This is a genomic window from Sporomusa intestinalis (genome assembly GCF_055383785.1).
The window spans coordinates 3,809,559-4,040,244 of the sequence record NZ_AP042390.1; the positions used below are offsets into that span (position 1 = coordinate 3,809,559).

191 protein-coding genes, 3 riboswitches and 1 other annotated feature (2 of these 195 only partly in view) are annotated in these 230,686 nt (G+C 50.0%); of the genes, 43 read left to right on the forward strand and 148 right to left on the reverse strand.

What is annotated here, in order from left to right:
• Window positions 1-402 carry the 3' portion of an amino acid ABC transporter permease gene (locus tag ACZ481_RS17980; RefSeq protein WP_464766706.1) on the forward strand. The gene continues 249 nt to the left of window position 1, outside the view, so the window shows 402 of its 651 coding nt (coding positions 250-651); its start codon lies off the left edge, out of view; its stop codon occupies window positions 400-402.
• Between the two features lie 78 nt (window positions 403-480).
• On the opposite strand, the gene ACZ481_RS17985 is transcribed toward ACZ481_RS17980, so the two are convergent.
• The 7 genes from ACZ481_RS17985 to ygiD form a co-directional block, all read right to left on the reverse strand.
• On the reverse strand, window positions 481-1,413 hold the full coding sequence (locus ACZ481_RS17985) for an ABC transporter permease (protein ID WP_464766707.1): 933 nt from the start codon (window positions 1,411-1,413) through the stop codon (window positions 481-483).
• The gene (locus ACZ481_RS17990) at window positions 1,414-2,475 is read right to left on the reverse strand and encodes an ABC transporter permease (RefSeq protein ID WP_464766708.1); all 1,062 of its coding nucleotides are present in this window, start codon (window positions 2,473-2,475) and stop codon (window positions 1,414-1,416) included.
• Window positions 2,465-4,087 (reverse strand): ABC transporter ATP-binding protein, encoded by a 1,623-nt coding sequence (locus tag ACZ481_RS17995; protein WP_464766709.1) that lies wholly within the window; start codon window positions 4,085-4,087, stop codon window positions 2,465-2,467. Before ACZ481_RS17995 ends, ACZ481_RS17990 begins: the two co-directional genes overlap by 11 nt.
• Before the next feature lie 44 nt (window positions 4,088-4,131).
• Window positions 4,132-5,253, reverse strand: coding sequence for a BMP family ABC transporter substrate-binding protein (locus tag ACZ481_RS18000; protein ID WP_464766710.1), 1,122 nt, complete (start codon window positions 5,251-5,253; stop codon window positions 4,132-4,134).
• A 177-nt stretch (window positions 5,254-5,430) separates the two neighbouring features.
• Window positions 5,431-5,532: riboswitch (purine riboswitch) on the reverse strand.
• 106 nt (window positions 5,533-5,638) lie between these two features.
• Window positions 5,639-6,664: an aldo/keto reductase gene (locus ACZ481_RS18005; RefSeq protein ID WP_464766711.1), complete on the reverse strand. Its 1,026-nt coding sequence runs from the start codon at window positions 6,662-6,664 to the stop codon at window positions 5,639-5,641.
• A gap of 116 nt (window positions 6,665-6,780) precedes the next feature.
• The gene (locus ACZ481_RS18010; RefSeq protein ID WP_464766712.1) at window positions 6,781-7,458 is read right to left on the reverse strand and encodes a type 1 glutamine amidotransferase domain-containing protein; all 678 of its coding nucleotides are present in this window, start codon (window positions 7,456-7,458) and stop codon (window positions 6,781-6,783) included.
• Between the two features lie 29 nt (window positions 7,459-7,487).
• The gene (gene ygiD, locus ACZ481_RS18015; RefSeq protein WP_464766713.1) at window positions 7,488-8,261 is read right to left on the reverse strand and encodes a 4,5-DOPA-extradiol-dioxygenase; all 774 of its coding nucleotides are present in this window, start codon (window positions 8,259-8,261) and stop codon (window positions 7,488-7,490) included.
• 206 nt (window positions 8,262-8,467) lie between these two features.
• Here ygiD and ACZ481_RS18020 point away from each other — a divergent pair, with 206 nt between their 5' ends.
• Genes ACZ481_RS18020 through ACZ481_RS18030 form a run of 3 tightly spaced genes read left to right on the forward strand, consistent with a single transcriptional unit; the run spans window position 8,468 to window position 11,519 of the window.
• Window positions 8,468-8,941 carry a MarR family winged helix-turn-helix transcriptional regulator gene (locus tag ACZ481_RS18020; protein WP_464766714.1) on the forward strand — a complete coding sequence of 158 codons (474 nt, stop codon included), beginning with the start codon at window positions 8,468-8,470 and terminating at the stop codon, window positions 8,939-8,941.
• Window positions 8,942-8,996: 55 nt separating this feature from the next.
• Window positions 8,997-10,253: a diaminopimelate decarboxylase gene (gene lysA / locus ACZ481_RS18025; protein WP_464766715.1), complete on the forward strand. Its 1,257-nt coding sequence runs from the start codon at window positions 8,997-8,999 to the stop codon at window positions 10,251-10,253.
• 27 nt (window positions 10,254-10,280) lie between these two features.
• The gene (locus ACZ481_RS18030) at window positions 10,281-11,519 is read left to right on the forward strand and encodes an LL-diaminopimelate aminotransferase (protein ID WP_464766716.1); all 1,239 of its coding nucleotides are present in this window, start codon (window positions 10,281-10,283) and stop codon (window positions 11,517-11,519) included.
• 18 nt (window positions 11,520-11,537) lie between these two features.
• Here the strand turns inward: ACZ481_RS18030 and ACZ481_RS18035 are convergent, their stop codons facing one another.
• The 11 genes from ACZ481_RS18035 to ACZ481_RS18085 all read right to left on the reverse strand — a co-directional run bounded on the left by ACZ481_RS18035 (window position 11,538) and on the right by ACZ481_RS18085 (window position 22,472).
• Complete coding sequence (locus ACZ481_RS18035) at window positions 11,538-11,981, reverse strand: hypothetical protein (RefSeq protein ID WP_464766717.1); 444 nt, start codon at window positions 11,979-11,981, stop codon at window positions 11,538-11,540.
• Window positions 11,971-12,567, reverse strand: coding sequence for a GTP-binding protein (locus ACZ481_RS18040; RefSeq protein WP_464766718.1), 597 nt, complete (start codon window positions 12,565-12,567; stop codon window positions 11,971-11,973). Before ACZ481_RS18040 ends, ACZ481_RS18035 begins: the two co-directional genes overlap by 11 nt.
• Before the next feature lie 73 nt (window positions 12,568-12,640).
• Window positions 12,641-13,438, reverse strand: coding sequence for a methyltetrahydrofolate cobalamin methyltransferase (locus ACZ481_RS18045; protein ID WP_464766719.1), 798 nt, complete (start codon window positions 13,436-13,438; stop codon window positions 12,641-12,643).
• A 180-nt stretch (window positions 13,439-13,618) separates the two neighbouring features.
• Window positions 13,619-14,998 carry a methyltransferase MtaB domain-containing protein gene (locus ACZ481_RS18050; protein WP_464766720.1) on the reverse strand — a complete coding sequence of 460 codons (1,380 nt, stop codon included), beginning with the start codon at window positions 14,996-14,998 and terminating at the stop codon, window positions 13,619-13,621.
• 45 nt (window positions 14,999-15,043) lie between these two features.
• On the reverse strand, window positions 15,044-15,679 hold the full coding sequence (locus ACZ481_RS18055) for a cobalamin B12-binding domain-containing protein (protein ID WP_464766721.1): 636 nt from the start codon (window positions 15,677-15,679) through the stop codon (window positions 15,044-15,046).
• A 347-nt stretch (window positions 15,680-16,026) separates the two neighbouring features.
• On the reverse strand, window positions 16,027-16,689 hold the full coding sequence (locus tag ACZ481_RS18060; RefSeq protein ID WP_464766722.1) for a corrinoid protein: 663 nt from the start codon (window positions 16,687-16,689) through the stop codon (window positions 16,027-16,029).
• Between the two features lie 13 nt (window positions 16,690-16,702).
• Window positions 16,703-17,974 carry a PocR ligand-binding domain-containing protein gene (locus ACZ481_RS18065; protein ID WP_464766723.1) on the reverse strand — a complete coding sequence of 424 codons (1,272 nt, stop codon included), beginning with the start codon at window positions 17,972-17,974 and terminating at the stop codon, window positions 16,703-16,705.
• Window positions 17,975-18,032: 58 nt separating this feature from the next.
• Window positions 18,033-19,874, reverse strand: coding sequence for an ASKHA domain-containing protein (locus ACZ481_RS18070; RefSeq protein ID WP_464766724.1), 1,842 nt, complete (start codon window positions 19,872-19,874; stop codon window positions 18,033-18,035).
• Entirely contained in the window at window positions 19,852-20,529 is a 678-nt protein-coding gene (locus tag ACZ481_RS18075; RefSeq protein ID WP_464766725.1) for a DUF1638 domain-containing protein, read from the reverse strand. The genes ACZ481_RS18070 and ACZ481_RS18075 overlap by 23 nt, the downstream gene beginning before the upstream one ends.
• A 215-nt stretch (window positions 20,530-20,744) precedes the next feature.
• Window positions 20,745-21,608 (reverse strand): MBL fold metallo-hydrolase, encoded by an 864-nt coding sequence (locus ACZ481_RS18080; protein WP_464766726.1) that lies wholly within the window; start codon window positions 21,606-21,608, stop codon window positions 20,745-20,747.
• A 42-nt stretch (window positions 21,609-21,650) separates the two neighbouring features.
• Window positions 21,651-22,472, reverse strand: coding sequence for a polysaccharide deacetylase family protein (locus ACZ481_RS18085; RefSeq protein WP_464766727.1), 822 nt, complete (start codon window positions 22,470-22,472; stop codon window positions 21,651-21,653).
• Between the two features lie 220 nt (window positions 22,473-22,692).
• Between ACZ481_RS18085 and ACZ481_RS18090 the strand changes: the two genes are divergently transcribed.
• On the forward strand, window positions 22,693-25,278 hold the full coding sequence (locus ACZ481_RS18090) for a RyR domain-containing protein (RefSeq protein ID WP_464766728.1): 2,586 nt from the start codon (window positions 22,693-22,695) through the stop codon (window positions 25,276-25,278).
• A 90-nt stretch (window positions 25,279-25,368) separates the two neighbouring features.
• Here ACZ481_RS18090 and ACZ481_RS18095 read toward each other — a convergent pair whose 3' ends face one another.
• A complete protein-coding gene (locus ACZ481_RS18095) occupies window positions 25,369-25,812 on the reverse strand; it encodes a MarR family winged helix-turn-helix transcriptional regulator (protein ID WP_464766729.1) in 444 nt (147 codons plus the stop codon).
• A gap of 218 nt (window positions 25,813-26,030) precedes the next feature.
• Here ACZ481_RS18095 and ACZ481_RS18100 point away from each other — a divergent pair, with 218 nt between their 5' ends.
• A complete protein-coding gene (locus ACZ481_RS18100) occupies window positions 26,031-27,236 on the forward strand; it encodes an ornithine--oxo-acid transaminase (RefSeq protein WP_464766730.1) in 1,206 nt (401 codons plus the stop codon).
• 192 nt (window positions 27,237-27,428) lie between these two features.
• Here the strand turns inward: ACZ481_RS18100 and ACZ481_RS18105 are convergent, their stop codons facing one another.
• The 9 genes from ACZ481_RS18105 to ACZ481_RS18145 form a co-directional block, all read right to left on the reverse strand.
• Complete coding sequence (locus ACZ481_RS18105) at window positions 27,429-28,880, reverse strand: IS1182 family transposase (protein WP_464766731.1); 1,452 nt, start codon at window positions 28,878-28,880, stop codon at window positions 27,429-27,431.
• A 77-nt stretch (window positions 28,881-28,957) separates the two neighbouring features.
• Window positions 28,958-30,703, reverse strand: coding sequence for a two-component system sensor histidine kinase NtrB (locus ACZ481_RS18110; RefSeq protein ID WP_464766732.1), 1,746 nt, complete (start codon window positions 30,701-30,703; stop codon window positions 28,958-28,960).
• A gap of 698 nt (window positions 30,704-31,401) precedes the next feature.
• Entirely contained in the window at window positions 31,402-31,686 is a 285-nt protein-coding gene (locus tag ACZ481_RS18115; protein ID WP_464766733.1) for a hypothetical protein, read from the reverse strand.
• 294 nt (window positions 31,687-31,980) lie between these two features.
• Window positions 31,981-32,847: a DMT family transporter gene (locus ACZ481_RS18120; RefSeq protein WP_464766734.1), complete on the reverse strand. Its 867-nt coding sequence runs from the start codon at window positions 32,845-32,847 to the stop codon at window positions 31,981-31,983.
• A gap of 47 nt (window positions 32,848-32,894) precedes the next feature.
• Entirely contained in the window at window positions 32,895-33,470 is a 576-nt protein-coding gene (locus tag ACZ481_RS18125; protein ID WP_464766735.1) for a GNAT family N-acetyltransferase, read from the reverse strand.
• 263 nt (window positions 33,471-33,733) lie between these two features.
• Window positions 33,734-34,138, reverse strand: a complete 405-nt coding sequence (locus ACZ481_RS18130) for a GNAT family N-acetyltransferase (RefSeq protein ID WP_464766736.1) — start codon at window positions 34,136-34,138, stop codon at window positions 33,734-33,736.
• A gap of 78 nt (window positions 34,139-34,216) precedes the next feature.
• Window positions 34,217-35,179 (reverse strand): L-lactate dehydrogenase, encoded by a 963-nt coding sequence (locus ACZ481_RS18135; protein ID WP_464766737.1) that lies wholly within the window; start codon window positions 35,177-35,179, stop codon window positions 34,217-34,219.
• Between the two features lie 65 nt (window positions 35,180-35,244).
• Window positions 35,245-36,861 carry an amidohydrolase gene (locus tag ACZ481_RS18140; protein WP_464766738.1) on the reverse strand — a complete coding sequence of 539 codons (1,617 nt, stop codon included), beginning with the start codon at window positions 36,859-36,861 and terminating at the stop codon, window positions 35,245-35,247.
• A gap of 256 nt (window positions 36,862-37,117) precedes the next feature.
• On the reverse strand, window positions 37,118-37,954 hold the full coding sequence (locus tag ACZ481_RS18145; protein ID WP_464766739.1) for a replication initiation protein: 837 nt from the start codon (window positions 37,952-37,954) through the stop codon (window positions 37,118-37,120).
• 412 nt (window positions 37,955-38,366) lie between these two features.
• Between ACZ481_RS18145 and ACZ481_RS18150 the strand changes: the two genes are divergently transcribed.
• The 4 genes from ACZ481_RS18150 (at window position 38,367) to cydB (ending at window position 43,980) form a co-directional block, all read left to right on the forward strand.
• On the forward strand, window positions 38,367-39,521 hold the full coding sequence (locus ACZ481_RS18150) for an amidohydrolase (protein WP_464766740.1): 1,155 nt from the start codon (window positions 38,367-38,369) through the stop codon (window positions 39,519-39,521).
• A 108-nt stretch (window positions 39,522-39,629) separates the two neighbouring features.
• Window positions 39,630-41,255: an NADP-dependent glyceraldehyde-3-phosphate dehydrogenase gene (locus ACZ481_RS18155; RefSeq protein ID WP_464766741.1), complete on the forward strand. Its 1,626-nt coding sequence runs from the start codon at window positions 39,630-39,632 to the stop codon at window positions 41,253-41,255.
• Between the two features lie 110 nt (window positions 41,256-41,365).
• On the forward strand, window positions 41,366-42,700 hold the full coding sequence (locus ACZ481_RS18160) for a cytochrome ubiquinol oxidase subunit I (protein ID WP_464766742.1): 1,335 nt from the start codon (window positions 41,366-41,368) through the stop codon (window positions 42,698-42,700).
• 29 nt (window positions 42,701-42,729) lie between these two features.
• Window positions 42,730-43,980 (forward strand): cytochrome d ubiquinol oxidase subunit II, encoded by a 1,251-nt coding sequence (cydB, locus tag ACZ481_RS18165; protein ID WP_464766743.1) that lies wholly within the window; start codon window positions 42,730-42,732, stop codon window positions 43,978-43,980.
• Between the two features lie 78 nt (window positions 43,981-44,058).
• Here cydB and ACZ481_RS18170 read toward each other — a convergent pair whose 3' ends face one another.
• The 4 genes from ACZ481_RS18170 to ACZ481_RS18185 form a co-directional block, all read right to left on the reverse strand.
• The gene (locus ACZ481_RS18170; protein WP_464766744.1) at window positions 44,059-45,000 is read right to left on the reverse strand and encodes an AEC family transporter; all 942 of its coding nucleotides are present in this window, start codon (window positions 44,998-45,000) and stop codon (window positions 44,059-44,061) included.
• 122 nt (window positions 45,001-45,122) lie between these two features.
• On the reverse strand, window positions 45,123-45,959 hold the full coding sequence (locus ACZ481_RS18175) for a pirin family protein (protein WP_464766745.1): 837 nt from the start codon (window positions 45,957-45,959) through the stop codon (window positions 45,123-45,125).
• 23 nt (window positions 45,960-45,982) lie between these two features.
• Window positions 45,983-46,426 carry a DoxX family protein gene (locus ACZ481_RS18180; protein WP_464766746.1) on the reverse strand — a complete coding sequence of 148 codons (444 nt, stop codon included), beginning with the start codon at window positions 46,424-46,426 and terminating at the stop codon, window positions 45,983-45,985.
• 57 nt (window positions 46,427-46,483) lie between these two features.
• Entirely contained in the window at window positions 46,484-46,924 is a 441-nt protein-coding gene (locus ACZ481_RS18185) for a MarR family winged helix-turn-helix transcriptional regulator (protein WP_464766747.1), read from the reverse strand.
• Between the two features lie 237 nt (window positions 46,925-47,161).
• Between ACZ481_RS18185 and glgC the strand changes: the two genes are divergently transcribed.
• The 4 genes from glgC to ACZ481_RS18205 all read left to right on the forward strand — a co-directional run bounded on the left by glgC (window position 47,162) and on the right by ACZ481_RS18205 (window position 51,154).
• The gene (gene glgC, locus ACZ481_RS18190; RefSeq protein WP_464766748.1) at window positions 47,162-48,397 is read left to right on the forward strand and encodes a glucose-1-phosphate adenylyltransferase; all 1,236 of its coding nucleotides are present in this window, start codon (window positions 47,162-47,164) and stop codon (window positions 48,395-48,397) included.
• A gap of 99 nt (window positions 48,398-48,496) precedes the next feature.
• Window positions 48,497-48,748 (forward strand) — a binding site (T-box leader).
• A 118-nt stretch (window positions 48,749-48,866) separates the two neighbouring features.
• Window positions 48,867-50,168 carry an MFS transporter gene (locus ACZ481_RS18195; RefSeq protein ID WP_464766749.1) on the forward strand — a complete coding sequence of 434 codons (1,302 nt, stop codon included), beginning with the start codon at window positions 48,867-48,869 and terminating at the stop codon, window positions 50,166-50,168.
• A gap of 150 nt (window positions 50,169-50,318) precedes the next feature.
• The gene (locus ACZ481_RS18200) at window positions 50,319-50,792 is read left to right on the forward strand and encodes a GNAT family N-acetyltransferase (RefSeq protein ID WP_464766750.1); all 474 of its coding nucleotides are present in this window, start codon (window positions 50,319-50,321) and stop codon (window positions 50,790-50,792) included.
• Between the two features lie 116 nt (window positions 50,793-50,908).
• Entirely contained in the window at window positions 50,909-51,154 is a 246-nt protein-coding gene (locus ACZ481_RS18205; RefSeq protein WP_464766751.1) for a zinc-ribbon domain-containing protein, read from the forward strand.
• Window positions 51,155-51,165: 11 nt separating this feature from the next.
• Here ACZ481_RS18205 and ACZ481_RS18210 read toward each other — a convergent pair whose 3' ends face one another.
• Window positions 51,166-51,453, reverse strand: a complete 288-nt coding sequence (locus ACZ481_RS18210) for a hypothetical protein (protein WP_464766752.1) — start codon at window positions 51,451-51,453, stop codon at window positions 51,166-51,168.
• Here ACZ481_RS18210 and ACZ481_RS18215 point away from each other — a divergent pair.
• Window positions 51,452-51,952 (forward strand): metallophosphoesterase family protein, encoded by a 501-nt coding sequence (locus tag ACZ481_RS18215; protein ID WP_464766753.1) that lies wholly within the window; start codon window positions 51,452-51,454, stop codon window positions 51,950-51,952. The genes ACZ481_RS18210 and ACZ481_RS18215 overlap by 2 nt on opposite strands.
• Window positions 51,953-52,228: 276 nt before the next feature.
• Here the strand turns inward: ACZ481_RS18215 and ACZ481_RS18220 are convergent, their stop codons facing one another.
• Window positions 52,229-52,552, reverse strand: coding sequence for a winged helix-turn-helix transcriptional regulator (locus ACZ481_RS18220; RefSeq protein ID WP_464766754.1), 324 nt, complete (start codon window positions 52,550-52,552; stop codon window positions 52,229-52,231).
• Window positions 52,553-52,678: 126 nt separating this feature from the next.
• Here ACZ481_RS18220 and ACZ481_RS18225 point away from each other — a divergent pair, with 126 nt between their 5' ends.
• From ACZ481_RS18225 to ACZ481_RS18235, 3 genes are all read left to right on the forward strand, one after another.
• The gene (locus ACZ481_RS18225; protein WP_464766755.1) at window positions 52,679-53,356 is read left to right on the forward strand and encodes a flavodoxin family protein; all 678 of its coding nucleotides are present in this window, start codon (window positions 52,679-52,681) and stop codon (window positions 53,354-53,356) included.
• Window positions 53,357-53,695: 339 nt separating this feature from the next.
• Window positions 53,696-55,363 carry an ATP-binding protein gene (locus tag ACZ481_RS18230; protein WP_464766756.1) on the forward strand — a complete coding sequence of 556 codons (1,668 nt, stop codon included), beginning with the start codon at window positions 53,696-53,698 and terminating at the stop codon, window positions 55,361-55,363.
• Between the two features lie 238 nt (window positions 55,364-55,601).
• Window positions 55,602-56,777, forward strand: coding sequence for a GNAT family N-acyltransferase (locus ACZ481_RS18235; RefSeq protein ID WP_464766757.1), 1,176 nt, complete (start codon window positions 55,602-55,604; stop codon window positions 56,775-56,777).
• Window positions 56,778-57,108: 331 nt separating this feature from the next.
• On the opposite strand, the gene ACZ481_RS18240 is transcribed toward ACZ481_RS18235, so the two are convergent.
• Window positions 57,109-58,416: an MFS transporter gene (locus ACZ481_RS18240; RefSeq protein WP_464766758.1), complete on the reverse strand. Its 1,308-nt coding sequence runs from the start codon at window positions 58,414-58,416 to the stop codon at window positions 57,109-57,111.
• A 47-nt stretch (window positions 58,417-58,463) separates the two neighbouring features.
• Entirely contained in the window at window positions 58,464-59,687 is a 1,224-nt protein-coding gene (locus tag ACZ481_RS18245; RefSeq protein ID WP_464766759.1) for a metal-dependent hydrolase family protein, read from the reverse strand.
• Window positions 59,688-59,909: 222 nt separating this feature from the next.
• Here ACZ481_RS18245 and ACZ481_RS18250 point away from each other — a divergent pair, with 222 nt between their 5' ends.
• The gene (locus ACZ481_RS18250; protein ID WP_464766760.1) at window positions 59,910-60,815 is read left to right on the forward strand and encodes a LysR substrate-binding domain-containing protein; all 906 of its coding nucleotides are present in this window, start codon (window positions 59,910-59,912) and stop codon (window positions 60,813-60,815) included.
• Between the two features lie 22 nt (window positions 60,816-60,837).
• On the opposite strand, the gene ACZ481_RS18255 is transcribed toward ACZ481_RS18250, so the two are convergent.
• The 21 genes from ACZ481_RS18255 to ACZ481_RS18355 all read right to left on the reverse strand — a co-directional run bounded on the left by ACZ481_RS18255 (window position 60,838) and on the right by ACZ481_RS18355 (window position 84,571).
• Window positions 60,838-62,589, reverse strand: a complete 1,752-nt coding sequence (locus tag ACZ481_RS18255; RefSeq protein ID WP_464766761.1) for an ABC transporter ATP-binding protein — start codon at window positions 62,587-62,589, stop codon at window positions 60,838-60,840.
• A complete protein-coding gene (locus ACZ481_RS18260) occupies window positions 62,574-64,397 on the reverse strand; it encodes an ABC transporter ATP-binding protein (RefSeq protein WP_464766762.1) in 1,824 nt (607 codons plus the stop codon). Before ACZ481_RS18260 ends, ACZ481_RS18255 begins: the two co-directional genes overlap by 16 nt.
• A gap of 48 nt (window positions 64,398-64,445) precedes the next feature.
• The gene (locus ACZ481_RS18265; RefSeq protein WP_464766763.1) at window positions 64,446-66,443 is read right to left on the reverse strand and encodes a TonB-dependent receptor plug domain-containing protein; all 1,998 of its coding nucleotides are present in this window, start codon (window positions 66,441-66,443) and stop codon (window positions 64,446-64,448) included.
• 29 nt (window positions 66,444-66,472) lie between these two features.
• Window positions 66,473-67,078: an MptD family putative ECF transporter S component gene (locus tag ACZ481_RS18270; RefSeq protein ID WP_464766764.1), complete on the reverse strand. Its 606-nt coding sequence runs from the start codon at window positions 67,076-67,078 to the stop codon at window positions 66,473-66,475.
• 1 nt (window position 67,079) lies between these two features.
• Window positions 67,080-68,528 carry an ABC transporter ATP-binding protein gene (locus ACZ481_RS18275; protein ID WP_464766765.1) on the reverse strand — a complete coding sequence of 483 codons (1,449 nt, stop codon included), beginning with the start codon at window positions 68,526-68,528 and terminating at the stop codon, window positions 67,080-67,082.
• Between the two features lie 27 nt (window positions 68,529-68,555).
• Window positions 68,556-69,275, reverse strand: a complete 720-nt coding sequence (locus ACZ481_RS18280; protein ID WP_464766766.1) for an energy-coupling factor transporter transmembrane component T family protein — start codon at window positions 69,273-69,275, stop codon at window positions 68,556-68,558.
• A 196-nt stretch (window positions 69,276-69,471) separates the two neighbouring features.
• Window positions 69,472-70,482, reverse strand: a complete 1,011-nt coding sequence (locus ACZ481_RS18285; protein ID WP_464766767.1) for a helix-turn-helix domain-containing protein — start codon at window positions 70,480-70,482, stop codon at window positions 69,472-69,474.
• A 175-nt stretch (window positions 70,483-70,657) separates the two neighbouring features.
• Entirely contained in the window at window positions 70,658-71,536 is an 879-nt protein-coding gene (locus ACZ481_RS18290; protein ID WP_464766768.1) for an urease accessory protein UreD, read from the reverse strand.
• Window positions 71,536-72,147 (reverse strand): urease accessory protein UreG, encoded by a 612-nt coding sequence (gene ureG / locus ACZ481_RS18295; RefSeq protein ID WP_464766769.1) that lies wholly within the window; start codon window positions 72,145-72,147, stop codon window positions 71,536-71,538. Before ureG ends, ACZ481_RS18290 begins: the two co-directional genes overlap by 1 nt.
• Window positions 72,148-72,159: 12 nt before the next feature.
• A complete protein-coding gene (locus ACZ481_RS18300; protein WP_464766770.1) occupies window positions 72,160-72,798 on the reverse strand; it encodes an urease accessory protein UreF in 639 nt (212 codons plus the stop codon).
• 35 nt (window positions 72,799-72,833) lie between these two features.
• Complete coding sequence (locus ACZ481_RS18305) at window positions 72,834-73,265, reverse strand: urease accessory protein UreE (protein ID WP_464766771.1); 432 nt, start codon at window positions 73,263-73,265, stop codon at window positions 72,834-72,836.
• A 37-nt stretch (window positions 73,266-73,302) separates the two neighbouring features.
• Window positions 73,303-75,009 carry an urease subunit alpha gene (gene ureC, locus ACZ481_RS18310; protein ID WP_464766772.1) on the reverse strand — a complete coding sequence of 569 codons (1,707 nt, stop codon included), beginning with the start codon at window positions 75,007-75,009 and terminating at the stop codon, window positions 73,303-73,305.
• Between the two features lie 29 nt (window positions 75,010-75,038).
• Window positions 75,039-75,392 carry an urease subunit beta gene (locus tag ACZ481_RS18315; RefSeq protein ID WP_464766773.1) on the reverse strand — a complete coding sequence of 118 codons (354 nt, stop codon included), beginning with the start codon at window positions 75,390-75,392 and terminating at the stop codon, window positions 75,039-75,041.
• A complete protein-coding gene (locus ACZ481_RS18320; RefSeq protein WP_464766774.1) occupies window positions 75,389-75,712 on the reverse strand; it encodes an urease subunit gamma in 324 nt (107 codons plus the stop codon). The genes ACZ481_RS18315 and ACZ481_RS18320 overlap by 4 nt, the downstream gene beginning before the upstream one ends.
• A gap of 27 nt (window positions 75,713-75,739) precedes the next feature.
• Window positions 75,740-76,432 (reverse strand): urea ABC transporter ATP-binding subunit UrtE, encoded by a 693-nt coding sequence (urtE, locus tag ACZ481_RS18325; protein ID WP_464766775.1) that lies wholly within the window; start codon window positions 76,430-76,432, stop codon window positions 75,740-75,742.
• A complete protein-coding gene (urtD, locus tag ACZ481_RS18330; protein ID WP_464766776.1) occupies window positions 76,425-77,180 on the reverse strand; it encodes an urea ABC transporter ATP-binding protein UrtD in 756 nt (251 codons plus the stop codon). Before urtD ends, urtE begins: the two co-directional genes overlap by 8 nt.
• A 21-nt stretch (window positions 77,181-77,201) precedes the next feature.
• The gene (gene urtC / locus ACZ481_RS18335; RefSeq protein ID WP_464766777.1) at window positions 77,202-78,275 is read right to left on the reverse strand and encodes an urea ABC transporter permease subunit UrtC; all 1,074 of its coding nucleotides are present in this window, start codon (window positions 78,273-78,275) and stop codon (window positions 77,202-77,204) included.
• Window positions 78,276-78,300: 25 nt separating this feature from the next.
• Window positions 78,301-79,206 carry an urea ABC transporter permease subunit UrtB gene (gene urtB / locus ACZ481_RS18340; protein ID WP_464766778.1) on the reverse strand — a complete coding sequence of 302 codons (906 nt, stop codon included), beginning with the start codon at window positions 79,204-79,206 and terminating at the stop codon, window positions 78,301-78,303.
• 74 nt (window positions 79,207-79,280) lie between these two features.
• Entirely contained in the window at window positions 79,281-80,528 is a 1,248-nt protein-coding gene (gene urtA, locus ACZ481_RS18345; protein ID WP_464766779.1) for an urea ABC transporter substrate-binding protein, read from the reverse strand.
• 232 nt (window positions 80,529-80,760) lie between these two features.
• The gene (locus ACZ481_RS18350) at window positions 80,761-81,852 is read right to left on the reverse strand and encodes a response regulator transcription factor (protein WP_464766780.1); all 1,092 of its coding nucleotides are present in this window, start codon (window positions 81,850-81,852) and stop codon (window positions 80,761-80,763) included.
• 28 nt (window positions 81,853-81,880) lie between these two features.
• Window positions 81,881-84,571: an ATP-binding protein gene (locus tag ACZ481_RS18355; RefSeq protein WP_464766781.1), complete on the reverse strand. Its 2,691-nt coding sequence runs from the start codon at window positions 84,569-84,571 to the stop codon at window positions 81,881-81,883.
• 189 nt (window positions 84,572-84,760) lie between these two features.
• Between ACZ481_RS18355 and ACZ481_RS18360 the strand changes: the two genes are divergently transcribed.
• Window positions 84,761-85,882, forward strand: a complete 1,122-nt coding sequence (locus ACZ481_RS18360; protein WP_464766782.1) for a response regulator — start codon at window positions 84,761-84,763, stop codon at window positions 85,880-85,882.
• On the opposite strand, the gene ACZ481_RS18365 is transcribed toward ACZ481_RS18360, so the two are convergent.
• The 5 genes from ACZ481_RS18365 to ACZ481_RS18385 all read right to left on the reverse strand — a co-directional run bounded on the left by ACZ481_RS18365 (window position 85,874) and on the right by ACZ481_RS18385 (window position 92,807).
• Window positions 85,874-86,413, reverse strand: coding sequence for a GDSL-type esterase/lipase family protein (locus ACZ481_RS18365; RefSeq protein ID WP_464766783.1), 540 nt, complete (start codon window positions 86,411-86,413; stop codon window positions 85,874-85,876). The two genes, ACZ481_RS18360 and ACZ481_RS18365, sit on opposite strands and share 9 nt — an antisense overlap.
• Window positions 86,414-86,454: 41 nt before the next feature.
• Entirely contained in the window at window positions 86,455-87,033 is a 579-nt protein-coding gene (locus ACZ481_RS18370; RefSeq protein WP_464766784.1) for a hypothetical protein, read from the reverse strand.
• A gap of 132 nt (window positions 87,034-87,165) precedes the next feature.
• Complete coding sequence (locus ACZ481_RS18375; protein WP_464766785.1) at window positions 87,166-90,309, reverse strand: efflux RND transporter permease subunit; 3,144 nt, start codon at window positions 90,307-90,309, stop codon at window positions 87,166-87,168.
• Window positions 90,310-90,322: 13 nt separating this feature from the next.
• A complete protein-coding gene (locus ACZ481_RS18380) occupies window positions 90,323-91,489 on the reverse strand; it encodes an efflux RND transporter periplasmic adaptor subunit (protein WP_464766786.1) in 1,167 nt (388 codons plus the stop codon).
• Window positions 91,490-91,511: 22 nt separating this feature from the next.
• Window positions 91,512-92,807, reverse strand: coding sequence for a TolC family protein (locus tag ACZ481_RS18385; RefSeq protein WP_464766787.1), 1,296 nt, complete (start codon window positions 92,805-92,807; stop codon window positions 91,512-91,514).
• Window positions 92,808-93,018: 211 nt separating this feature from the next.
• Between ACZ481_RS18385 and ACZ481_RS18390 the strand changes: the two genes are divergently transcribed.
• Window positions 93,019-93,453: a MarR family winged helix-turn-helix transcriptional regulator gene (locus tag ACZ481_RS18390; protein WP_464766788.1), complete on the forward strand. Its 435-nt coding sequence runs from the start codon at window positions 93,019-93,021 to the stop codon at window positions 93,451-93,453.
• Window positions 93,454-93,615: 162 nt separating this feature from the next.
• Here the strand turns inward: ACZ481_RS18390 and ACZ481_RS18395 are convergent, their stop codons facing one another.
• The 11 genes from ACZ481_RS18395 to ACZ481_RS18445 all read right to left on the reverse strand — a co-directional run bounded on the left by ACZ481_RS18395 (window position 93,616) and on the right by ACZ481_RS18445 (window position 108,420).
• On the reverse strand, window positions 93,616-95,298 hold the full coding sequence (locus tag ACZ481_RS18395; protein WP_464766789.1) for an FAD-dependent oxidoreductase: 1,683 nt from the start codon (window positions 95,296-95,298) through the stop codon (window positions 93,616-93,618).
• Window positions 95,291-95,536, reverse strand: coding sequence for a 4Fe-4S dicluster domain-containing protein (locus tag ACZ481_RS18400; protein ID WP_464766790.1), 246 nt, complete (start codon window positions 95,534-95,536; stop codon window positions 95,291-95,293). Before ACZ481_RS18400 ends, ACZ481_RS18395 begins: the two co-directional genes overlap by 8 nt.
• Window positions 95,537-95,555: 19 nt before the next feature.
• Window positions 95,556-96,569, reverse strand: a complete 1,014-nt coding sequence (locus tag ACZ481_RS18405) for an ABC transporter substrate-binding protein (protein ID WP_464766791.1) — start codon at window positions 96,567-96,569, stop codon at window positions 95,556-95,558.
• A 21-nt stretch (window positions 96,570-96,590) separates the two neighbouring features.
• The gene (locus ACZ481_RS18410; RefSeq protein WP_464766792.1) at window positions 96,591-97,361 is read right to left on the reverse strand and encodes an ABC transporter ATP-binding protein; all 771 of its coding nucleotides are present in this window, start codon (window positions 97,359-97,361) and stop codon (window positions 96,591-96,593) included.
• A gap of 14 nt (window positions 97,362-97,375) precedes the next feature.
• Window positions 97,376-98,179 carry an ABC transporter permease gene (locus tag ACZ481_RS18415; protein WP_464766793.1) on the reverse strand — a complete coding sequence of 268 codons (804 nt, stop codon included), beginning with the start codon at window positions 98,177-98,179 and terminating at the stop codon, window positions 97,376-97,378.
• 330 nt (window positions 98,180-98,509) lie between these two features.
• A complete protein-coding gene (locus ACZ481_RS18420) occupies window positions 98,510-98,773 on the reverse strand; it encodes a magnesium and cobalt transport protein CorA (protein ID WP_464766794.1) in 264 nt (87 codons plus the stop codon).
• Window positions 98,774-98,903: 130 nt separating this feature from the next.
• On the reverse strand, window positions 98,904-99,125 hold the full coding sequence (locus tag ACZ481_RS18425; RefSeq protein ID WP_464766795.1) for a hypothetical protein: 222 nt from the start codon (window positions 99,123-99,125) through the stop codon (window positions 98,904-98,906).
• A 249-nt stretch (window positions 99,126-99,374) separates the two neighbouring features.
• Window positions 99,375-101,423 (reverse strand): OPT family oligopeptide transporter, encoded by a 2,049-nt coding sequence (locus ACZ481_RS18430; RefSeq protein WP_464766796.1) that lies wholly within the window; start codon window positions 101,421-101,423, stop codon window positions 99,375-99,377.
• A 407-nt stretch (window positions 101,424-101,830) separates the two neighbouring features.
• On the reverse strand, window positions 101,831-102,412 hold the full coding sequence (locus ACZ481_RS18435; protein ID WP_464766797.1) for a hypothetical protein: 582 nt from the start codon (window positions 102,410-102,412) through the stop codon (window positions 101,831-101,833).
• 152 nt (window positions 102,413-102,564) lie between these two features.
• A complete protein-coding gene (locus ACZ481_RS18440; protein ID WP_464766798.1) occupies window positions 102,565-103,989 on the reverse strand; it encodes a hypothetical protein in 1,425 nt (474 codons plus the stop codon).
• 123 nt (window positions 103,990-104,112) lie between these two features.
• On the reverse strand, window positions 104,113-108,420 hold the full coding sequence (locus ACZ481_RS18445) for a TonB-dependent receptor domain-containing protein (protein ID WP_464766799.1): 4,308 nt from the start codon (window positions 108,418-108,420) through the stop codon (window positions 104,113-104,115).
• A gap of 140 nt (window positions 108,421-108,560) precedes the next feature.
• A riboswitch (cobalamin riboswitch) is annotated at window positions 108,561-108,744 on the reverse strand.
• A 466-nt stretch (window positions 108,745-109,210) separates the two neighbouring features.
• On the opposite strand from ACZ481_RS18445, the gene ACZ481_RS18450 reads away from it, so the two are divergent.
• The 5 genes from ACZ481_RS18450 (at window position 109,211) to ACZ481_RS18470 (ending at window position 113,707) form a co-directional block, all read left to right on the forward strand.
• Window positions 109,211-109,393 (forward strand): Arc family DNA-binding protein, encoded by a 183-nt coding sequence (locus ACZ481_RS18450; RefSeq protein ID WP_464766800.1) that lies wholly within the window; start codon window positions 109,211-109,213, stop codon window positions 109,391-109,393.
• 598 nt (window positions 109,394-109,991) lie between these two features.
• Window positions 109,992-110,873, forward strand: a complete 882-nt coding sequence (locus ACZ481_RS18455) for a hypothetical protein (RefSeq protein WP_464766801.1) — start codon at window positions 109,992-109,994, stop codon at window positions 110,871-110,873.
• Window positions 110,874-110,895: 22 nt separating this feature from the next.
• Complete coding sequence (locus tag ACZ481_RS18460) at window positions 110,896-112,179, forward strand: site-specific DNA-methyltransferase (RefSeq protein ID WP_464766802.1); 1,284 nt, start codon at window positions 110,896-110,898, stop codon at window positions 112,177-112,179.
• Between the two features lie 79 nt (window positions 112,180-112,258).
• On the forward strand, window positions 112,259-112,888 hold the full coding sequence (locus ACZ481_RS18465) for a DNA-3-methyladenine glycosylase family protein (RefSeq protein WP_464766803.1): 630 nt from the start codon (window positions 112,259-112,261) through the stop codon (window positions 112,886-112,888).
• 110 nt (window positions 112,889-112,998) lie between these two features.
• Window positions 112,999-113,107, reverse strand: a riboswitch (cobalamin riboswitch).
• Window positions 113,108-113,572: 465 nt separating this feature from the next.
• Window positions 113,573-113,707, forward strand: coding sequence for a helix-turn-helix transcriptional regulator (locus ACZ481_RS18470; RefSeq protein WP_464766804.1), 135 nt, complete (start codon window positions 113,573-113,575; stop codon window positions 113,705-113,707).
• Between the two features lie 663 nt (window positions 113,708-114,370).
• Here ACZ481_RS18470 and ACZ481_RS18475 read toward each other — a convergent pair.
• The 19 genes from ACZ481_RS18475 to ACZ481_RS18565 form a co-directional block, all read right to left on the reverse strand.
• Window positions 114,371-116,680: an SIR2 family protein gene (locus ACZ481_RS18475; protein WP_464766805.1), complete on the reverse strand. Its 2,310-nt coding sequence runs from the start codon at window positions 116,678-116,680 to the stop codon at window positions 114,371-114,373.
• A gap of 249 nt (window positions 116,681-116,929) precedes the next feature.
• Window positions 116,930-117,526 (reverse strand): hypothetical protein, encoded by a 597-nt coding sequence (locus ACZ481_RS18480; protein WP_464766806.1) that lies wholly within the window; start codon window positions 117,524-117,526, stop codon window positions 116,930-116,932.
• Between the two features lie 94 nt (window positions 117,527-117,620).
• The gene (locus tag ACZ481_RS18485) at window positions 117,621-118,544 is read right to left on the reverse strand and encodes an HNH endonuclease (RefSeq protein WP_464766807.1); all 924 of its coding nucleotides are present in this window, start codon (window positions 118,542-118,544) and stop codon (window positions 117,621-117,623) included.
• A gap of 148 nt (window positions 118,545-118,692) precedes the next feature.
• Window positions 118,693-119,598, reverse strand: a complete 906-nt coding sequence (locus tag ACZ481_RS18490) for a restriction endonuclease (RefSeq protein ID WP_464766808.1) — start codon at window positions 119,596-119,598, stop codon at window positions 118,693-118,695.
• A 70-nt stretch (window positions 119,599-119,668) separates the two neighbouring features.
• Window positions 119,669-119,860, reverse strand: coding sequence for a hypothetical protein (locus tag ACZ481_RS18495; RefSeq protein WP_464766809.1), 192 nt, complete (start codon window positions 119,858-119,860; stop codon window positions 119,669-119,671).
• Window positions 119,797-122,619 (reverse strand): DEAD/DEAH box helicase, encoded by a 2,823-nt coding sequence (locus ACZ481_RS18500; protein WP_464766810.1) that lies wholly within the window; start codon window positions 122,617-122,619, stop codon window positions 119,797-119,799. Before ACZ481_RS18500 ends, ACZ481_RS18495 begins: the two co-directional genes overlap by 64 nt.
• Window positions 122,620-123,489: 870 nt before the next feature.
• Window positions 123,490-124,086, reverse strand: a complete 597-nt coding sequence (locus tag ACZ481_RS18505; protein WP_464766811.1) for a 7-carboxy-7-deazaguanine synthase QueE — start codon at window positions 124,084-124,086, stop codon at window positions 123,490-123,492.
• Entirely contained in the window at window positions 124,079-124,471 is a 393-nt protein-coding gene (gene queD, locus ACZ481_RS18510; protein WP_464766812.1) for a 6-carboxytetrahydropterin synthase QueD, read from the reverse strand. Before queD ends, ACZ481_RS18505 begins: the two co-directional genes overlap by 8 nt.
• Window positions 124,456-125,127, reverse strand: a complete 672-nt coding sequence (queC, locus tag ACZ481_RS18515) for a 7-cyano-7-deazaguanine synthase QueC (RefSeq protein WP_464766813.1) — start codon at window positions 125,125-125,127, stop codon at window positions 124,456-124,458. The genes queD and queC overlap by 16 nt, the downstream gene beginning before the upstream one ends.
• A 44-nt stretch (window positions 125,128-125,171) precedes the next feature.
• Entirely contained in the window at window positions 125,172-127,205 is a 2,034-nt protein-coding gene (gene dpdA, locus ACZ481_RS18520; RefSeq protein ID WP_464766814.1) for a tRNA-guanine transglycosylase DpdA, read from the reverse strand.
• Between the two features lie 299 nt (window positions 127,206-127,504).
• Window positions 127,505-129,796 carry a protein DpdD gene (gene dpdD / locus ACZ481_RS18525; RefSeq protein ID WP_464766815.1) on the reverse strand — a complete coding sequence of 764 codons (2,292 nt, stop codon included), beginning with the start codon at window positions 129,794-129,796 and terminating at the stop codon, window positions 127,505-127,507.
• A complete protein-coding gene (gene dpdK, locus ACZ481_RS18530; RefSeq protein ID WP_464766816.1) occupies window positions 129,793-130,293 on the reverse strand; it encodes a phospholipase D-like domain-containing protein DpdK in 501 nt (166 codons plus the stop codon). The genes dpdD and dpdK overlap by 4 nt, the downstream gene beginning before the upstream one ends.
• Window positions 130,286-134,755 (reverse strand): protein DpdJ, encoded by a 4,470-nt coding sequence (dpdJ, locus tag ACZ481_RS18535; protein ID WP_464766817.1) that lies wholly within the window; start codon window positions 134,753-134,755, stop codon window positions 130,286-130,288. The genes dpdK and dpdJ overlap by 8 nt, the downstream gene beginning before the upstream one ends.
• Before the next feature lie 17 nt (window positions 134,756-134,772).
• Entirely contained in the window at window positions 134,773-135,438 is a 666-nt protein-coding gene (locus ACZ481_RS18540) for a hypothetical protein (protein ID WP_464766818.1), read from the reverse strand.
• Entirely contained in the window at window positions 135,432-138,506 is a 3,075-nt protein-coding gene (locus tag ACZ481_RS18545) for a hypothetical protein (protein WP_464766819.1), read from the reverse strand. Before ACZ481_RS18545 ends, ACZ481_RS18540 begins: the two co-directional genes overlap by 7 nt.
• Window positions 138,503-139,318 carry a hypothetical protein gene (locus ACZ481_RS18550; RefSeq protein ID WP_464766820.1) on the reverse strand — a complete coding sequence of 272 codons (816 nt, stop codon included), beginning with the start codon at window positions 139,316-139,318 and terminating at the stop codon, window positions 138,503-138,505. The genes ACZ481_RS18545 and ACZ481_RS18550 overlap by 4 nt, the downstream gene beginning before the upstream one ends.
• Window positions 139,319-139,328: 10 nt before the next feature.
• Window positions 139,329-141,878: a protein DpdF gene (gene dpdF, locus ACZ481_RS18555; RefSeq protein ID WP_464766821.1), complete on the reverse strand. Its 2,550-nt coding sequence runs from the start codon at window positions 141,876-141,878 to the stop codon at window positions 139,329-139,331.
• On the reverse strand, window positions 141,871-145,173 hold the full coding sequence (locus ACZ481_RS18560) for an SNF2-related protein (protein WP_464766822.1): 3,303 nt from the start codon (window positions 145,171-145,173) through the stop codon (window positions 141,871-141,873). Before ACZ481_RS18560 ends, dpdF begins: the two co-directional genes overlap by 8 nt.
• A gap of 370 nt (window positions 145,174-145,543) precedes the next feature.
• Window positions 145,544-145,675 carry a helix-turn-helix domain-containing protein gene (locus ACZ481_RS18565; protein WP_464766823.1) on the reverse strand — a complete coding sequence of 44 codons (132 nt, stop codon included), beginning with the start codon at window positions 145,673-145,675 and terminating at the stop codon, window positions 145,544-145,546.
• A 143-nt stretch (window positions 145,676-145,818) separates the two neighbouring features.
• Between ACZ481_RS18565 and ACZ481_RS18570 the strand changes: the two genes are divergently transcribed.
• The 5 genes from ACZ481_RS18570 (at window position 145,819) to ACZ481_RS18590 (ending at window position 152,372) form a co-directional block, all read left to right on the forward strand.
• The gene (locus ACZ481_RS18570) at window positions 145,819-146,580 is read left to right on the forward strand and encodes a hypothetical protein (RefSeq protein ID WP_464766824.1); all 762 of its coding nucleotides are present in this window, start codon (window positions 145,819-145,821) and stop codon (window positions 146,578-146,580) included.
• Window positions 146,577-150,089 (forward strand): hypothetical protein, encoded by a 3,513-nt coding sequence (locus ACZ481_RS18575; protein WP_464766825.1) that lies wholly within the window; start codon window positions 146,577-146,579, stop codon window positions 150,087-150,089. The genes ACZ481_RS18570 and ACZ481_RS18575 overlap by 4 nt, the downstream gene beginning before the upstream one ends.
• A 16-nt stretch (window positions 150,090-150,105) precedes the next feature.
• Entirely contained in the window at window positions 150,106-151,014 is a 909-nt protein-coding gene (locus ACZ481_RS18580) for a tRNA-guanine transglycosylase (RefSeq protein ID WP_464766826.1), read from the forward strand.
• Window positions 151,015-151,233: 219 nt separating this feature from the next.
• A complete protein-coding gene (locus ACZ481_RS18585; protein ID WP_464766827.1) occupies window positions 151,234-151,551 on the forward strand; it encodes a hypothetical protein in 318 nt (105 codons plus the stop codon).
• Window positions 151,548-152,372, forward strand: a complete 825-nt coding sequence (locus ACZ481_RS18590) for an IS3 family transposase (RefSeq protein WP_464766828.1) — start codon at window positions 151,548-151,550, stop codon at window positions 152,370-152,372. Before ACZ481_RS18585 ends, ACZ481_RS18590 begins: the two co-directional genes overlap by 4 nt.
• Before the next feature lie 584 nt (window positions 152,373-152,956).
• On the opposite strand, the gene ACZ481_RS18595 is transcribed toward ACZ481_RS18590, so the two are convergent.
• From ACZ481_RS18595 to ACZ481_RS18655, 13 genes are all read right to left on the reverse strand, one after another.
• Window positions 152,957-153,991 (reverse strand): hypothetical protein, encoded by a 1,035-nt coding sequence (locus ACZ481_RS18595; protein WP_464766829.1) that lies wholly within the window; start codon window positions 153,989-153,991, stop codon window positions 152,957-152,959.
• A gap of 606 nt (window positions 153,992-154,597) precedes the next feature.
• Window positions 154,598-155,989: a short-chain fatty acid transporter gene (locus ACZ481_RS18600; RefSeq protein ID WP_464766830.1), complete on the reverse strand. Its 1,392-nt coding sequence runs from the start codon at window positions 155,987-155,989 to the stop codon at window positions 154,598-154,600.
• Between the two features lie 124 nt (window positions 155,990-156,113).
• Complete coding sequence (locus tag ACZ481_RS18605) at window positions 156,114-157,214, reverse strand: glycerol dehydrogenase (protein ID WP_464766831.1); 1,101 nt, start codon at window positions 157,212-157,214, stop codon at window positions 156,114-156,116.
• Between the two features lie 162 nt (window positions 157,215-157,376).
• The gene (locus tag ACZ481_RS18610; protein WP_464766832.1) at window positions 157,377-158,516 is read right to left on the reverse strand and encodes an acyl-CoA dehydrogenase; all 1,140 of its coding nucleotides are present in this window, start codon (window positions 158,514-158,516) and stop codon (window positions 157,377-157,379) included.
• Window positions 158,517-158,662: 146 nt separating this feature from the next.
• On the reverse strand, window positions 158,663-159,871 hold the full coding sequence (locus tag ACZ481_RS18615; RefSeq protein ID WP_464766833.1) for an acetyl-CoA C-acetyltransferase: 1,209 nt from the start codon (window positions 159,869-159,871) through the stop codon (window positions 158,663-158,665).
• Between the two features lie 53 nt (window positions 159,872-159,924).
• Window positions 159,925-160,812, reverse strand: a complete 888-nt coding sequence (locus ACZ481_RS18620) for a 3-hydroxyacyl-CoA dehydrogenase family protein (protein WP_464766834.1) — start codon at window positions 160,810-160,812, stop codon at window positions 159,925-159,927.
• A gap of 94 nt (window positions 160,813-160,906) precedes the next feature.
• Complete coding sequence (locus ACZ481_RS18625) at window positions 160,907-162,124, reverse strand: CaiB/BaiF CoA transferase family protein (protein ID WP_464766835.1); 1,218 nt, start codon at window positions 162,122-162,124, stop codon at window positions 160,907-160,909.
• 519 nt (window positions 162,125-162,643) lie between these two features.
• Window positions 162,644-164,197: a sigma-54 interaction domain-containing protein gene (locus ACZ481_RS18630; RefSeq protein WP_464766836.1), complete on the reverse strand. Its 1,554-nt coding sequence runs from the start codon at window positions 164,195-164,197 to the stop codon at window positions 162,644-162,646.
• 336 nt (window positions 164,198-164,533) lie between these two features.
• The gene (locus ACZ481_RS18635; RefSeq protein WP_464766837.1) at window positions 164,534-164,896 is read right to left on the reverse strand and encodes a GtrA family protein; all 363 of its coding nucleotides are present in this window, start codon (window positions 164,894-164,896) and stop codon (window positions 164,534-164,536) included.
• A gap of 30 nt (window positions 164,897-164,926) precedes the next feature.
• Complete coding sequence (locus tag ACZ481_RS18640) at window positions 164,927-165,682, reverse strand: glycosyltransferase family 2 protein (RefSeq protein ID WP_464766838.1); 756 nt, start codon at window positions 165,680-165,682, stop codon at window positions 164,927-164,929.
• Window positions 165,683-165,748: 66 nt separating this feature from the next.
• Window positions 165,749-166,768: an NAD-dependent epimerase/dehydratase family protein gene (locus tag ACZ481_RS18645; protein ID WP_464766839.1), complete on the reverse strand. Its 1,020-nt coding sequence runs from the start codon at window positions 166,766-166,768 to the stop codon at window positions 165,749-165,751.
• Entirely contained in the window at window positions 166,768-167,961 is a 1,194-nt protein-coding gene (locus ACZ481_RS18650) for a nucleotide sugar dehydrogenase (RefSeq protein ID WP_464766840.1), read from the reverse strand. Before ACZ481_RS18650 ends, ACZ481_RS18645 begins: the two co-directional genes overlap by 1 nt.
• A gap of 29 nt (window positions 167,962-167,990) precedes the next feature.
• Complete coding sequence (locus tag ACZ481_RS18655; RefSeq protein WP_464766841.1) at window positions 167,991-169,457, reverse strand: ArnT family glycosyltransferase; 1,467 nt, start codon at window positions 169,455-169,457, stop codon at window positions 167,991-167,993.
• A 236-nt stretch (window positions 169,458-169,693) separates the two neighbouring features.
• On the opposite strand from ACZ481_RS18655, the gene ACZ481_RS18660 reads away from it, so the two are divergent.
• Window positions 169,694-170,617 (forward strand): LysR family transcriptional regulator, encoded by a 924-nt coding sequence (locus tag ACZ481_RS18660; RefSeq protein WP_464766842.1) that lies wholly within the window; start codon window positions 169,694-169,696, stop codon window positions 170,615-170,617.
• Between the two features lie 301 nt (window positions 170,618-170,918).
• Here ACZ481_RS18660 and ACZ481_RS18665 read toward each other — a convergent pair whose 3' ends face one another.
• The 6 genes from ACZ481_RS18665 to ACZ481_RS18690 all read right to left on the reverse strand — a co-directional run bounded on the left by ACZ481_RS18665 (window position 170,919) and on the right by ACZ481_RS18690 (window position 176,911).
• The gene (locus ACZ481_RS18665; RefSeq protein WP_464766843.1) at window positions 170,919-171,404 is read right to left on the reverse strand and encodes a hypothetical protein; all 486 of its coding nucleotides are present in this window, start codon (window positions 171,402-171,404) and stop codon (window positions 170,919-170,921) included.
• Window positions 171,405-171,408: 4 nt separating this feature from the next.
• Window positions 171,409-172,419, reverse strand: a complete 1,011-nt coding sequence (locus tag ACZ481_RS18670) for a DUF3231 family protein (RefSeq protein WP_464766844.1) — start codon at window positions 172,417-172,419, stop codon at window positions 171,409-171,411.
• 191 nt (window positions 172,420-172,610) lie between these two features.
• Complete coding sequence (locus ACZ481_RS18675) at window positions 172,611-173,678, reverse strand: ABC transporter ATP-binding protein (RefSeq protein WP_464766845.1); 1,068 nt, start codon at window positions 173,676-173,678, stop codon at window positions 172,611-172,613.
• Complete coding sequence (gene modB, locus ACZ481_RS18680) at window positions 173,662-174,492, reverse strand: molybdate ABC transporter permease subunit (protein WP_464766846.1); 831 nt, start codon at window positions 174,490-174,492, stop codon at window positions 173,662-173,664. The genes ACZ481_RS18675 and modB overlap by 17 nt, the downstream gene beginning before the upstream one ends.
• Window positions 174,493-174,579: 87 nt before the next feature.
• Window positions 174,580-175,608, reverse strand: coding sequence for a sulfate ABC transporter substrate-binding protein (locus tag ACZ481_RS18685; RefSeq protein WP_464766847.1), 1,029 nt, complete (start codon window positions 175,606-175,608; stop codon window positions 174,580-174,582).
• 226 nt (window positions 175,609-175,834) lie between these two features.
• Complete coding sequence (locus ACZ481_RS18690; RefSeq protein ID WP_464766848.1) at window positions 175,835-176,911, reverse strand: hypothetical protein; 1,077 nt, start codon at window positions 176,909-176,911, stop codon at window positions 175,835-175,837.
• A 233-nt stretch (window positions 176,912-177,144) separates the two neighbouring features.
• Between ACZ481_RS18690 and ACZ481_RS18695 the strand changes: the two genes are divergently transcribed.
• Window positions 177,145-178,050, forward strand: a complete 906-nt coding sequence (locus ACZ481_RS18695) for a CsgG/HfaB family protein (RefSeq protein WP_464766849.1) — start codon at window positions 177,145-177,147, stop codon at window positions 178,048-178,050.
• Window positions 178,051-178,130: 80 nt separating this feature from the next.
• On the opposite strand, the gene ACZ481_RS18700 is transcribed toward ACZ481_RS18695, so the two are convergent.
• On the reverse strand, window positions 178,131-179,306 hold the full coding sequence (locus ACZ481_RS18700; protein WP_464766850.1) for an MGDG synthase family glycosyltransferase: 1,176 nt from the start codon (window positions 179,304-179,306) through the stop codon (window positions 178,131-178,133).
• A 275-nt stretch (window positions 179,307-179,581) separates the two neighbouring features.
• Here ACZ481_RS18700 and ACZ481_RS18705 point away from each other — a divergent pair, with 275 nt between their 5' ends.
• Together ACZ481_RS18705 and ACZ481_RS18710 are read left to right on the forward strand one after the other, a co-directional pair.
• Window positions 179,582-180,355, forward strand: a complete 774-nt coding sequence (locus tag ACZ481_RS18705) for a GNAT family N-acetyltransferase (protein ID WP_464766851.1) — start codon at window positions 179,582-179,584, stop codon at window positions 180,353-180,355.
• Window positions 180,356-180,393: 38 nt separating this feature from the next.
• On the forward strand, window positions 180,394-181,623 hold the full coding sequence (locus ACZ481_RS18710; protein WP_464766852.1) for a lysophospholipid acyltransferase family protein: 1,230 nt from the start codon (window positions 180,394-180,396) through the stop codon (window positions 181,621-181,623).
• Window positions 181,624-181,914: 291 nt separating this feature from the next.
• On the opposite strand, the gene ACZ481_RS18715 is transcribed toward ACZ481_RS18710, so the two are convergent.
• The 9 genes from ACZ481_RS18715 to ACZ481_RS18755 all read right to left on the reverse strand — a co-directional run bounded on the left by ACZ481_RS18715 (window position 181,915) and on the right by ACZ481_RS18755 (window position 190,405).
• On the reverse strand, window positions 181,915-183,075 hold the full coding sequence (locus ACZ481_RS18715; RefSeq protein WP_464766853.1) for a MalY/PatB family protein: 1,161 nt from the start codon (window positions 183,073-183,075) through the stop codon (window positions 181,915-181,917).
• 74 nt (window positions 183,076-183,149) lie between these two features.
• Window positions 183,150-183,881 (reverse strand): FadR/GntR family transcriptional regulator, encoded by a 732-nt coding sequence (locus ACZ481_RS18720; RefSeq protein WP_464766854.1) that lies wholly within the window; start codon window positions 183,879-183,881, stop codon window positions 183,150-183,152.
• 56 nt (window positions 183,882-183,937) lie between these two features.
• Entirely contained in the window at window positions 183,938-184,534 is a 597-nt protein-coding gene (locus tag ACZ481_RS18725; protein WP_464766855.1) for a DUF1847 domain-containing protein, read from the reverse strand.
• A gap of 50 nt (window positions 184,535-184,584) precedes the next feature.
• Entirely contained in the window at window positions 184,585-185,346 is a 762-nt protein-coding gene (locus ACZ481_RS18730) for a maleate cis-trans isomerase family protein (protein WP_464766856.1), read from the reverse strand.
• Window positions 185,343-186,341: a M14 family metallopeptidase gene (locus ACZ481_RS18735; RefSeq protein ID WP_464766857.1), complete on the reverse strand. Its 999-nt coding sequence runs from the start codon at window positions 186,339-186,341 to the stop codon at window positions 185,343-185,345. The genes ACZ481_RS18730 and ACZ481_RS18735 overlap by 4 nt, the downstream gene beginning before the upstream one ends.
• 4 nt (window positions 186,342-186,345) lie before the next feature.
• Window positions 186,346-187,836, reverse strand: a complete 1,491-nt coding sequence (locus ACZ481_RS18740; RefSeq protein WP_464766858.1) for a tripartite tricarboxylate transporter permease — start codon at window positions 187,834-187,836, stop codon at window positions 186,346-186,348.
• 19 nt (window positions 187,837-187,855) lie between these two features.
• Complete coding sequence (locus ACZ481_RS18745) at window positions 187,856-188,308, reverse strand: tripartite tricarboxylate transporter TctB family protein (protein WP_464766859.1); 453 nt, start codon at window positions 188,306-188,308, stop codon at window positions 187,856-187,858.
• The gene (locus ACZ481_RS18750; RefSeq protein ID WP_464766860.1) at window positions 188,305-189,303 is read right to left on the reverse strand and encodes a tripartite tricarboxylate transporter substrate binding protein; all 999 of its coding nucleotides are present in this window, start codon (window positions 189,301-189,303) and stop codon (window positions 188,305-188,307) included. Before ACZ481_RS18750 ends, ACZ481_RS18745 begins: the two co-directional genes overlap by 4 nt.
• A 574-nt stretch (window positions 189,304-189,877) precedes the next feature.
• Window positions 189,878-190,405, reverse strand: a complete 528-nt coding sequence (locus tag ACZ481_RS18755; protein WP_464766861.1) for a cysteine hydrolase family protein — start codon at window positions 190,403-190,405, stop codon at window positions 189,878-189,880.
• Window positions 190,406-190,960: 555 nt separating this feature from the next.
• Between ACZ481_RS18755 and ACZ481_RS18760 the strand changes: the two genes are divergently transcribed.
• The 3 genes from ACZ481_RS18760 to ACZ481_RS18770 all read left to right on the forward strand — a co-directional run bounded on the left by ACZ481_RS18760 (window position 190,961) and on the right by ACZ481_RS18770 (window position 194,034).
• On the forward strand, window positions 190,961-191,689 hold the full coding sequence (locus ACZ481_RS18760; RefSeq protein WP_464766862.1) for an ABC transporter permease: 729 nt from the start codon (window positions 190,961-190,963) through the stop codon (window positions 191,687-191,689).
• 62 nt (window positions 191,690-191,751) lie between these two features.
• Window positions 191,752-192,822: an ABC transporter substrate-binding protein gene (locus ACZ481_RS18765; RefSeq protein ID WP_464766863.1), complete on the forward strand. Its 1,071-nt coding sequence runs from the start codon at window positions 191,752-191,754 to the stop codon at window positions 192,820-192,822.
• A 27-nt stretch (window positions 192,823-192,849) separates the two neighbouring features.
• A complete protein-coding gene (locus ACZ481_RS18770; protein ID WP_464766864.1) occupies window positions 192,850-194,034 on the forward strand; it encodes a M20 metallopeptidase family protein in 1,185 nt (394 codons plus the stop codon).
• A gap of 26 nt (window positions 194,035-194,060) precedes the next feature.
• Here the strand turns inward: ACZ481_RS18770 and ACZ481_RS18775 are convergent, their stop codons facing one another.
• Both ACZ481_RS18775 and ACZ481_RS18780 read right to left on the reverse strand, forming a co-directional pair.
• Window positions 194,061-194,807, reverse strand: coding sequence for a DUF169 domain-containing protein (locus tag ACZ481_RS18775; RefSeq protein ID WP_464766865.1), 747 nt, complete (start codon window positions 194,805-194,807; stop codon window positions 194,061-194,063).
• 112 nt (window positions 194,808-194,919) lie between these two features.
• Entirely contained in the window at window positions 194,920-195,345 is a 426-nt protein-coding gene (locus ACZ481_RS18780; protein ID WP_464766866.1) for a MarR family winged helix-turn-helix transcriptional regulator, read from the reverse strand.
• Window positions 195,346-195,546: 201 nt separating this feature from the next.
• Between ACZ481_RS18780 and ACZ481_RS18785 the strand changes: the two genes are divergently transcribed.
• On the forward strand, window positions 195,547-195,843 hold the full coding sequence (locus ACZ481_RS18785; RefSeq protein WP_464766867.1) for a hypothetical protein: 297 nt from the start codon (window positions 195,547-195,549) through the stop codon (window positions 195,841-195,843).
• 195 nt (window positions 195,844-196,038) lie between these two features.
• On the opposite strand, the gene katG is transcribed toward ACZ481_RS18785, so the two are convergent.
• The 5 genes from katG to ACZ481_RS18810 all read right to left on the reverse strand — a co-directional run bounded on the left by katG (window position 196,039) and on the right by ACZ481_RS18810 (window position 203,943).
• The gene (gene katG / locus ACZ481_RS18790; RefSeq protein WP_464766868.1) at window positions 196,039-198,216 is read right to left on the reverse strand and encodes a catalase/peroxidase HPI; all 2,178 of its coding nucleotides are present in this window, start codon (window positions 198,214-198,216) and stop codon (window positions 196,039-196,041) included.
• Window positions 198,217-198,726: 510 nt separating this feature from the next.
• On the reverse strand, window positions 198,727-198,897 hold the full coding sequence (locus ACZ481_RS18795; RefSeq protein WP_464766869.1) for a hypothetical protein: 171 nt from the start codon (window positions 198,895-198,897) through the stop codon (window positions 198,727-198,729).
• Complete coding sequence (locus ACZ481_RS18800) at window positions 198,897-200,024, reverse strand: PQQ-dependent sugar dehydrogenase (protein WP_464766870.1); 1,128 nt, start codon at window positions 200,022-200,024, stop codon at window positions 198,897-198,899. Before ACZ481_RS18800 ends, ACZ481_RS18795 begins: the two co-directional genes overlap by 1 nt.
• A 171-nt stretch (window positions 200,025-200,195) precedes the next feature.
• The gene (kaiC, locus tag ACZ481_RS18805; RefSeq protein ID WP_464766871.1) at window positions 200,196-201,890 is read right to left on the reverse strand and encodes a circadian clock protein KaiC; all 1,695 of its coding nucleotides are present in this window, start codon (window positions 201,888-201,890) and stop codon (window positions 200,196-200,198) included.
• A gap of 67 nt (window positions 201,891-201,957) precedes the next feature.
• Window positions 201,958-203,943 carry an EAL domain-containing protein gene (locus ACZ481_RS18810; protein WP_464766872.1) on the reverse strand — a complete coding sequence of 662 codons (1,986 nt, stop codon included), beginning with the start codon at window positions 203,941-203,943 and terminating at the stop codon, window positions 201,958-201,960.
• 715 nt (window positions 203,944-204,658) lie between these two features.
• Here ACZ481_RS18810 and ACZ481_RS18815 point away from each other — a divergent pair.
• Entirely contained in the window at window positions 204,659-205,930 is a 1,272-nt protein-coding gene (locus ACZ481_RS18815; protein WP_464766873.1) for a hypothetical protein, read from the forward strand.
• A gap of 128 nt (window positions 205,931-206,058) precedes the next feature.
• Here ACZ481_RS18815 and ACZ481_RS18820 read toward each other — a convergent pair whose 3' ends face one another.
• The 12 genes from ACZ481_RS18820 to ACZ481_RS18875 form a co-directional block, all read right to left on the reverse strand.
• A complete protein-coding gene (locus tag ACZ481_RS18820) occupies window positions 206,059-206,523 on the reverse strand; it encodes a hypothetical protein (protein ID WP_464766874.1) in 465 nt (154 codons plus the stop codon).
• A 139-nt stretch (window positions 206,524-206,662) separates the two neighbouring features.
• Window positions 206,663-207,175, reverse strand: coding sequence for an O-acetyl-ADP-ribose deacetylase (locus ACZ481_RS18825; protein WP_464766875.1), 513 nt, complete (start codon window positions 207,173-207,175; stop codon window positions 206,663-206,665).
• A gap of 109 nt (window positions 207,176-207,284) precedes the next feature.
• Window positions 207,285-207,839 (reverse strand): acyloxyacyl hydrolase, encoded by a 555-nt coding sequence (locus tag ACZ481_RS18830; RefSeq protein ID WP_464766876.1) that lies wholly within the window; start codon window positions 207,837-207,839, stop codon window positions 207,285-207,287.
• A gap of 260 nt (window positions 207,840-208,099) precedes the next feature.
• The gene (locus ACZ481_RS18835; RefSeq protein WP_464766877.1) at window positions 208,100-208,900 is read right to left on the reverse strand and encodes an NAD-dependent deacylase; all 801 of its coding nucleotides are present in this window, start codon (window positions 208,898-208,900) and stop codon (window positions 208,100-208,102) included.
• A gap of 31 nt (window positions 208,901-208,931) precedes the next feature.
• A complete protein-coding gene (locus tag ACZ481_RS18840; RefSeq protein WP_464766878.1) occupies window positions 208,932-209,237 on the reverse strand; it encodes a hypothetical protein in 306 nt (101 codons plus the stop codon).
• 502 nt (window positions 209,238-209,739) lie between these two features.
• Window positions 209,740-210,162 carry a MarR family winged helix-turn-helix transcriptional regulator gene (locus tag ACZ481_RS18845; RefSeq protein WP_464766879.1) on the reverse strand — a complete coding sequence of 141 codons (423 nt, stop codon included), beginning with the start codon at window positions 210,160-210,162 and terminating at the stop codon, window positions 209,740-209,742.
• Window positions 210,163-210,439: 277 nt separating this feature from the next.
• Window positions 210,440-211,192, reverse strand: a complete 753-nt coding sequence (locus ACZ481_RS18850) for an HD-GYP domain-containing protein (RefSeq protein ID WP_464766880.1) — start codon at window positions 211,190-211,192, stop codon at window positions 210,440-210,442.
• Between the two features lie 235 nt (window positions 211,193-211,427).
• Complete coding sequence (locus tag ACZ481_RS18855) at window positions 211,428-212,618, reverse strand: PucR family transcriptional regulator (protein WP_464766881.1); 1,191 nt, start codon at window positions 212,616-212,618, stop codon at window positions 211,428-211,430.
• Window positions 212,619-212,835: 217 nt separating this feature from the next.
• Window positions 212,836-213,741, reverse strand: a complete 906-nt coding sequence (locus ACZ481_RS18860; RefSeq protein ID WP_464766882.1) for a LysR family transcriptional regulator — start codon at window positions 213,739-213,741, stop codon at window positions 212,836-212,838.
• Between the two features lie 346 nt (window positions 213,742-214,087).
• Window positions 214,088-215,233 (reverse strand): iron-containing alcohol dehydrogenase, encoded by a 1,146-nt coding sequence (locus tag ACZ481_RS18865; protein WP_464766883.1) that lies wholly within the window; start codon window positions 215,231-215,233, stop codon window positions 214,088-214,090.
• A 14-nt stretch (window positions 215,234-215,247) separates the two neighbouring features.
• The gene (locus ACZ481_RS18870) at window positions 215,248-217,224 is read right to left on the reverse strand and encodes an oxidoreductase (protein WP_464766884.1); all 1,977 of its coding nucleotides are present in this window, start codon (window positions 217,222-217,224) and stop codon (window positions 215,248-215,250) included.
• 459 nt (window positions 217,225-217,683) lie between these two features.
• Window positions 217,684-218,340, reverse strand: a complete 657-nt coding sequence (locus ACZ481_RS18875) for a hypothetical protein (RefSeq protein WP_464766885.1) — start codon at window positions 218,338-218,340, stop codon at window positions 217,684-217,686.
• On the opposite strand from ACZ481_RS18875, the gene ACZ481_RS18880 reads away from it, so the two are divergent.
• Window positions 218,326-219,039: a GNAT family N-acetyltransferase gene (locus ACZ481_RS18880; RefSeq protein WP_464766886.1), complete on the forward strand. Its 714-nt coding sequence runs from the start codon at window positions 218,326-218,328 to the stop codon at window positions 219,037-219,039. The genes ACZ481_RS18875 and ACZ481_RS18880 overlap by 15 nt on opposite strands.
• Before the next feature lie 78 nt (window positions 219,040-219,117).
• On the opposite strand, the gene mutT is transcribed toward ACZ481_RS18880, so the two are convergent.
• The 8 genes from mutT to ACZ481_RS18920 all read right to left on the reverse strand — a co-directional run bounded on the left by mutT (window position 219,118) and on the right by ACZ481_RS18920 (window position 228,901).
• A complete protein-coding gene (gene mutT / locus ACZ481_RS18885; RefSeq protein WP_464766887.1) occupies window positions 219,118-219,528 on the reverse strand; it encodes an 8-oxo-dGTP diphosphatase MutT in 411 nt (136 codons plus the stop codon).
• A 52-nt stretch (window positions 219,529-219,580) separates the two neighbouring features.
• Entirely contained in the window at window positions 219,581-220,273 is a 693-nt protein-coding gene (locus ACZ481_RS18890) for a hypothetical protein (protein WP_464766888.1), read from the reverse strand.
• Between the two features lie 429 nt (window positions 220,274-220,702).
• The gene (locus tag ACZ481_RS18895) at window positions 220,703-222,409 is read right to left on the reverse strand and encodes an ABC transporter ATP-binding protein (RefSeq protein ID WP_464766889.1); all 1,707 of its coding nucleotides are present in this window, start codon (window positions 222,407-222,409) and stop codon (window positions 220,703-220,705) included.
• Window positions 222,406-224,178 carry an ABC transporter ATP-binding protein gene (locus tag ACZ481_RS18900; RefSeq protein WP_464766890.1) on the reverse strand — a complete coding sequence of 591 codons (1,773 nt, stop codon included), beginning with the start codon at window positions 224,176-224,178 and terminating at the stop codon, window positions 222,406-222,408. The genes ACZ481_RS18895 and ACZ481_RS18900 overlap by 4 nt, the downstream gene beginning before the upstream one ends.
• Before the next feature lies 1 nt (window position 224,179).
• Window positions 224,180-225,607, reverse strand: a complete 1,428-nt coding sequence (locus tag ACZ481_RS18905; protein WP_464766891.1) for an ABC transporter ATP-binding protein — start codon at window positions 225,605-225,607, stop codon at window positions 224,180-224,182.
• The gene (locus tag ACZ481_RS18910) at window positions 225,604-226,338 is read right to left on the reverse strand and encodes an energy-coupling factor transporter transmembrane component T (protein ID WP_464766892.1); all 735 of its coding nucleotides are present in this window, start codon (window positions 226,336-226,338) and stop codon (window positions 225,604-225,606) included. Before ACZ481_RS18910 ends, ACZ481_RS18905 begins: the two co-directional genes overlap by 4 nt.
• On the reverse strand, window positions 226,339-226,935 hold the full coding sequence (locus ACZ481_RS18915; RefSeq protein ID WP_464766893.1) for an MptD family putative ECF transporter S component: 597 nt from the start codon (window positions 226,933-226,935) through the stop codon (window positions 226,339-226,341). It lies immediately after the preceding gene.
• Window positions 226,936-226,972: 37 nt separating this feature from the next.
• Window positions 226,973-228,901 (reverse strand): TonB-dependent receptor plug domain-containing protein, encoded by a 1,929-nt coding sequence (locus tag ACZ481_RS18920; RefSeq protein WP_464766894.1) that lies wholly within the window; start codon window positions 228,899-228,901, stop codon window positions 226,973-226,975.
• A 291-nt stretch (window positions 228,902-229,192) separates the two neighbouring features.
• On the opposite strand from ACZ481_RS18920, the gene ACZ481_RS18925 reads away from it, so the two are divergent.
• Window positions 229,193-230,221: a helix-turn-helix transcriptional regulator gene (locus ACZ481_RS18925; RefSeq protein WP_464766895.1), complete on the forward strand. Its 1,029-nt coding sequence runs from the start codon at window positions 229,193-229,195 to the stop codon at window positions 230,219-230,221.
• Between the two features lie 304 nt (window positions 230,222-230,525).
• A protein-coding gene (locus ACZ481_RS18930; RefSeq protein ID WP_464766896.1) for a site-2 protease family protein crosses the window boundary here: on the forward strand, window positions 230,526-230,686 show its beginning. It continues 658 nt past the right edge of the window; only the first 161 of its 819 coding nucleotides appear in the window; its start codon is at window positions 230,526-230,528; its stop codon lies off the right edge, out of view.

The following is a 230,686-nucleotide window of genomic DNA, read 5'->3' on the forward strand; positions in this document are numbered from 1 at the left end:
TCAGGCATTCTGGCTATGACGGTCTTTACCTCGGCGGTTATGGCGGAAATTATCCGGGGCGGGATTAATTCGGTGCATAAGGGCCAGTGGGAAGCAGCCCGTTCTCAGGGCTTCAACTACTGGCAAACCCTCCTCTATATCATCCTGCCGCAGGCTTTCCGCAACATGATCCCGCCCCTGCTGTCCCAATGCACGACCGTCATAAAAGATACTTCCTTTGTTTGGGCGGTCGGGGTTGAGGATCTAACAGGCAAAGGGATGATTATCATGGGAAAATACGGGTCAACAGGCCAGGTCTTTGCCATCTTTGCCATCATTGCCGGTCTCTATTTCATCGTTAACTATTCGCTTTCCCATTTTGCCCGGTATCAGCAAAGGCGGCTTGCAGCCAGAAGTTATTAGCCAACTCCTTCCCCTTTCGCATACAAAAGCAGTGTGGGCCTTACCTGTCGCAGGTAGGCCCACACTGCTTTTTATAAATTACCGTTCTTCCCGGTTATAAGGAATACCCAGCGCGGCCGGCGCGGCCACCCGCCGCTTCCTGGTTTCGCGGGTAACAATAATTAAAACAGCAATCGTAATCGCATACGGCAGCATCTTAAGAAAAAATGACGGTATCCCAATCCCGAAGTTCTGCATATGAAAGCCAAGCACATCAATCGTTCCGAACAGGAAGCTGCCGAGAAAGGCCTTGCCCGGATGCCAGGTGGCGAATATGACCAGCGCGACAGCAATCCAGCCCCGGCCGGCCGTCATGTTCTCAAGCCAGGACGGAGCATAGGCCAGCGACAGATAAGCGCCGGCCAGGCCGGCCAGCATGCCGCCGGTAATGACAAAAAGATAACGGACCCTGAATACGGAAATGCCGGCTGTGTCCGCCGCCCCGGGGTTCTCGCCCACCGCCCGCATTGCCAGGCCCGCACGGGTGCGGAACAGGAAAAACCAGAGCAGGGCAACCAGCCCATAACTAAGATAGACAAGGGCATCATGCTGAAACAGGATCACGCCGACAGCGGGAAGCTGGCTGAGACCAGGCAGGTCAAAGGGTTTAAAGGTATTGGCCAGCGGCATCCCGATCAGGGACTTGCCGATATAGCCGCTTAACCCGGTGCCGAAAATAGTCAGCGCCAGACCGCTGACAACCTGATTGGCCCGTAAAGTGATTGTTAAAAAAGCATGAATGAGGGCCATTAAGCCCCCGGCAGCAACAGCCGCCAGCAAGCCAAGCCAGGGCGCGGCCGTGTGGAGGGCGACCATAAACCCGGTAACGGCACCAACCAGCATCATGCCTTCCACCCCGAGATTGATTACCCCGGCCAGTTCGGCCAGAATTTCCCCTAAGGCAGCAAGCAGAATCGGTGTGCCGGCAATAATCCCGGTAGCGAAAATAGCTACCCATACTGATTGTTCCATCTATAACCCCCGCTCCTTTTCCCGCCAGTTTATCCGGTATTGGACAAAGATTTCGCCGCCAACGACAAAAAACAGGATCGCCCCCTGCAGCATAGCCACCGTTGCCGCCGGAAAGCCGCTGGTCTGAATGCTGAAGCCACCGACCAGCATCCCGCCGAAGATAACAGACACCAGCACAATAGCAAACGGATTCAGACGGGCCAGCCAGGCGATAATAATGGCCGAATAACCGTATCCGGGTGAAATGCCGTGCTGCAGCCGCTGGGTAATGCCGGCTACCTCAGTCATGCCGGCCAGACCGGCCAACCCCCCGCTGATAAACATCACCAGCAGAATGTTCCGCACATAATGCATGCCCGCATATTGGGCGGCAGCCGCACTTTCGCCGCTGACCCTGATTTCAAACCCCCAGCGGGTATAGCGCAGGACAATATACACGATGAAAACCGCCAGCAGGGCCAAAACCAGACCCAGATGGATACGGGTAACCCCAAACGCGGGTAAAATGGCACTGTCAGAGAACGGGGCGGTAATCGGGAACCCGAGGCCTTGAGGGTCTTTCCAGGGACCGTAAACCAGATAATCCACCCAGAGGATGGCAATATAATTCAATAATAACGTCGTGATCGTCTCATTCACCTTACAATAGGCCCGCGGTATGGCCGGCACCAGTCCCCACAGGCCGCCCATAGTGAACCCGGCCAGCACCATGGCCGGCAGCAGCAGCCATGACGGCCAGTGAGGGTAGGCCAGAGCGACCCAGCTTGCGCCAAAGGCCCCCATATACAGCTGCCCTTCGGCCCCAATATTCCATAATTGCATCCGGAAGGCAACCGAAACGGCCAGACTGGCAAAAATCAGGGGCACCGCTTTTACCAGCGTCTCCGATAAGCCATAAACAGACCCGAAAGCCCCTGTGAACATCAGCTCATATACTGCCAGCGGATTCTTTCCCGACAGACCGATAAACAAACCGGCAAACATGAGACCAATAATAATCGACAGGACCGGTACGGCTACGATCATCTGCTTCGACACGGTAGCCCGTTTTTCAAACCGCATGCTTAGTCATTCTCCTCTCGCCGGCCATCATCATTCCCACATCCTCAAGCGAAGCCTCACAGGGATCAACAAGCCCCATTAATTCGCCCCGGTGCAAAACCGCCAAACGGTCTGACAAGGCAAATAAATCCTCAAGCTCCTCGGAAATAAGCAAAACCGCCTTGCCGGCCTGCCGCTGGGCCAGCAGCAATTGCCGCACAGTCTCCATCGCCCCCACATCCAGGCCGCGCATAGGATAAACAGCTACAAGCAGCCGGGGATCGGCCGTAATTTCCCGGGCCAGAAGCAATTTCTGCAGGTTTCCGCCCGACAACATCCGCACCGGATTGGCCACACTGGCAAGCTTGATGCCAAACCGGTCAATGGCCTGCAGCGTCTCTGCCATGGCTGTTTTCCAGTTAATAAAATACCCCTGCCGGTCGTAGCTTTTTAACAGGTAGTTGTCCACGGCATCCAGCCCGGGAACCAGGCCTGTGCCCAGACGGTCTTCCGGCACATAACTGACCCCGGCTTTAATAAAGTCTTTGGCAGTGCCGGCGGTAAGGTCAGTCTCCCCGATAAGCCGTTTGCCGCTCTCCAGCTCCCGGAGTCCGGCCACCGCCTCGGCCAGTTCACTCTGCCCGTTGCCGGCCACCCCGGCTACCCCCAGAATCTCACCGGCCTGGATGGCCAGCGATACGTTGCGGACAGCCAGCTGCCCCCGGTTATTCAAGCAGGAGACATTCGCCAGCGTCAACACCCTCGCCCCCGGCGCGACCGTGTTTTTTGTACAGCTAAACTCCATATTTTTGCCGACCATCATCCGGGTCAGCGATTGTTCATTGGCTCGTTCCGTCCGGGTCTGCCCTACCGACTGTCCCCCGCGCAGCACAGTGACCGCATCGGTTCCTGCCAGCACCTCACTGAGCTTATGGGAGATCACAATGATCGCTTTCCCCTGTTTGGCCATTAATCGGAGCGTACCATACAAATCCCGTGCCTCCTGCGGCGTCAAAACCGCTGTCGGCTCATCCAGAATCAGGATCTCGGCCCCGCGGAACAAGGCTTTGAGGATCTCAACCCGCTGCTGCTCACCGACTGACAACTGCCATATTCGGGCCCCGGGATCAATGAGCATGCCATATTGCCGGCAAAACTCACCGACCTGGGCCTCGGCCGCGGCCTTGTTGAGCAGCAGCCCCTGCTGGGGCAGCCCCAGTATAATATTTTCCGCCACCGTAAAGGAAGGAATTAGTTTAAAATGCTGATGCACCATGCCGATGCCATGGGCGACAGCATCTTTAGGCGACCGCAGCTCGGCCTTTTGCCCGCGCAGGTAGATCTCGCCCTCGTCCGGCCGGTACAGGCCGGTAAGAATGCTCATCAACGTGCTTTTTCCTGCCCCGTTTTCGCCAAGCAAGGCGTGAATTTCGGATTTATTAACAGTCAGACTGACACGATCATTCGCCAGGACTCCGGGAAAGCGTTTGGTAATATTAATCATTTCCACCATGGGAATTGTCACTGCAAAAACCACCTTTCTGCGCTTGGGACTTGATCCTTGGCGGCGGGTATTTCTCCAGGATAATAAATACCCGCCGCCAAAGCTCCAGCCGCCCACTGCTGCCGGCAACAGTACAGAAGGCCGTTTCTCACAAAACGGCCTCCCCCCAACCATTACTTGGCAATAGTTCCGTCAACGCCCTGAACGAACCAGTTAAACTCCAGCAATTCCTTGTCGGTCATTTTCTGACCGGCCGGAACTTTTACATTGCCCTGCTGGTCTTTAAGCGGGCCTGTAAACACGTCCCACTGGCCTTTAACGATTTCTTCCTTCTTCTGGGCGATCATAGCCTTGGTATCTTCAGCAACCATCGGTCCGTAGGGACCAAGATCAACAAGGTTTTCCGCCATGGAGCCCCAGTACTGCTCTGATTTCCAGGACTTGTCCAGAATGGATTGAACTGTTTTCACATAATAGGGTCCCCAGTTCCACACCGGGCCGGTAAGTACCGCTTTGGGCGCAAAACTGCGCATATCGGTATTATAAGACACGGCAAATTTGCCTTTCTCCTCCGCGGCCTGCATGGGGGCCGGTGTGTCCTGATGCATGGCGATTACATCAGCCCCGGCGTCAAGCAGGCTTTTGGCCGCATCTTTTTCCGTGGCAGGGTTATACCAGGTGTTGGTCCATACCACCTTTACCTTAGCCTCCGGATTGGCAGCCTGGACCCCCAGCGTGAAGGCATTAATGCCGCGTACAACCTCGGGAATCGGGAATGCAGCCACATAGCCGATGGTATTGCTTTGCGTCTGTTTGCCGGCGGCCAGCCCTGACAAGTACCGGGCCTGATACATTCGGCCAAAATAGGTGCCTACATTATCGGCGGTTTTAAAACCGGAACAATGCAGGAAGGTAACATCAGGAAACTTCTGGGCTACCTTTTGGACATAATCCATATAACCGAAGCTGGTGGCGAAAATAATTTTATTGCCTTTCATCGCCAGTTCTGTCAATACCCGCTCGGCATCAGCCCCTTCCGGGACTGACTCAACATAGGTTGTCTCCACATTAGGCATTTCTTTTTCCAGTTGCTTACGGCCCTGATCATGAGCATAAGACCAGCCCGCATCCCCCACCGGCCCTACATAAACAAAAGCCACTTTCACTTTTTCTGCGTTGGCGGGCTGATTTTCTGCCGGTTTTTGTCCGCCACAGCCTGCAAGCAGAATGGCCATGACCAGTACTGCAACCAGTGCAAGCAGCCCCTTATTCCGTTTGCCTTGCCTTATCACCATATCTCCCCCTGTAAAAAAATTGCCACTCGCTCTATCATATACGGATAAATCCAGAGCAGCCCCAATAAAACACAAGTTTCCCTGCTGCCGGGACAAACACAAAAACCCGGCCAGAATAGCCAGCACTCAACCTTGAGAGCGGACCTCCTGCCGGGTTTCTCTGTAGTTGCCCACAGAAAATAGGACACTTCCACTCATAGTAAGGGCATTTACGGTTCCCTTGTAGAAACTCCCAGACCATATCTCCGGGATTATACGAGTACATATGTAATTGCCGTACGCAAAATCTGTTTCCGGATTGAGTATACCTTATAATGGGACAAAAGTCCATATAAATCGGCAGGATTTTCGCCAGTAACACCAGCCGCCCGCTGCGCAGTGCCAATTATTTTGCACTGCGCTGATGCTCTTTGAACATCGTATGATGTTTTTTCAGCATGGCCGGGATCGGCAGTTCATAAGGACAGCGCAGGACACAGTCCCCGCACTCTATACACTTTTCCACCGATTCCATTGCCGGGCGGGCAAAGTCAACCGCAACCGCCGGCGACATCCGCCGGGCAATAACCTGATACCCCATGGCCGGAGTGATCATTACCCCGTGCGGGCAAGGCTGGCAGTATTCACAGCGCCGGCAGAATTGTTTCCCCAGCTCCTCCCGGTATTTGTCCATCAACTCCCGGTCCGCGGTTGTCACTCTATTCTCTTCCTTATACAGGGCCAGAATTTGATCGACCGATTCCGGCGAATCAAAGCCGGGGATCGGCAGCAATTCCGGGAACTGCCGCAAAAACTTAAAAGCGATAGCCCCATTGTCAATCATGCCGCCGGCAAACGGTTTCATCACAATAAAGCCGGCGTTCATTTTTTGCGCCAGTTCACGCAATTCCCCCCTGGCCGCATCCTCAATAAAATTAAAAGGAAACTGGATTGTGCTGAATAAGCCTGTTTTCAGCAGCCGCACAGCCATCGCCAGGCTGTGGGAGGTAACGCCGATATGCCTCACCTTGCCTTGCTGCCGGGCTTTGGTCACCACCTCAAGGGCCCCGCCGGCCGCAATGGCAGCCTCCCAGTCCGGTTCCCGCGAAATCTGGTGCAGCTGGTAGAGATCAATATAATCGGTCTGCAGCCGCCGCAGGCTGTTGTCAAGATGCTCCAGCGCCCCTGCCCCATCCCGCCGCCCCGTCTTGGTGGCAATAACAACCTTGTCCCGCCGCCCCGCAAAAGCCTGGCCGAGCTTAGCCTCACTATCGCGGTAGGCATTGGCGGTATCATAAAAGGTGATCCCCTGCTCATAAGCATGGCGCAGTGTCTTAACAGCCTGTCCGGTTTCCAGACGAATAATCGGGATACAGCCAAAGCCAACCTCAGATACGGTTAGGCCCGTATTCCCCAGTGATCGGTATTGCATACCTTATAACCACCTTTCCGGCAATAAATAATTGCCATTTTCTATCTGTAAATATCTTACTGTCATTCACCCTAAAAATCAAATCAAACCTTGCACCCAGCGTGAAAACAGGGTCCCTAACCCGCCCTGGTGGCCAACACCGCTAATACGGCCTGGGTAAAGCAGTCGCAGGACTGCCTGTTCTGACCTGTGATTATATTCCCGTCTACCACTACCTGACTGGTCCAGGGAGCACTGTTAACAAATTCGGCCCCCAGGGCTTTCAGCTTCGTTTCCAGTAAAAAGGGGACAACAGCCTGCAAGTGGGTTGCTGCTTCTTCCTCATTGGTGAAGGCGGTCACCTTTTTGCCGGCCAGCAGCGGTTTCCCGTCAGGCCGGACGGCACCCACCAGTGCTGCCGGCCCGTGGCAGACAGCGCCAATCACCTTGCCGGCGGCGGCAAGCTGCGGCAGCATCCCTGCCAGGTGCCGGTTTGTGGCCAAATCAAACAGCGGCCCATGGCCGCCGGGAAATATAACAGCCTCATACACGTCAACATTCAGTTCAGCGAGTTTCTGCGTTGCCGCCAGGGCGGCGGCTGCGGCCTGCCAGGCAGGCGGAATCCGGCCGGTTACGCTCAGGGGGTCAACCGGCGCCCTGCCGCCGGCCGGACTGCCGACCGTCACCCCGTAACCGGCAGCGGTCAGGGCCAGATAAGGCACGGCAAACTCCTCCAGCCACAGTCCGGTAACATGGCGCTCATCAATCCGGGCAAAGCTGGTAACAATAAATAACACCGGCGGTTGCGCAAGCAAAATGACGGTCCCCTCCTTAGTAAATGCCACTAATCCTCACTAATCAAAAAACTGCGCATGGCGATTGATCCATTCTGGATATCCGAGCAGGTGAACTCCAGCCTGTCGGTTTCGCTTTGTAAAGCGATTGCGTAAAGCATTGGCAAATAATGCTCATTGGTCGGAACAGCTAGCCTGGCATGAGGAAAGGCTTCATAATCAATCAAACCGGCGTGGTCACGCCTGGCCAGCGCCGCGGCCATCTGGCCGTCGGTCTCGGCCGCCCAGGGATAGACGGGACCGTATAATTGCGAAAAATCGATCCGGGAAAGATTATGGACAATATTGCCGCTGCCGATAATCAAAATGCCCTGTTGCCGCAAAGGCGCAAGCCGCTTGCCCAGTTCATAATGCTGCTGCGGCGATTTTCCTCTGTTCAGGCTTAGTTCCAGCACCGGAATGTCGCCATGGGGATACATATGTTTCAGTACAGCCCAGGCCGCATGGTCAAGGCCCCGGTTCCGGTCATACTCTACTGTATTATCCGTAATTTCCCGGACTGCAGCCGCCGTTGCCGGCGAGCCGGGGCAGGGGTAAGCCGCCGCGTACAGTTCCTCCGGGAAACCATAGAAATCATAAATCGTTGGCGGCAGTTCCGCGGCGGTGATATAGGTGCCTCTGGTCTGCCAATGGGCCGAAACAACAACAATCGCTTTTGGCCGGGGCAGTATCTTGCCCAGTTCATTGAGACTGTGCGTATAACTATTGTCCTCAGTGATATTCACGGGCGACCCATGCCCGATAAACAGGACCGGCATTTTCATTGCTCTCACCTCTGTAAGCTAATTATTTCTCTTGGTAATGTTAGCCATTACCCTATATATATGTACACTTCGGACAAAAGTCCCCGGTTCCTGCCAGGGGGTTAGCAGGGAGCAGGAATTATCCGCCCGTGCCGGCTCTTATATAAATCTTATTGACAGGAAACTGTTTGTATGATACAACTTTCTTATAAAGGAGCAGCCAATCAATGACAAATCATCTTAGTGATATCGAGAAATACAACCGCTGTGTAGAAGATATCGGCCTATTGCTGCAGCGGACTGTGCGGATCTGCCAGTTATTTGAGCGTGAGCAGATCAAAGTTCACGGGTTTACCAGTTCCCAGTGTTATATCCTGCTGGAAATTCTTAAAAACGGCCCGTTAACCATCAATGAAATCAGTACGAAAATGAATCTTGAGATCAGCACGATCACCCGAATCATGGATAATCTGGTGCGGGATCAGCTCCTGGTGCGCAACCGGCTCCTGCAGGACAAACGGGTTGTTGAAGCGGCGCTCACTGACCAGGGCCTGCTCGCGGCAACCAAACTGCAGGCCAGCATCAGTGATTATTACAGGAATGTTATTTCCCGCCTTCCCCCCGGCCATGTCCGGGAAGTCATGGGCGCGGTGGAACTGCTGCTGACAGCAGTAGAACAGGCCAACAGGCCGAGCGAGTAAAATTTTTAACCAATACTTGTATTATACAAATATTTTTCTTATAGGGGGAATAAAGATGCAGTGGGTGCAAGCAAGCGTAACCGGGGCAGCAAATTTTTATGGCCGGCACACCCCGGCCGGGCTGATCAGCAAATATGGCAGCCCGTTGTACGTGTACAATGAACGAATCCTCCGGGAGCGGTGCCGGGACATCAGGCGGCTGGTTAAGGGCCCGGATTTTGTTGTCAGCTATTCAGCCAAAGCCAATAGCAACCTGTCCTTGTTACAGATCATCAGGGACGAAGGGTGCGAAGTGGATGCCATGTCGCCAGGCGAAATCCATGTTCAGCTGCAGGCAGGCTTTAAGCCTGAACAGATCCTGTATATTGGCAATAATGTCTCCGCCGCAGAAATGAACTATGTCATCAGTCACGGGATTGCGGTCAGCGTCGATTCCCTGTCCCAGCTGGAGCTTTATGGAAAACTCAATCCAGGCGGCAGTGTCGTTGTCAGGTTTAATACCGGCGTCGGTACCGGTCATCACCACAAAGTAGTTACCGGCGGCGATAAAACCAAATTCGGGATCGAAACAGCGTTGCTGCCGGCGGTAAAGGAAATCCTAACAACCTATCAGCTGCGCCTCCGCGGCATTAATCAGCACATCGGCTCCCTGTTTATGGACAGCGATACCTATATCGTCGGGACGCAGGCCCTCCTGGAGGTGGCCCTGCACTTTCCCGCTCTGGAATTTATCGACCTGGGGGGCGGTTTTGGCATACCCTACCATAAATATGAGCACGAGCCGCGCCTGGATCTGGCGGCCTTGAGTGAAAAAATCAGCAACGTCCTTACCGGCTGGGTAAGCCGCTATGGCCAACCGGTACGGTTTAAAGTGGAACCAGGCCGGTACCTGGTAGCTGAATGCGGTATTCTCCTGGGTACTGTCCATACTGTTAAGACGAACTATCATACGAAATACATTGGCACCGATCTCGGCTTTAATGTCCTGATGCGGCCGGTCCTCTACAACGCGTATCACGACCTGGAGCTCTATCGCCGCGGTGATGCCCTGTCCCGTGGCCGGGAAACAGTCACGGTTACCGGCAACATCTGTGAAAGCGGTGATATTATCGCTGCCGGCCGCCTGTTGCCGGAGATTTTCGAACAGGACATTATCGGAGTGCTTGATGCCGGCGCCTATGGTTATTCCATGGCTTCCAACTATAACAACCGGCTCCGGCCGGCTGAGGTTCTGCTTACAAGCGCCGGTGACGATGTCCTCATCCGCCGCCGGGAAACCCTGGACGATCTAACAAGGCACTTTACACTATAAAAAATAAAAAACGAAAGGGGTCAAACCATGGCGGACAATTATATTCAGCAGCTGTTTGCCCAGCGTATCGGGGGAAATTCATTCGGCCAGGACACGGTCTTATACAAGTTTGAAAAAATTAAAAGAGCCAAACGGGCGGCCATTGCCAACAATCCAGGGCGGGAATTGATTGACCTGGGTGTGGGCGAACCGGACTGGATGGCGGAGCCGGAGGTTGTCGAAACCCTGTACCGCGAGGCCCGGCGGCCGGAAAACCGCGGCTACACCGACAACGGCAGCCAGGACTTCAAGGCTGCCGCCGCCAGCTATATGGAAACAGTGTACCAGGTGGCCGGTTTAGACCCGGTAACAGAGGTAAACCACGGCATTGGGTCCAAATCGATCTTGGCCCTCCTGCCGCTGGCCTTCATCAATCCCGGCGACATTACGCTGCTGACAGTTCCGGGCTACCCGGTCCTGGGCACCATGACCAAAGCCCTGGGGGGCGAAGTGCTCCCCTTGCCCTTGCTGGCAGACAATGCCTTCCTGCCGGACCTGGATTCCCTGACGGCGGAGCAATGCCGCAAGGCCAAGCTGCTATATCTCAATTACCCCAACAATCCCACCGGGGCGACGGCAACCAGGGAATTTTACGAAAAAGCAGTCCGCTTCGCCCGGGACAACGAGATTATTGTTGTTGCCGACGCGGCCTATGCCGCCCTGACCTTTGACGGCGAAAGGCCGCTGAGCTTTTTGTCAGTCGCCGGCGCGAAAGACGTAGGGGTGGAGATCCATTCCCTGTCGAAAGCCTATAACATGACCGGCTGGCGGTTAGCCTTTATCTGCGGCAATGAGCTGGTTGTCAAAGGCTTTGCCGCTGTCAAGGACAACAATGACTCCGGCCAGTTTGCCCCTATTCAGCAAGCAGGCGTTTACTGCCTGCAGCACCCGGAGATATCGGTAAAAACAGCCCAAAAATATTCCCGCCGCCATGACCTGCTGGTAGAGGTGCTGCGCAGCGTTGGCTTCCCGGTAACAAAGCCCAGGGCTTCCTTTTATCTGTATGCGCCAATTCCCCGGGGCATAAAGAACGGACCGGTGTTTCCTTCGGCCGAAGCTTTTTCCGAATACCTGATTGCAGAACAGCTGATTTCCACCGTACCCTGGGATGACGCCGGGGCCTATGTGAGGTTCTCAGTCACCTTCGCCGCCCGGGATGAGGCCGCAGAGCGCCGGATTATGGCCGAAATCAAACACCGCCTGGCGGCGGTTGAATTTATCTTTTAGGAACAGCCTGCCGGGCCATTACCGTACCGGCCGCAAGCCTCTTTTTCGGCCGCCGGCCACTGACAACGACCGGCCGCGCCGCGGATAAACACTGCCGCCAAGCTCGGCCAGCGCTGCCGCTACCACCTTCTCGACCTCACTCAGGGTATAGCCGAAAACCAGCACATTGACACACAGCTCCAGATGGCTGACATCAGCCTCTTCCCGCTCAGGCCAGTGCTTGGAGGGGGTAACATCCACCTGCGTCAACCGGGTATGGGATAAAAAAAGAAACTGCTCGGGCGCTGAATCCGATAATTTGGCCAGCACCTTAATATGACCCAGAATCACCTCATTCCGGGATAAGGCCCTGCCAATAGCACCGATAAACTCCCGCAACAGGCTCTCCGCGGCCAGTGCGGTTAGGGGCTCCGCCAAGATAATACGCTGATTGCGGCTAAAAACGGTTGCCTCACTGTCCACAGCAGATAACCTCCTCCAGCACCGCAGCAGGTAGTTCCCGGCTGGCGCTGCCGCTGACAATCCGGAGACCGGGCTCAATCGCCTGCAAATCCCCTGTTATCTTTTCCAGCTCCTCACCGTCCAGATCGGCCTTATTAAGCACAATCAGGTCACTTCCCGCCACTTGTCCGATCACCAGCGGTTTCAGCATCGCCATCAGTTCCGACCACCGTCCCCGGTCGACAATAGTGACTGTCTTAAAAGCAGCATACACCTTACTGTATTTTCTGATCAGGCCGGCTGTTTTGGAGGGATAGGCGAGGCCGGTCATTTCAATAATCAGCCAGTCCGGTTTTACCGCCGTATAAATTTCGTCGATGGCACTGATCAAATCGGTGCCGATCTGGCAGCACACGCAACCGCCAAACAGCTTTTTTACCTGCAGGCCGCGCTCGGAAAAAAGCTTGTCGTCAACCCCGGCGGCGCCGATCTCATTTTCAATAATGGCGACAGTCTGGCGGCGGGTGTCTGTCAGGTATTTTGCTACCTGCAAAATAAGTGTGGTTTTGCCTGATCCCAGAAAGCCGCCAAAAAGCAAAATATGCATAGGTTCTCCCCTTCTTCCCTGCTAACAGCAAGAGGCTATCTCCCCCACTTGGAGACAGCCCCTGCAATCTAAATTACCAGACAAAAGCGTCGCTGCGATAGGCCTCAAGGTAGTTTACACAGAAATTATCACGGCCGGCCAGTGTTTCAGCCGTAATAATACTGGCCATCATCGCTTTGTCCAGCGGGTTAATAATCAATCCGTCCAGCCCTTTGGCAATTCCCATGACGGCAAACATCTGATTCATGAATTTGCGGTTCGGCAAGCCGTAGGAAATATTGGACAACCCGCAAACAGAATGCACGCCTGGGTAGTTGGTCATAATGGCCTGGATCGCGTCTAAAAACTCGATGCCGAAGGTATCGCTGGTAGCAATCGGCTGTACCAGGGCATCGACATAAATATTATCCAGAGGCACATTATGCTGGGTGAGGTTATTGATCAGCTTATCGGCAATTTTCAGCCTGTCCTCGGTAGTCTCCGGCATGCCGTCATCACTCATACATAAGGCCACTACCTTAAGATCGGTGCCGGCAACGACAGGCAGCAATTGATTATACCGCTCTTTCTCCAGGGAGATTGAGTTAACCATCGCTGTTCCCTTGTGAATCGCAAGAGCCTGTTCTACGCATTTCGGGTCAGGACTATCAATGCAACAGGGGGCATCTACAGCTTCTTGCACAATCTTAACCAGCCATTTCAGGTAATCTGCTTCCTTGCCAACGAAAATTCCGGCATTCACGTCAATGTAATTCGCTCCGGCTGCCAGCTCATCTCTGGCTACTTTCTGAATGGCTTCCACATCCTGGGCTTCTATTGCCGCCGCGATGGCTTTACGGCTGGAATTAATCAGTTCTCCGACAATTATCATGCTTTTATTGTCCTCCTTCTCTCACGATTCAATATAAGCCGTAGTCCGCCCGCACCTCCCGCTTCCGCCAGGGGGAGTTGCGGGCGGCTAAGTCCCTGGCTAAGGGTAACTAACCTTCAGGCGGGAGAGGGGTACCCGCCTGAAGTAAGTTTTTATGAGTTACGCTGCACCGGCCGGGAGTCAGTCCAGTTCATATTCGGACGGAATAAACGTATCCAGTTCCAAATCGCCCTTCACTTCATGCCAGAACTTTTCTTCATCATCCGGAATAGCCGCCACCTGATCATCCATGATATCCAGCCAGTTCTTTTCCCGTTCGGCAATATAGACTTCTTTATTGTCAACGGCCTTTCTGATGGCATCTATTGCCAGTTTGGCCCCGGCCTTGGTCCGGAGGAACGGTGTTTTGGCCTTGACCAGTTCCCGGCTGATGTCAAAGACTACATCAGGCCGCAGCACATATGCCTGGGGATCCCATTTGGAATCAGATTCTGCCAGCAAATCCCGGAAGGTAATCCCATAGCCTTTTTGTTTCGCCACATTCATCAGCCGGCAGTCATAAATGAGCTGCTCAATGGAAACGACCGGGGCGATATCGGATAAGAGCCGGACATTGGTCACAGACTCATTGCTCCAGAGGTCGGCCACCGCGGCGGCAATGTTGCCGACTGCACTCAGGTGAGCACAAGCCGCTGATTTTCCTTCCATGGCGATCGGGATGCCGGCTATCGCTTTGCAGTATACACCTTCATAGCCGCAGTCCTTATCCGGGCCAACCGCGCCGGCTTCATAAGCCGCCAGAGTCCTGGCCGCACTGGCTACCCGTACCACCGCCGCAAACACATTGGGGATAAAACCCTTGTGGGCGAGGACCATCGCCGTATTGGCAAACCCACAGGCCGTATCGCCGGCGGCCTGGGCCCCATTCTCCTTAGCGATCCGTACAATGTGCTCCCACAGGAATTTCATATCCCGCGTGCCCATAATCCCTAAGGCAAAGATAACCTTGGTCAGGTCGGCATTCACCAGCGCCTCGTCATGAATCTCTTTGCCGCCGGTTGACTCAATGGCGATAAAGTCAGCCCCGCCCTTGGCCGAACCTTCAATTGTCCGCAGCAGGTTGTCAAAGATTTCGCCACTGCGCATCAGCGGCGGCCGCTTAAATTCCCGCACATCACCGGGCGTGCTGCGCAGCGCGCTTTTCAGCCCGTATTTGGCTTCATATTCCGACATGGCATTGCGCAGCAGATTACTGACTTCAATGCCCCATTCAGGGACAAGGGTCATCTCCGGCAGCATTTCGAACTCCACCACAATCCCCGGTGCATACAATTCTTTCGCCCGTTTCAGCACCCCGTTGATCATTTCACTGTAAATCTCTTTGATTTCCGGCATGGTACCGGCGTTTACCTCCATTGGCGGCAGGGTAAAATTCAGTTCCGGGTAAATTTCGCCACCGCCGATCACCATCCCGTTTTTGCATGTAACAGGATTGGGTGCACTGCCATAGATAAAATCGTTTAAAGAATTATAAGCCAGTTTATCATACGTCCTTGCCATTTTAACTCTACCTCCCCAACTCTCGCTCTTTTTACTGGTCCCTTATTATTTTTTGGCCAGTATTTTTTTAGCAACATCCACGGCCACGACAGCATCTTCGGCGTAATAATCGGCGTTGATGCTCTTGGCATAGTTTTCACTGACAGGAGCGCCGCCGATCATGAACACAAACTGGCTGCGCACGCCGTCTTTTTCGAACTCCTTGATTACGCTGTCCATATAAGGCATGGTTGTCGTAAGCAGGGCAGACAGGCAAACCATGTCGGCCCCGACCTCTTTGGCTTTATTTAAAAACGCCTGGGCAGACACATCGATCCCCAGATCATACATCTCGATCCCCGCGCCCTTGAGCATCATCCGTACCAGATTTTTGCCGATATCATGCAAATCGCCTTTTACGGTACCAATGACAGCCTTGCCGATCGGCTTAACTCCGGTAGCCGTCAAAATAGGCTCCAGCACCTGCATGCCGGCATTCATGGCTTTTGCGGCCATTAACATCTCCGGTACATACACTTCGTTATTTTTAAATTTTTCTCCTACTACCGACATCGCCTGGATCAAACCGTCATTTAAGATTTTGGTCGGTGACACATTCTGGGCCAGAGCTTCAGACACCAGTTCTTTTACTTTGGCGGTACTTCCTTTTTGCACAGTAAGCGAAAGTTGATTTAGATCCATTTTTCTTCCTCCTCTTGTTTTGCGGTGATTTTCTTTTCAGTCCTCACACTCATATGTCATAATGGCGATATATGCTCTGATCATCTGAAATCGGCGTAGCCACCTCCTTCTGATACACCCTGTACCATATATTGCCTTTACCTGTTTTCATTATAGCATTATTGACATTCTGAAAATTCGCAACAGTTTTGTACTTTTGAATGCAATCCGTGCATAATGATATTTGCGAAGAAAATCACAAAACAAGTTTACCGTAACCGGTACCACCGGCAGCGAATGCAGCAGCCGGCCCTTGCGGCAAGGGCCGGCTGTTTTGTTCGCCAGACGTCAATAGCAGTCGTAAGTTTCTAAGTAGCCAGCTTGCGCCTGAGCACAATCTTATTCAGATTGTGCTCCAAAAAGCTTTTGGCGTCCTTAGCGCATTTAAAGTAACAATCAGCGCCGATAGCGCGGGCAAAGGCTTCGTCGACAGGCGCTCCGCCGATAGCCACAATCATGCCCTGCCGCATCTGGGCTTCTTCCAGTGCATTGATGACTTTGCGCATGACCGGCATCGTCGTTGTCAGCAATGCCGCCATCATCAGGATTTCCGCCTTGGTTTTTTCCACGGCCTGAATAAATTTCTGCGGCGTGACATCAATCCCTAAATCGACAATATGGGCACCGGTCCCCATTACTGTCAGCTTTACCAGATTTTTGCCGATATCATGCAGGTCCCCGGCTACAGTCCCAATCACGATGGTGCCTGTTGTCGGCCGCTTGGCCTTATGCTTCAGCTGCGGCTCCAGGATTGTCAGGCCGGCATGCATGGCCCGTGAGGACATTAACACCTCCGGAACAATGACCCGCCTGTGGCTGAATTTATCGGCAACCAGGTCTATACCGACAATAAGTCCCTTTTCCAGCACCGCCAGGGCCGGATACCCCTGGGATAAAGCTTTGCAACAAAGTTCGATTACGGCTTCTGCATCGCCGGCCTTGACTTTTTCGGTAATTTCAGCATAAATCATGGCCATCCCTCCGTTAAGACAAACTATTACGATAAATCAATGGTGCCACGCCGATATGTTTACAAAACACCTTGGCAAAATAACTTTGACTCTGAAAGCCGACTGACTGGGATACCTGGGCGACACTCAGCTCCGGCTTTTTCATCAGCTCAACAGCCTGCTCCACCCGGACCCGGGTAATATATTCATTGACCGTGCATTTGAGTTCCTGCCTGAACAGGCGTGACAAATAAGAGGGACTGATAAACAGCTGCGCCGCCACATCATCAATTTTAATCGACCGCGAAAAATTCTCCATAATAAAGCCTTTCGCCTCATTGACCAGACCGCTGTGTTTCTTATCCTCCAGCGACAGGCTTTGGTCCAGAAATACCCCCACCAGTTTCTGCATGCGGAAAAAAAACTCTTCCATCTGGCGGCATTCATTGATCTTCTCGTTAAATTGCTGCAGCATGACCATAACGACCTCCGGTTCGGCCCCGCCTTCGACCGCAGCCCGCGAGGTCAGCGCGGCCAGTTCGACAATCCGCATTTTAATGGTCCTTTGGTCACCGGTGGCTTTAACAAACAGCTGGGTCAGCAAGGTGTGCAGATGTTTTTCCGCCCTGGCCTTGTCGCCAAGCCGGATATAGCGGAGAAAGCTTCGCTCCCGCTGCAGATAGGTCCCGTAATCGTTTTCCTCTTTGGCGGTAGACTGCTGCTGCTTTTTGCGCTCCTCCAGCTCTTTGCGGATCCGCTGCTGGATCTTATAGGTATCCACCTTTTCCAGCACCAGCAAGTCCCGCTGCATCAGCTGATTGACGGTGACATACAAGACATCGGCCGCCGCCTGAAAGCGGTCAGGGGCAATAATATCCAGCTGATTTACTTTTCTTTCCATTTCCGCAAAATCATCCACTTCCGGATTCAGCTCGCGCAGCTCCTGATAAAAGAACCGGTCCGGTTTCCACAGCAGCACCTGGCTGCAGATAATACTGCCCAGCGAAATCCCCCGCAGGCTGATAGGCACTACCCAGATCACCAGGCCGGCCCGGCAGCGGAAGAAATACGGCTCCTCCCACTTGGAAGCTTCCTGCGTGGCCTGTTTGTAAGAAGCCCGGCACTTCGCCACGCCGTTGGGTTTACTGCGGATATACCGGCAAAACTCGCAACGCTCGGCTGTGGCAAACAACCCGAAGGATTCGCCGGCTTTGTTGACAATCGCCACATGCAGGCCGGTTGCTTTCGAAAAATTCTCTAATACCTCCTGGAGATACTGGAGATCAACCAGATTTCTGTCAACCATCGCTTCTACTCACCCCAATCTGTCTCATTATCTTGTAACCGCATCGGGGTAAACCTGATTATAGCTCGCAGGGTGCGATATACATGCTTTCCATAAAATACATACTAAAGGTGGCGCTGCCGCCCAGTTCAACATGGGTAATAGTATTGGCCTGGCGGCACAGGCGGTCAAACGCCCGCTGGTCCAGCAGTGCCTTAACGGCCCCGGCATGGGCCGCATTGCCGGCTGTCCGGAGTTTATGCAGGCTCAGCTGCGGAATAAGGCCAATGTCCACTGTACTGGCCAGATTAAGATGAGACGCAAACGTGCCGGCCAGCACGACCGAATCCAGCTCAGCCAGCCCCAGGCCGGCAATATCCAGCAAGGTCCGGATACCGGCGCAGACCGCCCCTTTTGCCAGTTGCAGCTGACTGATATCACGCTGGGTTAAGACAACATCATTGCCGGCGCCGTCAGAAGCCAGAACAAACTCCCGTCCCTGCCGGCCTTCACGGATACGGGCCAGCAGACCGGGACTCAGCCTGGCCTGCTCCTCCGGCTCGGCCGGATTCCGAATGCCGCCCTGTTGATTGATAATGCCGGCCTGGCGCATTTGCTGCACCGCTTCAATAAGCCCCGAGCCACAGATGCCTGTTGCCGGTCCGCCGCCGATAACGGCAACCGTCACTGACTCGCTGTCAATCATGACCCGCTCAATGGCCCCCGGCTGCGCCCGCATGCCGCAGGTAATGCCGGCGCCTTCAAAAGCAGGGCCGGCAGCAGTGGAGCAGGCCCACATCCGGGAACCGTCCTGCAAATACAATTCACAATTCGTGCCAATATCGATCAACAGGTGGCGTCCCTGCTGCAAAAGCGCCTCCGCCCCCAGCACGGCCCCCAGCGTATCACCGCCGACAAAGCCCCCCACATTGGGAAATAAAAGGACCTTAGCCTGGGGCTGCAGCTGCAGGCCGGTTTCAGCGGCACTAAGGTCCAGGGCATCGTTGCAAACCGAAACAAACGGCGACAGGGCCAGGAAAGAAACATCCAGCCCCAGAAACAGATGGTGCATCGTTGTATTGCCCACCACCACCGCTTTATAGACTTGCTGACTGTCAACCCCTGCAGCCGCATACACTTTACTCAGCAGGCCGTTAATTGTGCCGGTTACCGCCTGGCGCAGCAAATCACGGTTATGCTGGCTCTGATTCGCAAAATCAATCCGGGAAATTACATCAGCCCCATACAGGGTCTGGCCGTTCTCCGCCGCCGCCAGGTGCAGCAGGGTTCCTGCGGCCAGATCATACAGCGCAACGGCAATATTCGTGGTCCCGATATCAATGGCCACGCCGTAAACAGGCGGCTTATCAGTTCCCGGCCGCACCGCAAGAATATGCTGCTGCCATAAAATGGCGGTAACCGCAAACTGTTCCTGTCGCAGCACCGGGGCTAACGTTTGCAGCTGCGGCAGCCCGATCGTCACCGCAGGCAGCGAATAGCTGGCCTGCAGTTTTGCCACCAGCCGTTCCCTGTCGCTGCGCTCATCGTCAAGCGTTGGCAGGTCCACCTTGACGGGGGCCGGCAGCAAACCACAATGCTCGCAGCTGGCTTGTTCCGCCAAAAACAGGAGTGCGGTTTTGCGGTCCATATGCCCGCCGGTGCCGCAAACCACATTCATGCCCGCCGCCGGCTGAACCTGGCAGGCCAGACGGATGCCTGTGGCAATTTCCCCGGCACTGAGCCGCTGATATTCCACTGCCGTCGGTTCCGGCGCCTGGCCGGCTATGGTGACTTTGCATTTTCCACAGGTTCCCTTGCCATTGCAGATATTGGTCACAGGCAGTTTCCGGCGCAGCAATACCGCCATTAAACTCTCTCCCGGCAATACATTCACCGGTTCAGCATTTACCTTGATCTGCATACCAATTCCCCTCCTCCACTATTATCGGCTTGCCGGGAGCGACCCGGATCACATCGGGCTGCTGCCTGCCGCTGACGACTGCCCCCAGCAAGGCAAGGTCGCCGGGCACCTCGCTAACCTTCCAGTTGAAGAAACTGGCAATCCGGTTGACCTGCAGCCGGCATTGCCTGAGTGTTTCCCCCTCACAAGTCCTGATAAATACAGCTTCCTCGTATTTGCCATACAGTGTCTGAATCAGATACCGGGCATCTGCCTCGCCATATTTTTCAAAATATTCCAGATATTCAGCATAGGGATCTCGTCCATATTTCAGCCAGCCCTGGCTAAAATAATAGACGGCCGGATTACGTTCCGAAAGTTGCTGCCGCCGCCGGTCTGAACCCAATAACAGGCTGACACAGTCATGGGCTGCCGGCGCCACCATGGGCACCCGGGCGGAAACCAGTCCCGCCAGGGCGTGCGAACACCGCCCATAGGTCAGGATAATCAGGTCATAAGCCTGGCTGGCATCAATTCGCCGCTGGATTTCCTGATGCAAATCCCCGGGCAGGGCATGTAAGGCAAAATCAAGAAATTCGCAGTCTATCCTGGCTGTAAGCTCCAACCCTGTCACTTCCTCCTGCGTGGCTTGGCAGCCAATTAACTTAATGCGCAATCCTCACCCCTCCCGGCTAGTAATGTATGCAAATGTAAAAATTATGCAGTTATAAATTATGATATATAATTTCAAATTTAAAGTCAATTGCTATTCGGCGGCGGAGATTGCTGCCAATGCTGAAAACCGCTATCAATCGGGCCTTTAGGGTTGCTGAAAATAAAAAAAAGCCGGCTTTGCGGAAAACGACAACAAAGCCGGCACCTCTTTTTTAGCTAACCTTTTTTGGTTTTCAATACAGTTTTTATCATTCCCCGGGCATTTAAATTAAAAGCGTTGAGCGGCTGTTCCCGCCTGCTTTCGTCATCCCGGAAATTTTTTTCATATTCGCTTAAAATTTCTTCCGCCGTACAGCCTTGCGCAAATAACCGGAGAATAAAATTTCTGGTTTCTTCGATTGCGGCCAGACATTGCTCCCAGTAACCAGCCGTTTCCGCTTCACTCAGCAGACCGTGATGAGGCGAAATAATAAAGCGGGGCCTGGCTGCCCTGCATTTCTTAATAGACGCAATGGCGTCGGTATCACTTGTTATAAAGCCGGGATATACCACGCCGGCCTTACTCATATACCCGGTAGTTTCACTGGGGAACAACACGCCGTTACTGAGCAAAAAGGACAGGGAACATTGGGTGTGTCCTTTTGTTTCCAGCACGGTAATGCCCAATCCCCCCAGTTCCAGCCTGTCCCCGTCAGCAAGGCACTGGTCCACTTGCAGCAAGGCATCATCATATGCTGCCGGCACAGCAGCACCATAAAGCAGGGCCGCCTGCCGGCCAAGCTCCTTGATGGTTTGCAGCGCATTCGGCCTGGTTAAGATCCGCCGGGCATATTCGGCACCGAGCACCCTGGCCGCCGGCCAGCTTGTTTTTAGATAAGGAATGGCTCCGATATGGTCATAATGAGAATGGCTGATCAGAATATAATCCAGCGGTCTGGCAGCAAGCACCTGCCTGATATTGCTGATAAGCCGGTCTGCACAATAGGCCATGCCGCAATCGATCAAAGCTGTTTGGTCTTGACCGAGGATCAAAAAAGCGTTGCCGCCTTTGCCCCCGGTAACATCTACAATTCTCTCCATTTATTCACCTTTATCCTCGTTGTGTGTTAGGGGCTTGCTCTTTTACGGCTCAATTATCTCAGGCAGATAATCCAGTAATTTGGGCGGCGTCGGCGGCTTGTCAAGCCGGGTAAGCAAGCTGTCAAAATCAGTAGTGTCGAAAATGGGAATCCGCCTTAATAAAAAAACATGATCCCGGCCTGGTTTGTTCAGGCCGCTTAATACGGTAAAAGCCCCCTGATAGCCGCTGGCCTCCGCCGCTTCCCAGACCGGCAGGTTATAAAAACCGTAGGGATAGGAAAATAGCACAGCCGGCCGGCCGGTGATCCGTTCCAGCTGCCGTTTATTGCCGCTGATTTCGCGCTTAAGCTCCCTGTCATCCAGTTGGGTCAGGTCCCGGTGGGTCATGGAGTGACCGCCGACACTGAAACCGGTTTGCGCCATCTCCCGCACTTGCCTGGCGGAAAGGCGCCGGTCGCTGTCAACATTGATTCCCACCACCAAAAAAGCCGCTGTAAAGCCATATTTCTTTAAAACCGGCACAGCATACATATAATTATCATCATAGCCGTCGTCAAAAGTAAACATAATCGGTTTCGCCGGCAGCGTTACCTGCCGGCCCTGCATATACGCAACCAGCTGCTCCGGGCTAATGGTCTCAAAACCAGCCTGCTTCAACAGCCCAAGCTGCCGCTCAAACTCGGCGGCAGTCACGGTCAGCCGGGGTAAGCCACCGTCGTCGCTGCCGATATGATGGTACAGCAGAACCGGGATACCCTCTGCCGCGCCGGCCCTGGCGCCAGCCCCCGGCAGCAGCATTAACCCGGCCAAAAGGAACCCGATCACTTTTTTCTTTAGCGTCAGCATCTTTCTTTGCCTACTCAATAGCAAACACCTCAAAGCTCAGTATACCAGTTTTGACGATTTTCGACAATGCCTGCCAGGGCAATTGCCTGCAGCGTTACAGGGGGAATTTTTTTTCGCTGCCCCAATCACATTATGATTACATTTGCCTTTAATATCAACTACAATATTAATAACAGCTACAATAAAGAAAACAGATTAGCCGGTAACCGGCTGGTCAAACAGGGGGAGGTCACAAACTGTGAAGAATACCAAAGTGAGTATTGCCGTCGCTGGCGATATCTGTGTAAATATCCATCAATGGCAAACTAAACAGCAGGGTCCTGCGGGGTTAAACTGGCAGCATTTCCCCCAGCTGCAGCAGGCCAGCAAAGGCGGCGCAGCGCTATTACTGGCCAAGCTTGTCGCTTTATCAACAGGAGCGGTCGTCCATTCACCCCAGCTGCAGTTGGCAGACGAAAGCCTGCCGCCGGGAATTCTCCGGTCTACGCTGGAGTTGGGTCTCTTCCCGGTACAGCATCAGGCCGGCCTGCCTGACAGGGTCTACCGCATAGCCCGGTTTCTGGGGTTTACCGGGCCTGCCGCCGGTTCCCCCGCCTTGCTGCCCATTATTGAGGACGATGTGCAGGCCCGGCTGGTCATATTGGATGACAACAATGACGGCTTTAACGCGAGCGAGGAATACTGGCCGCTGGCTTTGAAAACGCCCGGCACAGCGCCTGTTATTATTTATAAAACCAATAACCCCGCCAGCTCCAGCCCTATTTGGCAGCAGATTGAAAAAAACCACCTGCCGCATGCCATTGTCGTTATTTACGGCGACGATTTGCGGGCCAAGGGCGTTAATATCAGCAAAGGCCTCTCCTGGGAAAAAACGGCGCTGGACTTTGTCTGGCAAATCAATAATAATCCGGCCCTTGCCTATCTGGCCAATGCCCGCCACCTTATCGTCCCCCTGGGCCTGGAAGGCGCTGTTTATTATCGCAATGACGGCCTGACCGCTGAATCGCGTCTATTTTTTATGACTAATGAGTTTGAGGGGAGTTTTATCAAAGAATCACAGGGCCGAATGTACGGCCTCTCGTCCTGTTTTGTTGCCGGCCTTGCCCATAGCATTGTCGCCGGCCTCCAGCTGCAGGAGGATCTGACTAAATCAATTGAAGAAGGCATCCGCGAGGGGATTGTTGCGGCCCAGAAATATTATAACCTCGGTTTCGGTGCCGGGCTGCCGGATAATAACTTCCCTGATCCCGCTATATTTAGCGAAGGCGAAAATGATTTCATCTATAAAGAACACATTCAGGATGTTCCCATTCGCAATTCCAACAACCCCAAATGCCGGGCCTGCTGGTACATTATTAAAGACAAAAGCTCTACCGGCCTGTCGGAGATTGCCTATGATATTGTAAAAAACGGTGAAAAAAGCGCCCTTAAATTTATCCCCATCGCCAGATTCGGCAGCTTAATCACAGTGGACCGGACTGAAATTGAGGGTTACCGCAGTATAAAAAACCTCATCCTGGAATACATTTCCGCCAAACATGCCACCCGGCCGCTCTCCATCGCCGTGTTCGGCACCCCGGGCTCCGGCAAATCGTTTGGCGTTACCGAGGTAGCCGCCAGTATTGCCCCCGGATTAATTCAAAAACTAAGCTTTAATCTGTCCCAGCTGCAAAGCCTGACAGACCTCATTGCCGCTTTTCACAGGGTGCGGGATCTTGTCCTTGAAGGCAAACTCCCGCTGGTCTTTTTTGACGAATTTGATTCCGCCTTCAACGGCAGCCTGGGCTGGCTGAAGTACTTTCTGGCCCCGATGCAGGACGGGGTCTTCCGGGAAGGCGATTCGCTGCATCCGCTGGGCAAAGCGATTTTTGTATTTGCCGGCGGCACCAGCAGCACCTTTACAGAGTTTTGCGGCGAAACACTGCAGGACGAAGCAGAGTATAAACAGTTCCTCCGGCATTTCCAAAGCGCCAAAGGGCCGGATTTTGTCAGCCGCCTGCGCGGTTATGTCAATATCCTGGGACCGAATCAGACCGATGAACAGGGAGACCATTTATTTGTGATCCGCCGGGCTATGCTGCTGCGTTCCCTGTTAGAACGCAAAACACCGCATTTGCTGAACGAACACGGACAGGCGCAGATTGACGACGGGGTATTGCGGGCCCTCCTCAAGGCTCCCAGGTATAAGCATGAATCAAGGTCAATGGAAGCAATCCTGGAAATGAGCCGGCTGTCACAAGCGAAAAAGTGGGAACAATCCCATCTGCCGCCGAAAGAGCAGCTGAAGCTGCACGTAGATGAAGAGCAATTTGCCCGGCACCTGATGCATGATGCGTTCTACAGCGAAAAGATTGAGCAGCTGGCGATGGATCTCCATCATAAATCGGCTTATCTGCGGGAAGATAATGATCAGGCCGCTGCCGGCTACCGCTGTTCCTGGCCCGGCCTCAGGGAAGAATATAAGGCGACGGTCCGCAGCCTGGCCAAACACATTCCCAATGCCCTGCGCAAAATTAACTATGATGTTGTTGCCGTCAATGAAAAGCCGGCGCCAATCGAATTCTCCGCCAAAGAGCTGCGGCTGTTAGCCGAATATGATCATAAGCGCTGGTCACTGGAAAAAAAAGAAGCCGGCTGGAAATACAGCCGACTCTTCAATGAGCAAAAAAAGCTCCATCCCTTATTGATCCCCTGGGATGCCCTGACAGTGGAAATACAAAACAAGATCGTGGACAATATTAAATACTGGCCGGAAATTCTGGCCGACGCCAGCTTCGCGATTGAGCGCCTGAAATCCCTGTGTTATTGCGAAACCCAGCTCTGATCCTAAACCAGTCCGGCCGGCCTCCCCTGACTGCGTACTGCTTACGCCCGGCTATGGCTTACGGATAACAGCAGGGGAAAAACCGGTATATTACGGTACCAAGGCCTCCAGTTTGGCGATCAGGTGATTAAACTGCTCCACCTCCGGCTCCCCCAGATATTGCCGTAATGCGGCCTGGGCCTCATCCCATAACCCTGACGCAGTCCGGATGGCTGCTTTGCCCGCTTCAGTAAGGCGGATTTGCCGGGAACGCGGGTCGATGCCGGTATTCAGGGCGATGAAACCGGCCTCAAGCAGCGGCTTCATATTCCGGTTCAGCGTCGTCCGGTCAATACGCATGACTTTCGCCAGTTCACTGATTGTAACCGGCTCCACGTGCTCCAGGTGCCGCAGGAGGGAATATTGTGTAATTTTAAGCCCGCTGGGCAGTAAGATTTGTTCGTAAAACCCGGTTACCGCCCGGGAAGCCCGCCGTAGGTTAAGACACAGACAGGGACTGGGGGTTTTAGGATAGGTACCTGCAGCATGTTCCATGATACTAACACCTTTCACAATATAATCAAAAACACAGTGCATATGCACATATACATCTATTGCTAGAATATAACTTAATCCCGGGACTGTCAATATGAATACGCACCTGCTACAGCTGTAAATTTTTAGTCAAATAAGCCCGGGCCGGCAGGATTTGGCTTGGTCATCAGGGAAAGGGTACAAAGCGAGAACAATATCACCGTATAAGGAGAAAAGGTATGGTTATTTCCAAGGAAATTATGCGCAAAACCGATTTGCTGGGAGCCCGCAACTATCATCCCCTGCCAATAGTAATAGCCCGGGCAGAAGGGGTATGGGTGGAAGATCCGGAAGGCAACCGCTATATGGATATGCTCAGTTCCTACTCGGCCCTTAATCACGGCCACAGACACCCGAAAATTATCAGCGCCCTAAAAAATCAAGCCGATAAAGTAACCTTAACCTCCAGAGCATTCTATAATGATCAGCTGTATCAGTTGTTTGAGCAGCTGGCCGCACTTACCGGCAAGAATATGTTCCTGCCGATGAACACCGGCGCCGAAGCGGTGGAAACGGCAATAAAAGCGGTGCGGCGCTGGGCTTACCGCCATAAAGGCGTGCCGGAAAATCAGGCCGAGATTATCGTCTGCACCGGAAATTTTCATGGCCGGACAGTAACGATTACCTCCTTCTCTTCTGCGCCTGAATACCAGGAAGGCTTTGGCCCCTTTACCCCGGGTTTTGTCCTGATTCCCTACGGTGACCTGGCCGCCCTGGAGAAAGCGATAACCCCCAGCACGGCCGCCTTCCTGCTGGAACCGATTCAGGGCGAAGCCGGTATTATTCTCCCCCCTGACGGTTTTCTCCGCCAGGCCAGCCAGCTGTGCACAGCTAATAACGTTTTATTTGTCGCCGATGAGATTCAGACAGGTTTGGGGCGGACGGGAAAACTGTTTGCCTGTGACTGGGAGGATGTCATCCCTGATATGTATATACTGGGTAAGGCTTTAGGCGGCGGGGTGCTTCCCATTTCCGCCGTTGCGGCCGATAAAAGCATTCTGGGCTTATTCAACCCGGGCTCCCATGGCTCTACCTTTGGCGGCAATCCCCTGGCCTGCGCCGTGGCCACAGCCGCCCTGGAGGTGCTGGCAGCAGAAAACCTGGTGGAAAACTCGCTTACCCTGGGCCGGTATTTTCTTGACAAGCTCCGCCGGCTCTCCCATCCGGTCATCAGCCAAGCCCGCGGCCGGGGTCTGTTTATCGGCCTCGAACTGACAGTACCGGCCCGGCCCTATTGTGAACAACTGAAAAACAGGGGCCTGCTGTGCAAAGAAACCCACACAAACATCATCCGCTTTGCCCCGGCGCTGACAATTACCCGGGACGAGATAGACTGGGCCTTTAGCCGCATTCAGCAATGCTTTGCCGGCGCAGACAACACATAACCCGCTGTGCCCGCTTGGGGTTTCACCAGACCGGCAGGCAGCAGCCGGCCAATAAAGAAACACGGCTTGCGCCGAGCCATAGCAAAAGCGGAAGCCGCTGTTGCCCTTATCCAGGGAAAGTTAACCTTTCTATCAGGAAAACAAAGCCGCACCTAAAGGGTGCGGCTTTCAGACCGTAGACAAAAAGGCACTTTACGCAAAGCGTAAGGTGCCTTTTGTCAATGAGTGGAAACAAGGAGATAAAAAAGCAAGTTTTCCGAGCCAAAAATCGGCAAACAAAGGAGCTAATAGCCCCGTTCTCCGTTTCCAGGTGGCTAGCTTCTTTAAATTCATGCAGGCAAAAATAAGGGTTACCTGCATCTTTACTTTTTGCAGACCCCGCAATTGTGTATATCTCATTGCATGTTTTTCCTTTGCATCCGCAAATACCCGCTCAATCGTTTGACTTCTCAGTTTATAGATATCTCGATAGACTGGCATATGCCGATAGTCTTCGGCTATTTCTATGTAGTTCTCCCATACATGACGTGTGACGAGTTTTTGGTGTAACTGGCTTTGGGTACATTGCGATAAATACCGACAGTCTTTACAGTACTTGGGATCACTTTTAAATTCCTGGTATCCCTCCCGGTTCGTTGTACTGTATGACAGTACCTGATTGCCAGGACACACTATGCAATCATAATATTCATCATACACATATTCGTATTTCTTAAAGAATCCTTCTTTCGTCATTGGCCGCTTATACGGCACGGCCGGAATCCTTTCACTATCTATTACCTGCTTCATGATCCACGGCGTTTTATATCCTGCATCTACAGCCACTACTTTGATCTCTGGAAATTGACCGATTAGCTTGTCATACACTCTATCAAACAGGGTGCTGTCGTGACTATTTCCGGCCCCAACCTCAAAGTCCAGAATGAAGTTATGCCGGTCACAGGCTGTGTTAGTCACATAGGCAAAGCACTTGTCATGCTCTCCTTTGTGGAATAGCCCACTTTCCGGATCGGTGCAGCTTTGCTTGCTTGCTTTCATTTCCGGAGGCTCATCGTCATCCTTTTTCAGGGGCTTTTTCCCATGATTTTGCCGGTCTTTGTTGATTTCTTCCTCTAATTGCTGCTGATACTGCTTGGCCTGGTTTTCTACCATTTCATTCCGGGCTTTCTTTTTGTTTGCACTGGCTTTGATATGCGTTGCATCCATAAACACGGCACTCGCATCGACAAAACCACTATCAACGGCTTCTTGTAAGATACGGGCAAATATCCGCTCAAACACATCCGTATCTTTAAATCGTCTCGTATAGTTCTTGCCAAAGGTCGAGAAGTGGGGGATCGGTTCTGTCATATCGTAGCCGATAAACCACCGATAGGCCATATTCACTTCTATTTCTTTGATCGTCTGACGCATACTTCGGATTCCAAACAGGTGTTGTATAAATACTATTTTAAACAGGCTTACCGGGTCGATTCCCGGTTTTCCCCACTCTATCTCGCTATATAATCCTTTTACTTCTTCGTAGATAAAACTAAAATCAATGGCTCTATCTATATCCCGTAACATATGCTGCTCGGGCACTAAATCTTCCAAACATACAAACTTGATTTGCCTTTGGCTGTCTCGATTCTTTTTTACATACATAATAAAATCACTCCCTTCTTCATTTTACCATAATGTTGGGAGTGATTCTGCTTTTGTCTACAGGCTGAAAGCCGCACCTAAAGGGTGCGGCTTTTTCCGGCCTGTAAAAGCCCTCCTGCCCGGCGTCCTGCTTCTTCAGACCGCGGAATAACAGCCGCTTCCTGACCGGGCTTGGCCGCGCAGCAGCACGCCGGCTCGACCCGGGGGAAAAACATGGTAAACGACGTACCTTTATTGACCTCAGATTCCACCTTAATCACCCCGCCATGGCCTTCAACAATATTCCGGCACACGGCCAGGCCTAAGCCGGTTCCATTTTGTTTCGAGGTATAAAAGGGCTCAAATATGCGGTTAATTAGTTCCGGCTGGATGCCGGTACCGGTATCCTGAATAACAAGCGTTACGCCATTAACCGATTTCTTGGTGGAAATCCGGAGAGTCCCCCTCGGGCCCATGGCATCCATCCCGTTCCGGGCCAGGTTAAGAACAAGCTGCCGGATCTCCCTTGGATTCAATTCAAGGGTGTCCGTCTTGTCACAAAGACAATATTTCAGCTCAATCCCGTTTTTAATGGCATCAGACAAAATCAGGGGGTACAGCGAGTGCAGCACCTCGTTAATATCAAGGGGTATTTTATCAACCAGCCGGGTCCTGGTAAGCGACAGAAAGTCCTCGATGATACCATTCATCCGGTCTAATTCCTCTAAGATAATCCGGTAATATTCCCGCTGATCCTCCCGGCATTTCCTCTGTAATAACTCCACAAAACCTCTTATTGTACAGGCCGGATTCCGTAATTCATGGGCCACAGAGCCTGCCGTCTCGCCAATCGCATTCAGGCCCTCCAGCCTTGCCATTTCCTGCTTGGTTTTCTCTGCTTCGGATATATCGTGATAAATGGCAATCGCCCCGTTAACGCGGCCGGTAGCGGCATTAATAATCGGCGCTCCGTTTATTATCCAGTCGCAGTCCAGCTGTCTTACGTATTCGTTTCTAATTTCCTGTCCGGCCATTATCCGGCCAATAAAGCTTTTCTTATATTCAATACCCAACTGACCGGATAGTACCTGAATCGATTCTCCAATTATCGCTTCCCGGCTGTATGCAAGATATTTGTTGTAAAAATCCTGCATAGCCTTGTTCAAATTGGCGATACAGCCATTACTGTCTAACTCAATAATCGGCAGCGGACAAAGATCTATCAGGCAGGCAAGCTTTGAATTTGCCTGCCGTCCTGCTGCCTCCTCCCGTCCTTCGGCCCCCGCTTCACTGGCTGGAGAGGCTAACCGGCCGATTTCAACGGTAAGCTTATAAAAAACCAAATAGAGCAGTGACATTGTCAAAAACCAGCAGCCAAACACCAAACTGAGCAGTGATAGTGTGTGCCGGCCGATCTCCATATCGAGATAATCAGGCCTATAACTTGCCTCCATATAACCGGTGAACTGACCGTCAATATACAGTGGGTAGCTTACATGCAGCCCGGACTGACCCTCCCGGCCGGCCGGGTTATCAAAAGAAATCCCAAGCTCATATTCAGGGTTTGCCATTGCTGTCTCTAATAAAAACGGCTGATACACATTATTAAGAACAGCAGCCTTCTCTGCCTGGTTACTTGCTGATCCGTCCCCCTTGATAATCTCCCTGGCCAGCTCATCCTGATTGAGCTCTCTTTCAAGGGTTGAGGCTAATTTTAATAAAGCGAATTGCTTGTTGGTAACAAGCAGATCCTTTTTTTCAGCAATAAAATAACCGGCAACAGCTGCGGCGGCTATAGTAATTATAACACTGACAATCAGGTATGCCTTCCACGCAATGTTCAAACGACGCAAACAAAACATCCCTCTTTTCCCTTTATGGTTTACATCCCATCACAGTTAGTTTTTGCCGGAATGACCTGCCAATTACCATTAACCGCTTTATTCCATTAAGCTTCTCCACAATCCCAGCCTTTCAGCTGATTATCGACACCTCCGTCAGCTTAATACATATCCTGTCATTTTTGCCGCGCCACCTAAAAATAAACCAAATAAATATCCCGGCAAATCCCTAAAACCTTCATTCTTTCAACATGTATACACTTGTTCGTCATCGCTTAATTCAATTCCTTTATTTTCCAATTACAAAAAATGTATTTTTTTACCCACGGGTGACTCAAGGGGACGGTTCTCTTGAGTCATTTTTTAATTATCAACATCAACCGTCAATCGTCAGCCCTGCCGCCACTACTCATTTTTAGCATGCTATTTTCAATGGCCCTGTTGCTGGCTTGCCTTGACTCAGGGGGACGGTTCTTTTGAGTCATTTTTTTGCTTGCTAATTATCAACATCAACCGCCAATCGGCGGCCCTGCCGCCATTACTCATTTTTAGCCACGCTATTTCAGTGGCCCCTGTTGCTGGCTTAATGACTGCTTCCTGCCGAAAAAAATCCCACTAATTCAATAATAAAAACAGACTCAAGAGAACCGTCCCCTTGAGTCAAAAGAACTGTCATGTTGAGCCCTGTTTACTTTGTTTGTTTATTTAATTTCTTCCATGGCCTCAACCTGGAACATGCATGACCCGGCCTCATTCAGGCGCTGCCGGAGCTTTGCCTTGTCTATTGCAGCCGCCGGGACCTTGACATCAACAACGGCCTGGCCAACCCGCTGCGGGACGGCCGCCGCCGCCATGCTCAGGCCGGCAAATTCGCTGACATTGCTGCGGATATAGGCGATTATCTCGTCTGCCGCCCGGTCGGTATTGCCGAATACAATCCGTAAATGGCCTGGCTGATTTTGTGGTAATTCTTTTGCTTGACTCATCACATAACCTCCTAAACTAGTGTCTTGACCACATTATCTTTTTAGTTTGATGACGGCCAAAATGACTGCTGCGTTGTCGTCACCTTTACATATGTCCGCTATGCGCGGCCCGCGCAAGGAATAAGAGCCCTATCACCTGCCGGCCTCATTACAGCAGGTCTTACCGAATCGGTTAACGGCCTCCGCCTTGCCTTGCGAAAAAATCTACGCAAACTATTCAGTGGTTTTAAGAAAGAGGAAGTACTAGCAATTTATTTTTAATTATTGTACCCTGCCCGGCAAAAAGATGCTTCCTCACCGGGACGGCGCCCCTGCGTCAATGGACTTGTAGACAACAGTACCGACAATAATCAGGCCGCCGCAAATTTCTCTTAGTGCCGGTATCTCCTGCAGCAGCATAACCGCAAAGAGGACGCCATATACCGGCTCCAGACTGGAGATAATGCCGGCCGTCTGGGTGTTGATTGTTTTCAGGCCGTTAATAAACAGGGAATGAGAAACACCTGTGAAAACGACCCCTAACAGCATCAGCAACAGGATGTCCTGAGCCTGCACCGCCGGCAGGGGACAAAGGAGAAGCAGCGGCAAGAGCAGGATGGCGGCCGCGGCCTGCTCGTAGAAGGCAATGACCAAAGCAGAGTATTCACCGGCAAAGCTCCGGTTAAGCATTGATAGCACAGCATAGGTGAAGCCGGAGACTATTCCCCACAGAACACCCTGGGTCACATTATTATGCAACTGGAATTCCGGGATCACCAGCATAACCCCCAAGACGGTAAGCAAGGCGGCAAGGATATCGGCAGGCCTGATTTTTTCTTTTAAAAAATATGGTTCCAGAAAGGTTACAAAGACGGGAAATGTAGAAAATGTTAACAGCCCGATGGCGACGGTGGCGGTCTGAATCGCTAGAAAAAAAGAGACCCAGTGGACTGCCAGGATTATGCCCATTCCGGCCAGATAAACATAATGCCGCTGCCGTTTCAGCCTGAGATTTTGCCGGAGATAAACCAGCAGCAGCAACAGAAAGATGCCGGCAAAAAACACCCGGCCCAAAACAATGAAGCCGGCCGGCAAAGCCACGAGTTTCCCAAACAAACCGGATAAACCAAATAAAAATACTGCTGCATGAATCTGCAATAAGCCAGCGTGCTTTGCTTTCATAGGTGACTCCAATCAACTTCCCCCGCCGCCGGCCATGCTGCTAGAGGTTACCGTATCCCTCTGGCCCGGTGCCAGTCCGACCGGAGAATGGCATATTGTTTAACATCCCAGTACCGGCCTTTAGCGAACAGCCGCTCCCGGGCAACCCCTTCCAAAGTCATACCCGCCTTTTGCATAACCCGTCCTGACCGCGTATTTGGCAAAGCGTGAATACACTCAATCCGGTTTAGCTTCAGCTCATGAAAAGCAAACTGCAATAGCCGCCGGACAGCTTCCGGCATCAGGCCGGCGCCCCAGTAATGGCGGCCGGACACATAGCCGATAGCTGCCTGATTATTTTTCCTGTCGACCTGGGGAAACCCCAGGGTGCCGATGAGTTTTCCCGTTGCCTGCAGAATAATGGCCCAGTCTCCGGCCTCATCTTTTCGGTACCGTTCGACCGTGAAATTTATAAAGGCCAGCGAATCCGCCACTGTTTTATGGGTATCCCATGACAGGTATTTCGTTACCTCATGATCTGAGGCATACGCAAAAACCGCTGCGGCATCTTCAGGCTCAAGCCGTCTCAAAAGTAACCGCTCTGTTGCCAGCTGTGGTGTATTCCGGAAAAAAAGTTCACTCATAGTCGAACCGCCTTCCTTTCACCGCGTGATTTTGTCAACCCCTTTCCTCTGCCCTGCAGCAATGGGTTGTAAACCCCGGACAGCCAGACAAGCCCGCCATCAGCCAATAAGAAAACCCCGCAGAATCACAGTGTTGTGACTCCGCAGGGCTGTTACCCGCGTGTAAGGCTTGCCAAGCCTCTGTACAGCTCCAGCATCGCTGCTGTTATGCACACTCACCTTGAAAATATTTTTACATATATTTTCCAGAATGTCAATATGGATTAGCGGCCGATATTGCTGGAGTAGATACAGATATCCGTTCGCCCCTGAAAGCCTACATGGCCCCAGAAGGCCAGCCCTTGCCGGTTATCGGCCAGCACAAACAAATGACACTTGGCTATACCGGCGGCCTTAAGCTGCGCTAAGCACCGCTCAGCCAGCGCCCGGCCGATTCCCTGCCGGCGGTGGCCGGGCTGCACTGCCAGGTGGTAGAGAAACCCCCGCCGTCCGTCATGGCCGCACAGGCAGGTGCCAATCAGCTCCTGCCCCGCTTGCGCAACAAAGCTCATTCCCTTGTTCCGGCTTAGAAACTGGTCAATATTCGCAGCAGAATCGGCCTCGCTCAACCCCAGCCCCGCGGTCTGCTGCCACAGGCTCAGGGCCGCTGCATAATCAGACGGCACCATTGCCCGTATTACATATTGATTGAAAATCTCCACCTCCTGCCGTAGTCAGCCTACTGTGTTCCGCAATGGACCGGTGAGCTAGCCGACTAAGCCTACCGACCGCAGCACCTGGCTGATGCTGGCCGCACTGTGGTGCAGCTTTTCCTTTTCAGCCGCCAGCAGGGGAACATTAAGCCTTCTGGTTACACCGGTGGCAGTAATCTGGCAGGGAAGGCTCAACGCAACCTGGCTCAGGCCGTAGTCTCCCGTCAGGGTTGTCGACACAGGAAAAATACTGCCTTCATTGAACAGCACGGCCCGGGCAAGCCGGCAGGCAACCATGGCGATGCCGGAGTTTGTGCAGCCTTTAAAATTGAGGACATCATAGGCCACATTCACAACCGCCGCCGCTGTTTTTTCCCGGTCCAGCGGCTCAGACGGCTGAAAATACTCATCCAGCCTGTCACTGGGGATTCCGGCCACATTCACAAGGCTCCAGGCCGGAAAGGCCGAATTGCCGTGTTCCCCCAGCATATAGCCATGGACGTTCTTAGGGTCCACAGCATATTTAGTGGCTAAAATCCGCCGGAGCCTTGCCGTTTCCAGGGTTGTGCCGGTGCCAAACACTTTATGCCGGGGATAGCCAAAAAGGTTCTGGGCACAATACAGGGTTATATCCAGCGGATTAGTAATGATAATGATAATGGCCTCTTTGGTATATTGCGTTATTGCCGTCATGACATCTTTGATCACCTGGACGTTCCTGTCGGCCAGCAGCAGGCGGTCTGTTTTCTCGCCCGGCAGAATGCTGGGACCGGCGGCCACAATAATCACCCTGGCATCTTTGCATTCTTCATAACCGCCGGCATGAATATGCACATTCGGGCCAGGGGCAAACGGCGTGCCGTGGCTGGCATCCAGGGCTTCACCAATGGCCTTTTTTTCAATGATATCGATAAGCGCAATGTCTGATGCCAGGTTAAAGGACAAAGCACAATTCAGTACCGCTGAGCCCACATGCCCCACACCGACAATGGCCAGCTTATTTTTTGCATACTTCATCTTTCATCCCTCCAGTATAAAAATCAGCTAGATAACGGCTTGCAATACACGCCGGCAGCTATTGTCTATTCTTCATAGACAACGGTGCCGCCGGCGATTGTGCACAAGACCCGGGTTTCGGCGATTGCTTCCGGCTGAGCTGCTAGCACGTCCCGGGAAACCACAATGAGGTCAGCCAGTTTGCCAACTGCCAGCGTCCCTTTGACTGCCTCGCTGAATTCGGCATACGCACTGCCCCGCGTGTAAGCCTGCAAGCATTCACCGACAGTCAGCTTTTGCTCAGGCACCCAGCCGCCGGGATGGGTGCCGGCCTGCGTCCGGCGGGTTACGGCTGTGCAAATGCCCTGAAAAGGGTTTAGCGGCGCCACAGGCCAGTCAGTGCCAAAAGAAACGGCAACACCGGCCGCCAGCAGGGAGCGAAAGGCGTAGGCCTGCCGGCAGCGCTGCTCGCCAATCCGGCTACCGGCCCAGCTCCCATCCTCATACACATGGGCCGGCTGCACGGAAGCCAGAATGCCCAGCCGCGCCATGCGCACAACATCGGCCGGCAGCAGATGCTGGGCATGCTCAATGCGGAACCGGCGGTCCCGCGGCCCATTGGCTTTCATAACCGCCTCGAATATATCCAGCAGCAGATGATTGGCCTTATCGCCGATGGCATGCACCGCTACAGGCAGTCCGGCTTTATCGGCAGCCGCAATCCGCGCCTGCATAAGCCCTTCCGGATACATCTGGTCGGCCAGCAGCCCGGCCGTGTCCGGCCGGTCGTCATAGGGGGCAAACATCAGCGCCGTTCCTGACCCCAGCGAACCGTCGACAAACCCCTTTACCCCGCCCAGCCGCAACCAGGCATCACCGGCGAACCCCTCTGCCGCCAGGGCCGGCTGCCGCTCCCATTCAGAGATGGGCGTGCGGGCATAAATCCGCAGAGTCAGCTTTTGCTGCTGCTGAAAGCGCCGGAACGCCTCCCAGTCCTGCCAGCCCTGCCAGGCGGTGATATCCTGAACCGAGGTGATGCCAAGCCGGGCAGCATGCCGCAACGCGGCGGTCAGGGCCTTGTCATACTGCTCCTCGGTGGGCGCCGGCAGGCACCGCTGCACAAGATGGATGGCATTATCCTTAAGAATACCGGTAGGTTCACCACCCCAGGGGTCCCGTTCAATAACACCCCCGGGGGGATTGGCTGTATTCCGGCTGATTCCGGCCAGGCGGAGGGCCGCACTGTTGGCAAAGCCCATATGCAGGTCACTGCGGGTCAGAAAAACCGGGATATGGGCGGTAAACGCATCCACCCATTCTTTCGACGGCAGCGGGGATTGTGCCCACTGATCATTATTCCAGCCGCCGCCGGTAAGCCACTGCCCCGGCGGCATAACAGCCGCCCTCCCGGCAATGGCCCGGATAAAGCCGTCTTTCCCGGCCACCGCCCGCAGATCCAGGGACAACAGCTGCAGCCCGCCGGCCAGCAGGTGGGTGTGGTTATCAATAAAACCCGGCAAAACCAGTTGACCAGCCGCATCCACAACCCGGGTGCGGCGCCCCGGCAGCAAACGCAGCTGGTCAGTGCCGCCAACCGCCACTATCAAACCGTCTTTAACCGCCAGCGCTGCCGCATAAGGCCTGGCCGGCTCCCCGGTCCAAATACGGGCATTGACGATCATTACATCCGGTTGCATGCTCATACATACATCTCCTGCTGTTATTCGCCTGGCTTCGCTGCTGCCTGTCCCGTCCCTGCCACCACAACCGGCTGCGCCAGACATTGTCTGATTAGTATCATTTTACGCCCATCCAGGTTCTAATTCAATAAAATCATACATTTTTATCTCGCGCAAAAAAGGAGCTACTCAATACTATCTCGCCGCTTCTTTCAGTTATCTATATTATAGGACAACTTTTTATCGATTGCAACAAACATTGTCATTGCAATCGTTAAATTCACATTGATTGCCCATGTTTTTGCTCCGGCGATGAGAATTTAAATTCCGGTTCTTTTTTTCGCAGCTCCCGGGCTTTTTCCCCGGTTATCACTTCAAACCAGATACCTTCCACCCGGCGCCCGGAAAATGTGGGGCCAAACCGGACAAAAATAGCGTCATCCCATTCATAAATTTCCTGGATTGACGGTTCAATAACCCGCAGCCGCAGCTGGCCATAGGAATAGCGCGTGTGTTCCAGCGATAATTGCCGCATCATCTCGGCAATACTGTATTCTACCACCCCGGCGGCTTGCCAGGACCGGAGAATTTCAAACACGGCCAGCGTATGCTTGCCTTTATACTGAATTCCTTTTACCAGCCGGTACTCAATATCACCGGGATCAATAGCGGCAATTAGAGACAGCACGCGCTCCGTAAACTGAAAGTGAATCGCCTGGCCCTGATAGGAAATCGCCTGGAACCACTGGGTCCGGATCAGGGTTTTTGTCTGCTCATCATACAGCCACAGGCCTTTTTTGGATATTTTTTCAATTTCATTGACGATATAAGCATACATGTCAGCAGGCGCTGAATCACCACAAATTTTTGCGAACTCATTGAAGTGCATCTTATAAGCGGCAGGATCCGGCTTATCAGGCCTGCTTTCGTAGCTTAGGGCAATCGCGGTCGTCAGTATTTTTTGCTGCAATTCTGTCAGTGAATCCCGGCGGCCAGTCAAACTGCCTGTTTTAACAAGCTGATTCGGCCGGGTGATTTGTCCGTCCGGGCAAAGAGCAGTATGAATAAGCTGTGACTGCTCCAGCCCGGTAATCTTTCTTTTGAGATTAATATCCATTTAGTACTTCATCTCCCTTGAAATCAAGGATATTTTGCGCATCTTTTTCCGCCCTGAATTGTTGTCGTCGCCTTACATATGTCCGATATGCGCGACTCCTCCGCCTAGCCGGCCGAAAAAATCTGCGCAAACTATTCCCTCGCTTTTAAGAAAGATGAAGTACTAGCCTCACCTCTCTGGTTCATTATATAGTATCCAGACCTACGATTGCAATATTATATTTATTTGCAATCAATATTTCCCGCCCGCATTACCCGGCACCGGTTCAGGAAATATCAGGCAGGAAATCTTGCCGGCAGGAGGTAATATATGTTATAGAGCCCTGACTGCATACAAGGGACGCCAGAACCGCCGGCTCACGGCAGGGGTCCGCTGCTGCTTGCGGCGGCAAATACTGACTGGAGGGAAAAAAATGATTGCATTAACAGGGGGAAAAATCCTGACCATGTGCGGCAAAACCCTGGACCGGGGCACCATTATCGTCCGCAGCGACAAGATACGGGCCGTCGGCAGCAACCTGGACATTCCGTCCGCCTGCCGGGTCATCGATGTAACCGGCAAAATCATCACCCCGGGCCTCATTGACGCCCATACCCATTTAGGGATTGAAAGCGAAGGCATGGGCTGGGCCGGTTCGGATGTCAATGAACGCAGCGAGCCGGTTACCCCCGGCCTGCATGCCCTTGATGCCATTAACCCCGCCGACCTCGGCCTGCTGGAAGCCTACCAGGGAGGCGTAACAACCGTAATGGTGGCGCCAGGCAGCGCCAATCCCATCGGCGGCCAATGCGTACTCCTGAAAACAGCCCCCCGGGCCACCGTCGAACAAATGCTGCTGCAGCGGTATGCCGGACTGAAAATCGCCTTTGGTGAAAACCCCAAACGGGTTTACGGGGCCGACCGCAAAAAGATGCCCGTGTCGCGCATGGCTACCGCCGCCCTCATCCGCGAGGCCTTCTGGCAGTCCCGCCAGTACCTGCAGCAGCAGGGGGAAAAGGATTTCAAATACAATATGGGCCTGGAAGCAATCGCCAGGGTATTGCGCCGGGAGATGCCGCTCCGGGCCCACGCTCACCGGGCCGACGACATTATTACGGCGATCCGGATTGCCCGGGAGTTCGATGTGGAAATCATCATTGAGCATGGCACCGAGGCTTATCTGGTTGCCGACCTGCTGGCAGCCGAAAAGATCCCGGTAGTGCTGGGGCCAACCCTATCCACGAGGTCAAAGGTGGAGCTGAAGGACAAGACCATGGAATCACCGGCCCTGTTGTACCGGCAGGGCGTAGCCTTTACCATGATGAGCGACCATCCGGTAACCCCCAGCTGCTTCCTGTCGCTCTATGCCGGCCTGTCCACCCGCTATGGCCTGCCGGCCCGGCAGGCGCTGCGCATGATTACCTGCGACGCCGCCAGGATTCTGGGGCTTGCCGACCGGATCGGCAGCCTGGCCCCCGGCCTGGACGCTGATCTGGTCGTATGGAGTGAAGACCCGCTGATCATGTCGGCCCGCCCGGAGATTGTCATGGTCGACGGTGAAATCGATTTTTTACAGGCGAATGACTAACCTGTAAAAAAACAAACCAGGCAGAAACACTGGAGGAAAGTGGCAGCCAGCCGCGAAGTATTAACCTATACCGAGGATGGAAACGAAGCAGAAAGGAGTGGTGAAATCTTGGAACACAACGAACAACTGCGCAGCCTGTTTCCCGGCGAGGCCGATATTCCGGAACAATACCGGCTTAAGCAGCCGGTCCTGCAACAGGAGTACCTGGTTAACGGCGAGCTCAGGCAGTGGCAGGGACCTTGCCAGCAGGTAATCTCACCGGTCCAGGTACAAAAAGACGGCACCCTGCAGCCGGTGGTCCTTGGCTGTTATCCGGTCCTGACCGGCGAGGAGGCCCTGGCGGCCCTGGCGGCGGCGGAAAAAGCCTATGATCAGGGCGGCGGCCTGTGGCCGACGATGACGGTCGAACAGAGAATACGCCATATGGAGCATTTTACCCGCAGCATGATTGACCAACGGGCCGAGGTGGTAAAACTGCTCATGTGGGAGATCGGCAAAACACTGCCTGATGCCGAGAAAGAGTTTGACCGCACAGTGGAATACATCCGCGATACCCTGGAGGCGCTCAAGGTCCTGGACCGGGAGTCCTCCCGCTTCACCATCGAGCAGGGAATACTGGCCCAGATCAGGCGGGCCCCGTTAGGGGTCGTATTATGTATGGGACCCTATAATTACCCGCTGAACGAGACCTTTACCACCCTGATTCCGGCCCTGGTTATGGGCAATACCGTTGTTTTCAAACCGCCCAAGCTGGGCGTATTGCTGCATTCGCCGCTGCTGGCGGCCTTCCGGGATGCATTTCCGCCCGGGGTGGTCAATACGGTTTACGGCTCCGGTCAAAAAGTGGTGGGCCCGCTGCTGCAGTCCGGCCGGGTCAACGTGCTGGCCTTTATTGGCTCCAGCGCCGTGGCCGATACTCTCAAGCAGCAGCACCCCAAGCCCCACCGGCTGCGCAGTATTCTGGGCCTGGAAGCGAAAAACGCCGCTATTGTGCTGGCCGACGCGGACCTTGACCAGGTGGTGGAGGAAACAGTGGCCGGGGCCCTATCCTATAACGGCCAGCGTTGTACGGCATTAAAAATCCTGTTTGTCCATAACCGGATCATCGACGAATTCCTGCGGCGCTTCGCCGCCAGAGTCGACAGTCTTACACTCGGCATGCCCTGGGAGAGCGGTGTCAAAATTACGCCCCTGCCGGAACCGGGCAAAAGCCAATATCTGCAGGAACTGATTGCCGATGCCGTCAGCCAGGGCGCGGCAGTAGTCAATCCGGACGGCGGCACCGCCGCCGGGCCGCTGTTCAGGCCTGCCGTCCTGTACCCGGTCAAGGAGAAAATGCGGCTGTATACGGAAGAGCAGTTCGGGCCGGTAGTGCCGGTAGCCGGCTATGATGATATCAGCGAACCTGTGCGCTATATCATCGAGTCCAATTATGGCCAGCAGGTCAGCATCTTCGGCACCGATGCGGCTTTGATGGCCAGTCTGATCGACCCGCTGGTCAACCAGGTCTGCCGGGTGAATATCAACAGCCAGTGCCAGCGCGGGCCGGATAGTTTTCCCTTTACCGGCCGCAAGGATTCGGCCGAAGGCACGTTGTCGGTGGCCGATGCCCTGCGGGCATTTTCCATCAGGACGATGGTAGCCGCCAAAATAACACCGGCCAATAAGCAATTGATTACGGAAATTGTCAAAGGCGATAAATCCAAATTCTTATCAACCGATTTCCTGTTATAGCCATCCGGCCACAGCACCGTCACCAGACACGGTGCTGTTTTTTTCTGAGTAGCCGCCGCCAAAACCGGCAATAATAGGGAGTACCGTAATAACCGGCAATGAGGGAGACAATGGATAAACTACTACTGGCCCGCTGGCAATTTGCAACAACCCTGACCTATCACTTCTGGTTTTTATCACTGACCCTCGGCCTGGTCCTCCTGGTTGCCCTGCTGGAGACCAGGTATGTCCGCACCGGCCATACCCACTATAACGTGCTGGCCAGATTTTGGGGCAAACTGTTTCTCATCAATTATGCAGTGGGCATCCTTACCGGCATTATCCAGGAATTTGAATTTGGCATGAACTGGTCCGAATATTCCCGGTTTGTGGGTGATATCTTTGGTGTGCCTCTGGCCATCGAAACCCTGACGGCATTTTTCGTGGAGTCCACCTTCATCGGTCTCTGGGCCTACGGCTGGGAGCCGCTGTCCAAGCGGCTGCATTTGCTGACCATCTGGCTGGTGGCGCTGACAGCCAACCTCTCGGCCTTCTGGATTCTGACAGCCAACGCGTTCATGCAGCACCCGACAGGCTATATCCTGGCCGGGGATCACCTGCGGCTGCATGATTTTATGGCTGTAATCACAAACCCCTACGTTTTTTACCAGTATACCCATACCGTCCTGACAGGCCTGCTGACGGCAGGCTTCTTTATGATGGCTGTCAGTGCCTATTACCTGCTGCACAAGCGGTATACGAACCTGTTTAGAACCTCCTTCCGCCTGGGCTTTCTCTGTGCGGCGCTGGCCACAGTCCTCGTTATTGGCACCGGCCATTTCTACACCCAATATCTGGGGAAAGTTCAGCCGATGAAACTCGCCGCGATGGAAGGCCTGTGGGAAACGTCGCGGCCGGCGCCATTTACAGTGGCGGCCCTGATCGACCCCGCTACGAGCAGCAATGCCTTTGAGCTAGCCGTACCGGGCCTGTTGTCCCTCATGGCCGGCAACCGCCTGGATGCGGAGGTGGCGGGTATGAAAGAGCTGCAGGCCAGCCTTACCGCAGCCTATGGACCAGGCAATTATATCCCGCCGGTCGCACTGTTATTCTGGAGTTTCCGGCTTATGGTCCTGATCAGCCTGTACCTGTCAGGGCTGCTGCTCCTTGTGTATTGGTACTGGCGGACGCAGCAGCTGGAAACAAGCCCGGTCCTGCTCCGCACGATCATGTGGAGTATGCCCCTGCCCTATATCGCCAGTACCGCCGGCTGGATTCTGGCCGAAGTGGGACGCCAGCCCTGGATTGTTTATACCCTGCTGCGGACCGAGCAGGGTATCTCGAAGGTTGTATCCCTAACCAGCATCGGGGTAACGCTGACCGGTTATACGGTGATTTATCTGGCCATGAGCGCAGCGGCCCTGTATTTCATGCGCAAAGTCATTGTCGCCGGCCCGGAATCATAACCATAATAACTGTTGCGGAAAGGTGCCGTATGGATCTGAACACACTCTGCTTCCTTTTATTTTACATCTTGTTTACCGGCTTTCTGGTGTTAGACGGCCTTGATTTCGGTGTCGGCATGCTGCTGTGGACCGGCAGGACCGATATCGAGCGGCAGGCGCTTATCCGGTCAATCGCCCCGGTCTGGGAAGGCAGCCAGGTCTGGCTTATTGTGGCCGCCGGGGTATTATTTGCCGGCTTCCCCCACGTGTACGCCACCCTGTTCAGCGGCCTGTATCTCGCCTTGTTTGTTGTCCTTGTGGCCCTGCTGCTCCGGGGTCTGGCGATCGAACTCCACAATAAAGAGGACCATCCGTCCTGGCGCCGCTTTTGCTATGGGTCGGTTTTTCTGGGCAGCCTGGCGCCGGCGCTGATCTGGGGAATTGCCTTAGGCAGCCTGCTCGCCGGCTTGCCTGTTGACGGTGACAGACAATACAGCGGCGGTTTCCTGGCTTTGTTCAGCCCCTATTCCCTGGTAAGCGGGCTCACCTATACGCTCCTGTTTGCAGTTCAGGGAGCGGTATACCTGACCTGGAAGCTCGAGTCCGGCCTGGCTCTGCGGCTGCGGCAGACAGGCCTGGCTGTCAGCGGCTATGCCCTGGCTGCCGTCGCCGGCTTTGGCGCCCTGACTGCCGTCTCGGCCACTGCTGGCCATAAAGGTCCGGCCTTGGTGCTGATCGCAGCCGCGCTGGTCTGCCTGTATTGCAGCCGCCGCAGCCTGGAGCGGGAACAACCGCTGCCCGGTCTGGCCTTAAGCAGCCTGGCCATTATCGCCCTGACCGCCTCCCTGTTTACCGGTTTATATCCGCGGCTTATAGTCTCCAGCCTTGACCCCCGCTGGAGCCTGGATATTTACAACGCGTCCGCCAGCCCGTTAACCCTGAAGATTATAACGACATTAATCCTCGTTGTCCTGCCTGTCACTATGGCCTGCGAAGCCTGGAAGTTTTATGTCTTTCGCCAGCCTGTCAGCCTGCAGGCGATGGAGCTGGCGCCTTATTTGCCCCAGCTGCGCCGGCTGAGCGCAAGATTAAAACGCAGTCTCACCTATGCCTGCTGCCTGGCCGATGCCCTCGATAAAACCGGCAAAGCGCTGGCCGGCACCGACGGCGCCATTATCAGAAAGCTAAAGTCCAGACACCGGACCTTTTTATTCGGTAAACGCAGTGCCGGCCGGTGCCGGCACAACCAGGAGCAGACCGGGGAAACGCCGGCCGACGGCGACAACAAACCGCAAGCATAAACACTAAACACCGTATCAGGCCGGAGCCGATACGGTGTTTATGTTTAACCTGCCTGATTGAACCGGCTACCGGCCTGACTACACATGGAGCCATAAAAACAAGAGGGGATACACCGCTCCCAGAAACACGGCGGTCGTCAGAAAAAATGCCGCCCCGGCCAAATCCAGATCCAGCTGATATAAACGGGCCAGGACAATGGCGTTAATGCCGGTGGGCCCGCTGGCGGCAATCAGGATGGAGCCGAAAATAACCGGATCGGTAAACAACGGGTAGGCCAGCAGGACTGCCACCAGCGGGGAGACGATGAATTTAATCGGCACCAGGCTCTTGATACAGCAGCCGCAATACTTGGGCATTGTGGAAAAATGGATCGAGTAGCCGGCCGGGATCAGCGCCGTCCAGGCCGCCAGATGGATCAAAATCTGAAACAGGTCTCCCAGCAATTCCGGCCGCGGCACAGAGGCCGCCGACAGCGCCGCCCCCACCGCCAGGCCGGCCACAGGCAGCTGCTTACGGTTGAAAAACAGGGCCTTAACGTTCAGGGTGCCGGCAACGCGGCTGTTTTGAAACACTTGCTGATAATAATGGGCCACAGGGAAACAAAATAACAAAAACAGCAGATTTTGCGCCAGGGCAATAATCTGAATATAGGCAAAGCCGGTCTCGCCAAAGAGAAAAAACGTGCATAAGCCGCCCAGCGTGCCGGTATTGGACAACATCGCCGCCGCCAGATAGCTGCCCTTTTCCGGGCCGTCTTCATACTTCCTGCTCAGATAAGCCGCCAGGGCCGGCACGAAACTTAAAATAATCCCGAAAACCGGCAGCCAGAGCAGGACACCGGCCTCCAGCGGCACTACCCAGATGCTGAGCAGCGACAAAACCGTGCAAAAGACGGTAATATTGATCATGATAATCCGGTCGCAGGCTTTTTCACTCAGCCAGCACTTGCTGTGCAGGTAATAGCCCACAACCAGCGGTAAAATAAAATCAAAGGCAAAATAAAATAACTTCTCAGCCATAGCGGTCCGCTCCCTTTTGTGCCGAACACAACCTGTGAACAGGGTTCAATGATTACATTATAGTACAAAAAAACGAGAAAGCAATCCCCTGTTACCGGTGATTGCTTTCTTCAGATTAGGCACTATTTTCTGATAAACGTTCCGTCTTCTAGCTCCTGAAAAGCCTGCTGCAATTCCTCACGGGTGTTCATAACAATCGGTCCGCCCCAGGCTATCGGTTCCCGCAGCGGCTCGGCGGCAAACAGGAGAAACCGGAGGCCCTGCTCGGCCGCCCGGGCAACAAACCTGTCGCCCTTGTTAAACAGCACGGCCTGGCGGCTGCCGGTCACCTTGTGCCTGTCGCCGGCAAAACAGCCGGCCCCGTCCACAATATAGACAAACAGGGTATCCTCCCGGGCTGTGGACAGCTGCCACTCGCGTCCCGGTTCCAGCACCACATCCAGAAACAGGGTTTTTACGTAATCGCCCTGGGTTGCACCGGTTGTCTGGCCATAACGGCCGGCAATCACCCCGATAGCCGCCCCCGGCTCCTGTACTCGCGGGATCATGGCGGCGGCAAGGTCGCGATACTGGGGCCGGACCAGCTTGTCCCGGCGGGGCAGGTTCAGCCACAGCTGAACCCCCAGCATCCGCTCCGAGGCCTGCGGCATTTCCTGGTGGAGAATGCCGCTGCCGGCGGTCATCCACTGGCAGCAGCCATCCAGAATACTCCCCTTATTGCCCAGGCTGTCGCTATGTTCAATGTCACCATTGATCAGATAGGTTACCGTTTCAATCCCCCGGTGCGGATGCCAGGGAAACCCCCGGGTATAGTCGTCAGGGTTGCGGGAGTCAAAGGCATCGAGCATCAGAAACGGATCAAACTCCCGGGTATCGGCCCGGCCGATTACCCGCACCAGCCTTACGCCCGCCCCGTCAACCTGGGCCGAGCCTGCCACAACCCGGCGTATTGTCCTCACAGTATTAATCCTGCTCACCCCCTCTACCTGGCCTGGTTTAATTTGGGCAGGTCCTTATTGGGAAACAGATTGTCCACACTATACCGGCCAGGGCCGATAAAGATCAGGCTTAAGAAGACGATTCCCATCTCCAGCGCCTGGGACGCCCCGCTCAGACCGGCGCCGGTGCTAAACTTCAGCACAACAGCCACAAACATGTTGAAGGTTAAAACCATGGCCGTCAGCCGGGTCAGTACGCCGGCAGCGATCAGCATACCGCCGAAGAATTCGGCTGCAGCCGCCATAAAGCCCCAGAATACAGGTGCGAACCCCAGGCCCAGGTGCTGCATCGCCAGACCAAGCTTATTCCAGGTTTCAACCCCGCCGGAGATTTTCGGCCAGCCGTGGAAAACGAACATTAACCCAATACCCACCCGCAATATCAATATGCCAACATCCCTATGCCTGTCCCAATTGCTTAATAACATTATCCTTACCTCCTCGCAAGCTGTTTAATACCTGCCATCCTAACAGTCACGTACGGCTCATGTAGGATGTGTCTCAATCTTACTGAGCAGAATAATCGCCTGCTCCAGCTCTGCTGTCGTCAGCCCCCGGCAAGCCCGGGCCAGCGTCTGGCCATGGCGGGGAAAAAGCTCGGCAATCAGCCGGTGCCCCGTCTCAGTCAGACTGGCATAAGTCACCCGCCGGTCCCCGGCGCAGGTTGTCCGCGCCAGCAGCCCTTTCCGCTCAAGCTTGTTAATCACATACGTGATGCTGCCGCTGGTAATGAGGATTTTTTCCCCGATCTGCTGCAGCGGGTAGGAAGCCCGGTGATACAAAAGTTCCAACACGGCAAACTCCGTCTGATTCAGGCCATATTGCCTGAAATCCCGCCGGCCCGCTGCCAGCAGTGTGTTGTGGGTTCTGACCAGAACCGTAAAGAGCTTTACTGCCAGCGTCTGTTCATCACTGCTCAGGCTCACTCACCTCCCGGCAACTGGAATTTTTATCTTGATGTTAAGATAATTTTAACTTAATTAGAAACAATTGTCAACAAATAATAATTATACTTTGTGTTTTTTATTTAAATTAATTAGAATATTTACAATAAAAGTAGGAATTTTATTCCTGTTGCCAGAATAATAAATGGCAAGACCTGTCTTACATTCCATTTTCCCGGCAGTACTTTTTCAGTGACAACGAATAAAGGAGGGAGAATAATGTATACTTCGGCAATAAGCAACTTTGCGGGTAATACGATCGCCATGGTATTGGCAGGCGGCAAGGGTGAACGGTTGAGTCCGATTACCGTAAACAGACCCAAACCTTATGTTCCGTTTGGCGGCAAATACAAAATCATTGATTTCGTCCTGAGTAACCTGTTTAATTCGGGGATCAAAAGGGTATACATTCTCACCCAGTACCGGGCTTACTCCTTAAACAAGCACATTAAAGACTCCTGGGCCAAATGGGCCGGACTCGGCGAATTTTATGACACGATTTCACCGGAGACCACCAATATCGGGGAAGAATGGTTCAAGGGCACGGCCGACGCCATCTTTCAGCTTATGCGAATCCTCGAAGCGACCGATGCCGATTATATTGCCATCTTCAGCGGCGACCATGTGTACAAGATGGATATCGGCCAAATGATCAGCTATCACATTATCAATAAAGCCGATATGACGCTGGCGGCGCTGGAGGTAGCCCCGGCGGATGCCAAACGGTTCGGCATCTTCACCGTCGATGACAGCTTCCGGGTCACCGCCTTTGCCGAAAAACCCCAGGAACCGGTCACTATTCCCGACCGGACAACCTGTTTTGCCTCCATGGGCAATTATATTTTCTCCACCGCCAAACTGATCGAAGTACTGAAAACAAGTCGGCAGCATCATGCCGATCTTGATTTCGGCAAACATGTCATTCCGCTGATGATCGGCAACGGCGACCGGGTCTTTGCCTATAATTTCATGGATAACCTGCTGCCCCAGATGGGGCCGGGGGAAAAAGGCTACTGGAAAGATGTCGGCACGATCGATTCCTATTATGAGGCCAATATGGACCTGATTAATGTGGTGCCTCAGCTCAACCTCTACAACTACCGGTGGCCGATCATCACCAACCAGGGCAATTATCCGCCCTCCAAGACCGTATTTGACGAGGACGGCCGCCGCGGCCAGAGCCTCAACTCCTACACCTGCGGCGGCTGCATCATCAGCGGCAGCACGGTGCGCCGGTCCATTCTGGGGCCGTGCTGCAAAATCAACAGCTACAGCCTGGTCGAGGATTCGATCCTGTTTGAAAATGTGGAGATCGGCCGCCACGTTAAGATCAAAAGGGCCATCATTGATGAAAATATAAAAATTGCCGACGGCGAGGAAATCGGCTATAACCATGAAGCCGACCGGGAAAAGGGCTATATGGTTACCGACTCGGGGATTGTTGTGGTTATCTGACATAAGAAATTATCATTGACAGCAGACGTAAATCCTGTATATACTGTACATAGGTTTACAGTGTTACATTGTTTACCGATAAAAATTACATAATGTTAAGGAAAAGTGATGAAGGAACTAATTGTGTGTAGTATGTTGCAGAGAGCCGGTGGCTGGTGCGAACCGGTAACAGAACGATACAATCGTCATTCCTGAACTGCAACGCTGAACATTGAGTAGGCGGCGCCGGTATCAGCTCGCTATGAGTGCAACCGTTATATTGCTAGGGTTGTTGGACCTGATGAGATGTATCTATATAGTTTATAGATATAACAAGGGTGGTAGCGCGAGAGTCAACCTCTTGCCCCTTTACAGGGGCAGGAGGTTTTTTATATTCGCGCCCGGCCGTGCTGTGGCCCGCCCATCAGGCCCGATGGCCACCAGCAGGTCACTTCACTACCACTACTATGTACAGGAGGTCTTATTTATTATGAAACCCCAGTCTTCTCAATTCCGCTGGTATCTGGCGGCCCTGATGTTTCTCATCAGCTTTCTCTCCTACATGGACCGTGTCAATCTGTCAGTCGCCACCCCGGCCATTATGGCCGAATTCGGTTTTAGCAAAATTGACATGGGCTTACTGCAAACCGCTTTTTTTCTTGGTTATGCCCTGATGCAAATCCCAGGCGGCATTATGGCCGAGCTGTTCGGCTACCGCAAAACCATTACCCTCGCCGCCTCCTTCTGGTCAGTCTTCACCGCTTTAACCGCCGTCTGCAGCAACTTTACCATGTTTGCCGCCATGCGGGCCTTGTTTGGCATTGGCGAGGGCCCGCTGGCCCCGTCCTTCGGCCGCTTCATCTACCGCTGGTTCAGCCCCGGCGAGCGCGGCCGGGGCTCAGCCCTGTTCCTGAGCGGCATGTTTATCGGTCCCGTTTTTGGCCCGGCCGTCACCGTGGCCCTGATGCTGGCCTTTGGCTGGCGTTCGGTATTTATCATCTTCGGCGCTGTCGGCATCGTCCTGGCCCTGGCCTGGTACTTTTTCGCCACCGAATCGCCCCGCGACAACAAATATGTATCAGCCGCGGAGGCCGATCATATCGAAGCCGGCCTCCAGCCGGACACCGCCAAGGAACTGGCCCCCTGGCGCGATTTTATGCATTCCTCCCAGTTTTGGGCGGTTGGGATTCAGTTCTTTATCACCGACTATATCATGTATGTCTTCCTTGCCTGGCTGCCGATGTATCTCATGGAAGCCCGCAATTTCACCCTGACCAGCATGGGCATTGCCGCTTCTTTCCCCTGGGCGGCCCTGTGCCTGGTGACCCTGGCCACCGGCTTTATCAGTGACCGGCTGATTGCCTCCGGCCTGTCCAATCACAAAGTCCGGACCCTGTTCGGCATAACCGGCCTGACTATTTGCTGCGCCGCCCTCTACCTCGGCGCCGTCACGGCTGATCCCTGGTGGAACGTATTCTGGCTGACCCTGTCTCTCGGTTCCCTCGGCTTCACCTTCAACGCCGGCTGGGCTGCCTGTATCGACATTGGCGGCAAATTCTCCGGTTCCGTCACCGGCTGGATGAATTTCTGGGGCAATATCGGCGGGGTTACCGCCCCGACCCTGACTGCCTGGCTGGCTACCACCTATGGCTGGCAGCTGGCGATTACCTTCACCGCCGCCCTGGCCGTAGTCGGCATTGGCGCCTGGCTGGCCGTCAAGCCTGACCGGCCGCTCGTCCCCGCCGGCCCGCTGCCGGCCACGGCGGCGGTGCCGGGCAAAAAGATTTGTTGAAATTCCCGCCTGCCGACCGATTTACCTTCGCCGTCAGATAGGGTATAATACAATTGGTTCTTTTTAACAATTCCGCATTGCGCTGCTGTATGCAGTGGTTTGTGGCGGCAGCTAAGCAAATTTTAATTGGCATGCAGGCAGGAGGTACCAATGGCAGACTATACAATCGGTGAGATTTCCCCTGAGGAAGCCGGCAGTGCCCTCGTCTTAATCACCGCAACCTTTGACCGCTTTGTCGGCCCCGGCTATTCAGAACAGGGGCTGCAGGCCTTTAAGAATTTTATCACCCGCGAACGGCAGCGGCCGCATTATGCCGATCGCGCTTTCATGCTGGTTGCCCGGCAGGAACGGCAAATCATCGGCGTCATCGAAATGTGGGATTACCGTCATATTACGCTGCTGTTCACCGCGGCCGAATGGCACAACCGGGGCATCGCGAAACATCTGCTCCAGGCCGCGATCAATACATGCCGCCGGCACAACCCGGCCCTCGGTAAAATCAGCGTCCGCTCTTCCCCCTTTGCCGTCCCCGTCTATCAAAAACTGGGCTTCCTTGCTGACGGCCAGGAACAAATAGTTGACGGTATGCGCTTTACCGCAATGACAAAGCCCCTACTTGCTTGAGCTCACCAACCCCCTTTACGTCTGCCCGCCTGAAAGGGGTATGAATGATCCGCCTGCGCCGCAGCCTGCTGCTGGGAAAATGCCAGAGAAATTCAAACACCGGAAGGGAGCCGCCTATGATTACATGCCTGTACTGTGGCTATGAATGCCCGGACACAGCCCAGTTCTGCCCCAACTGTGGCAAGCCGCTTGTCCGGGTTGCGCCGGACAAGCCGCCGGCAGCTGACACCAGTAATGCTGCCTGGCAGCGGCAACAGGCGGAGGGAAAGCCTGAACAAGCGCCCCCGTCCAAACAGGTTATCCTGGCTGCCAGCGGCATCCTGTTGCTGGCCTTCATTATTTACCAGATTTTTGCCGGCTGAAGCTGATGAAATTAGCCCCACACAAGCAGCAGAGGGTAAGCGGCGGAGATTTTTCTCCCGCCGCTTACCCTCTGCCGTTGCTGCGGGATTGCCAAAATCCCGGCTGCCGTCCCCTGCCGGCTGCCGCTACGCCACTCCAGCGGCTGCGGCCCTGGTTCCAGCCCCAGCCGCACCGTGACCAGCCGGCTAAGCAGCGGTTGCGGGGGCAAAAAGCCCTGGGCAAATACCTGACAACATTCTGAGCATAATAAAAAGGATTTATAAATGCAGTCTACAGCAACCGCTGTTGGAGGTTCCATGAAAGTAATCGTTATCGCCGACACCCATCTCCAATCCCCGGCCAAGCTGGCCTGGCTGACCGGCAGGCATGCCGACGCCGGGGCGATTATCCATGCCGGCGACTATACCGGCCGCTCTGTCCTGACCTTTCTGCAAAGCCAGGGGCCCTTCTTCGGCACCGCGGGCAACGCCGACCCGGAAGAAATAAAGCGTTTGCTGCCCGAGAAGCAGGTGCTGACGCTGGCCTCCTACCAAATTGGCCTGTATCACGGCCACGGCACCGGCGGCACAACGCCGGACCGGGCGTTCCGGGTCTTTGCCGGCGAGCCGGTGGACATCATCATCTTCGGTCACAGCCATCAACCCTGCATATTCACCCGCAACAAGATCCTCCTGCTGAATCCGGGTTCCCTCACCGCCAAACGCCAGGAACGCTGGTTTTCCTACATCATCCTTACCCTTGCCCCCACAGGCCCCGCCGCCCAACTGATATTTGACTCAGAGGGACGGTTCTCCTGAGTCACTTTTCTGTTATCCAGAGCCTGCCTCTTGCCCTTTGACTCACGGGGACGGTTCTCTTGAGTCACTTTATCTGTTATCCGATCAGTGAAACTAGGCCCTGTCTTTTGCCCTTTAATCGTTAAGTTGCCCGGCAAGTAATTCTTGCGCCTGCCTCAGTAGCTGAATATCACCGCACAGGGGCGTATCGCCACAGGTTGCGCGCATCGGACCTTTGTCACCAATTGATTCAGCCAGGTGAGCGAGGCGGTAAAAACATATCAGCCCAAACCGGTATTATTCCCGGTTCTGCTCGCCCCATTGATACATCAGCTCCAGAATGGGTATCAGGGTTTTCCCCTTTTCCGTCAGCCAATACTCCACCTTGGGAGGAATCTGATTATATTGTTCCCGGTGAATCAGCTTGCTGCTTTCCAGTTCTTTCAACTGCTGGCTCAGGGTTTTGTGGGCAATTGGCTGCAGCCGTGCTTTTAACTGGTTGTAGCGAATAACCCCGGCCGTAAATATTTCCCACAAAATAATCCATTTCCATTTGCCTTCAAGAATTGATAAGGTATAATACATGGAACAGCTGCCGTATTCTTTTTCAAAATCACTCATAAAATACCCCTTTACTTACTTTAAGGTAAGTATATAACAAATATGTTCATACTTAACGCCTGCCTTATAACCATATATAATACATATCAGGAAGTCAAGGCCAAATAGTAAAGGAGGATTTTTTTAATGAAAGTTTTAGCGATCAACGGCAGCCCCAGAAAAGGCTGGAACACGGCAACTCTGTTGAACAAGGCGCTTGCAGGGGCGGCCTCGCAGGGAGCCGCCACTGAACTCATCCACCTGTACGACCTCAGTTATAAGGGGTGTATCAGCTGCTTTGCCTGCAAATTAAAAGGCGGCAAAAGCTATGGCAAATGTGCTTACCAGGATGAACTGACGCCGGTGCTGGCAAAGATCGCCGACGCTGACGCCGTCTTCCTGGGGTCGCCGATTTACCTGGGCAACGTCACCGGCGAGATGCGCTCACTCATGGAGCGCATGGCCTTTCAGTATCTGGTCTATGACAAAAACTACTCATCCCTGCTGGAGAAGAAAAAACCGGTAGGTTTTATTTACACCATGAATATCACCGCTGACATGGTGCACGAATGGGGCTATGATGTTATTCTCCCGACCACGGAACAAGCCTTTGCCCGGACTTTCGGCGCCACCGAGTCCTTGTATGTCACAGATACTTACCAGTTCAACGATTACGACAAGTATGTCGCAACAGCATTTGACGCCGCCGCCAAGGCAAAACGGCGGGAGGAGGTATTCCCTCAGGACTGTGACAAAGCCTTCGCTATGGGTGTCAGGTTCGCAACCAAAACCGTGACCGAGATTGCCGGCGGACAGCCGCTGTAAGTACCGCGCAGCCCCATAATGACTTTACCAACAGGGCAGCAGCCTTGCATAACCCCTATTCTATCGCCAAGTATAAAAAACGTATCAGCCACAAAGCTGATACGTTTTTTATACTAATGGCCTGATTTATTTACCATCACAATTGTCCTGTACTATGCCGGCAAACATATACACTTTACACAATACCGTTTACAACCTGCAGAATAATAGCAACCGCAGTCTAGCGTGTATAATTTCCCCATTACAAAAAATGCTAAATAATCCTAAAGAAGGTAATATGGCGATTATTGTAGAACAAATATTCAAATGCAATAAATTATCTTTCGGCAGGAGTAATTTATGGATTATATTCAATTATCAGTAATTGGATCATCGATTGGCACGATTTCCATAGTTCTTGTTTATATTTATTTGTATGTATTGTATCGCGAACGCTACATGGGTAAATGGGCCCTCAGTTGGCTCATTCTTCTCTCACGGTTTGCGCTTTTCGATTCAGGACTACTCGCTTGGAAACAATCCGACTTAGGCGTGACTACATATCAAATGCTGAATATAATCAGTGCTCTACTGTTTGTATGGGGTACGTGCAACTTTATAAACAAACCTCTTAGTAAAGGATGGTTATATGGAGTTGTCAGCATTTTCATCCTCAATGCTGCGTTAAACGTCCTATGCTCATCCGTGGTTTACAAATTGTTACCCACCCTCTTTGTCTGCTGCGCTGCAATCATATGGATAGGTTTAACTTTTATACGCAACTTGGCACTACCGGGAATTGGCCGCTTAATTACCGGCTATGCGTTCATTCTCTGGAGTTTACTCAGTTTAGCGCTGCCTTTTTCAATTGGCGGATCATGGTTTGCACCTTGGGGTTACTTATTGGGTGGGTTATTGCGCCTGGTCATCGCGATGGGTACATTAATGGTATACTTTGAAAAGACCAGAGCAGATTTGGTAAACAAGGAAACCCAATACCGGCTATTAGCAGAGAATGCCATCGACGTAATCTATCATTATCAATTACTGCCTGAAGTGAAACTTGACTATATAACCCCTTCAGTTTTGTCAGTTACTGGTTACTCCCCTGAGGAATATTACGCTGACAACAAATTAGTGCTCAATTTGATACAGCCTGATGATCGTTGTCTGTTTGACGATTTCATTAATAATCTACCGCACTCGGTTAAATTGCCACTAACATTGCGTCTGATTTGCAAAGATAAAACTACCCTGTGGATCGAACAAAAATGTGTCCCCATTTATGATGCCAAAGGCCAGCTCATAGCACTGGAAGGTATTATTCGCGACATTACAGTGCGCAAAAAGCTGGAACAAATGACCTCAAGGTTTGATAAGATGAATATGGTAGGCAGTATGGCGGCAACGGTCGCGCATGAAATTCGCAATCCGCTGACTACGGTACGCGGTTACCTGCAGGTTCTGGGAAGAAAAGATAAATTTCAAACCGAGCAAGAAAAATTCAAATTAATGATCGAAGAAATAGACAGAGCCAATAACATTATTCGGGAATATCTTTCTTTATCCCAGAAAAAGGCAAGTAATTTTAAAACAGGCTCTTTAAACAAGATTATCCAGGCCTTGCTCCCCTTAATCCAGGCAGATGCGACTACTTCAAAAATATATACCCAGATTGAACTTACCAGTATTCCCGAACTATTGCTCGATGACAATGAAATTCGCCAGCTACTGCTGAATCTGGTACGTAATAGTATTGAAGCAATGCCGGCAGGGGGCAACCTGATTATTCGCACCTTTATGGAAGATAGCAAAGTTGTCTTGTCCATCAGTGACCAGGGTTCTGGCATACCGGCGCATGTACTTGATAAATTAGGTACTCCGTTTTTTACTACCAAAGATACAGGCACAGGTTTAGGGCTTCCAATCTGTTATCAAATAGCCCACAGACACAATGCCGTTATTAAAATCAACACCAGTGATGAAGGAACTACATTCTTGGTTAATTTTACATTGTCAACACCATAAAACTCCAAATCACTCTAGCCCTTTTTCAGTGAGTAAATACTCCTGAAAAAGGGCTTTTTATTTTCCCTCAATAGTATATAAATTTACTTATTACGCCATAATTTAACATTTTTTTACAAGGATTATATAGAATCTCTCCGTATTTCCTAATTAAGGGGGTGGCAGACAATGGAAATGTAAAATATCTATTTGTAAAAAATTCGGCACGTTAATAGCTAGTATAAGGAGAGAGATAAAAATGATAAACAACTATCAAAAAGCAACATCATGCTCGGCAGAAGCTCCAGAAAGCTCTATTCAAATTGGCATAGCCACCACTCCATCTGAAAAAAGAGAAGTATACCATTTGCGTTACAAAATCTATATCGAAGAAATGTCCAAACAGCTTGAAAATGCAGACCATATTAATAAGCTGCTGTATGATGAACTCGATGAATGGACCATTCTGCTCTATGCGAAAATTGGCTCAAAGCTAATTGGTACTGTACGGATCAATATTGGCACTCTTACACAATTTCCACAGGAAATAGCAGACTTTCTGTCTCTGGACGCATTTCAAACTTTTTATCCAAAACAAAGTGATCATAAATTTGCCTTTACCGGAAAATTAATGATTGCACCCGCTTATCGAAGCTCGTCAGCACTTTATCTGCTTATTGTGAAAGGTTACGAGCTTTTCTGCAGTAACCAAATTCAATTCGCCTTTGGCTCTTCTAATTTTCATTTGCTGCGTCTCTATGAGCAGATGGGCTTCCGCCGTTACAACAAGAATTTTGTCGAGTCGGGTTATGGTTTATTGACCCCTTTTATCTTAGTTGTAGATGATATTCAACATTTCCGTGCGGTACGTTCCCCTTTTTTCCGCATCGCACGTAAACGAGAAGCAGTAAATACGCAAGCAGGCGAATGGTTTCATGCCAAATTCACCAAGCATTCACCGATTATCAATAGTCAACTCGTTACAGAAGAAGAGCTATGGTCTGTTTTGTGTAAGCGGTTTGCTTGCCTACCAACTGAAGCCATAGCTATATTGCGCGAATTATCAGTATCAGAGGCAAAAAAGTTTCTCCACTGCTGCAGTTCCTATGTTCATTGTAATGCAGGCGATATAATTACCAACCAAAGTGAAATTAGTTATTCTTATAATATATTAATTTCTGGCAGGCTAAAATCATTAACTTTCCAGCACCCGGTTAAAGAATACACCAAACCAGGACAACACTTTGGCGCAAATGGATTAACCGAACACACTAAGCACACGGAAGATATTGCGGCCCTTGATTCTGCCGAAATATTAGTATTGTCCGGTTTGGCTTTCCAAAGGTTTTTCCACTCGCAGCCGGATATTGCCCACAAGATCGTACAAACGATGAACAGTTTAACCAGGAGAGCACCTCAGCTTAAAATGATGTAACCCGCCCTCCCCCAGAAGCATACGCTGGCGTTACATCGCAATATATACTAATCAGAAGGTATACATAAATCACAGAATCGCGCTTATCAGGCGAGTTCCGGCACTCCAGGGCAAAAGCAGCAAATCTATTATCTATTATAAAGAAGAACTTGAGTACATAGAAGCCCGCAAACGTATGCCTATTTCCGGGGGATTAGAGCAGCGTTCACTGCGCTGCCAAGTCCAGTGCAGCGGTCACCTAAAAAACAAGGAAGCAGCCTTTCCTAATGCACAGGAGGGCTGCTTCCTTGCTCTGCGGACAGCAGTTGCAATAACGACTTTCGTCACACGGTTATGCCAGCTCTTGATTATACGTTTCTTCAGCCAAAAACACTAACACCAGCAAAGTGACCAGCGCACCGGCGATCAAATAGTAGGTCGGAGCCAGATTACTGCCGGTAACCGAGATCAGCCAGGTCGAAACAAAGGGTGCTGTTCCGCCAAAACAGGCCACTGCAATATTATAGCCAATAGCGATTGCACTGCAGCGGATGTGGGTGGGGAAGATCTCGGTCATATAAACCGTAGCACCGCCACACAGCATAGCCTCCAGAACAGCCAGGACAACTAAGCCCAAAAGGAACATAGCCGGGCTTTCCGTGGTACTCATTAAGTAAAATACGGGGTAGCCCAAAACAATTAACCCCAACACAGACCCCAGCATGACCGGTTTTCTGCCTATCCGGTCGGCAAGCATGCCGGTAAAGGGTATCGCCAGCATAAAAACAATAATCAGGAACGTATTAAAGGACAGTCCTACAGATAAGGGAAACTTTAAGACCTTGGAAATGTAGGTCGGCATATAAGCCATGATAATCCAGTACGAAATCGTCCAGCCAATCACAATACCAAAGCTCAGTATCGTTTCCCGTTTATGGTGCTTCAACACCGTCTTAAGCGGGGTCTGCACCAATGTCTGGGCATCCTCACAGCCTTTAAACACCGGCGTTTCATCAATTTTACGCCGTATATACAAACCGTAGAAGGCAATTAAAATTCCACTGAGAAACGGGAGGCGCCAGCCCCAGGCATTCATGTCTTCAGGCGAAAGCAGGGAACTGAGAACAGCGCCTGAGCCGGAGCCGAGCAGCAGCCCCACCGCAATACTAAACTGCGACCAGCTGACAATAAAGCCCCGGTTGTAGGGGGTGGCATATTCAGCGAGAAAGGACATGCAGCTCCCCCATTCGCCGCCGGTCGATATCCCCTGCAGCAACCGGCACACAGCAAGCAAAATGGGGGCCAGGACACCGACCTGGGCATAGGTCGGCAGAATCCCCACAACGAATGTACTCAGCCCCATCAGCATAACCGTCCAGGTCAGCACATTACGCCGGCCCACCCGGTCGGCATAATGGCCGAAGATCAGCCCGCCGATAGGGCGCATGACAAAGCCAACCCCAAAGACAATAAAGGCCAGCATCAACGCTGTCACCGGATCTTGGGAAGCAAAAAACTGGGAAGAAATAATGGAAGCAAAATAACCGTACAGACCATAGTCGAACCATTCCAATGCATTGCCGATGGAGCCGGCAAAAACCGCCTTAAACATACTGGGATTTGCTGCTGCCCCACGCTCCAGTTTACTGGTAGTAATCATAATTTGCTCCTTTCCAAGTGAGTTTTTTTAGCCGGCAGGCCAGGCGACTACAGCATCACCCCGCTTTTAATCACCTGGCGGATACTACTGATACAGCGAATATCTGCCAAAGGATTTTCCTTTACAAGCAAAATGTCAGCCTGTTTCCCGGCCTCAATCGTCCCTATCACCTGGCTCCGGCCTAACGCCGCCGCCGCCGTGAGGGTTGCCGCCCGCAGAATATCAGCCGGGTTCATTCCGTACTGCCCCATCGTGCACATCTCCAGCACTACTGACGGATGTGGTCCGAAATTGGGCGAGCCGGCATCAGTTCCCAGCGCAATGGGAACCCCAAGCTCCATTGCCTGGCGGAAGGTCTCCCGGTGCCAGCCAACCACCGTCCTGGCCTTGTCAACATATTGCTCAGGGATTTGCCCGGCACTCTCGGACAGTTTTTTGTAGACAGCCAGGGTGGGCACAAAATAGGTGTTTTGCGCCTGCATTGCCTGCAGGACATCCATGGTAATATCGGCGCCATGCTCGATGGTATCCACCCCGGCCTCCACCGCATTGGCAATCCCCACCCGTCCGAGGGAGTGGGACGCCACCTTTAACCCCAGCTGGTGCGCCTCGGCCACAATAACCGCCAGCTCCTCCCGGGAATAGACCGACGGGCCGATTTCCTCCGGACCGTAGGCGCCGCCGGTCGAGGCCACCTTGATCACCCCGGCGCCCCGCATTTTCATGTACCGGACAGCTTTAACCAACTCATCCCGCGAATCGGCGATATAACCAAGCTCAGGCACATGACCGCCTGTGGGCTGAATAATCCGCCCGGCGGCAACCACGGTCGGGCCGGTCAGCATGCCGGCCGCAAATACCCTGGCTATATCCACGGCCACGTCATCAACAGACCCGACATCCCGGAGTGTGGTAACCCCCTGGGCCAGCGATTTCCGGGCATTCATTATCCCTCTGGCAAATGCCAGATAGTGTCCGTCTCTGGCCATCGTATACAGTGGGTCGGCACTGCCGTCCCAGACCAGATGGACATGCAGGTCAATCAGGCCTGGCAGCAAATACAGCCCCGCCGCGTCAAAGCTCTCAACCCCTGCCGGTAGCTCCGGGCCGGTAAACACCTCCACAATGCGGTCATCCTGAATACGGACCGCCGCCCCCCTGACAACTTCTCCCTGCGCTATATCTAGCAAGGCAGCGTTTTTGATAATATAGCCGCGTGGTCTCCCGGCAGCAGGCATTCTCTCCTCCGGCAATTGAATCATCTGCATCATCCTCTCTTCCCCGCTCTGGAAACAAGGCAACAAAAAAACTTTTGACCAGTAAAGATCAAAAGTTCAGCGCTGAACAAGTATTTTGTTGCCCCGTTTGACCGTGCTCCGGTAGCCGGGGGTCTTTTTATAAACTTAGTATAAAGCAGCAGGAAATCCATGTCCAATATATAAATAATACGCAAATAATACTTTTAAAATATAAAAATAAAAGGATGGATCGGAATGGAGCTACGGCATCTACACTATTTTATTGCAGTGGCGGAAGAATTGCATTTCAGCCGGGCCGCCAGCCGTTTAAAAATGGCCCAGCCGCCGCTAAGTCAGCAGATTCAAAACCTGGAAGCAGAAATAGGGGCCCCGTTGTTTTACCGCACCAAACGCCAGGTGGCTCTGACAGAAGCAGGCAGGGTCTTTCTGGAAAAAGCCTATCAAATCATTGCCGATGTTCAAAAAGCCTGTGTTGCGGCCCGCAATACGCAGCAGGGAAAACAGGGCTGCTTAATTGTCGGCTTTACCGGCATCGCGACCTTTAATATGCTGCCCCGCCTGATCCCCGCGTACCGGGCCATGTATCCGCTGGTCGAGCTGAACTTGCGCCAGTTGGGCACCACCGAGCAGGCCCGGGCCTTGCTGCAGGAAGAGCTGCAGGTAGGAATACTCTGCCTGCCGGTCATTACCGCCGAATTGAACTTTGAGGTGGTTTACCGGGACACCTTCGTTGTCGCCCTCCCCCAGAATCATCAGCTGGCAGCATGCCAGTCGGTTGATGTCCGGCAGTTGGCGCCGGATTCCTTCATTATGACAACACGGAAGGTCGGGGAAGGGTATCATGACGGCATTATTAATATCTGCCGCCATGCCGGTTTTGAGCCCCGCATATCGCAGGAGGTCCATGAACTGCAAACTTCGGTATCCCTGGTTGCGGCCGGCATGGGCATCGCCCTGCTGCCCGGCTCCATCCAAAAACTAAACATCAAAGGGGTCCTCTACCGGCCGTTAACAAACGCCATTCCGCCGCTGGAAACGGCGATTGCCTGGCATAAAAATGAAAAGTCGCCCCGAGTCGAAAATTTTCTGGCCCTGGCCCGCAGCGTAGCCGCGTCGCTGGCCCCAACCGAATCGCTTTAGCTAGCTGCCAGCAGACAGTCCGCTACACGCAAAGGCTCCATCCCTCCGCCGCCTGCCGGATGGCCAAAAACCGCCTGTACACCCCGTCCTGCCGGCGCAGCTCCGCGTGGGTGCCCTGCTGGACAATGCGGCCGGCCTCCACCACCAGAATCTTATCCGCGTTTTGAATGGTAGCCAGGCGGTGGGCAATAATCAGCATGGTTTTGCCCTGCACCAGGGCACTGAGCGCCTGCTGAATCAGATGCTCGTTCTCCGGGTCCACACTGGCGGTTGCCTCGTCCAAAATAACAATCGGCGCGGCCTTCAGTATGGCCCGGGCAATGGAAATGCGCTGTTTTTCCCCGCCCGAAAGAGTGGAACCGCCGTCGCCGATTACAGTCTCATAGCCGTTGGGCAGCTTGCTAATGAAATCATGGCAGCAGGCCTTGCGGGCCGCCGCCACCACCTCGTCCATGGTTGCCGCCGGCTGGCCGAAGCGGATATTATTCAGCACCGTGTCATGAAACAGGTAGACCTGCTGGAATACCATACTGATATGGGCAAGCAGGCTGTCGCAGGTCATGGTTTTGATATCCACCCCGCCAATCAGCACCCGGCCCTGATTCACATCATAGAAACGGGCGATCAGGCTGCAGATTGTCGATTTGCCGCTGCCCGAGGGACCGACAATGGCCGTCGTTGTGCCGGCCGGGATGGTAAAGGACACATTCTGCAGCACAGGCTGCCGGTCATAGGCGAACGTGACGTCCTCAAACCGGATATCATAGGCCGGCAACGGCCTGTCAACCCCGTCTTTATCAATAAACTCCGCCGTCTCAAGCTCCCCGAGTTTATCGAGGGTGACATCAATGAGTTCCAGCACATGGGCGGCATTGTTCACTGTCTCAATCTGCTTGAAGATCATAAAGGAGAAGATCGCCATCAGCAGCAGCGTCGGCACAGCCATAGATCCTGCCAGCGTCAGCAGGGCCGCGGCCAGGACCACGCCGGTGGCGGCGGCTTTCAGGGACAATAAATGGAGGCAGTTGTAAGGCACGTATTCTTTTTCAATCTTGCAGTTGATTTCCCTGCTCAGCCGGTAGGCATTGCGGATTCCGTCCCGGGCCACACCGTCCTGCTTGAAGGCCTTGACAACCGCCATGCCCCGCAGGTATTCCAGGGTGGCGGCAATCATGCGGTCCTGGGCACTTTGATGGACCGGGGCGTTGGCCTTGCTTTTCCGGCCCAGCAGCCGCAGCGACCAGGCCGAGGCCGCGATGCCGGCCGCCGCCACCAGCGCCACCGGCCAGCTGTACAGGGCCAGGCACAGCACCAGGGTAACCGCGCTGATATAGCCGTTGACAACCACATCCACCATCTTCATGCCAAACAGCTCCAGGAAGGATAAATCGGTTGTCACGGCGGCGGCAATCTCGCCGGCAGTTTTCTTGCTGAAAAAGCCCAGCGACACCCGTTTCAAGAGGGCGCCAATCGCCAGCCGCTGCTCGGCGGCCACTTCATAGCCAATGCTTTCCTGGGCGGAGGCCCACAGATAGGCGAACCAGAACCGCCCGGCCACGGCAGCCAGCATAAACCCCAGCATATACCAGACCCAGGTCCCGTCAATGGCGGCGCGGCCCCTGCTGTCCTCGATAATGAGATTGAGGCCCCAGGCGGCCCCCATAACCGGCAGGGCCGTAAATACCGTATGCAGGAACGAATAGACACAACCGGTATATAAGCGCCTTTGGCGCTGTCCAGACCAGGCGATAATCCGTTTTATTGTCCGCAGCATCGGCTGTCACCTCCTTGTTCGTGCTTGGCCGCCCACCGGCGGGCGCCGGTATGGGCCGCCCACATCGACCGGTAAAGCGGGCAGCCGGCAAGCAGGGCGGCGTGCGGGCCGGTCTGGATAATCCGGCCCTGCTCCAGAACCACGATCTGGTCGGCCCGGGTAATCGTCGACAGCCGGTGGGCGATAACCAGCAGGGTCTTGCCACGGGTCAGGGCGGCCAGGGACTGCTGGAGCTTGTCCTCGTTTTCCGGATCGGTAAAGGCCGTGGCTTCATCCAGAATGACCACCGGCGCAGCTTTTAAGATAGCTCTGGCAATCGCGATCCGTTGCTTTTCCCCGCCGGACAGCCTGCTGCCCGCTTCGCCGGCGCCGGTATCGTACCCTTCAGGCAGCCTGCGGATAAACCCGTCGCAGCAGGCTGCCCGGGCGGCGGCCACAACCGCCTCGTCCGACGCCCAGGGATTGCCCAGGCGGATGTTTTCCTTAAGGGAGCAGTTAAACAGGAAATTATCCTGGGTTACAAAACTGACCGTGTCGGCCAGTTGGGACAGAGGCAGATCCTTAATATCCACCCCGCCGATGCGGATTGCGCCGCTCCCCACATCCCAAAAACGGGCGATCAGCCTGGCAACCGTCGATTTGCCGCTGCCCGACGGCCCCACCAGCGCCGTAAAGCTGCCCTGGGGCAGGCGCAGCGTCAGGCCGTCAAGCACCTGCCGGCCCCCGGCCGGCCCCGGGGCCGCCGCGTCATAGGCAAAAGACACCCGGTCCAGTGCAATGTCATAGGCTGCCAGCGCCACCGGCGCCGCCGCAACCGGCAGTACCGGCAGGTTTAAAAAATCAGCCGCGTCTTTCACCGCGTATTCGATGGCCTTGGCATCATTGACAAACACCGTAAAGCTGGTCAGGGGCGCAACCAGCCCCAGGGACAGGATCAGGCACATCGTAAGCTCGGCCGGCTGCAGCGTGCCGTTAAGATACAAATACATCCCGGCCGGCATGGCGCCCAGCAGGGTGGACGGCAGCACCGCGCTCCCCAGGTTCATGGCTTTCCAGGTACTCCGGAACCAGGCCAGGGTATACTCCTTAAACTGCCCAACGGCGCGCTCATACCGTTCATAGGAGGCGGCCGACTGGTTAAAAGCCTTGATCACCTCGATCCCTTCAATATATTCGACAATCACACTATTGACATAATTGCCGGCGGCCATATATTCAGCATACTTTTTGTCAAAGGCCTGCAGCAGCACCGCATAGATGGCGGCAGCTGCCGGTATCGTCAGCGTAGCCGCCAGGGCCATCCGCCAGTCGATGGCCAGCAAACAGGCAAATATCGCCAGCGGCAGCAGCAGATTGGCCGTGCCCTCCGGGATGAGATGGGCCAGGGGAACCTCCACGCTTTCCACCTTGTCGACAATCACACTTTTCATTTTTCCCGCCGGCTGGTTCAGCACCGTTCCCAGCGGCGCCTGCAGCAGCCGGTCGGCGATGCGCAGGCGCATATTCTCCAGGATGCTGTAGGCGGAAAAATGGGCCAGCATCGTCGACAAGGCATAAAATCCGAGCTGGATTAGATGTCCGCCCAGACTCAGGGCTGACCAGAACAGGACGGCCCTGACACTTGCCTGCCCGGCCAGAGACAGGCTGATAATCTGATAAACCCCCAGATACGGCACCATGCTGCCGGCCACACTGACCACTGCGCACAGTATTGCCAGCAGCAGCTGCGGCCGGCAGCCGGCGGCGAAGAGCCACACGGTTTTCAGCCAGTGATTTCCTTCCATCAGTACTTCCACCTTTCTCCCCAAAGAGCAATCAGCAGAAAAGCCGCAGCCTCCTGCTGATTGCTGCGCCGGCTACAGGCGCTGGTCAATACCAAAGACAACCTGTCTGCCCGGCATCGGATACAATCCGGTCAAATCGCTGGCATCCCCCTTGTAGGAGCCGTGCAGTTCATAGGCTTCGTCCGTCAGGTTGTATACCTTCAGGTACAGGCGGGTGGCCGGGTTGGGCTTGTAATTTACCCCCAGGTCGATCACCCGGTAATCTGAGGCAGTGAAGGCCTGGCGGCTGCGCCCGGTTGCGCCCCGGAGCGAAAAGTCGGCGTCCCATTTGTCCTGTCCGTACTGCAGTCCCAGCCGGTAGCCATGGGGTTCGTTATTGTTATACTCTTCCCGCTTGGTAGCCCCCTCTTCCTCCACTTTCACATAAGAATAGCCGGCCGTTACCTGCCATTGCGGCGATAACCGGTGTTTCAGGCTCAGGTCTAGCCCCTTGCGTTTCAGTTCATTGACATTTTGCCATTGATACTTGTTCGTGCCAACTACAATAAAATCCAACGCATCGTCAAGGCGACTGCTGAACAGGCTGGCCTGAAGCTCGGTCCCCCCGGCCAGCCGGGTATTCAGCCCCAGTGTGATGACATCGCCGGTTTCGGGCTTAAGGTTTAGATTGGGGACCATAAAGCCGCCGCCGTAGACATCGGCGATAAACGGCGTCTTGAAAATCTGGCCCCACGACGCGTAAAGGTTGGTAGCTGCGTTAAGTTCGCGGTTGGCCGTAACGCGGGACGTGGTCTTATCGCCGAACAGCGTGTAATCGTCATAGCGCACCCCGGCCGTCAGCGACCAGTCCTGCGGCAGGCGCCAGTTATTTTCCAGAAAGAAGGCCCGGTTGCTTAGCTTTTTATCGCGGTAATTATAGCCATCCACGTGTATATTGTACATCGGAATGTCAATATCATACTCTTTGGAATCGGCCGTGACCTGGCGCCACGAGGCACCTCCCAGCAGGGTGTAGGTGTCGCTAAAGCGCCAGGTCTGCTGCCACTCGGCGCCGTCGGCCTGATTGGTATAGGACAGGCCGTTGAAATAATAATCAGGGTAGTACATATTCATATGGTTGTTATAATCATAGGTCATATAATTACGGTACAACCGGATAAAATTATTGACTTTTTCCCCTTGACCCCAATTGTAAGTCAAGGAAATATTATTTTCGACGTAAGTTTGGTATATATTAGCAAAATAATTCGTATCACCACCGGAATCGGCATAGACATTGTAATCGGGCATAACGTTAAAGCCTTTCCGCCCGTCGGTATGGTCGACCGTCAGCGTCAGCAACCGGTCGGCGCCGAAATCCCTGTCCAGGCGGAGGTTGATTTTGTCCTGGTCCAGGGCCGTATTGACGGCCTGTTCGTCTTTTTTGCCGCTGTAGCCGCTGTGATAGCGGTAGTCGTCCTGGCGTTCCCGTTCCCAATTGAGGCGGAAACTGATATCGCCGCTGCTATCCTCAGTAGTCAGCTTATAGCGGCGCAGCCCCCAGCTGCCGGCTTCCGCCGTATAGCGGGTGGACGGTCCGGAGCTTTTGCGCGTGATGATGTTGATGACGCCGCCTACCGCGTCGCTGCCATACAGGGCCGAGGCAGGCCCCCGGACAATCTCGATCCGTTCAATGCTGTCCACAGCCGGCAGATTGTCCATATTGGCGCCCGACTGGCCCATGTGCATACCGCCGCCCTTCCAGTTGACCTCGCGCCCGTCAACCAGGACCAGCACGCGCACGTCGCCATTGATGGTTGGGACACTGGCGGTACGGTCATTCTGGATCGTTACGGTAGTATTTTTCAGGGCATCAGGCACGCTGACCGCCCCGCTTCTTGCCAATTCCTCCCGGGTAATCACCGTTATGCTGGCGCCTGTTTCCGTCTTTTTCACCGGCATCCGGCTGGCCGTCACCACATATTCATCCAGGCTGAATTCCTGCTCCTCCGCCAGCGCCGCCGGCCCGGCCAGCAGCACGGCGCCGCTCAGCAGGACACCGGCCAGGCCTAGTCTTTGTCTTTTTGACACCTAATCACCCTCCTTCGTTAGCTAACCGGTCACACAATCCCGGCTTTTTCAAAATGAGCCCGCAACAGCCGCCGGCCCCAAAAACTGCCCCCATAGGCGGCAAATACCGTAAGCACGCAGATCAGGGCAAACAGCGGCGGGTTCATCAACTCCAGGCACTGCTGCAATATCGACAGCTGCTCGGCGCCATGAGCGGCCTCCTGGGCCAGATAGGCCTCTTTCATAAAGGTCAGCGGCAGGCTTTCCCCGACGGCAAACCCCAGCATATAGCAGGCAAAGCCGCTGGCGGCGGCAATGAACCGCTGCCGGCCCAGCCGGCTGAATACCAGCTCGCCCAGCACGCCCCCCAGAAAAATGCTCAGGCCAAACACCCCGGCCGGCGCCATGGTGAACATGACCAGGCCCAGCAGGGCGCCGCTGATGACAAATACCCCCGGCAGCGGCGCTTTCGCCAGCATCAGCATAAAGATAATCCCCCCCGGGATGGACAGGATCACCGGCATAAAGATCAGTACCGGCGGAATAAGCCCGATCGTGAACCCCAGCGACATAAAGATACCAATAATCAGGGCATTGAAAATGCCGATCGTAATTAAAGAGCGCACCGTCTGCGCCGTATCGTCCCGGTCCGCCACACTACTCCCCTCCTTCCGTCAACCGGCCGTCTGCCGTCAGGCAGAGCAGCCGGTCACAGGTGTTGGCCGCAAATTCCCGGTCATGGGTTATGACAAAAACGCAGCGGCCCGCCTGCGCCAGCTGCCGCAACAGGCGGCTGACCTTTTCCATGCCCGCCCCGTCCAGGCCGCTGGTGGGTTCATCAAAAAACAACAGCTTGGCGTCGCGCATACAGGCCAGCGCCACCGCCAGCCGCTGCTTCTGGCCGCCGGAAAGGGCGGCAGGATGCCGATCCCGGCAGGCTTCGAGCTGAAAATACCGCAGGTATTCCCCGGCCCGGGCCTGCACCGCCGGTGTCGCCGGACAGCCCAGCAGCAGTTCCTCCCGGACGCTGGCGGCAAACAATTGATAATCGACATCCTGCATAACATAAAACGACTGCCGCCGCCGCTGGCCGGCGCCGGCCGGCCGGCCCGCAAGCCGGATCTCGCCGCCGGTCTGCTTTTCCAGCCCCATCAGCACCCGCAGCAGGGTGCTCTTGCCGGCGCCGTTGGCCCCCATAATGCCGGTAATCTCGCCGGCATACGCAGCCAGGGACAGATTCTCCCACACCGGCCGGCCCCGCGTATAGGCAAAGGCCAGCTGCCGCGCCTCCAGCAAGGGAACCTGCCCCGGCCGTTGCCGGCAAACAGCCGCCGGCGGCGCCGCCCCGTCAGAATAACGCAGCCCCTGTTCCCGGAACCAGCCGGCCGGTTTGGCAAAAAAATCCGCCGCCCTAAAGTCCCCGGCCGCCTGCGCATCCGCCAGCAGGACCACCCGGTCCGCCAGGCCCCGCAAATAGGCCAGGCGGTGCTCGGCGATAATAACGGTACGGCCTTCGCCCTTGAGCGTTTTCAATAGTCTCAGCAGCTGGGCCACCCCTTGTTCATCCAGATTGGCCGAAGGCTCGTCCAAAACATAGATTTCCGGTTCCAGGGTATAGGCGGAGGCGATCGCCACTTTTTGTTTTTCCCCGCTGGACAGGGCAAACAGAGATTTCTCCCTGAGCGCAGCCAGGTCCAGGTTTTCTATCGTTTTTTGCAGCCGGGCCCGGATAACCGGTCCCGGCAGGCCGAGATTCTCACTGGCAAACGCCAGCTCACTCAGCACATGGAGGGTGAAGAACTGGGAGCGGGGGTCCTGAAAAACAGACCCTACCTTGCGGGCCAGCTCCCGCAAGGAGGCCTGACCGGCGTCAAGGCCGCCCACAAAAACCCCGCCGGTGACCTGCGCGTCATAAAATTTCGGCATGAGTCCGTTGATCAAACGGGTCACCGTTGTTTTGCCGCAGCCGCTCCTGCCTGTCAGCAGGACAAACTCGCCCTGCCGTACGTCCAGGCTGAAACTGCGCAGGCTCGCCTGCCGGCTGTGGCGGTAGACTGCCGTTACCTGGTTGAACTGAATCACGGTTGGTTTTCCCTGTGTCTTCACGCTTGTTATCCATTCCTTTACTGTTCCTTACCCGTCCCCGTGCAGCAGGACGAAGGCCGCCGCGACCAGGGCGATAGCCAGGCAGCAGACGGCATCCTGCCGCGCAAACCGGACCCCGGTGCAGGACGTCCGGGGCTGAACGGCGTCAATCCCTTTGCATAAAGCCGCTGCCGCCAGTTCATCGGCCAGCTTGCCGCTGCGGATCAGCAGCGGGATCATGAAGGTTTCCACCGTTGTGACCGGCTGCAGCACCAGGGCCGCCGGCGAGGGATTCAGCCCCCGCAGCCGCAGGCTGTCCCGGATATAGGCAATCTCCTGCCGCAGCGTCGGCAGGTAGCGGTAAACAACCGCCAGGGGAATGATCAGCAGCTTCGGCACCCGCAGCTGCTCCAGGGCAATCAGCAATTCATTCAGGGCTGTTTTTTTCAGCATCAGGCTGTAGGCCATATACACCGGCAGCAACCGGAAAAACAGCAGAATCAGCATGCCGGCCACCATGTTGACAAACGGTACGGGCAGCAGCCGCAGCAACTCCTGCAAGCCCAGCAGGACCAGGTAAACAGCGGCAAAACGCAGCGCCGTCCGTCCCATTTGCTGAACCGCCATCAATGCGGCCAGCAGCAAAAACAGGCAGAAAAGCTCGCCCCGGCTCCCGCACACATAGGTTAGCCAGGAAACCGTGACAACCAGCAACAGCCACACCCGCGGGTCCGGCTTGGCCGCCTTCAACCAGGAGCCTCCAGCCATCAAATCCCTCCTTACCTTGTCCACTATATGATAATGATTATTTATATCATTTATTAGTCTACTAAACCGGACCGCCGGCCTCTACCTGTATCCGGATTTTAACAACAGTATCGGGATTTTTTCTCGCCCGCCGTCCGGGACCGCAAACAACAAACCGGCTGCATCCTAATGGATGCAGCCGGTCAGCAGCCGGGGCTTATTCTCTTTGGGCCTGATACTCGCGCGGGCTGACACCATTTTTCTTCCGGAAGGCCAGGGCAAAGTAACTGGCGTTCGCATAGCCGATGTGCGAAGCCACCTCGCCGATGTTGAGCCTTTTTTCGGCCAATAGCCGGACAGCCAGTTCCAGCCGCTTGTCGACAACATAGCTGTGGACCGTCTGGCCGAATACCTGTTTAAAGCCGTTTTTCAATTTAAACTCATTCAGACAGACCATTCTGGCCAGACCGGCCAGCGTCGGCGGCGTGATAAAATTCTGATCCAGCAGCTGCCGGGCCTGCTGCAGGCTGGCGATATCCTGCCGGGAAAGCCGGAGCGGCCCGTCGGGGAGAACAGCCTGCCGGTAAACCGTTTCATTGAAATAAACAGCCAGCAATTCCAGCAGCTTTCCTTCTATGTACAAATCCCGTACCGGGACGGGATACGGGCAGTCGGTCAGTTGCTGCAAAATATGCCTCAGGCCCGGGGTCAGCCGGTGGGTGGAGAAAAAGCGGTCGCCGGCCGGAAAACAGGGCAGCAGGGCCTGCAGGCTGCTCCCCACCCCCTGCATTTGCTCAGGATAAATTTCCACCGTAATGATCCGGTTATATACACCGGACTGAAACCGGACCTGCCGCAGCTCAGCCGCGCGGAACGCCAAAAAGTTGGCGTCATCCACGGCCAGTCCGTTTTCCTCCAGGGCAAACTGCCCGGCCAGGCAGAAATACAGGACAATATGCGGTATCGCAAAGCGGGCGCCGCCGGCAATGCTGTCGCCAAAGGTCAGCTCCGTGTCCCGGACGCGGGCAAAGGGGCCGCTGAATAAATGCCGCACACTGGCCCGGCCAAAGCGCTCACCGGCCCCGGCCACAACCCGGTCCGGGGTTGAATACATCACATAAGGCCGGTTGTTATGCACCAGCCAGTGTTCCTCACCGGCCGGGGCCGCTTGTTCTGCCGCTTCCCATCCATTCATGGCAATCTCCCTCATCTCCGGGTTAATCTGCATAGCCGGCCCCACAAATGACACCGGTTATCAGGACAGCAATACCCGCAGTAATTAATTGATTATCATTATCAATTATATCATGAGCAAACGCCATATACAAGCTGTCCCTGAGCAAACCGCCGCCCCCAGCCAGACACGAGTCACCCCTGCCCGGCGGGCCCCGCTAGAGTAAGCTTCAGTACTTTCGCCACGGCCAGGCCGGTTGGTTAAATAACCGGTTACGGAAAAACTGCCACAGTTCTTTGAAGGCGGCCTGAATATTGTCCGCACTGGGCCCTAAAGCCCGGAAACAATAGGCCTGGCTGGTAAGTTTAGTACCGGCCAGCAGTACACTGTACCTGCCGGCCAGCTGCTCAAGATAACCGGCTTCAACTTCCGTATTGCGCTGCAGCGCCTGGCCTATTGCCTGTTCGGCATTAGGGTCAATGACCCAAAAGGTACCGGTATGCGTATAGCCATGCAGCAGGCCAAGCGGCTTGGGCCAGGACTGCAGCCCGACCGGAATTGTTGCCGGCGCAAGTGCAAACCGGTCGCTGCCGATTAACTCCCGGTCAATATAGACATTGGTCTGCTGATCCAGTTTATGATAGGCAAAAAGCTCCTGCCGGGCGACCCGGCCGGGGGCGTTAATTTCCCAAAACAGGACCGTGGCCGGGCTTGCAACCAGGAGGTTGGTTCTGCTGAACAAACAACTGTCCGCAAAGGGAATGACCACCTCCGGCAGATACTCCAGCCGGGCCCCGGCCTCGACGCGGAGGGTCGTAAACTGCCGGGAAAAGTTGCGCCGGGGGGAGCGAAAAACCTTGGTGGCCCCCTGGCCCAGGACGACAGCCCGGGCCCCGGCTTTAACACATAGATAAACACGATGCTGGTCTCCCTGGAGAAGACCGGCAGCAGGATTCATAATGAAAAAACTTACCGTCTGGGGACTGACAGGATACAGCGGGCTGGAGACACGCAGCGGCATCCGCTGCCGCAGGGAACTAAGCACGCTGCGCCCGTTTACCAAAGCTACCTCGGCCTGAATAACGCCCTGTTTTAACCTGGCCAGCATCAGACAATATCCGCCATAATGACATTATGCCGCAGCCAGGCCAACACTTCAGCCAGGCCTTCTTCGGTCTTTAGGTTTGTAAACAGAAACGGTCTCTCGCCGCGCATGCGGCGGGAATCGGCGGCCATAACCTCCAGACTGGCACCAACATACGGGGCCAAATCAATTTTATTAATAATCAGCAGGTCCGAGCGGGTAATGCCCGGGCCGCCTTTGCGGGGAATCTTCTCCCCCTGCGCTACATCAATAATGTAGATGGCCACATCCACCAGCTCCGGACTAAAGGTTGCCGCCAGATTGTCACCGCCGCTTTCCACAAAAATAAGCTCCAGGTCGGGGTAGCGCTCCAGTAAAGCTTCGATGGCCTCCAGATTCATGGACGCATCTTCCCGGATGGCCGTGTGGGGGCAGCCCCCTGTCTCGACCCCAATAATCCGGTCAGGGGGCAAAATGCCGTTGCGGCAGAGAAACAGGGCATCTTCTTTGGTAAAAATATCGTTGGTGATAACCGCTAAGCTGAATTCCGCCGCCAGGTACCGGGTTAACTTTTCCACCAGAGCCGTTTTTCCCGAACCTACCGGTCCGCCTACGCCAATGCGAATGGGCTTCATTTCCATGGCCTCCTATGACATAAAGATTCGTGAGTATAAGCCTTCATGCGCCATACCGGCCCAGTCCAGGGCCGGGGCGCTCCCGCCCCATTCCGGTTCTGCCGCCGTTAAAGCCCAGTTAATACACAGCTCGGCCAGCGGCTGGAGCCGGGCTATGACTTGCTGGCCATCAGTCTGCCCCAGCGGAATGGCCCGTACGCCATTGGCCACCAACGACACAACGGCTGCATGGGCATAGGCAGCCAGCAGCGGCTCCAGCTCGCCGGCCAGCGCCCCATACTGGCCAAAGACAATGGCATGATGGCACCAGGGCAACCGGCCGGCCGGCTGATACGCCGGGTCGATTTCACCTAACAGCCGGCTTAGGCGCTTACCCATTTTTACACTGCCCTCCCGGCTTTCAGCAGGCAGCTTCATGGCATGCAGCCGTTTATCCAGCACTATCAGCTTATTCATATTCAGCGTCCGGGCGGCCTGCCAGGCAAGCCGGACCGCCAACAAATCAGTAACGCGCCAGGTATAGTAGAGATAGGTTTTCATATAGCTGGTCAAGTGGTGGCTGTTAGTAATATCGCCACGTTGAATAAATGTTTCCAGCCCGAAGGACTGCGTAAAACTGCCTGCGGGAAAAGCCGAATCGGCGAGCTGCATCAGCCTTAGTCTGGCCTGTAATGGCTGCCGGCTGCTCATGGGTTAAACGGCCGATTTTCCACCTGGGTTGCCAAACCCAGCTTCTGCAGTTGAGCCGCTAACACAGGATTATACGGTGTGATAATTGTGTCTGCCGTTATCTCGACCGGCGCATGCATGTTGCCGATGGCATGCGCCGCCAGGCCCATATTGCGCATAGTGCCGACAGCCACAACCAAAACAGCTTCGGCTTTGACTGCCACAACGATTACATGGTTACCCTCGCGATGCAGAATATCGCCGGGATGTAAATGTCCGTTCTCAAGCTGGATACCGATTTCCCGGCCGCCATCGGTGGTTTTACGCAAAATCCGTTTAGGCAGCTCATCCCAGGACAACAGCACCCTTTCGATAGTAAGGTTCGTATTGCCCTGCTGGTGGTCCAAATTCAACTCGGCCAGCTTGCCCACAACCTGATGAATAATCATAGCGACTTACTCCTTGTTCCCTTAGCTTCAATATTAATTAAAACAGGAAATACCGCTGCGCCAAAGGCAATTCGGCCAGGGGTTCACAGACCAGCGCCTCGCCGTCAGCGGTAACCTGATAGGTTTCCGGATCAACGGCAATAGCCGGGGTGGCAAAGTTATGCTGCATATCCTGTTTGCCAATAGTGCGGCAGTTGCGGACAGGCACCAGCTGTTTCTGCAGCCGGAGCCGGTCTGCCAGCTGGGCGGCAGCCGCGGCCTGCGAAATAAAAGTAACTGCACAACTGGCAATAGCCTGGCCAAAAGCAGCAAACATCGGGCGCTGAATGACCGGCTGGGGGGTGGGAATCGAAGCGTTGGCATCCCCCATGGCCGCCTGCATGATCAAGCCGCCCTTAATAACCAGGGCCGGCTTCACCCCGAAGAACTTCGGCTGCCACAATACCAGGTCTGCCAGTTTTCCGGGCTCTACCGACCCGACCAGCTGGCTGATACCGTGGGTTATGGCGGGATTAACGGTATATTTGCTGATATACCGTTTAATACGGTTGTTATCCTTATGCAAACCGTCGCCTGCCAACGCGCCCCGCTGCAGCTTCATCTTATGGGCTGTCTGCCAGGTCCGGATGATAACCTCACCGACCCGCCCCATGGCCTGGGAATCGGAAGACATCATGGCAATCACCCCCAGGTCGTGCAGGATATCTTCGGCGGCAATGGTTTCCGGGCGAATGCGCGAATCGGCGAAAGCAACGTCTTCCGGGACATTGCGGTCCAGATGGTGGCAGACCATCAGCATATCCAGGTGTTCTTCCAGGGTATTCACGGTAAACGGCCGGGTAGGATTGGTGGAAGACGGCAGGACGTTCGGCAGTGCAGCTACCTTAATAATATCCGGCGCATGGCCGCCGCCGGCGCCCTCGGTATGGAAGGTATGGATCGTCCGGCCGGCAATGGCGGCAATCGTATCTTCGACAAAGCCGGCTTCATTGAGCGTGTCGGTATGAATGGCAACCTGAACATCAAACTCATCCGCCACCGTAAGACAACAGTCGATGGCGGCCGGCGTAGACCCCCAGTCTTCGTGCAATTTGAGCCCGATTGCCCCGGCTTTAACCTGGGCGGCTAAGGCCTCAGGCCGCGAATTGTTGCCTTTGCCAAAAAAGCCAATATTGACGGGAAAAGCTTCTGCCGCCTGCAGCATGCGGTACATATTCCATTCACCGGGTGTGCAGGTGGTGGCATTGGTGCCGGCGGCCGGACCGGTACCGCCGCCCAGCATAGTTGTAATGCCGGCGGCAATGGCGGCTTCGATTTGCTGGGGGCAAATGAAGTGAATGTGCGAGTCGATGCCGCCGGCGGTAACAATGTAATTCTCCCCGGCAATCACCTCGGTGCCGGCGCCGATGGGCAGGTTGACGCCCGCCATGGTCTTCGGGTTGCCGGCTTGACCGAGCCCGCAAATGCGGCCGTCTTTAATGCCGATATCGGCCTTGATAATCCCCCAGTGATCAATAATCACCGCGTTGGTGATCACCAGGTCCATGGCGGCGGCAAGCGCCTCCGGGTCCTGGCCCATACCGTCGCGGATAACCTTGCCGCCACCAAATTTGGCTTCATCGCCCGGTTTTGTCAGGTCTTGTTCAATTTCAGCCCATAGCTCCGTATCGGCCAGCCTGATTTTATCGCCGGTGGTCGGTCCGTACATATCGGCATGCTGCCGTCTGGTCATGGTTAAACTCACGCTAGTCCCCCCTTAGCTCTTGGCACAAGCTATTTTATAAAGCCCTTGTCTCTGGCCCGGTTAAGGCATTGCTGCCTGTCGGTCGAACCGGCGGTTAAGTTATTGGCCCCGTGCCAGGGACCGGGGCCGGAAAACCTGACAAGCGCAATGGTGCGGCTCTCGCCCGGCTCGAAGCGTACAGCCGTTCCCGCCGGAATATTCAGGCGCATCCCCCAGGCCCGGGTCCGGTCAAAGGCCAGGTACCGGTTGACCTCAAAAAAATGAAAGTGCGAGCCGACCTGGATGGGCCGGTCACCGGTGTTTTCCACGGTAATGTCGGCAATCTCCAGCTTGCAGTTGGCGCTAATATCCTCAGTGGCCAATATCAGTTCACCCGGTATCATAATGCAGTCCCCCTGGCCAGACGTATTGGCTGATGCACGGTAACCAGCTTGGTGCCATCGGGAAAAGTTCCCTCGACCTGAATCTCAGTAATCATCGCCGGCACACCTTCCATAACCTGCTCATACCCCAGAATGGCCGTTCCCCTTGTCATCAGCTCGGCCACACTATAACCATCGCGAATGCGCTCCAGCAATTCGGCCGTTATCAAGGCTACCGCCTCAGGATAATTGAGCTGCAGGCCCCGGTTCAGCCGTTCCCGCGCCACCTGCCCGGCAACATATATGAATAGCTTGTCTTTTTCCATCGGACTCAGATGCATTGTCTAACCCCCTGCCAGCAAATTCACCTAAACAGCCATGCGCTTTTGCATCTCTGCCGGATTGATGTCCTTAGTCAAACCCTCGGCCACAATCTGCCCTTTCTCCATGACATAATAGTAGTCGGCAACCGCCATGATAAATTCAAGATACTGTTCAACAATCAGAATAGTAATATTGCCCTCTTGCCTTAACTGCTTGATTACGCTGCCAATATCCCTGATAACCGACGGCTGAATCCCTTCCGTAGGCTCGTCTAATATAAGCAGCTTGGGCTTGGCCACCAGGGCTCTGGCAATAGCTAACTGCTGCTGCTGACCGCCGCTCAAGTCGCCGCCTTTGCGGGCGAGCATGGTTTTTAATACCGGAAACAGGCTGAATATTTTATCGCTGTTTACCCCGTTGCCGCCGGCCATGGCCAAGCCCAGCTGCAAATTTTCCGCTACCGTCAACTGGGGGAAAATATCCCGTCCCTGCGGTACATAGCCAATGCCCCGCCGGGCGCGCCGGTAAGTAGGGTCACTAATTATCTCCCGGCCGTCAAAAACAATGCTGCCGTGCGGGGTGTTCACCAGACCCATTAGGCTTTTAAGAAAGGTTGACTTGCCAACCCCGTTCCGGCCAAGGAGGCAAACGACCTGCCCCGGCGCCACCGCTACATTCACTTTGTCTAAAATAGTACTTTCCCCATAACAGGCCGTTAAATTTTTTACATTAAGCATCCTGCTCGCCCCCTCGCCCCAGATAGACGTCAATGACTTTGGGATTGTTTTGTACATCGCAGACGCTGCCTTCATCCAGCACGGCGCCTTCATGCAGTACCGTGACCCTGGTGGCAAAGTCCCGGACAAACTGCATATCATGCTCAACAACCACCACCGTACAGTCCTGACAAATCTTTTTTAGCAATTCGCCCGTTTTCTCGGTCTCGCTGCGGCCCATGCCGGCAACAGGTTCATCCAGCAGCATCAGCTTGGGCTGCTGAGCCAGCAGCATGCCGATTTCCAGCCACTGCTTTTCACCGTGGGACAGGGCTGCCGCCCCCCGGCGGCGCTTTTCATACAGGCCAATGGTGTTCAGGATATCGTCATTGCACGCTTGCTGGGCTTTACTCATACCGGCGAACAGCGCTGCATACAGCGAGCGGTCTTTAACTACGGCCAGCTCCATATTTTCCGCTACCGTAAGACTGGTAAACACCGACGGAACCTGAAATTTACGGCCAATACCAATGTTAACAATCTCATGTTCGGCATATCTTGTCACATCAAGGCTGCCGTTGAATAAAACCTGGCCGTCCACCGGCTTGACCCGCCCGCAGATGGCATCAAGCAAGGTCGTTTTACCGGCCCCGTTAGGGCCAATGAAAAAGCGTATTTCCCCTTGGGCAATCTCGGTATTTACGCTATTGACGGCCTTGAAGCCATCAAAACTGACCGTCAGATTATCAATTTGTAAAATTGCCTCCATTTGACCGGCCTCCTTTCCCTGTTACGCAGCCTCACCGGCTTTAACATCCTTACTGCCGGGCAGCCTGAACCGGCGGGCAAGCTGCCTGGCCAGACCCACAATGCCTGCCGGCATAAACAAAACGACGGCCACAAAAGCCAGGCCGATAAAGTACGACCACACAGCCGGGAAACTTTCACTGACCCCGCTCTTCAGGGCATTGACCAGGATGGCGCCGATTACCGCCCCGACTAATGTCCCCCGGCCGCCGATTGCCACCCAGATAATCATTTCGATAGAAGGAACGATCCCCATTTCCGCCGGCGAAATAATGCCCACCTGGGGTACAAAGACGGCGCCGGCCACACCGGCAAGCGCGGCGGACAGACAATACACAAAAATCTTATAGGCCGCCGGATTATACCCGGAGAATCTGACCCTATTTTCACCGTCGCGAATGGCGATCAGTATTTTGCCGATCCGGCGGTTCACCAGCACCCGGCATAGATAGTAGGTCAAACCCAGCAGCCCTACCGCCACATAATACAGCACCAGCCTGGTAGTATCATTCGCTAACGGCAGGCCCATTATGCTTTTGTAGCCGGTTAAGCCGTTTGTACCGCCGGTATAGGCTTGCTGGCCGACAAACAGTACGACAAAGATAAGAGCCAGCGCTTGTGACAGGATGGAAAAATACACGCCCTGAATCCGGTTTTTAAAGGTTAAATAGCCGATTACCAGGGCGATTACTGTGGGAATCAGGATGGCTAAGACCATGGCTGCCGCCCCGTTGGCAAAAGGCTGCCAAAACCAGGGCAGCACCTCCAGGCCGCTCCAGGACATAAAATCGGGCAGCTTCCCGTTGGCGGCCTCCAGTTTTAAATGCATGGCCATCGCATAGGCCCCCAGGCCGAAATAGACCCCGTGGCCGAGACTTAAGATCCCGGTATAACCCCAGATTAAATCCAGGCCAATGGCCAAAATAGCGTAAGCAACAAACTTGCCCAGCAGATTGGTTCTGAACTCTGACAGAAATAAAGGCGCCAGTACCAGGCCGGTAAAGATTGCAATAAAAACCAGTTCTTCTTTGGCTTTCATCTTATGTAAAAGGTGCAAAGGTAGCCCTCCTTCCTTTGTTTGCTTAATCCAATGAGCGGCTGTTGATCGTAAACAGCCCTTGGGGCCGCCACTGCAAGAATAAAATAACCAGGGTAAAAACCAGCACTTTCCCTAATGAGGTATTAGTAAAAAACTCAAAAGTGGTATTAGCGGTGCCGATGACCAGCCCCCCGGCAATCGTACCCAGCAAGGTGCCGACGCCGCCCAGCACAACCACCATAAAAGTATCCACAATATAATAGGTGCCGACCGTAGAGCCAATCGACCCCAGTAAGGTTAAGGCACAGCCGGCAATACCGGCAATGCCGGAGCCGACAGCAAACGTATAGGCGTCAACCAGCCGGGTATTAATACCAAGGCTTGCCGCCATTTCCCGGTTTTGCATAACCGCTCTGATCTGGATACCATATTTACTTTTATACAAAAAGACAAACATCCCAATAATACAGGCCATAACCAGGGCCATAATAAACAGCCGTTTATAAGGAAACTGCAGGCCCTGGGCGATTACTAAAGCCCCCTCTAACCAGCCCGGACTCTGTACATCCACATTGGGGGCACCAAAAATACTTCTGGCTAATTGCTGGAGAACCAGGCTGATCCCCCAGGTAGCTAAGATACTGTCCAACGGCCGGCCGTAAAGATGTTTAATCACCACACCTTCGAGCAGGAAGCCCATCGCCCCGGCCACAAGAAAAGCCACAGGGATGGCGGCAACAAAATAGTAGCCAAAGAGGCTTTTATCAACATAGTGCAAAAAAATATTCTGCATAACATAGGTTGCATAGGCGCCAATCATGATGAATTCACCATGGGCCATATTGATGACTTTCATCAAGCCGAAGGTAATGGCCAGCCCCAGGGCGGCCAGTATATAGATTGAACTGACGCTAAAGCCGTTAAAAAGCTGCAAGATATATGTTTCCATCTGCCCACCACCTTATTTTAGCCGTCAGGCGATGCCGGCCGGTCAGCCGCTGCATCGCCCTGACTCATAACATGCTAATTGCTTAGCCCTTTGGCCCAGTCATAGGTCTTGAGATAGGGATCAGGTCTTACGGTCTGGCCCGTACTCCAGATTTCTTTAATCAGACCATCGGCGGTAACTTCACCGATTCTAACCGGTTTCCAGATATGCTGATTCTCACCCTCGATTTTTACAAGTCCTTCCGGCGCTTTAAACTCGATGCCTTTGGCTGCCGCTTTTACCTGTTCAATATCGGTTGTCCCTGCTTTTTTAACCGCTTCGGCCCATAAATATACGGCAATATAAGCGGCTTCGATCGGATCATCGGTTACTCGGTCGGCCCCGTACTTGGCCTTGTAATTTTTCACAAACTCCTTGTTTTCCGGAGTATCCGTGGTTTGATAATAGTTCCAGGACACCAGATGGCCTGCCATATTGGCGGCCCCAATCCCGCGCACTTCTTCTTCAGCCACGCTTACCGAACAGGTTGTCAGGTCTTTAGCCGTAATGCCCGCATCTTTCAGCTGTTTAAAGAAAGCCACATTGCTGTCGCCATTGAGCGTATTGAAAACAACATCCGGCTTCGAAGCCTTTATTTTGTTGATAATTGTGCTGTAATCCGTATGTCCCAGCGGCGTGTATTCCTCGGCAATTAATTCGCCGCCCATGGCTTTTAGCTGTTCCTTGATGATTTTGTTGGCGGTGCGGGGAAATACATAGTCAGAACCTAATAAGAACATCTTTTTGCCTTTGTTTTGCAGCAGCCATTCTACCGCCGGGACGATTTGCTGATTGGGAGCAGCCCCGGTGTAAAAGATATTCGGCGATGACTCCATGCCCTCATATTGGACCGGATACCACAGCAGCCCTTTATTCTCCTCGAATACCGGCAGTACAGCCTTCCGGCTGGCCGAGGTCCAGCAGCCAAACACCGTCGCCACCTTATCTTGCTGCAGCAGTTTTTTCGCTTTTTCGGCGAACGTAGTCCAGTTAGATGCACCGTCTTCAATTACCGGTTCAATTTTTTTACCTAATAAGCCGCCGGCGGCATTAATTTCTTCGATCGCCATCAGTTCGGCATCCTTAACCGATACTTCGCTAATCGCCATTGTCCCGCTGAGGGAATGCAGAATCCCTACCTTAATTGTCTCGCCGGCCGGGGACGCCGCCTGGTTGGCCGGCTGGCTGGAAGAGCAGCCGGTAAGTACTACGCTGGCCGTTAGCGTCACCGCTAAGGCCGCAGCAAGACGCTGCTTCAACTTTTGCCACACACTGTTTGTCATGGATTTTCCACCTTTCATTCCTTGTTCATTACTGCAACCCCGCCGCGGCCGTCAACGGTGCTGACAAAGTACCATAGCGCTACAGTCCAAACAGAAAAGCGCTGTAAGCAGGGACATATCCTTAAGGATACGGTCTGCTCACAGCGCCGGTGCTGGTTGGATTACTTTTCTATTGATGCTATTTTACAATGTTTACGCACCAAGGAGAACAGTAAAATCCCGCTATTTTCCCTCAAAAAACTGAAAAGAAAACTTTTTTATATTCCAGCGGCGTATATCCGGTGTAATTTTTAAACAGCCGGCAAAAATAGTCCGGACTGCTATAACCAAGCTTTTCACTGATTTCATAATTTTTATACTTGCCGGTGCCGAGCAGCTGTTTGGCATGCTCCATTTTGGCTTTGGTCACATAATTAATAAAATGAAGCCCTGTTTTTTGCTTAAACATTTTGCTTAAATAATCTTTATGCAGCTGCACTTCCTGGGCAACCACCTCCAGGGTGTTATTCTCTTCAATATGCTCCATAACATACTGGCAGGTTCTTCTGATAACACTGTCGGTGTGATGGAGCTCATATTTCCTTATTACCTTGATCCTGAACGAAATACAGGCAAGAAAACTGTCTTTAATGCTCGCCAGCGCGTCATTTCGCCCTATCTGATCCTGATACAGCGTACTTTCAAAGCTGGCCAGCCACGGGAACTGTTTGACCAGCTCCGCATTGACATTGGCAAGAATGATCGCCAGCAGCTGCCCCACTTTTAAGCTGTCCCGCCCCAGCATTGCGGCCAAGTCGTCAAAGGCAGCCTCCGCCGCTACCAGGGCGGCCGCATTGCCGGCCAGGATATAGGTTATGATTTCTTTTTCCTTATGTACCGGATAATGGATGGCGAGGCTTTCTTCGATCAGCCTTTGCTCCGCCTGTATTGTTCTCCGCTTGCTTGCTTTGTCTTGCAGACAGTGTTTAACCCGTTCCAATACCTCGCCCAGGACAGCATCATCAACCGGTTTGGTCACATAGTCAAACACCCCCAGCCGGATGGCTTGTTTAGCATACTTAAAGTCGCTGTGGGTGCTGAGAAAAATCGTGCAAATATCGATATGCGCCCATTTGAGTTCGTTCAAAAACTCGATGCCATCCATGCCCGGCATCTTAATGTCGGTAATGACCAGATCAAAGCTCTCAGTAGCGAGCATTTTCAGCGCTTCTTTGCCATCGCCGGCCTCACCGGCAATAGCAAACCCATAGGCCTTCCATTTGCCGAAGCGCTTAAGAATATAGCGGGCTGTTTTATCATCGTCGACGAGCAGAACCTTATACATGTTTTCTTCCTCCGGGCGGACTGAATTTTTACTGGTGGCCGCGAATGGCCTTTAGCTGGTTATACGCTTCATCAAAATCATAAGCCTGGATCGTCTTGTAAATTCGCCAATAGGCATCACTGCCCAGCCCGGTCTGCAGAATCGCCTGCGCTTGCGCAAACAGGCTGCAGGCCTCGGCGTCGCCGGCTTCCAACAGCTGCAGTATGTTATCGAGAATATCGCCCAAGTCGGCACCCTGACCAACCGGCATGGTATTGGCTGCCGGCTCAGTAATCGCAGCCGCATATTCAATGGCACACAGACAGGTTTCCGCCAGGACCATTGCCAGATTTTCCATTGCCAGCCGCAGCACCGGGGCATTTTCCTGCGCTAAGGCCTGTTCTACCTGGCAGCAGACCTGGGTTAACCTGGTGGCGCCAATATTGGCAGCCGTGCCTTTAAGGGTATGCACTAACAGCTTAGCGCCGGCAAAGTCGCCTGTTGCAATATGGGTTGCCATGGTGCCGGCATCCCCGCCATGACCTAAAAAACGCTTCAGCAACTGTTTATAGGCGGACTGTTTGCCGCCTAGCCGCGCAACCGCACCGGCAGCGTCCAGGCACGCAGCGTTGCTGGACTGCTCGCCAGCGGTTGCGGCCACAGACCCGGGCGCCGGCGGCAAAGCAAGCTGCTTTTGGAGAACCTCGATCAGCCTGGCAACCTCCAGGGGCTTGGTCAGATAACCGCTAAAGCCGGCCTGTCTGGCCTGCTCCTCTACGCCCTGGACAGCATCGGCGGATAAAGCCACCAGCGGCGGACACTTTTCCCCGGTGGCGGCGATGATCCGGCGGGCTGTTTCATAGCCATCCATTTCCGGCATCCGTATATCCAGCAAAATAGCATCGTACGTTGCCTGGCCCAGCCAGGCCAGCGCCATGCGCCCGCTCGCAGCGGCGTCGACAGTGAAACCAAACGTTTCCAGAATTTCCTTGGTCATCTGCAGATTAATCAGATTATCTTCGACCAGCAAAATGCGCTTTTCGATTATAATCTTCTTGCCGGCAGCAGCGGTCCGGTGGCAGGAAAGCTGAGCTGCCGCGGCCAGCGGCACAGCAAAACTAAAACACGAGCCGTGGCCAACAGCACTGCGAACCGTAATGCTGCCGGACATAAGCTCAACCATGTTCCGGGCAATAGCCAACCCTAACCCGGTGCCGCCATATTTTCTGGAGGTCGAGGCATCGCCTTGCGTAAAAGCATTAAACAGCCGCTGCTGCTGCTCCGGGCTGATCCCAATCCCGGTATCGGTTACGCTGACGCCAAGGACAATATGCTCCCCCTTGTTTTCAATAAGTTCTAAAAAAATCCCAATACTGCCCTGCTGAGTAAATTTAACGCTGTTAGCAAGCAAATTCAGAATAACTTGCTTAAGCTTTACCATATCGCCCTTTACATACCTGGGTACAGCAGACTGAATTTCACGGTTAAAAACCAGGCCCTTCCGGCTGGCTTCCACCTCGACCATACTGCAAAGTTCTTCCACCGTATCATAAAGATCAAACGCCACTGCTTCCAGGGTCATCCGCTGCGCCTCGATCTTGGAAAAATCAAGAATTTCGCTAATAATCGCCAGCAGCCCGGTTGCGGCCTTGCTTATATTGCCGCTGTATTCCTGCTGCTTGCGCGTAAGTGTTGTACTGCCCAGCAAATAATTATAGCCGATAACCGTATGCAGCGGCGTACGGATTTCGTGGCTCATATGAGCAAGAAATTCGCTCTTGGCCTTGTTGGCCTGCTCGGCCTCTTCCTTGGCCGCTTTCATCGACGTAAACAGATTATTAAAAGTGTCGGCCAGCAGGCGCAATTCCAGGGAGCCGTCAGGAACAAGCCGAAACTGTTCGTCCTCAGGCGAAAAGCCTGTTAATGCCTCATTATAATTCTGAATCGGGCGATTCACCTGCGTAAAAAACAATCTTAACAGCGTAGCAACAGCACCGATAATAATGACGGCCAGGACGACCTGCAATAACGCAGCCTTCTCGGTTCGGTCACGGGCCGCCGATAATTCGGCTTCCAGCCGGGCATTCATAATATCCTGAAACTGAGCAATGGGCTGCATGATACCCTGCTTGTCCAAGTCATATTTATTGTCAAACATGATATCCCGGGCCTTAGCCAGTTTTTCAGCGGCACTTAATTTTTTATCCGCCCCATTAAGTTGAAAGCGGGCAACCGCCGGCGGCATCTCGCTTTCAGCCACCCCTTGTGCTTCCAGCACCAGCCGCATCGACTCTTTTTCCGTTTCTACGAGCGCGTCGGAATTTTTCTTGGCCTCGGCCAGCAATTCCATCTCGGCGTTGGGTGAATTCAGCTCTCCCAACCGGTCGATAACATAATCCCTGGTTTTGGTCTGATTAATTTCCTCCCAGTATTTATACATATGAATAGCGTCTGTCGTAACAGCATACTTGCGGGCCTCATCGGTTAAATAGTCGGAAGCGGCCGCCAGGTTAATGCCTAACTGCTTAAATTCGGTTCGCCTTTTTTCTGCAGTCTGCTCATCTTGAATACTAATATTCATATAGATAACACTGCCGCCAAGCAGCAGGGCGATAAACAGAAAAATCACCAGCAGCAGGACACTAAGCGTGGACTGCCTGATAATAAATTTTGCCGGCATCAATTCACCTTCCACCACCGAAAATAGCAAAAAGGCATAGTCGCAAGTTTGATTGCTCAAACGGCCACTATGCCATACTTACTTTTTTCTTTTATTGTAATGCAAATAAATGCCGTTGACAAATATTTTTTTGCCTGACCGGCAGGCATCACCGCCTGATCTTTTTTTATCAACAGCGTATCTTGAGATTATGTTACCACTACTTTAAAATAAATAGTAACATACGACTTTTACGGAGGATGACTGGAAATGGAATGTAATCAGCCTGCCCATCAGCCAACCATACTGATCATTGATGACACCCCGGAACACATTGAAACTGCGGTAGTTGTCCTCCGCGCCAATAATTTTAATGTCCGCGTGGCTACCAAAGGCAGTACCGCTTTGAAATTGCTGGAACAGCATATCCCGGACTTAATCCTCCTTGATATCTATATGCCGGAAATGGATGGCTTTGAGATCTGTCAGCTGATCAAAAGCGACCCTAAATTCAGCTCACTGCCCATCATATTTTTGACCTCCCTTACTGATGAAGCAAGTATCAGCAAAGGCTTTACGCTGGGCGCCCAGGACTATGTGGCCAAACCCTTTAATACTTCGGAGCTGCTCGCCCGCGTCGCCACCCACATCAAACTAAAAAAGCAGGCTGAATCCCTGCAGCAGGCCAATAAGGAACTGGATAGTTTCTGCTACTCTGTCGCCCATGATCTTAAAGCACCTTTACTATCCATAAATAAACTTACCGAATATCTTGCTGCTGATTATGCAGCTAACCTGGATGCCGAAGGGCGGGAGCTAATCGGCAATATCCGGGAAAAATCGCAGGAAGTCGTCCAAATCATTGATCATCTGCTGGATATATCCCGGATGTCGGAAAAAAAGATGAACCTGACGGCGATTAACCTGAACCGGTTGTTTGCCGAAACCTATACTGAACTGGTGGCCCTGGAACCCAGGCGGGATATTGAATTTACCCTGGCTCCGCTCCCCACCCTCCAGGGCGATGTTCTCATGCTTAAACTGCTTGTACAAAACATACTGGCTAATGCCTTAAAATATACGCGTCACCAGGCCAAAGCCACGATTAAGGTTACAGCTGCCCAGACTGACACGGAACATATTGTTGCTGTCCAGGACAATGGCGTGGGTTTTGACATGAAATATGCAGCCCGGCTGTTTAACATCTTCCAGCGGCTGCATGCCAATAATGAATTTGAAGGTTCCGGCGTAGGCTTAGCCATCTGCCAGAAAATCCTCAAACGGCATCAGGGCACAGCCTGGATGACCGGAAAAGTCAATGAAGGGGCCACCTTTTATTTTAGCTTAAAAAGAGAGGATGCAACCTGGTCTTGTAGTTCGGCCTCACATTAGTATGCTTTTTATAACCGGCACGGCCGCGGCCGCCATCACCCGGTAGCCGGCCGCATTGGGGTGCAGCCCGTCGGCATACAGCGCGCGCCGGTCGGCAACGGCCTGGAAAGCCGCGTAAAAATCAATCACGGCCAGCCCGCCGTCCGCCGCATAGTCCCGCATATCCCGGCGGTACAGGTCCAGATACGCTTCATCCGGAGGATAATTGCAGGGAACCGGCAGCCCGATAAGGGGTGTTATCTGCTGCTGCAGCGCTAGCTCCGCCATTTGCCGGACCTGGGCCGCCACCGTTTCGGCCGCCACCCGGGCACAGGCGTCATTCGTGCCGCCCAGGATAATGACATGGGACGGCGCAAGGGCGATCACATCCCGCGTAAACCGCGCCAGCATCCCGGCCGTGCTGTCCCCGTTGAGGCCTTTATTCACAATGGCAAGGCCCAGCTCGGCCCCGGCAAGCCCGGCCCAGGACGAGGCCGGCGTATAGGGAAAGCCATAGGTAATTGAGTCACCGAGGGCAATAATCCTCGCCATGGCGAGCCTCCTTTGCTGTGTTTTCCGGGCCTCCTATCGTCTTAAACCCGGAACTCAAAGTTTTGTTTGACTTTGGGCGCTGTTGTCGGCGGCGACACCACGATATCCAGGCCATCCTGGTCCATTACGGCGGTGGTGCGCTGGGAATAATCGATAACCGTACGCTGTTCTGCTTTTTTATGCTTGCATAACCGCAAGCCCCAGAAGACGGCAGCGGTGACGGCGATAATGACCACAAAGGGGAAGTAGCTGAACCCGGCCGGCCTGGCCTCGGGCACCGGCGGTGGCGCAGGGACGGTCGTCCGGGCGGCAACGCCGGCCTCTGCGGCCAGGGGGCGGGCGGGAGTTGTCAGGCTGTTGGTTTCGGTGCCCCTTACTGCCGGCTCGGTCCTGGCCTCGGCGGTGGGCGGGGCCCCATTGCCCTGCCAGGCCTTGCCCAGTCCTTCCAGCTCCCTGGCAGCACCGGCCGCCGCCGGGCTTGCCGTTTTCCCCGGGAGCTGGTTGGGGTTAGCAGGAGCCGGAGCAGGCGGCGGATTGCCGGCGGCATTGGCATTGGCCGGCGTAACAGCCGGGACTACAGGCGGCGAGGGTCTCGTGGGCGGAGTGGGAGCTACCGGCATACAGAAATCACCTTCCTTCTCTCCTTACCTTAGCTAAGGATATATTCTGCACTCCAGGCAAGCATCCCTTTTTCGCGCCAACGAAAACGCCCAGCGTCAGAGCGCAGCCAGCACCGGCAACGCACCAGCGAATTATCCCTTCACCCCGGAAGAATCAGCACTCTTGCGCCCGTACTTGGCGGTGACCTTTTCGACCACAACAAACAGCACCGGGATTAAGAATATGCCCAGCACGGTCGCGGTAAACATCCCGCCCACGACGGCGGTGCCCATAGAATTCCTGGCGCCGGCCCCGGCCCCTGTCGCCACGGCTAACGGGATGCAGCCGATAATAAAGGCCAGTGAGGTCATCAGAATCGGCCGCAGGCGGGTTTGGGCCGCCTCAATCGCCGCCGTAACCGGGTTCATGCCTTTGTCGACCCGGACTTTGGCAAACTCAACAATCAGGATCGCATTTTTCGCCGCCAGCCCGATCAGCATAATCAAGCCAATCTGCATATATACACTATTTTCCAAATTGCCCGCATACTGAAACAGGAAGGCCCCAAAGACCCCGGTTGGCACCGAAAGCAGCACGGCAAAGGGGACGCTCCAGCTCTCATACAGAGCGGCCAGACATAAAAAGACAAAAACGATAGCCATCCCAAACACAACCAGGGCGCGGGAACCGGAGAGCTTTTCCTCCCGGCTTTGCCCGGACCATTCATAGGTATAGCCGTTGGTTAAGGTTTGCTCCGCCACCGCTTCCAGGGCCGCCATGGCCTGGCCGGAGCTGTACCCTGCCGCCTGAGTGCCGCTGATTTGAACCGCCTTTACCCCATTAAACCGGGTAATGACTGTTGGCGCATTCAGTTTTTTCGGCTTCAGGAGGGTATTGAGCGGCACCATCGTATCGTTGGAGCTTTTTACATAAAGATAGCGCGTCGCCTCCACATCACTGCGGAATGACGGTTCGGCCTGAACGGTAACCTTGTAGGCCCGGCCAAATTTATTAAAATCATTGACCTGGGCGCCGCCCAGGAATACCTGCAGGGCCGTAAACACATCATCCACCGCCACCCCCAGCTGTTCCGCCTTTTCCCGGTTGACCTCAAATTCATAGCTGGGCGTATTGGCTTTAAAAGTAGAGGTAATCGAACCGATCTCCGGCCGTTCTTTGGCCGCCGCCACGAATGCCTGGGCCATGCTGTCAAGCTCGGCTAAGGAACCGCCGCTCCGGTCCTCCAGCATCAACGTAAAGCCGCCGACCATTCCCAGCCCCGGCAAACCGGAGGGCGCAAAGGCAACGACCGAGCCTTCCGGAAACTGGGCGCCGCTCAGCAGGGTCCGGCTTATTTCGGCTTGTACCTGTAATTCAGGTGTTGGCCGCTCGTCCCAGGGAACAAGGGAAATAAACATCGCCCCGGCATTGGTCTTGGTGCCGCCCCCCAGTATATCCATGCCTGATAACGACATGATGTTAAGAACCCCCGGCTGGGCACTTACCTGCTCGGTAAACTGCCGCATCACCTCAATCGTCCGGTTCAGGCTGGACGCTTCCGGCAAGGTGACGGCCGTTATATAGAAGCCCTGATCCTCATCCGGCACAAAGGAAGACGGCACCATTTTATACAGCCCGCCGGTCAGGATGAGCAAGACGGCCAGCAGCACCAGGCACAGGCGGGCTTGGGGAATCAGCCGGCCGAGCCCGTGGCCATACCGGGCAATACCGCGTTCAAACCACTGATTGAACGCCCGGAAAAAGCCGGCCAAGGCCCCACTGTGGGCCTGGGGCGCATGGGGCTTGAGCAGCAGCACGCACAGGGCCGGCGTCAGCGACAAGGCGACAAGGGCCGACAAGGCCATTGACACCACAATGGTTAAGGCGAATTGTTTGTATAAAATCCCGGTGGTGCCGCCGAAAAAAGCCACCGGAATAAAGACCGACGCCAATACGAACGCAATCGCGACCACCGGGCCCGATACCTCGCTCATGGCCCGCCGGGTGGCGTCCAGCGGGGACAGCCCGGAATAGCGCATATGATACTCGACCGCCTCAATGACAACAATCGCATCGTCCACAACCAGCCCGATAGCCAGCACCATCGCAAACAGCGTCAGCGTGTTAATGGTAAAGCCCAGGGCGCTAAAGGCGGCAAAGGTGCCCAGCAGGGATACCGGAATGGCCAGCAGGGGAATCAGCGTGGCCCGCCAGCTCTGCAGGAAAACAAACACCACGATCAAAACCAGCAGCAGGGCTTCGGCAAAGGTCTTAACCACCTCCTGCATGGATTCGCGCACAAACTCGGTATTATCAACAACAATCTTGTATTCTATATCGCCGGGAAAATTCTTCGCGGCCTGAGCCAGCACCGTTTTCACCTTCCCGATGGTCTCCAGGGCATTGGCGTCACTGGTCAGCTTAACAGCAAACCCGGCCGCCACCTTACCGTTCATTAAGTTGTCAAAATTATATTCCTTGCTGCCCAGTTCCACCCGGGCAATATCCTTAAGCCGGACGAAGGAAGCGTCTGACTGGGAACGAACGATAATATTCTCAAACTCTTTCTCGTCCGTGAGGCGGCCTTTGACCTTGGCCGTATACTGGAACTGCTGCGCCGACGGCGTCGGCATTTTCCCAAAAGCCCCGGCTGCGGCCTGGACATTTTGCGCTTCGATCGCGGCCGTCACTTCGCCGGCTGAAATCCCCAGCTGGGCCATTTTTTCCGGCTGCAGCCATATCCGCATACTGTAATCCGAGCCAAAGGCCGATACTTCGCCGACCCCCTTGACCCGTTTGATATCGTCTATCAGATAAATAGTGCCATAGTTTTTTAAGAAATTGGCGTCATAACTATCTGACGGCGACCAGAGTGTAAAAATCAGCGACATATCCTGCGAGGCTTTACGGGTCGTAACCCCGGCGGTCTGCACCGCACCGGGCAAAGAGGCGGTGGCTTGGGCCACCCGGTTCTGGGCTTGCACCGCGGCCGTATCCGAGTTTTTTTCGGTCTCAAACTGAATGCTCAGCGAATAGGAGCCGGAGTCGGTACTGGTGGAAGACATATACACCATATCCTCAACCCCATTGATCTGTTCCTCAATGACCTGGGCCACGGTTTGATCGACAACATCGGCATTCGCCCCCTGGTAGGAGGTGCTGACGGAGATGGTCGGCGGCGAAATCTGCGGGTACTGCGCTACCGGCAGGGTAAAGGCGGCCGTAGTGCCCAGTAAGGTAATAATGATCGACAACACAATGGCGAAAATCGGGCGCTTAATAAAGAATTCAGCCATATATCAACGCCCCCTATTGCCGGGCCGGAGCCTGTGCATCCGGCTGTATCATTGTGACCTGCAGCACATCGCCCTGTTTTACCTTGTCGATCCCCTCGACCACAACCCGGTCGGTGCCGCTAAGGCCTTCCTCCACCAGCCACAGATCGCCGATCCGGTCGCCCAGCTTCACTTGCCGGCTTTCGGCCTTGTTAGCGTCGGTTACGACAATGACAAAGGCATTATCCAGCACTTCCTTGACCGCTTTTTGCGGAATCAGCAATGCCCCCTGCCGCATATCTTCCTGCGCGACCACCCGGGCGAACATCCCTGGCAGCAAGTAGTTTTGCGGATTGTCAAAGCTGGCTTTGAGCGTAATCGTACCGGTCGTACTGTCAATCCCCCGGTCGATTTGCTCCACCCGGCCAATGAGCGGATACTCGGTGCCGTCGCTTAATACCAGCTGCAGATGCTCCTTAAAGCTGGCCGGCAGGGAACCATTGCCGCGGCGGAGATAGCCCAGGTATTCGGTTTCGCTCATGCTGAACTGCACCCAAACCGGGTTGATGGAGGAAACCGTAGCCATGGTTGTCGACCCGGCGGCCACATAATACCCGAGGCTGACATCATTCACATCAATACGGCCGTCAACCGGCGAAACAATCAACGTATCCTGCTCATCCTGGATGGCCTGCTGCAAGGCGGCCCGGCTGACCTCCACCGTGGCCGCCTCTTCTTCCGCCTGGGCCACATAGGCATCAACCGTTTGCTGGGCAACTCCTTTTACCGCGGCCAGCTTCTGATAGCGCACCACGTCTTTTTGCGTGTTATTAAGGGTCGCCTGCGATTTCAGCAACGCGGCCCGGGCGGAATGAATGGCTGAGAGGTACTGTTTATTATCGATCCGGAACAAAGGCTGGCCCTTATAGACCGTATCGCCGCCGTTCACCATCTTCGCCACAACATTCCCGGCTACCTTGGACATGATTTTTACTTCACTCTTGGCTTTAACCTGGCCCACAAACTCCCGGCTGACAGGGGTATCGCGCGTTACCACCTGCATCGCCTTTACCACGACCGCCGGCGCGGCTGTGCTCACCTGCGGTCCGGAAAATATGCCGCTGCGCGCCACGGCTAGGCTAAGCAGCACAGCGGCCGCCAGCAAGCCAAGGTACAGTTTCTTTGAACCCCTGATACGCACTGGTCTTCCTCCCCTCTCCCGTTTACTGCACCGGCAGGCCCATAGCCTGCTCCAGCTTGACTTTGTTCAGATTGTAATCGTACAAGGCCTGGATGTAATCCTTTTGCGCCGAGTCCAGCGACAGCACGGCATCGCGCAAATCCAGGTTGGTGCCAACCCCGGCCTCATAGCGGGCTTTCTGGATCATTAGACTCTCGGCGGCATAATTGACAGATACCTTATTGGAATCAATCCGCTTCTCGGCTTCCTGCATGCTCAGATAATACTCGCGTACATTCAGCAGGATCGTATCCCGCTGCTGCTCGGCCTTATCCAGCACCATAGCCACGCTGTGCCGGGCTTGCTTAATGTTGGCACTGGTTAAACCGGTATCAAACAGATTGAGCGATGTGGTTAATTTCACTAACCAGTTGCTATTTTTCGCGCCGATGAAATGGCTGTCATACCAGCCCTGCTCGGCCGTCAGGTCAACCGTCGGCCGCCGGTCGCTTTTGGCGATATCCACGGCATAATTGGCACTGGCGATTTGGGCCTCATATTGCGCCAGTTCGGGCCGGTGCACGAGAGCATACTGCAGGCATTCCGCCAGCGTTTTAGAATATTTTTCGTAAGCAAACTCATCCTTTAGCGTAACCTCGGCCGCGTGGGGCAGCCCGATCGCATTGTTCAGGGCAGCTACGGCATTGGTATAATTATTTTGGGCTTTTACCAGATTATCCTGAGCACTGGCCAGATCCACCTGGCTTGACAGCACATCGGTCTTCGCCACCAGCCCCAGGTCGTATTTATTCTGAACCAGCTGCAGGTGTTCTTCATAGTTCCCGACCGTCTCCTGATTCACCCGCACTTCATTGCGGTATTCCAGCACGGCCAGGTAATTCGACACCACAGTCAGCTTCAGCTGTTGCTTGGCTGCCTCCACCTCCAGGTCCGCCACCGTAAGCTCCTCCGCCGCCTGTTTTATCTGCTTCTCCAGCTTCCCGCCCGAATACAGCGGCAAGGTGAGCGTAAGCTGGTTCGCAAAATCTGACGTATATTCATATGTAGAGGTTCCGGTCGCCGCCGGCGGCGTGTTGTAGCGCTGGTCGGTGTGGGTAAAATCGAGGGAAGGCCCTTTATTGCTCCGGGCTGCTTGCATGGCCCAGTAGGCCTTTTCCCTGGCTGATTGGGCATATTTGAGATCATGGTTATTCTGTAAGGCCAGAGCGATACTGTCTGCTACCGATAACTCCACCGCCGCGGCCGGCACCGGCTGGGCCAAGGTCATCAGCAGGGCCACAGGGATCATGGTCAGGAACTGGCGCAGGCATCTCTTCATACTAAAACCTCCTGAAAATTTATTCTGCTTGTAAGTGCCAGCGGGGCTTACGAGCTTGGCTTGTACCAGTACTCATGATATAATATAAATATTAATATACTATTAACATTCAATTATATTTAATACATATGTATAGTAAGCTTTTATTTACCATACATATGTATTAAAGTATTTATGACAGACTGTCAATAAAAACTAAGGAGTGCTTGCTTTGGATCGCGTAAAAACCGCTGAAATGCTGTTTCAGTTAATTCCGTTCCTGGATAAGGAGTTTGTGCGGCCGATTAAACAACAATTTAAAACAATTCTCACTTCGGCCCAGGTTCATGTCCTGGCAATTCTGCGAGAGAAAAAAGCCACAATGACAGAACTCTCCCAGGCACTGCTGATGTCCAAGCAGCAGATGACGCCGATTATTGATAAGCTGGTGGCGGAAGGCTTTGTCCGGCGGGAATACGATACCATCGACAGGCGAATTATCCGCATAGGCATAACCCCGGCCGGCCTGAGCATGTGCGAGAACGTCAAAGAAAAAACACTACAGCTGCTAACAAAGAAAATTGAGCGTTTAGAGGAGCAGGATGTGCTGCGGCTCCAGCAGGCGATCCGTGCCTTGCAGCAAATTATAAGCAAAATGGCTTACTGATACGCCGCCGGCAATAAAAACAAGGCAGGAGACCAGTGGTTGCAACCACTGGTCTCCTGCCTTTGCCCTTACTGCTGGATGTTACGTAAAGTCAGCGTAGTAGCCGGACGCCCGTGCAAGTTGAGGCAAATTTTTGCCCCGGCCCGGATTGAATAATGCACTTTATTTAATCTGCTCACGCCACTGCAACTGCGTTTCGCCTGCTGCCTGCGCAATCGTCAGAAACTTGCCGTTTAATAACGGATTGGTGAACGTATAGTCCGAACGCTTGTGCAAGCCCCTTGTTTCCTTTCTTTCTCTGGCCGTGATGCAGATCAAACGGCCAATTTGCAGAAGATCAAAACATTCTAAGGCGCGCATCAGCTCATGGGCTGTTTTTACGCCAATGGCGGTTTTCGCTTTTTGCTCTAACTGCTCTAAGTAAAGCAAGGCGGTGGTAAGAAGATTTTCCGAGCGGACAAAGGTCACGCCGGCATAGTCGTTCATAATTTGCTGAATGGCCGCGTTCAGGTCCTGCCAGGGCTCGCCCGCCGCCTGTGCTAACAACGCATTGCAAAAGGCTGTTTTTTCAACAACAGTACGGTGATCCACCAAATTATCCTTTGTCAATGTACCGGCCTGCGCATAGCGGGCAGCGTTTTCCCCGGCGATTCGCCCCATAACCGCCGCCCCGGAAATATCGGCCCGAAAATTTCCGACTTCATCCCCGGCCGCATACAAGCCGGCAACATTGGTGGCAGCCTGTTCGTCAATCTCGATGCCCCGGCCAATCAGGATCGGCTCATATCTTGTAAATTCGACCTTATGCCTGGTAAGGTCGATGCCCGCGTCTTCCATGGCATCCAACAGCGAGGTATCGCCTTCGCACTCCAAGCCCCAGCGCATATATTCCAGATCCGCGGGCGAGGTCTCTGAACAGTCCATGTACACAGGCCCGGTGCCATTTTGCATTTTGTCGGTAAATACAGAATGCCAGACGTCGGCCGTAATATCGCCTAGCTCCCGGGTGGGCTTGGTAACAAATGGGCCTACCGGTTTTCCCTCCGGGTCATTCAGGATCCCGATCCACGTGGCTTTGCCGCACCGTTCGAAATACTTAGGGCCGGCATGGGTATTAGGAATCTCAAGATTGATCAACCGGGCGCCGGCCCTGTAGGCGGCGGCCCGCCCCCCGCCGGCGTTAGCCGGGCAATGGGCGGTATTAAATAATTTAGTAGGCGTGATTGATGGATACAACCTGCTGGTATTGCCGGTAGCGGCAATGATCGTTTTGGTGCGGAACAGTACTAATGCCGGTTCGGCCGCCGCAATATCCAAGCCAACGGCACCGATGATTTTAGGAGAGCTGTCAGTTAAGAACTCAATAATTGGGGTTTTGTTTTCAATGCGTACGCCCCGTTTGCGGGCTTCGTCAGTAAGTACCTGTTTCTGGTTGTACCCATTATATTTCAAAAATATCCTTCTGCGTCCCGGATAGGCATGGCCATTGAATTCCCACTCGCCGTGCGGCTGCATATCAATGCCCCATGCATGCCAGTCCTTTACCACCTCAAACGATCTTGCGGCAAATATGGCCTGGATTTTAGGATCGGCATTACCGCCCACCAGCGACATGTTGTGCTCGACCAGGTATTCTTCCACTGTGCATTGATGATACTCGGGGATATAACAGGTAAAATGGTCATTGCCTGTGGCCCCTGAGCCGCTTCTTCTTGTATCGCCTTTATCGGCAAGAACAACTGCTGCGCCACTGTCAGCCGCGGCAATCGCCGCCATTAAACCGGCGATACCGCCGCCCACTACCAGGACGTCACTGTCCACTACTTCCTGCTTTACCTTAATCATGATTCCGGCCCCCAGCACCAACGGCTTCTCTATATAATAACGACATCGGCAACGGCAATTTCAGCCTGATCGCCTGGGCCGGGCAATCCAGGACACAGGCGTTGCAATGCCAGCAGTCCTCTTTATAGAGGGGGCTAGGCACCGCATTCTTTTGGGCCGGGCCATAGACATCAAGCCCGCAAATCCCGGCACACGTCCCGCATTTTATACATTTACCCGCATCAACAATTGGCGGCATATTCTCACATTCTTTCTGCTTATTTCTTGATGGCTTTGCTGGCCTCCTGGTAATAGCTGCTGTCAATCCATTTATCCAGATCAGGCTTCTCCCTGATTAATTCGTTGGCAAATAAGAAGTTAGCAACACCGGCAAAGGCTTTTTTGGCCGCATCGCCGGCAACCACGTTGAAATCAATTTTTTGATCAGGGAATAACAGGGCCAGGGCCTCTGGCGGGTAACCTGATTTCTCAAGAATAGTAATGGCTTCCTGACTATTGGCTTTTGCATACTCGCCGGCTTGAATCAAGGCACTGACCACTGCCGTAACGGCTTCCTTATTGGCCTGTGCGTAGGCACTGCGGGCGATAATGCCGTGACTGCCTTTCCACGCGGCGTTGTCAGCGCCCGACAGCAAAATAACACCATGCCCGGATTTAACGATTTGTGCTTCCTGCACCGCGGAAAGCACTGCGGCGTCAACCGTTTTGCTGATGATCGCCGCCGCCGCATCCTGGGAGGTCATATTGACAAATTGAATATCATTGATTGTCAAATGATTGGCAGCAAGCATATCGGCCAGCGTTTTATGCATATACGAACCCTTGAGGGTGGCGACCTTTTTCCCTTTTAAAGCCTGAATGGACGTTATGCCGGTATCCTTGGGCACCACCAGGGCGGCATCATTAAAGCCCACTTCGGCGGCGACTAAAACGGTATCAACGCCGTTGCTTTTGGCAATGGTAACAGGTACGTCACCTGACGATGCCATATCAATACTGCTGCCGGCGATCGCCTCATTAATGGCCGGACCGGCACCGGTAAAGGGTATGGCCTCCAGCCGATAGCCGGCTTTATCCAGCTCTGTTTTCAGAAACCCTTTTTCGATTGCAATCGCCAGGGCATCATTGGGAAAGGATTTACCACTATCGACATAGCCAATTCTCACGACTTTTGCCGTTTCGCCGGCGCCCGTTGGACTTGATTTACCGCCACAGCCGGCAACAAATACCCCTAATACCAGTAAGGCAGCCAACAACGTTTTCAATCTCATACAATTCCCTCCATTTTTTTGTTAAAGATAATACTCAGGATCACGTTTTTTCGAGTCGAAAAACTCTTGCATGATCTGGGCCTTAAGTAAGCTAAAGTAATGGCCTATTCTTTCCCGGGGCCGCTCCAGATCAACCGGAAATATTTTTTTGATCGAGGCCGGCCGGTTGGTATTAATGACAACACGATCACCTAAATAGATTGCTTCATCAATATCATGGGTAACAAGCAGCATCGTCGTTTTTTGTTTTTCCCAAATCTTTAGTACCTCGTCTTGCATTTGAATCCTTGTCAATGCATCTAACGCGCCAAATGGTTCATCCAAAAGCAAAATATCCGGTTTGTGCACAAACGCGCGGGCAATCGCCGTCCGCTGGGCCATACCGCCGGATAGCTGATGGGGGTACGCCTTTTCGAACCCGTTTAAACCAACAAGCTCAATATGTTCGCGTACTCTGCCCTGCTTTTCCTGTTCAGCCAGGCCGTAGAGGCCAAAGCCAATGTTTTCCTCCACCGTCAGCCACGGCAGCAGCCTGTGGTCCTGAAAAATCATGCCTCTCTGTACGGCCGACTTGCGCAGGTCCTGCCCGCCGCACAGCACCGTTCCGGCCGAATATTCAACAAGGCCGGCAATAATTTTCAGCAATGTGCTTTTACCGCAGCCGCTGTGGCCAACGATGCTGACGAATTCCCCCGCTTTAATATCGAGACTAATATTATCCAGCACTTGTATCGACTCAGACCCAACCCAAAAGCTTTTGCTCAAAGCCGTAATCTGTAAGTCAAATCCCATGGCCCGCCCCTCCCCTATGCTCTTTGCCATTTGAGCACATACCTGGCTATTGCTTTAATAACGAAATCCATGATGCCGCCGATACAACCAATTAAAATCATATATACAATTACCACATCAGACTGCATTAGGTTGCGGGCGTCATTAATTCTGTAGCCTACGCCGGCGGTAGCGGCAATCATTTCCGCCGCCACAATGGACATCCAGGCCGTGCTGGCTCCGAGCCGCAGCCCCACGAAGATGGACGATAAGGCCCCGGGCAGATAAATGCGCAGGAGAATATCTCTTTTCTTGATTTTATACAGCTTGGCAAATTCCAGTAACCCTTGGGGCACACCGGTAATCCCGTTCACCGTATTTAATAAAACCGGGAAGAAGGAACCGGTAATAATTAAAATTACTTTGGAAGCATCGCCAATACCAAACCATAATATCAACAGCGGGATCCAGGCTAAGGGCGGAATTTGCCGCAGCCCGTTAAGCACCGGATCAAACAGGCGCTTGACCCGGGGAAAAATCCCCATTAAAATCCCGGCTGTCAAGCCTAACAGACTGCCGCCAATGTAGCCCTGCAAAACAATGGATAAGGAGGAAATTAAGTCTTTTGCCAGCAGCCCGTTTGTTAGATTCTTGGTAAAGGCAGTCCATATCTTGGTTAGCGGCGGCATTAAAATCGGCGGAAAGATTGCGCTGCTGCTTAAATACCACCAGCAGAAAATCAAGGTTAAAGGAACAATACTGTTATTAGCGATGTTAACCAGTCCGGCCAGCGGCATGCTCCGGGAGATTCTTTTTTCTTTCCCTGTTTCTAACGCCACATCATTCACTCCTACACTTCCTGGGGCTATCGGTCTCTGCATTGTAAAGCGGTTAAGACAAACAAAAAAGCTGCAAACCTAAACTGCCATGGTAATGGCGCGTGTTAGGTCTTCAGCTTTCTGATCAACCACAGAATGTTTAATTAGGTAGATTATAGCAATATTTTTGTCGAAATGTCAACCTACTTTTGCCAAAACAAGTCGAAAACACATATATTCCCGGGCTATTACCCTGGAGATTAAATATGTCAGTGCCGGCTTGCACCCTGTCATTGCTGGCTGTTGGCGGCCCTTACCGTGGGGGGGACCGGGTTCCCGTCCCCGCCCCCATCAGCCCATATGACTAATTTTACTGCCATTAAACAAAAACCGCAACAGCGTCAGCACCGCGGCCGGATTCAGCTGATCGTGATAGCCCAGCTCGGCAAACTCAGCCCTGACGCTCGCCTTGTCGGCCTGGGAAAGCACTGTCAGGCTGCGGATTTCAGCAACAACCGCTTTAATTTCATCGTTATCCATCGCGGCAATGATGCGTTGGCCTTTTTCCCTGCCCATAAGCATAAGCAAAATGGCCACCTTTTTTAGTGGCGTCAATGTGAACGGCCTCCCTTATCCCTGCGAACCGGCCCGGCCTGCGGCCCAGCCGCGCTGTTATCCCTGTTAATTCTACCACTTGGCTTATATTACGTAAAGCCCGGCGGTCTCGTCGGACTCGCCCGGCCTGCTATACTGATTTTCTGATATCGGCTATGATTTCCAGGATTTCTTGTTCATTCTCCTTGGTGGCAAACAGCAGGCCCCAACCATAATTTCTTTGAAAAAGACCGTCATAGGCACTGTCATGAAAAGATTTGAGATAATGTTTAATCTGACGCTCCGTTAAAATCGACGCCAGGATTTGGGCTTCAAACTCGTCCTCGATTGTGGCTAGCTTGATATATTCCATTAGGGCACCTCGCAATGTTGATTTTCTGCTCCTGGCTCAATTATATTACATTTTGGCTGATTTTATTTAGGCTTGGCGGCATGTCGCAGCTGATTATCTGCCGGCACATTTCCCGCCAGCCAAAATGTCAATTATTCGCCTGTCAATCCCGCCCCTTGGAAGATATCAAATAACAATAGCGTGAACCCCGGCATCAGCAGGAGTTCACGCTATCTTTGTTCTGTATTGAGAAAGGTTAAACGGCCAAAATCAGCCTTGCTTTGTTGGCGCTTTCACACCGACAATGCGGGAAATAAATATAGCAATCATCGCAATAAACACGAGCAAGCCGAGCAAATCCGCGGTGGGGCCAAAGTCCTTGCCGACCAGTGCCAGCGGCGAATCGCTGCCGCCGCTTGTTACGGAGAAGACGATGATAATGGCGATAATAACCCCCATTACACTTTCACCGACAATCAGCCCGGACGCAAACAGGACACCGTGGCGGTTGCAGCCTTCCACATCTGCTTCAATGTTTTCCGGACTCCGCTGTATCGCCCGCTTATGCAGGTACCGGTACACAAAATAGCTCATGACGGCACCTAAGACAAGCGGTATTTCCAGGGTAGGCGGCAAATAGATCCCCATGCCTACAGCCAATGGCGGCAGGCTGTATTGGGCCGAGTTTCTTTTCAATAGCAAATCCACGATAATGATGGCAATCCCGACGCCTACGCCGAAGAGGATATAATTCCAATCCAGATTATGACTGAAAATCCCCTGGGCGATCGTAGTCATCAACGTGGCCTGCGGCGCGGACAAAACCTGACTTTCGTCCATCCCCGCCCGGGGCATAGCCCCGACAAAACCATAGGCTTCATACAATAAGTTCAATACAGGGGCAATAGCAAAAGCGCCGACAATACAGCCCAGCAATAAGGCTGCCTGCTGCTTCCAGGGCGTAGCGCCGACGAGATAGCCGGTCTTTAGGTCCTGCAAATTATCATTCGAGATAGCGGCAATGCTGACAATAACACTTGTCATGAAAATAGCCAAGGCAATGGCGAACTTAATTCCCATCGCCGTATCAAACAGACTGACAGTGGTGCCGATTCCCAGTACGACAAGCGAGGATATAATAATTCCCAAAATGCCGATCCCGGAAATGGGGCTGGCCGAGGTGCCGATTAAGCCGGCCATATAACCACAGGCAGCAGCGACAAAGAAGCCCATACCGATGGAGATGGCAACACCGGCGGCAACAAAAACCCAGGTCGTGCCGGCCGACAGGTTCGCGTCCGCAATAAAGGAATAGAATGTGCCCACTAAACCGATAACAATAACGCCAAAGACCATCGCGGTTGTTTTGGGGGACAAATCGGTGTCCATGCGGTGCAGGGTTTTTCCTGTTTCAGACTTGCGCATGGCCTGTATCGAAATCCGCATCCCCTCTATGATTGGTTTTACCAGCATAATCAGCGTCCAGATTGCGGCAATACCAATCGTACCGGCGCCGATCAGCCGCACCTTTTGTGCCCATACCGCCGATGCAAACGCACTGGCGCTCTGCCCTGCCGCCGGAGACAATACAGAGGTAAGATAGGGCACAAATACACCCCATGACAAAATAGTACCTACTAATATAGCAATACCACTGGCAATACCGATCAGATAGCCGGCGCCCAGTAAAGCGGACGAAAAGCCGAGCGGCAGCTGCGAAGTAATACTGCCGAAGGTGAACCAATAGTGAATTTCCGAGGAAATAATTTGAAACCCAGTTGTACACAAACTGACAATAGCGGAAATAATACCACCGGCCATAATATCTTTTACGCCATTTTCTTTCGCGCCGGCCGTATTGCCACTGCCTACTTTCAGGATTTCGGCTGCGGCCAGGCCCTCCGGATAAGGCAGGTCACTATTGACAATCATCGCCCGCCGCAAGGGAATAGTGAACAGCACGCCAAGGCTGCCGCCGCAAGCACAAACCATCAAGGTCTGCCAAAAAGCAAAGCCCTGCCAATACCCCATCATTAACAAGCCGGGAATAATAAAGATAACTGCCGAAAGAGTACCGGCCGCCGAGGCCTGCGTCTGCACCATATTGTTTTCCAGGATATTGGAATCTCTAAACATCTTCAAAATCGCCATCGATATAACCGCTGCCGGAATAGACGACGAAAATGTGAGCCCTACCTTTAAGCCTAAATAAACATTGGATGCTGTAAATATGACCGTAATCAGTACGCCCAGCAGCATCCCCCGGAACGTTAATTCCGGCACATTCAGGTCATGGCTCATATAATCCACTTTTTTCATATGTATCCTCCTCACCTAGTAACTTTTACCCATGGATTCTGTCCGATTTTCACAAGAGTTGCAAGATCTCCGCCCCCCATCTTGCTTACGGCAATAAGCTCCTGTTGGGAGTACCGCCGTAAGCTTAATAATCTTCGTCAAAGCTCATTTAGTAATTTTCTCCATTTCTACTTTAAATCCTTTGTTTTTTTGCTTAAATATACTCAATAGAGAGACAAAAAATGATTTTGTCATATGTATATGTACACAAACAGTATTTCGATTACCAGCAGACAGTTTGAAGAATACCTGATGCTAAAACAATAACAGCGATATCTCAAAATAAATGAGACATCGCTGTTATCCAGCCGGTTCTATATCCGGCGAGTTAGAGCAGATTCTTTCAGGAGACTGAAACGGAGCCTGTATCACCTTACTCTGACAAGCTCAAAAAATACCCCGCCCCCGGCCAGAATTAAAGTGTCATTATCTTTAATAAAGAAAATACAGCCATTGCCGTGTGCATCTGACGCCTGGATTTGGCTAATAGCATCGCTCGTGACACCAAGTGCAGCAAGTGTAAGACGATAGGCGGTTACAAAATCACTTGCAGAAACAACCGTTTTCTTATATACAGGGTTGATCGCTATATCGTCTACATATTTTAACTGGTCACCAAAACAGCTTGCTTGTTCTCGGGAAAAGCTTAGCTTTCTCCCCGCTATAGTTTTTATGTCATCCTGACTATACGTTCCTACCGGACCATAGGCCAGTACTCCCTTAATCACCCACTGGCCATAAAAGATCTCCTGCTTTATTGTTGTCCCGGCCGAAGTAATGGCGCCATTTTGTTGTGTTGCTATTGTTTTGCCAGCTTGGGGCGGAGTAGCGGCTATGTTTTGCGTATCGCTTACCGACTTGGGTGGTGATTCATTGGCCGCTTGCTTTAGACAGCCTGCTATAACAACACTGAAAGAAATAAGTGAAATTACCACTATGAGTTTAGTCATAATACTCCTCGATTAGTTTATATTCTTGCTGCTTTTCCCAATATCATTATAAAACAAAGGAATTAAGGTTGCTATATTGAAGGAGCTGCCACTTTTATCCGCAATCCGGAACTTTATATTACCCCGCTATGTAATTCGGCCAAAAACCAGGTTCACTTTGCTTGTTGTTTCCGGTTGGCAGCTATCCGGGTCCGGATAGACTGATGTTTCTCCTCTTCCTCCCGGACCAGCCGCTGCCGCTCGAACAGGGCCCGTACCGAATTCGAGGCAAAGGCCGGGGCCTGATAGCCGCGCTTGGCCTGCAATGTAAGTGGCGTAGCCGCTGGGTCTTCCCCGTACAGGCTGACTGAATTAAGATAATAGGTATCGGCCGGGCCGTTGATCTCATAAGAGGCTTTGGTCTGGATGAGAGAAAGGGCTTCAAAATTATTCACATCCTGGGCACACAGGTCGACATACATGCCCCGGGCCAGCCAGATGCGATTGTTGTCGTTGGCCAGAACGGCAAAAACTGAACCCTGGTTAGGGAAAGTCGTCGGGAAGAAATAAATGCCTGTCAGATAATCAGGAACTACATTATCGGCCGGGAACTGGAGCACATAGCCGGTAAGAATTTTATAATTGGCATCAAAGTATCCGACCAATACATAAGCGTTGCCATCGTTAGTGAAGGTAATGTCCCGCAATTCCGTCCCTTCATCGAGAATCGGAACCAGGTCAGCTGCCTTAAATGCCGTCGTAAACGCCAGGCCGGTAGGATCAGTGGTATCGGCAAGATTAATAACGTCCAGCTTGGAGTCCGGCTTGGGCGTGCCCCCTCCCTGCTTGCCGCCGATGCTGCAGACATACAGCTTGTCGCCGTGCCGCTCCAGCGTAAAGGCATTGCGGCCCAGGTTAAGGTTATGATCGACGGTTGACACCCGTTTGGTCCGTCTGACTTCAGTAAAAGTCGCCAGATCGATCTCTACTACCGTACTTTCCTTGTAGACCGGGGCGGCAGCCCACAAATCATCGACCGTAATAAACAGACCATAGAGCTTGTTGGCAGCAAGGTCGGCGCTCAACGCCACCCCGTAGCTCTTATCCGCCGGATAAGACGGATTACTAAACGTGTAGGCCCCAGCCTCCACATAGGGGGTGCTGCCGGTCATGGGTATTTTCGGGATTTTGGCATTGTCGAAGTCGAGCGGATAGAGATAATTCCCGACTCCGGCCACAGCATAGACATTCTTGACGCTCGGCCAGTCTGTTGGCTGATTGACAGTATGCGTGACCGTCCAGGTTTTAGCGTCGCGGATTTCAATGGCTGGTGTCCCCGTAGTCGTCGTCGCGCCTGTTCGTGTATACTTTGACTGAAACAACAAAACCTTATTGTCGGCACTGCCGTCCTGAAACCAGTAGCTCCTGGTGTCGCCACTCATCTCACTGGCCTTGTTGCCTTCCACCCCGATGGCCATGGTTTCATCCTTGAGAACGCCGGCCCTGCCGGATTTGACAATTTCGTTAGTTTCACCGGAAGGGGAATCCCAACCATAGGTCTCATCCACCGTAGTCACTGCCAGTCTTGTCCCTGCCATCCTGAAAACCTCCTTTTCCTTACTAATTCCCTAGTCAAACTACCACCAGTAACTGAGTTATTTTTGTTCAGCCCCCTTCAACTGATATTCCTAAAAGTTAACTAACTACAACACCGACAATCATTAAAAGAGATATTGCATGGTCAGATAATATGTCCTGCCCTGCAAGGGATAATAGATAGTACGGCCATCCTCGCTATGGGCGGAATTAACAACATCGTATACGACATCCGATCCCTGGTTAAAGAGGTCATTTACCCCGGCATTCAGCCTGATCTGATTGTCAATGGTATACCGGGTTCCCAGGTTGGTCAGCCCGTACGCCTCCTGCCACTTGCCATACCCTCTGCTATCCACACTGATCGGGACTTTGCCGGTATAGTGATGCTCGGCAAACAGGGACAGCCGGTCACCGGGAAAGCGGTAGGTCAGGCGGGCATTGCCCTCCCATTCCGGAATATAGGGATAGGGCGAGCCCAGCTTGTAAGGATCGGGGTCCGGCATACCCATATATTTGTACATGTCGCCCCAGCCCAGGATCTTGGTCCGGGTCCAGGTCGCCGCCAGCTGCAGGTCCCAGCGGTCCCACGTAAACTGGCCGGCCAGTTCCACGCCGCTGGCCTTGCCGTCGCCGCCGTTGGTGTAGAACGCGGTGCCCATCGGCGTGGTATTCAGCAGCATCAGGTTATTAGTATGATTGGAAAAATAGGTCATGGTAACCTCGGCCTGGGCGGCCAGCGCCCTACCCTGCCAGGTAACGCCGGCATCCCAGTTCAGGCCATGCTCAAAGTCCGGCGGCGGGAAGCTTTGCGGCGGTGGCTGCATCGAACCGCCATCGCCGAAGATTTCATAGAAATTGGGGAAGTGGTGGAAAGTACCCCAGCTGCCGCGCACGGTCCAGTGGTCGTCGAGGGCCTTTTTCGCCCCCAGGCCAAAGGAATATTTCCAGGCATCCTTACCGTCTTCTTTGTAGGCCGTCATATCGAGCTTATCCAGCTTCAGAACCGGGGTGAGCTGGAAGGTGCCGGCGCGGTTGAGCTGCATCGTATCCTGCAGTTGAAGGTGCCAGCGGTCAATCTGGTAATATTTCAGCCATTTATAGGCGGCAACTGAGGTTTTTCCCTCCACATAACCGGCCAGCCCTGATAAATCGTTATCCATTTTCTCGCGCGAATAGCCGGCATAGAATTCCAGTAGATGGCTGTTGCCCAGTTTCCAGGCCGCGTCCAGGACCCCGCCGTAGCGTTCGCTCCGGAGGTTGCTCCAGGCCTGGCCGGGATAATAGGACTCATGGGCGATCTCCTGCAAGCCGCTGCGCCATTGTTTCTCCGAGTCCCGCCAGTCCAGCCGCCAGCCCCAGTCCAGGTTGCCGGCCTGCTGCCGCCGGCCCACCGCCAGGTCGGTCTGCCTGATCTCCTGATAGGAAGGATGGGCCAGCCTGGCCCGGGGCTCGGGGTTAATATACCCAGGGTCGTCACTGTGCTCGTTGCCGGCAGACCAATAGGGGAAATGGCGGAAGTGGTCCTTGACCGCTAGCTTGACCTGCCAGTTCTCATCCTGCCATTTGAGCAGGCCGTCGGTCAGGTGATAGTCATTGTCCCGCCGGGTCCGCCGCTCAGCCGTCAACGGCCCTGCTCCGTACGGGGTCTGGGGATGGTAGCGGTTGGTATAGCTGAAATCGCCATCACTCTGGTCGCGGTTGACGGCCAAGAGCAAGCTGCCCTCACCCAGTGGAGCCGCAACCTCCAGGTTGCCCTTGTAGCCGCCGAAGGAGCTCAGGCCGGCCGCTACGGAGCCGCCGCTGTCCCGGGGCTTTTTGGTGACAATGTTAATCACCCCGCCCATGGGAGCGCCCGCGAACCGGGCCGGGACATACCCGCGGTAGACCTCAATGCGGGCCACATTGTCCACAGGAATGGCCGACAGGTCGACGCCGGTCTCGGAGGTCAGGTTCATCTCCACGCCGTCCAGATAGATGCCGACCTGGGCGGCGGTGCTGCCCCGGACCCGGGCCAGGCTATAGTTGCTAGTGCCCCGGACCTTCTGGATGTGGATGCCAGGCACAGTTTCGAGGTAATCAGGCAACGTCTTCTGCTCGCCCTGGAAGTCTTCCGGCCGGATGACCGACACGGTGCCTGGCGAGAGGTCCCGCTCCCATTCCGGGCGCGGGGCCTCTACAGTCACCGGCGCCAGTGCGTAGTCCGCATCTGCGGCCAGGGTGGCAGATGCAAGCGGGCTGCTCGCTGGTGCAGCGGCTTTAACCGGCACCGGACCGCCAGATCGCCGTGTGCCGGCCGACGCAGCCACGGTTGCCTGGCTGTCCGCAGGCTGATTATGGTCAGGTGCGGCCTCCGGCTGTAGGGCGGCGGCTTCGTCTGGCGCATTTGCCCGACTGCCAGCGGCCGTCGTCGTCATAGTGGCAGCTGCCAGGCTGTTAGCCGCAGGCACAGCAGCCATTACCGGTTGAACAACCGCCGCTTTGCCACCTTTGGCCGGTAGGCCCCACCTCCAGGCCAGGCCGCCGTTGAGCTGCCAGTCCTGCCGGACATCACCGCCGGTGGACTTACTCACCTCCAGAAAGGCCGTGCTGTTCCGGGCAGTGTTCAGCCTGGCACCCAGGCTGAACTCCAGCCAGGTGTCCTGGCCGGCCACTCGCAGGGCCTCGCGATCACCGGAGTACCGGGCTTCCAGCTTGCTGCTGCCGAAGTCATGGCGGGCGATGAGCCGGACATAGGCCTGGCCGCGCTGCCGGTCATCGCTAAAGGCCTTGCCCACAGCTACACCGAGATGGCCGACTACCGGCCGGTCGGCGGTCTGACTGACAGTCAGCTGGTTAGGCAAAGTATAGGTGACCTGGTCGATCCGGCCGATGGCTAAGCCAACCTGGGGTTCCACATACCAGTCGTTGGCCAGGTCCCGGCGGTAGCCGTAGCGGGCGCTGAGACCGCTGGCCCAGCTGTCATAGCGGGCGGTGTTGGCACTGTCGCTGTCATAGAAATGGTAGTCGTTTTCGATTTTGGTCATCCGGGCCGCCAGGTCGAGGTAGCGGCCGTTGTGGCCGGTCCAGGAGGCATAGGCGCCAAGGCTAGTGCCTGTCAGGTCTCCCCGGCCGGTGACGTAGGTGGTAGCGGCATTGCTTCGTCCCAGCAGCAGGCCATAGTAGAGGGTGCCACGATAGAAGTCGCCCTCCCGGGCTTTATCAAACCCGGCTAGCAGCCCGTCATAGCTTTGGCTGCTGCTGCGCCCGTAGGCGCCCTGGTTGTTGAGCTTGCCCCGGTAGGTATGGGCCCAGACGTTTTCGGTTACCGGATTGTCCCCCGCGGAGGCCGGGGATAGCGTGTCCTGACGGTAGTGACGGGTATGCAGTTCATCCATACGGTGGAAGAGATTGCCCTCTTCCCTGCGCCAGACATTGCGGAAAGCCAGCTGGGCATCCCTGGCCATTTTGCCGGATTCGGAGATGACACCGGTGTTGTAGGCTTTGAGGGCCACGAGCACGGCCTTGCCAGCCTGCAGGTTGTTCCAGTCGATGACCGGCACCAGTTCGTAGAGCCGCAGCGGCCCATCCATCAGGGAGGCCTGCCCCACTACGTTGACCTTGCTGTAATCGGCAGCGCTGAAATCAGCGGCGATGTAATTCTTATAATTATCTGAATCAACATAATCCAAATCCAAGGTCTTGCGTTCATAAATCCCGCCGGCGCCACTGACCAGTTCCTTCCAGGCCGGGTCATAGGCCGACTGAATATATACCGTGCCGCCGGCACTATCCAGTTGTCTGACAGTGATGCTCGCCCCGGTAAGACCACCACTGCCACCCCTTTGTTTTACATTGGTATTGATGCGAAAGACAGTATCGCCAGTCAGTGTCAATTTATCCATGGTAAAATGATAGCCACTGATTCTGTTTTGCGTGTTGTCATACCCGTCAGGATACTGAACCGAAGGGGGATAAACTAGGGCCTGCCGGCCGGCCAGATCCAGCATACTGCCGGCGTTGAGGGTCAGGTCGCTTACGGTTGTATACACGGCCGCAGAAGCAGTTGCCGGTGTCCGCATATCCAGGGGCCGCCAGCGTTCACCGGTATTGACAACGATAGCGGTAAGATATTTTTTCAGCGTGGTCGCCAGGTTCCCGTTGCCACCGTCCGTAGTGGTGGATGTCCAGGTGGCGTAACCGTCCACCTCGCCCAGGAAGGTCCAGGTATTCTTTGTATCGTCTGGCGGTGAAAAGGCAGCTACTGTGGGAATCAGTGGTGATGTTAAGCTCAGAATTACCAGCCAACTCAGACTGAGGGCCAGGTGTTTGGCCCCGCGCCCGCCGCTGCTGCTGCGAACTGATTTTATCCGGCCGGTGTTTTTCGCCAGCTCCGATACTACCTGCCAGCAGGCACGGGCCCGGTTCCAAATGATTTTATATGTATGGTTCAAAGATGATCAGTCCTTTGTTTTTTCCTTATACTTTTGTTTACATGCACTAAAAAAACACTCCCGCAAAGAGAGTGTCATGCCAATTCGCCGGATTTTTCCGGTAATTTTTCATAATCTCCTCCCTGTCCGCGCAGGTACACATGGCGATTGCCGGACAGGCAGTTCTCCTGACTCCGGTTCATCACTTATCCCGCACCTTCCCCAAGCCTGAGGCTAAAGTGGTATATATGCGGAACTGCTCCCCGTTACAGTGGCGGGACCGTGCCGGCCTTTAACCGGCTTCCCTATTAAGCCCTTACGGGCACCTATCCCCTGGATATATACAATTGTCTCTTTTGCTTCACCCTATGCAGTATGGTCCAGAATTATTACTTTTTTTCTTTCCTCTTTTCAGGTAACGACAACAGTTTTTCTACAGATTCTTTTATTAGCTTTACCGCTGTAACAATGGTCCTGCATTTTCTTAGCACCTACATTGAAGTCAGCCACCAACTGCGGTTGATGTAACGCAGTATCAATTCCAGTGTCCTTCAGACACATTCCTAGATAGGCTTTCCCTTTTTTTACAGGATAAAGAGTTTACACCCGTTGTCTAAACTGCTCTTTTATACGCCTCCTTTCTGTAGAGCGGGACTCAAGTCGACCAAGCCACTTCATTCCCAATGTAGGCACCCTCATGTTCCATAATACATCTCAATCATATCATGCCGTCATTTTGCCGCCAATATGCCTTTTGCATCTCTTTTAATATACAGTTATTGTAATTAGACTCTATCGGAGGGGAATTACAATGTCATCAAATACGTCTAAGTTTACACTTCGTATCGACCAACAGATACTTGAAAAATTCCGCTATATTGCTGACAATAACTTCAGAACAGTCAATAAGGAACTAGAAATGATTATAAAAGCTCATATAACTGCATACGAAACAAAGAACGGGCAAATTAAGATTGATTTAAATACAAAATAAATTCTTGCGACTTTTTTTAACCCACATTCCGCAAGTTAAATTAATCCAAATTAAATTAAAGAAAAAAGCAACTCCAAACGACCAATGTCAAAAATTATGTTTGATTGCTTACTCGAATCCGAAAGTATCCTGTCAATTTTGAACTCCGCCCAAAATTGATTTTCATGAGTATTTATGAATCAGAGAGAGACCAAATATTGCTAGGCTTATTTCCCTTACTGATATTTTAATGTGTCGCTAGATTATCAGTCGGCAGGTCGGATAAAGCCCGAAGATAATAATAAATTTACGGTTTGCGATTATTTTAAAGTATCTTTTGATTACTTGGTAGAATGTTTGAATGATCCAAGAAGATGATAACAATTTCCAAGTAAAAAAGTGCCTAAAACATCACTGCTCGTAAATGAGGAGGGGGGGGTTTTAGGCATTTTTAAAATACTTTAAAATACTATATAACACATACGTTTTAAGCTTGCTTCCTCTACAATCGAGACATTCAATTAATGGCTTTATTGCATTATGACAACTTATAAAATGCAGGGAATGTGCAACTTTTTGCCGAATAATCCTGATAGGTCAATTAATGGGGGGGCTAATAATGGTTGATACAAAAAGAAAATCTTTAGCTGATTATAAAATTGATGGTCATAATTGGATTACGTTAGCTTCAGGCGAATATTATCCTGATATATTAAAAGATGCTTGTGAATTGTACAAGCCTGTATTAGTTATGTTTGGTCAACTTTTAAAATCATCTGAATCTTCGGTTCGATTATTTTTGCAAATTGCAGATGTTCCAGATGGTTGGATGAGGATTCAGCTTTCGCGGGTTTTTAGAAAGTATGTTAGCCCTGAAACGCCCGTTGAAATGCTGAAGAAGAAAACAAAAGCAAATGAAATATGTGAACAATTTGGCTCTGGCTTTAGGCCAATTCATGAGGTTCAAGCTGCATATATGGCACGTCCGATACCAGATGAAGCTATTTGTGCTATACTTTGGGAGTATAAAGACCGTGGTAAAAAGGGTTATGACTTGACAGAACGCTTCTTTTCAATTTTTCGGTTGCACTTTCCTGACTTGGATGTAACAGGACCAGAGCGAGCAGGTAAAGATATCTTACTAGGTAATGTATTTAATAATTATCCAAATCCAAGTCGCCCTGTAGACTTTGTTATTCGTAACAAAGACACAAAAGAGATATTGGCTATCGGGTTAGCCCGGTATGATGGTGATAGAGGTGGAGCACAGGAAGATGATCGCACAGGTGGCTACACTAGCTGTGCTGATGAGATTCTTAATTATGCTAAGACGAATAACTTAAAAACGAAAGTAATCTTTTTAAACGATGGACCGGGATTACTACTAGGCTCAATGTGGGATGACTATGTAAAACTTGAGAATAGATGGAGTGGTAAAATTCTGGTTGCTACTCTTCGTATGATTCCAGAGAGAGTTGAAATTGATTGGTTAAACTCATAATCGTATTACGGGGGAGATAGGCGTGGCTACTGGAATACCAAAAAATAAATGGACAAGTAATATAGTTCCCTTTGCTACACAAGTGGGGGGCTTAGATGTTACGCTTTCCTATGTAGGCAAGCGTAGTGAAGGAGAAATTTTAAGCACCGAGAGGGCTAGTTTAACTACGATTTGGCAAGGGGAAAATCAAAAGAATCGCCTATACTACGGCAATAATCTAAATATTTTAGCTTCTCTCCTCGATGACGAATCGGTAAGAGGTAAGGTAACACTCGTTTATATTGACCCGCCCTTTGCAACTAATAGTGTGTTTCAGTCTCGCTCACAGAATGATGCTTATTCTGACTTGCTAGTTGGTTCACATTATATTGAGTTTTTGCGGGAAAGGCTTATTTTGATTAGAGAATTGCTTGCAGATGACGGTTCTATTTATATTCACTTGGATGATAATATGGCATTTCACATTAAAATTATAATGGATGAGATTTTCGGAAGTTCTAACTTTCGAAACTGGATTACTCGAAAAAAGTGTAATCCGAAAAATTATACTCGTAAGACTTATGGCAATGTCACAGATTACATTTTGTTTTATTCAAAGACCGATAATTATACTTGGAATCGCTCTTACGAGCCATGGACACAAGAACGTATTGAAAGAGAATATAATTATACTGAAGAAGGCACTGGTAGACGATATAAAAAGGTTCCTATTCATGCACCTGGAGTTCGAAATGGTGAAACAGGTATGATGTGGCGCGGTATGAATCCTCCCCCCGGAAAACATTGGCAATATAAGCCTTCTACACTTGATGAAATGGAGGCACGAGGAGAAATCCACTGGTCTTCTACTGGAAATCCACGCCGCAAAGTATACATTGACCAAAGTAAAGGGGTTCCCGTTCAAGATATTTGGCTTGAATTTCGGGACGCTCATAATCAAAACATTAAAATTACGGGCTATCCCACAGAAAAAAATCCTGATATGCTAGCTCGAATTATTGAAGCGTCTTCAAACCCCGGTGATATAGTCATGGATTGCTTTTCGGGCTCTGGAACAACATTAGCCGTTTCGTCTAAACTAGGACGTAATTGGATAGGAATTGATAATAGCTCAGTAGCTATTACTACAACCTTACGGAGATTAACTAATGGGCTTGAACGCATGGGAGATTTTGTAGCTAAACCCAAGGATGCCAAGGAAAACAGCCGATTTCAGCAAGAGGAAGTAATAAATATTCGAGATTTTTCTTTATTTATAAGCGAAGAATCTGAAGAAATTAATGATTTTTTAGTATTATGGAAATAATTCCAGACTTATGATAAATAAAATTTAAATAAATCCTCTGCCTCATTTAGCAGAGGATTTACTAAATATTTGGAGCATTATGGAAAATATGTTTATTTTTGATAAAAACAGTACGCCTATTAAGTATTTAATAGGCGTAGATGAAAGAATGAGTTATTTAATAAGCAGAATTGATTGTTATATACTTAGCATTAGAACAAACTATTTTGAGTCTATAGTTTATTCAATAATAGGTCAGCAACTATCATCAACTGTTGCAAATGTTCTGCGTCAGCGTTTTTTTAAAATATGTGGTCAAATTACCCCAAATATACTCCTTTCTTGTACTGACGAATCACTACGCTCTATAGGTATATCTAAGCCTAAAATAGCCTATATTAAAAACTTATCAAGTAGTGTATTAGACGGTAATCTTGATTTTAACCTTTTGTTAAATCTCCCCGACGAGTCAGTTATTGATAAACTAACTCAAGTTAAAGGGATTGGACGATGGACTGCCGAGATGTTTCTAATTTTTTCTTTAGGAAGGCTCAATGTTTTTTCGAGGGCGGATGTAGGATTACAGAGAGCAATTAAATGGCTTTATAATCTTGACGGTACACCGACCATTGCTGATTTAGATGAATTGAAAAATAAGTGGGATCCTTATTGCACGGTAGCTTCGTTATATCTATGGGAATCAGTCAATCAAAAGTTAATTAACAAATAATATTTTTCTAAAATCCTGCAACGTCTACCCGTGATGTCAACTTTGTATTCATCCCAGAGTGGAACAAAAGACCACGTGCTTCAAGAAATTCAACTTCATAATCCACGACATTTGTGGTCCTTGGGGTCAGGCCTTACTCTTCCAGTGGGGGGACCGTACCGGCCTTTAACCGGCTTCCCTATTAAGCCCTTGCGGGCACCTATCCCCTGGATACATACAGTTGTTCTTTTGCTTCACTCTATGCAGTATGGTCCAGAATTATTACTTTTTTCTCCCCTCACTCCCCCATAGCGACAACAAAAATTCCCCCGCAAACTTCTTTGCAGGTTTCCGTCTGTAACTATTTGCCGTATTCTTCCGCGCTCGCATTGAAGCCAAGCGCTGGCTGCGCTATAATGGAGACAATCGCATGTGAAACACACCCCTGTTTCCGTTCGATTTGTCTCCATTGGTAGCAATTGCCTGTTTATGACGATAGGCAACAATGTCTTTGAGACATATTTTGGAGCAGACTTACAGAATGTTAGCCCTTGTATGCAGGCTAACATTCTGTAAGTCTGCTCTAGTTTAGGGTTGCTACCCTCTTTTATTTACCGCCTTTCTGAAAAAATCATTTAGGAACAATTTGTTCCTCTTTATTATATAAGAACAAATTGTTCCTATCAATATTTTAGGAGAGTTTTTATGAATTTTTCAAGTCGATTAAAAGAGTTAAGACAAAAACATAACGTATCACAACAGGAATTAGCCGATTTACTAGACGTGACCACTCGCGCCTGGAGGTTTTATGAATCAGGAGAGAGAACCCAATATTGCTAGGCTTATTTCCCTTGCTGATTATTTTAATGTGTCGCTAGATTATCTGGTCGGCAGATCAGATAAAGCCTAGAGATAGTAATCAATTACGGTTTATATAAATGTGATATACTGCAATTGTTTTAAAGGCATCAATTTAACAACATCTATTATTGGACACCATTAAGACAATCCAGGACAACTCACTAATATAATCAGAATGACTAAAAAATTTACCAGTATTAAGTACTGGTATTCTATTTAATGGCTTACCTCAATATAAGCCACTAGGACAATCAATCTGATAATATTGACTAACGGGTTATTGCCGTCTGTGCGCCTCTGCTCACACGCGGCAATAACCTTACGTCAAATACAATAAATATCCAATTAATTCTCAACCTACCAAGTCGCGCTACTGCGCCCTGGAGGAGCCTATTGCAAATTGCTGACATCCTCTAACGGCCTTTATGTCACCGGCTGCCGCCTCCGCTACCAGCCGTCACGGCACTTGAAAAACTGCATCAATCGCCGCGCCAGTCAGCAGCTGTGGCAAAAAAACATTAGCCGACGTCCGCAGAGCCTGCGGCAGCGAGGGTCCCACCCCTGACCCCTCCCAAAGCGAGGGACATCATAGATTTTAACTGCTGTAAACACCGCTAGGATAATATGAGACAAATCAATTGATTATAAATATTTATTTCTTAGCAAAGAAAGGCTCTTTTTAAGTTCCCGTAGTTCATAATTCCAAGCGTGATTAGCGGCTTCAACGGATACCCACTTAAATGCAGTCTCTAAATAATCTTCGGCAACCGTGTCATGGTATTTACCATAGTATTGTAAAGATTGATTTGCAAAAGTACTGGCGTGGTATATTTTTCTTTTATCATTCTTATAACACTCACTTAGTATTTGCATACTACGATCAAGAGTGTCACGCACAGTAGCACTGCTATCATCCCCATTTATATTAGCCGAAAAAAGAATAATTGAATGGGAATTTCTAATCGAAAAAATCCTGTTTTTTGACAGTAATAAAGCATCATCTATCCAAGTAAACGCCTGTGGAAATTTATTCTTGTAAGATAAATATAATGCTCCCTGTTGTAGCAAATAAGGTGATTGATCACGATTATAAACCATTTCATAAAAGCTTTTCCCCTCTTCCCAGTCAATAAACGCATATTTCATGAGATTAGCATCATAAGCACGCCTTTTAAAAATGTCATAGCGACAAATACGAAAAGGAGATACACTTTCGTGGAAGCGCCAAATTGTCCGTTTTAATATTTTGGGAGGAACACGTCTAAGCACTGTCTCTGATAAAATTGAAGAACGTGGGCAAAAATAATCCTGTGTTTCGTCAATCAAATCACCAGTATAATCTATGATCATACTACCTAATGTACGCTTGAGATCATAGATATCTTGGATTTGTGAAATGGTATTTCTAAAAAAAGCAAGAATCATATCAAGTGAAACTGGTGTTCTGCACGAATGTACATAGCAGCACATCATAAAGAAATCAGATAAATCTGTCGACTTACCTTCAAGGTCACGAATAACCGAAGTAAATCTCTCATTTATGTGCGGTTTATTAATATTTAAATTAATAAACTCAAATAAGGAAGGCTTATCACCATCGTTTCTCGCCGTTCGCAATGAAATCTTACGAATCTCTGGCGGTATACGATTGAAAATACTTTGCATATCTTGTTCTGTAATATCTGTGACATTATAGAAATTACATAAGTCCCGTTCAATTTTATGTGACACAATTTCATAATGATATTCTCTTTCAAATCCAATCGCTTGAACATTTGGACTCTGGACAAGTAGATTAAATGACTCAATATTATCTGCTATATTGTCCACAAACACAATGGCCTTATTTCCATCTAATGCTTTTAATATAAATTCTGCTTTTTCTCTAGTTAAAGCATTTGCAACCAACTTATGCCCTGAATACTTTTTATTTGCGGCCGTTAACATCATCAACGTAGTTTTGCCTGATGCAGGTGTCCCAAGTACTACCAAATTTTTGCCCGAATCTATAAAATCATTAATAGATTCAAAATGTGATGTACGATATACTCTATTATCTAGAATGTCCGACCATATCGGTGGTTCCCCTAAATAAAAGTTGATTAGAGGTCTGACTGGAACACTACCAACTTCAGGAATACACTCATTTGGAAATATTGTTTTTGTAGGTGCAACTTTTATATCAGCAACATCATAATCCAAATCAACATTCGAGAGATAATCTAGGAACTGGCCTGAACTACATTGTATTACATTAAACCCAAGTGCTTTAAAGTATTGCATACTTCCTTCATCACAATCTTTTAACACAATCCATTTTGTGTTATGTTGTTGATCTCCAGAAGGATACATCGCCTGTATAACACCTGCATCACTAAAGCTATATCCAATAAATACAGTTGGAAACTGCTGAACTCGCTCACGCAAGAAATGCCATGTATCTCTATCATGCGAAAATGCTGTAGCCAAATCTACAGTATTAAACACAAATTTACTGTCCGGAAAACATACACACCCATGGAGCGGCACATAATCAACAGCATTCCGGTCAGCAAAAGCAGTGCCGCTGTTAATGATATTGTTTAAGTATGATGTTGTATTATTACTGTAAATTTTATAAACAAGATTGTCTATATTAGTCGTAAAAATACTCTTTACTGCAATTTTATTTATTATCATATATCGTATATCGCATTCTTCGACAAAAAACCTAGATTGAAGATAACTATAAAATTCATTTCTATTAGTTCTCTCTAAAATAGTCGCTAATTCTGACAGTCCGAGCGCTGATGGCAACTTAAACTTAACAGCTAACTCTTGCGCCAATTCTTTCCCAACGGGTAATGGCTGACCTTTAGCGTCTTTAGAGTGTACAGAAAACCCTGATCCTAGAAATAGATTTATTCCATCCTTCAAAGCCCTCCTAAAAGTATTTGAATGTTCAATATTCATTAAATCAATCCTTCCATTTAATTATTATAAATCTCCTGAATGACTCACGGGGAATGACTCACGGGGACGGTTCTCTTGAGTCATTTTATGCCTTTTTATTGTACTTTCACTCGACAGAATTCAGGGACGGCAACGGGAATGGTCCTTTTGGGGCACCTTTTTTATTTATTTGTATCATTAGCCATACCTCGTTCACGGAGTATAAAGGAAAGTTAACTCAAATTCAATTCTACTTTCGAACACAATAGATCAAACTTCAGACTCATCATTGTCAGTAACATCATCTGTACCTCCGCCAAAGTACCAGCCATGGCTTTCTACAAAACGTATAAACCGATCTATAAATTCATCATGTGTTAGATAGGGCTGAATAGATACACACCCGTCTATTTTTATGATCCGCTCATCTTTAGATTCAAGTTCCATTGACAGTGCATCATATATTTTCATGGCGGCTTTACGGTATTTTTCCATTCTTATCTTATCTTGTTCACTAATATCTTTAATCCGGGATAAATCCATATTATCGTGTAAGTCAGCCAATTTGATGCGACATGCTGTTTTGTTTTTTAGTACTCTGCTAATGAATTCATCGTAACTTTCCTCAGTACGTTTTGTTAAACAGTCTAAAATCTCAATAACCTCTTCTGAAAAACCTTCTGCGCGCAAAAATTCCAGTGTAATATTGCTGTCTTCAATAGTATCGTGCAAAACGCCGCATATCTGTTCAATTTCACTAGTGCTTGACATCATCACGCGAAAAGGATGAAAAATGTATGGTGCTCCTGCTTTATCTATTTGTCCGGCATGAGCTTCAACAGCTATCATGATAGCTTTATTGAGCATAAATATCCTCCGGTCTTATATTTTCGCAATATAGCAATTGCTTCCCATATAATATATATGGTCTTAACTTTCTCTCATATTGTCTGATGTGCGTTTATCCCAAGTAAACATTTTCGTTATGCCATTCCAAATAATGCGGGTCTGGCAACTGTTCTCTCCGTTCAGGCAAAATGATCAGCTTACTGCCATGATGAGCATAATATTCCTTGCCGTTGCCAAAATCCTCTTTAATGCGATGGCTGACTTCTACGGTCAGTGATTTATCAACAGTAATGTAGCCCCGATCAAACAGGGTATGAAAATCCCGCCTGAGAAGCAAGCCATTATTTATCGCATGCGGGCCGTTAAGGCTATAGGGCTTTATATGAGCTGCCTCAAGAACGGGCAATGTTTTTTCGCCTGTAATTGCACATCTGCGCTGATATGCGTCTGTAATCAATACCTTAAAAGCGCCTTGGCCAATTCTTGGTTTTATGAGCTGTTCTTTTCCGTAGCGATATTCTAACGCTCCTTCTTTGACAATCGATTGCACCAATCCTTGCTTTCTGAGCTTATCTTGCACCTGCTCAAACAATACTTGTCCAGTGGCTTCAAAAGCGTTATAGTTTTTCCCCTGTACAATATTGCGGTTCCAGTCATTAGGAACGGGAATCCAGTCTCTTTCTTCTAAGTAAAAAGGCATGGTGAGGATGATGCAGCCTATTTGCGGATCTGGGTCGGATAAACGGTTTGTCTTTTTATACTTATATATCCGGCTTCTGAGTTCCAATAAATTATTGGCTCCGTTAGCGCTGCCGAATGCTTCCCATGCCAGCGAAGAGGGCAGTATGGAAAACTTCAGGAAAAAGCCACCACCAACAATATAATTTTGAGGGCTGTGTAATTTGAACAAAAACATATCGCCTTCATGCAATGCTTTAAAGTTTGTACGGCCCCCCGGTTTCCAAAAATTAACCTCATCACAGTTGGCCTGCTTTAAAGTCTTAAACCATTCAAAATCAGTAATCCCAACGTACATCCGCATGTTAAATGCACCGCCTTCATGTCAGCTGCAAACTGTTCGCCATCTTTCTTCTAAAAAAAGGGTTAGATTTCAAAAAAGCCGACCTTCATGTTCCCTGACAAATACTATAATATTTCAAACTCGAGACCTATCGGATATCCTTTTACCCTTCCACAAAATAATCCGAATCAATCCGTTTAATTTCATATGTAGTCTCGGTAGTCACGCCAACGCCATAATCAATCATCAGCTGTGCTAACTGCGTTCCGTCAATTAATACGATTCGGTTACCTATTCTGGTGGCTACATCGCGGGCTGCCGCAGTAAAAGCGGAAGTGGTAATAAAGATGCCTTTATGAGCACCCTTGAGTTGCAAGGCCCCAATAAATCCTTGAATATCAGGACTCCTAACAGAATTCTTCCACCGTTTAGCCTGCACATAAATGACATCCAGGCCTAAGCGGTCTTCTTTTATTATCCCATCGATCCCTTCATCACCGGACTTGCCGACTACCTGCGCGGCATCTTCCCGTGAACCGCCGTACCCCATCTTCAGTAGCAAATCCAGAACTAAGTGTTCAAAGAATTTCGGTGACTGGTCGGCGATTTGCTGTAATAGTTCATCAGCTAACGCATTTCTCAATTCCTGATAATAGTTATGAAGCATTTCCCGTGGCGTTTTGTCATTATTATCATCCGGTATAGACTGGTCATCCTTAGGCCGGACTTGCTGTTTAAATTCTCTAAACTCAGGAAATTGGCTCAATATGCACATATCAATGCGGGGAGGTTTTTGTAGTAGCAGGGTCCGCCCCCGTTCGGTAATACGGAATTGCCCGGATGCTATCGCTTCAATAAGCCGTGCTTTTTTTAAATATGTGCGGGCCCAACCAAGGCGATTATAGAAGATGGACTGCAAACCGGACGGCAATTGACGGGTCCGTTCCTCTTCATCCAGTTGCATTTCGTCTGCTAATACTTGATGAAGCTCTTTTAGCGAATGCACGTTACCATCAGCTAACCACTGCAAAAAAGGCAGCATAATGTCTTTATGGGTTGGCATAGTCATAACAAAAAACCTCCAGCCATTCGTCAGGATTCCTACAAGAATCAATTTTAGAGCCTTTAAGCAAAAGGTTTCACACCGCAAGCTCCGCTGCTCCAACACACTTCTTAAGCAGCCCGCTTGCGCTGTTCTGTACATCTTTCAAGCAATGGAGATCCCCGAACAGGAAGAAATGGTCTTTGGCACGGGATACGGCCACATTCATGAGGCTCTTGTTGGCATCAATAAAAAAGCATCCGTCCTGTTTGCCATATACGGTAGACAAAATAATAATTCTGCGGTCCGCTCCCTGAAAGGTGTGTATGGTGCCAACGCTAATTGCTGAGTAGTGCTGGTGCAGCTTTTCTTTAGTTCCAGTTCGATGCAGTTAGCCTGGGCTTTAAACGGAGTGATAATCCCGATCAGGTTTTCCTGCTTTTCTTCCGGATAAGCAGCCGCTATAAAAGCATAATTCGCCTGCAGCCACGCTACAATCTGTTCCGCTTCCAATTGATTAAACCTGCTGGTGCCTTTTTTCGTTGAATGCTCAGAATCAATTTGTTTAAAACCCATTTGTGGCCATTGAGCGATAGCGCGCTTCCGGTCTTGTTTCCCTTTGCCCCGCATGGGTTGCAGATTGCCTTTATAGATCAGTGCGTTGCAATAATCGATAATCTCATCGTAGCAACGGCGATGTTCGCTAAGGAACAGGCCCTTCGCTTCAAACTTCTCATAGCGGCAGCACTTTGCCGCTACCTTCATAACACTGGAATTCGAAGTAGTGAGACTGGCTCGCTCGAGCACTTCGAACTCCTCTAATGATTGGATGGCGCCATTCGCTAACGCCAATGCTTTGTCCAGGGCCCGGTTCACGCTCCATACCGGTTCGATCTGGTAAGTGTCGCCGACAACAACAGCCCGCTTGGCCAGAGAGAAGGCGCCGACGGCAATTTCAGGCGAAACCTGGCCGGCTTCATCAACGATCAGCAGATCAATAAAATCGTACAAAAAGAATTGCTTTTGATCACCATAAGCCAGAAACTGTTTTGGCAGCATGAAAAAGGTCATCACCAGGCAAGGGGTCAACATACTGAGGCGGTTATAAAATTGCGTCAAGACATTTGGGAAGCTTTTCCCTTTTTGCTGTTCTGTCAGCGAATCTTCGCCTTGAGCCCACCTGCATTCGAAATAATGAACGGCCAGCCAAAACTCAATGTATCTGATTTTCTGATCGGCTAAGTCGTTAACAAAATCTAATTGAAGCCTGTATTTCTCGTCTGTATTCTGATGTAAAACAACCTGATGTTGTGCCAGCCGCGCCAACGTATCATCATATTGCTGTTTAAGCGCCTCCAGCTCCTGCTTTTGCTTTACGTCTGCAGCAAGCACGCGATTGTGCTCGGCAAGCTGCCGGCTATAGACTTCTTTTATCTCATCAAAGCTCATGTATTCATTGATAAAGGCTTGCTCTTCATGGTTGATGAATAGGCGAAATTCCGTCTGGATCTTGTTGGAAAAGTAGCTAATGAACCTTAGCAGCCGGTAAAACAGCGGAATGCGCTGATAGCACTGCTCCCATTCCGTCACCCGCTGCCGGATCCCGGCAAGAAGCGCTTGCCTTTCCGTAATGCGGGCGTCCAAACCAGTCAGGTACCGCTCGATATTGTCTTCACCCAAACCATAGCCGGCAAAACGCTGAGCCAATGCCAGCAACGTGTTTTTAGTTTCTTCAACGAACAACAGCTCTTCGTGCAGCTTATTCTCACAGGCTTTAAGATCCTGATAACTGGTTGCGAAATATTCATTACAATTTTGCAGCAGCTGCTTTGCCGCTCGCGCTATATTCTCGTCATTATCAACATCGGCAACAAAGAATTCGCCTTTCTGGTTAGTATAATGATACCCTTTTTTCTTTGCTTCGCTTTGTTTAGAGGCCGAGGGAAAATAGACGGCAAAGCTATTTACGCCGTCAATCCACCGTGTTTCCAAGTTGGCAATTCCCACGGTTTCGATCTTGCCGAAAGAATCAATAATATTGGTTACCGCCTGATTATTGGTTGAGGCCGCCACAATAAGCGGCGCTTTTTCCCGCCGTATTGCGCGTTTAACATACATATCGGCGACAACGGATTGCAGCAAAGTGGTCTTCCCCGTTCCTGGCGGTCCGTTAACCGCCAGGATTTCGCCATCCTGCATCACATTAAAATGATTCACCGCTTCCCGCTGCGATGGAGACAACGGATACCTGCCGCCCATTTGTCCGCAATGCTGCTGCATTGCCGCTAAATCGTTGCCAACAAGGGTAATAGCCGGCTCTGTCTCTGTCGACAGAAACTGTTTATAAAGAGCATTCGGCTGGTCATTTTCCCGCAGATGATTATATAGCTTCATGATATGGTAGGTTGAGTTTACCGTATTATCCAGAAACATATAGACGTTGTTTTCCAATGCAAAGGATGGTTCCTTTTCATCCAGATTGCGAATGCTTTGTTGTCCGAACTTCGATTCCGTCACCGCTTCGTAAAGTCCCTGAAAGAAGGCAACATAGCTGGACCAGTCTGCGATTTTTTCAATCCGGTCCACATGATTGCTCATAAACGCGTCAAGCACAACCGCATCGCCGATTGCCAGTTTGGGCTCCACCATTGGCTGCAAATACTCTCTGGGAAACCAGGCTAGCTTTTTATCACCGTCATCAAATTCCAGTTTCCCGTTTGACTTCAGAATAGCCGGAACATAAAAGACTCCCGTTAATTCTTCGATTTCATCCTGAACTTTCGTATTGTCCGTAAAAATCGTTTTGATCGTTTTAGCGCATAGGATAACATGGAGCAACGATTTCTTGGCTTCACGTTCATCATTGCGGCTCTGTTTCCGATCCTCTGCAAAGATAGCCTCACAGGCAGCCGGATGAATTTCGCCCCGCACTAATTCCTCAGCAGCGATAATCTGATAATGATCTTTCTTAAAATCAATCCCCATATTAGCCTGAGCAGCTACAGCACTGCGGAAATAATTCGTAAGGCCTTTTGTTGCGTTGCTCATGTTGGTCTCCTTTGCTTGCAAATTAACGAAACGACTTTTGTTATTTTTATTGCTTGAATAAGTTCTTCCATAAAAATTTACTATTCATAACATTCAGGAACAGCAACATAAAATCCTGCCAGGATTTGTAGAATCAGGCAGGATTTTATCCTTATGGGCTTAAATGTAAAAAATTAATTAAGGATCGGTAATTACATAATCCACTTTGTGCAGTCGACAAGCTTATTATTAATAGCGCCTGATTGTTCAATCATTTATTACGTCAGGCCTGTTTGGGAAGTTTCACCGCATTTTCTTTTAGCCAGGCGGACTGCGTCTCATCAATTTGCCCAGTCGCCCAGCGCCAGAACGGCGGCCGCCACAGTTGCCTCCGGCACCTCCAGTTCCAGCCATTAAGCGCGAGAAACGTATAGGCGGCAAGGAAGCCGAAACATCGGTTTCAAGCGGATGGGGATGATACCGAAAAAAAGGCAATTGAAAGCAGTCAGTTCTTCTTGAATTCAGAGTGACTCAAGGGGACGGTTCTCTTGAGTCATTTTCTTACCTTCCCAACTGCGTCGATTACCTTTATATTTCCGTTCCTATTAATATTACCGAAACTGATTCCCGTCATTAATCCTCTCCAAATCCCAAAGTTTTATTTTAGGCCGTGGGCTTTCGAGCTTTCACGAATGATGTATACGGTTGAGCTTGCAAGACCTCTTGAGTACTCCACTAAATAACCAGTTTTGCTGCGTTCGATGGTAAAGGGCAGCATGCTGTTTATTCCACGGCTTATCCTCAGATTCCATCTACTATCGGAATGAGACGCTTCTACAACCAATTGACTGCCTATCTTTATTAAACTTACTTATTCGTTCTTTGCTGACATCATTTAACATTCAATACTTTATGCAGTTGTATTCCTAGCCTTAGCCGTAGTTCTGGATAACGGTTGATTAAGTCAAAGATTTTTTGAATTGACTTTTGTCGTCCACTTTCTACCTGAAGAAAAACCCTTCCCTCCGGTAAATTATGATTCGATATTACATTGATATTAAATTCATCATCCACAACATACTTTAATTCGTCCGCCCGACAGTACAAAGCAAATCCGCTACTGGGTTTTGGGGACGCAGTAATCCAATCAATCCCCCACTCAATCGGTATTGGGTTTGTGCCATTGGTTTCTATAGCAACGTATTTTCCTAACTTGTGTAATCCTTGAACTAACGGTTCTAGATTGTACAAGGTTGGTTCTCCTCCGGTAATAACAACATGGTGATGGGAAAAACATTCTACGGCTAATATCTCACCGACACTCATCCACTTTGATTTTGATAAATCAAAAGAATGCTCTGTGTCACACCATGAGCACCTCAAGTTGCACCCCGCGGTCCTAATAAAAGTTGCTCCCTTTCCCATATGAAAACCTTCACCTTGAATACTACTAAATATTTCGCTTATTGGATAGAGCGCCTCAGTCATTGGAAACCTCGACACAAGCGTCGGTTGTCTCCCATAATCGTACTTTTTCAACAATAATTTCATAAGGCAATAATTTTTCTGTCAAAACATCAAAAATATGATCTGCAACATTCTCAGCAGTCGTCCTAAATGGATATATATCATTTAAAATTTTATGATCAATTTTGTTGATCACTTCATCTTTAACGACTACGTTAAGATCAAAAAAATCTATAACCATACCATCGCTTGAACCTCCACTTATTAGAAGTTTATTTGCTCTAGCAACAGTTACTTCCAGTTTATAGGAATGCCCATGCATTGCAGAACATTTTCCTTTGTGTTCTGGTAAAAAATGAGCAGAATCAAACATAAATATCTTCGTTAGTTTTATAATTTTCCCCACTTATTGCTTGCCTCCTTCATGCCGAGATATTTTTTCAAGCCATCATTCCTTAGTTTGCATGCGGGACAGTCACCACAACCGTCACCAACAATGCCATTATAACAAGTAAGTGTCTTCTGCCGAATATACTCCAACTTACCCAACTGATCAGCTAATCCCCATGTATTAGCCTTATCTATCCACATTAATGGAGTATGAATAACAAATGGATAGTCCATAGCTAAATTAAGCGTAACATTCATTGATTTAACAAAAATATCCCGACAATCTGGATAACCACTAAAGTCGGTTTCACAGACTCCTGTAACAATATTATTAATGCCTTTCTGCTTGGCGGTTACTGCCGCAAATGATAGGAATAGTAAATTACGGCCGTCCACAAATGTTGTAGGTAACTGTCCGTTTTCCCCAACTTTTATGTCTATATCAGTTCTTGTTAGCGCATTAGGAGCCAACTGATTAAGTAAGCTCATATCTAAAACAATGTGCTTTATATTAAATTCTTTGGCAATACTGGCAGCACGTTCTATCTCATATTTATGTCTTTGGTTGTAGTTAAACGTAATTGCTTCCACTTTATCAAAGTGCTTCATTGCCCAGAACAGGCATGTAGTACTATCTTGCCCACCACTAAAAACTACTAGTGCATTAGACATTAATTTATCCCCCTAAATCCAACAGTAGTCAATATTCAAGTAATCTATTCGATTTCACTCAATAGTTTCTGAAATTGGTTATAGAATACAAATGTATTATGAAATCCGCGTCTACGGTTACGGTTGTTACCTCGAAATATTATAACCTCTATACCGTTTTCCTGGCATATTTTACAATGACAATGTTTCCATGGCTGATCCTCTAAAACCCGTCGGTAATAATCAGCATGCAATTCCCTCCCTTCACCGATTCGCTCATCGTAAACCAACACGGCTTCCAAAGCATCATCTAAGGATACGGTGCCGTGGTCAAATCCACGTAATGCAGCGAGGGCGTTAATTTCCAGCGTCTTAAATTCTTCCTTGGTTCCGTTACCAGCTTCAATCATCTTTTTAACTTTAAAACCATGTCCATCTACCTGCGGTATTCGTATAGCAGCATACGTTTGGCCATCTATCGAAAAATAATTGCTGCTAGAACCTAACCAGGCCCTTCTTAGATGACTAGCTGAATCAAAAGAAGTAATACCTAGGGCTTTAAAGGTTGGAATAGCATCTAAGCGCGCTACTCCAAATAGGTGCAATTGTAAGTCTTCGGGAACAATTGGTGCCACTTGTTGCAAGACTTCTATAATTTGCTTGGTAGGGGTTCGAGCCATTCCGCCCAGTGCAATGAATTTATAGCCCATATCAATGAGCTCTGATACCGAATCACGATATGATTGTGGGTCCCATCCCTGGGCTACACCAATAGGTTTAAACGAATATGTACCGGTTTGCCATTTTGTTAGAAAATCTGCAGCATTTTTTCGGGTAATTTCATATCTTCTCTGTCTTAGTACAGGATCTTTAGCATACTTTCCAACAATGAGATGATCGATAGAAACTCCGTAGTTAAAGCCCAGTTTCTCATAATAGTCTAAAATTTCTTCAGTGGAATACGGTGGTTCATCATCGGTAACATAGCCAAATGCACCGCAATCACCCATTATTGGTTTTGAGTTTGAATAACGAATAAAATCATGAACACCTACATCCTGAATCTTTTGCTTTTTTATCTGGCTAGTTTCAATTGTTTCCTTTGAGATCAACACGCCATCATAATTAGGAACATCGTAGATCTCGTGGGCGTATACGTCATGTAAATAAGGGTCTCGTCCCTCAACAGGCTCGTCCGTAATGAAATTATAGCCTGGGTCAACTCTATCGTCACATTCGGGGATATAGTATTGCATGGATATTCCGTAATTTTTGGCCCGATATGAATCGGAGATACAAAATATTGGTTTAGGTTGTTTGGAAGGAATTTTTGTTTTTCTGTTCAGTATCGCAGTAACGGTTTCATGCGGAAATAGTATTTCTTGCCGGACGTGTGACTCTTTTCGATATTTGGATAATAGAGGTCCTAATATGGAAGGATTACTTCTTAATTCACTCAAAACTTCCTTGCCTTGTGATACTATCTCCATCGCCAATAGTTTAAATAAATAACCTTTAAGGCCAATAAGTCCATAACTATACGCCTTAGCATCTTCTTGTCCGACTTCATGTACAAAGTAGTTTTGTTTATTTGGTATTAATTTACGACTCGTTCCACTAGCAAGGAATAACAAAGTCTGATTATCAAAAGTACTAATAGGTAATTCTAAGGCTCGAAGATATTTATCTCCTAAAAGAAATATAACAAAATCATACCCCTTTACCACAGAAGATAAAGTTTCTTTAACCCGTAGTATTCTTGCCCAATTTATGATCTCTCTCGAATTCATAGTATTAAAGGTAACTTCATAAGGTGCTATTTTTTTATTCTCCGGTATTAGCCCATATCCGGCCGATACTATGCAAACATCAAGGATATCAGATCCATACTTATCACGAAGTAGATTTATTCCTTCCATAAGACGTAGGTGCTGCATACCAGTATACATCTTATTGGCCGCCATGCAATACGCGCTAAGCTCTTGTTCTCGAACAATTAAATGCTCAGGATTCGTAAAGTCCTCTTGTAATAGTTGATTCTTATGTTTGTGGTACTTTTCCCCAGTACAGGAAGTTATTATTAAAGTGCGTAATGACATGAGTCCTCCTGATACAACATGTATTATAAGCATTTTCTAGTAGATAATTCAACTTTTAAACACAGTTTTTCAACTTATTGGATAGTTATTCACTATAGATTATTCGGTAAATCTTAATATTTCCCTTTATATTTCCTTTTGAGTTGTTTTTTGTTCGACAAATTTTTTAACCAAAACCATCTGCCGGATTCTGCGTAATAGAAACACTATATCTTTTAAGGTGTGGCCATTATAATCTTAGTAATATTTATAAAACCGGCACTGCCCCCGAGGCAGTGTCGGTTTTATTATAAGAACAATTAAGCTTGCGCTTCCCTAAATATATTCAAAGCGTATTCTTCAAGAATTTGTACAATTCCTGTCTCTCCAGCATCACGAGGGTATATAGGCGGATTTTTTAAATGGGGCATTATCCCATAGAATAAAGCGTGCGACAAACAGGCAGTCACGATTATTGAAATATCCGCATTACTTGCGTGCTGCTTTGCACTTACTGTCATACTCTCATCTTTACAAATAATAATATTCAGCGACCCATTACGGGCTCTAATTCTCTTTGCTGCACGCTCTGCTGCTTGCTGCCGTAAAGAGAAAATTACGATTTTTTGCTTACTTAACATCTTAATTGGATCGACTGTAAGTGGAGTCTGTGTTTTCTTGCGGAGTTGCTCTAAGAGATACGCGTCAGCAACAAGACATTCGCCGTAATATAGCCAAGACTCAGCTTCAGTAATCCGATCATGCGAGAATTTTAGGGCCAGATAGCCCATCCATTCATTCCAAAGGGTAGTGATAGTCCTGTTTGTAACACCATAGTCGTAGAATACTTCGATAAACGATAATATACTAGGTGATAATTGTAGAGATGGTGTAATTTTAAGATCATCGTACATTTCCATGAATAGTTTTGATGCACGTATCGGTTCTAGACGTAGTATTCCTTCTATAATACGACCTTGAAAAGATAAATTGGTCTCGGTATTTGAGCACCACGTCCTTAAAGCATATAAAACACAGTCGTATAGCTCTTGGTGTAAAACATGAGGAAAACTACTATCTACAACAACATTATTGACAAAACCAGGCAGAGAACGCTTTAAAAGTTGCCGCTGAAGGGTATCTAACTGGTCATTAAGAGCTAAATCCTCAAATATACTTTGTATTTTAGACCAACCTTGAATAGACACGGGCAATAAGTCTGCCCGTTGTTCAAAGTCTTTGTAATGATCAAAGAGCAGACGAAGGTTCTCATTTTCTGAGATATTGGAAAACCACTCTAACCAATTCAAAGGAAGACGAACTGTGTGCTGGGTAAGATTATCAGTTTGATATCCTAATACCCATTTAACACTATTTTGATCAGTTTGTAGCGACATAAGCGCGTTCTTATCCGAGTCTTTCAAAGCAGTGTATTCATATCGAACCTGAGTACAAATATGAGTATCTTCCGTGATTTTAGCAAGGCGAAGCATCAAACGTACACGCTCAAGCCCAAGTTCGTAGTTTAAAATGTTCAAATAAGCCTCGTCATACAAACCTTCTCCAAAAGCCGATTTAGCAAGTCTTAAAGAATTTCCTTCTTGTACTGTTGCTTCCACTTGTGGTTTAGAAATTTCCGCATTGCCTTTATTGACAACTAGGAGCAACCTTTCGATCACTGCCAGGTTCTCATCACTTGTAATATTTGTAGCTATACTGTTCAGTTTTTCCACATCTTGGTTCCATGAAGCCTCATAGCAGAATACAAGCAAGGGTAAATTCCCTTCAATACCTGATCGGTAACGGAGAAGAGCCCCTAACCGATATCGGTTTGATTCATAGGCGGTCAGGGCCCCATTCATATCTTCTCCATAGGGGGCAATGACAGACATATAAAAAGCTGTCAGTAATGCACCCCTGACTTTGGCGGGTAATGGATCAAGTCCAGACGCCAATCCGAAGTCATTATCGTTCCACAACTCATTCCAGCGCTGTTGAGCACTTAAAAGTTGGATACGAAGAAACAAATGATTTTCATCCGATAGGTAATGCCCCTGTCTAATTATATCCAATAGTTTTGTTGCTTCATTCCAGTCTTGCAAAGCAATGGCATTCTGAAACTGACTACGTAACATATACACATCAATCTTGCCTTTTTCGTCTTCGACGATCGGACGCATGTCAACCAAATCGGCCCACTTCCCCAACAAATCTAATGCTTGTTTAATGAGATTTATTGGGGTGCGAAATAATCGTAACCCGAAGGGAAAGGCATCCGGCATTCCTGCCAGAAACGCCATCGACTCATTAGCAGGGTAGATTTCGGCCCACACAGGCGTTAGAAAGTGCCGTAGTTCATCATCTGTTTTATGTAGTTCTCTCTTGTCGTTTCCCCGCACAACCCATAAGACACATTGTTCTTCAGGGCACAAAAACGGAAGGACTGTGGCTTTACCATTTGCGTATCGTTCAATAAGTTTTGCCAAATCCCCATCACTTACCGATAGTCCATTAGTATAGTAAGTTATTTCGAAAGGATATATTCCAGTTGGTCCAAGCAAGTTGGTAAGAAACTCTAGTTTGCACGGATCTGGAACAGAAACTTTAATCATACCGATTCCTCCCAGCGTGCCCGGGACGATAATATAGCGCTATTAATTTCAGACTGCTCTGTAGTTACTCGCACGCATTCACCATTAATATAAATTCCGTTATATGTAATATTCATAGAGCCATGGATATAAAAATTGCTAGTAATGATACCCTTTTCGTGGTGGTCTTGAAGCGCTCGGTATTCCATTTTACTCCCTAGAATATTTAATAGTTCCCTTGTATACTGTGTATCAGGATTGCATATGAGCCGTACCGTACTGCCTGACCAAGTAAACATCTTCAAAATGTCGGCAAAATGAACGGTACTTGTTTGAATTAAAGGAAATAGATCGCTCATGCCATGGTTAGCATTTTGGATAATTGGAGCATTGCTTATCCACGGAGACACAATGTAGATCTCAGGGCTAGGTTTTACCGCCTCTAGGGCGAGTAACGAAATAAGCGTATCTAATAAATGTTGTGAACCGCGGTGAGAACGAATAATTCGACTAGGCATGAAGCACCTCCCTGATTTCTATATCAAAAAACCATTCATTACCTAGGTTTTTTACATCATTAATATATGGGTGAAGGAGCTCAAAATCTATTTCTACAGGTTCAAGTAATTCCCACATAAGATCTCGTCTGCAAGAGGTCAATGTTGCAGCTGTCGTTACTAACTTAACCCTTCCATATTGGCGCAATTGCTCTCTAAGTATATTTCGCCAGTTCTCACTCCCGTAAGTTAGGACGGTTTCACAATTGAACAGCAAACTGCGTAAAATGAGTCGGGAGGGGGCTAAAAATTCGGTATAAGGATTACTCAGTTGTAAGCAGTCAGGGCAATTATCCAAGCATTCATCCCATAACAATGACTCAATGAGGTTGAAGCGGTGCTTGTCTTCAATCTCTTCCGAGGAAATTCTACTAAGCATGAGGTCAACGTTATCTTTGACATCGTCGATTTGTAAAGCGGCAATAGCAAATACACGAGGCAGAATTCGGCAGGACAACCTTTCCATCTCAATGCGCCACCGCTCATGGAGCATAACAATTAAGTTATCCACGTCGCTGTCAGAGTTCTGGTTTACAAGCTTGTACATAATACTCACAATGATGTCCCGCTTTGGAGAAATACCTTTGGTGTAAAGTGCTTTTTGTAGTTCTGTTAATGCTAGTTGCTGGGTCTCGAGTGTATCGGCAGAGCGTAACTGCCCGAACACATTATCCATCTGTCCAGATTTTATCTGCTCTAGCACCGCGCTTAATCCTAGTGCTAATCTGTTTCGGGAACAGGTAAGGGCAGCTGCCAAGAAATATTCGTCAAACTCCTTCGGTCGGTTCTGAATTTCTGCTGCCACTCGACTAATAATCCCCATGCCGCCTGCTTCAGGCTCAGAAATCCAAACCCCGCTCTCTTCAGTGTCTACTAATAGCTCGTCTACACTGACATCAGGAATTAATTGTTCTATTGCGCTTCGAAAAGCCGCAGCTACTGATACTGGATATCGATTATCTAACCAGTTCCAAAATGTATCGTCTAAGGCTAAGTCCTTATGAAGGACCTCCGCATTCTCTATAATAGCCTGGCACACGGTCTGATCATCTAAATGGTTCTTAATTTTTTCGAATAACCGCCCATGTTCTTCGGTGGTATCGTCCGTATGTTCTGTAACTTGAAAAATGACTTTTAAGGCTCGTTCGGCATATCTATAGATGTTTTTACCAAAGTGCACAATAGCTTCGGGTACTGAGATCTGCAAGCTAATACCTGTAGCCATAATGGATGCCAAGGCAACTTGGTATAACCACTCAATTTCAAACACGGACAGATGCCCCAAACGAGGATCCTGGCTTAATCTATACTGGTAATATTGGGGCGCGAGCTCAGTCCGCATTGTACTCCATTCAGGCGTTTGCATTGAACAACGCAAAGCTGGTGATTCTAAGGTCATAAATAACGCATCAGAGTGGCGCGAAAAGCCAATAGATGCCGGGTGCCCGTTATAGGTAAAAGAAACAGCTCGGCACTCGCTCCCTCCTCGCCTATCCTTTATTTCAGACGCAGCGCCTATGGCATATCGTATAAATAATACGCTCTCTTGATTCTCGCTTGAAAATATACGGACATCGCGGATGACCTTATTCAAGGCCTTAGTGTTAGAAATACATAAAGATATGCCACCTTCTAGATTATCTAACCCGTTAGGGCGTATCCTTGTCTGCCACTGTAAACGTCCACTAGATCGGTCGCTAACATCGTCAGGGATTTGTTCTAATAGGTACGTATTAGGAGTACAAACATAAAGTCCTCCTTCTTCTCGAAGAATCTCAACCGGGTGACTTTTAACATTCGTGCCATTAAGCTCTAGAGAATCCGCCGCCAATGGTATCGGTAACCAGTGTGCGCTTTTGATTTTGTGCTGGTCAGCAAAACGTTTCGATACATTACCTGGCGCATATTCAGACAGGGTTATAACTAAACCTAAATACTCCGGTTCCCCTCCAGGATATGCAATTTGGACTTCGCTGCCATGCAAACTGGAAAATAGGTTACGGGGTACATGCAATGCTAGCGGGCCTTTACCACTATGCGGGTGACTTGCTAGCTCAAGGTTGTTTTCTACCCCCTTCTCCCACTTAGTGATCAGAGCGGAATATAACCAAGGGACTAGGTCCAGTACTATTGACCTTGGTGGAGACCACATAACTTGGTTTGTTTCGAAAGAATTCAATTTTAAAGAAGTCTCTATATACTGCTGCAATTCACTGATATTTCCGGCAAGTAAATCAGCAAGAATCACACAGATGACGTCAATTTCTTGTAGGTACATCCCTTTTTTTTCTGGAGATAAGACCTGCCACACATTTGTAAACCTATACCCTTGTTCCCTGAGCTTGATACCTAACCAATCTACAAATGCGAAAGCAGCCTGAATATGCAAAACATAATGATTGCGCATAGGCAGCATCATTTCAGGAAGTATTGGGTTGAATAGTTGCTCAGGGTGTTCAAACACCCACCGATCTCTTCCATAGGCAGATGTTACGACAACCATCCAAGGTCTCATACCTCGATTACGTCCAGCCCGCCCCTTTCTTTGTAGAAAAGATGCCATGTCGCGCGGCGCTTTATGTTGAATGACGGCGCCAACCGCTTGGTCATTAAACCCGACCTCGAGAGTACTTGTAGCTATTACTAACTTGGCGTTAGGATCCACGCCTCTGGAACGTGAAGAAGTGATGTCGAGCGACAATGGTCGACGTAAACACCCTTGGCTAATCCAGTCGGCTACCGTCCAGGCCTGACCTTGTTTAACTTGAGTTAACAGAGTGTTCTTAGAAATGAATTTACTGTCTCGGAATTGAGATAAGCATTTATTACTTTCAGCGTCTCGCTCAATATGAAACCAACGAGTAACGGTATCCATTTTGTCGCTAAATCCATATATCTTCTTTCCCCAGGCTCCGCGTGACACGTCCTCTTTCATGGGGTCAAGCATCCGACCTAACAACATTGCCGTTTGTACGGTGGTAGACAATAGAGAGGTAGCGGAAACAGGATCACCGCGCAGAACAGCATTATATTCAATCCCCTCGGAGATTAGCTCCTCTTCTGAGGGCGTAATATACGTTGTATATCTTTCTGATACTCCTGTCAGTTTAGCAAAAAACTCAGTCGGTTTAGTCAGAGTTGCCGATAAACCAACAAATTGAATTTTTGCATCAGGGGAAAAAGTGCGAACCATGTTACGCCATCTTCGCAAGACATAGCCCACTTGTGCCCCTACTAATCCATTATAAATGTGTACTTCATCAAGTAGTAACATTCTAGGTGCATGTTTTTTATGTATACCGAAAACATGCTGTTCCGCGAGGTCTGCTAGTTTAAGATTCAGCATTTCTGTGGTAGTAAATAATAAGTCCGGAGGTTTTTTTGTCATATTTTTCCGTGTCAATTTGATGAAGGAAATCTCATTTCCGCAACTGGGACAGCCGAGTATCTCGAAGCGTCCAAATTCTCCCTGCGCATTGCAATCGATTTCCTTCTCTATATGATTAGATGACCATTCCATTAGGCCAGATCCACATGGGCATGCGACATACGGGCAGATGTAGCCTATCTTCCCTTTTTTCCACTCATAGTACTTACTTTCTTTCACCATCTTAGCAGTGGGCGGGGTATCACCATAGTAGGCACCTAACGTGATTTGGCGAACGCCCTCCATTTTGAGAAGACTTCGAAGTTCAAGTAATTCACTAGTCGCTTCTTTCAATTGGTCCTTCAATAGTTCGATTCTTGGGTAAATCCCTAGAACTTTCGCGAAAGCAGTAGAGTCTTTACGAACATCTTCTGCAATTAAAGCAATAGCTGGTAAATAAAATGCCTTCGTCTTACCCGCCCCAGTACCCGCGCCAATAATAGTCGCCGAATCCCCTTTAATCGTTCCCAGAAGGATATTGTATAAACTATTTACTTGAAACTTGGATAATTCAACCGAGCCTTCTTGTAATAATCTTCTAATTATCTTACTACCTAATTGAAGGTTATTAGGTATAACTCCTACTACATCTTGCCATCCTTGATCACGACGTGGATAGGTTCTATAGCGTAGTGCCAGTTTTATATTACTAACAAGATTTAGTCCTGAATGCCAATCTTCAACCTTAAATCGCTGCCTTAATAAATACATCAATTTGATAGTTTCTGCGAAGCGGGTTCGCCCCATTCCAGCGTTATCCCTAACAAGAAGTTTTCGATCGATAAGATTCTGAACAATATCCGCTACCGAAACACCTTGTCTCTCGATCATATTCCAGTACTCACTCATCCGCGGGGTTGCAGGGCATGCCAGTACATCCTCCACCTCTCTCTGGACAGCGAAACGACCTCCGACAAATCCCCATGTTAACATTTTAGTTTCACGGAGTTCTAGTTGAGACAGTACCTCGTTGCCTAGTAGGTCTAATACGCTCATACATTATTCGTCCTCTCTTAATCACCAAAAGTAAGTGTGATCTTCTTCTTCATATCTTGCTTCTCTAACCACTCCATGATTGAAGGCGTTATATCGCTCAATCGTATTTGTTTCATTCTTAAGTTTGCAAGGAAAGACTGAATCTCAGTGTCAATGTTAAGCCCTGTCGTCAATTCATCAATTTCGGTTCGCAAAGCTTCAAACCGATTTAATGTATTCTGGTTTACCGGCCAATTGTCTTCAATAGCAGTTAGACATGCAATACGGATATCTGCTTCCGACTCACCTATAATTCCGACCAAGGCATCTATCATACCTCGTTGAGCCTTACTCTTTTCCTGCACATACGCTTTCCATATTTTTTTGAGATGCTCGTCCTTTTGCGTAATAGCCTCTTGGATTTTTTTATAGACTTGTGCTTTCGGAACTTCAGATACGTTGCCAAGTTTTTGAACAATGCTCTCCAATTGCACGATCGTCTGGTTCCAGTCTTGCTTTTGGAAAGCGATTGGATCGAATTGATTAAGTGTTTCAAAAATCTTTAACCATTTTTCCCCTAGAGCTGCAGTTACTACAACTTCATCTAAGAGTTTCTGGTATTCATGCTGTCTTGTAACAAGGAGGCTCATCTCCTGCCATTTCCGCAATGTATTTGTTGCCTGGACAATCTTTGATGTTAGCATTCGAACTCCTCCTCACAAGCGGACTTCAAATTCACAGCCAAAGTTGAAGTCCAATCTATAACTTGTTTAATTAGGTCATTTACGTCTGCACCTTCAGATGATTGTTCCAAGACAGTAATCTTATCATTAAATCTCACGATCTTTTGATCTACTAGTTCATTAAACTTTGTAAAAATTACACTAGCAGGCTGCAATCGTTGCATTGGAAAAGCTGATGCCAATTTATGCTTTAATGCCCCCTGGGCAGTGATAAAACGCTCGACAGCGCTCATTTCTGCGGCTAGTTTAATACCGGTAATATTACCAGAAGTCAGTTTCTCAAACGTCTGACTGGGATAAGATTCATTGGCTTCTTGAAGTAAAGCCAAGAATTGCCTCATAGCATTTAAGCACCCGTCCAATCCTTCTTTTGAAATATCGCCAACTGATGCAGTAATCGCTGCCTTTACCCGCGCAGACTCTTCCAGTTCCTCTAGAAGAGCGGCATTATATTGCTTGCGAATCTCCTGTAACACCTGAAGCGGGTAATATATAATTTCATCTTTTAAATTGCTAAATAACTCTTCCTCTAAAACTTCCGTATTCCAATCAGACCGATTCCAATCATCCATAACTCGCAAAATTTCCGCTGCGTCCAAAAAATATATACTACTTCCATGAGTTATATCACCTTGTTTGCGATTAAAGTACTCTAGGAAAAAGTTATGGTTTTCCGCAAATTTTTTACTTTTTTGTTGTAGACCTCGCCATTTGCTACTACGTAGTTCGTTCACTGTAATGTCTCGCCATGGTTGTGTCATTTTTACATAAATTTCACGAATACTATCTCTTTCACCAAGTTGCCCACCAATAACTACCCCATAATAAGCGGCCAAGACCGTCCATGATCCACAAGGAAATTTCCCATCATTATAATAATGCACTCTACTAACAGCTTTAATAAAATCGTTCTTGACTTCTTCCATCCATCGATATAGTTGCCCAAGATACTCATCAGAATCTGTGAAATTCCACGATTTAGACCCAATATATTGCCAAGCAGCAAGAGCCATTAAGGCCGCCTGCGCTTTTTTACTCCTTTTGATTTGAAAGCCTTCATGTGCCAACCCAGTCTGATCTTCGATAGAAAAACGTTTAGTGGTAAAAGCATTTAAGACGTTTCCAGGTATTTTTTCTTCCTCCCAGTCGATAAAATCCTTTAGAGCATTGAGGGCATTGTCACGGAGCATCCCATAATTGACTAATGATTTTCCATTCACCCAATCCTGCAACTCTTTTTGAATACGTTTGAATTTGACTTCTTGTACATTTACCGTCGAAGAATTAGATGGAGTAGGCTCTTGAATCGTTTTTTGACCTGGAGTGTTACTTACTGATTTAGGATTAATACCGTCTTTTACCCCTTCAATGAAGGGCAGTTGGAACGCATTAAAAACATCTCTGTCTAGGTCTCCTACTGTTAGTCGGTCGCCAATTTCTCTACGAAATGCGGTAGCGTTTCCCCACAGTCGTAATAAACAAGCAATATTATCACTATATTTAAGATTTTGACTGTCGACTGTACCTGCGTGAGTTGGTACTGCCCATTGTGGAATAGAAAACTCTCCTTGAATTTCGGATTCAGGCGGTGGAAATGGTTCATTTACCCTGCCAATAAATTCTCGCGTAATAAAGCTTATTACATCTTGAAGAAGGTGTCTTGGTGTCTTAAGTTTTCTAAGTCGAGCATAAGACTGAAGAACTGCATTTTGGTTAAACGGGAAAATGGTTAATTTGGGGCCATCAGGAATTTGATACATAGCCCAGTGATGTTCACGATATAGCTCTGAAATTGGCAGATTCTCTTTTATGGCTCCTTCATTTACCCACGAACTTATAACGTCTGTAGAGAGGTAAATGGCATTTAGGTATCGAGCAGTCATCTCTAATAAGTACTCGTCACCGTAAGAATCCTGATCAATTGTCATTTTATGAGTAACGCGTTCCTTGATATTGTCGGGTAAGCCTGTATCAAAGTAGTCCTTTGTAACACCAACTATTGAACAAATCCTACATAGTTGCTCGTTAGCCTGAGATCCTGTATGTTCTTGAATTAATACTTCCATTAATGCACGATCAATACCAGTGAATGAAGTAATGTCTTCAATAAATAAAATAAGGCCTTTTTGCATTTTCTTCAATTCGCATCGTAGGCGTGCAAATACTTTTTTAAGATCACTTACGTTTAGGTTAGTACATTCTTGAACAACCTCGTCTATATGGTTATTTAAGAATTTTGAAATGAGCTCTCGTAAAGCTGGTCCACGTTTAGCATCTGCTATCTCTTGAGCTAGACGTCGGGCAGAACCCGCCCCTTCTCCTTGCTGCATCTGAGTAAGTTGCTGATAGTCTAGCTTAAAGTCGTCAGGAAAAAAGCGTGGTTCAACATCATCTACACGCTGGTTGGAACCATCTGGACTCAATCTTTTATGGATACGCTCAACAGCGCTCCCGGGACGACATAAAAACTCTAGTATTGTCTCATCCACCATAAACGGGAATAGATGGCGTCCAAACCTATTATTCATTTCGCTTTCGGCGAACTCACTGGCTATCCTAGCAAAACTTAAAACAATTTTACGTTTAAGTGCAGTCTCGCTTAGATGCTGATTTGCTTCTATCAGTTTTTTAAGCTCATTTTGACGGTAGTCTTCTGAAAAAACTTTAGATTGAACAATCTGTTCTAAGGCTCCCCTTAACGTGTTCTCGGCTCTTGTTATGAATAGAATTACATCGTTGTTAGTCTCCGAATAATGAACGTACCGCTCCTTCAACCAGCGAATGACATGTGATTTACCTGTTCCTTGGTCGCCACGAATTACGACTAACCGATGAATTTCTGGGGCTTCTAATAAGGTGCTCCGAAGCAATTCATCTTCGTCAATTACTTTTTCTGGAGCACCACCTCGTTGATATTTTAACTGACGAAATGGTGTGTGGGTTGCTAAAAAGTCCGCTCTTGATACAATCGTAGCATCTGTACGGATAACTTGATCCAATCGCCGCATGATAACTTGAGGTTGCATCAAACACTACCCCCAATCTGGATAGCAGATACTTGCTCTGCAATTTCATGAGTACCTACTCGGTAAAGATGCCATAAATCAGTCGAGTCAGGCGTATAGATAAGCGTAAGCTCGCCTGTATCATGTAACGCCCGTAAGCCTGCCGACAGACCTACAGACAGTGTTTTTGATTCTATTACTCCACTTCCCTTAAAATTAATGGCATATTCCCCAAAATCTAGTTCAGGGCAAGTCCGGTTTAACCAACTCATAAAGGTAGAAAACGGTACCCGAATTTGGCGAGGTAACTCATAATCGTTAACCATAAGATCGCGAAGTCGACCAAATACATTTGGTATTACTTTGCCATTATGGTCATACCCATAACCGAGGTAAATAAACCATCCTTTCCAACCATTCAATTTAGTTTTATTAAAACTTGACCCCAAATCATCAACAAATTTTTTAACTAAATCATCTTCTCCCATACCATATACTAAGCGCCCCTGCATCAAGTACCAGGTTGAAAAACGGACAAAGAGTCGCTCTGGCTGGTTCATAACCATCTGACTCAAAATAAATCGAAACTGCTGCTTATTCTCTAAGTGATGCGAATCAAATTGCAAGTGAATAAATCCATCGCTATCTTCTTTAATTAGCTCTCCTTTACGCGCAAGGCTATACACTTGCTCAAACCCTTTCTGCGAGGTAAGAGCACTTGGTTGAAGATACTCTTTTAGTTGGTCACTTGTCATTCGTCCCCGAGCAACTAATTTAAGCAAAGCTATCAAACGATGCGGCGTCTGGGTACCATATAAATTGTCATCAAATGCCATACTATCCTCCTTAGAATAAAACGTTTTCTTCTAGTTGTTTCATCGAAGAAGTCAATCGTTGCAACGGGTATCTTCCCTCAACTAATTCACTTAAAGACTTCCCTTGGGACGTGATAATAGTTTCTTCATTTGTTATATGAATAACTTGGTTCTCGGTTGATGCCGACAGATATAGCCTTAACCACTCATAGCACATAACCGTATCCCTAGCAGCAGAATACCAGGCAGCTATTACCCCACGAATATTGGTCTTCTCCCTGTTCAAGACCTCTTCCCAAGCATAAAGTGTATAATGGAAATGGAAAGAGGGTAACGATTCCATGAATGCAGCTAAACTAGTAATTTTATTTCCAGGAAGTATGATGGTGCGAATTCCTGATTTGATTAGTGCAGCAACGTCGGAAGCCTCAACCGAACTCTTCGCAGTATATAGCAGTAACTGAGCTCGATAACCTAACCAGCGCTGTAATGAGCCTGTTAGTGCGTCCTCTCTAGTTAATTGAGGCCCTTGGATTACTAATTCAGAATTCGACTTATTATAACATGGGAGATTACCCCGGCAACTCGGGCACCCACCACACACTTCACGAGTGTATGAATAAACTGCTCTGAAATGCTCACTCCAGCAACGCGTACCCTTTTTGTTGAGTAATGCGTACATGCGTCTTAAATCTTCCCGCTTAGCATTCCATTCCTCTTGTCTTGGTTGATTTACAATACTAATTAATAGTTCTTCGTTTTCAAATGCACTAATATCGTTCATTTGTACTAGAATATGGCGTCTAGATTCCATACTAGGATATTTAACATCGATAATATTGATTAGATTGCAACGGTATAAGAATAGCAACGTAACTTCATTTATATTCGCGTTAGTATCACCTGTCTCTTTGTCTAATAGATGAGGGGGGCGGCAACCACTATCAACCCACACCATATCACCGTCGATGAACTGACCCTGCTGCCGTAAGGAAAACCATCGCTGGGCTATTGTTTCCGGGCGAAGTACAGAACTCTTTATTAAGTTAAACGATTTTTTATAATCCGGCAATTCGACAACACTAAGAAGCGCAACAAAAGGACACCCATCTCTACCGCCTCGTCCTACCTGTTGATAATAACTGTTGATACTTTCAGGTAGGTGTACGTGAATAATTGCTCGAATATCCGGTTTATCCACGCCCATACCAAAGGCCGACGTAGCAACCATGACATCTATCTGGTCCGAGTTCCACTGCTCAACGAGCTTTTTTCGCTTATCAGCACTTGTACTTCCCGAAAAGATTTCTACTCTACTAAGCCCTGATTGATTAAGACGGCGTTTCCATTGCACTGCTTCACTTGGGTTTGTTACATATAGGATAGCGGGTTTTGGCAGCAAGGGTATTATTTCCACTATCTTCTCGTGCCGTTGTTCATTACTGCTCGAATGGTCTAGGATATAGATGGGTTCAGGGCGAAGGGCATCCCCGCGCACAGAAATTAATTTATCAGGTTCGGAAAACATACTTGTTAGTAACTCTGTCGTTCGATCTGATAAGGTTGCCGATAGCAGAATTGTCCGTAGTCTTCCGTTACTTTCGTCAAGCAGTTGCTTTCGGAAACCGGATAATAATTGGAAATCTGTACGAAATGCACTCCCCCAATCTGCAACCATATGAGCCTCATCAATAACCAAACTCACTAGTTTACCCTTTCGCGCTGTCTCGAGAATAAGTGTACGAAAACCGCGCCCTAAGATAGTCTCAGGAGACATATAAACAAGCGGAATGGTACCCATTCTTATTCCATTATATATCTGCTGGTGAACCTCATCGCTAATCCCCCTATAATAGGCTGCAGGCTTATATTCATCACTAAGTGCATTACTAAAACACTTTTTGGCCTGTTCAGCCTGGTCTATAGCTAACGCAACCGTCGGCACTACGACTAACGTCGTTCCCGCCTGATCAATAGCGCCACTTAATGTTCCACCCTCGGTCACCCAGTACGCTGGAAATCTACCAACAGTACTTTTTCCTCCTCCTGTCGGAAGGCAAACAAGTAGCGTGTAACCAGGGGGTAATTCCATGGCTTGCTTAACTGCGATTTTTTGACCGCTAGAAGCAAATTGGTTGTAACCGGTCATCGCCGCAAGCGTTCCGTCACCTAGATTAAACTCCTTCGTCTGACACGGTTCCAAATTGTAGACTTTTTGAATAGCATCAAATGCTCCAAACCAGGACGGCATCTTTTTTATCGCACTAATCTCCCCGTCGTTATCAATATGTAGGTTGGTATTGTCGCAAACTGCCTTCATCTTTTTTACATACTCAGGGTGAAGCACAAAAGTACATTGCCAGTTTAAAAGGACTTGCCTCAAATGACTTGCTATATCCAACCATCCCTTAGAACTCGGTTTCTGCTCAGAGTCACTAAGAGAACGGCATAAACGGTAAGCACAAGAAACCTTTGAACGAATTTCACTGCTTTTCATCAGTTTTTCAATGAGGACTACCCCATCGTCCGGGGTTAAGTCCTTTTCTAATACAAGTTGGAGAATGCTGGTTACGTTATTCAAGTGTGGGCCCCCCCCACACCAGAGCAGCAGAATCTAGACGCACCTCTGTTTTCTTAAGACCGGTCTGTAATGCACGAAATACAGTTTCCATTTCGTCGATTCGTTCATCACTTGCACCGTGTTTTTCTCCATAGTACAAAGCAGATGCTTTCAAGCCATAAAAACGTCGTGAAAAATCAGCTCTGGCAGCTTCGATTTCAATGAGGCTATTAAGCTTTTCGTTAGCCTGATTCAATCCCCGCTCATAGGCTTCATTAACTATTTTCCGCCATTCAGTTGCTGGAAATTGTTCTTTAGTCCATTGCAGATTACTAGTCTTGAATTGTTCCTTGATCCTTAGAAAATCCGTTTCAATTTTGCGCTTTCCAAGATGGGCTGTTTTTTTTGGCTCAAATTCTTGTGTGAGTAGGGTCGTATCTATCTCAGATACCAACGCCTCGTCCTCTATCGAAAGTCCGTGAACAGTAATAATGGGATCAAGAGGAATATAGCCCTGAGCCAGCGAGATATGTGTCAACGGCACTTTGTACTTTATCAATGGACTAGTGCTGAAAACTACCGCCCAGGTGAAAACTAAACCCCACCACTCTCGTGGAACTGGCAACCTTATTGCATAAGCGCAGCAACGCCCGCGATAACATTCTTGGGCGTTTTCAGTGATGGCATCAAACATTTTTTCTCCTGGTGCAAAGAACGAAAGATTCTCCATTTCTAGTGCCACACGCCGTGAGAAGGTTCCCCGAATCTGCTGAGCAACTCCGCTTCTTCGGAGAGTTTCCTGCATGTTAGGCGGACGAAACAAGGTATTGTTCGTAGCGTTCGGGCTAAAACGCTGTGGTGCAAACGTTACAATATTGCTGCCTCTAGCGCCTGTGGCACCAAGCCCTACGGCTGATGTCCATTTCATCATTGTATCCGCTAAAACTCGTCCTTCTTCAGCATCAAAATGACTAATTAGTTTAATTAATTGACCTTCCACTCTTTGGTCCAATTGTCGGCACAAGTCAAAATATCGTTCTTTAGCAACGATCTCCCGCATCTCGGTCAACTGCTGTTGCAGTGGTTCAAGAGCTTCCTTTAGTCCATAGCGTACATCGTTCAAAACAGCCTTTTCCATTTGAGTGAGGATTTCTTTTAAGGCAATTTCCAGTCCGCTTAAGGATTTATGAAAAATATTCAGGCCTTTGTTCCACAGAAGAAATAACTGCTCTTCCACTGTTTCCGTCGCGTAAAAAACTACAGATGTTACTTCTCTCGATCGTCCAATACGGTCGACACGACCAATGCGTTGCTCTAATTCTGAAGGATGCCACGGTATATCAATATGAATAATGGCGTGGGCTAACTGGAAGTTCCGCCCCTCGCCTCCTAAAGCATCGCACAATATAAACCGACACCTGGAATCATTCTGGAAGCGATCAACTTCTTCTTGAAGTTCGATTGCCTTTTTACCTCGATGAAAGATGGCGACAGATTGTTCTCCGTAACGGGATCGAAGCGTTTCCGCCAGCGGTATAATTGACTCAGTGAAATTCGAAAACAATACGAATTTTTCGCATTCCAGTGTTTCTTCAAGATAGTTACATATCTTGCCAAATCGCCCCTTAATACTATCAGGATCTTCGTCCAATAAATAACCAATCTGTGATAACTCATGCTCAACTTCATTTTGCCAGCGTGAACATATTTTATCAATTGAGATCAACTTCTCCTGTTCATTAAGAATGCTTGGTATCTCACTTTTTTGGATTTGAGCAAGTCGTTGACGAAGTATCTCACGTATAGCCCAAGGGGAACTGCAAACCGAACTCAGCATTTTTTTCACGAGTGACATAGTGATCTCTGAATCAACTTCTTCCAAAAAAGCTACGATATGCTCGTAAGCGTCTTGTTCATAAAATCCATATTCTGAGCCTGCCATGTCGTATTGAACTGTTTCAAGGACACGAGTAGGGAGTTTGTCTTTAAGTTCTTCTCGACGGTGGCGAATAATTCGCCTCTCAATTTGATAGTTCTCACCTAAATAGGCCAGTGCTACTTTGACAACTTCCAATCCATGGTCATCACTTTCTGGGTCAATTTTATAAATAAGACTGCTAAAAACCCTATCGTCAAGTTGATTAGCTAGTTGGCTTAGTTCGTCGATGAATTCTTCTGCTAACCTGTCTTCAATGTAAAACTCAATATCCTGCATTAGTCGCTGGACTGTCGAAGCGATATCACTTTGTTTTTCTAAAAGTTCTGAAAACTTATTGATTGCCATTTTTCCAAAACGCTGAGGAACTAATAAAGCAAGTAGTCGCAGATAATCCTCCCGGCGTTGCTGAATTGGAGTGGCACTTAACAACAATAAATTATCAGTCTGACAACTTAATTGATAAATAAATCTATAATGCTCTTGTAATGTTAATAGTCGATGCGTTTCATCTACTATTAACAACCCCCAATTGTCTAGGAGAATATCTTGGGCCTCTTTTGTTACAATATCTTCAAGCGGAAAGATCAAGTAATCGGTATAAACCATACTCTTTGAATATATAGGAGCTTCAATCCAGAACTTATAAGAAAGTTCGTTTTGCCATTGGTGCATAAGGGATTGAGGGGCAATTATGAGCGTTCTTAGGCGTGAATTCTTATCTTTTAAGCCCTTCATAATAACACACGCTTCAATAGTCTTACCTAAACCCACTTCATCGGCTAACATCAATCTACAGGGACTCTCAGTCATGGCACGTACAATAGTATCTATCTGATGGGGCATAAGGAAAACTCTCGCCCCGATGAGAGTCTCAAAACCGTAAGTAGCGTTATGTAACATATGTAAGGAACTTCTTACAATATTACGATGCTTGAACCAAAACGGGCTTTGAAATTCATAATTAAGTAGTTGCGTAAGAGGGGGCATATCGGCACGATTTAACGGTATAATCAAATCTCTTTCACAGACCAGTTTAACTACTTTTTGTCCGTCATGATCAAACTCAGCAAAGTACCAGTAGAAATCATCATCATCCTTAACTGCCCGGGTAATTATTTTCCCTTTATGTTTTTTCCATAATACCGCTGTGCCATCTAAAGCGTAACAACGGGCGACTTGCCTGATGTCAAAGTCACCTACCTGCGGAATATTCTCATAATAAAGTTTTAAATTATAATGGTCGTAGAATTTAACTAGAACCTTGTCACTATCATCTTCAATCCGAACAATCTTCCCTAATACAAATGTACGAGGATCTGTAGGATACTCAAGATCCTGAGGACATCGCACATACATCCCACACTGCACTTTCGGCATACTAATTTCCTCCGCTAATATGATTGCTCTTCGTATTTTTACTATTACATCAGATATTCTCAACTCTTAGTTCTTTGGCAGCAAAGTTACGTTTAGTATAAAACTCCTTGTGGTTCTGAACTGAACTAGAGTAACATACTGATTACCTTTTTCACCGGCAATACCAAAACTCGACATAATAATTACATTTCTTTAAATATCTGTAAACACCTGCCAAAAAATACTGAAATAATTTAAATTGAAAAAACTATCCAATATTTGGCTAACTTAATATTTGAATCTCTTCCAGGTTATTTTCTAGTAATTAAAAACGACCTTTAAAACCATTTTCTGATTTCAAAGGCCATTTTACATAATTTGTAACTTTTCGTCAATGTGCAAGCTTAACAAGATTTTCATAATCCGGAGTCCTTCGACCAGTCTCCCAAGAAGCAACCGTTGAGCAATTTATGTGTATATTTTTAGCAAGATCCTCTTGAGTCATTTTATTTTTGTCACGCATTATTTTAATCTTGTTGACAAAATTTCCATATCATCTATCTCCTTGCAATACTATAAACCTAACCAGAAAAATAATTTTATTGACGCTCCAATTTATCATATTATATAATCGCGTCAGTTAGACACTCAAGGGAGGTCGAGAATATGCTTTTTAAAACTGTCTATGGCCCAGAGTTACAAAGTATTACCGAGTATATAGTACAAAACTCTCCGGTTACTAAAGAAAAGCTATCCCATATCTTCGTGCCATCCATCAATGGTGAACATAGAAATACAATAAACCTAGATGATGCATTGGCTTTCCTAACCTCTTGCCATATGATCGAAAGAAACATTAATGGAAAGTATGAAAGTACACTAAAAAACTCCACCTTTCATGTCCAATTCCTTGCTTGTCTGCGGAGAATCCAACAAGATCAAACTTGGCGTAACCATCCCTTAGATGGTTGGTTTCTCGACATTATTGAGCACTTGTATATTCAATCCGACGAAGCAATACATTTTGGGCTCCATAAAAAAATTAACGCCCTACTATTGTCGGAAAAACTTAGTGAAGAAAAAATAAATGCCTGGAAGCGGGTGCTGGAATTTGCCGGTGTAGGGCGTCGAGTATATAGTGGTTTTTTATGTACCTACCATCCCCATATAATAACAAAAATTATTGAAATTTGGACCGAAACTGAAGGGCCAATACAAGTGTTATTGGAAGAACATCTTAACAGATTTCTTCCATGGAGAACAAAAACTGGTGAAATCAGTAGATCATTAAGCTTACCACTGGAGTATTTACATTCTAAAGGACTTATTAAACTCTCTATGAAACAAGATTTACCCCATCGTTCATATTTTAGAAACCAACGCGCAAATTGGATTTTAAAAGGAGAGAAGACATGTTACCCTGTGTGAATGAAAACTCCTTGAAGCTCTTTTCGATTACTGCGGACGAACGTTTTTCCCTTGGAGAAGGTATATTTATCCGAACACATAGTCCAATCACAATGAGGCGATTTTTAGGCAACCAGGAAATTGATCCCTGGAACGAGCAAGACCTATTTTACTCTCTAGCACAAAATAATTCAGAAGGTAATATAGGTAACCGGACCTATGTCCTCTATGGAGCAGCAGGTTCGGGAAAATCCGAGACCATTCGATGGTTACAGCATAAATTGTACAACACGCCGCGGGCGCCGCTTATCCTACGTATATCACGCACTGAACTTGACCCAGTAAAAATCCTAGAAAAACTTTTACAACAGTTCAGTGGAACGGGACTAACACAGAGCGTATTAATACATTGGGATAGTCTACAAAAAAAAACTGTTACCCTTGCCAATCACCTTGTCTGGTCTGCACTAGGCAAAATGTTTGATAGTGACGAAAAAATTATCCCTCTCACTTATAAACTTCGCCCAATTATAGAAGAAAACCTAAAAACTAAATTTTTCTCTTGTGGGGAGGATACTCATTCTGTTCCTGCCGAACTTATTTCTCTGGAACAATTAGAAATAATTGTAGAGGATACGTGTTTTGACTGTAACATAAACTGCGAACAACTACAATCCCTCATGATACGTGAGCTAGAACAAGAAATGTTTGGGGGATACAACTTTAAAGAAACTCTTAAACGCATTGGGAGCAACGTTTTCCGTCAGACTGGTATACGTCCACTACTTCTTATCGATGATTTAGTACAGTCACTGAATGTATTTGCAAGTGACTTATTGGACTTTTTCATTACACTTGATGAAGGAAACTGGGATATTGTAATGGGGTTAACCCCAGCATCATTTGAAAGCACCAAGCGAGGTCGCGAACTTCTTAATAGGATTTCAAATCTTGATACATTTGATGACCGCATGATGAAACTATGGTTCAGTGATGAACATGGCTCTCAATCATATTTTTTGAATATTGACAATTGTATTGACTATGCTGCGCGGTATATGCAAGAGGCTAAGAGGCAAAACGGATACGATTGTGATTACCGATGTATACACGCTGATTATTGCGCGAGTCTGCATGAAGAATATCCAGGAGCAGTTACTCTACTCCCATTCAACGAAGCATCTTTAAAACGTATGTATCTCCATATACCAGAAAACAAAGGCCGTCCGCGACATTTTATTAACAGTATCGGTAATGTTCTAACCCTCTATCTTCAAAACAAACATACCACTGCATGGGAAACCTACTTTAAAAGGGAATATGCCCCAGCGTGCGAAGACTCTTGCCTACGATTGTTATTATCTGTTTACACTTCACCTAGCGCAGTCGATGATGGCCACGTACTTGTAAATCCTGCTCTAGCCAAGTTCTTCTTTCCCGCGTTAAATGAGGCAAAAATACCTGTTTCGGTTGAATTAATACCTCTAACTTCTTTATCTACAATACATGACGCATATGATATAGATGACTCCCTTGATCCTGTCAAGCAAGCAATACGAGACTGGTTAGATGGCCTTCCAGTCAATAAGGAATTATTCCGAAGTGTACGTCAAGGCCTTGCTTCCGTATACCGTGATATCGTACAACCAAACAGCTTAAGTTTGCCCTATAGTCCCCGGCAAAATAGCACTGTCCGCATAGAAAAAGATTTTGAAGGGTGTAGGTTTGCTCTCAATTTGGAAGATGTCGGCGAAGAAAGCTCAGAAGATGCAATATTGGTTAGTAGATCACTAGGTCATGCTACCTTCTTATTTGAAAATATTCATTCTCTCCGGGGTTATACAAAAGAAAAACAATTATCGCGTATTTTTTCTCAAGACGAGTCTTTTAAGCTTTTATATCAGACAGACGCGTTACGTAAGCAAACGGAACAGCAATTGGACAACGAACTTGGTATGCATCCTGCAGACTTTGCATACTGTTGTTTCTATGTTCTTCTTGAAACAGGACAAGCAGAACAGGAACTACCGCCTTGTTTTAATTTCCGCATTATTCATCAGTATCCTGCAGACTTGAGGCATACAGTCAAACTCCCGCCCGAAATAGTATTTCTTATTTATCAACAATTCCGAGATTGGTTTTTATTACGCGAAAACATCTATGATGGTCCAAGTATTGAGATAGTGAAAAAACGCTATCGCGCATTAGATGTCTTTTCAGTCCTAAACTCTATAGATGCCAAATCCGTAGATCCACATTACAAAATAGGCAACTATCTATTATGTAATTTTATTGACAAAATACAAGATCATATTTCTAAGTGGTTTGACTTCTGGAACTCAACACTGGTTAAAGAACGATTAGAAACCTTTCGTCAAGTCTTTAGATTAGTAGAAGAATGTAGTAATCCCAGGCTATTGGAGGAAGTAAATATTTATGTAAATGATATTGCTTCATACTGTAGCCTTCCAGCTCCTTTATTGCCAGATTGGCAACTATATTACCGCCTTCGAAACCATTTACATAAAAATTGGAATGGGTTATTTAAAGATACTAAGACATTACCACTTTTTCCCGATTACTTCAATCCATTATCTGCCCACTATCATTTGATGCTGCTTGGCTCATTGCATACCGCAGACTGGTCATCGCCTTTTGGTCTGTTGAGATTTACGGATACTGTATTTGAATTTTTGCATGCTAAACAAAAGCATTTCGATGAGATTTTGTTTGAGAAACGTCTTGCCAGTTACTTTAGTCCAATAGATCCACTCCCCCCAAAAAGTACACTTAACGGCGATATTCTGTATGTCCTCAGAGAACTGGCTTGCCAATCGAACGAACGAAAAATATTAACCCTTCACCTTAATTATCTTATCCTTGTACACCCATACGCAGGAGAAGAACTGATAGAAAATGCCAGATTATTTCTGGATATGATAAACAAATTACAAACTGCTAAGTTGCCTGAATCAATACACTCTCGCCTGACCAAGCAACAAAAAAACTGCGAACGATATTTAAAGATTGTTGCAACTCTATATCATTCGGAAATTCACAGTATTTCTTCACCCCCAGGAATGTATGAATGGCAATTACATGCCTACCAACTATCAACAGTTGCACTGTGTGAAAGTATTCAATACTGTATTGAAAAGCTGCAATATTACTATTACATACGTTGTACCTTACTTGCGTCGTTCATCCCTCAATATCGAGAAGTTGCCTCAACGCTGAATCGGAATCATTCACATCTGGTACAGTTCGCCACACTTGCTGAGGCATGTGCCAACTTGATAACACAGGTTGAAAATTTGGAAGAAATCCCCTGTGCAGAATCTATTTTAAGCGATCTTAATATTGATTATCCCCAAATAGGGAAAAGTGTGCTTATTAGTCTATTAAATGGTGATGAACCCTCGCTTACTCTTGATAAATTCAATCCAGAAATAATAAATATGTTTCGAGATTTTCCTCACCTTTACGAAACCATCGAAATACGTTTTAAAACAAAGAAGGTACAAACTTGAAAACCAGGAGGTTCAAATGGATTTTTTTATCTCATGGTCTGACAGTGACCCAAATTACTCAAACTTTATGCCAGTTGTTAACCTCCTCGTGAGCCCATCTGGAGTGTCGCAGACGTGGACCACATCTCGCCTTCCAGTTCAACCTCAAAAGCTTATCATTGATAGTGGCGCTTTTGCAATAATGAATCATACTAAACAATGGTCTCAAAAAAAAGTGTTTTCCTGCCAGATAAACATGCTCCAAGGGTCGACTGTTCCAACATGGATCGGCCATTTTGATCATCCGATCCCGCCATCCTGTGACTCTAATTCAGAGGTCTACCGACGCATTGAAACAACCTTAGCTCAAGCTTATGAATTTATTAATCTAGCTGCCAACGCTAAACTTCCATCAAATGTGAAAACAATAGGCGTTATACAGGGGAATAGCTATGAAAGTGTACGCTACTGTGCCCGTGAAATCTCTAGATTAGATTTTGATCTTTATGGTATTGGTTCATTAGCCCCAGTATATGATTCTCAGTCAATTCTGGAAAGAATAATGGGTGCTGTGGAAATTATAGGAACGCGCTTGCATGTTTTCGGCATTTCTTCCCTTCAAGTCATCGAACAACTTATCCGTATGAAAATCCAGTCATGTGACTCATCTCGCCCAATAAAAGCTGCTTTCTATGGGGACGCTTTTTATAGTAATCCTTTTCGAACTTTTACTGTTTCATCATCGCGACGAGAGCGAACAGCATTAACATTAGATACTCCACTTCCTTGTTCTTGCCCAATTTGCAGTAAAAATCCCTTAGCAATTATGACTTCAGGTAGCAGACAGGGTATCCATCTTAGGGCTATTCATAATTTTTATCACTTACTTGAAGAGATAAAAATTATATCAGACAATCAGACTTTAGCATCTACTAAAATTTTTTAAAAAACAAACTTCTTATTGTCCGACTTGTAGATTGTATCACCTACCCTATTCGCTCTTACAGTATGCTGTTTTCCGCACATACCTACTAAACATCCGATAAAAAATGTCTCCCTGTCCAAGCTCGCTTTCCACTAGATTTTGAACTGAATCCCTAAATCCGGACATTGAAAGAAAGACCTCCTATTGTAGAATTAGAAATCTGCACTAGGAGGTCTTGTTATGTCCGGAAAATGTGGCATGAAACATTTTGGGGAAAGCATTATTAAAGAAGTTCTTCAAATGAAAGAAAATGGAGTGACCAATCGTGAAATTGCTGAATACTTCAACTTGAGAAATACTAAGGCCGTTAAAAGTCTAGTGAATAGGCATAATCGAAAGCAAAGGTCCCTAGAGGAGGGAATCGTATTACGGCCAAAAGGAAGACCAAGAAAAGGAACAAGTTTAACAACCGATCAGGAAAAGGACAACGAAATTAAGCGGTTAAAGATGGAGAATGAGCTTCTGCGTTCTTTTCTTCAAATCGCTGGAAGGAGGTGAGTCCTTCAGTAAAATATCGAGCAATATATCGCTATAGAGATAAGTATTCAATAACGGCCATGTGTAAGTTTTTTGCAGTATCCCGTAGCGGATATTACGATTTTTGTAAGAGAATCGATAAACCAGACAAAGATGAACTCTTGGCCCAAATGATAAAAGAGTGCCAGGACTGTACAGGTAAAACATACGGCTATCGACGGGTTAAAATATGGCTGCATCGAAAAAAGCAACTATTGGTTAACCACAAAACCATATTGCGAATCATGAATAAATATGGACTATTGGCTGAAATACGACGACGCAAAAAGTATAAACGAATGGGTGAGCAACTACATAAATACGAGAACCTTCTAAATCGAGACTTTAAGGTCGCCAAACCCAATCAAAAATGGGTTACCGATATTTCCTACATTCACACTGGTCAAGGGACTCTTTATCTGTCCATGATTCGTGATCTGTTTGATGAAAGCATAATTTCATACAGGGTAGGCGCAGAGCAAACGGTTAATCTCGTACTTAATACTGTTAAAGCTGCTATACAAAAAGAAGGGGTCACCGAAGAGCTGCAACTCCACAGTGACCAAGGGTTTCAATACACTTCAACCGGGTATTTCAACCTAACCAAAGAATACGGTATTATACCTTCCATGTCAAGAAAAGGGAATTGCTATGATAACGCAATGGCGGAAAATTTCTTCGGTATTCTCAAATCAGAGTGTATCTATAGACATAAGCCAAAAAATTTGGATGAGGCCCGACAACTAATTGATGATATATGTATTTCTATAACCATGAACGTATTCAGCTTAAAACAAAACTGACACCGCTCGAAAAGCGATGCCAGATTGCGTAAATCCATATAATTCTACGATAGGCTTTTTTAATTATGTCCGTTGCACAGGATTCAGTTCATATACTCTTATAGGCTATTTTTATATGAGACACTAATTACACCCCCAGCCAAATTCTACTATTTGTAATTATTTCTATTTATGTATTTTCTTCGGTTCACGTTAAAATCCCTCTACCCCTGCTTTCTTCGCCTGCACCATGAAAAGGCAGGAATTTTGCCCCTATTCTTATTATGGGTAGGGATGTAAATTCAACTCAAGAGAATCACTCGGTGAGCTATTTCTAAATGCCTCTGTTCTTACCATGAGATAAAGTTTGACTCAGGAGAACCGTCCCCCTGAGTCACAGAATATTGCTGTAATACTGCACCAATACGGCTCTCCTGCAACGCAAAAAAGAACTCCTGTAAAATCCCACTAGATCTTACAGGAGTTCTTTTTAATATTGGCTGATAAATAAGGGTAAGGGGGGAAGGCAGACTGTGCGAAAACGTTTCGGAAAGGAGTTCGATATGCGATCCTCGCCCTTGTAAATCCACCCTGTGGCTCTAATGTCATAACATACGAACTGAATCTTCAGCCTGAAGATATCCATTCCAAGCAACTTGTAAATAATCAAGTACTGATTTCTCAGTTACTCGATTAATAAACTCTTCTTGGTCAGCTGTCCGAATCCATCCCTCATAAGTCGGATTACCGAAGTCATCGACTTCAATTAACACTCCATATTTGTTTGGGATACCTTTTTCTGCATTAACAAATAAAGGATTTGCAGGTCCTAACATGGTTTGAAAATTATCTTGCCATTTTTGATTATATGTTGTTAAAGATAAAGCATTTGATCTATTCGTTGCCAGTTCTTTGGCAATGGTCGTTTCGATATTGAGTGAATTCGAATAGTTAGTTGGAGCAGACTCTGAAGTCATTGGTGAGCCAGATAGCTCATCATGACTCCGTAATGAATCAACGAATTTATACCCGTGCCTTATCTGCGGTGGATTATTAGGATTATTATACTTTTCACCAGATATATCATTAGTTGCCCTTGGTAACCAGCTTTGTATTTGGTTAAGCTTCCCTCCACCCCACAGGCAGGAATCTATATCAAGCCACATAAGATTACTTGCCGCTCCGTATACAAAACTGGCTGATGCAGTAAATGACATAAAAGCTGGGTTGAAGTAACCATAGGTTCCATCATAAGACCTTTGCAGATCATCTATACCACCTGTTCTGAAAGCGTTAATTAGAACAGTGTAAGTATACTCCATATAGCCTTCCGTGGAGGGAGGAATAGCGAGCAATTTATATTTTTCAATAAATGCCTCAAAATCAAACGAATACGGTACTATATATGGATTACCATCAGGACCTAGCACGTAATCTCCCTTATAGGTTAAAAATTTAGCCCGGACAGTGTTTCTATCTCTATCGTTATCCATAACTTCAAAATAATCTGGATTAAAATTGGCATCTTGAGTTTCGAACCGAATCCATTCTGCGTTTGCATTTTGCCGCATTATATAATTTCCATCATATTTTACATAGTACCCCCCTTCTGTTTTTGGTTCCTTCGTAAATTGTCCCATAATCTCATCCTCCTAATCTATAATTTCTACAATGGTTTATTAAAAAATATACGACCAGATATGCTGGTCGCAAAGTAAATCTCTATGGGTACCAAAAAGTGTACTAGCCTCAAAAGATTCTGTTACAGGATAAGATTTATCCCTCTACTATTTATCCGTACAGTTAAAAGCAAACTAGTATAGGCTCTTTATATCAGATTAGGATTTTCATTGCCGTTTTTACGCTTCTCATTGTTTCAGCGCTTATAGTACAGGTATCCAATAGGAAATAGATAAAACCCGCACAGTAGGCTTGCCGTCTCACCAGGCGGCAGTCCCCATCATGAACAGCCGTTAAAGAGCCGAGCGCCAAAAAAGGGCCTTCTTTCAGCTCTCAGCCAAATAAAAAAAGTGGCCAATTCGTTGCAGAGTGAGCGGGTCACACCTTAGCTCCACAGCTCACTACTTGCAACGCATTGTCCACTTTTTTTGGGGAAACAGGGTTTTGAAGTCTACCCCAGCAAGTTGGTTGGCTCCTGCAGGGAGTTTGCGGGAAACCTCTTCTTGCTGCTCGTTCTGCTGCAACCGCAAATAGAATGCCCGTTTCCTCCTCAACTGCTCAGTTTCTTAAAGCCCCGTGGGGAATACAAGAAAGGCGATCGTCGCCATAATGCCGGACAAAACAAAGAAGAGGAACGTATAGGGCAGAATATCCTGGAACTTCAATTTAAATGCCGCCAGGTATGCCAAGGCCCAGAACGGCTGGATGTTGTTAGCCAGCTGCGCCCCGGTGCTGTAAGCGTTGACTACATGATGCGCCGGGACGCCCAGGTGTTGACCGGCGGAAAGAATATAGGGCGCCTCGATAACAAATTTGGAGCCGCCGGACGGGACGAAGAAATCCATCATCGAAGTATAAATCACGACAATCAAGGCGTAGGTTTCGGTCGTGGAAATGGAGATAAACCAGTGGGTAATGACGCCTGCTAACCCGGAATTGCTGATAATGCCGAAAATACCGGCGTACAACGGAAATTGAATAATAACACCAAAAGTCGTATTAACCCCTTGCTTGACGGAAGAGATAAAGCTCTGCGGCGTTCTGTGCAGCAGCAGCCCCATGGCAAAAAAGGTAAAGTTAACCATGTTTAAATCTAACTTTCTTACACCGTTGAGCCAGAAGAATTTTGCCACCCAGAACAACATGACGAGCGCCAGTAGCGTAGGCAGGACGGGAGAACGCTCCCACCGCTCCGCTGGGCGCAAATTCTTTACATCGCCGGTTGCCGGCGGTACATGGGCAAATTCGCTTGCAAGCGCTTCATCAAGCTCTACGGCATTTTCTTTCTTCGGCAGCAAATACATTACCAGCAGGGGAATAGCAAAAAGCTGGATGACCATAAAGGTCATGAGAAACGGCGACAAGGCTGTCTGTGTCAGGGGAATCAGGCCACCTACCGTTTTCTCCAAAAAATTGCCGGGAGTCGCCATTAGCAGCGGGGCGGCCTGGGACACACCGTTGGCCATGATGCACTGCGTGCTGTAGGCCACGGCCGCCAGGAAGGGATAATGAATCCCCAGCCCCCGCTTGCGGACCGCTATTTGCTTGCCCATTACAATCGAAAGCATTAAACCGATGCCCCAGTGAAACCAACATACCACCCCGACCACCAGACAAAACATGAGCATAGTCCGTTTGGGGGTCTTAGGCCAATCCACCAGCTTAATGATACCGCTTTTAACGAACTTGGAATCGGCTACGACAAAACCGCTGATCATCATCAAACACATCTGCATGGCAAATGTCAGCAACAACCAAAAACCGCTAGCGAAATCGTCAACCAGCTCGACTGGTCCGTGGTCTGTAAAGACCAGGGCCATAAGGTATACGATTACTGTCAACGCCAGTACGAAGACCATGGAGTCAGGTACCCAGTTAAGGCTCCATTCCGTAAATCTGTCGACCAAGCGCCGGGACGTGTTCTTTTCAGATCTATTTGCCGAACTCAAACCAGCCATAATTATACCTCCCTTAATAATACCAACGTTTTTCCTCGTTTATCTCAACTCATTCGCAGTATTTCACCTTGACAAATCGAACTTTTCCGCAGATAGACCGGCTATGCAAGGTACACTGGACCTGTCATGATTTTCCTTTATACATCTGGCCAGTTGCATCCGCAACCAGGATAGCGGCCAGTACGTCTTGGTCAGTTACCGGAAACGGCTCGTTGTGGACAGACCGCTTGGGCGCCGTGATCGCTTGCGCCACCGCCAGCAATTGCTCGCGGCTAATATTGTCCATACCGCAATCAGCCAGTGTCGTCGGCAATCCCACGCTCAGGCAAAACCGCAATACTTCTTCCAGTTCCTGACGCGGACGATTTTCGAGGATTAATTGTACCAGCGTTCCGAAAGCTACCCACTCACCATGGTACAAAGCATGAGCGTTCGGCATGATCGTGAACCCATTATAAACGGCGTGGGCCACGGCAATGCCGTTACTCTCAAAGCCGATGCCGCTTAACAGCGTATTGGCCTCGATTACATTCGCCAATGCTTTGGTGACAGTCTTATTTTGAATCGCCAGTTTTGCGGCAAAGCCATCGGCCAGCAGAGTTTCATAGCATAATTTGGCAAGAGCGTACGATGCCAGTGTGAATATTCCCCCCGCATAATTTTGCCGGTAGCTTTCCACGCAGGTGCGGGCTTCAAAATAAGTGGCTAACGCATCGCCCATGCCTGCAACCAGCAGCCGGGCCGGGCTGTTAGCGATAATGCTGGTGTCCATCAGAACGACACTGGGATTTCTTCCGGTGGACAGCACTTCCTGAAAACTGCCATCTTCATTATAGAAAACAGCAATCGCGCTGGTCGGCGCGTCACTGGACGCCACCGTGGGAATAATTACCACCGGGAGCTGTTCATAATAGGCCACGGCTTTGGCCGTATCGATCACTTTACCGCCGCCCATACCAACAATAACTTTGCTTTGATAGCTTTTGGCAAGTGCCAGCAGGCGCTCCACTTCCCGTTTTGAGCATTCGCCGCCGAAAGCCTCATAGGCAACGGCAATATCGGTGTCCTTAAAACTGTCTTGAATGATCCCTTGCAGCTCATTGAGTCTTCCTTGGCTGGCGATGATTAAAACGGCTTTACCCAAAGCAGCGACATATTTACTGATACGGGACAACTCGCCGTACCCTTGCACATATTTTCCCGGGAATGCTATTACTTGAGCCATTCTGCCTAACCTCCTAATGTATTTGCAATCAGTTCCATAATTCCGCAGTACACACACCACCGCTGCAACCAGGTATTATAATAACCGCTCGCGCCGCAGGAGTTCTGCTTTCTCGGGGACAGATAAACATCTGCTGCGCCGCGAAGCGTTGCTTGTAGCGTTCTAGCGCAAAATGGCGCCGGCGATAACCATGCGTTGGACTTGATTGGTCCCTTCATAAATCTGGGTAATCTTCGCGTTGCGCATTAGGCGCTCTACCGGATATTCACGGCTAAAGCCATAGCCGCCAAAAATCTGCACTGCATCTGTGGTAATTTTCATTGCTGCATCGGACGCATACATTTTTGCCATTGCTGCTTCTTTGGCGAAAGGCTGCCCCTTCTGCTTCAGGTAAGCGGCGCGATAAGTTAGCAGCCGGGCGGCATCCAGTTGGGTGGCCATATCAGCGAGCAGGAAAGCGATGGCTTGATTGCTGGCGATGGGTTTACCAAACTGGACCCGTTCCTGGGAATATTTGATCGCGTGCGCCAGCGCGGATTGGGCAATACCGAGAGCCTGCGCCGCAACCCCAATCCGCCCGCCGTCTAACGTGGTCATTGCAATTTTAAAACCGGCGTTTTCTGGGCCGAGACGGTTCTCCACCGGCACTTTGACATCCTGGAAAATTAATTCTTGCGTCTGGGAAGACCGGATACCCATTTTGTGTTCCTTTTTCCCAAAGGTGAAGCCGGGCATGCCTTTTTCCAGAATAAAGGCGGTGATGCCTTTGACACCTTTCGCCTTGTCGGTCATGGCGAAGACGAGATAGATCTCGGCCGCACCGCCATTGGTAATGAAAATTTTGCTGCCATTCAGGACATAGTGGTCCCCGTTCAGGACAGCCACCGTTTGCTGCGCGGCAGCGTCCGTGCCGGCATTCGGCTCGGTCAGGCCGAATGCGCCAAGCTTACTTCCCTCTGCCAGCGGCACCAGGAATTTTTGTTTTTGCTCTTCAGTGCCATAATTATAAATCGGCATGGCGCATAGTGATACTGATGCTGCATAACCTGTTTGCACGCAGTCATCAACCCGGGCTATTTCTTCATTGGCGATAATGTAACTGATATAGTCGCCGTCAGAACCGCCGTAGCTTTCGGGAAAACAAATTCCCGTCAGCCCGAGTTCACCGGCCTTATCGAGCAACGCCCGCGAAAATTCCTCTTTTTCTTCCCGCTCCATCACCCCTGGTGCGATTTCTTTCTCCGCAAACTCCCGCACCATTTTTTGAATCATTTTTTGTTGCTCATTAAATTCGAATTGCATAATCCAACCTCCAGCTTTTCAAAAAAATAGAACTAAATCCGCTAATGCGAAATGCCTGTCATTCGGTTTACCTTGCCCCTTACCGCTAGCAGTCCCTAGGCGCCAACACTACCGCTTTCACCATTCAGAATATTGCCGGTGTGATTTTACACCCTGATTAGCATTGCCGTTCCCATGCCGCCGCCCACACACAGGGACGCCAATCCGTATTTCCGGTTAGTCCTTTTCATTTCGTAAATCAGGCTAACGACAATTCTGGTTCCTGAAGAAGCTACCGGATGCCCTAAAGCGATCGCTCCGCCGTTTACGTTTGTTTTTTCTAAAATGGATTTTTCTGTTACATGATACTGCTTGGCCAATTCTTTTACACAACCCAGACTTTGTGCGGCAAACGCTTCGTTTAACTCCACAAGCTCAACTTGCTCAAAATTTATTTTCGCAGCAGCCAATGTCTTAATAATGGCCTTGACCGGCCCAAGACCCATTATGGCGGGATCAATGCCGACCGTTGCCGACGAAATTATTTCGGCCAAAGGCTGCCAGCCATTTTCTATTACCGCCTTTTCCGATGCCAGAATGATGGCCGCCGAACCGTCATTCAACTGAGAAGCGTTGCCGGCAGTTACTGTGCCCTCTTTCTTAAAGGCTGGTTTTAATTTCTGCAGCCCCGCAAGCGTCGTTCCGGGAGTATGGCTTTCATCTGTAGCGAAAACCATTTCCACACCTTTTTTGCCTGCCTGCTTAATAGGAACGATTTCATCAGCGAAACGCCCGGATTCAATCGCCTGCTGCGCCCGGTTCTGTGAACAAACCGCAAATATATCCTGCTCTTCTCTGGAAACACCGATCTTCTCAGCCACGTTTTCCGCCGTTACCCCCATCAGATAACCGTTGAACTGATCAATTAACCCGTCGCAGAATAACGAATCCTGAACGTCTATGGCTGTGTTGCCCATCTTAACGCCTTTTCTGGCCTTATTGGTCAGGATAAAAGGTACTTGCGACATGTTTTCTACGCCCCCGCATAAGACAATATCTGCCCCGGCCTGAATTGAGTTATAGCCCAATATTAAGGCCTTCATGCCACTGCCGCACTGCATATTAATAGTGGTTGCGGGCACTTCAACAGGGATTCCCGCCTCAAGCTGCGCTCTTCTGGCAATGCTCGGCCCCTGCCCGGCCGAATGCTGATGGCCAATAAAAATTTCATCAATTTTAGCAGCGTCAAGCTGGGCGTCCTTAATAACTTGCTTCATTACCTGGGCAGCCAGATCGCCTGGCCTTACAGCTGCTAAGCTTCCCAAAAACTTACCTATTGGACTTCTTTTTGCTGCCACAATATATACTTTGTTCATTATTTTGCCTCCCTTACGTCATAGGAAATAGCTGATACTTCTTGGGTGCGGCCTCATTTATCGTACTTATAGAAACCTTCCCCGGTCTTCTTGCCTAACAGCCCTGCATGAACAAGTCTCTGCATATATGCACTCGGCCTGAAACGGTCGCCATAGGCCTCAAACAGGATTTGGTCAACCTGCATATTTAGGTCGTGGCCTGTCAGATCAAGCAGTTTGAATATCCCCATTGGGTGCCCCAGTCCGTAAAGGCAGACCTTATCTACATCTTCAACGCTGCAAACCCCTTCTTCAACCAGCCGGCAAGCTTCGGCCGTAAAGACATGGAATAATCTATTCAAAGCAAAGCCAGTAACATCCTTAACCCTGACAGGCTCCTTTTCAATGGCCACCAGCAGTTCTACTACAGCCGCTACCACTGTTTCCTCGGTTAAATAGCCGGGAATAACTTCAACAAGCTTCATGACGCTGGCCGGGGAATTGAAATGCGTGCCGATGAACCTCGCTGCCCTTTCTTTACTGACAGTCGAAGCCAGCTTGGTGATTGAAATACTAGAAGTGTTACTGGCAATAATGCAGCTGGCTTTACAAATTTTATCCAGTTCCTTAAAAAGCTGTGTTTTCACATCAAAAACTTCGAGCACAGCTTCGATAACAATATCACAATCTGCCATATCGGCAAGGTTTGCAGTGGTGGCAACCCTATGCAAAATAGCGTCTTTCTGCTCTGCCGCCAGTTTGCCTTTGCTAATATTCTTATCTAAAATCCCGGCCTGTCTCGCCTTGCCTTTGTCCGCGAATTCCTGTCTGGCATCGCTCATTATCACGCTATAGCCACACTTTGCAAAACACAGGGCGATTTCGGCGCCCATCATCCCGGCCCCAATCACGCCAATTTTTTTCACTGTCACTGTTCCCACATCTCCCATTTTAGTAATCATATATTTATTAACCAAACGGTTTTTATGTCACTAACAAAGCTTCCCTACACAACAGAGGGGAAAATGAGTACTACGAAGCATTGTCCAAATGCACTTATCTACTACTGACAATTTCTTGTTTTAGAAAGTCTTCTACCTCATCGGCTGTATATCCCAGCTCAAATAAAATTTCCCGGGTATGTTCCCCTAACAACGGAGCCCCGGCCGCAAATCCGCGCTCCGCTTTAAATTGGATGGGAGTATTAGGTAATATGGCCTGTTCACCATTCCGATAGGCAAAATGATATAAATAATCATTTGCCCAGGCCTGTTCATCCTTAGCCACCTCGCTAAAGTGTAGAATTTTATCGCAGACAATATCTACAGCCAGCAGCTTTTCGCACCATTCATCCCGGTTTTTTGTGGCAAAAATACGATCCAGCAATTGTACAAATTCCTGCGAATAATTCTTTACGGCTTGTAAAGTATTATATCTTTCGTCATCAATTAAATCTTCTCGGCCCATGACCTTGCAAAATGCCGAATAATAACGCTCATATTCGATAATGCACAATAACAGCCATTCCCCGTCCTTGCACTTATACATTGCGCACAGGGGGCTAGACGGAAACAACCTGGATTTGGGGAATTCATCGCCATAACGTTCCTGGGTAGAGGCTACCATCAGACCTGCACTCCAAATCGCATTCCCCAGCAAGGAAATAGATACTTTTTCGCCTTGACCAGTCCGTTGCTGTTTATATAATGCGGCACAAATTCCTGCACATAATATTGAACCGGTGGAATTATCACCAAAAGCATAGGCTTGCGTCAAGGGTGGGTCGCCCGGCTGACATAAATCAGTCATCATACCACTACGAGCCCAGTAGGCAGCTACATCAAAACCAGGTCGCTCCGCATCAGGTCCTTTTACACCATAGCCGGAAATATGCGCCCATACCAGCCGGGGATAAAGCCCTGCTAACTCTTCATATGTTAGCTTTAATTTGCGCAAGGCCTTTATACGCAAGTTGGTGATGAATACATCAGCCTCAGCCAATAATTTATACAATATCGCCTTTCCTTTTGTACTCTTTAGATCTACTGCCAGCGAACGTTTATTGGCATTTTGAATTTCCCAGCAAGGATTCTCCTCTGCGGTTGCGGGTGTACTGCCTAATGTACCGTAAAAACGCCAGGCATCACCGTGTAACGATTCCACTTTGACAACGTCGGCACCCCAGTCAGCTAACATCCGCGCTGCTCCCGGCGCTGCGGCAAATGTGGATAAATCGACGATCTTTACCCCTTTCAGAGGTAATTCTTTTGACATATTCCAATCCTCCCTAGGCATCTTTTTCAAACGCTTGCGAACTTGTTACTGCACCGGAACTTATAGCAATGCAAATAGGTGCCAAGAAAAACATTGCGGCCCAAATGTTATAGAAGATCTGATATACCTGCCATTTACTCACCTCCATTGGGCCGGCAGAGTGTCCATAATTGCGTAAGCAGGGCCGAAGTTTTTTATTCATTGCAGCAACGCCTTAACTACAATGCAAGTTTTATACCATTTTCATTTTCTTCTGTATTTTTAGTTAAATTGGTTTTGAAATAAAGGTCCCAGCCGCCCTGGAGCCACTGGTGGCTACCCCTGAATTATAAAAGCGCAAGCTTGCGTACCGTAGAGGCAGAAAGCTTGCGCTTTTAAACGTAAATCCGCTTGGCAACTTGCAGCGTTGCTTTGGAGTTCAACTTCTTTCTCCCTGGAAACACTGCCATTAGTAGCATTATTGATACAAAAAAGTAGCAATAATGCTACTAGTAGTATTATTGCTACTTTTCCTACTATTCAGGAGCGAATACGTCTTAATTTTCGGTATAATATTGTCTTGTGGATCCCGATCTTTTCGGCCGCTTTTCGAACATTACCCTCACATTGGTCTAGGACTTTAAGAATATATTGCTTCTCAGCCTCGGCAACAACTTCTTTTAAGGTAATGTTATGATCACAAAGATTTATCTGCAAAACATTTTCCGATAACTTTTCACTTTTTTGCTGCCTCCCCCCCTCTTCCCCAGCGCCCTCTTTTAAAGATGGGGTAATGATATTCCCATTTATTAGCGCCAGCTCGGTTTCAGGGCAGGAACCTGTAATTACTAGTCGCTCGACGACATTACGCAACTCTCGCGCATTTCCCGGCCATTGATATTGCAACAACGCATCCATTGTCTGCCTGGTAAAAGTTTGGCCATAGCCATACTTCGTATTGAACAACGATAAAAAATGCTCCGCTAGAACAATAATATCTTCCAGCCTGTTACGCAACGGCGGTATCTGAATCGGAATAACATTCAATCGATAATAGAGATCGTCACGAAACCGCTTCTCTGCCACCATCTTTTTTAACTCCCTATTCGTAGCCGTGATTAAGCGAAAATCTGTTTTTCTGCCGGTTACACTGCCAATTCGTCGAATTTCATGACTTTCCAGCACACGCAGCAATTTAGCTTGCAGATGCAGCGGCAATTCTCCTATTTCATCCAGAAATAATGTTCCTTTATCAGCAAGCTCCATGAGACCCACTTTCCCCTGCTTGGACGCCCCGGTAAAGGCTCCTTTTTCATAGCCAAACAATTCCGATTCCATAAGATGCTCTGGAATCGCTGCACAATTTACATCTATAAACGGGCCACTGGCCCGCAAACTATTCTTATGCGTATATTTTGCCAGAAGATCTTTACCTGTGCCAGACTCGCCAAATAATATGATTGTACTATCGGCTTTTGCCACCGTATTCAGCTTGTGCAAAATGTTTTCCATTGCCTTACTAATAAAAACAATATTGTCTTTTTCGATATATCTATGTCGCAAGTATTCAACTTCTGCTCGATACCGCTTGGTCAACGCTCGTTCCTCTTCGATCATCTTAATAAAGCCATCGACCCGCTCAGTATCAAAACTGTTGGTAATCACCACCGATACGTTGCCATCATCATCAAGAATCGGTCTACTTGTAGACATGATTTCTTTGCCGCTTTTAGTGCGATATATGCCTGAAAATAGCTGCTTTCTTTCAATAGCCTCCATCGTTGTCGACCGATCGTAATATCCGGCCTCCACCAGATTCTTTACATTAGCCCCCACTAGCTGATCCTCTGTCATATCCAACAACATACACACCGCAGGATTAACCACTAAAATATTTCCGTTTTTATCTGTCACAAAAAAGGTCTCTGCCGACGCGGCGATTAATTGAGCGTAATCCGGCTTAGTTTGCACCTTGCAGTCCCACCTCTCTGCGCCTGTATTTTTTGCTTTCCTACACCAAAAACCAGCTGGAACAGGTAATATGCCCTCTCCTTTACAATTTTTCAAGGAAGCAATACCGGCCAAGCCTCGCATTCTCTTGCCCCTTGTATTTGACATAAGTTTAAAAATCCCTTTTAAGACAGCAGGGGACATCGGGGACGTTCCTTTTCTGTCACCTTTTATTGCCTGCACTATTCAGGGCAGAAACTATTTCCAATTCTTAAGGAAAAATGACTCAAGAGAACCGTCCCCCTGAGTCTACTTTGAACTGCATACCAACCCTTTAGATGTTGAAAGCAAAAAAAATATTAACCCTTAATTAAGTAAGAGTTAATACCTTACGCAGAGACGAACCATTCTTCCGCCGGGGCGGTTAGCGTGAAAATAAGGATGCTGAAGTCTCGCAAAAGTCTGCACAACAAAATAAGCCTAGCCCGCAGAAATCGGCCGGTACAGCCACCATCGGCGCATCGAAAAATTCCAGATAAACACCAGGCCTGTCGCCCCGATCTTGGCTGTTAGCGGATATATACGCCCCAGTTCAATCGCTACGGCGATAAGCAACAGGTCAAGCAATAAGCCGGTGGTATTCAGGGCGAGTATACTTAAGGCTTCGATGTTGATATTGAACTTGCACTGATTTTTAAAGACAAATTCTCTTCCCAGAAAAAAGTTGACAATAACGGATAATACAAAGCTGCCGGCAGCCGCAGCAAGATAATGATAGCCAGTTTCAGGTGCAGCACGTAAAATAAGCCCCAGTCTGCCAGTGCCGAAATACCGCCAACGCAAAAATAGCGTACAAACTGATTCAGCAAGCCCTTATTTTGAGATAACATTTTTATGGCTGTCCTGCTTGAACTTTACGTAACTGAGACTAAACCAGGTTTCCCGCACCGCAATCCAATACCATTTCCAATAGAAGGGCAGCCACCTAAGCAATTGGAACCGTGATTCTCCTGCTGTCCGCTCGTACCAGGAAGAAGGCACCTCCGTTATTCTAAAGCCGTGCAAATAGGCTTTTACCGTAATTTCCATGCCGATTTCAAAACCGCCGGTACTCTCAATTTGAATGGATTCAATGACAGCCCGGTGATACATTTTAAAGCTGTTGGTTATATCGTGCGTAGCAATCCCTGTTGCCCAATGCAGGCTTACGCCCGCCAGGCGGGACAAGGCCTTTTTCAGGAGCGGTCCCCCGTATTGCTGCCCGCCTGCCATGTACCGCGAGCCGCAGACAAGGTGATTGCCCTCTTTTACAATTTTAGCGTACATTAGATCCACGGCTTTCAGACTGTCTGATAAATCGGCCATTACCACCAGCACGATATTGCCGGCAAAGGTATGCAAGCCGGTTTTGATGGCATTTAAGGCACCGCGGCCATAGATATTCTTTTGCAAATAAATGGGATAATTATATTGTAAACGCACCTTGTCCACAACAGGCAGGGTGTTATCCTCGTCGCAGTCATAGATAAGCGTGAGCCGCTTTTCGGTCTTGACCTGGCGCGCTATCTGGTTAAGCAGGTTTTCGATATTTGCCCCCTCGTTATATACCGGGACAACGATATCCAGCATGGCATACACCTCCTTGTTTCCTTGGTTCACCGGAAGTCCTGGGTAACGGACTCCTCTTTTGCCTATTTAAATATTGCCTGTCCTTACCTGCTCTTTTATCCAGGGAATGACTTCATCAAGCATAGCATCCAAATCGGCCTTCGCCTCAAAACCGAGCAGGTTTTTCGCCTTGGCTACGGCCGGTATCCGTTTTTGCACATCATATATATAGGGTGTATCGGAAATGTAGCGGAATGGCTTGTCCCCATTCACCTTGTTCCAGATAGCTTCTGCCAGCTCCAGCACCGTAGTTGAAACCGGTGTGGACAGATTGAAGTCTTCGTTAACGGCTTGTTCGCTTTCAATGCACAGGGCAATGCCCTCCGCCAGATCACCGCCATAGGTGTAGTGGCGTATTTGCTTGCCGGTTCCCAAAATATGCAGCGGATCCTGGCCCTTGAGAATCTTCTGCACCAGATCGGGGACGACATGGCTCATGGCCAGCTTTACGTTGCCGGAGAGAATTTCCTTGTCATTTTTAGCCCGCCGTTCACCGGTTCCCACACAATTGAAGGGCCGTATGATCGTATAGGGAAGCTGGTATTGCTCCCAGGCCCCTTTGGCAAAATACTCGCAGGCCAGCTTTTGCAATCCATAGGTTGACAGCGGCGGCGGACAGCGTAATTGCTCTCCCTCCGGGCTGGGATAAACAGCTGTGGATTCATAAACCATGGATGAAGATAACACATTAATCTTGAGTAATCTTTTATGTTGATAGGCCCAGATGGCGGCATCAAAGGTAGCGGCTGTAATGCGCTCATTTTCCGCGAGCAGATCATAGGCATGTTCGTGAAAATAAGTGATCCCGCCAATCATCGCCGCAATCGCCACCACCTGATCACAGTCGGCGATTAGTTCCTTCAGCAAATGGCTGTCCTTAACATCGCCTTGCACAAACTGATACTGCGGATGATGATCATAGGATTTCTCCACCGGACCATATTTACTGTAGTTATCAATCCCTACGACAGAATGGCCGCGTTGCAGTAATTCTTCGACCAGATAGCCGGCGATAAAGCCGGCCGAGCCGGTGACCAGGATTTTCACTATATCAGACCTCCCCTGCCCAGTACATTCCAGATATCAACAGTAACCTTACCGGACGGAATATCCAGTCCCCGATAGTGTTTATGCGGGGTGGCAATGATCAGAATATCGGCCTGCGCAATCACTTCCGCCTGGGGCAGCAAGGACTCATCCGTCACATAAGGATCGGCGCTCAGAACCCTGCCGGCATGCACTTGCAGGATTTTTTGCAATTTGTAGGACAGAGATTCACGGATATCATCCGAGTTGCCTTTAAAGGCCATGCCCAGAATGCCTACCGTCATTTTTGCCAGCAGATATTTCACTTTCAGCTTTTGCACGATGTAGTTAGGCAGCCCCTCATTGACCAGCATAGCCGAATGGCCCAGATAAAAGTTGCCATTATTGAAAGCAGCCAGCTGCATCGCATCTTTAAACAAACAAGGCCCGGCGGCAAAACCGGCTTGCGGTAAATCCCGGGCACGGTCATACCGGTGTGTCACGGCATGATACACGTTATAAAAGTCCAGGTTATAGTCATTGGCAATCATATAAAATTGGTTGGCCACAGCAAATTTTATATACCGCCAGACGTTAGTAAACAGCTTGGCCAATTCGGCTTCCGTCGGCTGCACTTCCACCAGTTCGTCTGTCAGGAGGCCGAATACCTCCCGGCAGGCCTGCAAGCCGGCCGGCGTGAAGGAGGAAATTATCTGCGGCAGGGAGTACAGCTCCGTCATGGCCTTACCTTCCAAGATCCGTTCCGGACAGAAGCAGACATTCATGGTTAAGCCGGCCTCCCGCAGCCAGTCATTGACCCGTTCACTGATCCCCGGGTAGACGGTGCTGCGCAAAATTAGGGTTTGTCCATCGCGAAAATACGGCAGGCACTGATTCACCGCATCCATCATCACCTGGAATTTTGGGTTTAGATGCTCATCCACCGGCGTACCAATGATCATAATTACAATCTTGCTCTGGGAAATTACCGCCGGCGAATCAGACAGCGCCAGCGTGCCGTCGGCCAGTACCTTTTGCAGCAAGGCGGCGGCACCTTCTTCCTGAAAAGGCATGGTTCCTTGTCTGACGGTGTTTACCGCCGCTGTGCTGATATCATAGACGATTACTTTTTGGCCGCGATCAGCCAGCGTAATGGACAAAGGCAGGCCGACATGCCCGCAGCCGCCAATCACGCATATATCATACCTAAACATAGCTCCACCTCATACTCTGTTGAAATACTTTATTCTTCGGCAAAATACTTATCAATAAAATAATTACCTGCCGTTGGCAGCCAGGCCGGAAGCTGATAGTAGTTGTTTTTGATCGGCCGCAAAACCAGCTCGCGGTACACCTCGTACCGGAAAGCGCTGCCCAGGACTAAGTATATGGTTGTGTTCTCGAACTTGATTTCATTAACGGCAACGCTTTGAAAAAAGGGCCTGTATTTATTGATATCAGGCGGCGCGGTACGGACAATTGCGATATTTTGCTTGTCAAAGTGCCGAAAATCAGTGTACATGTCATCATGACGGGCATGAAATGAGCCGGGCCCAAAGCTGCTTATGTATCTGCCCGTATAGTAATACAGCACGGCCGACTTAGAATAGCTTTCGGTAGTCAGGCTATAGTTGTTGGTATACGGTATAAGCAGGTCCGCCACGGCCCGGGGCTGCCAATAGAATAACGCCTGCTGATACGTCTTGCTCTGCGTCAATTTCGCAGGCGGGTTGATTATTATGTACGCGATTAAGGAATTTACGGTAAACGTATACATGGCTACCACCAGAACTGCTTTACGGAAAGTTGCTGTCGGAAAATGAAAGACGGTAAGGATAAACACAAAGGGCAGAAAAGCCAGGGGCCAGTGCAGGCCAATGGCTTTGGTGAAAGACAGGAGGGCCAGAATGCCCAGCGGCACGTAACTTAACACCAAACAGTAGCGCCGCAGCGGCTCGGCCGCAGCCAGATACCGCGCTGGTTTCCCGGGCCGGAATAAGCAGTACATCGTAAACGGTGTGAGCAACAGCAGGAGCTGCCCCAGATAAACCAAAAAATTTCCCGGTGTAAAGGAGCCCATGGCGTGATTGCGGTTAAACACATTAAACATAATATTGGCCCAGGCATGCGTATAGTTGTAGTAGATATTCAGCAACACAAAGGGCAGGGTACAGACAGCTACCAGCGCAAGCGCGGCCAAGCCCCGGCGATGCCGCTGATACAGCAGCACATAAACGCCATAGGCGATGATAAGCAAGACGGAAAAATATTTAGATAACAAAGCGCCGCCAAGAAAAACCCCGGCCAGGATTAAGCTTATCCGCTTATTAAGGTGCAGACCCTGATAGAAGCAGGCGGCCGACAGGAAAACAAACAAAAAAAGCGGCGTATCGGTGGTAACTAAAATATTCAACATATTAAGCGGTGACACCAGAAATAAGATTACCGCCCAGCGAGCCCGGTTCTCATCGAAAGCCTTTAGCAGACGATACATAACAGCACCCACAAGATACGGGAAAATAAGGGCCGGGAGCCGGAGAGCATACTCGCCGGCGCTCCATTTCATAATGAGTGCCAGCAGCCAGCCAATCATGGGCGGATGATCATAATAGCCAATATCGGGAAATGTTGCCCATGTGTAGAATAATGCCTCATCACCAGTAAACGGAATTATATAGGCCAGCAACGACTTGATGAGAAATGTCGCCATTACTGTTAGCCATAACAGCTTGTCCGCAGGCAATCGTATCATCCTTCCTGAAAAATATTAGGTCCATAGCTTGTGGCACCAGCACCTAGCCAGTAGTTCCGTGTTGCCAGAAACAGGATTTTAAGCTTGCAGAAAACATATTTATAGTGTACTCTTAAAATCAGCATTGGTCTAATACTATAAATATTATAAATTATATAGTATTAATCCTATATCATTGGTAAGGATGAGGCAAAATGGAATTAAGACAGCTTCAATACATGTTGAAGGTTGCCGAAGAAGGCAGTTTTTCTAAAGCGGCCCAGCAATTATACATATCGCAGCCCTCGTTAAGTCAGTGTATTCAAAGGATCGAGCAGCGGTTGGGGCTTCCCTTGTTTGACCGGTCAACTGCCCCTTTACGTCTTACCTATGCCGGCGAGGTTTTTGTGGAGAATGCGCGGCGCATGCTAAACCTGAATCATCAATTCCAGTCGCAAATGCAGGAAATTATTGACTTCAAAAAAGGCCGCCTGACAATCGGCGTTACCAACATCCGGGGCAGCATTTTATTTCCTAATGTTCTCCCCCTGTTCTGCCGGAAATTCCCTGGAATCGAAGTGATTCACAAGGATGGCACCCTCGCTGAACTAGAGGATTATGCAATCAGAGGGGTAACAGATCTTTCCTTGATTAATTTACCGCTGAACAAGCCGCAATTTGTCAGCGAGCTGCTCTTCACCGAGAATATTGTGCTTATCGCCCCCCGCAGTCACCCTTTGACCAAGCTAGCCGGCACCCGTCCCCCCTGGCCGCAAGTCCATTGGGACGATTTACGGGAAGAGCCTTTCCTGTTACTGAAGAAAGGACGAAAACTGAGGGATCTGGCTGATCAATGCTTTATTAAGGCCGGGTTTAACCCGCGGATTGTATTTGAAAGTGATAATTATGAAACGATATTATCGCTCGTAAAGGCTGGTCTGGGTATTACTTTCGGATTGGATGTGTTAGCATTATTTAAAACACCTGATCAACTGGCCTTCTTCACATTGGCTGAACCCCTGCCATCGCGAACCTTTGCGGCAGTTTATTGCAAAGATCGGCATCTGTCCCGGGCAGCGCTTGAATTTATTGCTTTGACAAAAGACATATTAGCGGCAGCAAACGATAACGTTGGTTAAACTCAGCCAAATTCACATTTTTGAACTGGCATCCCCTCCTTTTTGCCAGGAACACAAAAAAACCGGCTAATCCGCTACAAGATTCAGCAATTAACCGGCTGACAAAGGGGGACGTTCCTTTTTTGGCACCTTTTACCATCTGTTCATTACAAGAGTAGGACTATACCCCAGTTTTCACCAGGCAAATAGGGATATATTTTTGACTCAAGAGAACCGTCCCCTTGAGTCGTTTGGTCACACATTCTCAGATAAAAGATAGAGCACCTGCCAATTTGTATAGCAGGTGCTGCACTTAAGGTTTTTACTCCGCAGTGGTGATTTTTTGCAGTTTGGAATTAGTACGGGAATTAACTAACGTTTTGACAATCCCGCCCAGTACCGCTCCGCCTGCCAGGCCGATGAGGCCAAGCAGAATTGGGCCGAGCAAGGTTTCAAAAACTACAACAACAGTCGAGTATACTACGCCGAGTGTTCCGAAATAGGCGCTGAACACGCTGGGCAGATATGCATAGGCAGTCTTGCCGCCGCCGGCATCGCGGCAAGCATCCCAGATAGCAAAGGAATAAATACAAGGATAAAACATGACCCATTGATAATTTGTTATCTGAACGGCTTGATCGATATCGCCAATAAAGCTAAAGAAAATGGCTTGATTAAGATTGGCTTTTACATTGATCAAAAATTCCAACCCCAAAAAAGTTATGCCCTTAACCAGCTTACCGTTGAGAATTTGGCCAAACCCCGGGAAAGCGATGCTCCACAATACTTTTTCCATTGGATTAGTCATACCGCTAATGGGTTCCCGCTAAGGCGGCCCGGTCTTCGGCCATCGGGGGTTGTTCCAGCCAGTTATTATCTATCATGATTTGAACACCGTCTTCAGCGAGCAGCCCTATTTCAGCTATCAGGCGGCCATATAACACGGCAAGATCGCGGCGCTGTGATGCGGCTGCACCAACGGCGTAATTACCAATACCAGTAGCATTCATCGCGCAGATATGAAAAATCATTAGTTTATCAGAGAAAGGGGCTGTTGTGGAAGCGGTCACACTGGGATCGGAGGGCATCGGCGCAGGTATGTCGTCTTGGGTTAAGGTGGTGGTAAAGATGGCAATGTGCTTTTCTGCTATTTGTTTTGCCCGCCACAGAAAGTTCCTAGTGTCGTTATTCCGGGCACATTGGGCAAAGGCGATAGACATTGCCTTTCCCATCTCGTTGGTTTTAACATTTTGGACAAGATGGGTAATCTCAATGGCGGTAAGCGCCCGCTTTTCCCCTAAAAAGCCGGTGAGAAAGCTTTGCTTTTCAACGTATTCTGCTGTAAGCGGCGCTGAAATGGAAGGAGTGCGGACGTAAAGACCTTTTTTCAGCAACAGCTGCCGCGCCCGGTCGTGTAACTCGACTGCTCCGGCTATGACTTCCTTAAACAGGGTACTAACGTCAGAGCGGGCAGCTGTACCAATTGTCAGGCCGGCGCCGGCTATGCCGATAATGGACATGTGCCGCAGATACATCAGGATGAAAACATCAGTAAACAGGCGGGGGGCTGTGGTGACAACATCCTCCGCCGGTGAAAAGCCGAAGGGTACAGGATAGCTGTCTTTGACGAAAATTTCCTTTATTGTGCGGATATGCTTTTGCGACTCTTGCATAGCATATGTAATGAGCGGGCGTATCTCGGCATCCTGGACGGTATGCAGAAAGTGGGTAAATACACAGGAAACCATTGTATCTGCCTGATATTGACCCCAGAGGGAAGCGACTTCGGCTGCCGTGAGTCTGATTGTATTATGGTTTGACATGCTTGTCTCTCCTTTTGTTAATATACAGGTATTATGGCCGGTTAGGGAAGAATTATCCTGTCAGCCGTCACCAGACGTTCAACTAGAATAATAACGGAAAATCCAGGCCCAATAAAAAAAGGCACCGAAACTCGGTGCCTTTTTTAAAAGCGTTCTTCCGGGGAAACTCTGGTTGGTAACAACTGCCGGACTTACGCCCGGACGATCTGGTAAAGGTCCGCGCGCAAGGCGACCCGCCGGCCTGCCGTGAGGTCCTCCTGCCGGGCTTTGGCTTGCGGTACGGTCGCCATTACCATCTGACCTTCATCCAGCCGGATATGGAGTTGCCTCAGCGGGCCGAGAAACACCGTGTGGCTGATAGTCCCGCCGGCTGCTCCGGCCGGTCCCGCAGCCCCGTCGGCTGCCAGTTCGACCGACAGATTTTCCGGCCGTACCAGGGAAGTGACAGCCGTGCCGGCAGGCAGGTCCCGCAGATGCGCGGGCAAAGGCAGCACCAGGCCGGCGACATGGACTGTGCTGTTTTTTATCTCACCGGCAAGGCGGTTGATATTGCCGACAAAGCAAGCGACGAATTCCGTGGCCGGCGCCTGATAAATGGTTTCGGGGTCGCCAATCTGCACGATTTTACCCTGCTCCATCACCGCGACCCGGTCGCCCAGTTCGAAGGCTTCCTCCTGGTCATGGGTGACAATGACGGTGGTAATCCCCAGCTTCCGCTGCAGGGATTTGATCTCGTTGCGCAAGTACTGCCGGATTTTTACATCAAGGGCGCTGAGCGGCTCGTCCAGCAATAAAATATCCGGATTGGGCGCCAACGCTCGGGCGAGGGCCACCCGCTGCTGCTGCCCGCCGCTTAGCTGATTGGGTTTTTTATGGGCCTGGTCCTGCAGGTTGACAATATGCAGCAGTTCCGCCACCCGGCTGTCGATGGCCGCCCCGTCGGCTTTGCGGATTTTCAGGCCGAAGGCCACATTTTCCCCTACGGTCATATTGGGAAAGAGGGCATAGTTTTGAAAGACAAAGCCGATGCCCCTTTTTTGCGGAGGCAGACCGTCGATCCGCTGTTCGCCGACATAAATCTCCCCTTGCACCGCGCTCTGCAGACCGGCGATGAGGTTGAGCAGTGTCGACTTGCCACAGCCGCTGGGCCCGAGAATAGCCAGAAATTCACCTTGTTCCACCAGCAGTGAAACATGATCCAGAGCCGTGGCCTGGCCGTATTTCATCGTCAAATCGCGTACATCAATGGATCGTGTCAATTCTGATTACCTCCCGTTTGTCCGAGGTCAGCCAACGCAAGCAGAACAGGATAATAAAGGAAAACACGGCCAGGATCAGGGCGATAGCACTGGCCCCCTCGATATCCCCTGTATTAAAGCGGGAAAAAATATAGAGCGGACCGGTCTGGGTCCGGCCGATCAGATTGCCCGATACCATTAATGTCGCGCCAAACTCGCCGACCGATTTGGCGAAAGTCAGCACACTGCCGGCGATGAGTCCGGTTTTGATGCCTGGCAAGGTAATATAGAGCAGGGTTTGCAGGCGGCTCGCCCCCAGCGTCTTGGCAGCCCGCTCATAATTTTGGTCAAAGCTGGCCAACGAGGTGCCCACGGCCCGCACCATAAAAGGGAAGGTGAAAAAAATATGGGCCAGCAGGATACCAGGAAAGGAAAAAAGGATTTGGATGGTTTCCGGATCAATAAAGCGGCCCAGCCATCCCATCGGCCCGTACAGCAGCAATAAGGCAAAACCGATGACGACGGTCGGTATGGCGAGAGGAATGTCCACCAGCGCATCAATAACATTTTTAAACGGCAGGTCAACCCGGTGCAGGACAAAAGCGACGGCTGTGCCGATGACGACATTCACCGCCGTCGACGCCAGCCCGATCTTGATGGTCAGCCAAATAGCCGCCAGGGCCTCAGGCGACAGCAACCGGTCGACAAAGATCCCTAGCCCGGCCTTGGAAGCATAGGTAAACAGCTGCCCCAAAGGAAACAAAATCAGGATGGTGAAAATCAGCAGAATAATGCCGACAAGCGTCCGTGCAAGCAAGTGTTCCAGTTTCATCATAACGCTCCTATATCTGATATTGGTTCTGGCAAAGAAACCGGTAACCGGAGACGGATAGCCGTTCCGGTTACCGGTTCGCTGGCCCGGTTATTTTTGCTGCGTCTTTTTCCATAAACCATCAATGATGGTTTTCTTGGCTTCCGTCGACCCGCCAAGATAGTCCAGCGTGAACGGCAACTCAATATTGGCGTATTTGCTGGCTAATTTTGCATTGATCTCAGGCTTGTAAGAACGGAAGCCGTATTTGGCGTAAGCATTTTGTGCTTCGTCGGAAAACAAAAATTTTACAAATTCATCAATAACTTGTTTTTGTTCGGGTTTGATGTTTTTGTCGACCTGTACAACTGTCCAGTCGGTCAAAATAGTGCTGTTGGGAACAATCACCTGGTATTTCTTGCCCTTTTCCAGTTCCAGCAGCCCTTCCTGCTCATAAGTCACCAGCGCGTCCCCCTGACCCGCGTCAAACTGCGCAGCAGCTTGTTTCGCCGATTCGGGCATGCTGATTACATTGTCCTCGATCTTTTTGAGCAGTTCATAAGCAGCTGCCTCATCTTTCTTGCCGGTTTTCGTTTCGGTTTCCTTCAATACCGAGCCGTAGAAGGAGTAGATGGCCCAGGAGGCGCCGCCGGAAGTGGCCGGATTGGAATGGATAACCTTAACGCCCGGTTTGGCCAGATCGGCATAGGAGTGAATGCCTTTCGGATTGCCCTCCCGCACCAGCATAACAATCGTCGAGGTGGCGACTACGCCTTTGTTGGGCAAAGCTTTCCAGTCGGAAGTCGTTAATCCCTCCGCTTTCAGCTTCAAGGCGTAGGATTCGTTGGACAGCACCGCCACCTGCACAGGCGTACCGCCCACAATCTGGTTGGTCAGCGTGCCTGACCCGGCGAAGGAAGGTTTAACCTCGACGTCTTCGCCGAACTTCTCTTTATAATATTTTTTGAAAGCGGGGATTATTTCTTTAGTGGTTACATCTTCCGACACGCAGCAGGAGGAAATGCCAATTTCAACGGTTTTGACCTCTTTGGCTACCTCCTTTTTTTCACTGCCGCAGCCGACGACCAACAGGCCCAGCCCTAGCAACAGCACCCCAAACACCAGCAGTTTTCGTTTCATTATGTAATGTAGCCTCCTCTGCCTAGACTTCCGTCCGCGCCTCACTAACAGCAAAAAAGGCTTAAGAATCCCGCAGGGGGGATTCTTAAGCCTTCAGACTGTCTGATCAGCTTTACGGTATCTATTTTCCCTTATTATACGAGAGAAAAACAGCCTTGTCAATAGACAGGACCGCGGGACAACTTATTTGCCTGGCGCCTGAACAGGAGTGCAAATTCTGAAGCATTTACTTCATACTAATGACAATCACACTATTGCTAATTTCAATTACCCGCAGCGGCAGCTCAGTTATGCCTTCCAGTTGTTCTGCCAGAACAGCAGGCGACCCGGAATAGTTAACATCAAACATAGCGGTTCCTTGTTGATAGTCCCGCAAAAAAGCATTGGTAATCCCTGTTTGCTGCCGGAGCAACCGGCCTAATAAGTTAACGACCGAATAATCGTTGACGGCCACCACCTTTATCTGGAGCCCTTTCTCCGGATTAGCGGCATAAGCCATCAGCTTGTCTGCAAAATACTTGCCTGCGGCAGTGCCGGCATTGTGCAAGGATTTCTTGGCGGCCGTAAATTCAGTTATGTCAACTCCGCCGCGATGGAACCCCTGCGCCGCAATGATTTCGCCGGTATCCACCTTAATCAATCTGGCTTCAACCCGCGCGCGGCAGGATATAAGGCTGTAGCCGGGATCGGTCCCCGCGTATTCGGCAAAGGCTTCCCCCACGATTAAATAATCGAGCCGCTCATTTGTCAGCTGCCGTACAGCCGTCTTGATATCGCCCTGATTAAGGATGGTTTTTATCGCATCTGCTTTGCGAATCCGGGCCAGTTGGCCGGGATCTGCCAATCGCCGGAAGCCGGCCTCAGTCAGTTGGTCGATAATGGCCGTTTCAGCAGCCGGATCGGGAATGGGCCGTATGTAATGCTCGACCATGATAACGCCGATACGGGGATCACGCAGGCCTGCATCAATCATTTTCAGGCGCTGTAATTTGGTCATCAAATGGGAGTTGGGCTGCGCATCAACAGTTACTCTGGCTTGTATGACAACCTCGCCCTGTAAGCGGTTTTCCGACAAAATAGCATAATCACTGACAAAGCCCTGGGATTTTGTATAAACTTCATCTTTGAGGACCATATAGTTTTGTACCAGTGTTTGCGAGTCAACCAGGGTTCCGACAGCTTGTTCCACGGCCTGGCGCAGGGCATCGTGGATTGCCGCCTCCCGGGAAATACCGCGGCCTTCAACGCTAACCGCCTGCGCTGAGGCAGCCGGACATTGGACTGCCCAAATTAAGACTGCCACTAGTAAGAATCGGAAGAGCTTCACTCAATCAGCCTCCTGCAACGTATACTAATAATTTCTAATTCAATGTTAGTGTAGCGCTGGCACACAGCAAAAGCAATAAATATTTACATTTATTTAAACCGCAAGCGTGAATTGCCTGCCACAAGCAGGATTTTTTGGCAAAAAAATGAATAATAATACCAGAACACTGATCTATTACATATTTTGCAGTCGCGGCTGAGGAGGTTTTTATGGTACGGAGAGGTATTTGGGGAATCGCGTTGGTTTGTGTCTTTATTACTCTATTGGCGGGCCCAGCGTTAGCGAGCGAAACGACTTCCAAGAAAATCGGCGTGCTTCCTTTCAAAAATGACAGTCCCTATAATCAATTCGGGGTAATGGCCGCCGAAATGATCACTGCCGATTTGGTAAACTTAAAATCTTGCACAGTGGTGGAACGAACCGAATTATCACGCGTATTTGCCGAACAAAAACGCAGCGCCCAGGGCCTTATTGACGAAGCAACGGCTACCGAACTGGGGGGCATCCTGGGCTTGGACTACCTGTTGCTGGGCTCCGCTGACGGCAGTATTACTAAAGAGCCGGGGCATTATTACTATAATAAAAAGAGCCAGCGCAATGAATGGGTGGAAGGTACCTCGAAAAGCAGTGTTACGCTTACGCTAAAACTGGTTAATGTCAAGAATGGGCAAATTGCCTGGTCTGATCAAACCGCCATTACTAACTATAATGAAGATATTAACGCTGCCCTCTCGGAAGCAGCCTATGACTCGGTTAGAAAAATCTATAAATTTATCCCCCTGCAGGGCTATGTGATCAAAGCCGAGGGCCGCCAATATTATATTGACCTGGGCACAAACCACAATGTAGATATCGGCGATATACTGGAGGTTAACGGCGCAAGTAATGCCATGAGGCATCCGGTTACCGGCGAGTTGATTGTGCTGAAAAGAAATATGGGTGAGCTGGAGGTCATTGAAGTGTTAGATACCCTGTGTGTGGCCAAACTAAAGACGAAAGACGATGGTAAGGCCTTACAAAGCTCAATCCAGCCGGGAGATGTCGTAACCAAAAAATTACGGAAAAAACCCCGGGGCTTTTTAGGCCTTGGCTGGTCGGGAAAACACGTATTTTAATGCTGTGCACACTACAGAAAAAAGATAGCCATGACTTACCGCAATGGTAGGTTATGGCTATTTTTGCTTAGGTGATAATATCAGGCGCCGCGGAAAAGCCCGGCGACAGGCGTTGCCATATTGGGCTCCGGGACCGAACTGGCCTGCAGTTGCTGGAAAACCATATCAGCAATGCGGGCTGAGCCATGATTCGGGGGTATCTTGTCGGCGGCAAAGACAAAATCGCCGCCAGCGGCGAGCCCATTAATGATGCGGCAGCCCTGGCGCGGCTCGGGGCAAAAGTAACCCAGCCGGTTGTTAACGACGAAATCAATGTTGCCGGTTTCCTGGATGCCGACAGCCTCAGTAATGATGAGCGGGCGCCGCATTGCCACCGCTTCCATGATAGTGCCGGGACCTGCCTTGCTAATGATGACGTCGCTTGCCGCCATCAGCGTTTCCATGTTGTCGACAAAGCCATAGACGTGAAGGTATTTAACCTCGTTTTGCAAAGCCTGTAACTGGTCATAGAGGACTTGGTTTCGCCCGGTGACTACTATAAGTTGCTTGCCGGGACAGCGTTGCACAAATTCCCTAATCCACGTGGACATGTTGCCGGCACCTACGCCGCCGCCGGTCAGCAGCACGGAAAACCGTCCCGGATCAAGGCCTAACCCTCTACGAATTTCTGAACGCGGGGCTGACAGGCAGCTGAACTTAGGATGAACGGGAAAGCCGGTGAGGACAATCTGGCTGGTGGCGATTCCGTGCCGGGCAAGAGCATGGAAGGCTTCTTCTGTCGGTACCAGATACAAATCGGCTCCCGGAGTTGCCCAGGAGGCGTGAAGGGTGGCCAGATCGGTTACGACGGTAAAAATTGGCCAGGAGGCACGAGTAGCCTTGCGGCTGGCGACCAGCAGTCCAATGACCAGGGGATGAACGGCCAGCAACAGATCAGGTCTGATTTGGTCAATTTCCCATTCGAACTGCGGCGCAGCCTGCTGATAGACAAACTTGGTCAGCAGGCTCATTCTTTTTACGCTGTTCGTTTTTTCGAAAAAAAGGTTGTTCAGCCAGAGCTGCTTGCGCGAACAATAGTCATAGATTTCCGGAGCTTTTGTCAGGCCGGGAAAGCCGGTGGCTTTGAGCAAGTCGGAAAGCGTGCACTGGACATGACCGCAGTTGCCCAGGGCGGCCGCTATGGCGGTGGCGGCGCTGCGGTGACCGCCGCCGGTGTCGGAAATGGCAAAAAGGATATTGTTGACGGTGCGAGTCATAGATATCCTCCTCATATCAGGATGATTCAGGTTTAACCGCTGCAGGCGGTTGTTCCTGGCAATTTTATTGTACGGGATAATGTAACTGAATAGGTTATTTTTTTGTAAAGTACTTGTTAATTTATTATTGCCGCTGATTTTACAAAAAAATAACATGACCTTAATAGAAATATCCGCAAAATATGCAATGATTAAAGGAGCTAAACGCAACAGCTTCATTACTTATGTAAATAATTTTGCCTGGCAGCTCAAGTAGTAAATGAGGTGAAGTACTGATGGAAATTCGGGAAGGCAAATTTCTGTGGAAACTTGCGGAGACAGCAGCGGAAAAAAAACAAATATATGCCCTTCGCTATAGAGTTTATTGCCAGGAACTTAACTTTTCCGGGCAGAAAACTGAGCAGGTGGAAGAAACGGAAGAGGACATTGATTGCTTTGACGAATTATGCGATCACTTAGTTATTCGCGATATAGAGCAAAACCGGTGTGTCGGCACCTTCCGTTTTTTGCCGGGAGGCAGACTGCCGCCAGGCGGTAGCTTTTACTCTGAGCAATGGTTTGATATTGGCAAATTAAGTGACAAAAGAATACAGATTCTAGAACTGGGGCGAGCCTGTATTGATACTCAGTATAGAAATACCGGTGCTTTCCGCTTGTTGTTTGCCGGCTTAGGCACTTACTTGCAGCGCAATCCCCATGATTATCTGATTGGTCTCACCACATTGCCGGCTGGCGCCAAAAACGACATTGGCGTGATAGCGAAGTATCTGCTGGGAAAAAACGCTGTTAATATGGATTTTGGGGTAAAGCCCAAACAGCAGTTAGACCTTGCTGCGGTTACTCCCGGCGCAATGGCTGTTGCCGAGGTCAACCAGCGGGCCATTTTAAAGAAGATGTCAACACTGATGCTGGCCTATTATAAATATGGCGCGGAATTTATTAGTGAACCGTCAATGGATGTGGATTTCGATCCGCCGGTATTTGATTTTTTCACAATTTTTGATGCTCGTAAATTCCCCGCCTGGATAACCCAGGGGAAAGCCGGCTAAGTAAACGGCCGGTATAGCCTGATAAGGAGTCAATTGGGATGAAGCTTGGTATTGAGAAAGCCATTAGCCGCATAAAGCGCAAAATATTGGGCTGGCTGCAGATTGCCGCAGCGTATACCAGCGTATATTGGATATGCAGGGGCAGCGCAAGATTTGATTGCAGCGGCATTCAAGACATAAAGCCGCCATTTATTGTCCTGGGCAATCATACTTCGTTTATTGATCCGGCTTTAGTACAGTGCGCGATAGCGAAGTACCCCTGTTACTTTCTCACAACAAACTTTTATTTTCGGCAGCCGCTTATTGGCAAAGTCTTAAGACTTTGGGGCGCAATTCCCAAAACACAATTTTTGCCGGATATCCGTGCGACCCGGGGGGCGCTGGCGGCAATAGCCCGGGGGGATGTTGTCGGTATTTTTCCGGAGGGACGCCGGTCTATTGACGGCAGTTGCTGCGCTATCCCCGCATCAATCGCCCGGTTTATAAAAAAAATGCAAGTTCCTGTTGTTGCCGTAAAAACAAATGGCGGCTATCTCGCCTGGCCCCGCTGGTCTTCTTTTTGGCGCAGGGGCCGGGTGGAAACGGTGGCCAGGCAAATTCTTTCGGCCGCAGAGGTTGGCACGCTCGATTCCGGGCAGATCTATACGTCGGTTTGTCAGGCTTTGACTTACAATGACTATGATTGGAACCGGTTGGCCGGGGAGCGTTATCACCACCGGCATACAGCTGAGCAGCTGCATCTTATTCTCCACCAGTGTCCGCGTTGCTTGACTGAACAAACGATGAAAAGCAAGCGAGACAGGCTATATTGCAGCGCCTGCGGCAATGCCGCGACGATCGACGAATATGGCTTTTTACAACCTGCCGATCCTGCCTGCGTAGTGTTTGCCGATCCGGTAAAATGGACTGCCTGGCAACGCGAAACCATGAGCGAACAGGTGCGGGACGAAAAATTCCTGATCCAGGCCCTGGTAACAGATCTGCGGGTTGCTGACACAGGTTACGGAGCATTTCGCAGTTGCGGCTGCGGATATATTAGCCTGCTGCAGGCAGGACTCTATTTTCATGGCCAGGTGGATGGGCAAACAACCGATTTATTTTTCCCAATCGCAAGGCTGCCATCCATATCAACCGAATTCAAACATGATTTTGAAATCTGCGATGATAACCATGCCTGGTGGTTTTTTCTGGCGGAAGAGCAGCAAACCGTACGCCTGGAGAGCGCCATAACATTGCTTCATCAGCTAAATGACTCACGAAATGACTAAAACGACTCACGGGGACGGTTCTCTTGAGTCGTTTTCTATCTTTTATCACACTTTGTCACTTGCCGGGATTCAGTAAACGCAGGGATATCGTTACTGCCCCTGTCTCTAGGGAATATCTAAAAAGGTCATAACCGGGAAAAGTTTTAAAAAAATAGAGCTGCCGCGAAAGACGGCGCTGAACAGTTTGTGACAGAAAAGGAACGTCCCTGTGCGTCAATAAAACCCGTCCTATGGCAGGATAAAAAGACTGCCCTAGGACGGGTTGGTTATGGGTGGTAAAAAAGAGCTGCTTTACAGGCTGTTAACAGCTGTTTCAATACGCCGGAGCGCCTCAGCCAGTACGGCCCGTCGGCAGGCGATATTCAGGCGCATAAAGCCTGTCCCGCTCTGGCCAAATGTTGAGCCTTCGTTCAGGGCCACTTTCGCCTGTTTCAGAAAAAATGCTTGCAGGGCGGCAGGCGGCATGTTCAGGGCCCGACAGTCCAGCCAGATGAGATAGGTTGCCTCCGGCTTGATTACTTTGATCACGGGGATCCTTGCGGCGAAATACTCGAGCAGATAGTCAAGATTGCCTTGCAGGTAGATCATAAGCTGATCGGCATAATAATCGCATTCGTTGTAGGCGACTTCCACAGGCAGCGTGCCAAATACCGTTCGGCCGTAAGCTTTGTTATTAACCACACTTTCATGCAGTTGTTCCCGCAGGGCCTTATTAGGGGTAATCGCGGCCCCGGTGCGCACGCCGGCAATGTTGAACGTTTTGCTGGGGTTAACACAAACAATGCAGTTATTGGCAAATTCTGCCGATAAGGCAGCAAACGGAATGTGCCGCTGTCCTGCATAAATAATATCGGCATGAATTTCATCCGCCACAACCAGAACGTTGTGTTTTAAACACAAATTACCGATTGCCAGCAATTCTTCCCGGGTGAAACAGCGTCCTACCGGATTGTGCGGATTGCACAGCAAAAACAGCCGGGCCCGCGGATGGCTCAGTTTCCACTCCAGATCCGCAAAGTCGATAACATACCGCCCCGCCTGCAGTTGAAGCTCATTGGCGGCGATGAGCCGGCCATTGTCGGGAATAATCTGATGAAACGGGTGATAAGCAGGCATTTGCAGGACAACATGGTCGCCCGGCTGGGTAAAGGCCCGCAAGGCAAAGATAATCGCCGGCACCACCGCCGGAGTATACTCCACCCATTCGGGGTCGACCTCCCAGCCGAAACGTTTTTGCTGCCAGTTCGCTATCGCTTCATCAAAATGCCGGCTAGTAACCGGATACCCGTAGATGCCGTGCTCGGCTCGTTTAACCATGGCCGCAACGACCGGCTGCGGGCACTTAAAGTCTGTATCGGCAATCCACATCGGGATGACATCAGCCCCGTAAGTATCCCACTTTTTGCTTTCCGTGCCCCGCCGGTCAATACATTCATCAAAATTATGGATCATTTGATCTTCTCCCAATTACTATTAATTGTATTGTATTTCCTGCTGGTATATTGGTATACCGGTTAACAGCAGGATCAGGCCTGCCCCAATTGTTTTTGGATAACCAGGCGGGCTTCATCAAGATGCTCCCGCATTACGGCAACAGCACCGTCCCCATCCTGGGCAATGATTTTTTGCAAAATACGCTGATGATAGCCGAGGGCAACTTCATGGCGGCCCGGGTCTTTCAGGGAATACTGGCGGGAAACACTCAGCATGTCCAGTAAGTATTCATTCAGCTTTTGGATCACCTGGTTATGAGTGGCATCAACAATCGCGGTATGAAACTTTAGTGAAGACGCCCCCACAGCCTGGCCCAGGTTGATGTTCAGCTGCATTTCGACAATGGCCGCCTCCATGGCTGCCAGATCTGCCGCCGTTCTTCTTACGGCCGCTAACCGTACGGCCTGCAGTTCGATCGCTTCGCGCGCCTCGAACAGATCGAGCAGGGCATGCATAGGGTCCATAATCATAAACTCAATATGATCCAACACCTGCCGCATCTTAATTTTTTTGACAAAGATGCCTTTGCCGCGCACATGCTGAACCACGCCTAAAAACTCCAGCACCTTCAGCGCCTCGCGCACCGGCACACGGCTGACATCATAAAATTGTGCCAGATCCCGTTCGGAAGGCAGCAAATCCCCCTCTTGCAGGTGGCCCTGACGTATGGCTTCCCGCAGATCGTCGACAATGCGCATATACAGATTATCGCTGGATTTATCCAGGATTTTGCCCTCAGGCAGCCGGTTAAAAAAAGCTTCCATCTTTCCGTCCTTTCGTTAGCAAAGGGGCAGTATTTTTAATGCTTGGCATAGTTCCGCTATTTCTCCTGGCTTGTGCCGTCAATGCCCAGTTTGCGCCGCCAGTAGCGGGAGTACACTGCCCCCAGCGGATTATGAGCCAGTACCCGGTCCTTGGTTACCAAACAGGTTACCGGCGCCGCCGACGCCTGCTGGAACAAAATATCATGCCCAACACACAGGCCAATGGAAAAGTTTAGTTCCGTCCCGGCCTCGGCCAGAACCTTCGCCTGTGTTTTCGGATTGCACATAGCCTCAAAGCGGCCGGCCTGAATCTGTTCAAGCTCTAAATGTTCCTTGCTCATTCCGCATACCTTGCAGCAGACGGACTGAACTGCAAAAAACTTGGCAAAATAGGCCGCGATCACTTTGGCCTCGGCCGCCAGCCCAATGCAGAAGGCCAGGCCGACTTTTTTTACACCGAGCTCCTGCGCAAAAGCCGCGCTCTCTTCCAGACGGCACATCTGCATATAATGCCGTCCTTCTGTGCAGGCGGCAGCCGTCATTAAGCGGCGGTCCTCTCCGGCGTACATGTCTATTATAGCTTCCACACCGACGCCTGTACAGTTTTGTCCGTCGGTAGAACATTTATTATGTTTACATAGTGCACAATTCATCTGGCATCCCCTATCTTCTAATCCGATTTTCCTTCACCGGTCCCGGCCTGCTAATGCTCGCGCAGCAGTACCCCGCAATGATCGCTGCCGTCTTGGCAGCCGCTTTGCCGCAAGGCATACCAGAGGCTAGCCTGATTGGAAGTTATCACCGGCTTGCCCAAATGCATTTCCAGATACGGAATGACTTCCATCGCTCTGATATTGGTACAGCTGATAAATAAGCCATCACTTTCGTCCGCGAAATGGCGTACGCAAAAACGGTAAATTTCCTCCGGCGCCAGGCCGGGCAGCTTGCTGGTCTGCTCAATATTCATGCCCTCCAGGGCGGCAACGCTGAAGCCGTTGCCGGCAAAAAAATCACTTTCCCGCCGGTTCAGTTCAGCAATATACGGCGTAATGATGGTCAAGCGCTGCAGGTTCGTTACCCGGAGCGCCTCAAGGACAGCGGTGGCCGTAGTAACCACCGGGATACCCGCTGCGGCCTGGAGGGACGCCGACAGGGTCCGGTCCTGTCCACAGCCGTGGAGAAAGCTGGCGGCGGTGCAGCCGAAAACAGCCATGTCCACCCCGGACTGGCCAAGTACTGCGGCCGCCTCGTGCGCGGCGGCCTGCAAGCCGGCCATAGTATCGATATTGGTATAATCCTGATCCTTTTTAATGCGTGTGCTGTGCACAGTAACTCCGGCCGGCTTATAGCGGTTAAAATCCGGTTCAATTACCTGGTTTCTGGCAGAAATCAGCAAACCAAGTTTATAGTTCCAGGCAAACATCCCCTCAGTCCTTTTCCTGTTTTCAGCACTGGCAAAACTCATTCGCTCTCCTGCCATTCATAGCCGACAAAGGCCAGGCGGTCGCCGCTGGAAACCACCGGATTAAAGCAAGCGGCAATGACAAACAGGTCCTCCTCGGCGTACACCCGGTCCACTTCCTGCCAGAAATCATATATCGTGGCCAGCAAGCCGCCGGCAGGCACAAAACTGCCCGGCTCCACCGCCATGCGCACCAGCCCGCCGCTGTTGCTGCGCAAAAACTTCCGTTTGGTAATCATCAGCTGTTGCCGGGGCGCCGGCAGTTCGCCGGCCAGCAGCCCAAGACTTACCATCACATTGCGGATGCCCTGATAAGCAACCTCAATGACCGGTTCGTCCCAGCGGCCGCCGCCGCCCAGTTCGGCCATAAAGCAGGGAATATTGTTCTGCATGCACAGTATATCCAGGGCGCCGCTGGTCGTTCCGGGCAGTTCCCCGCTGGCGCTTTGCAAATCCACCCGGCAGTTCGGATACACACCAAAAGCCCTGGCCATACGGAGTGCCGTGTCATTGGTACCGGCGGCAGCTCCGGGCACAAGCTTCGACACCGTATACGGAGTGGCGCTAAACAAATGATTCAGGGTATGGAAATCAATTACATAATCGGCCTTGTGCCGCAGCTCACTGAAAACAGCATGGGCAACCCGTTCGGAGTAAAGCCCCTGAGGATTTCCCGGAAATTGCTGGTCCATATCCAGATAGTCGAGCGGGCTGATTTTCGTGCGGGCCAAAAAAGCCAGCGGGTTCAATAACGGTGTAAGCACCAGGGTTCCCCGCAAATTTTTTGCATTCAAGTCCCAAAAAAACCGGCGCATAGCCCACAGGCCGTTGAGTTCATCGCCGTGAACGGCGCCGGTCAGCCAGAGAGTCGGCCCGGCCTGCTCGCCGCGTATTACCAGCAGGGGAATGCGGATATCGCTAAAACACGCCAGCTCACCCACTTTGACATACTCGCACAACCGGCTTCCCTTTTCTAGCTGATAGTCAAAAATTTTCATAGTATCACCTCATTTTTTTTCGGAAACGCTGGCCGGCCGCCCGGATGAACGGCCACAGCAGAATTACAGCCGCCAGTCCCATCATCGTCCCCGATAAGGGCCGCAACAGGAACCCCAGCATATCCCCGCGGAACAAGACGGCCGACTGGCGGAAGCTGTCCTCCAGCATCGGCCCCAGGATCATGCCTAAAGCCAGCGGCGTCGGATCATACCCGTGGTTGCGGAAAAAATACCCGAGAAAGCCGAAGATCACCAATACCCAGATGTCAAAAAGACTGTTGCGCACGGAAAAAGCGCCGATAAAGCAAAAGACAATAACCAGCGGCATCAGATATTTGCCGGGTATACTGGCGACACGGGCAAACAAGCCCACCAGCGGCAGGTTCAGCACCAGCAGCATTACATTGCCCACATACATGCTGGCAATCAGCCCCCAGAACAATTGGGGATGCTCCTGGATCAGCGTCGGCCCGGGCACGACATTATGCAGCATAAAGGCTCCCAGCAAGACAGCCGGCAGCGGTGAAAAAGGCACTCCGAGCGATAACAGCGGCACCAGGGCGCCGCAGCAAGCGGCATTGTTGGCCGTTTCCGGACCGGCGACACCCTCAATGGCGCCCTGGCCGAACTTTTCCGGCTGCCTGCTCAGCTTTTTTTCCACACCGTAGGAGACAAAGGTGCTGATAATATTGGCAGGTCCCGGAATCAAGCCAATGAAAAAACCCAGCAGCGTCCCCCGCGCCACCGGCCCGGCACTGTCCTTAAAATCCTGTTTGGAAGGCATAAGCTCGCGGAATTTTACTTTCAGCACTTCTAACGGTTTGAATACAGCGGCCGAACTGCTCAACACCTCGGCCAGGCCATACAAGCCCATGATAACCGGGATAAAATCCAAGCCCTGAATTAAATCCTGGCGGCCAAAGGTAAACCGTTCTGTCCCGCCGATCGGGTCCATGCCCACTGTCGCCAGGGCAATCCCCAAAAACATCATCATATAGGATTTAACGGCCTGCCTGCCGGTCAGGCGCGTCAGCACGATCAACCCCAGCAAGGCAATGCCAAAGTATTCCGGCGGGCCAAACTTAAGCGCAGCTTTGGCCAGCGCCGGCGCCATCAGTGTAATCAGCACAACCCCCACTGTGCCGGCCACGAAGGAACCAATGGCGGCAATTGCCAAGGCCGGGCCGGCTCTGCCCTGCTTGGCCATCTGATTGCCGTCAAGGCAGGTAATCACCGAAGCCGCTTCCCCCGGAACATTTACCAGAATAGAGGTGGTTGAGCCGCCGTACATTGATCCGTAATAAATACCGGCCAGCAATATCAAGGCGCTGGTGGTATCCATAGTAAAAGTCACCGGCAGCAGGAGCGACATGGCGCCAACCGGCCCCAGACCCGGCAGCACACCGACCAGGGTCCCCATGATCACGCCCAGAAAGCACCAGGCCAGGTTCTGTCCGGTAAAAACGGTAATAAAGCCCTGAATAAGATCCTCCACAGGTAGTAATCACTCACTTTCAAAAATCAAGCAGCATTAGCAGCGGTTCAGGCAAAGTAAGCTGCAGCAGCCACTGAAAAATCAGGACGGAAAACAAGACGCCGGCCAGGCTGAACCCCAGCCGCTTAACCAGGCTGTGATTTCCCAGCAGGTAAGAAACATACATCAGGACCACAAAGGTGCTTAGCGAAAAGCCGATGACCGGCAGCAGCAGCGCGTAGCCTAAAATTGCCACCCCCACTTTACACACCCGGGCTGAATCGGCCCCGCCCGGCTCTCCGTCCTTCTTTGTCTCGTCATTTTTATTACCAAGGGCAAATAGGGACACGGCCGCCCACAATATGCCGATAATCACTGGAAACAAGCCGGCGCCAGGGTTTTTTAACGTCCCCAGCGGGAGACTGCCGGCGACAGTCAGATAGCCGGCAGCACAAACCAGCTGCGCACTGATAATGAATTTAGCCAGCGTCATCTGGGCTTCATTCCCAAATCGGTGTAAATCTGCCCGGCAGTTTCGTACCATTGCTGCAGATCCTGTTTCGATTTATCCGTTTCCGCGTAGATTACCTGATACCCCGTATTGCCGGCAAATTCCTGGAATTGCGGATCCTCCGTCACCTGCTTCAGGGCGGCCTGCAGGGTTTGGGCTACATGATCCGGCAAGCCGTTGGGCGCCACAATGTAATGGCTGGCACCACCGGCCACATCAATCCCCTGCTCTTTCGCCGTGGGCACATCCTTAACCGCATCCACCCGCGTATCGGCAAAAACGCCCAGCAGTCTTACTTCCCCCGCTTTATACTGGCTCATGATTTCCGAAACATTGAGAAAGGCAAGGTCAACATGGCCGCCCAGCAGGCTGGGAATCAACTGGCCGCTGCCCTGAAAAGGCACTGCGGTTAACTTGATGCCGGCCTGTTGCGTGAAATTTACTCCGGTAAGGTGAACCACTGTTCCCTCGCCGGGAATCCCCACCGACAGTTTGTCAGGATGTTGCTTGGCGTAGGCGATAAGCTCCTGCAGGTTTTGCCAGGGCGCGTCTTTTTTTACAGCAACCGCCACCCGCAGCGAGCCGACCTGGATCAAGGGCGTATATTTGTCAATTCCATAGGGCGCTTTGACCACATGCAAGCCGGACGACAGTTCCCCGCTTGAGCCAAAAAGCAAAGTATAGCCATCGGCGTTGGCGGAGATGACCTCGTTGGTCCCGACTGTGCCGGAGCCGCCCGGCCGGTTGACAACATTAACCGGCTGCGGCAGATAGTTCTTGCTGACCTGGGCAATCTGGCGGGATACCAGATCACTGACGCCGCCGGCCGCAAACGGCACTACCAGGGTGATCGGTTTGGTCGGATACTGCACTTCCTGTTTCTGCGGCGTTTGCTTGGCCGTATTGCAGCCCGCCGCCGCCACGGCTGCGAATAACAGCAGCATCCCCAAGAAAACGGATATTTTTTTTGCACTCATAATCTTTCCTCCTGCACTTTTCTACTTTTTTCCCACAGGGATACGGCATACCGGTATACTGGTATACCACATCAAACAACATCCTCCTGCTTGATTATCCTTTTTAGCGCTGTGTACTTTGCCGGGTTTCGTGCATAGTTCCGTACTCCTTCCGTTAATAAATTAAGCAAGAGCCTGGCTTGTTCCCTGTCCTGCCGGACCCGAGACCAGCCGTTCTTCCGCCTGTCAGCACAGGCTGCCACGCTGATAATACAAAAAGGCAAAGAAAAACTCGCCTGGAGTTTTTCTTTGCCTTCAGTGGCCTGATCAGCAATAAATAATAACTATGGACAGAATAGCACGTAAAGAATATATTGTCAAGCCGGATTAGCTATTTTTTATCAATACCGCCACCGCTGCCCCGCTGGCTCAAACCACCTGCCTGTTGCAGATAAAAAGCCGCTAAAGCGCGGAATGACTCACGGGGACGGTTCTCTTGAGTCATTTTTATCAGCTTCGGTCTGGCTGATGATGTCTTGTATCATTCCTTTTTCCCTGACAAAGCCACCAATCACCATCCGGGTTCGCTAGAGCATCAGCGGTTAATTACCGTCATCTGCAAACCGGCCATTACGTCAAGGGCGGCCTGATGCAACCGTTCGTCAAAACTGGCGGTACAGGCGGCATCGATGACAATCTCCGCCTCCGGCAGAGCCGCCTTGGCCAGCACAGCGTTGGACAAGACACAAATATGGGAAACCACGCCGACCAGTTCCACTCGCTCGAAGCTCTGCCGGCGCAGATACGCTGTCAGGTCCATTGATCCGAAAGCACCCTTTTCAAACCGCAAATCGCCGGCAGCGCAAAGAGACGCAACCTGACCGTACAGCCGCCAGCCCGGCGAGTCCTTCAGGCAATGGAGCACCGGCAGCTTTTTACCTTCCTGGGTTGCCATATAATCTTGTTGATGCGTGTCAAAGGTAAAGGCAACCGGGTCGCCGTTGCGTTTGTACTGTTCAATCTTAGCGACAATCGCCGTCTCCAGTTCCGCCGCTCGGGAAAAACCAAGCGCCCCGTCAACAAAGTCGTTTTGATAGTCAATGACCAGTAGGATATTTTTCATGCGAGTACACTCCTTTTCTGTCTAAGCTGCATTCTGCCGTTTTATCAAAATGATGTAAACCCACTACATTTTTTTGCAGCTTCTTGTAAATTATACCATATTGCCGAAACTTCAGCGCAGCTTATGCAAAAAACGCTGTAAAAACTTGATTAGTTTAGATTCCAAAAGGTCAAGGAAGTCCCGCTGAATGCAGGCACAGAAACCGTCGCCCGGTCCGCGCGGATCATTTGGTATCTCTTGACAAATCAAATCATTTCATGATAATTTAGTAATGATTCCTGGCGTTATAATAAATAGGCGGACCATCGTCTGACTTTGACAATAAAAGAGGACGAGAAAATTCTTATTGAATTTTCTCGTCCTCTTTTTGCTTAAGCAGCATAATCCATTCTTAAAAGCAGGCTAAAAGCCAAAAAAGACCTTGAGTTTCCCGCCAAGACGCAGACAGTCACGTACCCTCTTCCTCAATAAGCGAAATACTGATAAGAAAAAATCGGGAGTGGTGATAATGAATTGGCATCAATAAAACCTTATATTTATAGTTTAAGGCGCTTATTGGGGATAGTTGCTCTGCTGCTGTTATGGGAGTTTTTACCGCGAATGCAGGTTGTGGATAAAAATTTTCTGCCCCCTTTTTCCGTGGTTGTAGCAACTTTTTGGCAAATCCTGTTGTCCGGCGAATTAGTCGAGCATATTTTTGTCAGTTTAAAACGGTCAGTGGCCGGTTTTTTTCTGGGTATTGGCCTGTCCGTCCCGCTGGGCTTTGTTGTCGGCTGGTTTAAACAGGCCGAATTTTATATTGATCCGATCATCCAGTTGTGCCGGCAAACATCTACACTGGCACTTTTACCGGTATTTATGCTGGTGTTCGGGATCGGTGAATTGTCAAAAGTGGCCATTGTTTTTTGGGGCGTATGGTCGGCCATCCTCTTAAATACCATAAACGGGGTAAAAGGAGTTGACCCTTTGCTGATCAAGGCGGCCAAATCCATGGGTTCCTCTCAGCTCACCATATTTTATAAAGTGGTGTTTCCGGCGGCGCTGCCTTCAATCATTACCGGGGTCCGCCTCAGTGCCGCCTCTTCCATTTTAGTCCTGATTGCGGCGGAAATGATGGGAGCCAGTTCCGGCTTGGGTTATCTGCTGATGGATACCCAGCTTAAGTACCTTATACCCAAAATGTATGCAGCGATTATGACCATGTCGATCATCGGCATCATTGTCAATTATGTAATTGTTTTTTTTGAAAAAAAAGTATCCCGGTGGCGCCGCCAGGAAGTATAACCCACTCGCCCGGCACAGGGCACAGGCTTACTGTAAAATTGAACTTTAAGGAGTGTCTGCAGATGAAAAAAATCCAACTCACATCAATACTGCTACTGCTTATTGTATTGGCCTTATCGTTGTCAGGCTGCGGAAATTCTGCCGTTGATTCCAAACACGCAGCGGCAGGTGAAGGTTCCCCTAAATTTGTAAATGGTAGGCTTACCCAGCCATTCACGTTGAAGCTGCCTACTCCCACCGGCTTTAACGAAATCATCGTGGCCGATAAAAAAGGTTTTTTACAGGAGGTTGGCCTTGCGGTCGAATATACCGGGACGCTGCCGCAAAATGCAACGCTGGCCCAATCGGTGATACAAGGTTATAACCATGTGTTCGGTTCCGGCCATGCAACAACCATTGCCGCGGCGCGGCAGGCCGGAGCCAATCTGAAAATTGTCCAGGCGGGAACGCTGGATTCGCCTGAATTCGATAAAACCCATATGACCTGGTTTGTAAAATCCGGCAGCGGCATAACCCAGGCGGCCGATTTGCGCGGCAAAACCATAGCCATGAGCGGTAAAGGCAGCTGCGCCGAGCTGTTTAATTCGGAATTCTTACGGCAAAACGGAATCAATCCCACGGAAACTAAAATCATCGTCATGAATGATTTGCAGCAGGAACAGGCACTGCGGCGCGGTGACATTGATGTTGCCATTTTGCACGCACCGCACAATATGAAGGCTAAAAATAACGGCGGTTTGGATATCCTGGCCACAAGCTACAAGATCGCGGCCGGGGCCGGCGACGGGCGCTTCAGTGCCGTTGGTGTGCGGGCATTCAGTGAGGATTTTATCGAAAAATATCCCGATGTCGTAAAAGCTTATATTGTTGCCACGGTAAGAACGCAGCATTATATTAATGAAAACTATGATGATGCGATGAAAATTGCGGCCGAGTTTCTTAAAGTGGATGTCCAGGATATGGCAGGTACAACCTATGGCACCTATAAATGGGTGCAGCCTGAACAAATTAAATTCTGGGTAGACCTGGCCGAGAAAAACAAACTTTCCGGCTTTGAAACGCCAGGCAAGGTCGTTGCGGAAGATCTTTACACCAACGACTATAATCCGTATTACACCGGTGAGTTAAAATAGCTACAAGCATAGGTGGTTGAGCGCAATATGGAATATTTATCGCTACTGAAACAATACGCGGCCCAGGCGGAAGAGCGGATCATTGACTTGAGACGGACAATTCACCGCTGCCCGGAACTGGCCACCAAAGAATGGAAAACAGCCGGACTTGTCGCCGCCCGGCTGCGTGAATTGGGGTTTGAAACCCAGGAACGAATCGGGAAGACAGGCGTAGTCGGGCTTCTGCGGGGTACAGGCGGCACTAAAACAGTAGGGCTGCGGGCCGACATGGACGCATTGCCCATCAAAGAAGAAACCGGCCTGCCATTCCGGTCTCAACAGGACAATATCATGCACGCCTGCGGCCATGATGCCCATACGGCCATGTTGCTGGGAGCGGCGGAAATACTGGCCAAGCTGCGGGAATATGTCCCCGGTGCGGTTAAGCTGATCTTTCAGCCCAGTGAAGAAAGCCCTTTAGGGGGCGCTAAAGACATGATTGCCGAGGGCGTTCTAAAAAATCCCGCTGTGGATATGCTGTTTGGTCTGCATGTTGACCCCCATTTACCGGCCGGTACAGTTGGCTACCGCAAAGGAGCGTTTTTCGCCTGCGGCTCCAGGTTTGAAATCGCAATAGCCGGACAGGGCGGTCACGCCGCGCTTCCCCACCAGGCGGTCAACCCGATTGTCATTGCCGCCGAAATTATTCTGGCTTTACAAGGGATTGCCGCGGCCAAAATCGACCCGGTCGAACCGTTTGTCCTGACGGTTGGTACAATCACCGCCGGCACGAAAAGTAATGTCATCGCAGAAAAAGCGGTGCTGGGCGGTACGCTGCGTTGTTTTAAAGCCGAGATTGCCGCACAGGCCGGCAAACTGATTGAACAGACCGTGAAATCCATCGCCTCCCTGCATGGGGCCCAGTATCAGTTTTCCTTTACCAGAGGCCTGGTGCCGCTGATCAATGACGATACAGCGGTTGACATCCTGACAGGTTCCGCCAGGGAAATTGCCGGCGAGCAAAGCGTTGTGCCGGTGCCGCAGGTGCTGCTGGGGGAAGATTTTTCTTTGTATTGTCAACAAGTCCCGGCCGCATTTTTTGTTTTGGGGACAGGCTTTGCGGGGCAAAAAAATTACCAGCTCCATCATTCGAAATTCAACCTGAATGAGGCGGCGCTGGCAGTCGGAGCAGCGGTGCTGGCCAATGCAGCACTCGCTGCTTTGCGTAACTAACGGTACCACGGTCATGGAAAAGGGAACTACTTTCCTTTCGCTTTTTCCATTCTCGCCACTACTTTGTGCCATGCATGTTTCTCTAAGAAACTGCCCGCCACATTTTCCTCCATAGCCAGAAACATTTTGTAGGGAACAGAGAAGGACAGCATGTCGGCTTCGACCATGGGGCGCACGGTAATATCAGTCAAACCCACAACTGCCCGGGGATTCTCCTTCTGCGCCTCGCCATAGGGAATAAGAAAAACAGCCTGACACCCTGAGCTAAAAGGTATCATCACATTCTCATTCCCCGGTCGATAATAGTTTGCGAGTACGGTAAGTGCCGACAACTGATCATTATTAACATAAAACATAATTAACTCAGGGATTTCCTTAGCAGCATCCACCTGTGACAAAGGTTTGAATATAACATACTGATAGGGAATATCAACCATTGGCAGGCACTCAACAAACTCTGCTCCCAGTGCAGGATCTTTCTTATACCCTTCTCCCTCAAACTGACCGCTTTTGCCAACTGTCAGAAAATATTCAATCCCATCCGGATAATTGGGATATTGACCAAACCCTAAACCTTTTTTACCACCTATACAGCCTGTGGTTTTCCGTTCAAAAACTGAGGTTTTTCCTTTGGCGGCCGCAATAAATAACGGAATTACACAGCTCCACTGTCCTTCTTTACCCTGCAGTGCTCCTGCCGGTTTTTCATTGCTGAGCAAAACAGCTACCGGTTCATAACGCAAGTTCAATTCTTTAACTAAACGGCTTTCCATATGCTTTACCTCCCTTTATTTTATCCTGGCTTACACTGTGAGCAAGGGCTGACACTATCATATTTACATAGCACTCTAGTTGTCATGACAACCATATTTTTAAAAAAATCGATTATTTGATGTTATCGTAAACTTGATTCAGCAGCTTTTTCATTTCTGCCACTTTCTGTTGTTCGATTCCGGCTGTTGCTTTAGCCAATAGTTGCTTAACCCTGGGAATTAACTGTTCACGCAATGCCCATCCGTCCTCGGTCAGAAATATTTGAAATGCTCGCTTATCCACCGGATGAGCTTTGCGAACGACCAGTCCCTTTATGATTAACTTTTCCAAAATGCGATTCGTGTTCGGTTTATCTTTAAAAGTCATATCGGACAACTCTTTGGGGGTACTCCCCTCTTTTGCCCATAAACAGTTTAAAATCGCCCATTGCTCCGGTGTTACATCATTTTCTTTCAATTGCTGAAATAATTCATTTTTTAATTTTGTGTTTACCTTATTTAGAATAAACCCTAATGAATCTTCTAATTTAAAATGCATGAAAACCCCCAATATAGTTGTCCTGACAACTACATTATAATCTCATTGCCGTGATCAGTCAATATATTTTAGAGAAATATCAGAAAAATACAGCAATTCACCTGCTATCATTCCGGCTGCCAGCATGAGCCTGCCATTTATGGGCATAATAGCAATGAGCAAGCACCGGTCTTATAAAACATATAACCAGAGGTGGCGAATATGCACCATAACCCGCGCGTTGTCTGCCCTATTTGCAGTTCTGATCAACTGACACTAAAATACCAAGCTACTTATGAATATTCCTATAGCCTGGACGGGAATGCCCCTGGCGTCAATAACACCAGCGAGCTTCTCCCCTATATGTATGATACACGGGAACAAAAGGAGGCTAAGCAATATATAGAATGCAGGACCTGCGGCACCAGCTACCCCTGCTATTTTGATAAATGGACGGAAGGGGTTACCGCCGCCATGCTACAAAAGGCGATTACTTCAGCAAATGACTCACGGGAATGACTCACGGGGACGGTTCTCTTGAGTCAGCTTTTTCCCTTGCGCACCGCAAGAAGGCGGCGTTTCAGCTTACTGAAACGCCGCCTTCTATATATTAGTTATAGCTTTAATGAGAGTTTAATCCATCCGGTTATCCGCTTTGCAGTCAGGATCGGCTGTAGAAATCCCTCAAGTGTGTTTTCCCGCAAGCAGGTAAGATTAAAGGTTCATAACCTTATCCCACACCGCGACAAAGTCACGCAGGAACTTTTCCTGGGAATCCTGGCAGCCATATACTTCGGCAAGGGCCCGGAGTTGGGAGTTGGCACCGAATATGAGGTCGACACGGGTGCCGGTCCACTTCAGCTCACCGGTTGCCCGGTCACGGCCCTCGAATACGTCGGCAGCTTCCGAGACGGCCTTCCAGGTGGTGCCCATGTCGAGCAGGTTCACGAAGAAGTCATTGGTAAGCGCCTCCGGCCGCTTGGTGAAGACACCGTGTTGTGATTGTCCGAAGTTGATATTCAAGACACGCAGGCCACCAAGGAGAACCGTCAACTCCGGCGCGGTCAGCGTCAGCAATTGCGCCCGGTCAATCAGCATTTCCTCTGCCGAGATGGAGGATTTGCCTTGCAGGTAGTTGCGGAACCCATCCGCCTTCGGTTCCAGCACCGCAAAAGAATGCACATCGGTCTGCGCCTGCGATGCATCCGTGCGTCCCGGTGTGAACGGAACGGACACATTGCTGCCGGCATTTTTTGCCGCCTGCTCGATGCCCGCACAGCCAGCCAGGACGATCAGGTCAGCCAGGGAAACTTTCTTGCCGCCTTTCTGGGCGCTATTGAAATCTGTCTGAATTTTTTCCAGGACCTTAAGGACGGCCTGCAGTTGAGCCGGCTGGTTTATTTCCCAGTCCTTCTGCGGCGCCAGGCGGACCCGTGCCCCGTTCGTTCCGCCCCGCTTGTCAGAGCCGCGATACGTGGCGGCCGAGGCCCAAGCGGTTGAAACTAACTGGGGAATGGACAGGCCGGCAGCAAGAATCCTGGCCTTAAGTTCGGAGATATCCTGTTCGTTGATCAGTTCATGCTCGACTGCCGGCACCGGATCCTGCCAGATCAGCTCTTCTGCCGGCACCTCCGGGCCGAGATAGCGGGACCGAGGCCCCATGTCCCGGTGGGTCAGTTTGAACCAGGCCCGGGCGAAGGCATCTCTGAATTCTTCCGGATTTTGCAGATAGCGCCGCGCGATCGGTTCGTAGACCGGGTCGTAGCGCAGGGAGAGATCCGCCGTGGTCATCATCGGCCGGTGTTTCTTGGACGGATCATGCGCGTCAACTACCATGTCTTCTTCGGCCACGTCCTTGGCCAGCCACTGATGCGCTCCGGCCGGACTCTTGACCAGTTCCCATTCGTATTTGAACAGCACCTTTAAGTAGCCCATGTCCCAGGTAGTCGGGTTTGGCTTCCAGGCGCCCTCAATGCCGCTGCCGATGGTATCGCCGCCTTTGCCGCTCCGGAAGCTGCTCTTCCAGCCGAGTCCCTGTTCCTCGAGGCCGGCAGCCTCCGGTTCAGGCCCCACATGAGTCGCCGGACCGGCGCCATGACATTTGCCGAATGTGTGACCGCCGGCAACAAGCGCCACAGTCTCTTCGTCGTTCATCGCCATACGGGCGAAAGTGTCCCGCACGTCACGGCCGGAACCAATCGGATCAGGGTTACCGTTCGGACCTTCCGGGTTTACATAGATCAGGCCCATTTGCACGGCGGCAAGGGGATTCTCGAGATCCCGGTCGCCGGAATAGCGTTCATCGCCCAGCCACTCGCCCTCAGACCCCCAATAGATATCTTCTTCCGGTTCCCATACGTCCTCGCGGCCGCCAGCAAAACCAAAGGTCTTGAGTCCCATGGATTCAAAAGCGCAATTTCCGGCCAGAATCATCAGGTCGGCCCAGGAAATTTTCTTGCCGTATTTCTGCTTAATCGGCCACAGCAAACGGCGTGCCTTGTCCAGATTCACATTGTCCGGCCAGCTGTTGAGGGGAGCCAGGCGCTGGGACCCCGACCCGCCGCCGCCGCGGCCGTCGTTGATACGGTATGTACCGGCGCTGTGCCATGCCATCCTGATAAAGAGCGGCCCGTAGTGGCCGTAATCGGCTGGCCACCAATCCTGGGAGTCAGTCATCAGCGCATAAAGGTCTTGCTTCACGGCTGCCAGGTCGAGACTTTTGAACTCTTCGGCATAGTTGAAAGACCCACCCATGGGATTAGAAAGCGAGGAATGCTGATGCAAAATCTTGAGGTTTAACTGATTCGGCCACCAGTCCCGGTTTGAGGTACCACCACCGGCAATGGCTTTTCTGGTCCTGCCTGTTACTGGGCACTTGCTGTCTTCACTCATGAAAGCAACTCCTTTTCTGTTTTGTATTTTGTCAAGCCATGTGGGCAAATACGCCGCAATGTTTCTTTTTATCAGTTTATTACACTGAGCAGGTCGCAGCCAATATAGCTGCTTTTTTTATAATAAATAAAAACTAATATTCTAAGTTTGTAAATTTTAATTATTATGTTTTTATTTTATTCATTAAATTATTGGTTGTCAATTACAAAATTGGAATTATGTTTTTTCGGGCCGATCGCTGCTATCGGTGCTAAAAATCGATAAACCGAAGGTAACACAGTATGATTTAAATACTAGAACAAATTAATTTTATTATGAATGATGTAAAAGAATTCCCCGTTTGTATCTATCTAATAATTTTTCCGAAAAACTTAAAAATCCTGCAATATTTCCTCGAAATTGCAGGATTTTCGCAAAAAATTTATTTATTTTATCTTATCTCCCTTACCGGGCTGGAGCCTTCGCTCTTTCAGCCATTTCCGGCAAAGCATAATTGCTTCTGCATTGTATTCATAAGGAAAGTATGGATTTTGCCGGTTTTGGTTGTACAGAGCTGCCGTTCGCCACAGTTATGGAATCAGCCCCGGAGCGGACCACCGTCCCCTGGGCAAAATAGGCGCCTGGACCGACGTTGATTCGCCCGATTAAACAGGCTGAGTCAGCAAAAAACTCTTTTTCCATCAGCCGTTCCCCTGTCTGTTCTCATAGCTTATGCGATAAACGGTGTTCGCCCGGTCATCCGAGACCAGGAGCGCCCCATCGGGCATGACCAGAACATCTACCGGCCTGCCCCAGGCATTGATGGCCTGCAGCCAGCCTTCGGCAAACACTTCATAGCTGACCGCCTTGCCTGCTTGCAGACGCACCAGGCTGAGCTTGTAGCCGGTTGGTGCTGTCCGGTTCCAGGAGCCATGTTCGGCAATAAAGATTTGGTTGCGGTATTCCTCGGGAAACATGGTGCCTGTATAGAACCGCATCCCTAAAGCAGCCACATGCGCGCCGAGCTTCATGGCCGGCCCGGTAAAAGCCGCCGGGTCCGGGTGCTGGCTGAATTCAGGGTCGGGAACATTATCGCCGTAATAGTGGGGATAGCCGAAATGCATTCCCGGGCGGGGAGCATGGTTAAGCTCATCGGGAGGCAGGTCGTCGCCAAGCCAGTCGCGCCCGTTATCGGTAAACCACAATTCCCGCGTGGCCGGATGCCAGTCAAACCCTACCGTATTGCGGACCCCGTGAGCGAATACTTCCAGGCCTGAACCATCGGGATTCATCCGCATAATACTGGCAAAGTGCTCATCCCGGCTTGCGCAGATATTGCAGGGTGCTCCTACAGGCACATACAGTTTCCCGTCAGGCCCAAAGGCAATAAATTTCCAGCCGTGGTGCCGCTCCTGCGGCAGCCTGTCGGTAACCACCACCGGTGCCGGCGGCTGCCGCAAATTGGACAGGATATTGTCATACCGCAGAATCCGGCTGATTTCGGCGACATAAAGCGAACCGCCGCCATAGGCGACTCCGTTCGGTGTATCTAGGTTCTCAGCGACTGTCAACACCGCAACGTCAGACCCGTCGCCTTGCTCGTCAACCAGCGCATACACCCGCCCGGCATTGCGCGAGCCGACAAAAACAACGCCGTTATCGCCCAGCGCCAGCGAACGCGCCCCCTCAACCCCGCTGGCGTACACGTCTATACGAAATCCCGGCGGCAGTTGAATTTGTTCGACAGGGGACTGCGCCTTGCCGCAGCCCGCAGCCGCAAGCAGCCACAACACAATGACCACACTGGCTATACGAAGTCTCTTCGCCATGTTGTAACCTCCATGTATTTATGTATTTAGATAACAGGAGAGAAGGGCTTTTCCGTCCATTGCTTTCATACCCCGGGGGAGATGCCTATTCACCTCTATTTGATAAATCATAAAAGCGGCCATGGCTCAGTCTCAGACCGCGGGCTCTGCCGCCGAACCGGCAGGGCAGGCCTAGTCGGCTCTGCGCATTAAGGCAATTTGTTCATTGCCATTGGCGAGCATTTTCAATTCCGCTTCGCCTTGCACGATAAGGTTTTCCAGGTCGGCTTTTTCGGCTTCAAAAGAAGTTTGTATTTCTGCTATTGCCGCCTCCGCCTGTTTACGTTTCCGCTCAAGGTCCTGACGCCTGCGTTCAATATCCTGTTGGCGCTGCAATAGCGCCGCTTTTTCCTTAGCCTCTTGTGTAAAGCGGGCGGAGCCGGTTAATACCCCCTCAGGGCCGGTGTATACATCCAATAAATCAATTCCCCGGTCGGTAAGGACAAACTCTCTGATCTGATTAGAGTGAGCCATGCCGCGGGATTTTAAGATATAGAGGCCGCGATTGCGCTCGCCGCCAAGCTCGATATCGCGCAGTTCAATCCAGGTATCAGCCAGAGAGGATATGCCAACCTTGGTTTGCTCGGTGCTGTTTACTGTTGACAATTCCAGCAGGATGACGGTAATTTGCTGGTGCTTGAGGAAATCAAGCAACCGGGTAAGCATACTTTTTACATCCCTGGCGCTGCCCATTGAGACCAGGTCTGACATGGAATCAACGATGACCAAACGCGGATTAAGTTCAATAATCTTTTTATACATCGTTACCAGATGCATTTCCAGACCAAAACAGGTTGGCCTGGCTGCCAAAAATTGCAGCAGTCCCTTGTCCACCCATTGCTGTAAATCGATCCCTACGGATCTGATATTGCGAATGATTTGATTAGGTGATTCTTCCAGGGCGAAATATAAGCTCTGTTCCCCCCGGCCGCAGGCGGCATGAACCGTGTGAGCAGCCAACGTCGTCTTCCCCGTCCCTGCCGTCCCGGAAATCAGCACACTGCTGCCGACATAGAAACCATCGCCGCCAAGCATGGTATCCAACCGCGCAACACCGCTGGCCATCCGCTTGGTGGAAGCAACCGCATCAAGTGCCACGGAGGTTATCGGCATAATGCAAATGCCGTACTCATCGATGAGGAAAGGATATTCATTGGTTCCGTGGGCGGAACCCCGGTATTTGATAATACTTAAATGCCGGGTTGAGATGTTGTCGGCAGCCGTATGATCCAGCACAATTACGCAGTCGGAAACATATTCCTCGATCCCATGCCGAGTCAGCGTGTCAGTTCCTCGCTCACCGGTTATTATCGTCGTAACCCCTTTTTCCTTCAGCCAGCGAAACAGCCGCCGAAGTTCAGCCCGTAACAGTTTCGTATTGTTCAAACAAGAAAATAGCGCCTCAATGGTATCAAGAACTACCCGTTTGGCGCCGATAGAGTTTATGGCAGAATCAAGGCGTACGAAAAGCCCGGCCAAGTCGTACTCACCGTTTTCGACAATTTTACTTCTATCAATAAATACATGATCCAGGCGGATTTTGCTTTGTGCGGCAAGCTTATCCAAATCCAGGCCGAGAGAGGCAAAATTCTCGGCCAGCTCGGCTTCGTTTTCCTCAAATGACATAAAGACCCCAGGTTCGTTATACAAAACTGCGCCATTAACGAGAAATTGCATAGCAAACAGCGTCTTGCCACAACCGGCCGCGCCGCAAACAAGCGCCGCCCGCCCCCGCGGCAAACCGCCATAGGTAATTTCGTCGAACCCCTGAATACCTGTCGGTATTTTTTGCAGGCCCTGCTCCCTTTGTATTCCAGTTGATTCCATAGACTACTCCTTATGTTCTTAAAATACTTTTTCCATGACTGTTGCCTGTATCCGCGTATCTGTCCCTTTATCGCTTTTTTAAAAACTCTTCCACCGTCTTTTCCCCAGCGGGAGGGCAATAAAGAAATCCCTGGGTGAAATCACAGTGGCACGCTTTAAGGATATTGACCTGTTCACTGTTTTCCACCCCTTCAGCCACAACCTTCAAGCCAAGATTGTGAGCCAGGGATATAATGGCCTTAAACAGGCTGATGTCACTTTCCTTGCGCTGCAGGTTGGCGGTAAAGCTTTTGTCGATTTTCAATATTTGGATTGGCAGACTGTTGAGATAACTTAAGGATGAATAGCCGGTCCCAAAGTCATCCAGAACAATACCCACCCCTATTGTTTTCAATGCTTCCAGCTTGTCTATTGCTTTTGCATCCCCATTAATCATTAGGCTTTCGGTAATCTCAAGTTCCAGGTAGCGGGCCTCCAGGCCGGTCTCCCGCAAAATCGCAATTACCTGCTCCACAAAGTCATCCTGTTCCAGCTCTCGAGGCGATATGTTCACCGCAATGGGAATATGCGGCAGCCCTTTATTCTGCCATTCCTTGTTTTTCTGACAGGCCTGCTGCAGCATCCATTTCCCATACTGATGAATTAAACGGTTTTCCTCGGCAATAGGGATAAACTGGCTTGGCGGGACGTTGCCTAATTGCTTGCTATGCCAGCGCAGCAAAGCCTCCATTCCCCGTAAAGCCCCGGTTTCGATGGCAAACTGGGGTTGAAAAAAAACCGTCAGTTCATTTTGCTGTAAAGCTTCCCGCAAGTACCCTTCCATGCAGGCCCTTTTCATCACTTCTTCGCGCATAGAATCGTCGAAGAGGCAGCATTTGTTTTTTCCCTGGGCTTTTGATTTATACATTGCCGTATCCGCATTTTTCAGGAGTTCCTCTTCTGTATGTCCATGGTCCGGATAAATGGCAATCCCGATGCTGGCACTTAACACATGGGTCGTATTATTTATGCTAAAGGGCTGGCTAGCGACTCGAATTAACCTGCGCCCTAACTCACCAGCTTCTTCGTTGTGTGAATTTATATGCATAAGAATCGCGAATTCATCGCCGCCCATACGGGATAAAATATCCGCTTCCCGGATACAGTGCCGGAAGCGAACACCAATTTCTTTGAGGAGCAAGTCTCCGGCTTCATGGCCCATCGTATCATTCACTCTTTTAAAATTGTCAAGATCAATAAATATGACCGCCAGCTTTGCCGTCGCTCTTTTTGCCTCATTGATGGCAGCGCCCAGCTTGTCCATAAATAGAGTCCGGTTGGGAAGATCAGTTAAGCTGTCAAAGTATGCCATCCGGGTAATGATTTCCTCTTTTCTCCTGACCGTGATCTCGGCAGCTTTTTGCGCCGTGAGATCGGTAAACAGCATACAGATAAGCTTGCTCCCGTTCCAATCCAAGCGACTGGCCGAGACCAGTACCGGTATGTTATCCTTTGCAACGGTAAACAGATTTATCTCCTGCCGCAGATTCCGTTGGCTATTTTTCAAAAAACTTGCTATTTCGGCTCTGTCAGGGCTGGTAATGATATTGGCAATAGCAGTTCCGACCATCATTTGCGGCTTGCTCCCCAACATATTGGTAAATGCCTTATTGCAGAAAAGAATAAATCCCTCTTCATCCAGGGTCACAAAACCCTCCAGCATTTCCTCGACAATAATGCGGTATATATGATCGGCCTCAACATTATGATCGGCATGATCACCTGCATTCAGGATGTACAAAACCTGTTCCGTGTCTGATAAATCGCCGATTATCTTCGCACCAGGGGGTGGATAACACTTGACCAGCGTAGGTATTGCCAGAATTTTATCCTGCTTTGCTTTTTCCGGATGAATTTCCAAATCACAAATTTCTATGAAATATTTCCCGCCCAGGTTATTTTCATTCATTTTCCGAAGATTAGCCATTGCATTTATGGATTTCTGAGACTGACCAAATATGTATAATTTTAGTATCCCGATTTCTTCCCCGGACTGATCAGCAAGCCTATTCATTTTTGCGTTCATCTTAGATATTCAAATCCTTTCAACAGACCGTACAGCCCGTACACCCCAGAAAGCAACTGCTTTAAGAGTACCTAACCGATTACCAACAGACCATGATTATTTGTACTTATACAGCAGCCCGCATCCTTGAACAATCAGCCATTGACCCTATTCATCTTCTTTTGGTGCAGCCAGATGATCGTATTAAACAAAATCAGTACCCATCTATGTTTGACGGTACTGATTGATGGGTTCATTTATCTACTTGACGGTAGTCAGGTCAAGCCTCGGTTTTACACCATCCTGGAAAATTCACATAGCATGCAGCATATTCCATATCAAATTAAAACATGAGCCTGATTACGTTTATTTAACTTAATTCACAAACTAGCGGAGCCCTGTAATTCTCCCGCCAGTTTGACCGACTTCCTGCTTGCTGAAGCATGTTTTCAGCTGGGCTGCAGCAGCTATTGTGTAATATTTCGTCAAAATATAACAAAAACCTTTTTTCTATCTCACTCTTGACCAGATCGCTTCACACCCGCGCATTCCCGGCAACGCGCCCCAAGTTCCGTATCTTCCTGCTAGTTCGGAAGATATATGTTTGTCCTCATTTCCCGCCTTCGGGCAAATTTCTTTCGGCCCCAATGCCGGCTCGCATTGAATAATTATTACCAGGCAGGTAAGACTGGTATATAAGAATATCTTTCATGGAGAGAGTCCAGTGGATAACCAGGCACAGCAGCAACAATCACAACAGCAACTATCGCGTCGCCCCAAGGGGATGATGAATTCTCTCGCCACTAATTTCTTTCACCTGCGCAATCCTTATATTATCGCCTGGTGGTCTTTCGCCTACCCCGGTTTTGGGCATATCAGCATGGGCAGCTATATCACCGGGTTTCTGCTGTTCTTTTGGGAAATGCTTGTCAATACGCAGGCTAAAGTTAACTTGGCTATTCTCTATACTTTTACCGGGCGCTTTGACCTGGCCAAAGAAGTAGTAAACAACCAATGGTTTTTGCTGTACGCGCCTGTATTCATATTCGCCGTATGGGACAGCTATCGCCGGGCGATAAAATACAACCAGCTTGCCATATTGGCAGACCGGGAAGATCAGGTAATTCAGCCGGTAAGCATGTCCTTCATGGAAATAAATGTACTGGACAAACGTGCCCCCTGGGTTGCGGTAGTTTGGTCACTGATTGCGCCGGGCCTGGGCCATCTGTTTACCCACCGGCTACCGACAGGTTTTTTTCTGCTGTCCTGGTGGATAATAATTGTCTATTATTCCAACTTACTCCAGGCCGCGCAGTACACGGCGTTGGGATTATTTGAACAGGCCAAGCTAGTGGTTGACCCGGAATGGCTTATGTTTCTCCCGTCGGTTATTGCTTTTGCCGCCTATGATGCCTATGTGAACACCACCGAATATAATCGCTTGTTTTCCAAAGAACAGGTGTACTATTTCAAAAATAAATATCAAAAATCCGGTTTCAAAATGCCGACAAAGGTGGGAGCGGAAGTGTATATCACGGCATCCTTTGACCACTCCATATTTAATGAGCTAACGATCTCGGAATTAAAGCAGAAGGGAATTCCGGAGGATAACGTTTGTGTTATACCGATGAATCTACCCCAGAAAGAACGGCAATTAATGGACACGATACACCGGGCCGACGGTCTGAGTATGTTTGACCTTTCCACCATTCTGGGCACTACGTTTATGTTGTTTGGCGTAATGTGGGGCTTTCTGTGGACCTGGGGACCGATTGCCTGGGGATTAATCGGGTTATTTTTAGGGGGAGCCTTAGGCTTTGCAATCAAGTATGTCTATTATCGCCTGTATGATCAGAAGCAACCGCTGCCAGGCATTACCACGGAACTGATCATCATCGTAAGCTGCCATAGATCGGAAGCGGAAATGGTAGAGAAAATATTAGCCGGACATCGCGCAATCAGTATCGGGCGAAAAGAAAACTACCCGGATGAATAGCCGGAAGCCAATAACCCTGGACACAGTAAAAAAAGTCGGCTAGCCGACTTTTTTTACTGTAACCTGCTATTCCCTCGCTGCGTTGCGCCATGAGCCTGCGCCATTTGCCCAGGAAAAGTAGTAGCTGATCATTTTACAAATTTTATATTGGTTGCCAGACTGTCGCTTGCCCCGCCGTTTGTTCCCCGGGCAGTGACGGCGACCGTGTTGGCAGCCTGCAGATAAGCTGCCGGTATTTTGTAAATGAGCTCATAACCAATAACTTTGCCCCCGCTGTTAGTAATAAAGAATTGGCGGTCAAACAGTTGGGAATGCTTGTATTGCGTGCCATTGACCTTGATAAAAGTAAGGTTCCAGTTGGGAATGCCGGTATATTTAACATTCATATATAGCTCCGCCCCTGAAAATTCATAGCCGTTCATACTTTTTAGAAAGCCGGCCGGTGCAAGCTGCCACTGATTATTGTAGCTTTGGGCGGTAAAAGCGTGGATATCAACCTTGGTTAATGCCGGCGCCGGACCGGCCATTGCCACTGTATAACCACAAAATACTGCCAGGCAAACTAGCATTAGGAATACTACAGATTTTTTCATATAAGTTGTCCTCCTCTGCAAGAAAAAGTGGACAAGCCCGGGGAAGATGGCGATTACCGGGCAAGGAGGCCATTCTAGGGCGCGACCGTATCCGTGGGCCGAGGCAGGTCCCTGGCTCGCGGGCTGCCGGCAGGTTCTTTCACTGCTTGGCCCCCACAAATGACGCAGGAGAACCGTTCCCCTGAGTCATTTCCTTATCAAACAGGACCAGATAAACCGTCATATCATGGTTCTGCAGGAAGTCGCCGATTACAGCCGTCGCTACTTTCAACGCGTCAGCCTTGGGATACCCGAAAGCGCCCGCGGCTATCAGCGGAAAGGCAATGCTCTCCAGCTTATGCTCTTTAGCCAACGCCAGCGAGTTCCGGTAACAATCGGCCAGCAGTTGTTCCTCGTTATTGCCACCGCCGCGCCAAACCGGTCCGACAGTGTGGATGACATACTTGGCAGGCAGTTTATAGCCCTTTGTTATCTTAGCCTGGCCAACCTTGCAGCCGCCAAGGGTACGGCATTCGGCAAGCAGCTCCGGCCCGGCGGCGCGATGGATAGCGCCGTCAACCCCGCCGCCGCCAAGCAAGGACGAATTGGCCGCATTGACAATCGCATCAGCCTGCACTTTCGTTATATCATTGCGTAGTATTGCAAGCGCCATTTTTTCACCTCCTTAGCTTAATCTGACGCGATACCCATGTCCTGGCAAGTAAGCTGTCTATCCTTACAACTCAATACTCTATTTGCATATCGGTTTCCTCTATTATTTTTTATAACCTGGTCACATAGCCAAATGAGACTCCGTGCGTATCATCCCCGGGGTTATGTGATTGTAAGCCATTCGAAACATGCATAAGCTTATACCCGACATGTACGGCAGAGTTATCGCTGATTTTATAAATGAATTGCGGCCCTATCCGCCACATGAAATTATACCATCGCCCGCCGGCCGGAAATGACCGGTCATAGATGATAAAGCCGCCGCTGATATCGAATGCTGCCGACAGCTTTTTCGAGAGCTGTTTTTCATTGCGGATCATGTAAACAGGTCCGATGCCGACGGCCGGGCTGTCGCGTGTTTTTTCTTCGAAAAATATATCGCCATAGGCCCTGGTTACGGTAATGCCCCGGTATACGGACCTGTTATTCCGTGCAGAAATTTTTTCAAATATATGCAGCGATATGGTAGTAAGATCACGTTCTTTTACGTGGGAATGCATGTAATCCCAATCCAGTTCCAGTCCGGAACCGACCGCGTAGGAAATTCCCGGCATGGAAAGCAACAGAAATGTAATCACCGTTACTAAATAAATCAGTTTGCGCACAATGCGTCACTCCCCTTTATGAAGCTGTGACAGCCACAGATTCAGGCTACGATAAGTTACTATTTCGATAACGAACTGATTATTCCTGTTAAATTGTGGCATGAGGTTATTCCTTTTCGGCCTCCCGCTTACCATTCACGTGTCAGCAGGAACGGGAATCACTGGCCCCGTTAGGAGGAAGGGAGACAGCGCAAACTGCATTGGCGCTCGCGGCTGACCGCTAAAATGGCAAAAAAAAAACGGCGGTATAATCGCCGGCTTTAACTAAGCAGGTTAGCCTGTATCGATCTTAACACCCTGCCGATGCCGCTGTGAATAACCCAGGTTGCCGAACTGTCCAGCGGGGTTGGCTCCTGGTTGACAATCAACAGCTTGGCACCGTTTTGCAAAGCTAATTGCGGCAAATAATTGGCTGGCGACACCACTAACGATGATCCGAGCACCACGTAAAAGTCAGCCTCTTTGCTATGCCTGACGGCTGCTTCCCAGGCTTTGTCCGGCAGGCTCTCGCCAAATAAAACCACCTCCGGCCGCAAGAAGCCGCCGCAGTGGGAACACCGGCACTCGTCACCATAATGATAATGCCCCTGCTGATAGTCCTCTTCCCAGGTTGAGTACCGGGGCAGCAGTTTTCGGCTGTCGTATACGGCAGCGCACTGCCGGCACCGGACGGTCCGCAGTGAACCATGCAATTCCACAACAGGCCCGGCATTGGCACGTTGATGCAAACCGTCAACATTTTGCGTAATAATGACCATATTGCCTGCTTGCTGGAGGGCGGCAAGAGCCTGGTGGCCGTGATTAGGCACAGCAGCCCAGAGCCGGGCAATGCGCCACTGATAAAAAAAGTAGAATTCATCAGGCTGCTGTTCTAATGCCGCCATAGTGGCCAAGCTTTCGGGGCGCACTTTCCATAGTCCCCGGGCAGACCTAAAGTCAGGCAGCCCCGACTCGGTGCTCATACCGGCTCCGGTAAACACAACGATTCTCTGTGCCTGCGCCCAGGCCGCCCCAATCGCCCCTATTTTGTCCTGTCCGTCTTCTCTTGACTCTTTATTCATCTGCTCCCTCCCGCCGTCAACTGTTAGCGCCCTACAGCGACTGATACCTGTAAAGCGAAGCCTGCAACGCAAAGATTGCGGTAAATGCCGGCAGGTGCCGTATTGGTTCCCCCCGCAGGCTTCTTGCCCAGGCAATCAGCTCAGCGCAGGATTTGCCAGGCAAAGACGGATCCTCCGCCAGCTGCCGGGCAGGCTGGACTGCTGCCGCTGGACCCAGCCATACTTTTTCCAGCTCTTCCATTATAGTGATCGCAGCCTCCGCATTGAATAGGGCTTTGGACTCTAAATCCTGATATATTTCCGCCAGACGCTGGGCAGCGAAGTTCAATTCACTCATAATCCCACCTCTTATTTTTCCTTGTTTATATAATAACACTATTACTCTTTCCTTGCCTGGTAAAAAATCCCTAATAACAATTGATGTTAATATTGGGGAAACGCTTAAGGTAGTCCTCAGCTGCTGTTAGCATCATAAAGTCAAAAGAAATTAACCCGATTAGAGTTGTAATCATAAAATTCACCTCACTCTCTATTATTTGCATTAAGATAATACGCATGCGTAATATATGGTTAAAATTTATCCCGCCATACTGATCACACCCCTAGCTTCATTGGCAAATGATGACAACCTTTCAGCCTAAACAATCATGGTTGTGCAGGCTGCAGATACCTGAAAGCAAAATATATTTGTACAGATATTAAGTGTACGTAATAAATTTGTAAAATTTTTTGCCACTTTTTAATGGCAAGTAGTTTGCATGCGTAATTTCTACTATCAGAATAATACATCTCAGCCATATTTTCAATACTTTTTTCAAAAAATATGCCTGCATTACAGTTTATAAGGTCTGGTAAATTTTTCGCAGCACCTTCTCAAACACAATTACTTCTTCCTCCGTGCATTCTTTCAGCATTTCCTTGCGGACGATATTCAGGACTTCCAGCACTGACTCCTTCAGGGCAAAGGCTTTCTCTGTCAAAAAGATATGGTATGCCCGGCGGTCGTCCGGCGAGTCTGCCCGATATACTAAATTGGAACTCTCCATGCGGTCAATCAGGCCGGTAAGGGTAGAACTGTCCAGGTAACACCGTTTCCCCAGTTCGGAAAGACTAATACCGTCGCCTTTATAGAGAGTATAGAGAACCATCATCTGTACAGGCGTAATCCCGATTTTCCGGCTAAGTATTTCTTTTGCAAACTGATTATGCTTTTGCTCCGCTTTGGCAAGCAGGATACAGATACTATCAAAAATGGGGAGCATGTGTACCTCCGTTATGCTTATGCATGCAAATTATTTGTAGACGTAAATTAAAGCTAAGTATAAGCTGGTTGTGTGTAAAAGTCAAGCCGGCTCCGTAAAGGCCGCCGGGCAGCAGACTGAGCGAAATCAGGGGATATAGAAGCCGGGTTGCCGGTTCAGGCCCTCCGGCAGCAAGTGAACCGGCATAAACAACGGCTGGCGTGCGGCAAGCACGCCAGCCTGAACTGCGTCCTGAAGCGGGGAAGGATGAGATTCGTGGATATTGACAGGCTGCCGTTCAGGAAGACAGGGACAGCTTGATAAACAGTTTCACAAACTGCTCCACAACCAGGGGATGATAGTCGCTCCCCTTGCTGGCGAGAATTTTATTGAGCGCCTCGTCCACAGACAGCACCGGCTGTTGCAGGGCAGCTGTCGTAAAGCAGTCAAAAGCATTGGCTACCGCGACAATAGCGGCGTTGAAATGAATCTTATCATATTGCTCATGGTGCTGCAGGGCAACCAGATATATGCTTTTGGGTAATTTGTCGGCGGCCAGCAGCTCACTGCCCAGCTGGGCATGCTGTTGATAGAGCTCACTCTGCCCTGCGCACAGCTTCTCCTGTTCATCCAAAACCGATTTGGGCAACAGCATTTTCCCCAAATCATGATACAGGGCGCCAAGTGCCAGTTCACGCAGTTTAGCGTCTGCCAGGCTCAGCTTTTGCGCAATAATAATGGAAAGCAGGGCGACATTAATTGAGTGCGAATAGGTGGCGCGCCGGCCCTGGGCCAGGATCTTCAGATTGTTGCTTAAAAAAGGATCCTCCACCAAGTCCGCCAGCAAGAGATTCAGGTATGTAGAAGCAATTGTCACTGCCTCGATGTCCAGTCGCTCAAATTTTTTATCCAGCCGTTCCGGTACTTGAAAGCGGGTATCCTGAATGCCCAGGCTGAGATGCGCCGGGGCATGATTGCCGGCGCTTTTTTTGGGCGCTATTTGAAAAACAATATTTCTCTTCTCCAGGCGCTGAATAAGCAGTTGATTCATGGGTGCACCTTTAGCCAGCAAAAGCCTGCCAAATTTGTCAAAGATGTTGTGAGCGCTATATCCGATCACTTCCAGTGGATTTTCATGGTTCAATGTACATCGTTCCTTTCTTAATGGAGAGCGGTATCTTTATTAGTGTAAAGTAAACAAATCTAAAATGCCATTGTGTTGCTCGTATAATTTTTCCTGTAAAATAAGTCCCTGACATTAGGTAAAACTACCAATGATAACCGCTTTAAAATATTTTTAATTTATACAGTTTGATTGCGGTAGCCAAAGCCAGCCTGGTTTCATAATCATTAAAGGAGATTTGCAGCAGTTTCTCAATCCGCCGCTTGCGGAAAACAAGTGTGTTGTAATGCAGAAATAATGCCGCTGCCGCCTGCTTCAGGCTGGAGCTTTGCAGGATAATCTCCAGGGTAATAAGATAATCGGTGCCTTTCTGCGCATCATAAGCAATCAATTTGCCCAGTGTTGTCTGAATAAACTCTGCCGCCCGCAGCCGTGTTCCCCGCTCCAGATACAGCTGCAGAATTCCCAGACTGGCGTAATGAGCCACTTGTCCGCTCCTGCCCCCCAGGGCCTTGGCGGCCAGGGAGGCTTCCAGGGCTTGCTGAAAACTTTTTTTAAAACCGTCAATGCCTGTCTGGCAGGAACCGATGCCGATATTCACAATCAGATCCTGATAATGGATGTGAATCCGGTCTTTTATGTATTGGGCCAGCCCATTGTTATCACGGCTGTACCGGGGCTCAAGCTCAGCTACTATGCATAATACGCCAAGCTCATTGCGGTGACGCCATAAGGTACAGCCCTTCAGTGGGTATAAATCGGCCAGCAGCTTGGTTTTGATTTCCTGGATGATGGCAAAGTCCTGGTTATTAAGAGGATGGGTCCTGTCGACGAAATCAATGGTTACGGCACAACAAAATAGCGGGCCGGCAAAACTCAGCCCGAGATTGGCGGCATAAGCCAGTTTTTCTTCATTGATTAACTGGGGCTCATAAAATATTTCATTAAGCAATTCGCTGCGCCGCTGCAGTTCATAAGCCGTTTGCAATATATGGCGGGCGTCTTCCTGGGCGGTGATATCGATCAGGATTAACGCCACGGTCTTTTTGCCATTTACCTGAAAATCCATAGGCACAATGTGATGCAATAGTGTGAGGTTGGCCTGGGTTGTGTAACGGAAGCCCCGGGGGGACTGGCTGGCTACGGCCAGACTAAGCTCCGCGGTCAGCAGCTTGGCCTGCTCCGGTGAGATAGTATTGAATATATTCATTTCACCGCCCCAGATTTCCAAAAAACCGCCGTTCCCGTCTGCAGCAAAAATTGCGGCGGATACCGCTTGGGCAAAACTATCCAGCAAAGGGGCATACCGAGCGAAAAGCTCCAGGGATTTTACTACTTTTAGCGGATTATTCATCTGTAATTTTCACTCTCCGATACCATATATCTGTGCACCTATACTTTCAGATGACTGATACAAATTGGATTCTCAAATAAATGGCAAAAAACCTTTGCCAGCAGTAAACTGATTATTTTTATCAGGAAAATAAAGCCAGACAAGCCGGCGGCCTTGGCAAAGGCGGCCGGCTTGTCAAAAAAAAAACCTTCTGTCAAACGACAGGAAGGTTTTGAGGTTATTTAAATAACTGACAATCGTGGACGGCTCTTTCTAAAAAATAGCTCATAAACTTTTTTAGCGGCTGGCTTATTTTCTTATCTTTTTTTATGATAAACCCTAAATCCCAGAAGGCGGTCGGCACGTCAATGGGAATGCGGACAATTTCAGGATAAGCATCTACTTTTGCCAGGCTGTTGACAAAAATAAAAATCCCTTTATTTAAGGCCACAAAATCATAGGCCGTGTGTAAATCATGATTGCAGCGGCTGTACACCCGGGGCTTGATTCCGGCTTGTTTGAAGTGTTCGGCAACGACAAGCTGCATGCGGAAAGTATCGTCCAAAAGGATTAAGCTTTCCCCCCTCAGGTCTTCAAAAGTGATGCTCTGTTTGTGGGCAATCGCATTCTTTTTATTGACCACAGCCACAAAATGATCCTTTAGCAAGGAATAATAGTGAAAATCAATGTCATTATGGGGATTAACGGTGAAAGCCGTATCCAGGGTTTCATTGAGTACGTTCGCTTCGCAGGCCACGTCCGAATATTCGGATATTTTCAGATTAATATCCTGATGCTTATCAGTAAACGCGATGAATTCCTTCGCCCGCAAAACCTGCAAGGTGCCGGGGGAAAATCCCATTTTAATGCTGTGTTTCTGTTTTTTGGCCTCAATATAAGCCTCTTCCTGGAATTCTGCAAAACCCTCAATAATGGCTTTGGCGCGCGGGTAAAGATATTGCCCCATTTCGGTGAGACTGACGCCTGTATGACTGCGATTAAACAGGGGCGAGGCAATCTCTTTTTCCAGATTGCCAATAATCCGGCTTAGAGCCTGCTGGGTGATGAATAATTCCCGGGCGGATTTGGTGAAACTTTTGTTTTCGCATATTTTTACAAAGTATCGTAAAGTGATTATATCCATACTATCACCTTGGTCATTTTAATCAGACCGCGAGTACCTTGACCGGCTTAAACCGGTGTTTAGCCTGCGGATGCAAAGTCGCCGCAATCTAACCGGGATTTCAACCCGGGTCAAGGCATTAGGGGCTTGTACTGTAATTATATCGTACAAGCCCCAGGTTACACAATGCAACACAGTGTCTTGGCCATGTTATATTTTAGTTTTAGGGCGAGACAAAATGGCCAAGGGCAAGGAAGCGCCGACGACCCATACGGGAAGGGGTCTGCTAGGAGGGGCTGACGCCGCCATTGGCCATTTTGGCCGTCATCAAACTAAAAAGATAATGTGGTCAAGACACTAGCCTGCTCTATTTATAATTGTCGTACATATTCCCCAATAGGCTTTCCACCTCGGCGTTAGTCAATTCTTTCGGCACGAATTGGTAACAGGCATCGTTAAAAACCAATGGTGTTACCGCCAGCAATTCTTTTCTGGCTATGCCCAACGCGGCAAAGGATTTTATCTGGAGCTGCTCAGCAAAATTCCGTATCCCCCGGGCCACCAGTTCCCCGACTTCCTGCGGGCTTTCCTGGCCGCTGAACCGGATACCCATGGCCTCCCCGACAACTTTCACTTTCTGGCTGTTACTGTCAGCAGCATACTTCATTACTTCCGGCAGGGCCAAAGCACAGACAAGCCCATGGGTTATATGGAAGGCAGCCCCCGCCGCATGGGCAATGGCGTGTCCTAAATGCACCAAGGCGTCATTGAACGCGATGCCGGCAAAATTGCTGGCCAGCAACAGCTCGCCGCGGGCTGCTATATTTTGTCCGTCGGCAACAGCCAGGGGCAGATTGGCAACGACTTTTTTTATCGCCGCTGCCGCCAGCAATTCCGATTTTGGATTGGGTATCTTGGCGGTAATGGCCTCGGCCGCGTGAGCCAGGGTATCCATGCCGGTATAGGCTGTCAGTTCCGGCGGCGCGGTGACTGTCGCCTCCGGGTCCAGTATACCTAAGGCCGCATTGCAAATCACGGAATTTTTAACATTATTTTCGGTATCTGTTATTACCCCAACAGAAGTGCTTTCACTGCCGGTCCCCGCAGTGGTGACCACCATCACCACAGGCACGCCCGGAACATAACAAGGATTGCCAAAGTATTGATTAACCGTGCCCGGGTTATTGATTAAAACAGTAATGCCCTTAGCGGCATCCATGGGGCTGCCGCCGCCAATGGCTATGATACCGTCAATCTTTTCCGTTCTGGCTAACTCACCGCCCCGGTTTATCACATAATCCGGTGGATCAGGAATGATTTCTGTAAACTCCACGATTTCCAGCCCGGCAGTCAGCAGGCTGGTTTTGCATTTTGCATAGGTTGGCAGTCCGGCAACAATATTATCAGATACAACCATGACTTTAGAACACCCCAGTTTCCTGACTTCTTCCCCCAGCAGGCTGACGGTTCCGGCCCCATAAATAATCGGGCAGGTTTGTGCATATCTTCCCATTGCTATCCCCTCCTTTACAAATTATAGGCGCTTACAAAGCCTGTCTCCATTGCATCCCTTATTCTGCCTGCCTTTAAAGCGTCTCCCAGGATATAGACCGGCTCGAAGTTTGCTTTAATTTCTTCGACTAATGCCGTATTGGGTTTTGTTCCCAGGCAAATGACAATGGCATCAAATTTATACGTTTTCTCTTCGTGCCTTTCCTGGTCTGCCATGATTGCAAAAACCGCATTGCCATTATCTATTCGCAAAAGCTTATGCTTTGGATACAGCTTTACGTTTAATGGCCCGAGCTGGCTCATTACGTCAATGAGATTCTGAAAAAACAATCCCGGCCCGATCGTAGCGGCCATCTCAAATATACTGACCTCATTTTCGTTTTCAGCCAGCAGATGGGCTGTTTCCAGGCCGGTCATGCCTGAGCCGATCACCGCTACTTTTTTGCCGGTTACAGTTGCTGTGCCGCTTAAGATTTCCGCAGCGCCCATCACCTCCTGGCCGGCGATGCCGGGAATGAATTCAGGCATAATGGGCTCGGAGCCCTGGGCAATGAAGACTGCATACGGCTTTAGCGCTTGCAGGTCGGCCAGCGTGGGCGCCGTATTAAAACGAATTTCCACCCCTAATTGCTGTACCTGTCCTGTTAAATAATTGATCAGCCAGTTGATTTTGTCTTTTTTCGGCGGTTTATTGGCAAGCTCCAGCTGTCCGCCGGCGTTAGCGGTTTTTTCAAAAATAATGGGTTTATATTTGCGCATGGCCAATACCCGGGCGGCTTCCAGACCGGCAGGCCCGGCCCCGATGACCGCCACAATCCGGCCATTGCCGTCCTGCTTAAAATCACTGTATTCCAACTCCCGGCCGCTTTGGATATTAATGCCGCATTGGCAGGGTATGGGACTCAGGTCCGCAGCCATAAGTGTTTCCATACAGTGGAGACAGGATATGCATTTTCTCAGTTCGTTCACTTTGCCCGCTTTGGCCTTGTTGGCCCATTCGGGATCGGCGTAATGCTGTCGGGCAGAACCGGCGAAATCAAGCTTACCCTCGGCGATCAGCTTATCGGCGTATGCAGGGTCTCTGATCACCGCCACGCCGATAACCGGAATAGTCACTGCTTTTTTTATTGCGGCCGGCAGATAACTCTTCCAGCCCTGGTCAAAGGAGGCAGGTTCCCAGGCCGTATTCATGCTCTCGTAGATGCCGGAGCTGACATCAATTGCGTCGACGCCCCATTCTTCCAGGTGCCGGGCGATGCTTAGGCCATCAGCCAATTGTAAGCCTCGCTCGCAGCCGTCAACCGTTCCTAAAAATTCATCCACCGACAACCGGACCAGCAACGGATAATCCCGGCCACAGTGCTGCCTGATTCCCAGCACGATTTCTTCCAGGAAGCGCAGCCTGTTGGCAAAACTGCCCCCGTAGTTATCCTCCCGCCTATTGGTATAAGGGCTTAAAAACTGATTAATCAGATACCCATGGGCCCCGTGCACCTCGACCCCGTCTATCCCGGCTGCTTTTACCCTTACCGCGGCTTGGACAAACCGCTCAACCATAGCCGCTACCTCCGCCGTCGTCATGGCTACCGTCGGCTGGTGCACCGCCTGGCACTCCACTTCACTGGGAGCCAGCAGCGGCAGATTCCCGTTTACGGCACTGATGCCCTGCCGGCCGGGATGATAGATCTGGACAACGATTTTGCTGTCATAGCGATGAATTTCCCGGGCCAGCTGCTCTAAGCCCGGTATAAACCGGTCCTCCGCCACCGATATTTGCTTATTGTTGCCTTTGCCTCTTACGCCGTCCACAAGAGCGCATTCGGTAATTATCACCCCCACGCCCCCTTGGGCCCGGGCCCGGTAAAAAGCAATATCCCCTGCCGATACGCTGCCGTCAGCGTTTGCTAAATGGTTGCCCATGGCGGTCATGACAATGCGGTTTTTCGTTTTCATGGTGCCGATTGTACCTGCGGCAAATAGATGTTTGAACATAGCTCTGCCTCCTAACCGCTAGTAGTCCACCAAGCCCAAATCTACAGCGTTCTTGGCGCGATATTTCCCGTCCAGCTTCGTTGTCGTTACCTTACATATGTCCGATATGTGCGGCCGCGCAAGTAATAAGAGAGCCATCACCTACCGGCCTTATTAAAGCAGGTCTTACTGAATCAGTTAGCGACCTTCGCCTTGCTGGGCGAAAAATCTCGCGCAATGCAGCCTATAGCTTTAGACTTGGCGGACTACTATATTTTTTGTATTTTCAATATATTATAATTTTTCCGCCGCTTTGGGAAACAAATAACTGTTGTATACACCACAACAAAATCTGATGAGTGCCGCCTGACTCAAGGGGACGGTTCTTTTGAGTCACCGGCCGCGCCCTTCTTCACTCGCTCTCGCCAGGCAAACAAAAAAGGCCAGCGGATTTTCAGGCCCGCGGCCCCCTTTACAGCTCTATATAATTATATTTATGCGGCGCTTGTTGGCTTTTTCTTTTTTGCCCTTGTTACCAGCGGCTTCCTCGCCGTCAGCCTTCAACGCATTCGCTTTTCGCCTGCGGGCAACCTCGGCGGCCGCGATCCCAAATGCAACAGACTCTTTCAGGTCTCTTTCTATTTCAGCACTCTTCCCGGTCAGGCTGTAGGGCGAAGTGCCGGCGCCCTCCGGCTTTGCCGGCGGCCAGTTGCAGGAAACCGTCATTCCCGCGCCGCCAATACTATTGCACTGGGACACCTTGCCGGCAGCGGCAAGCAGTTTACCCACACTGGCGTTCAGCAGAACACGCTCATGCCTGGCTAAAGCCTTTTCCCGGTCACGCAGTTTTTTAGCCGCCGCCGCTTCGTTTTTCACTCTCTCCAACTCAAGCTTCCTGGTTTTTTCTTCGTATATGGCTTGCTGGAGCTGTTTATCAGCCGCCTGCAATTCAACAACAACCTGCTTAATATCATTGGTTTTGGTCTTATCTTCCTTGTCAGGCATTGCTTTGCCGCCGCCGGCTGCTTGTTCCAGCTTTTTTTGCAGCCCCTGGCGATATTCTCTTACCACAGTTAGATTATTCTTAGGGTTCAAAGCAGCTAAGAGGTTATGTAAGCCCTTTTGATCAACAGGCATTATCTTCACCCTCCACCAATCAGATTCAGTCAGCCAAATCCTTTACTACCTAATGCATCGAAGATTATAGGGCAATACTTAACAAGAAAAACGAATAGCGCCCGCAAAAAGGCGCTGTTGCCTGTATGTCTTGGCAAATATAAAAGGAAAAAAAATCTTAACAACGAATATTACGTACTTAATTACACGCAACAAGGTGAAGGAGCGATAATAATGATCTTTAGGCAGGCAGCCAAAGCAGAAATACCCCTGCTTTTTCAGGAAGGCTACCAAGAATGGAGTAAAAATAGAACGTTCGCGCAATACTGTCTTGACAACAGTAAAGATGATGCCATCGGCACACGATATGTCCTGGAAGCAAACGGACATATCGTTAGTTCGGCCGTTCTAATGCAATTAACAAGCAGCAAGGGCACGGCCGTCTACGGCCTGGGGTCCATACTGACTGCAAAAAATCACCGGGGGAAAGGCTATGGCGGCGAACTCGTAAAAAAATGCCTGAAGCTGGTGCCCGCCGATAATACGGTTGTTTTTCTGTACTCTGATATCAATCCGTCTTATTACGAAAAATTAGGGTTTCAAAGCTTGCCGCCGGAACTGCAAAAATACGATAAAAGTGTTTGTATGGCCTACTGCAAAAAAAATGTATGGGCTGAATTGCTCAGTGCGGATATAGCTGATATACCCGACTATTTTTAAACCATGACTCCTGGTGGCCGTTTTTTCGACTCACGGGGACGGTTCTCTTGAGTCATTTTTTTGCCTTGCGGGATGTGGTCACAGCAATGCGGACGATCGGCTCAGGCCAAGCTCCCCCTGTAACCGCTCAACAATGGGTATATCAGCCGGTGCAAATTCCACAGCATCTAGTTCAGCCAACGTAACCCACTTTACCGCATCGTGAAATAAGGCCTGAGCTTCCCCGCCGGTCAGCTCAGCCCAAAAAGCCAGCAAATGAACCTTTTTTTGCGGGTACTGGTAGGTACTGTCAGTAAAGTAGCTGCCCACCTTAATGTCCAGCCTTAGCTCCTCCAGTATTTCCCGGCGCAAGCACGCCTCCGGTGCTTCCCCTGGCTCGATTTTGCCGCCGGGAAATTCCCATAACCCGGCCAGGTGATCAGTGGCAGGACGCCGTGCGATCAATATGCGATTACCACGTCGAATCAAAGCAGCTGTCACTTCTATCATAAGCGGCCTCCCCCAGGTCATCTCTGTACTTGAATACTGATTTCAAGCCACTTTAGCTGTTTATAGCCTTCCACAAATCCCCGTCAATATTAATCATATCAATGAGATCTTCATAAGGGATGAGATAGCCGCCATAATAGCCTGTGGCAAAATTGACACTGTCATAGACCCGTACTGCTTTAGGCGACAGCAGAAAGATCTCGCCTGACCAGGACTCGGCAAATGTCGCATAGGTCCATTCATTCCACTGACCGGGATGGGTCAGCCGGTATTTTTCCTCATTGCCCTGGCAAAGCGCCTTAATCCGGGCCTGATAATCAACGCCCGGCTGAAAAAGGTCTGCCAGTTCATAGATTCTGCCGGTATTCAGATCAAGATGAATCCCGGCGTCAATTTTCTGGGGGTGCGCCGCTCCCGGCGTATGGCTCAGACCGGTCCACTGAACGGCCAGCAGGCGGCCATTGTAGTAGGTGACAGCAAAATCACCTTGCAACGAACTGCCGGCAGTGGAATTGCGGAAAGACAACACCCGGTTCTGCAGCGTGCTGTTAAGCGCAGCCTGCCAAGCCGTATCGTTCATGCCGCCGATGGCAGGCACAGCAACCTGGTCTCCTGCCGGGGTATCCAGGCTGCGGAAGATAGCGGCTCCTGCAATGGCTGCGCCTGAGCCGGCATAACCGACAGCAGAGCCCAGCAACACGCTCATAATGAAACAGACAAGCACCAGCCCCAGTATCCTTTTCATTTCTTGGCCCCCATTTCTATATTGCAGTTTAATGTCGACATAGTAGTGATCCCTAACGGAGGGCAGCCTGCAACCGGCCCGGTTAGCGTTCCCTGTCGCCTCTGCGTAACAAAAGCAGTAAATATGCAGCTAATTAATTATACCATGTCGCCAAAATGCCGGGACAAAGAATTTGTTGCCAGGTGCAAAAGCCGGGCTAAGTTCCCGGAGACAGGAAAAAAATGACTCAAGAGAACCGTCCCCTTGAGTCTACCATGCCGCCAAAATGCCGGGACAAAGAATTTGTTGCCAGGTGCAAAAGCCGGGCTAAGTTCCTGGAGACAGGAAAAAAATGACTCAAGAGAACCGTCCCCCTGAGTCACCCGGCTAAGGTCCCGGAGAACAGGGAAAAACGACTCAGGAGAACCGTCCCCTTGAGTCGCCCCGGAGTCAGGGGTTTGCGCATTGGGCCTGCCACATAGCGTAGTATTTCCCCTGTTTTTGAAGCAGGTCCTGATGCGTGCCTTGCTCGATAATTTTGCCCCGGGACAGGACCAGGATCTGATCGGCGTTTTGGATAACAGACAGGTTATGGGCAATCATAATGACGGTTTTATTCTGGCCCAGCAGGCTGACAACTGCCCGCTTCACGGCAAGCTCGTTTTCAATATCCAGTGAAGCCGTGGCTTCATCCAGCAGCAAGACCGGTCTGTCCTTCAGGATGGCCCGGGCAATGGAAATGCGCTGCCGCTGCCCGCCGGACAGCCGGTTGCCGTTTTCGCCGACGCCGGTGTCATAGCCATGGTCAAGGGCGGCAATAAACTCAGCGCAGTTTGCCGCCCGGCACGCCTGGGCCACGGCCGTATCGGTCGCCGCCCTGTTGGCCAGCCTGATATTATTGCCAATGGTGTCATTAAACAGGAACACCTCCTGATCGACCATCGAGATAAGGGCAAGCACTTTTTCCGCTTGCACCGGGCCGATGCTGGCGCCGCCGATGGTGATATCGCCGGACCGGGGCTCATAAAACTTGGCGATCAGGTTCAAAATGGTGGATTTGCCGGCGCCGGAATCGCCCACGATAGCCGTCAGCTGCCCGTTGGGGGCGGTAAAGCTGATGTGCTCGAGCACTGGCTCGTCTTCCCGGTAGCGGAAGGAAACATCCCGGAAAGTGACGGCAAAACCGTCCGGCGCAAAACCGGCGGCGGCAGCGGGTTCCTCCTCTGCCCAGGCCAGCTGATCCATGGCTTGTTTGGAAAGCATCAGGTTTTTATAGGCGGTCAGGTCGATAAACAGGGTGATGGCCATGGTCGCGATATACAGGGGCAGGATCACGCAGACGGCCAGCGCCGTGGCCGTGATATCCCCGCGCAGCCACTGGGTTCCTGCCGTATATAAGGACAGGGGCAGACTGAGGTTGACCATGCCCATCAAGACGCTGCCGCCGGGAATGAGTTTGGCTTCAAAGCGGTAACTGATATCGCTGATTGCCTTCAGGGAGCTGTTGACCTTCTGGTTTTTGCTGCCCCCCAGCCCGTAACTCCGCAGGGTCTGAATGCCGGTGATATATTCGACGATGTCGCTGACATTGTCATTTAAGATCTCCTTTTTTCTGCCGCCGTATTGCCGTACTGCCTGGAAAGAAAAGCGCAGGGCGGGAATCAGCAGCAGAACAAGCACCAGGTTGATAAGCCCCACCGGGGGATTGACATAACAGACAAAAGCAAGCAGCATCGCGGTCAGGGTAATGTTTTTTACGATGTCGCCGGCCTTGTGGGTCAGGATATTCTCATAATTGTTGACATCATTGGTGAGGACATTGATATAGCGGCCGGTTTTCCCTTGAAAAAAAACGGACAGCGGCAGCCGTTTGAGCTTGTCGCCGAGAAACAGCCGGATATTTTTGGCGGTGACCGCGCCGCCCACATGACCGATGGTATAGCCCCAGGTGTAAAGAACAAGGCGGACAAGAAAAATCACGGCAATGGCGGCACTGAACGCGGCCAGTTTTTTTATGTCAAGACTGTTGGCAAACAAGGCGTCGATTGCCAGCAGCACCATGGCCGATACCGAGCCTGACAGGAGCCCCTCCGCCACGTTCAGCCCGATGGCCCGGATAAAACGTTTGTCTGTTTTCAGCCACTGTCGGTGCTTCATATGCCCGCCTCCTGTCCTGCAGTCCCCAGAGCGTAGGCGATGCCCCGGGCTTGCTGATAATCGGCCCACACGCGCCGGTAATAACCGTTGACCGCCAGCAGTTGCTGATGGGTGCCGATATCGGTCACCGTATTGTTTTCGACCACGGCAATCCGGTCGCATTTTTTGACAATATCCAGCCTGTGGGCCACGACCAGGACCGTCCGGCCGGCACACAGGGCGTCAATAGCCTTGTCAATCTCCTGCTGGTTTTCCGGGTCGACGGCCGAGGCGGCTTCGTCCAGCAGCAGCAGGGGCGCGTCCTTAAGAATGGCGCGGGCGATGGCCAGCCGCTGTTTTTCCCCGCCGCTGAAGCGGGAGCCATAACTGCCGACCTTCGTTTGGTACCCGTCAGGCAGGCTGGCAATAAAATCATGGATCTGGGCCTGTTTAGCGGCCTGCCTGATCTCGTCCAGGGTGGCGGCGGTTCCCATCCGGATGTTTTCCAGCACGCTGTCCCGGGTCAGGAAGGTCTGCTGAAAAACGATGCCGATATGCCGCTGCAGGGTTTCATAGTCCATTTGCCGCACATCACAGCCGCCGATGCGGATTTCGCCGCCGCTCACATCATAAAACCGGGCGAGCAATTGGAGAATGGTGCTTTTCCCGGCGCCGGATCTGCCTACAAAAGCAATTTTTTCCCCTGCCCGGAGAGAAAAACTCACATCCTGCAGCACCGTGGCTTGCCCGTCATAGGAAAAACTAACCTTGTGAAATGTTATGTCCCGCTTGGCAGGAAACGGTTCTTTCCCCTGGGTAAAAGGCGGAATATCGAGGATGGCCTTGGCGTTATGGATGCCGTTCAGGACATAGGACAGATTGGAGCCAAGCTCTAAGAGCGGCCTTAGCTCCAGGAGATACAAGGAGCCGACAAAAGCGAACAGGATCAACACGCCGGCGCCAATCTGGCCATGAACAAACAAAAAGCCGCCTGCCGGGACGACCGCAGCCACGGCGCATTGCAGCACAATGACGAAGGCGGCGAACAACGGCCCCATGCTGCGGGCAACCTGCTTCCATAAGACATGGTGGGCATCGATGGCGCCGGCGTATTTTTGATAGGAGCCGACCCCCATATTGTAGGCTTTGATAAACTTCATCCCGCTGATGTATTCGATCATGGCCGAGTTCAGCCCCGCCAGGACCCGGTTCATCTCCTGCATCCGCCGGCCATACCCGGCAAACATCCGGTATTGCAGCCAAATGGCCGCCGGGACAGGCAGCAGCGTAAGCAGCGCCAGCCCCCAGTGCACGCTGGCCAGATACAGAAAAATCGCCACCGGGCCGGCGGCGTACAGGCATAGTTCCGGCAAATGATGGGCCAGAAACAGTTCCAGCTTTTCAATGTCTTCGCTGATGACCTTTTTAATCTCCCCGGTTTGTTTCCGGCTCAGGCTGCCCAGCGGTACTCTGACCATATGGTTGACAAGCATGGACCGCACCCGGTACAGGGCGTTGTAAGCCCCCTTATGGGAGAGCAGGATGCCGGCCGCCAGCAGCAGATAGCGGAAAACTACGGCCGCCGCAACGGCCAGCGCGCAGGTAAGCATCATTTCTGCCGTTAACTGCCGGTGATACACCGCCTCCAGGATTTGATAGATGGCCATATAGGGGACAATCACCAGCAGGCCGCTGAGTAAGCCGCACAGCATGGCCAGCAGCAGTTTGTACTTTTCTTTGCCCGCCCAGGCCAGCAGCAGTAAAAATGGTTGTTCTGTTTTTTGTCGCAATTCATTCACCCCGCTCTGTCATAGTCAGGCCGTCCACGGCCGTGCCGCCGGCGAAACCAAGCACGCGGCTGCAGGTACTGGCGATCAGTTCCGCATCATGGGTGACAAGGAATACCACCTTGCCCGCGGCCGCTAATTCCCTGATCAGCCGCGCAACCTGGAGCATGCCGCCGAAATCCAGGCCGCTGGTGGGTTCATCGAAAATAATAAGCTCTTTATTGCCTAACTGGCTGACCGCTACAGCCGTCCGCTGCTTTTGCCCGCCCGACAGCGACTGGGGATGACGCCGGCGGTATTCATACAGCGACAGCCCCTGGAGCACCGCCGCCACCCTGGCGGCAGCGGGGCGGTCAATGCCCAGCGTGCATTCTTCCTCCACGCTGTCCGCAAACAACTGATAGTTGACATCCTGCATCACCAGATAAGACAGAGCCAGCCGCTGCCTGGGGCCGACCGGCGCTCCTTCCCACGAAAAAAGGCCTGAAACCTCTTTCCGCAGCCCGCAAAGAGTTTGGGAAAAGGTTGATTTTCCGGCGCCGTTGCTGCCAATCACCCCGATGACATCACCGCGGGCGGCAGTCAGATTGATATTCCCGGCTATGGCGGCCTGATCGCAGGCCAGCCTCAGATTCCGGATTGCCAGTACCGGCTGGCCCGCGCCGGCGGCAGAGGCAGGCAGCGGGATAGCGGTTAAGTCCATGGCGCGCAAGCCTTTATTGCGTCTTTCACCAGGGCTCATTTGCCGGAACGCAGCGCCTGTATATTCGGCGGCAATGCCGCCTTTCTCCATATAGACGACCCGGTCGGCGATACCTTCAAGATAATAAAGCCGATGCTCGGCAATGACAATGGTCTTCCCCTGGCGCTTCAGCTGCTGCAGCAAGCGGCTCAAAGCGGCGACCGCCGGCCCGTCCAGATTGGACGAGGGCTCATCCAGAACGTATACCGCCGGCGCCAGGGCATAGACAGAGGCAAAGGCGATCTTTTGCTTTTCCCCGCCCGATAGTTGAAAAATACTGCGTCCCAGCAGGCTGCCGAGATCCAGCTCCCGGACGGTTTGTTCCAGCCGCCGGCGGATCTCGGCCGCCGGGTAGGCCAGATTTTCCAGCCCGAAAACGATCTCGCTGTCGGTATCGACATTGAAAAACTGGGACCGCGGATTCTGGAATACCGAACCCACCCTGGCGGCAATAGCGTGCAGGGGGGTTGCGGCAATATCCATACCGGCCACCTGAACGCTGCCGGTCAGCATCCCGGCATGAAAATGAGGAATGAGACCATTGATCAGGCGGGTAACCGTGGTTTTCCCGCAGCCGCTGCGGCCGCACAGGAGCAGGCATTCGCCTTGTTTCACCTGCAGGCTGATATTGTGAATCCCGTCGCCGGCAGTGTCCTGATAAGAAAAAGAAACATTGCGCAGCGTAATCAAACCGCCACCTCCTTTATCACTAGGAGCAGCAATAGCATAAAACTGCCAGCCCATAAGCCATCCGCCGCCGTAAGGCCGAGCCGTTCAACACAGGTCCGGGGCGCCGGGTTGTCGATCCCCCGCGTCACCGCCGCCGCCGCCAGCTCATCGGCAAGCCTGGCAGCGGAAAACAGCAGGGGCACATAGACGCATTCGATGGTTTTCAGCGGGGCCTTAAGCAAACCGGTAAACGATGCAGCCAGGCCCCGCATGTTCATGGCGTCGCGGATATGGCCCCATTCCTCCCGCACCGCGGGAAAATACCGCAGCATAACCGCCAGGGGGATGACCAGGCTTTTGGGCAGGCGCAGCTTGTGCATAGCTGCCATAAATTCATTGACCCTGGTCGTGGCAATGAAAATACCGCCCACCATGGCGCAGGGGAAGATCTTCCGCAAAAACATCACGAACGTCACCAAAAATACCTGCAGGCCGTCGGCAAGATACAAAGCGCCCAGCACCTGAGCGGCTGCCAGCAAGAGGTACAGCGCCGTCATCGCCAGCGTATACCGGTAGACACCACTCACTAGGCCTAACAGCAAAATCAACAGGGTCATACTAAATTCCTGCAGCAAGCCCGGTGAAAGCAGCACCGTACTATTGACGGCCAGCAGGATGAACAGCTTGGTCCGGGGGTCCAGGCGGAACCGGCGCTGCCTGTCCCGCCCCCCGGTTAATAATGTGGTTTCCATTTAGACGATCCCGGCTCTTTCAAAGTGTTGTTTGAGCAGCTTATTGCCGCTGGCGGCTCCTGCCAGCGCCGCGACCACCGTGCCGGCAATCATGGCCGGCAAAAACCAGCCCTGCGCGGTTTGCAGCATGCTGTCCAGATAAGCCGGCTCCGTTCCCTTGCTGAGCAGGTAGGCCTGAAAGGAGTGCCGGTCAATCCAGATCATCATATAGGAAGCAATGGGATTCAGCGAAAAAATGCTAAAACCGACCATATTCAGTTTCCGGCTTTTAAACCGGCCCAGCGCCGAAATCTCCCCGGCGATAATGCCCAGCAGGACATAGGCCACCGACCATAGCCAGAACATGCCGGTCACAAACATCATCAGGCCCATGATACTGCCTAAAATGACGGTCGGCCCCCGTTTCGGCACCTTGGCCAGCAGCAGCATGTAAACCGGGCCGGTGAAAAAGGCCACCGCGACAGGCATGAGGAACGTCAGCACCGGGTTGGGTGCAAAAAACATACCGGCAATCATGGTGGCGAGAAAGAAAAGAGCGCTGAAAATCCCGGTGGTAATTAAATCCTTGGACTGTAACGCAGACTGAGGGCGTGCCATGGCAGAACTCTCCTTGTGTTCGTATCATTTCGCTTGCTTACAAACGCTGCTCCACACCGAAATACCAGTGGCGGGCCGCCAGGGGAAACGCGCCCCGGGTACCGGCTTCACCGCGGGTTTCATAGGCCCGGTTGGTAAGGTTATAGACCTTGGCATAGGCGCGGAGGTCCTTTTGCAGCTGATAACCGGCCGCCATATCCAGCACCCAGTAGGAACTGGCTGTATACGCGGCCAGGCTGCGGCCGCTTGCGCCCCGCAAGGCCAGGCCCGCATCCCATTTATTCTGGTCATACTGGATACTCAGCCGGTAACCGTTGGGCTGGGCGTTTCGGGGGTCCAGGTAGTAATCGGCCTGGCCCTGGTCTTTGTTCTTAACCTGAACATAGGAATAGGCGGCGGTTACCTGCCAGAAAGGCGACAGTTCCTGGGTGAGGCTGATATCCAGCCCCTGCCGTTTTTGTTCCTGCAGGTTGGCGAACTTCCAGTACATATACGTGGAATCAATTGGATAGTAGCTGATGGCGTCGTTGATGCGGCTGCTGAAAATACTGGCTTTGAGCAGACTGTCGTCAGCCAGCCGGGTGTTCAGGCCGAGAGTAACCGTATCACCGGTTTCCGGCCGCAGGTCGGGATTGCCGATAGCCTGGCTCTGGCCGTAGAGTTCATCGGCATTGGGGGCTTTAAACACCTGCCCCCAGGAAACATACACATTGGTATTGGCATTGAGTTCCCGGTTGGCTGTCACCCGGGCGGTTGACTTGCCGCCAAAGACATTGTGGTCATCATAGCGCAGGCCCGCGCTGACCGTCCAGGCCGCCGGCAATTGCCAGCGATTTTCCATAAACACCGCCTGATTGGACAAATCCTTGCCGTAGATCCCGTCTGTGGGGGCATCAACCGTAACTTTGCGCCACTCCAGGCCGCCCAGCAGCGTGTAATTCCTACTGAGTTGCCACCTTTGCTGCCACTCGGCGCCGGTGGTCCGGCTGGTCAGAAATTTATCCGGCTGATTGGTGTCACTGCCTTTATGGATATCGTAGCCGGCGGCATTATGATACAGCTTGAATGAGTTTTCCACACCGCCCGGTCCCCAGCGGTAGGTTAGATCCACATTGTTTTCCACTGTAGTTTCATAAGCCGTAGGATGATGCTGGGAGTAACCGGGGGGCATCAAACCATAGCCCGCTTTGCCGTCCAGGTGTTCCCAGTAGAAGCTCACTGACCGGCCCTCGTCCAGCTCCTGGTCCAGGCGCAGCGTTACTGCGTCCTGGTCGAAATAGCTGTTGGGCATGGTGACCACCTTGCCGGTTTGCCAGTCTTTGTATTCAAAGTCGTCCTGCCGTTTGCGTTCGGCCGTAATCCGGTAGCCAAAGCCATTGTCTTTGCCTTCTGTCGTCAGCGTATAGTTGCGCTGGCCCCAGCTGCCGCTCTGCAGCGACAGGCTGGTGCCGGCTGCGGCCGCCTGGTGGGTAATGATATTAATGACCCCGCCGGCCGCGTCGCTGCCGTACAGTGCCGAAGCGGGCCCGCGAACAATCTCAATCCGGTCGATATTTTTGACGCTGGGCAGCTGGTTCAGGTTGACCCGGGTTTTGCCCATCCCAATAAAGTACTCCCGGTTGATTTTGCGGCCGTCCACCAGGACAAGCACCCGGTCGTCGCCATTGATCGTAACCGCGCTGACGCCGGCCGAGCCGGCGCCCACGTCATCCACATTGACGCTGGTCTGGGCGAGGATCTCCGTCACCCGCCTGAACCCGCCCTTTTCAATGTCAGCAGCCGTAACCACCGTCACGCTGGCCGCCGTCTCCGACAGCTTCACCGGCATGCGGCTGGCCGTTACGACATACTCGTCCAGACTGAATTCCGCCGGCGGAGCCTCCTCGGCCCCTGCCCATGCCGGCAGCAACAGCAGCAAAGCTCCGCCCAGCATAGCTGCCACGACTGTATGTGCTGGTTTGTCCATTTTTCCTCATCACCCTTTACTTACGATTTTCCCGGTTTAATCAATAATGATTTTTATTATCAGTGATGATTATAAGGGTACAAAAATAACCGGTCAATGCCAGTCAGCGGGAAAATACCTCCTGCATAAAAAAGAATCCCTGACGCAATTGAAAATCATTATCATCTTTGGTACTATAGAATAGAGAAACATTAACAGGAACAGACCCTCCCGCAGCATCAGCCGGAAAATGCGCAATGAACAGGACGGACCCTGTACTGAAATATTTGCAATAGGATTGAGGCGGTTGTGATGAAATTTTTGCTAAATACTGTCAACCTTGAGGACTTTTATCAACAACTGAATGAAATTGGCTTTCTCCATAAAAGCACAGCGAATGTGCATGAATTTGAGGTATTTAAGAAATTCGGCGCCGGCTGCATCCGCCGCTACGCGTACCGTAACGGCCTGCATCTTTCAGTCGGCGCCATGAATCTGCACAAGGATTTTACTTATTCCTTTGCGGTAGAGCACAAGTATTTTGAAATTGTCTATGTAACGGCCGGCTATCTGGAGGTGTTTAACGAGGATACCGGGCAATTGCAGCGGATTAATGCCGGCGAGTTCCTGCTGTTTGCCAGACGGAATTTTAAAGGCTGGGTCAGACACCCCCAGCAGGAGGCGCTCCGGTTTGTCGTTATTAACATCGAAGCCGAGTATGTGCAGGACCTGGCGGCCAAAGATCTTGACATTACGGAAAAAATCAACTTTGCCCGTAATCATTGGGCCGTTCACAGCCCCCGGAAAATCGATCTGGAGATAGAAACCCTGCTCAATAAGATCTGTTTATGCCCTTATGACGATGAAACAATCAAAAAATTGTTTTTTGAGGCGGTTGTTCTGGAAATATTGTCAGAGCATCTCTTTCAGGCCGAACTCCGGGAGAAGTTGCCGGCCATGCCGGTATTGCTGGATCATGCCGATATGGAGCAGCTGTATCTGGCCAAGCAGGTATTGACCGAAAAGATGAGCACGCCTCCTTCGATCGAGGAGCTGGCAAAAATCGTTTGTCTGAATACATTCAAATTAAAAAAGGGGTTTAAAGCCTTGTTCGCCGATACGGTTTACGGCTATCTGCGCCGGGCCCGCCTGGAAAAAGCCAAGCTGCTGCTCAAGAATACCCGGTTAAGCATCCACGATATCTCCCTGCAGCTCGGCTATTGCAGCGGCAGCAGTTTGTCCGCCATTTTCAAAGAGCATTACGGGCTCACCCCTAAACAATACCGCCAGCGGCAGACGAAGGGGCAGACTGCGAACCCCCTCCCCAACACCGGTAATTAAAAAACGCCGGCAGCCGCTTGTGCCAGGCAAAACCCGGGCTGCTGGCAGGCGTTTTTTGCGCTTTTGCTCAGATTGACTGCTGCGGCTTTATACTTGCAAATAAATAATTAACCCTGCCGCAATCAATTCGGCAGGGTTTTCGCGTTAATCGGGCAATCGCTGGCTCATACTGCTTGTAGGGGCAGCTAACCGGCCCAAGTGTAGACACATAGGCGAGTCAATGGTAAACTTTGTATATGAATCAGTTCCTACAATATAATTAATTAAGAATTGAGGTATTGCTTTGCATCGAGAAGACGAAATCATGGAGCCCTCGGAAAATCCCCGGCCGCCGGCGCCAAAGCCCTGGTATAAAAGAATCGGGCTGGGCGGGGCTGTTACCCTGCTGCTGGCGCTGCTGAAATGGAAGAGTATTCTCGGTTTTCTCAAGGGAATCTTTCTGGTGTTCAAGTTCAGCAAGTTTGG

Coding starts and splice junctions, on each gene's coding strand:
- ACZ481_RS18580 (WP_464766826.1), top strand. CDS start 150,106: ATGGATTTTTTTATCTCATGGTCTGACAGTGACCCAAATTACTCAAAC.
- ACZ481_RS18890 (WP_464766888.1), bottom strand. CDS start 220,273: ATGAAAAGGATACTGGGGCTGGTGCTTGTCTGTTTCATTATGAGCGTG.
- ACZ481_RS18065 (WP_464766723.1), bottom strand. CDS start 17,974: ATGGTTGACAGAAATCTGGTTGATCTCCAGTATCTCCAGGAGGTATTA.
- dpdJ (WP_464766817.1), bottom strand. CDS start 134,755: ATGAGCGTATTAGACCTACTAGGCAACGAGGTACTGTCTCAACTAGAA.
- ACZ481_RS18000 (WP_464766710.1), bottom strand. CDS start 5,253: ATGGTGATAAGGCAAGGCAAACGGAATAAGGGGCTGCTTGCACTGGTT.
- ACZ481_RS18235 (WP_464766757.1), top strand. CDS start 55,602: ATGATAAACAACTATCAAAAAGCAACATCATGCTCGGCAGAAGCTCCA.
- ACZ481_RS18365 (WP_464766783.1), bottom strand. CDS start 86,413: ATGGCGAGGATTATTGCCCTCGGTGACTCAATTACCTATGGCTTTCCC.
- ACZ481_RS18385 (WP_464766787.1), bottom strand. CDS start 92,807: ATGAAGAGATGCCTGCGCCAGTTCCTGACCATGATCCCTGTGGCCCTG.
- ACZ481_RS18745 (WP_464766859.1), bottom strand. CDS start 188,308: ATGACGCTGGCTAAATTCATTATCAGTGCGCAGCTGGTTTGTGCTGCC.
- urtB (WP_464766778.1), bottom strand. CDS start 79,206: ATGGAAACATATATCTTGCAGCTTTTTAACGGCTTTAGCGTCAGTTCA.
- ACZ481_RS18225 (WP_464766755.1), top strand. CDS start 52,679: ATGAAAGTTTTAGCGATCAACGGCAGCCCCAGAAAAGGCTGGAACACG.
- ACZ481_RS18585 (WP_464766827.1), top strand. CDS start 151,234: ATGTCCGGAAAATGTGGCATGAAACATTTTGGGGAAAGCATTATTAAA.
- ACZ481_RS18400 (WP_464766790.1), bottom strand. CDS start 95,536: ATGCCGCCAATTGTTGATGCGGGTAAATGTATAAAATGCGGGACGTGT.
- kaiC (WP_464766871.1), bottom strand. CDS start 201,890: ATGGAATCAACTGGAATACAAAGGGAGCAGGGCCTGCAAAAAATACCG.
- ACZ481_RS18060 (WP_464766722.1), bottom strand. CDS start 16,689: ATGATTTATGCTGAAATTACCGAAAAAGTCAAGGCCGGCGATGCAGAA.
- ACZ481_RS18480 (WP_464766806.1), bottom strand. CDS start 117,526: ATGCTCAATAAAGCTATCATGATAGCTGTTGAAGCTCATGCCGGACAA.
- ACZ481_RS18300 (WP_464766770.1), bottom strand. CDS start 72,798: ATGCAGCTCGCCGATTCGGCTTTTCCCGCAGGCAGTTTTACGCAGTCC.
- ACZ481_RS18115 (WP_464766733.1), bottom strand. CDS start 31,686: ATGAGTCAAGCAAAAGAATTACCACAAAATCAGCCAGGCCATTTACGG.
- ACZ481_RS18850 (WP_464766880.1), bottom strand. CDS start 211,192: ATGAATCAACTGCTTATTCAGCGCCTGGAGAAGAGAAATATTGTTTTT.
- ACZ481_RS18620 (WP_464766834.1), bottom strand. CDS start 160,812: ATGATTACTAAAATGGGAGATGTGGGAACAGTGACAGTGAAAAAAATT.
- ACZ481_RS18750 (WP_464766860.1), bottom strand. CDS start 189,303: ATGAGTGCAAAAAAAATATCCGTTTTCTTGGGGATGCTGCTGTTATTC.
- ACZ481_RS18670 (WP_464766844.1), bottom strand. CDS start 172,419: ATGTCAAACCATAATACAATCAGACTCACGGCAGCCGAAGTCGCTTCC.
- ACZ481_RS18705 (WP_464766851.1), top strand. CDS start 179,582: ATGGAAATTCGGGAAGGCAAATTTCTGTGGAAACTTGCGGAGACAGCA.
- ACZ481_RS18715 (WP_464766853.1), bottom strand. CDS start 183,075: ATGATCCATAATTTTGATGAATGTATTGACCGGCGGGGCACGGAAAGC.
- ACZ481_RS18730 (WP_464766856.1), bottom strand. CDS start 185,346: ATGAGTTTTGCCAGTGCTGAAAACAGGAAAAGGACTGAGGGGATGTTT.
- ACZ481_RS18210 (WP_464766752.1), bottom strand. CDS start 51,453: ATGGAACCTCCAACAGCGGTTGCTGTAGACTGCATTTATAAATCCTTT.
- ACZ481_RS18915 (WP_464766893.1), bottom strand. CDS start 226,935: ATGGCACGCCCTCAGTCTGCGTTACAGTCCAAGGATTTAATTACCACC.
- mutT (WP_464766887.1), bottom strand. CDS start 219,528: ATGATAGAAGTGACAGCTGCTTTGATTCGACGTGGTAATCGCATATTG.
- ACZ481_RS18020 (WP_464766714.1), top strand. CDS start 8,468: ATGACAAATCATCTTAGTGATATCGAGAAATACAACCGCTGTGTAGAA.
- ACZ481_RS18200 (WP_464766750.1), top strand. CDS start 50,319: ATGGCAGACTATACAATCGGTGAGATTTCCCCTGAGGAAGCCGGCAGT.
- ACZ481_RS18125 (WP_464766735.1), bottom strand. CDS start 33,470: ATGAGTGAACTTTTTTTCCGGAATACACCACAGCTGGCAACAGAGCGG.
- ACZ481_RS18005 (WP_464766711.1), bottom strand. CDS start 6,664: ATGCAATACCGATCACTGGGGAATACGGGCCTAACCGTATCTGAGGTT.
- ACZ481_RS18240 (WP_464766758.1), bottom strand. CDS start 58,416: ATGATTACTACCAGTAAACTGGAGCGTGGGGCAGCAGCAAATCCCAGT.
- dpdD (WP_464766815.1), bottom strand. CDS start 129,796: ATGATTAAAGTTTCTGTTCCAGATCCGTGCAAACTAGAGTTTCTTACC.
- ACZ481_RS18135 (WP_464766737.1), bottom strand. CDS start 35,179: ATGAAGTATGCAAAAAATAAGCTGGCCATTGTCGGTGTGGGGCATGTG.
- ACZ481_RS18315 (WP_464766773.1), bottom strand. CDS start 75,392: ATGATACCGGGTGAACTGATATTGGCCACTGAGGATATTAGCGCCAAC.
- ACZ481_RS18455 (WP_464766801.1), top strand. CDS start 109,992: ATGGTTGATACAAAAAGAAAATCTTTAGCTGATTATAAAATTGATGGT.
- ACZ481_RS18150 (WP_464766740.1), top strand. CDS start 38,367: ATGATTGCATTAACAGGGGGAAAAATCCTGACCATGTGCGGCAAAACC.
- ACZ481_RS18140 (WP_464766738.1), bottom strand. CDS start 36,861: ATGAGCATGCAACCGGATGTAATGATCGTCAATGCCCGTATTTGGACC.
- ACZ481_RS18785 (WP_464766867.1), top strand. CDS start 195,547: ATGCACCATAACCCGCGCGTTGTCTGCCCTATTTGCAGTTCTGATCAA.
- ACZ481_RS18470 (WP_464766804.1), top strand. CDS start 113,573: ATGAATTTTTCAAGTCGATTAAAAGAGTTAAGACAAAAACATAACGTA.
- dpdA (WP_464766814.1), bottom strand. CDS start 127,205: ATGTCATTACGCACTTTAATAATAACTTCCTGTACTGGGGAAAAGTAC.
- ACZ481_RS18605 (WP_464766831.1), bottom strand. CDS start 157,214: ATGGCTCAAGTAATAGCATTCCCGGGAAAATATGTGCAAGGGTACGGC.
- ACZ481_RS18050 (WP_464766720.1), bottom strand. CDS start 14,998: ATGGCAAGGACGTATGATAAACTGGCTTATAATTCTTTAAACGATTTT.
- ACZ481_RS18775 (WP_464766865.1), bottom strand. CDS start 194,807: ATGGAAAGCCGTTTAGTTAAAGAATTGAACTTGCGTTATGAACCGGTA.
- lysA (WP_464766715.1), top strand. CDS start 8,997: ATGCAGTGGGTGCAAGCAAGCGTAACCGGGGCAGCAAATTTTTATGGC.
- ACZ481_RS18055 (WP_464766721.1), bottom strand. CDS start 15,679: ATGGATCTAAATCAACTTTCGCTTACTGTGCAAAAAGGAAGTACCGCC.
- ACZ481_RS18855 (WP_464766881.1), bottom strand. CDS start 212,618: ATGAATAATCCGCTAAAAGTAGTAAAATCCCTGGAGCTTTTCGCTCGG.
- ACZ481_RS18825 (WP_464766875.1), bottom strand. CDS start 207,175: ATGGCGCTTGCAATACTACGCAATGATATAACGAAAGTGCAGGCTGAT.
- ACZ481_RS18925 (WP_464766895.1), top strand. CDS start 229,193: ATGAAATTTTTGCTAAATACTGTCAACCTTGAGGACTTTTATCAACAA.
- ACZ481_RS18030 (WP_464766716.1), top strand. CDS start 10,281: ATGGCGGACAATTATATTCAGCAGCTGTTTGCCCAGCGTATCGGGGGA.
- ACZ481_RS18700 (WP_464766850.1), bottom strand. CDS start 179,306: ATGACTCGCACCGTCAACAATATCCTTTTTGCCATTTCCGACACCGGC.
- ACZ481_RS18540 (WP_464766818.1), bottom strand. CDS start 135,438: ATGCTAACATCAAAGATTGTCCAGGCAACAAATACATTGCGGAAATGG.
- ACZ481_RS18570 (WP_464766824.1), top strand. CDS start 145,819: ATGCTTTTTAAAACTGTCTATGGCCCAGAGTTACAAAGTATTACCGAG.
- ACZ481_RS18440 (WP_464766798.1), bottom strand. CDS start 103,989: ATGGCAGGGACAAGACTGGCAGTGACTACGGTGGATGAGACCTATGGT.
- ACZ481_RS18800 (WP_464766870.1), bottom strand. CDS start 200,024: ATGGCGAAGAGACTTCGTATAGCCAGTGTGGTCATTGTGTTGTGGCTG.
- ACZ481_RS18630 (WP_464766836.1), bottom strand. CDS start 164,197: ATGCGAGGCTTGGCCGGTATTGCTTCCTTGAAAAATTGTAAAGGAGAG.
- ACZ481_RS18920 (WP_464766894.1), bottom strand. CDS start 228,901: ATGGACAAACCAGCACATACAGTCGTGGCAGCTATGCTGGGCGGAGCT.
- ACZ481_RS18650 (WP_464766840.1), bottom strand. CDS start 167,961: ATGTTTAGGTATGATATATGCGTGATTGGCGGCTGCGGGCATGTCGGC.
- ACZ481_RS18100 (WP_464766730.1), top strand. CDS start 26,031: ATGGTTATTTCCAAGGAAATTATGCGCAAAACCGATTTGCTGGGAGCC.
- ACZ481_RS18835 (WP_464766877.1), bottom strand. CDS start 208,900: ATGAATAAAGAGTCAAGAGAAGACGGACAGGACAAAATAGGGGCGATT.
- ACZ481_RS18425 (WP_464766795.1), bottom strand. CDS start 99,125: ATGGAATATATCAAGCTAGCCACAATCGAGGACGAGTTTGAAGCCCAA.
- glgC (WP_464766748.1), top strand. CDS start 47,162: ATGTATACTTCGGCAATAAGCAACTTTGCGGGTAATACGATCGCCATG.
- ACZ481_RS18375 (WP_464766785.1), bottom strand. CDS start 90,309: ATGGCTGAATTCTTTATTAAGCGCCCGATTTTCGCCATTGTGTTGTCG.
- ACZ481_RS18290 (WP_464766768.1), bottom strand. CDS start 71,536: ATGCTGGCCAGGTTAAAACAGGGCGTTATTCAGGCCGAGGTAGCTTTG.
- ACZ481_RS18120 (WP_464766734.1), bottom strand. CDS start 32,847: ATGAAAGCAAAGCACGCTGGCTTATTGCAGATTCATGCAGCAGTATTT.
- ACZ481_RS17990 (WP_464766708.1), bottom strand. CDS start 2,475: ATGCGGTTTGAAAAACGGGCTACCGTGTCGAAGCAGATGATCGTAGCC.
- ACZ481_RS18865 (WP_464766883.1), bottom strand. CDS start 215,233: ATGGGAAGATATGCACAAACCTGCCCGATTATTTATGGGGCCGGAACC.
- ACZ481_RS18465 (WP_464766803.1), top strand. CDS start 112,259: ATGGAAAATATGTTTATTTTTGATAAAAACAGTACGCCTATTAAGTAT.
- ACZ481_RS18685 (WP_464766847.1), bottom strand. CDS start 175,608: ATGAAACGAAAACTGCTGGTGTTTGGGGTGCTGTTGCTAGGGCTGGGC.
- ACZ481_RS18255 (WP_464766761.1), bottom strand. CDS start 62,589: ATGCTGCGGACAATAAAACGGATTATCGCCTGGTCTGGACAGCGCCAA.
- ACZ481_RS18070 (WP_464766724.1), bottom strand. CDS start 19,874: ATGCAGATCAAGGTAAATGCTGAACCGGTGAATGTATTGCCGGGAGAG.
- urtE (WP_464766775.1), bottom strand. CDS start 76,432: ATGCTTAATGTAAAAAATTTAACGGCCTGTTATGGGGAAAGTACTATT.
- cydB (WP_464766743.1), top strand. CDS start 42,730: ATGGATCTGAACACACTCTGCTTCCTTTTATTTTACATCTTGTTTACC.
- ureG (WP_464766769.1), bottom strand. CDS start 72,147: ATGAAGCCCATTCGCATTGGCGTAGGCGGACCGGTAGGTTCGGGAAAA.
- ACZ481_RS18595 (WP_464766829.1), bottom strand. CDS start 153,991: ATGGGACAATTTACGAAGGAACCAAAAACAGAAGGGGGGTACTATGTA.
- ACZ481_RS18910 (WP_464766892.1), bottom strand. CDS start 226,338: ATGGAAACCACATTATTAACCGGGGGGCGGGACAGGCAGCGCCGGTTC.
- ACZ481_RS18615 (WP_464766833.1), bottom strand. CDS start 159,871: ATGAACAAAGTATATATTGTGGCAGCAAAAAGAAGTCCAATAGGTAAG.
- ACZ481_RS18755 (WP_464766861.1), bottom strand. CDS start 190,405: ATGAAAAATATCCTACTGGTCATTGACTATCAAAACGACTTTGTTGAC.
- ACZ481_RS18600 (WP_464766830.1), bottom strand. CDS start 155,989: ATGGCTGGTTTGAGTTCGGCAAATAGATCTGAAAAGAACACGTCCCGG.
- ACZ481_RS18860 (WP_464766882.1), bottom strand. CDS start 213,741: ATGGATATAATCACTTTACGATACTTTGTAAAAATATGCGAAAACAAA.
- ACZ481_RS18450 (WP_464766800.1), top strand. CDS start 109,211: ATGTCATCAAATACGTCTAAGTTTACACTTCGTATCGACCAACAGATA.
- ACZ481_RS18410 (WP_464766792.1), bottom strand. CDS start 97,361: ATGGGATTTGACTTACAGATTACGGCTTTGAGCAAAAGCTTTTGGGTT.
- ACZ481_RS18505 (WP_464766811.1), bottom strand. CDS start 124,086: ATGACTGAGGCGCTCTATCCAATAAGCGAAATATTTAGTAGTATTCAA.
- ACZ481_RS18195 (WP_464766749.1), top strand. CDS start 48,867: ATGAAACCCCAGTCTTCTCAATTCCGCTGGTATCTGGCGGCCCTGATG.
- ACZ481_RS18795 (WP_464766869.1), bottom strand. CDS start 198,897: ATGGAAAAAGAGTTTTTTGCTGACTCAGCCTGTTTAATCGGGCGAATC.
- ACZ481_RS18640 (WP_464766838.1), bottom strand. CDS start 165,682: ATGCTGGATATCGTTGTCCCGGTATATAACGAGGGGGCAAATATCGAA.
- ACZ481_RS18280 (WP_464766766.1), bottom strand. CDS start 69,275: ATGGCTGGAGGCTCCTGGTTGAAGGCGGCCAAGCCGGACCCGCGGGTG.
- ACZ481_RS18780 (WP_464766866.1), bottom strand. CDS start 195,345: ATGCATTTTAAATTAGAAGATTCATTAGGGTTTATTCTAAATAAGGTA.
- ACZ481_RS18245 (WP_464766759.1), bottom strand. CDS start 59,687: ATGATGCAGATGATTCAATTGCCGGAGGAGAGAATGCCTGCTGCCGGG.
- ACZ481_RS18485 (WP_464766807.1), bottom strand. CDS start 118,544: ATGTACGTTGGGATTACTGATTTTGAATGGTTTAAGACTTTAAAGCAG.
- ACZ481_RS18305 (WP_464766771.1), bottom strand. CDS start 73,265: ATGATTATTCATCAGGTTGTGGGCAAGCTGGCCGAGTTGAATTTGGAC.
- ACZ481_RS18360 (WP_464766782.1), top strand. CDS start 84,761: ATGGAATGTAATCAGCCTGCCCATCAGCCAACCATACTGATCATTGAT.
- urtA (WP_464766779.1), bottom strand. CDS start 80,528: ATGACAAACAGTGTGTGGCAAAAGTTGAAGCAGCGTCTTGCTGCGGCC.
- ACZ481_RS18500 (WP_464766810.1), bottom strand. CDS start 122,619: ATGAGCAACGCAACAAAAGGCCTTACGAATTATTTCCGCAGTGCTGTA.
- modB (WP_464766846.1), bottom strand. CDS start 174,492: ATGATGAAACTGGAACACTTGCTTGCACGGACGCTTGTCGGCATTATT.
- ACZ481_RS18490 (WP_464766808.1), bottom strand. CDS start 119,598: ATGACTATGCCAACCCATAAAGACATTATGCTGCCTTTTTTGCAGTGG.
- ACZ481_RS18395 (WP_464766789.1), bottom strand. CDS start 95,298: ATGATTAAGGTAAAGCAGGAAGTAGTGGACAGTGACGTCCTGGTAGTG.
- ACZ481_RS18145 (WP_464766739.1), bottom strand. CDS start 37,954: ATGGATATTAATCTCAAAAGAAAGATTACCGGGCTGGAGCAGTCACAG.
- ACZ481_RS18550 (WP_464766820.1), bottom strand. CDS start 139,318: ATGGCATTTGATGACAATTTATATGGTACCCAGACGCCGCATCGTTTG.
- ygiD (WP_464766713.1), bottom strand. CDS start 8,261: ATGAAAATGCCGGTCCTGTTTATCGGGCATGGGTCGCCCGTGAATATC.
- ACZ481_RS18370 (WP_464766784.1), bottom strand. CDS start 87,033: ATGCCGGTAGCTCCCACTCCGCCCACGAGACCCTCGCCGCCTGTAGTC.
- ACZ481_RS18710 (WP_464766852.1), top strand. CDS start 180,394: ATGAAGCTTGGTATTGAGAAAGCCATTAGCCGCATAAAGCGCAAAATA.
- ACZ481_RS18230 (WP_464766756.1), top strand. CDS start 53,696: ATGGATTATATTCAATTATCAGTAATTGGATCATCGATTGGCACGATT.
- ACZ481_RS18565 (WP_464766823.1), bottom strand. CDS start 145,675: ATGCGTGACAAAAATAAAATGACTCAAGAGGATCTTGCTAAAAATATA.
- ACZ481_RS18870 (WP_464766884.1), bottom strand. CDS start 217,224: ATGTTCAAACATCTATTTGCCGCAGGTACAATCGGCACCATGAAAACG.
- ACZ481_RS18875 (WP_464766885.1), bottom strand. CDS start 218,340: ATGCCTGTTGATCAAAAGGGCTTACATAACCTCTTAGCTGCTTTGAAC.
- ACZ481_RS18170 (WP_464766744.1), bottom strand. CDS start 45,000: ATGGCTGAGAAGTTATTTTATTTTGCCTTTGATTTTATTTTACCGCTG.
- ACZ481_RS18160 (WP_464766742.1), top strand. CDS start 41,366: ATGGATAAACTACTACTGGCCCGCTGGCAATTTGCAACAACCCTGACC.
- ACZ481_RS18655 (WP_464766841.1), bottom strand. CDS start 169,457: ATGGCGACATTTCTCATCAAGTCGTTGCTGGCCTATATAATTCCGTTT.
- katG (WP_464766868.1), bottom strand. CDS start 198,216: ATGAGTGAAGACAGCAAGTGCCCAGTAACAGGCAGGACCAGAAAAGCC.
- ACZ481_RS18180 (WP_464766746.1), bottom strand. CDS start 46,426: ATGTTATTAAGCAATTGGGACAGGCATAGGGATGTTGGCATATTGATA.
- ACZ481_RS18105 (WP_464766731.1), bottom strand. CDS start 28,880: ATGTATGTAAAAAAGAATCGAGACAGCCAAAGGCAAATCAAGTTTGTA.
- ACZ481_RS18840 (WP_464766878.1), bottom strand. CDS start 209,237: ATGAGTGAATTGAACTTCGCTGCCCAGCGTCTGGCGGAAATATATCAG.
- ACZ481_RS18660 (WP_464766842.1), top strand. CDS start 169,694: ATGGAATTAAGACAGCTTCAATACATGTTGAAGGTTGCCGAAGAAGGC.
- ACZ481_RS18725 (WP_464766855.1), bottom strand. CDS start 184,534: ATGAATTGTGCACTATGTAAACATAATAAATGTTCTACCGACGGACAA.
- ACZ481_RS18430 (WP_464766796.1), bottom strand. CDS start 101,423: ATGAAAAAAGTGGATTATATGAGCCATGACCTGAATGTGCCGGAATTA.
- ACZ481_RS18320 (WP_464766774.1), bottom strand. CDS start 75,712: ATGCATCTGAGTCCGATGGAAAAAGACAAGCTATTCATATATGTTGCC.
- ACZ481_RS18215 (WP_464766753.1), top strand. CDS start 51,452: ATGAAAGTAATCGTTATCGCCGACACCCATCTCCAATCCCCGGCCAAG.
- ACZ481_RS18095 (WP_464766729.1), bottom strand. CDS start 25,812: ATGGAACATGCTGCAGGTACCTATCCTAAAACCCCCAGTCCCTGTCTG.
- ACZ481_RS18205 (WP_464766751.1), top strand. CDS start 50,909: ATGATTACATGCCTGTACTGTGGCTATGAATGCCCGGACACAGCCCAG.
- ACZ481_RS18665 (WP_464766843.1), bottom strand. CDS start 171,404: ATGACTAATCCAATGGAAAAAGTATTGTGGAGCATCGCTTTCCCGGGG.
- ACZ481_RS18695 (WP_464766849.1), top strand. CDS start 177,145: ATGGTACGGAGAGGTATTTGGGGAATCGCGTTGGTTTGTGTCTTTATT.
- ACZ481_RS18770 (WP_464766864.1), top strand. CDS start 192,850: ATGGAATATTTATCGCTACTGAAACAATACGCGGCCCAGGCGGAAGAG.
- ACZ481_RS18250 (WP_464766760.1), top strand. CDS start 59,910: ATGGAGCTACGGCATCTACACTATTTTATTGCAGTGGCGGAAGAATTG.
- ACZ481_RS18720 (WP_464766854.1), bottom strand. CDS start 183,881: ATGGAAGCTTTTTTTAACCGGCTGCCTGAGGGCAAAATCCTGGATAAA.
- ACZ481_RS18130 (WP_464766736.1), bottom strand. CDS start 34,138: ATGGTGCCGTCTGATTATGCAGCGGCCCTGAGCCTGTGGCAGCAGACC.
- ACZ481_RS18350 (WP_464766780.1), bottom strand. CDS start 81,852: ATGTATAAGGTTCTGCTCGTCGACGATGATAAAACAGCCCGCTATATT.
- ACZ481_RS18405 (WP_464766791.1), bottom strand. CDS start 96,569: ATGAGATTGAAAACGTTGTTGGCTGCCTTACTGGTATTAGGGGTATTT.
- ACZ481_RS18895 (WP_464766889.1), bottom strand. CDS start 222,409: ATGAAGCACCGACAGTGGCTGAAAACAGACAAACGTTTTATCCGGGCC.
- ACZ481_RS18735 (WP_464766857.1), bottom strand. CDS start 186,341: ATGAAAATTTTTGACTATCAGCTAGAAAAGGGAAGCCGGTTGTGCGAG.
- urtD (WP_464766776.1), bottom strand. CDS start 77,180: ATGGAGGCAATTTTACAAATTGATAATCTGACGGTCAGTTTTGATGGC.
- ACZ481_RS18435 (WP_464766797.1), bottom strand. CDS start 102,412: ATGACTAAACTCATAGTGGTAATTTCACTTATTTCTTTCAGTGTTGTT.
- ACZ481_RS18820 (WP_464766874.1), bottom strand. CDS start 206,523: ATGAAAAAATCTGTAGTATTCCTAATGCTAGTTTGCCTGGCAGTATTT.
- queC (WP_464766813.1), bottom strand. CDS start 125,127: ATGTCTAATGCACTAGTAGTTTTTAGTGGTGGGCAAGATAGTACTACA.
- ACZ481_RS18845 (WP_464766879.1), bottom strand. CDS start 210,162: ATGCTCCCCATTTTTGATAGTATCTGTATCCTGCTTGCCAAAGCGGAG.
- dpdK (WP_464766816.1), bottom strand. CDS start 130,293: ATGCCTAGTCGAATTATTCGTTCTCACCGCGGTTCACAACATTTATTA.
- ACZ481_RS18560 (WP_464766822.1), bottom strand. CDS start 145,173: ATGCCGAAAGTGCAGTGTGGGATGTATGTGCGATGTCCTCAGGATCTT.
- ACZ481_RS18475 (WP_464766805.1), bottom strand. CDS start 116,680: ATGAATATTGAACATTCAAATACTTTTAGGAGGGCTTTGAAGGATGGA.
- ACZ481_RS18220 (WP_464766754.1), bottom strand. CDS start 52,552: ATGAGTGATTTTGAAAAAGAATACGGCAGCTGTTCCATGTATTATACC.
- ACZ481_RS17985 (WP_464766707.1), bottom strand. CDS start 1,413: ATGGAACAATCAGTATGGGTAGCTATTTTCGCTACCGGGATTATTGCC.
- ACZ481_RS18285 (WP_464766767.1), bottom strand. CDS start 70,482: ATGCAGATTAACCCGGAGATGAGGGAGATTGCCATGAATGGATGGGAA.
- ACZ481_RS18810 (WP_464766872.1), bottom strand. CDS start 203,943: ATGAATAGGCTTGCTGATCAGTCCGGGGAAGAAATCGGGATACTAAAA.
- ACZ481_RS18765 (WP_464766863.1), top strand. CDS start 191,752: ATGAAAAAAATCCAACTCACATCAATACTGCTACTGCTTATTGTATTG.
- ACZ481_RS18080 (WP_464766726.1), bottom strand. CDS start 21,608: ATGGAGAGAATTGTAGATGTTACCGGGGGCAAAGGCGGCAACGCTTTT.
- ACZ481_RS18610 (WP_464766832.1), bottom strand. CDS start 158,516: ATGCAATTCGAATTTAATGAGCAACAAAAAATGATTCAAAAAATGGTG.
- ACZ481_RS18045 (WP_464766719.1), bottom strand. CDS start 13,438: ATGATAATTGTCGGAGAACTGATTAATTCCAGCCGTAAAGCCATCGCG.
- ACZ481_RS18040 (WP_464766718.1), bottom strand. CDS start 12,567: ATGCATATTTTGCTTTTTGGCGGCTTTCTGGGATCAGGCAAAACCACA.
- ACZ481_RS18625 (WP_464766835.1), bottom strand. CDS start 162,124: ATGTCAAAAGAATTACCTCTGAAAGGGGTAAAGATCGTCGATTTATCC.